General features: G+C 60.5%; 152 protein-coding genes and 1 tRNA gene (1 of these 153 cut by a window edge). 59 read left to right on the top strand and 94 right to left on the bottom strand.

Going from position 1 to position 186,928, the window contains the following annotated elements; all coding sequences use genetic code 11:
* Positions 1–399 precede the first annotated feature (399 nt).
* The 5 genes from GTP27_RS07475 to GTP27_RS07455 all read right to left on the bottom strand — a co-directional run bounded on the left by GTP27_RS07475 (position 400) and on the right by GTP27_RS07455 (position 6,306).
* Positions 400–864, bottom strand: a complete 465-nt coding sequence (locus GTP27_RS07475) for a hypothetical protein (RefSeq protein WP_161038538.1) — start codon at positions 862–864, stop codon at positions 400–402.
* A gap of 862 nt (positions 865–1,726) precedes the next feature.
* On the bottom strand, positions 1,727–2,923 hold the full coding sequence (locus GTP27_RS07470; RefSeq protein WP_161038537.1) for a plasmid recombination protein: 1,197 nt from the start codon (positions 2,921–2,923) through the stop codon (positions 1,727–1,729).
* 100 nt (positions 2,924–3,023) lie between these two features.
* Positions 3,024–3,383 carry a hypothetical protein gene (locus tag GTP27_RS07465; protein WP_229633500.1) on the bottom strand — a complete coding sequence of 120 codons (360 nt, stop codon included), beginning with the start codon at positions 3,381–3,383 and terminating at the stop codon, positions 3,024–3,026.
* Positions 3,384–3,692: 309 nt separating this feature from the next.
* Positions 3,693–4,847 carry a hypothetical protein gene (locus tag GTP27_RS07460; protein ID WP_161038536.1) on the bottom strand — a complete coding sequence of 385 codons (1,155 nt, stop codon included), beginning with the start codon at positions 4,845–4,847 and terminating at the stop codon, positions 3,693–3,695.
* Positions 4,848–4,944: 97 nt separating this feature from the next.
* Positions 4,945–6,306 carry a tyrosine-type recombinase/integrase gene (locus tag GTP27_RS07455; protein WP_161038535.1) on the bottom strand — a complete coding sequence of 454 codons (1,362 nt, stop codon included), beginning with the start codon at positions 6,304–6,306 and terminating at the stop codon, positions 4,945–4,947.
* 394 nt (positions 6,307–6,700) lie between these two features.
* Here GTP27_RS07455 and GTP27_RS07450 point away from each other — a divergent pair, with 394 nt between their 5' ends.
* From GTP27_RS07450 to GTP27_RS24020, 4 genes are all read left to right on the top strand, one after another.
* Positions 6,701–6,883, top strand: coding sequence for a type II toxin-antitoxin system HicA family toxin (locus GTP27_RS07450; protein WP_161038534.1), 183 nt, complete (start codon positions 6,701–6,703; stop codon positions 6,881–6,883).
* A gap of 10 nt (positions 6,884–6,893) precedes the next feature.
* Positions 6,894–7,205 carry a type II toxin-antitoxin system HicB family antitoxin gene (locus GTP27_RS07445; protein WP_161038533.1) on the top strand — a complete coding sequence of 104 codons (312 nt, stop codon included), beginning with the start codon at positions 6,894–6,896 and terminating at the stop codon, positions 7,203–7,205.
* A gap of 147 nt (positions 7,206–7,352) precedes the next feature.
* Positions 7,353–7,814 (top strand): hypothetical protein, encoded by a 462-nt coding sequence (locus tag GTP27_RS07440; protein WP_161038532.1) that lies wholly within the window; start codon positions 7,353–7,355, stop codon positions 7,812–7,814.
* A 109-nt stretch (positions 7,815–7,923) separates the two neighbouring features.
* Positions 7,924–8,049 carry a hypothetical protein gene (locus GTP27_RS24020; protein ID WP_286173198.1) on the top strand — a complete coding sequence of 42 codons (126 nt, stop codon included), beginning with the start codon at positions 7,924–7,926 and terminating at the stop codon, positions 8,047–8,049.
* A 48-nt stretch (positions 8,050–8,097) separates the two neighbouring features.
* Here GTP27_RS24020 and GTP27_RS07435 read toward each other — a convergent pair whose 3' ends face one another.
* From GTP27_RS07435 to dusA, 5 genes are all read right to left on the bottom strand, one after another.
* Positions 8,098–8,505 (bottom strand): putative periplasmic lipoprotein, encoded by a 408-nt coding sequence (locus tag GTP27_RS07435; RefSeq protein ID WP_161038531.1) that lies wholly within the window; start codon positions 8,503–8,505, stop codon positions 8,098–8,100.
* A 138-nt stretch (positions 8,506–8,643) separates the two neighbouring features.
* Positions 8,644–8,991, bottom strand: a complete 348-nt coding sequence (locus tag GTP27_RS07430) for an energy transducer TonB (RefSeq protein ID WP_161038530.1) — start codon at positions 8,989–8,991, stop codon at positions 8,644–8,646.
* Positions 8,992–9,056: 65 nt separating this feature from the next.
* Positions 9,057–9,395, bottom strand: a complete 339-nt coding sequence (locus GTP27_RS07425; protein WP_161038568.1) for an energy transducer TonB — start codon at positions 9,393–9,395, stop codon at positions 9,057–9,059.
* Between the two features lie 109 nt (positions 9,396–9,504).
* Positions 9,505–11,253: a methyl-accepting chemotaxis protein gene (locus GTP27_RS07420; protein ID WP_229633498.1), complete on the bottom strand. Its 1,749-nt coding sequence runs from the start codon at positions 11,251–11,253 to the stop codon at positions 9,505–9,507.
* A gap of 336 nt (positions 11,254–11,589) precedes the next feature.
* Positions 11,590–12,615, bottom strand: coding sequence for a tRNA dihydrouridine(20/20a) synthase DusA (gene dusA, locus GTP27_RS07415; RefSeq protein WP_161038529.1), 1,026 nt, complete (start codon positions 12,613–12,615; stop codon positions 11,590–11,592).
* A 147-nt stretch (positions 12,616–12,762) separates the two neighbouring features.
* On the opposite strand from dusA, the gene GTP27_RS07410 reads away from it, so the two are divergent.
* The gene (locus tag GTP27_RS07410) at positions 12,763–14,379 is read left to right on the top strand and encodes a family 43 glycosylhydrolase (RefSeq protein ID WP_161038528.1); all 1,617 of its coding nucleotides are present in this window, start codon (positions 12,763–12,765) and stop codon (positions 14,377–14,379) included.
* On the opposite strand, the gene GTP27_RS07405 is transcribed toward GTP27_RS07410, so the two are convergent.
* The 16 genes from GTP27_RS07405 to GTP27_RS07330 form a co-directional block, all read right to left on the bottom strand.
* A complete protein-coding gene (locus tag GTP27_RS07405) occupies positions 14,345–14,581 on the bottom strand; it encodes a hypothetical protein (protein WP_161038527.1) in 237 nt (78 codons plus the stop codon). The genes GTP27_RS07410 and GTP27_RS07405 overlap by 35 nt on opposite strands.
* 120 nt (positions 14,582–14,701) lie before the next feature.
* Positions 14,702–16,537, bottom strand: coding sequence for a translational GTPase TypA (gene typA, locus GTP27_RS07400; RefSeq protein WP_161038526.1), 1,836 nt, complete (start codon positions 16,535–16,537; stop codon positions 14,702–14,704).
* A 189-nt stretch (positions 16,538–16,726) separates the two neighbouring features.
* Positions 16,727–17,647 (bottom strand): tRNA pseudouridine(55) synthase TruB, encoded by a 921-nt coding sequence (gene truB, locus GTP27_RS07395; protein ID WP_161038525.1) that lies wholly within the window; start codon positions 17,645–17,647, stop codon positions 16,727–16,729.
* 11 nt (positions 17,648–17,658) lie between these two features.
* Positions 17,659–18,081: a 30S ribosome-binding factor RbfA gene (gene rbfA / locus GTP27_RS07390; protein WP_161038524.1), complete on the bottom strand. Its 423-nt coding sequence runs from the start codon at positions 18,079–18,081 to the stop codon at positions 17,659–17,661.
* Between the two features lie 74 nt (positions 18,082–18,155).
* Complete coding sequence (gene infB / locus GTP27_RS07385; protein ID WP_161038523.1) at positions 18,156–21,005, bottom strand: translation initiation factor IF-2; 2,850 nt, start codon at positions 21,003–21,005, stop codon at positions 18,156–18,158.
* 46 nt (positions 21,006–21,051) lie between these two features.
* Complete coding sequence (gene nusA, locus GTP27_RS07380; RefSeq protein ID WP_161038522.1) at positions 21,052–22,617, bottom strand: transcription termination factor NusA; 1,566 nt, start codon at positions 22,615–22,617, stop codon at positions 21,052–21,054.
* On the bottom strand, positions 22,614–23,102 hold the full coding sequence (gene rimP, locus GTP27_RS07375) for a ribosome maturation factor RimP (protein ID WP_161038566.1): 489 nt from the start codon (positions 23,100–23,102) through the stop codon (positions 22,614–22,616). The genes nusA and rimP overlap by 4 nt, the downstream gene beginning before the upstream one ends.
* A 284-nt stretch (positions 23,103–23,386) precedes the next feature.
* Positions 23,387–25,534 (bottom strand): pseudouridine synthase, encoded by a 2,148-nt coding sequence (locus GTP27_RS07370; RefSeq protein ID WP_161038521.1) that lies wholly within the window; start codon positions 25,532–25,534, stop codon positions 23,387–23,389.
* Positions 25,521–26,297, bottom strand: coding sequence for an SMC-Scp complex subunit ScpB (gene scpB, locus GTP27_RS07365; RefSeq protein ID WP_161038520.1), 777 nt, complete (start codon positions 26,295–26,297; stop codon positions 25,521–25,523). Before scpB ends, GTP27_RS07370 begins: the two co-directional genes overlap by 14 nt.
* 257 nt (positions 26,298–26,554) lie before the next feature.
* On the bottom strand, positions 26,555–27,580 hold the full coding sequence (locus GTP27_RS07360; protein WP_161038519.1) for a glucokinase: 1,026 nt from the start codon (positions 27,578–27,580) through the stop codon (positions 26,555–26,557).
* A 242-nt stretch (positions 27,581–27,822) separates the two neighbouring features.
* Entirely contained in the window at positions 27,823–28,770 is a 948-nt protein-coding gene (locus GTP27_RS07355) for a VTT domain-containing protein (protein WP_161038518.1), read from the bottom strand.
* Between the two features lie 39 nt (positions 28,771–28,809).
* Entirely contained in the window at positions 28,810–30,543 is a 1,734-nt protein-coding gene (locus tag GTP27_RS07350; RefSeq protein WP_202416589.1) for an ABC transporter ATP-binding protein, read from the bottom strand.
* Positions 30,540–31,682: an ABC transporter permease gene (locus tag GTP27_RS07345; RefSeq protein WP_161038517.1), complete on the bottom strand. Its 1,143-nt coding sequence runs from the start codon at positions 31,680–31,682 to the stop codon at positions 30,540–30,542. Before GTP27_RS07345 ends, GTP27_RS07350 begins: the two co-directional genes overlap by 4 nt.
* Positions 31,679–32,617 (bottom strand): ABC transporter permease, encoded by a 939-nt coding sequence (locus tag GTP27_RS07340; protein ID WP_161038516.1) that lies wholly within the window; start codon positions 32,615–32,617, stop codon positions 31,679–31,681. Before GTP27_RS07340 ends, GTP27_RS07345 begins: the two co-directional genes overlap by 4 nt.
* Positions 32,618–32,655: 38 nt before the next feature.
* Positions 32,656–34,446, bottom strand: a complete 1,791-nt coding sequence (locus GTP27_RS07335) for an ABC transporter substrate-binding protein (RefSeq protein WP_161038515.1) — start codon at positions 34,444–34,446, stop codon at positions 32,656–32,658.
* Between the two features lie 166 nt (positions 34,447–34,612).
* Entirely contained in the window at positions 34,613–34,771 is a 159-nt protein-coding gene (locus GTP27_RS07330; protein WP_161038514.1) for a hypothetical protein, read from the bottom strand.
* Positions 34,772–34,983: 212 nt separating this feature from the next.
* Between GTP27_RS07330 and GTP27_RS07325 the strand changes: the two genes are divergently transcribed.
* Positions 34,984–37,812 (top strand): TonB-dependent receptor domain-containing protein, encoded by a 2,829-nt coding sequence (locus GTP27_RS07325; protein WP_229633495.1) that lies wholly within the window; start codon positions 34,984–34,986, stop codon positions 37,810–37,812.
* Positions 37,813–38,230: 418 nt separating this feature from the next.
* A complete protein-coding gene (locus tag GTP27_RS07320; RefSeq protein ID WP_161038512.1) occupies positions 38,231–41,101 on the top strand; it encodes a TonB-dependent receptor domain-containing protein in 2,871 nt (956 codons plus the stop codon).
* A 135-nt stretch (positions 41,102–41,236) separates the two neighbouring features.
* Here GTP27_RS07320 and aroG read toward each other — a convergent pair whose 3' ends face one another.
* The 4 genes from aroG to GTP27_RS07300 form a co-directional block, all read right to left on the bottom strand.
* On the bottom strand, positions 41,237–42,316 hold the full coding sequence (gene aroG / locus GTP27_RS07315; RefSeq protein ID WP_161038511.1) for a 3-deoxy-7-phosphoheptulonate synthase AroG: 1,080 nt from the start codon (positions 42,314–42,316) through the stop codon (positions 41,237–41,239).
* Between the two features lie 349 nt (positions 42,317–42,665).
* Entirely contained in the window at positions 42,666–44,126 is a 1,461-nt protein-coding gene (tldD, locus tag GTP27_RS07310; RefSeq protein WP_161038510.1) for a metalloprotease TldD, read from the bottom strand.
* Between the two features lie 43 nt (positions 44,127–44,169).
* The gene (locus tag GTP27_RS07305) at positions 44,170–44,970 is read right to left on the bottom strand and encodes a carbon-nitrogen hydrolase family protein (protein WP_161038509.1); all 801 of its coding nucleotides are present in this window, start codon (positions 44,968–44,970) and stop codon (positions 44,170–44,172) included.
* Positions 44,971–45,018: 48 nt separating this feature from the next.
* Positions 45,019–49,263 (bottom strand): YhdP family protein, encoded by a 4,245-nt coding sequence (locus GTP27_RS07300; protein ID WP_161038508.1) that lies wholly within the window; start codon positions 49,261–49,263, stop codon positions 45,019–45,021.
* Between the two features lie 209 nt (positions 49,264–49,472).
* On the opposite strand from GTP27_RS07300, the gene glnE reads away from it, so the two are divergent.
* From glnE to GTP27_RS07270, 6 genes are all read left to right on the top strand, one after another.
* Complete coding sequence (glnE, locus tag GTP27_RS07295; RefSeq protein WP_161038507.1) at positions 49,473–52,241, top strand: bifunctional [glutamate--ammonia ligase]-adenylyl-L-tyrosine phosphorylase/[glutamate--ammonia-ligase] adenylyltransferase; 2,769 nt, start codon at positions 49,473–49,475, stop codon at positions 52,239–52,241.
* Between the two features lie 139 nt (positions 52,242–52,380).
* Positions 52,381–52,842, top strand: coding sequence for a cache domain-containing protein (locus GTP27_RS07290; RefSeq protein ID WP_161038506.1), 462 nt, complete (start codon positions 52,381–52,383; stop codon positions 52,840–52,842).
* 225 nt (positions 52,843–53,067) lie between these two features.
* The gene (locus GTP27_RS07285; protein ID WP_229633493.1) at positions 53,068–56,034 is read left to right on the top strand and encodes a TonB-dependent receptor domain-containing protein; all 2,967 of its coding nucleotides are present in this window, start codon (positions 53,068–53,070) and stop codon (positions 56,032–56,034) included.
* A 253-nt stretch (positions 56,035–56,287) separates the two neighbouring features.
* Positions 56,288–58,288 carry a TonB-dependent receptor plug domain-containing protein gene (locus GTP27_RS07280; protein WP_161038505.1) on the top strand — a complete coding sequence of 667 codons (2,001 nt, stop codon included), beginning with the start codon at positions 56,288–56,290 and terminating at the stop codon, positions 58,286–58,288.
* A 21-nt stretch (positions 58,289–58,309) separates the two neighbouring features.
* Positions 58,310–58,840, top strand: a complete 531-nt coding sequence (locus GTP27_RS07275; RefSeq protein WP_161038504.1) for a molybdopterin-dependent oxidoreductase — start codon at positions 58,310–58,312, stop codon at positions 58,838–58,840.
* Positions 58,837–59,415 (top strand): nitrogen fixation protein NifQ, encoded by a 579-nt coding sequence (locus GTP27_RS07270; protein WP_161038503.1) that lies wholly within the window; start codon positions 58,837–58,839, stop codon positions 59,413–59,415. The genes GTP27_RS07275 and GTP27_RS07270 overlap by 4 nt, the downstream gene beginning before the upstream one ends.
* Positions 59,416–59,547: 132 nt before the next feature.
* Here GTP27_RS07270 and gap read toward each other — a convergent pair whose 3' ends face one another.
* Both gap and tkt read right to left on the bottom strand, forming a co-directional pair.
* A complete protein-coding gene (gene gap, locus GTP27_RS07265; RefSeq protein ID WP_161038502.1) occupies positions 59,548–60,558 on the bottom strand; it encodes a type I glyceraldehyde-3-phosphate dehydrogenase in 1,011 nt (336 codons plus the stop codon).
* Between the two features lie 47 nt (positions 60,559–60,605).
* The gene (gene tkt / locus GTP27_RS07260) at positions 60,606–62,600 is read right to left on the bottom strand and encodes a transketolase (RefSeq protein WP_161038501.1); all 1,995 of its coding nucleotides are present in this window, start codon (positions 62,598–62,600) and stop codon (positions 60,606–60,608) included.
* Positions 62,601–62,827: 227 nt separating this feature from the next.
* Between tkt and GTP27_RS07255 the strand changes: the two genes are divergently transcribed.
* From GTP27_RS07255 to GTP27_RS07245, 3 genes are all read left to right on the top strand, one after another.
* Positions 62,828–63,553 (top strand): 16S rRNA (uracil(1498)-N(3))-methyltransferase, encoded by a 726-nt coding sequence (locus GTP27_RS07255; protein WP_161038500.1) that lies wholly within the window; start codon positions 62,828–62,830, stop codon positions 63,551–63,553.
* A 216-nt stretch (positions 63,554–63,769) separates the two neighbouring features.
* Positions 63,770–65,074, top strand: a complete 1,305-nt coding sequence (locus GTP27_RS07250; RefSeq protein WP_161038499.1) for an aspartyl/asparaginyl beta-hydroxylase domain-containing protein — start codon at positions 63,770–63,772, stop codon at positions 65,072–65,074.
* 4 nt (positions 65,075–65,078) lie between these two features.
* Entirely contained in the window at positions 65,079–66,200 is a 1,122-nt protein-coding gene (locus GTP27_RS07245; RefSeq protein WP_161038498.1) for an aspartyl/asparaginyl beta-hydroxylase domain-containing protein, read from the top strand.
* A 141-nt stretch (positions 66,201–66,341) separates the two neighbouring features.
* On the opposite strand, the gene GTP27_RS07240 is transcribed toward GTP27_RS07245, so the two are convergent.
* On the bottom strand, positions 66,342–69,236 hold the full coding sequence (locus GTP27_RS07240; RefSeq protein WP_229633492.1) for a TonB-dependent receptor plug domain-containing protein: 2,895 nt from the start codon (positions 69,234–69,236) through the stop codon (positions 66,342–66,344).
* 1,249 nt (positions 69,237–70,485) lie between these two features.
* Here GTP27_RS07240 and GTP27_RS07235 point away from each other — a divergent pair.
* Positions 70,486–72,129: an NAD(P)/FAD-dependent oxidoreductase gene (locus GTP27_RS07235; RefSeq protein WP_161038497.1), complete on the top strand. Its 1,644-nt coding sequence runs from the start codon at positions 70,486–70,488 to the stop codon at positions 72,127–72,129.
* 42 nt (positions 72,130–72,171) lie between these two features.
* On the opposite strand, the gene corA is transcribed toward GTP27_RS07235, so the two are convergent.
* From corA to glnA, 5 genes are all read right to left on the bottom strand, one after another.
* A complete protein-coding gene (gene corA / locus GTP27_RS07230; protein WP_161038496.1) occupies positions 72,172–73,140 on the bottom strand; it encodes a magnesium/cobalt transporter CorA in 969 nt (322 codons plus the stop codon).
* A 134-nt stretch (positions 73,141–73,274) separates the two neighbouring features.
* Entirely contained in the window at positions 73,275–74,780 is a 1,506-nt protein-coding gene (gene ntrC / locus GTP27_RS07225; protein ID WP_161038495.1) for a nitrogen regulation protein NR(I), read from the bottom strand.
* A gap of 67 nt (positions 74,781–74,847) precedes the next feature.
* Complete coding sequence (gene glnL, locus GTP27_RS07220) at positions 74,848–75,963, bottom strand: nitrogen regulation protein NR(II) (protein ID WP_161038494.1); 1,116 nt, start codon at positions 75,961–75,963, stop codon at positions 74,848–74,850.
* Positions 75,960–76,463, bottom strand: coding sequence for a DUF4124 domain-containing protein (locus GTP27_RS07215; protein WP_161038493.1), 504 nt, complete (start codon positions 76,461–76,463; stop codon positions 75,960–75,962). The genes glnL and GTP27_RS07215 overlap by 4 nt, the downstream gene beginning before the upstream one ends.
* 123 nt (positions 76,464–76,586) lie before the next feature.
* On the bottom strand, positions 76,587–78,002 hold the full coding sequence (gene glnA, locus GTP27_RS07210) for a type I glutamate--ammonia ligase (RefSeq protein ID WP_161038492.1): 1,416 nt from the start codon (positions 78,000–78,002) through the stop codon (positions 76,587–76,589).
* Positions 78,003–78,313: 311 nt separating this feature from the next.
* Here glnA and GTP27_RS07205 point away from each other — a divergent pair, with 311 nt between their 5' ends.
* Complete coding sequence (locus tag GTP27_RS07205; protein WP_161038491.1) at positions 78,314–78,772, top strand: rhodanese-like domain-containing protein; 459 nt, start codon at positions 78,314–78,316, stop codon at positions 78,770–78,772.
* A gap of 10 nt (positions 78,773–78,782) precedes the next feature.
* Here GTP27_RS07205 and GTP27_RS07200 read toward each other — a convergent pair whose 3' ends face one another.
* The 7 genes from GTP27_RS07200 to GTP27_RS07170 all read right to left on the bottom strand — a co-directional run bounded on the left by GTP27_RS07200 (position 78,783) and on the right by GTP27_RS07170 (position 88,496).
* Positions 78,783–80,186 (bottom strand): TAXI family TRAP transporter solute-binding subunit, encoded by a 1,404-nt coding sequence (locus GTP27_RS07200; protein WP_161038490.1) that lies wholly within the window; start codon positions 80,184–80,186, stop codon positions 78,783–78,785.
* Positions 80,187–80,213: 27 nt separating this feature from the next.
* Positions 80,214–83,315, bottom strand: coding sequence for a transglycosylase domain-containing protein (locus GTP27_RS07195; protein ID WP_161038562.1), 3,102 nt, complete (start codon positions 83,313–83,315; stop codon positions 80,214–80,216).
* Between the two features lie 547 nt (positions 83,316–83,862).
* Positions 83,863–84,648 (bottom strand): competence/damage-inducible protein A, encoded by a 786-nt coding sequence (locus tag GTP27_RS07190; RefSeq protein ID WP_161038489.1) that lies wholly within the window; start codon positions 84,646–84,648, stop codon positions 83,863–83,865.
* Between the two features lie 26 nt (positions 84,649–84,674).
* Positions 84,675–85,490, bottom strand: a complete 816-nt coding sequence (locus tag GTP27_RS07185; RefSeq protein ID WP_161038488.1) for an EI24 domain-containing protein — start codon at positions 85,488–85,490, stop codon at positions 84,675–84,677.
* Positions 85,490–86,485, bottom strand: coding sequence for a sterol desaturase family protein (locus GTP27_RS07180; protein ID WP_161038487.1), 996 nt, complete (start codon positions 86,483–86,485; stop codon positions 85,490–85,492). The genes GTP27_RS07185 and GTP27_RS07180 overlap by 1 nt, the downstream gene beginning before the upstream one ends.
* Positions 86,482–87,273: a polysaccharide deacetylase family protein gene (locus GTP27_RS07175; protein WP_371865895.1), complete on the bottom strand. Its 792-nt coding sequence runs from the start codon at positions 87,271–87,273 to the stop codon at positions 86,482–86,484. Before GTP27_RS07175 ends, GTP27_RS07180 begins: the two co-directional genes overlap by 4 nt.
* Before the next feature lie 251 nt (positions 87,274–87,524).
* Entirely contained in the window at positions 87,525–88,496 is a 972-nt protein-coding gene (locus GTP27_RS07170) for a YVTN family beta-propeller repeat protein (protein ID WP_161038485.1), read from the bottom strand.
* 140 nt (positions 88,497–88,636) lie between these two features.
* On the opposite strand from GTP27_RS07170, the gene GTP27_RS07165 reads away from it, so the two are divergent.
* On the top strand, positions 88,637–88,993 hold the full coding sequence (locus tag GTP27_RS07165; RefSeq protein WP_161038484.1) for an FKBP-type peptidyl-prolyl cis-trans isomerase: 357 nt from the start codon (positions 88,637–88,639) through the stop codon (positions 88,991–88,993).
* Between the two features lie 65 nt (positions 88,994–89,058).
* Here GTP27_RS07165 and GTP27_RS07160 read toward each other — a convergent pair whose 3' ends face one another.
* On the bottom strand, positions 89,059–89,859 hold the full coding sequence (locus tag GTP27_RS07160) for an RT0821/Lpp0805 family surface protein (protein ID WP_161038483.1): 801 nt from the start codon (positions 89,857–89,859) through the stop codon (positions 89,059–89,061).
* Positions 89,860–90,030: 171 nt separating this feature from the next.
* On the opposite strand from GTP27_RS07160, the gene GTP27_RS07155 reads away from it, so the two are divergent.
* Together GTP27_RS07155 and GTP27_RS07150 are read left to right on the top strand one after the other, a co-directional pair.
* Complete coding sequence (locus GTP27_RS07155) at positions 90,031–90,318, top strand: HU family DNA-binding protein (protein ID WP_155434464.1); 288 nt, start codon at positions 90,031–90,033, stop codon at positions 90,316–90,318.
* Positions 90,319–90,471: 153 nt separating this feature from the next.
* A complete protein-coding gene (locus GTP27_RS07150; RefSeq protein ID WP_161038482.1) occupies positions 90,472–90,723 on the top strand; it encodes an acyl-CoA-binding protein in 252 nt (83 codons plus the stop codon).
* A 77-nt stretch (positions 90,724–90,800) separates the two neighbouring features.
* Here GTP27_RS07150 and GTP27_RS07145 read toward each other — a convergent pair whose 3' ends face one another.
* Positions 90,801–91,079 (bottom strand): polyhydroxyalkanoic acid system family protein, encoded by a 279-nt coding sequence (locus tag GTP27_RS07145; protein ID WP_161038481.1) that lies wholly within the window; start codon positions 91,077–91,079, stop codon positions 90,801–90,803.
* A 253-nt stretch (positions 91,080–91,332) separates the two neighbouring features.
* Between GTP27_RS07145 and fdxA the strand changes: the two genes are divergently transcribed.
* The 6 genes from fdxA (at position 91,333) to GTP27_RS07115 (ending at position 97,085) form a co-directional block, all read left to right on the top strand.
* Entirely contained in the window at positions 91,333–91,656 is a 324-nt protein-coding gene (fdxA, locus tag GTP27_RS07140; RefSeq protein ID WP_161038480.1) for a ferredoxin FdxA, read from the top strand.
* Between the two features lie 110 nt (positions 91,657–91,766).
* Entirely contained in the window at positions 91,767–92,831 is a 1,065-nt protein-coding gene (locus tag GTP27_RS07135) for an NAD(P)/FAD-dependent oxidoreductase (protein ID WP_161038479.1), read from the top strand.
* Between the two features lie 213 nt (positions 92,832–93,044).
* Entirely contained in the window at positions 93,045–94,280 is a 1,236-nt protein-coding gene (locus GTP27_RS07130) for a polyhydroxyalkanoate depolymerase (protein WP_161038478.1), read from the top strand.
* 156 nt (positions 94,281–94,436) lie between these two features.
* Positions 94,437–95,108 carry an electron transport complex subunit RsxB gene (gene rsxB, locus GTP27_RS07125; RefSeq protein WP_161038561.1) on the top strand — a complete coding sequence of 224 codons (672 nt, stop codon included), beginning with the start codon at positions 94,437–94,439 and terminating at the stop codon, positions 95,106–95,108.
* A 48-nt stretch (positions 95,109–95,156) separates the two neighbouring features.
* Positions 95,157–95,804, top strand: a complete 648-nt coding sequence (nth, locus tag GTP27_RS07120) for an endonuclease III (protein WP_161038477.1) — start codon at positions 95,157–95,159, stop codon at positions 95,802–95,804.
* Between the two features lie 150 nt (positions 95,805–95,954).
* Positions 95,955–97,085 carry a DUF3466 family protein gene (locus tag GTP27_RS07115; protein WP_229633487.1) on the top strand — a complete coding sequence of 377 codons (1,131 nt, stop codon included), beginning with the start codon at positions 95,955–95,957 and terminating at the stop codon, positions 97,083–97,085.
* A gap of 48 nt (positions 97,086–97,133) precedes the next feature.
* Here GTP27_RS07115 and proB read toward each other — a convergent pair whose 3' ends face one another.
* From proB to rplU, 4 genes are all read right to left on the bottom strand, one after another.
* On the bottom strand, positions 97,134–98,252 hold the full coding sequence (gene proB, locus GTP27_RS07110) for a glutamate 5-kinase (protein WP_161038476.1): 1,119 nt from the start codon (positions 98,250–98,252) through the stop codon (positions 97,134–97,136).
* A gap of 209 nt (positions 98,253–98,461) precedes the next feature.
* A complete protein-coding gene (gene obgE / locus GTP27_RS07105) occupies positions 98,462–99,571 on the bottom strand; it encodes a GTPase ObgE (protein WP_161038475.1) in 1,110 nt (369 codons plus the stop codon).
* A gap of 111 nt (positions 99,572–99,682) precedes the next feature.
* Positions 99,683–99,940, bottom strand: coding sequence for a 50S ribosomal protein L27 (gene rpmA / locus GTP27_RS07100; RefSeq protein WP_155434452.1), 258 nt, complete (start codon positions 99,938–99,940; stop codon positions 99,683–99,685).
* 39 nt (positions 99,941–99,979) lie between these two features.
* Positions 99,980–100,291, bottom strand: a complete 312-nt coding sequence (rplU, locus tag GTP27_RS07095) for a 50S ribosomal protein L21 (RefSeq protein ID WP_008445658.1) — start codon at positions 100,289–100,291, stop codon at positions 99,980–99,982.
* A 284-nt stretch (positions 100,292–100,575) separates the two neighbouring features.
* On the opposite strand from rplU, the gene ispB reads away from it, so the two are divergent.
* The gene (gene ispB / locus GTP27_RS07090; protein WP_161038474.1) at positions 100,576–101,565 is read left to right on the top strand and encodes an octaprenyl diphosphate synthase; all 990 of its coding nucleotides are present in this window, start codon (positions 100,576–100,578) and stop codon (positions 101,563–101,565) included.
* A 51-nt stretch (positions 101,566–101,616) separates the two neighbouring features.
* Here ispB and arsC read toward each other — a convergent pair whose 3' ends face one another.
* Positions 101,617–101,964 carry an arsenate reductase (glutaredoxin) gene (arsC, locus tag GTP27_RS07085; protein WP_161038473.1) on the bottom strand — a complete coding sequence of 116 codons (348 nt, stop codon included), beginning with the start codon at positions 101,962–101,964 and terminating at the stop codon, positions 101,617–101,619.
* 41 nt (positions 101,965–102,005) lie between these two features.
* Complete coding sequence (locus GTP27_RS07080) at positions 102,006–104,324, bottom strand: TonB-dependent receptor (RefSeq protein WP_161038472.1); 2,319 nt, start codon at positions 104,322–104,324, stop codon at positions 102,006–102,008.
* Between the two features lie 216 nt (positions 104,325–104,540).
* On the opposite strand from GTP27_RS07080, the gene GTP27_RS07075 reads away from it, so the two are divergent.
* The 4 genes from GTP27_RS07075 (at position 104,541) to GTP27_RS07060 (ending at position 106,474) form a co-directional block, all read left to right on the top strand.
* A tRNA-Pro gene (locus tag GTP27_RS07075) sits at positions 104,541–104,617 on the top strand.
* A 380-nt stretch (positions 104,618–104,997) separates the two neighbouring features.
* Positions 104,998–105,492 carry an Hcp family type VI secretion system effector gene (locus GTP27_RS07070; RefSeq protein ID WP_161038471.1) on the top strand — a complete coding sequence of 165 codons (495 nt, stop codon included), beginning with the start codon at positions 104,998–105,000 and terminating at the stop codon, positions 105,490–105,492.
* 9 nt (positions 105,493–105,501) lie between these two features.
* Positions 105,502–105,900 (top strand): hypothetical protein, encoded by a 399-nt coding sequence (locus tag GTP27_RS07065; protein ID WP_161038470.1) that lies wholly within the window; start codon positions 105,502–105,504, stop codon positions 105,898–105,900.
* Positions 105,881–106,474: a hypothetical protein gene (locus tag GTP27_RS07060; protein WP_161038469.1), complete on the top strand. Its 594-nt coding sequence runs from the start codon at positions 105,881–105,883 to the stop codon at positions 106,472–106,474. Before GTP27_RS07065 ends, GTP27_RS07060 begins: the two co-directional genes overlap by 20 nt.
* A gap of 431 nt (positions 106,475–106,905) precedes the next feature.
* Here the strand turns inward: GTP27_RS07060 and GTP27_RS07055 are convergent, their stop codons facing one another.
* From GTP27_RS07055 to GTP27_RS07045, 3 genes are all read right to left on the bottom strand, one after another.
* A complete protein-coding gene (locus GTP27_RS07055; RefSeq protein WP_161038468.1) occupies positions 106,906–107,094 on the bottom strand; it encodes a hypothetical protein in 189 nt (62 codons plus the stop codon).
* Between the two features lie 80 nt (positions 107,095–107,174).
* Positions 107,175–107,531, bottom strand: a complete 357-nt coding sequence (locus GTP27_RS07050; RefSeq protein WP_161038467.1) for a winged helix-turn-helix domain-containing protein — start codon at positions 107,529–107,531, stop codon at positions 107,175–107,177.
* An 81-nt stretch (positions 107,532–107,612) separates the two neighbouring features.
* Entirely contained in the window at positions 107,613–108,098 is a 486-nt protein-coding gene (locus tag GTP27_RS07045; RefSeq protein ID WP_229633484.1) for a hypothetical protein, read from the bottom strand.
* Between the two features lie 239 nt (positions 108,099–108,337).
* On the opposite strand from GTP27_RS07045, the gene GTP27_RS07040 reads away from it, so the two are divergent.
* From GTP27_RS07040 to GTP27_RS07025, 4 genes are all read left to right on the top strand, one after another.
* Positions 108,338–108,916 carry a TetR/AcrR family transcriptional regulator gene (locus GTP27_RS07040; protein WP_161038465.1) on the top strand — a complete coding sequence of 193 codons (579 nt, stop codon included), beginning with the start codon at positions 108,338–108,340 and terminating at the stop codon, positions 108,914–108,916.
* A gap of 86 nt (positions 108,917–109,002) precedes the next feature.
* The gene (locus tag GTP27_RS07035; RefSeq protein ID WP_161038464.1) at positions 109,003–109,485 is read left to right on the top strand and encodes a hypothetical protein; all 483 of its coding nucleotides are present in this window, start codon (positions 109,003–109,005) and stop codon (positions 109,483–109,485) included.
* A gap of 114 nt (positions 109,486–109,599) precedes the next feature.
* On the top strand, positions 109,600–110,748 hold the full coding sequence (locus GTP27_RS07030; RefSeq protein ID WP_161038463.1) for an HD-GYP domain-containing protein: 1,149 nt from the start codon (positions 109,600–109,602) through the stop codon (positions 110,746–110,748).
* A 179-nt stretch (positions 110,749–110,927) separates the two neighbouring features.
* Entirely contained in the window at positions 110,928–112,523 is a 1,596-nt protein-coding gene (locus tag GTP27_RS07025) for a methyl-accepting chemotaxis protein (protein ID WP_161038462.1), read from the top strand.
* A gap of 22 nt (positions 112,524–112,545) precedes the next feature.
* On the opposite strand, the gene GTP27_RS07020 is transcribed toward GTP27_RS07025, so the two are convergent.
* From GTP27_RS07020 to GTP27_RS07010, 3 genes are read right to left on the bottom strand one after another with little or no spacing between them, the layout of a single operon-like run.
* Entirely contained in the window at positions 112,546–114,930 is a 2,385-nt protein-coding gene (locus tag GTP27_RS07020) for a DNA polymerase II (RefSeq protein WP_229633483.1), read from the bottom strand.
* Positions 114,931–114,981: 51 nt separating this feature from the next.
* Positions 114,982–116,202 carry an acyl-CoA dehydrogenase family protein gene (locus GTP27_RS07015; RefSeq protein WP_161038460.1) on the bottom strand — a complete coding sequence of 407 codons (1,221 nt, stop codon included), beginning with the start codon at positions 116,200–116,202 and terminating at the stop codon, positions 114,982–114,984.
* Between the two features lie 11 nt (positions 116,203–116,213).
* Positions 116,214–116,918 carry a histidine phosphatase family protein gene (locus GTP27_RS07010; RefSeq protein WP_161038459.1) on the bottom strand — a complete coding sequence of 235 codons (705 nt, stop codon included), beginning with the start codon at positions 116,916–116,918 and terminating at the stop codon, positions 116,214–116,216.
* A 119-nt stretch (positions 116,919–117,037) separates the two neighbouring features.
* On the opposite strand from GTP27_RS07010, the gene GTP27_RS07005 reads away from it, so the two are divergent.
* A complete protein-coding gene (locus GTP27_RS07005) occupies positions 117,038–117,757 on the top strand; it encodes a transporter substrate-binding domain-containing protein (protein WP_161038458.1) in 720 nt (239 codons plus the stop codon).
* On the opposite strand, the gene GTP27_RS07000 is transcribed toward GTP27_RS07005, so the two are convergent.
* Both GTP27_RS07000 and GTP27_RS06995 read right to left on the bottom strand, forming a co-directional pair.
* Positions 117,749–118,987, bottom strand: a complete 1,239-nt coding sequence (locus GTP27_RS07000; RefSeq protein ID WP_161038457.1) for an ArgE/DapE family deacylase — start codon at positions 118,985–118,987, stop codon at positions 117,749–117,751. The two genes, GTP27_RS07005 and GTP27_RS07000, sit on opposite strands and share 9 nt — an antisense overlap.
* Before the next feature lie 10 nt (positions 118,988–118,997).
* Positions 118,998–120,212: a urate hydroxylase PuuD gene (locus GTP27_RS06995; RefSeq protein WP_161038456.1), complete on the bottom strand. Its 1,215-nt coding sequence runs from the start codon at positions 120,210–120,212 to the stop codon at positions 118,998–119,000.
* A gap of 138 nt (positions 120,213–120,350) precedes the next feature.
* Between GTP27_RS06995 and GTP27_RS06990 the strand changes: the two genes are divergently transcribed.
* Together GTP27_RS06990 and GTP27_RS06985 are read left to right on the top strand one after the other, a co-directional pair.
* Positions 120,351–121,286 carry a LysR substrate-binding domain-containing protein gene (locus GTP27_RS06990; protein ID WP_161038455.1) on the top strand — a complete coding sequence of 312 codons (936 nt, stop codon included), beginning with the start codon at positions 120,351–120,353 and terminating at the stop codon, positions 121,284–121,286.
* A 67-nt stretch (positions 121,287–121,353) separates the two neighbouring features.
* Positions 121,354–123,117 (top strand): allantoate amidohydrolase, encoded by a 1,764-nt coding sequence (locus tag GTP27_RS06985; protein WP_161038454.1) that lies wholly within the window; start codon positions 121,354–121,356, stop codon positions 123,115–123,117.
* Here GTP27_RS06985 and GTP27_RS06980 read toward each other — a convergent pair.
* The 9 genes from GTP27_RS06980 to aptA all read right to left on the bottom strand — a co-directional run bounded on the left by GTP27_RS06980 (position 123,088) and on the right by aptA (position 135,362).
* Positions 123,088–124,455, bottom strand: coding sequence for a tetratricopeptide repeat protein (locus tag GTP27_RS06980; RefSeq protein ID WP_229633482.1), 1,368 nt, complete (start codon positions 124,453–124,455; stop codon positions 123,088–123,090). The genes GTP27_RS06985 and GTP27_RS06980 overlap by 30 nt on opposite strands.
* Positions 124,448–125,683: a Zn-dependent hydrolase gene (locus GTP27_RS06975; protein ID WP_161038452.1), complete on the bottom strand. Its 1,236-nt coding sequence runs from the start codon at positions 125,681–125,683 to the stop codon at positions 124,448–124,450. The genes GTP27_RS06980 and GTP27_RS06975 overlap by 8 nt, the downstream gene beginning before the upstream one ends.
* A 27-nt stretch (positions 125,684–125,710) precedes the next feature.
* Positions 125,711–127,105, bottom strand: a complete 1,395-nt coding sequence (gene hydA, locus GTP27_RS06970; RefSeq protein WP_161038451.1) for a dihydropyrimidinase — start codon at positions 127,103–127,105, stop codon at positions 125,711–125,713.
* Positions 127,106–127,121: 16 nt separating this feature from the next.
* The gene (locus GTP27_RS06965) at positions 127,122–128,603 is read right to left on the bottom strand and encodes an NCS1 family nucleobase:cation symporter-1 (RefSeq protein WP_161038450.1); all 1,482 of its coding nucleotides are present in this window, start codon (positions 128,601–128,603) and stop codon (positions 127,122–127,124) included.
* A gap of 81 nt (positions 128,604–128,684) precedes the next feature.
* Positions 128,685–129,977 (bottom strand): NAD-dependent dihydropyrimidine dehydrogenase subunit PreA, encoded by a 1,293-nt coding sequence (preA, locus tag GTP27_RS06960; protein WP_161038449.1) that lies wholly within the window; start codon positions 129,975–129,977, stop codon positions 128,685–128,687.
* The gene (locus GTP27_RS06955) at positions 129,977–131,362 is read right to left on the bottom strand and encodes an NAD(P)-dependent oxidoreductase (protein WP_161038448.1); all 1,386 of its coding nucleotides are present in this window, start codon (positions 131,360–131,362) and stop codon (positions 129,977–129,979) included. Before GTP27_RS06955 ends, preA begins: the two co-directional genes overlap by 1 nt.
* A gap of 14 nt (positions 131,363–131,376) precedes the next feature.
* Complete coding sequence (locus GTP27_RS06950; protein ID WP_161038447.1) at positions 131,377–132,879, bottom strand: CoA-acylating methylmalonate-semialdehyde dehydrogenase; 1,503 nt, start codon at positions 132,877–132,879, stop codon at positions 131,377–131,379.
* A 20-nt stretch (positions 132,880–132,899) separates the two neighbouring features.
* Positions 132,900–134,015, bottom strand: a complete 1,116-nt coding sequence (ald, locus tag GTP27_RS06945; protein ID WP_161038446.1) for an alanine dehydrogenase — start codon at positions 134,013–134,015, stop codon at positions 132,900–132,902.
* A gap of 30 nt (positions 134,016–134,045) precedes the next feature.
* Positions 134,046–135,362: an omega-aminotransferase AptA gene (aptA, locus tag GTP27_RS06940; RefSeq protein WP_161038445.1), complete on the bottom strand. Its 1,317-nt coding sequence runs from the start codon at positions 135,360–135,362 to the stop codon at positions 134,046–134,048.
* A gap of 210 nt (positions 135,363–135,572) precedes the next feature.
* On the opposite strand from aptA, the gene GTP27_RS06935 reads away from it, so the two are divergent.
* Both GTP27_RS06935 and GTP27_RS06930 read left to right on the top strand, forming a co-directional pair.
* Positions 135,573–137,033, top strand: coding sequence for an aminotransferase-like domain-containing protein (locus GTP27_RS06935; protein WP_161038444.1), 1,461 nt, complete (start codon positions 135,573–135,575; stop codon positions 137,031–137,033).
* Entirely contained in the window at positions 137,021–137,701 is a 681-nt protein-coding gene (locus GTP27_RS06930; protein ID WP_161038443.1) for a TetR/AcrR family transcriptional regulator, read from the top strand. The genes GTP27_RS06935 and GTP27_RS06930 overlap by 13 nt, the downstream gene beginning before the upstream one ends.
* On the opposite strand, the gene GTP27_RS06925 is transcribed toward GTP27_RS06930, so the two are convergent.
* Both GTP27_RS06925 and GTP27_RS06920 read right to left on the bottom strand, forming a co-directional pair.
* Positions 137,664–138,599: a choice-of-anchor A family protein gene (locus tag GTP27_RS06925; RefSeq protein ID WP_161038442.1), complete on the bottom strand. Its 936-nt coding sequence runs from the start codon at positions 138,597–138,599 to the stop codon at positions 137,664–137,666. The genes GTP27_RS06930 and GTP27_RS06925 overlap by 38 nt on opposite strands.
* A 129-nt stretch (positions 138,600–138,728) precedes the next feature.
* Positions 138,729–139,826, bottom strand: coding sequence for an FxDxF family PEP-CTERM protein (locus GTP27_RS06920; protein WP_229633480.1), 1,098 nt, complete (start codon positions 139,824–139,826; stop codon positions 138,729–138,731).
* 162 nt (positions 139,827–139,988) lie between these two features.
* Here GTP27_RS06920 and GTP27_RS06915 point away from each other — a divergent pair, with 162 nt between their 5' ends.
* The 5 genes from GTP27_RS06915 to GTP27_RS06895 all read left to right on the top strand — a co-directional run bounded on the left by GTP27_RS06915 (position 139,989) and on the right by GTP27_RS06895 (position 143,214).
* A complete protein-coding gene (locus tag GTP27_RS06915; RefSeq protein WP_161038441.1) occupies positions 139,989–140,555 on the top strand; it encodes a GNAT family N-acetyltransferase in 567 nt (188 codons plus the stop codon).
* A gap of 140 nt (positions 140,556–140,695) precedes the next feature.
* Entirely contained in the window at positions 140,696–140,959 is a 264-nt protein-coding gene (locus tag GTP27_RS06910) for a hypothetical protein (protein WP_161038440.1), read from the top strand.
* Positions 140,959–141,888 (top strand): sensor histidine kinase, encoded by a 930-nt coding sequence (locus GTP27_RS06905; protein WP_161038439.1) that lies wholly within the window; start codon positions 140,959–140,961, stop codon positions 141,886–141,888. The genes GTP27_RS06910 and GTP27_RS06905 overlap by 1 nt, the downstream gene beginning before the upstream one ends.
* Positions 141,885–142,685: a LytR/AlgR family response regulator transcription factor gene (locus tag GTP27_RS06900; protein ID WP_161038438.1), complete on the top strand. Its 801-nt coding sequence runs from the start codon at positions 141,885–141,887 to the stop codon at positions 142,683–142,685. The genes GTP27_RS06905 and GTP27_RS06900 overlap by 4 nt, the downstream gene beginning before the upstream one ends.
* 79 nt (positions 142,686–142,764) lie before the next feature.
* Entirely contained in the window at positions 142,765–143,214 is a 450-nt protein-coding gene (locus GTP27_RS06895) for a VOC family protein (protein ID WP_161038437.1), read from the top strand.
* Here the strand turns inward: GTP27_RS06895 and GTP27_RS06890 are convergent.
* From GTP27_RS06890 to xapA, 7 genes are all read right to left on the bottom strand, one after another.
* Positions 143,172–144,407, bottom strand: coding sequence for a nucleoside deaminase (locus GTP27_RS06890; protein ID WP_161038558.1), 1,236 nt, complete (start codon positions 144,405–144,407; stop codon positions 143,172–143,174). The two genes, GTP27_RS06895 and GTP27_RS06890, sit on opposite strands and share 43 nt — an antisense overlap.
* Positions 144,408–144,431: 24 nt before the next feature.
* Positions 144,432–144,836, bottom strand: coding sequence for a cytidine deaminase (locus tag GTP27_RS06885; RefSeq protein ID WP_161038436.1), 405 nt, complete (start codon positions 144,834–144,836; stop codon positions 144,432–144,434).
* Between the two features lie 14 nt (positions 144,837–144,850).
* Positions 144,851–146,173 (bottom strand): thymidine phosphorylase, encoded by a 1,323-nt coding sequence (gene deoA / locus GTP27_RS06880; RefSeq protein ID WP_161038435.1) that lies wholly within the window; start codon positions 146,171–146,173, stop codon positions 144,851–144,853.
* A 100-nt stretch (positions 146,174–146,273) separates the two neighbouring features.
* Positions 146,274–148,661: an aldehyde dehydrogenase family protein gene (locus GTP27_RS06875; RefSeq protein ID WP_371865894.1), complete on the bottom strand. Its 2,388-nt coding sequence runs from the start codon at positions 148,659–148,661 to the stop codon at positions 146,274–146,276.
* A gap of 54 nt (positions 148,662–148,715) precedes the next feature.
* Entirely contained in the window at positions 148,716–149,678 is a 963-nt protein-coding gene (gene deoC, locus GTP27_RS06870; RefSeq protein ID WP_161038434.1) for a deoxyribose-phosphate aldolase, read from the bottom strand.
* Complete coding sequence (locus GTP27_RS06865) at positions 149,675–150,868, bottom strand: phosphopentomutase (RefSeq protein ID WP_161038433.1); 1,194 nt, start codon at positions 150,866–150,868, stop codon at positions 149,675–149,677. Before GTP27_RS06865 ends, deoC begins: the two co-directional genes overlap by 4 nt.
* A 52-nt stretch (positions 150,869–150,920) precedes the next feature.
* The gene (gene xapA / locus GTP27_RS06860) at positions 150,921–151,772 is read right to left on the bottom strand and encodes a xanthosine phosphorylase (protein ID WP_161038432.1); all 852 of its coding nucleotides are present in this window, start codon (positions 151,770–151,772) and stop codon (positions 150,921–150,923) included.
* A gap of 262 nt (positions 151,773–152,034) precedes the next feature.
* Here xapA and GTP27_RS06855 point away from each other — a divergent pair, with 262 nt between their 5' ends.
* The 3 genes from GTP27_RS06855 (at position 152,035) to GTP27_RS06845 (ending at position 155,083) form a co-directional block, all read left to right on the top strand.
* Positions 152,035–153,177 carry a carbohydrate kinase gene (locus tag GTP27_RS06855; protein ID WP_161038431.1) on the top strand — a complete coding sequence of 381 codons (1,143 nt, stop codon included), beginning with the start codon at positions 152,035–152,037 and terminating at the stop codon, positions 153,175–153,177.
* A gap of 16 nt (positions 153,178–153,193) precedes the next feature.
* Complete coding sequence (locus GTP27_RS06850) at positions 153,194–154,117, top strand: pseudouridine-5'-phosphate glycosidase (protein ID WP_161038430.1); 924 nt, start codon at positions 153,194–153,196, stop codon at positions 154,115–154,117.
* Between the two features lie 63 nt (positions 154,118–154,180).
* Complete coding sequence (locus tag GTP27_RS06845) at positions 154,181–155,083, top strand: LysR family transcriptional regulator (RefSeq protein ID WP_161038429.1); 903 nt, start codon at positions 154,181–154,183, stop codon at positions 155,081–155,083.
* Positions 155,084–155,102: 19 nt separating this feature from the next.
* On the opposite strand, the gene pcp is transcribed toward GTP27_RS06845, so the two are convergent.
* The 4 genes from pcp to GTP27_RS06825 form a co-directional block, all read right to left on the bottom strand.
* Complete coding sequence (gene pcp, locus GTP27_RS06840; protein ID WP_161038428.1) at positions 155,103–155,753, bottom strand: pyroglutamyl-peptidase I; 651 nt, start codon at positions 155,751–155,753, stop codon at positions 155,103–155,105.
* An 87-nt stretch (positions 155,754–155,840) separates the two neighbouring features.
* Positions 155,841–156,797, bottom strand: coding sequence for a DUF979 domain-containing protein (locus tag GTP27_RS06835; RefSeq protein ID WP_161038427.1), 957 nt, complete (start codon positions 156,795–156,797; stop codon positions 155,841–155,843).
* Positions 156,794–157,501 carry a DUF969 domain-containing protein gene (locus GTP27_RS06830; protein ID WP_161038426.1) on the bottom strand — a complete coding sequence of 236 codons (708 nt, stop codon included), beginning with the start codon at positions 157,499–157,501 and terminating at the stop codon, positions 156,794–156,796. Before GTP27_RS06830 ends, GTP27_RS06835 begins: the two co-directional genes overlap by 4 nt.
* 111 nt (positions 157,502–157,612) lie before the next feature.
* Complete coding sequence (locus tag GTP27_RS06825; RefSeq protein WP_161038425.1) at positions 157,613–159,907, bottom strand: TonB-dependent receptor; 2,295 nt, start codon at positions 159,905–159,907, stop codon at positions 157,613–157,615.
* Positions 159,908–160,147: 240 nt separating this feature from the next.
* Between GTP27_RS06825 and GTP27_RS06820 the strand changes: the two genes are divergently transcribed.
* The 5 genes from GTP27_RS06820 to GTP27_RS06800 all read left to right on the top strand — a co-directional run bounded on the left by GTP27_RS06820 (position 160,148) and on the right by GTP27_RS06800 (position 165,164).
* Positions 160,148–160,324, top strand: a complete 177-nt coding sequence (locus GTP27_RS06820; protein ID WP_161038424.1) for a hypothetical protein — start codon at positions 160,148–160,150, stop codon at positions 160,322–160,324.
* 163 nt (positions 160,325–160,487) lie between these two features.
* Positions 160,488–161,483: a BMP family lipoprotein gene (locus GTP27_RS06815; RefSeq protein ID WP_161038423.1), complete on the top strand. Its 996-nt coding sequence runs from the start codon at positions 160,488–160,490 to the stop codon at positions 161,481–161,483.
* Positions 161,484–161,582: 99 nt separating this feature from the next.
* Entirely contained in the window at positions 161,583–163,112 is a 1,530-nt protein-coding gene (locus tag GTP27_RS06810) for an ABC transporter ATP-binding protein (protein WP_161038422.1), read from the top strand.
* Complete coding sequence (locus tag GTP27_RS06805; RefSeq protein ID WP_229633478.1) at positions 163,109–164,185, top strand: ABC transporter permease; 1,077 nt, start codon at positions 163,109–163,111, stop codon at positions 164,183–164,185. The genes GTP27_RS06810 and GTP27_RS06805 overlap by 4 nt, the downstream gene beginning before the upstream one ends.
* Positions 164,186–164,192: 7 nt before the next feature.
* Entirely contained in the window at positions 164,193–165,164 is a 972-nt protein-coding gene (locus GTP27_RS06800) for an ABC transporter permease (RefSeq protein WP_161038421.1), read from the top strand.
* Between the two features lie 55 nt (positions 165,165–165,219).
* On the opposite strand, the gene GTP27_RS06795 is transcribed toward GTP27_RS06800, so the two are convergent.
* The gene (locus GTP27_RS06795) at positions 165,220–165,630 is read right to left on the bottom strand and encodes a c-type cytochrome (RefSeq protein WP_371865893.1); all 411 of its coding nucleotides are present in this window, start codon (positions 165,628–165,630) and stop codon (positions 165,220–165,222) included.
* 154 nt (positions 165,631–165,784) lie between these two features.
* Between GTP27_RS06795 and GTP27_RS06790 the strand changes: the two genes are divergently transcribed.
* Positions 165,785–166,684 (top strand): transporter substrate-binding domain-containing protein, encoded by a 900-nt coding sequence (locus GTP27_RS06790; protein WP_229633477.1) that lies wholly within the window; start codon positions 165,785–165,787, stop codon positions 166,682–166,684.
* Between the two features lie 14 nt (positions 166,685–166,698).
* Here the strand turns inward: GTP27_RS06790 and GTP27_RS06785 are convergent, their stop codons facing one another.
* The 10 genes from GTP27_RS06785 to puuE form a co-directional block, all read right to left on the bottom strand.
* On the bottom strand, positions 166,699–167,766 hold the full coding sequence (locus tag GTP27_RS06785) for a S1/P1 nuclease (protein WP_161038420.1): 1,068 nt from the start codon (positions 167,764–167,766) through the stop codon (positions 166,699–166,701).
* On the bottom strand, positions 167,759–168,988 hold the full coding sequence (locus GTP27_RS06780) for a phospholipase D-like domain-containing protein (RefSeq protein WP_161038419.1): 1,230 nt from the start codon (positions 168,986–168,988) through the stop codon (positions 167,759–167,761). Before GTP27_RS06780 ends, GTP27_RS06785 begins: the two co-directional genes overlap by 8 nt.
* A 17-nt stretch (positions 168,989–169,005) precedes the next feature.
* Positions 169,006–170,688 carry a bifunctional metallophosphatase/5'-nucleotidase gene (locus tag GTP27_RS06775; RefSeq protein ID WP_161038418.1) on the bottom strand — a complete coding sequence of 561 codons (1,683 nt, stop codon included), beginning with the start codon at positions 170,686–170,688 and terminating at the stop codon, positions 169,006–169,008.
* Positions 170,689–170,877: 189 nt separating this feature from the next.
* Complete coding sequence (locus tag GTP27_RS06770; protein WP_161038417.1) at positions 170,878–173,259, bottom strand: TonB-dependent receptor; 2,382 nt, start codon at positions 173,257–173,259, stop codon at positions 170,878–170,880.
* 580 nt (positions 173,260–173,839) lie between these two features.
* Entirely contained in the window at positions 173,840–175,330 is a 1,491-nt protein-coding gene (locus GTP27_RS06765) for an adenosine deaminase family protein (RefSeq protein WP_161038416.1), read from the bottom strand.
* Between the two features lie 87 nt (positions 175,331–175,417).
* Complete coding sequence (gene guaD, locus GTP27_RS06760; protein ID WP_161038415.1) at positions 175,418–176,737, bottom strand: guanine deaminase; 1,320 nt, start codon at positions 176,735–176,737, stop codon at positions 175,418–175,420.
* Between the two features lie 26 nt (positions 176,738–176,763).
* The gene (gene xdhC / locus GTP27_RS06755; protein WP_161038414.1) at positions 176,764–177,777 is read right to left on the bottom strand and encodes a xanthine dehydrogenase accessory protein XdhC; all 1,014 of its coding nucleotides are present in this window, start codon (positions 177,775–177,777) and stop codon (positions 176,764–176,766) included.
* 8 nt (positions 177,778–177,785) lie between these two features.
* On the bottom strand, positions 177,786–180,119 hold the full coding sequence (gene xdhB / locus GTP27_RS06750; RefSeq protein ID WP_161038413.1) for a xanthine dehydrogenase molybdopterin binding subunit: 2,334 nt from the start codon (positions 180,117–180,119) through the stop codon (positions 177,786–177,788).
* Positions 180,116–181,600 carry a xanthine dehydrogenase small subunit gene (gene xdhA, locus GTP27_RS06745; protein WP_161038412.1) on the bottom strand — a complete coding sequence of 495 codons (1,485 nt, stop codon included), beginning with the start codon at positions 181,598–181,600 and terminating at the stop codon, positions 180,116–180,118. Before xdhA ends, xdhB begins: the two co-directional genes overlap by 4 nt.
* 7 nt (positions 181,601–181,607) lie before the next feature.
* On the bottom strand, positions 181,608–182,561 hold the full coding sequence (gene puuE / locus GTP27_RS06740) for an allantoinase PuuE (RefSeq protein WP_161038411.1): 954 nt from the start codon (positions 182,559–182,561) through the stop codon (positions 181,608–181,610).
* Between the two features lie 114 nt (positions 182,562–182,675).
* Here puuE and uraH point away from each other — a divergent pair, with 114 nt between their 5' ends.
* The 4 genes from uraH to pilB all read left to right on the top strand — a co-directional run.
* Entirely contained in the window at positions 182,676–183,029 is a 354-nt protein-coding gene (uraH, locus tag GTP27_RS06735; protein WP_161038410.1) for a hydroxyisourate hydrolase, read from the top strand.
* 30 nt (positions 183,030–183,059) lie between these two features.
* The gene (locus GTP27_RS06730; RefSeq protein ID WP_161038409.1) at positions 183,060–184,568 is read left to right on the top strand and encodes a tetratricopeptide repeat protein; all 1,509 of its coding nucleotides are present in this window, start codon (positions 183,060–183,062) and stop codon (positions 184,566–184,568) included.
* 149 nt (positions 184,569–184,717) lie between these two features.
* Positions 184,718–186,007 carry an HlyC/CorC family transporter gene (locus GTP27_RS06725; RefSeq protein WP_161038408.1) on the top strand — a complete coding sequence of 430 codons (1,290 nt, stop codon included), beginning with the start codon at positions 184,718–184,720 and terminating at the stop codon, positions 186,005–186,007.
* A gap of 173 nt (positions 186,008–186,180) precedes the next feature.
* A protein-coding gene (pilB, locus tag GTP27_RS06720; RefSeq protein WP_161038407.1) for a type IV-A pilus assembly ATPase PilB crosses the window boundary here: on the top strand, positions 186,181–186,928 show its 5' end (the start). The gene runs 989 nt beyond the window's last position; only the first 748 of its 1,737 coding nucleotides appear in the window; it begins with the start codon at positions 186,181–186,183; its stop codon lies beyond the right edge, outside the window.

Here is a 186,928-nt window from a genome sequence, read left to right as displayed (position 1 = left end):
GAAGATGCCGCAGCGAACTTGGAAGATGGCAGCAAACCAGTTTGCCATTCTGTTTGGGGAACGCTTCACCAACGCGATTAATTAACTACGAACCGCGACCCCGGCACACAAAATTCCTGACAGGTCCATGGTATGCGGCAACACCGTACACCCGATAACCCCGAATCGGTGTTCTCGATGTCGCCGCCCGCCTGCGGTGCCAAGGGTCGCGTTTCAATCGCTGCCCCACCAATGGTGTAATACATGGCTCGGCTTTTTGGTCGCTTCCAACTATGGCCTAGATGCTCACCAGCGCCAGCACAAGGGCTGATAGTAGCGGCAAACTCTCCAAATGTGCACAGCTACCGAACTAACCGCGGATTCGGCTTTTTCGTCCAATCTCCTACTAATCTAGATAGCTCAACATTTAGCCCCTTGAGGAATTTGAATCTCGCACCAGTGAGACACCGAACCATCCTCCAGTCGATGCCCGTCATATTTTGAGAACCAACACTTCTCTTCTAAATCGTAAAACGCTGCGTGTGGCTGAAACTCTGTCGTTGACCAGACAAGAACGTCACGCTCGCTGCCTGGTAAATTTCCAGATGAAACCTCAATCCAATTGCATACGCTACCACTTGTACTGTGAACGTCATATAAACGCTCTGCTATCTGGCTTACATCGTCAATGAATCGCTGCGCCCCCCGTATTGCCGATGCAGCCCTAGATTCGTTCGACTCGTCCGACAGCAATTTATCTAAAGCGATTCGCAATAAGCCGTTGACATCATAGATGGCGCATTCAATATCATCTACAGCATCCTGCACTACTTTAGATATCGCTCGATTTATCGGCTCTATTTCTCTTTGTGCTGTCTCAGCCATGACTCGCCCCTTTGACTAGCCGCAGCTTTGGAGCCTTAGCGCGGGAATCTTCTACATCTTTTTGAGCGCACTCTGCTGCAAAGAGTGTCATGCATGTTCGGCTGCTTTCGCTCATCCTGCGGAAATCTGAAATTAATTCCCGCTCCACCGGACTAAGCACTTTCTCTGGCGCTATGCTCATTTCACGCCACCTTGCACCAGTCGCAAGCCTTTTGCGCCTACTTCCGCGCCCTTTGACTGCTCCCGCGCATCTATGTCTCGCTTAGCTATAGATGCAATCCAAGGCGCTATGTGCTGCCTTGTCTCTATGGTCATGGCGTCGAAGTATTGGAGCCATTTAAGCTGGTCTTTGCTCAGGTCTGAGCGTGTGAGTGTGACTACTTCCATTTGTGCGGCCTCATCAAAAAGTTGAAGTGACCACTACCAGCGCGGATTTAGGCGGGTGAGTGGCAGCATCAGGGTTGGCGAACCGGCACACACGGCAACCGGCATACCCGAAGGTATCCCCAACACCGCCACTCATAGGGACGTGACAAAGCAACAGACGTAAAAAAGCCGCCTTGAGGGGGCGGCTATACGCCGCGTGTATTCAGGTCGCCAAACCCGGCACCTTCTTTTTTAGGTGCATCTGTAGACTACTCCCGCGATTGGTAATTCGTCAAGAAATTCGTCATCACCTCGTCAAACGGCCTTCAACGAGACAACAGTGCAGACCGCAGAGTGCGAACCAATCGCGTACCTATTCGTTGCGAAAAATGACTGCTGAATTTCCCCTTTATGCTGGAGCTGCAATAGCCACTACAAACAACCTCGTTGCGATATAGCCATCGGGTGCGAACCTATTGCGAACCTTTAACGCAAACTAATGCCGGTACAAACGCCTATTCGGGCTTTCTGCTTGCTTTCCGACGGCCAGCAGCGCAGCTTGCACAGCCTGCTCCGCTAGCCGCTTACGTGGCGTTTTAAGCGGTTCTGGCTGCATCCACTCGCCTGTATCGCTGTTCCATAGCTCCGAAGGCTGGTCGAAGCTCTCGCGGGTATGGCCACTAATGGCGACACCCTCGGCGTGCTGCTGGTCATCCTTTGGCGCTTCCTCGATGGCATCCACTAGCTCTATGCGCACCAGCTCCGTGCTGGCCTCTGGTGCGCTTTCTGCTGGCGCTGGTGGGCTGGCTTCAGTCGGATGATATGCAGGCTTGGTGGCTGGGCTTGATGGTGCGGAAAAGGCAAACCCTACAGAGCATAGGGTTTGTTCTTCATCGGCTCGCCCTTCGCTTGCAAACCCTATAGGGTTTCTACTTTTGCGCTCCGGCTTGCATGGCTTCGTCATCAATTCCACAAACCCGCCTTTCTTCGCTATCGGCTCTTGCTGGCTGATTCCCAGCGCCAGCATCAACGGCAAAGGGTCGCGTCCATGCGGCACAAGTAAGGCATCTATAACGGCATCCTGTAGCCCCGAGTTCACCAGCAGCAGTTCACGCATCACCCTGATTGCTGCGCGTCTCTCAGCCGTGCTTATGCGCTTACGTGGCGTCGCCTTACTAAGACCATACTTGCTAGCCACCACGTTGTAGAAGTCGTCCTGCATCGCCACAAGCCGCTGACGCCCGCCAATTAGGTCACTTCCCACCATACGCCCTCTAACAAGTGGAAGCAGCAGCACATGGCAATGTGGCGCTGACTCGTCGTTGTGTATCACCGAACTGAGGACCGGCACCGCGAAGTAGTCACGCGCCCAATTTGTTGCGTCAGCGAAGAACTGCCGCTGGTCTGTGGTTGTTGCTGGCGGAAGTGAGAACACAATTTCGATTGCCCTCACTGCGTCCCGCCTAAGCTTAGTGATACCTGCCTCGTCTAGTGCGTTCTGGCTAGCCGTTGCCACAAGCTCCGCACTAGCAGCGCCAGCAAGTACCACGTTATCGGCAATTCGGCTTACGTCAATGTGGCCGTCAGCTCCAAGCTCGGCGGCAATCTCGCGCAGGTTGTGCTTTGCTGCTGCCCGAACTATGCCCGCACCCGTTAATTTTTTAATCCGTAGGAAATGACTCTCTGCGGTCATTGCACACCCCCGCATAGCACCAGCGCCAGCATAACCAGCAGCATTAGTGTGTTAGCTTGAATGGACAAAAACCGCGCCATCTTAAATAGCGCGGCCCGCATTAGTTAGCCTTCCGATTACGTTTGTACAGCCAAGCATTGATTGCGCGGCGGTCATCGTCGTCAAATTCATAGATTCCGAACTTGATTGGATAGCCATCTCGGTCTATACCCGGTGTCCGGCGACATCTTGCACGCAACCCTCTACGGCGGAGCTCTGCCATCAGTTCGGGACCGTTAGACGCCCCTGCGATGCGGTCAATTTCTTCTCGCTTACGTGGGCTGGTCATCAGCGCCTGAATTACTCGCAAGTGGCGCGGGTTGTCTGTGCCTGTGAATTTAACGCAGCGTTGTGAGGTAAAATCTTGGGTGTCAGCGCCAAGGGTCAATTCTGCAAACAGTGGGGATTGGCCCTTGTCCATTAAGCGGCGCTCCCTTCTGCGACAAGGCGCTTAATGTCATCAATCTTCCAAGCAAGTCGCCCCATAATTCGGACTGGTCGAAGCGGGCCATTCTCGTGACATGCCCACTTGCGTAGGGTCTGCGGCTTTCGTCCCAAGTGGAATGCTGCCGCATTGGTATCAATTACGGTGCGACTTTCACGCGCCAAAGCGGTGTATTCATTTGCGTTTTGCATCATCAAGCCTCTTTGTTGATTTATGGAGACTTGATGATTTCGTGTATTACCCTTTTTACCGATATGTGCGTGACTAAGCGTGACTAAGTGTGACCTAGCGTGCCTTAGCGCGACTCATGCGAGCACGGAATGCACGCTCTGTAAGCACGTCCGGCACCTGTTCATCTCTATATTTCTTTCCTCGATATTGAATCCCGTCCGAGGAAAATCCAACCATAGCGCCATATTTGCCCTCAGCCATCTTAACCAATTCCGCCCAAACACTTGTCGCCTTCTCGCCATCTAATGCCCTCTTTTTAGCCTCGGCAATCTCGGCGGAAAGTGGACTATCTTCGCGTGTTCTTAGTCTATGTGAAGTCGCTTTATCGACCGTCAGCGAAGCGCAGCGTTGCGCTGGCTCGATGCCCATCTGCTCCGGCTTAAGCGCCGCAACAGCCGCCACATAATCACCTATCCAAGAATGGTATTTCAGCCCTCGACTCTGTGCCAACGAAATCCACTGTTCAAGATTGCGAAATTCCTTAGTAATCTCCTGAATCCCCTCAAAGGCTCGTAAAAGCTTTTTGTACTCGTCTGGACCCGTCTCCCAATTTTGATGTTCTTCCGGCCTCGAAACATCGTCATGCGGATTCAATTGGCACAGGAGTAAAGCGGCTTCCTTCGGACGGATTACCGGCTCATTAAACCAGAAATCTGCGTCCATCGTTCCGTCCCACCAACCTACAACCCCATCTGGACTTACCTCTCGGCGGGCGCCAGAACTAGAAACATCAAAAGGCACCCCATCAATCGTTGCTGGCGCTGGCTGGTGCTGCCCCATCGATTTCAGCGGACAAAACAAGTCCAGCGAGTCACCAATCCTGTCCGCCAGAAATCTAGAAAACTCATCCCTGTCGAATCCAAATAGCTCATAGTCAGTCGATGCGGCGCCATCCCCGTCGCTCTCCAAAAATCCACGATAGTATGCATACTCTATGCGCCTGATTGCACATTGCTGCTGTGTATCGTCCGCAGACACTATGCCCCGCGTCTTTGAGTTGACTTTGATTTCTGGCGCACCGTCCATACGCAAACCCCAGCTTAAAAGACAGTTAGCTGCTTGCTGCATGGTCATGCCCGGCGTGTGCTGAGTCCTCTTTAGCAGCTCTGATATCGAAATAAATTTCCCGTCAATTGCTTGGCTCTGCTGCGATTTGGGCGTTTGCGCCGCCGCCAATTCAGCATTCAATTCACTAATTCTCAAACTCATCACCCCTTCAAGGTGTCGCCCTCACAAATTGGGACACCAGTCAGGCCGGTGAAGGTTCCGGCTTTTCGCCCCGTCGGGCTAGGCTGGCGCTTAACCTCTAACTCGCCACTACCCGCAATGTAACGCTTCCTGCTGGCGCTGGGGTGAACTCTATGCCAGCTTCCGACAGTATCCATTGCTCAAATTTCGTATGCCACATTCTCAACAGGTCTAAGGGGCGCTCTCTGTAATGCTTCTCGGCTGTGGCACTAGGTTTATGCTCCATCACTTGCGCAACCACGCCAGCGGGCATTTCAACCCATTCTGCTAGCGAACCGAACGAACGGCGCAGCCCGTGCAGCGTAACATTAGGTAAGCCAGCAACAGCTAGCACCCGCTTATGGCCCGGTGTGGGTTCCGCCAACTGCCCATTCTCTGACGAAGGACTAGAGAATACAAAAGCGTTACGTCTGGGCAGCGCAGCCAATAAATGCGCGACATATGGACAAAGTGGAATTGTTCGCTGGCCCTCCACTTTGTCCCGTATGACCAAACTCAACCACTTGAAATCCACATCATCCCAGCATAGGCCAGCAAGCTCACGGCGGCGCGCTCCGGTCAATAGCAAGGCTTGCAGGTAGGCGGATTGCACCGTATTACTCATCCCCCGCACGGCTTTAAACCACGCTGCAAGCTGCTCTCGCTGAAGGCTATCGTTTGTCTTTGCCTTGCTGCGCGGTATCTCGTCCCTTACCTGATTTGATTGACACGCACCAACCGGCACCAGACCGGCGTACTTATCATTGGCTGCGCACCAGTTCATAAATACCGATAACAAGCGAAAAGCCAAACCTGCCTGCGTTGGTCGTTTAACCGTCTCTTTTGCCAGCCATTCAGCAATACGCGGCCCTGTAAGGTCAACCAAACGAACATCACGCAATGAAGCAAGCGGCCCCGGCTCTGTTAGCCCCTTTCCTCGTTTCTTCGGCTCACCTCCAATACGCATAACAACTTCGTGGTCGCGGATATGCCATTCACTCCACCCCACTTTCCCCCCGCGCCGTTTGGCATTGCGCCGCGCCTCGATGTAGACCGGCCATAGTTTGCCTAGCGTCAGTGCCTCGCGTTGCTCCTGTGCTTGTTTTGCAGCCGCTGCGGCCTCTTCGGCTACGCGCTCCTGTAGTTCTGCCTCGATGACTGCCGCCCTTAGTTTGCGGGGGTCTTGCCCATTATCAATTAGCACTTTTAGGCGGCGCGCCTCGGCCTGCGCTTGCGGAATCGTCCATGTATTGGGCGAGCCTATCGTTAGTCGGATAGCCTGCCCGTTCAACTTGGCTTGAAAGATGAATGTCTTAGCCCCTTTTGCGGTCGCCCGCAGTCCAAGACCCGGCGCCGCTGAATCCCAAAGGAACGATTGGCTTTTGCCTTCCTCGCAAACGAACTTTCTCAGCCTGACAGCAGTGAATGCCTCTTTATCCATCGCTTCCCCATTCCCATGTAACCGCCATGTAACCCTGAATCGAGTATAACAATCAATACTTGGGCAAGTAAATGCACTGGAGTTAACAGACTAAGTTATTGATATTTATAGAGTTTCAATATTTTATGCTCGTTGGTCAACGGCAATAAATGGCATCCGGGCTGGATTGTGATTCCTGTTGTCGTGGGTTCGAGCCCCATCAGCCACCCCACAGAATTCGCAGCAAAATCAAGAGGTTACAAGTTTCGACTTGTAGCCTTTTTTGCTTTCTAGCCTGTCACATCTCCACATTATCAATACATCCGAATGCGTACGCACAAACTATGCGCACGGTTCGGGGCGCACACTTCAAGCCATTCACCATCCGAGTAGAATGAAATGAATGGGCGTTCCCATGGACTCTAGCCTGCTTATCCGTATGCTGAAGCACGATGGTTGGCAGCTTGTAAGAATCAGAGGCAGCCATCACCATTTTAGACATCCGTCCAAGTGTGGACTCATTACTGTGCCGCACCCCAGATGCACACTACCCAAAGGCACTTTAAACCGTATTCTGAAAGATGCTGGCCTCAAGTAAGGACTTAATCATGAAAATACCGGTCGTGATCTTCAAAGACCAAGACAGCATCTACGGCGCAAGCGTGCCCGATATACCCGGGCTGCACTCCTGCGGAAACACGCTAGAAGAAGCGCTCCGGAATACGCTGGATGCACTACACAGCCATATTGAACTGCTACACGAACTCGGCGAAGAAATCGGATTACATCCCAGCCCGTTGAAGCAATTACAAGCACACCCGGACTACGCAGGCGGCACCTGGCATCATATACACATTGATCCCGCCATTTTGCATCCCAAGCGAATCGGAGCAACTTTTCATAACAGCACTATCAAATAGGGTTGCCACTCCCTGCCGTCTGCAACGCTAGACTTCCTGTCACAAAAAAATCTTCCGACCTGTTTCCGAAGAGCACTAAATGGCGCTACAATAAGATCTGCTGCGCGCTCGCGCCATGTATGCCAATCTCTGAATTCCAGCTCCGCCATGTCCGAAGAAAAAACTCTGCACGAAGTCTCTACCTACAGCAAGGATACGCCTACCAGCCGTCCCGATCTCGACGGCCGCGCCGGGGTTTTCGTGCCCACCGAGCTGTTCGATGTTGCTGCTTCGACGACTATCCGCAAAGGTTCAGGCATCGCCGGTTTCGGCAATCCCGATGGTTCGCTGACGGTGTATTTCGAAAACAACCGCTTCGACGACAGCAGCCTGCATAAATGGGAAAACAAGGTGCGCAAGGCCTATGACCGCATGGTCATGAACGCCCCCACCGTGAACAAGGCCAAGCTCGACCCGAAAATGCTCGAATACATAGGCTTTATCGATGGCCAGGGCATACAGATCAAACATCCGGAACTGCTGCAGCACTGGCTGGAACGCTCGGGCGCCGTCGATACGGCACCTGCCGGCCCTATCGTGGTCTGGCCTAAGTCGAAGAGCCGTTTCTAAACCACAAGGCATAGTCCTACAGCGCGTCGGAGTATCCTCCGACACACAAATGACAACTCCCGCGTTATGCTGAACTCACAACAAGTTCAAACATACGCGGGAGTTTGCTATGGTACGCACCTTACATATTGCTACGGGCGCGCTGTTGCTGAGTCTGGCTTGCGCCGCCACCTACGAACTTTGCTCCGGCAGCATGCTGGATCAGCAAAACACTGCCCTCTACCAGTTACGCTAGGATGATGCAGCGGGATCTAGGATTCCGCTGCATCAGGCAGCGCCTGCATCAGTGACGCCGGCCACCCCAACCACGGCCACGGTAGTGGCCACCGCAGCACCAGTGCCCGAACGAGAAGTCCAGTCCTATGCTCACAGGCGGGTAGTAATACGCCGGAGCCGGTGCGTAATACACGGGCGCCGGCGCATAGTACACGGGAGCTTGCGTCACATAGGTCGTGGTGTAGGCAGGCTCGGTGGTATAAGTCACACGGCTGCTGGCCACCGGCAGTTCTTCCGTCGTATAGACGGTGCCGGGACCAGCCGCGACGGCGCGATCGGAGGGCAGCACGGAGACCGTGTGCCACTGGTACGGGTCCTGCACCCGGGTAGCGGTCGAATAATAGGCTGGCTGCTGGGTAGCGCAGCCACTCAGGGCGGCGACTGCAAGCACGGCAAGAATCAGGCTTTTGTTCATGGCGGTTCTCCTCTAATAGCGCCACTATAAAACGAAGCAGCCCTTGCCGGCACTGGCATTACAGCTTGTTACACTGGTTGTAACAGGTGAAAAAAAGGGAACCGCAAGCGGTTCCCTTTTCTCACTGGGACAGGAAGATCAGTCCAGTTTCCAGGCGTAGTCCACCTTGGTCCAGGTCTCGGCTGGTGCGCCGTCCTTGGTGCCCGGCTTGAACTTGCAGGCGCTCAGTGCCTTGATGGCGGCCTTGTCCAGATTCTTGAAACCGCTGCTCTTGTCGACTTTGGAGTCGGCAACCGTGCCGTCGGCCTTGACCAGGAAGGACATCGAAACCGTGCCCTGCTCCTCGTTCATCAGCGACGCTTTCGGGTACTCCGCTTTGCAGGTCTTGGCATCGAACGATGCTGGTACCTCGGCAGCAAATGCTGCTGGTGCGCTCGAAACGAGCACTGCTGCTACCACACTCAACCAACGCTTATTCGTCAACATCTGATTTCCCCCCAGTATTTAGTATCCGGCACACCGGCCATGGCATCATGGCCGGCGAGGTAGTCTTACAGCTTCCAGCTATAGTCAACCTTGGTCCAGGTCTGGGCTACTGCGCCATCCTTGGTGCCAGGCTTGAACTTGCATGCGCTCAGGGCTTTCACTGCAGCCTTGTCCAGGTTTTTAAAACCGCTCGATTTTTCTACTTTCGATTCCACCACGGTGCCGTCAGCAGCCACCAGGAAGGACATCGTTACATCACCCTGCTCTTCGTTCAGCAGCGACGCTTTGGGGTATTCAGCTTTGCAGTTTTTTGCATCGAGCGATGCAGGAACTTCAGCAGCAAAGGCGGTCGTAGCAGCCGACAGAATGCAGGCGGCAAAAACACTGGTCGAAAACTTATTCATCATGCGTTCCAAGCTCATTATTATTAACAACTGATTAATCGAATCCCACAGCGGACCTACGTGCCACACAAAAGCGTGGCGGCAGACTGCGGCAAAGGTTTACTACAGATTAAAACTCTTCCCATTCATCACTGCTGGCAGCGCTAGGTGCAGGCGCGGCCTTCTTAGGCTTTGCAGCCGGAGCCGGTGCTGGCGTAGCCGCAAGTTTCTTCACTGGCGCGCGCGGCGCTACCGGCTTGGCTACCGGCTTGGCCGCAGCCGCTGGCTGGTAGGTGGCAACGCTACGGTCTTCGCCTTCGGTCAGCTTGAAGATGCTCACGACACGGGCCAGTTCATTCGCCTGATCCTGCAGACTCTGGGCAGCAGCGGCAGCTTCTTCTACCAGTGCAGCATTCTGCTGGGTCATGGCGTCCATCTCGATGATCGAGTGGTTCACCTGTTCGATACCAGCGCTCTGTTCCTGGCTGGCGTTGGCGATTTCGCTCATGATGTCGGTGACGCGGCGGACCGAGGAAACCACTTCTTCCATCGTCACACCCGCCTGACCTACCAGCTTGGTACCTGCGCCGACTTTCTCTACCGAGTCGTCGATCAGCATCTTGATTTCTTTGGCAGCGCCAGCGGAACGCTGGGCCAGATTACGCACTTCCGATGCCACCACCGCGAAGCCGCGGCCCTGTTCACCGGCACGTGCTGCTTCCACCGCCGCGTTCAGCGCCAGAATATTGGTCTGGAAGGCGATGCCATCGATTACGCCGATGATGTCCACAATCTTCTTGGCCGAAGCATCGATCGAGCTCATGGTGTCAACCACTTCCGACACCACTTTACCGCCGCGCAGTGCCACATCCGATGCCGCCGATGCCAGCTGGTTAGCTTCACGGGCATTGTCGGCATTCTGTTTCACGGTCGAGGTCAGCTCTTCCATGGCCGAAGCGGTTTTCTCCAGCGAGCTAGCCTGCATTTCGGTACGCGACGACAAGTCGATATTACCGGCAGCGATTTCACGCGATGCAGTACCTATGGTTTCCGTACCCGAACGTACCTGGCCTACGATATCCACCAGGCTGTTGCGCATTTCTTTCATTTCGGCCAGCAGGCTGTCCTGATCCTGACCGTCGGTATTGATGCTGATCGACAGGTCGCCGTTCGCAATCGCACCGGCGATCGAAGCGGTGTAGTCAGGCTCGCCGCCCAGCTGTTTCAGCAGGCCGCGGGTAATCACGTAAGCAGCAACCATCGAAATTGCTACCGCTAACAGACCCATGATGATCATGAAGTTACGGGCATTGGAGAAGCCGGCAGCAGCGTCATCCTTTACCTGTTCGTTCATCTTGTCTTCCAGCGCAGCCAGCTGTTCCAGCGCAGCCATCCATTTTTTCTGGGCTGGACGAATTTCCTTGATCAGTACTTTGGTTGCATCTTCAGCCTTGTTGGCCAGCCACATATCGGATGCCTTGGCGATGGCCGGCATGGCGATGGCTTCCTGTTCTTTCACAGTGGCCAGCAGGGCTTTTTCTTCGGCCGTCGCTTCCAGCGCGAATTGGGAGCTCAGCTTGGTCTGCGCATCAGCATATTTGGCAGCCAGTTCCTTGATGCGATTCATTTCCGGTTCCATATCACCAGCATCGGTCATCAGCGTCAGGATACGCAGCGAGGTAATACGATCGCCAACGTTGTTACGCATATCAACTACCAGGCGCGACACCACATTGTTCACCGAGATCACGTGTTCCAGACGTTGCTGGATCTGGCTCATACGCAGAATGCCGACGGCAGTCACCGCCACGAGGAATAATAGGACCAGCGCGAAACCAAGACCGAGGCGCGTTCCGACTTTCATTTTTGCTAAATTCATTTCGTCTTCTTCGTAAGTGACAAAGTTGATATGAGTGCCCGAGCTCGTCCCGTTTTGTAGACGACACGCGCTCGCCGGCCCTTGCTGCTAAGTAATATCTATGACAGTAGCAAACAATGACTGCGAATGCAAAAAATGCGATCCGAACTGGTCTGGCTTGTCGCTTTTGAACCGCACCTCACTTACCCGCGCAGCGTGGATATGTGTGAATATTTGGGAATTATAGATGCAAATTTTTCCTCAAAGCAAGCAAAACCTGCCGGGAAAATGCGCAAACGAACTTTCTGCGCGGAAATACCAACAGTCCCGTGGAAAGTTCGCTATTTGGCGGAAAAATCAGCCCGGCTGACGCAAACAGGCCGCCGCTTCACGCAGCAGCGCGGGGTCGCCCAGCGCCAGTTTTTTGGAATCGGACAGGGTCTGGCGGAAACCGCGCGCACCGGGCAGACCTTGCATCAGGCCCAGCATATGGCGCGTCAGGGAATTGAGTTTCAGGCCGTGCTGGCCATACAGATCGAGCTGCGACTGGATGTAGGGAATCATCGCCTCGATCACCTGCTCGCGGGTTTTCGGCGCCCGCGTAGCGCCGTAATAGCGCTGGTCGAAACTGGCCATGACAAACGGATTGTGATACGCCTCGCGGCCCAGCATCACCCCGTCCACATGCTGCAGATGCAGATCGATTTCGGCTTCCGTTTTGATGCCGCCATTGATCAGAATTTCCAGCTGCGGGAAGTCGCGCTTGAGCTGGTAAGCCACCTCGTAACGCAGCGGCGGAATCTCGCGATTCTCCTTAGGCGACAGGCCTTTCAGCACAGCGTTACGCGCATGCACGATGAAAGTCTCGCAGCCGGCTTCGGCTATCGTACCGACGAAGTCGCGCACAAAACCGTAGCTCTCTTCCTTGTCGATGCCGATGCGATGCTTGACTGTCACATCGATAGTGACAGCATCGCGCATGGCTTTCACGCAGTCCGCCACCAGTTGCGGCTCCAGCATCAGGCAGGCGCCGAACGCGCCCTTCTGCACGCGCTCGGAGGGGCAGCCGCAATTAAGGTTGATTTCGTCGTAACCCCATTGCTGGCCCAGTTTGGCGCTGATGGCCAGATCGGCCGGATCGCTGCCGCCCAGTTGCAGCGCCACCGGATGCTCTGCTTCGTTGAAGCGCAGATGGCGTTCCACGTCGCCATACACCAGCGCACCGGTGGTGACCATTTCCGTGTACAGCCAGGTGTGCTGGCTGATCTCGCGATGGAACACGCGGCAGTGGCGGTCGGTCCAGTCCATCATCGGCGCTACCGACAGACGGCGGCTAGCCTGCACAGGGGCGGTGGCGGAAGTCGGCGGCGTGGTGGCGGTCATGACGTAGAAGGCAAATATGCTAGGGGGTCGACATTATAGCCCGAAAGCCGCTTGTGCAAAAAAGCTGGCCGATTTGGCGGATTTCGGAATTGCAGGCCTGCGCCGGATTCACCAGAATCACTGCACCACATCTTTTACACCCTCGCCATGACCGATAACCCGCGCCGCCTTGCCCTGAAAACCCTGATGTCAGGTGCCGCTGCGCTCGGCACCGCCATGCCAGCCCAGTCCGCCATCACAGCGGTACACTGGGGCACGGGCCACGAAGGCCAGCGCAAGGCCGATCTGGGTGACGGCACTTACCGTAACCCTATTCTGGCTGGCGACCATCCCGACCCGACTATTCTCAAGGATGGCAAAGACTATTACATGACGTTCTCGTCATTCTTCTCCTATCCGGGCATCATCATCTGGCACTCCACCGATCTGGTGAACTGGGTGCCCGTAGGGCCAGCCCTGCATCAGCCACTGGGCACCATCTGGGCGCTAGACCTGTGCAAGCATCAGGGCCGCTACTTTATCTACATCCCCGCCAACCCCGATAATCAGGGCTGGCGCATCTACGTCATCCATGCCGAGCGCATCGGGGGGCCATGGAGCGCGCCTATCGATACCGGCATCCGCGATTGCATCGATCCCGGCCACATCGTCGGCGAAGATGGCAAGCGCTATCTGTTCGTCAATGGCATCCGCAAAATCCGCCTCAGCGATGACGGTCTGCGTGCCGATGGCGCGCTGGAAGCGGCCTATCAGCCTTGGCGCTATCCGGCCGACTGGGTGGTGGAGAACTTCGCGCCCGAAGGCCCCAAGCTGCTACGCCGTGGCGAGTGGTTCTATCTGATTACCGCCGTGGGCGGTACGGCAGGACCGGCCACCGGCCACATGGTGATCGCGGCGCGCGCCCGCTCCATCCACGGTCCGTGGCAGCACTGCCCGCACAATCCGCTGGTACGCAGCAGCAGCGCGGCAGAGCCATGGTGGTCGCGCGGCCACGCCACGCTGGTGGAAGGTCCGGCCGGCGACTGGTGGATGGTGTACCACGGCTACGAAAACGGCTACCGCACGCTGGGCCGCCAGACGCTGCTCGAGCCTGTCGAGTGGACGGCCGATGGCTGGTTCCGCGCCCGCGGTGGCGACCTGTCGCGCCCACTACCCAAGCCGCGCGGCACCAGCTCAGCCATGAGTACCGCCGGCTATGCGCTGTCGGACGACTTCACGCGCCAGCGCTTCGGCGTGCAATGGAGTTTCCACGATCCGGCGCCGGACGAGATGCAGCGCGTTCAGTATCGGCCGCAGGCGCTGCAGCTGCGCGCACGCGGCCAGATGCCAGCCGATAGCAGCCCGCTCACCTGCGCTGTGGGCGACCGTTGCTACCAAGCGGAGATCAGCCTCGAACTGGAAGGCGATGCGGAAGCCGGTCTGCTGCTGTTCTATAACCACAAGGCTTACGTCGGTGTCGGCTTCACGCCGGCGCTGGTCAAGACGTACGAATATGCCGAAGAACAGGGCTGGATGCGCCAGCCCTCCACGACGCGTAAAGTCCGCGTGCGCCTTAGCAATCAAGCCCATGTGGTGACCTACCACTATTCCTACGACGACGGCAAAAGCTGGCAGCTGCACGGCCTGCGCATGGAAGTCTCGGGCCTGCACCACAATGTGTTCGGCGGCTTCATCAGCCTCAAACTCGGCATCTACTGTGCCGGTAGCGGCAGTGTGCGGCTCAGCGATTTCAAGTACCGCGCACTGCCGGCGCCAGCGGCGTGAGGGACGCACCAGCAGGCTGCTCCAGCCGCTGGAATGGCAGCCACTGCGCCACACCCCAGGCCAGCTCCGGCACGATAAACAGGCACAGCGGCGGCCAGACCAGCACCGCACCCCCCATCAGGCCGGCAAACAGCAGGTGGAAAGGCGAGAACTCCGGCCACGCCGCCCTGCAACGCAAGCTGGCCGATATCGACCAGCGCATCGCCGGCCTGCAGCAGCTGCGCGGCGCACTGGAACGGCGCCTGCAGCAGGACATGCAGGAATGTCCGCTGCAATGAAAAAAGCCGCCCGGAGGCGGCTTTCCTGAATCTTACTCTGGCGATTACTGACCTTCGCGCGAAGCTTTTTTACGCTCGTGCTCTTTCAGGTAACGCTTACGCAGACGGATCGATTTCGGCGTGATTTCGACCAGTTCGTCATCGTTGATGAACTCGACAGCGTATTCCAGCGACATCTGGATAGGTGGTACCAGACGCACGGCTTCGTCGGTGCCGGAAGAACGCACGTTGGTCAGCTGCTTGCCCTTGATCGGGTTCACCACCAGATCGTTATCGCGCGAGTGGATACCGATGATCATGCCTTCGTAGACTGGGTCGTTATGCACCACGAACATACGGCCGCGGTCCTGCAGTTTCCAGATAGCGTAAGCCACCGCCGCGCCGTCATCCTGCGAAATCAGCACGCCGTTACGACGACCACCGAGCTCACCCTTGGAGTTATCCACCGGACCGTAGGCATCGAACACGTGGCTCATCAGGCCGGTACCACGGGTCAGGGTCATGAACTCACCCTGGAAGCCGATCAGGCCACGGGCCGGAATGCGGTATTCCAGACGCACACGGCCTTTGCCGTCCGATTCCATGTTCTGCAGATCGCCACGACGACGACCCAGTTCTTCCATCACGCCGCCCTGATTGGCTTCTTCCACGTCAACGCTCAGTTGTTCGAACGGCTCGTGGCGCACGCCATCGACCATCTTGAACACAACGCGCGGACGCGAAACAGCCAGCTCGAAGCCTTCGCGACGCATGTTTTCAATCAGAATGGTCAGGTGCAGCTCGCCGCGGCCCGATACTTCGAAGGTGGTGTCATCGTCGGTCGGTGCCACACGCAGCGCCACGTTGGCTTTCAGTTCTTTTTCCAGACGGTCGCGCAGCTGACGCGAAGTGACGAATTTACCTTCGCGGCCAGCCAGTGGCGAGTTGTTCACCATGAAGTTCATGGTCAGGGTAGGTTCGTCCACGGTCAGCATCGGCAGCGCTTCCGGGGTGTCCGGTGCGCAGACGGTCGAGCCGATACCGATTTCTTCGATACCGTTGATCAGCACGATGTCGCCAGCGACAGCATCTTCTACCAGCACGCGCTCCAGACCTTTGAAGTTCAGCACCTGGTTGATGCGGCCTTTGATCGGGGTCGAGTCCGGGCCATTCAGTACTACCACGTCCTGACCGGTTTTCACGCGGCCGCGGTTGATACGGCCGATACCGATCTTGCCCACGTAGGACGAGTAGTCCAGCGAGGTGATCTGCATCTGCAGCGGACCATCGGGATTGTCGTCACGTACGGGAACGTATTTCAGGATCGCGTCGAACAGCGGTTTCATGTCGCCGCCGCGTACCGATTCGTCCAGACCGGCGTAGCCGTTCAGGCCCGAAGCGTAGACGATAGGGAAGTCCAGCTGCTCGTCGGTTGCGCCCAGCTTGTCGAACAGTTCGAAGGTCTGGTTGATGGCCCAGTCAGCGCGAGCGCCCGGACGGTCGATTTTATTGACCACGACGATAGGTTTCAGGCCCAGTGCCAGCGCTTTGCGGGTCACGAAACGGGTCTGTGGCATCGGGCCTTCCTGTGCATCAATCAGCAGCAGCACGGAATCAACCATCGACAGCACGCGCTCTACTTCGCCGCCGAAGTCGGCGTGGCCCGGGGTGTCAACGATGTTAATGTGGGTGCCTTCGTACTCTACCGCGCAGTTCTTCGACAGAATCGTAATGCCACGCTCTTTTTCGAGGTCGTTCGAGTCCATGACTCGGGTATCCACTGCCTGGTTTTCACGGAAGGTGCCAGACTGACGCAGCAGTTGGTCAACAAGAGTGGTCTTGCCGTGGTCAACGTGAGCGATGATGGCGATATTGCGAATTGCGCGTTTAGTATTGGACATAGTCGTTTATATTTGCTGAAAAACTGCGAGTTCGTACAGGATGTACGGGAGGTGCCAATTTCTGGAACCGCGTAGTATAGCATGGCACGGTGTAACTCTTGGCCAAATCCTGAATATTTTCAAAGAGTTGCCGAATTGGCTGTGTTGCACGGGGCTAGACCGCCACAATGGCACGGACTAGCCCGGTATTTATAGGCTAAATGCGATCAGACGCTCCGGTGCCAGTATCTGGTATTCGCCCAGCTGGGCCGTACCGAGCAGCTTGGCATCGAGGTAGACGCGCACCCTGCCCTGCCCGGCTGGCAAGTCCAGCTTTTCCTTGCCCAGCGCGAGGCGCTGACCATTCAGGAATCGCTTGGCCAGCTCCGCCGTCAGCTGCACGGCGGGGAAGCTCGACAGCAAGGCATCGACGGGGGCCAGCAGCGACAGCGGTGCCGCATGGCCGGCCAGCGCATCCAGCGTCAGCATGCCGGCCGTGGTCAGCGCGCCCACCTGGGTGCGGCGCAGTGCCTGCAGATGCGCGCCCGTGCCCAGTGCAGCGCCGATGTCCTGTCCCAGCACGCGGATATACGTACCCTTGCTGCAGGTGACCACCAGTTTCAGCAGCGGCGCTTCATACGCCACCAGCTTCAGCTCATGGATCACCACATGGCGTGCTTCGCGTTCCAGCGTGATGCCGGCGCGGGCATATTCGTACAGCGGCTTGCCGTCGCGCTTGAGCGCCGAGTGCATGGGCGGCACCTGCGCAATGGGGCCACGGAACTGCGCCAGCACGGCCTCGATCTGGTCCAGCGTCACGTCGACGGGACGGCTATCGATCACCACACCTTCGGTATCGCCGGTATCAGTGGTCACGCCCAGATGAACGGTAGTTTCATAAGTCTTGTCGGCTTCCAGCAAATCCTGCGAGAACTTGGTGGCTTCGCCGAAGCATAGCGGCAGCAGGCCCGTAGCAAACGGATCGAGCGTGCCCGTATGGCCGGCTTTCTTGGCATTGAGGATGCGTTTGGCCTTGATCAGCGCGTCGTTGCTGGAAAAACCGACGGGTTTATCGAGCAGCAGCACGCCGTCCACCAGATCGCGGACCTTCTTGGGAGACGTAGGTTTCATTGCGGCGCGGCTTACTCGCTAGCGCCGTTATCGGCCTGGGGAGCAGCGTCGCCTTCATCGTCGAGCGAACGGGTGCTGTTGGCCTGATCGATCAGAGCCGACAGTTCCATGCCGCGCGAGGTGGACATATCGTGCACGAAGTGCAGCGCCGGCAGGGTGTGGATGTGCAGACGCTTGCCCAGCAGGTTGCGCATGAAGCCGGCGGCAGCGGTGAGGCCGTCCAGCGTCTGTTTCACCTGTTCTTTGCTGTCTTTCAGCAGGGTGAAGAAGATTTTGGCGTGCGCGTAATCGGGCGTGAGCTGCACTTCGGTCAGCGTGACCATGCCGATACGGGGGTCTTTCAGTTCGAAAGCGATGATTTCCGACAGATCGCGCTGGATCTGGTCGGCCACGCGCTGACCGCGCTGTGGGATGGTTTTGCTATGTTTTGCCATGATGATTCCATAAACGGCAAGTGGACGGGAGCGTTTGCCCCCGTCCACTTTACCAGTACTGCCCGCTGCGCGGATTACAGCGTACGAGCGATTTCCTGAACTTCGAACACTTCCAGCGAGTCACCCACCTGGATGTCGTTGTAGTTCTTCAGCGACAGGCCGCACTCCAGACCGGCGCGCACTTCTTTGGCATCGTCCTTGAAGCGTTTGAGCGAGTCGATCTCGCCGCTCCACACCACGATGTTGTTGCGCAGCAGACGGACCGAGGAAGTACGCTTGACCACACCGTCGGTCACCAGACAGCCGGCAATCGCGCCCACTTTGGAGACCATGATGACCTGGCGAACTTCCACCTGACCGGTCACGGTTTCGCGTTTTTCCGGTGCCAGCATGCCCGACATCGCCGCTTTCACTTCTTCAATCGCATCGTAGATGATGTTGTAGTAGCGAATATCCACGCCATTCGACTCGGCCAGCTTGCGTGCCTGTGCATCGGCACGGGCGTTGAAGCCGATGATGATGGCTTTCGATGCCACGGCCAGATTGACGTCCGACTCGGTAATGCCGCCGACGGCAGCGTGCACCACCTGGACGCGCACTTCCGAAGTCGACAGTTTCTGCAGCGAGCCGACCAGCGCTTCCTGCGAACCCTGCACGTCGGTCTTGATGATCATCGGCAGGTTTTTCACTTCGCCTTCGGCCATCTGGTCGAACATGTTTTCCAGTTTCGCAGCTTGCTGCTTGGCCAGTTTCACGTCGCGGAACTTACCTTGACGGAACAGACCGATTTCGCGGGCTTTACGCTCGTCAGCCATGACCATGACTTCTTCACCGGCTTGCGGCACTTCCGTCAGACCCTGGATCTCGACCGGAATCGAAGGACCGGCTTCGCCGATAGGCTTGCCGTTTTCGTCCAGCATGGCGCGCACGCGGCCATACGAGGAGCCAGCCAGTATCACGTCGCCGCGCTTCAGCGTACCCGACTGCACCAGTATGGTGGCCACCGGACCCTTACCTTTATCCAGACGGCCTTCGACCACCAGACCGCGCGCAGGTGCTTCCACCGGTGCTTTCAGTTCCAGTACTTCAGCCTGCAGCAGCACTTGCTCCAGCAGGGCATCGATACCGGCACCGGTTTTCGCCGACACTGGCACGAATGGCGAATCGCCACCGTATTCTTCCGGCACCACCTGTTCGGCCACCAGTTCCTGCGTGACGCGATCGACGTTGCCGCCCGGTTTATCGATCTTATTGATCGCTACCACCAGCGGCACACCGGCAGCCTTGGCGTGCGAAATCGCTTCCTTGGTCTGCGGCATCACGCCGTCGTCGGCTGCCACCACCAGAATCACGATGTCGGTAGCCTTGGCACCACGGGCACGCATCGCGGTAAACGCTTCGTGACCCGGGGTATCGAGGAAGGTGATGATGCCGCGCGGGGTTTCCACGTGGTAGGCACCAATGTGCTGGGTAATGCCGCCCGCTTCGCCCGACGCCACTTTGGCGCGACGGATGTAGTCCAGCAGCGAGGTTTTACCGTGGTCAACGTGACCCATCACGGTCACCACCGGTGCACGCGGCACAGACTCGAAGTGGGCGTGTTCACCCTGATCGGCCAGCAGTGCTTCCGGATCGTCGATCTCGGCAGCAAAGGCTTTGTGGCCCATTTCTTCGACCAGAATCATGGCCGTTTCCTGGTCCAGCACCTGGTTGATGGTGCACATCTGGCCCAGCTTCATGAGCTGTTTGATCACTTCCGACGCTTTTACGGACATCTTGTGCGCCAGTTCGGCCACAGTGATGGTTTCCGGAACGTAGACATCTTTGACAACGGCTTCGGTCGGTGCCTGGAAGTTGCTTTCGCGTTCTTCCGCGTGGGCGTTGCGACGGCCACCGCCTTTGCCGCCACGCCAGCCATCGCGGCCGGTATTGGCAGCACCGGCACCGGCGCCACGGCCTTTGCCACCGCCTGGCGCGCCACGCTTGCGCGCGTCGTCATTCCAGGTCGAAGCCACATTGGCCGATTTGATGGATTTCTTGTCGTTGCCGCCGGCCTTCTTGTCGGCTGGCTTGTCGCCCGGTTTGGCCGCAGCGGCCGGCGTGGTCGCTGGCTTGTGCAGCGTGCCTTCCGGCGCTTTCGGTTTGACCGGGGCTGGCGCAGGCTCGGGCGCTTTGATGGCGCGGCGTGGCGCGTTCATCATGGCTTTGATCTGGGCGACTTCGTCGGCCACCGCTTTACGGGCGCGTTCGGTTGCGTCCGCTTTTTCCGCGGCTTCCTTGGCAGCCTGTTCAGCTTTCTTGCGGGCTTCTTCAGCGGCCGCTTTTTTCTTCTCCTGCTCGGCCGCATCGTTCACGGCTGGCGCAGTAGCAGCCTGGGCTGCAGCTTTCCTGGCTTCGGCTTCGGCATCTTTCTTGGCCTTGGCTTCGGCTTCGGCGGTGGCTTTAGCCTGTGCCGCTTTTTCCGATTCCAGCTTGGCCAGACGTTCCTGCTTCTCGCGCAGTTCCGCTTCCTGACGCGCGATCAGTTCGGCCTGTTTGCGCGCTTCTTCTTCGCGCCGTGCCACTTCGGCGGCATCGATCACCGGCGCGGCAGGGGCTGCCGGCGCGGTGGTCACAGGTTCGTCGCGCTGCACGAAGGTACGCACTTTCTTGACGGCGACCTGAATCGTGCGGGCCTTGCCATTGGCATCGGCCTGCTTGATTTCGGTGGTTTCTTTGCGCGTCAGCGTGATTTTCTTCTTCTCGGTTTCACCCGAGGCGCCGTGGGTACGGCGCAAGTGTTCCAGCAGCTTATCCTTATCATCTTTCGACAATGGATCTGACGTCGAACTTTTTTCGACGCCGGCAGAACGCAGCTGCGTCAGCAGCAAATCTGCAGGCATCTTCAGTTCGGTGGCAAATTGGGCTACGTTGTTACTCGCCATTCAGTCCTCTTTTCTATGTGTCGCGGAGATGATAAAGATACTCAAATTAAGCCTTTGCAGATTCGACTAGACTCCATGCCTTGGCTTGCAGGCCTTTGGCACGATCGTCGTACTTCGAGTCAACCAACTTCATCTCATCGTCGGTCACATCTTCAAATTCATTCTTAATCAATGCACGGGCGCGGTCGGACGACAGGGCCAGAATGGCGCCGAATTCGTCGTAGGCCAGACCCGCGAATGCTGCCACCGTCTTGATACCGGCCAGACCCAGCTTGCCGGCGGTGATGCGGTCCATACCTTCCAGACCGACCAGCGCTTCGTCCATGCCTTCCAGGCCTTCTTCCGAAGCGATGGCTTCGGTGACCAGAGCGTCACGGGCGCGGGTACGCAGTTCGTTGACGGTTTCTTCGTCAAACGATTCGATTTCCAGCATTTCGGAGATCGGCACGTAAGCGATTTCTTCCAGGCTGGCAAAGCCTTCTTCTACCAGAATGTCGGCCACTTCCTGATCGACATCGAGTTTTTCCATGAACAGGGCGCGGATCGCGGCCGTTTCCTGGGCTGCCTTGTCGGCCGATTCTTCCGCCGTCATGATGTTGATCTTCCAGCCCGTCAGGTCGGAAGCCAGACGCACGTTCTGCCCCGAACGGCCGATGGCGATGGCCAGATTCTCTTCGTCCACCACTACGTCCATGGCGTGCTTCTCTTCATCGACCATGATAGACGACACATTGGCCGGAGCCAGTGCACCGATCACGAACTGGGCCGGATCTTCCGACCACAGCACGATGTCGACGCGCTCGCCACCGAGTTCGCCCGTCACAGCCTGTACGCGCGAACCGCGCATACCGACGCAGGTACCGATAGGATCGATACGCTTGTCTGCCGTGTAGACGGCGATCTTGGCGCGTACGCCAGCGTCGCGTGCAGCCGATTTAATTTCCAGCATGCCCTGTTCGATTTCCGGCACTTCCAGCTCGAACAGCTTGGAAATGAATTCCGGTGCGGTACGCGACAGGATCACTTGCGGGCCGCGCATATTGCGGTCGATACGCAGGATGTAGGCACGCACGCGGTCGCCGATACGCAGGTTTTCTTTCGGGATCATCTGGTCGCGTGGCAGACGGGCTTCGATCTTGCCCGACTCGACGATGGCGTCGCCCCGCTCCATACGCTTGATGGTGCCGGTCACCAGCGCATCGCCGCGCTCGAGGAAGTCGACCAGGATCTGTTCGCGCTCGGCGTCACGCACGCGCTGCAGTACCACCTGTTTGGTGTCCTGCGCGAAGCGGCGGCCGAATTCCACCGATTCGATCGGCTCTTCGATGTGGTCGTCCACTTCGATGTCAGGAATCTGTTCCTTGGCTTCGAAATGCAGAATTTCCTGATCCGGCAGTTGCAGACCTGCCTCGTCAGGCACGACGTGCCAGCGGCGGAAGGATTCGAACTCACCCGACTCGCGGTCGATCGAAACGCGGATGTCCACTTCACCCTCATAGCGTTTCTTCGTGGCTTGCGCCAACGCGAATTCCAGCGCGCCGAACACCACATCTTTATCGACGTTCTTCTCACGCGCCAGCGCGTCTACCAATAACAAAACTTCGCGACTCATGCTTTGCGTCCCTTAAAAACCACCTGCGGCACCAGGCGTGCCTTATCCATATCGGCGAGCGTAAACTCCAACAGCGCCGGACCTTCATTACTCTCAAATTCCAACGACAAATTCTCGCCCTGAGGTTCCTGCAGGATCCCCTGGAACGATTTCCGGTTGTTCGTACCCGGCATGGCTACGCGCAGTTTGACGATAGCTTCGCTACCGGCAAAACGCGCAAAATCAGCCAGTTTGCGCAGCGGGCGATCGAGCCCCGGCGACGAAATTTCGAGACGCTCATAATTCACGTTCTCGACCGTCAGCACGTGCGACAACTGGTGACTCACCGTCGCGCAATCCTCGACGGTAATCGGACCTTTTTCTTCAGCGTCGGCAGCGCTGAAATCGATAAAGACGCGCAAAATCCCGCGCTCGCCCCGCTCGACATCAACCAGCTCATAGCCCAGACCAGCAACGGTCTTTTCAATTAATTCCGGCAGCTGCAAGAAATTCTCCAGATTAAAGTCTATTTCCAACTTAACAAAAATAGACCATACAAAACGGTTCACCAAAAAAAAAATGGGCATCTGCCCATCTTCTTGTACTACCTAGCCAGATGAAAGCGCTGTTACAGGATGCACTGCAACGAACTTTTATTAGGCTGCTCATTATAACCTGATCTGCACTGCACCGCAATAACGGCTACCGTGCAAAATCGGGCGTGTATGCGTTACAAGCGGCATCTGGCCGTGCCGGAGCGGGTTTTACGCCCGTTCCGGCGGACCCGGGATCAGCCTTTGCGACGGCGCGGCATACCATGGTCGCTGGCGCCGCCACGCGGCTGCTGGCCACGGCGCGGCGCGCCGGCGTTAGCAAAACCGAAGGTGGTTTGCAGCGGATCGGGCTGACGCGGGCCTTTATTGCCGCCTTTGCTACCCTTACCGCCACCATTACCACCATTACCACCATTAGCACCGCCCTGCCCCTGGGCACGGCCTTGACCTTGCGCACGCGGCCCCGGTGCTTCGCCCAGCGGACGGCCACCGGCGTAGGCGCCGATACCCTGCGGACGGCCACCGGGACGGCCCGAGCTCTGGCCAGCACGGCCATTGCCGTTGCCGTTGCCACGACCACCCTGGCCACGAGCACCGGAACGGGCCGGCTTGGCGAATGGCAGCGCGTTAGCGTTACTCAGGTCGGCGCGATTGAAGTTAGGCTCGTCTTCATCGTCGTAATCATCGTCCAGATCATCGCGCTCGGCGCCACGGCCGCGCTGCGGACGCTGCTCCGGACCTTTGTTCTGGGCTGGTTTAGGGCCTTTGCCACGCGGACCAGCGGCAACTGGCGCATCGCCGCTCTTTTTCTCGACGCCATAGGCCGTCATCATGGCGCGCACGGCGTTTTCTTCCAGTTCTTCCCAGCGACCGCGTTTCAGGCTGCTTGGCAGAGTCATGGCGCCGTAGCGGGTACGGATCAGACGCGACACGGTCAGACCGATGGCTTCGAACATACGGCGCACTTCGCGGTTACGGCCTTCGCCGATGATCACGCGGTACCATTTGTTGATGCCTTCGCCGCCACCGTCAGCGATTTTGGAGAACTGGGCCAGACCATCTTCCAGCTCGACGCCGGCCAGCAGCTTCTGGCGCATGCCCTCTTCCAGCACGCCCAGCGTACGCACGGCGTACTCACGGTCGATCGCGTAGCGCGGGTGCATCAGGCGGTTGGCCAGATCACCGGAAGTAGTAAACAGCAGCAGACCTTCGGTATTAAAGTCCAGACGGCCCACGGCCAGCCATTTACCGGCCTTCATGGTGGGCAGGCGGTCGAACACGGATGGACGGCCTTCCGGATCGTCCATCGAGACGATTTCACCGGCCGGCTTGTGGTAAATCAGCACGCGCGGCGGCTTTTTGCTCACGCGGCGCTGGATCAGCTTGCCGTTCAGACGCACGGCGTCGGTCGGCAGGATGCGCTGGCCGATGTGAGCAGGCTCGCCATTGACGGACACGCGGCCCGCCACAATCAGTTCTTCCATGTCGCGGCGCGAACCCAGACCGGCTTCGGCCAGCACTTTGTGCAGTTTGGGCGCATCGTCGTCTGCCGTCAGATCACGCCGCACGGCCTTGGGCTGCTGGCGGCCTTTGACTGGCTCGTCGCTATCGAAAGCGTCCGAGGTCACATAGGAGAAGGCTGCGTCGGCATCATTGGCCTTGGCGCCAGCGCCTTGCTGGCCGCGCTGCTTGCCGTGCTTGCCCTTACGGCCATTACGGTTGTTGTTGTTACGGTCATTGCGCTCGCCGCGCTCATGGCGTGGCTTGCCGCCGTCCTTGGCGGGCGTTGCCACTGGGGCTACGGCTGCAGCAACTTCGGCCACTGCCTCGCCGCCTTCGGCCTGAACTTTTTCGGCCTGCACCTGCGCCTGCTGGGCCTGACGGGCAGCACGCTGCTCGCGCATCTGGCGCGGGCCGCGCGGCGCACGCGGGCCACGGCCAGCGGGTGCGGCTTCGGCACCACCCGCAACGCCGCTCTCTGCGGCGGCGGCAACCGATGCCGCAGGTGCAGCGGCAGCAACAAGCGCTGGCGCGTCGGCGGACGCCGCCGCAGCGGCCTTGGCCGATGGTTTGCGTGCACGCGGCGCCTTGGCCGGTGCTGCTTCAGCACCTTCTGCCGCCACGACAGCGGCTTTGGCACGGGTTTTCTTCACCGGAGCAGCCACTGCGCTTGCCGCTACGCTGCCTGCATCGGCCACTACAACCGGGCTCGCGTCGGCCTTGGCTTTGGTAGCGCGGCGCGGCTTGGCAGCAGGCGCTTCGCCCGCTGCCGCAGCGGCAGCCGCATCGGCTTCGATCTGCGCCTTGGTGCGGCGTTTAGGCTTGGCGGCGGCAACGGCCGGCGCGAGGTCTTGGACTGTCTCTGGAGAATTAGGTTTGTTCATTATTCGTTTCTGGGTTGTGCTCAGCGTCAACCGTTACATCGGGCGCAGAATGTGTCGTTACATCGAGGTCAGGCTGCCGGTGCTCGGCTGCAGCGTCCTGCTCTGCCGCTTCCGCACCTGCGCTGCCATCGGCTGCTACGGCGCTCTGCGCCGCTTTATCAAAGTTATCCTGCAGGGCCGCTTCCAGTGCTGCCAGATCCGGACCATTACCCTGCTGTTCGCTGATTTGCTGCAAAGGTGGCAGCTGGGACAGCGAATTTAATCCCAGATCATCAAGAAACTGCTTGGTGGTGCCCAGCAAAGCTGGCCGCCCCACGACATCACGGTAACCCACCGCATCCACCCAGCCACGGTCTTCCAGCATCTTGATGGTCTGCGAGTTGACGGCCACACCGCGAATTTCCTCGATGTCGCCACGCGTTACCGGCTGGCGGTAGGCAATAATGGCCAGCGTCTCCAGCGTTGCCCGCGTGTATTTAGGCGGTTTTTCCGGATTCAGTCTATCCAGATACAAACGCATTTCCGGACGGCTCTGGAAGCGCCATCCTGTCGCAAGACTGACCACCTCAATACCGCGGCCGTTCCAGTCCTGCCGTATTTCCTCCAGCATTTCCTTGATTGTGTCCGCCCCGATACCGGGACCACGTGGCCGCCCCTGGTCATCAAGTTCGACATACAGTTTTTTCAAACTGTGGATCGACAAGGGCTCCTGGGCGCATAGCAAAGCCGTTTCGAGGACTCGTTTAGCCTCAGCTGTATCCATAGCTATATTGTGGTTGCATTTTCATGCAAGAAAGAAATCAATCACATTCAGTGAGGCGGGGTAACGCAACGCTACCGGCTGGAATACTCGCTGAAGCTGTTTTTCCGACACCCGCGTCTAGCGCCGGGTGGGACAGAGGGACATGCCAGTGGATACCAATATCAGTATTTCTGACAGATTGTTGAATTGTACCTGATAAAACGCCGCTACGCGCATGTCGTAGTTGCGAAATATCGGTTGCAGGGAGTGGCAACGCCTCAGGCGTTGGCGAGTTTCTCTGCCAGAATTGCCGAAACACCAACAAATGCCGGATATTCCGCCGTGATTACCCAGGTTGGCACCTGTGCCAGATAGCTGCTGAAACGGCCTTTGGCTTCGAAACGGGCGCGGAAACCGGAGCGCTCGAAGCGCGCCCCCAGTTTCGGCACAATGCCGCCGCCTATATAGATACCGCCCTGCGCACCCAGCGTAATGGCCAGATTGGCGGCGATGGTGCCCAGCATGCAGCAGAAAGCCTCGATGGTTTCGTCGCACAGCGTGCATTCGCCAGCCAGTGCGCGGCGCGAAATCTCGGCTGCGGCCAGCGGTTCCGCCGGCATATCGGTGTGGTGCGCCAGCGCGCGGTAGATCAGTTCTATGCCTACGCCGGAGATCAGGCGTTCGGCCGAAACGTGTTCGAATTCAGTCCATGCATACTGCAGAATAGCCACTTCCAGCGGATTGGCCGGGGCAAAAGTGACGTGGCCGCCTTCGCTGAGCAGGGCAGTCCAGCCGTCCTTGCCCGGAATCAGACCGGAAACACCGAGGCCGGTACCCGCCCCCACCAGCCCCAGCGGCGCACCTTCGACCGCCACCCCGCCGCCGACCTGATGCTTCTGCTCGATCGACAGCTGCGGCAGCGAACGGGCCAGCGCGGTGAAGTCGTTCACCACCACCAACGTTTCGAAATTCACTTCGCGGCGCAGGGCCTCGATGGAAAATTCCCAGTGGTGGTTGGTCATGCGTACCATGTCGCCCGTGACCGGATTGGCAATGGCAATGGCGCCGTGGCGGATGCCGGCCACGCCGGTGGCTACAACGGCAGGCGTGGCCAGATACGCGACCAGGGCGGCGGCCAGGGTCGGGTATGCAGCGCACGCCAGCACTTCGATCGCTTCTATCTTGCCCGCAGCCGTTTCCAGCGCAAAGCGCGCATTGGTACCGCCGATGTCCGCCAGCAGACGCGGACCACGGGCAGTCGCAGTGGTCGGGGTGGGAGACGTTTGTAGGGACTGAGCTGTCATGATAGATCGAAATGAGTTGATCCCTAAGCTTAAAGTATTTTGCTAGTAAGACGCAAGAATTCTTTGTAGTTTTAGTACACATAACCACTTCACGCCACATAAGACCACGATCCGGGATATTTTTTACGTAGTATGACTACTACTTCATTTAGGCCGTTATTTCCAAGAAGAAATATCTTACGGCAAAAAAAATACCCGCGAACGAAACGCGGGTATGCATGGGCAAGCGCAGCTGCGGCAGGCTAATGCGCAGCAGCCTGGGCCTGTGTCGTGCTGTTGCCGAACTCGGCTTTCCACGCCTCCAGACCGCCATGCAGAGGACGGGCCCGGTGGAAGCCGTGGCTGACCAGATGCTTGGCGACCTGCGCCGCTGTCACATCGTTGGGGCAGCTGCAGTAGACGATGATGGGATGATCTTTATCCAGCGCGGCCAGTTCGGGGATAGGCTCGCCGCCGCTGTAGGCCAGCGCGCCCGGCACGGCAGGGTCCAGCATCTGCGCCGTTACGCTGCGCGCATCCACCAGCACGGGCTGAGGGCCCTGGGCCAGCAGGCGTTTCAGTTCCTCGATGCTGAGCCGTTCGATATCCACCGTCTGGCGGAAACGGCGGCGCTCCACATATTTATAGACGATGAACAGTAGCAGCAGCGCGCCCAGCACCATCAGCGCGGTGGAACCCATGGTGTTGAGGATGTCCAGCACCTGATCGATCTGGGTGTGGAAGGCGGCGCCCAGCGCGATGCCGCTGCCGCTCCACAGCAGCGCACCGGCCACGCTAAAGCCGAGAAAAGTGGCATTCGAGGTGCCTAGCGCGCCCGCCAGCGGCGGTGCGATGGTATTGAAGCCGGGAATGAATTTGGCTACCACCAGCGCCTTCGGGCCCCAGCGGTTGAAGTTATCTTCGGTCTGACTGACACAGTAGTCGGGCGAGAGCGAAATCTGGCACAGCAGGCGCAGAATGCGCTTGCCGAAGTAGCGCCCCGCGCGGAACCAGAAATAGTCGCTGATCAGGCAGGCCAGCAGGCTGACCGCCAGCGCCGCAGGCCAGCTGATGCCGCCGTCCACGGCGAAGGCGCCCGCCACGATCAGGATGGGGAAGGCGGGTATGGGCAGGCCGATCTGCTCGACGAGTACCACGCCGAACACGATCAGTACGCCGTATTCCTGCAAGAGAAGTATGAGATTGGCCATCCGGTTATCTTAGCCTAATTTCGCGCTGGCCGTTCCGCCTCATGCCGGCCGGTGATGGTAGCCGGGAATGGCTGCCAGCAGCGCGCGCGTATAGGCATGCTGCGGCTGGCGGTATAGCTGGTCCGCTGGCGCCGTTTCCACCACTCTGCCCTGCTGCATGACCATCACCTGATCGGACATGTACTGCACTACCGCCAGATCGTGCGAGATGAACAGATAGGACAGGCCCAGCTCCTGCTGCAGGTCCTTGAGCAGATTCAGTACCTGCGCCTGCACCGACACATCGAGTGCCGAAACGGATTCGTCGCACACCAGTATCTCCGGCTGCAGGGTCAGACAGCGGGCAATGGCGATGCGCTGCCGCTGGCCGCCGGAAAATTCGTGCGGATAGCGCTGCAGCGCGCTGGCGGGCAAACCTACCTTATCCAGCAGCTGTGCTGCCACGGCCAGACGCTGCGCGTCGTTCTGGCCGATGGCGTGGATGCGCAGCGGTTCCAGTAGTATCTGCGCAACCGTAAAGCGGGGGTTGAGCGAGGCATACGGATTCTGGAATACGATCTGGATGCGGCGCCGGTAGGCCTGGAATTCGCGCGCGGGCATGGCCAGCAGATCGCGTCCGTCGAACTGCACGCTGCCGCCCGATGCTGGCAGCAGGCGTAGCAGCATCAGGCCCAGCGTGGTCTTGCCGCTGCCCGACTCGCCCACCACGCCTAAGGTCTGGCCGCGCGCCAGCGTGAACGACACGTCATCGACCGCGCGGAATTCGCGCTGGCGCCACCAGCGTTCACGGATCTGGTAATGCTTGCTCAGATGGTTCACCACCAGCAGCGGCGGCGCATGCTGCGCAAGGGCGTCGCGGTGTGGCGGCACGACAGCCAGCGCAGGCGCAAGCGGGCGCGCCAGTTCATCACTTAACAGCTGGTCGCTGATGACAGGCAGGCGCGCCGGGCGCTCCCCCGGCACAGGGCGGCAGTGCAGCAAGGCACGGGTGTACTGGTCCTGCGGCTGCTGCAGCACGTCCAGCGCCGGTCCCGTTTCGCGCACATGGCCGTGACGCATCACCACTACCTCGTCCGCAATCTGTCCCACCAGCCCCAGATCGTGGGTGATGAACAGCACCGCCATCTCGCGGCGCTGCTGCAGGCGGGCCAGCAGTTCGATGATCTGCTGCTGTATGGTGACGTCGAGCGCCGTGGTAGGCTCGTCGGCGATCAGCAGGCGCGGTTCGCAGGCTATGGCCATGGCGATCATCACGCGCTGCTGCTGGCCGCCCGACATCTGGCCCGGATAGCTATCGATCTTGTGCGCCGCATCGGCAATGCCCACCTCCTCCAGCAATTCGAGCGTGCGCTGGCGCGCCTGCGCGCGGCGCATGCCCAGATGCAGACGCAGCACCTCGCCGATCTGCGTGCCCACCGTCAGCACCGGATTGAGCGAGGACATGGGATCCTGAAAGATCATCGCGATCTGGCGGCCGCATAACGCACGCCGCGCCGACCTGTCCAGCGCCAGCAGTTCACGGCCATCGAAGCGTATGCTGCTGCCGCTGCCGATAGCGGTGCTCTCCGGCGGCAGCAAGCCCATGACGGCCAGCGCGCTGACGGATTTGCCGCTACCCGATTCGCCCACCAGCGCCACCGTGCTGCGTGGCGCCACGCTGAAGGACACGCCATGCACTACCTCGGCCAAGTGTGTGCCGTCCGTGCGGAAGCTCACCCGCAGATCACGGATCTCCAGCAGCGGCGCGCCCTGCGCTATTGCTGGCGCACTCAAAATTTCACCCTGGGGTCGAGCGCATCACGCAGAGCATCCGTGAGCAGGGAAAACGCCGTCACCAGCACGGCCATGGCCAGCGCCGCTGCCGTCAGCTGCCACCAGCGGCCCAGTATCAGTTCGTTCTGCGCTTCATTGAGCATGCTGCCCCATGACACCACGCCGACCGGCACGCCAAAACCGAGGAAGCTCAGCACCACTTCCGCCTTGATGAAGCCCACCACCAGGATCGACAGCTGCACCAGCGCCACATGGCTCACGTTGGGGAAGATGTGCACGAACATCTTGCGCCAGTGGCTGGCGCCGATAGCATCGGCGGCCAGCACATATTCGCGCCCCTTGTGCTTGAGATATTCGGCGCGGATCAGGCGATAGGGGCCAGTCCAGCCGGTCAGCCCCAGTATCAGCACGATGGTCAGCACGCCCTTCTGCTGCAGCACGGCGGCCACGGCCAGTATCATCAGCACGGAAGGAATGGCAGTGAAAATATTGTAGAGGCCATTGAGCAGCGCATCGACCACACCGCCCCAGTAGCCGGCCAGCGCGCCCAGCAGCGTGCCCAGCGCCACTGCCAGCAAGGCGGCCACCAGCCCCACCACTACCGATGTCTCGCCGCCTTTGACGGTTTTTTTCAGCACATCGTGGCCCCATTTGTCGGCCCCGAAAGGTAGCGTGGCCAGGCGTGCGCCGGTGGCGCCGGCAGCAGGGCCTGCCACGCCGCTCGTGGCACCCGTGCCATGGGCGGCACGCAGTTGCGCCAGATCGTCCGCCAGCGGATCGGTCACGCCGTACATGGGCAGGCTGGCCGCAGCGTCCTGTCGCCCCAGCTCGCTTCGCAGGGCCCGCAGATCATCTGCCAGCGGGTCAAACGGATTGACGCGCAGGACTGCAGCGTCGCCGCGTAGCGTACTAGCGGCAGCTGGCGCGGCACTGCCGGCTGCTGCTGCGCCAGACCAGCCGGGCGGCGCAAAACTGACTGCCACTTCCTGCTCCCAGTCCGCCACTATCAGGCCGCTAGCAGACAGCAGCAGGGTCAGCAGAAACGCCAGCACCACGGCCAGTGCAGTCATGGCCCACCTGTCTGCGCGCAGGCGGCGCCATGCCAGCTGCCACAGGCCCGGAGAATGCTGCGCCGTCATGACAGCCGCACCCGCGGATCGAGCGCCTGATATAGCAGGTCCGTCAGCAGATTCACCAGCATGGTGGCCAGCGCCACATACACGGTAATGGCTTTGATAACGGGGAAGTCGCTGCGCTCGACTGCCAGTATCACCTCGCGCCCTATGCCGGGGATGCCGAAGAAGCGCTCCAGCAGAAACGCGCCGATCAGCAGCGAGGGCAGACTGGCCATGACATGGGTGAGGATGGGGATGGCGGCATTGCGCAGCACATGCAGCCACATCACGCGGGCTTCGCCCAGCCCTTTGGCGCGGGCGGTGCGCACATAGTCCTGCCCCACTTCGTCGAGCACGAAACTGCGGTACAGGCGCAGCGTGGGGGCGATAGCCACGGCCAGCCCGATCAGGATGGGCAGGCTGGCATAGCGCAGCAGATTTTCCCCCGCATGCTCGCCCCAGCCCTGCACCGGAAACAGCCCGAGACGGTAAGCCAGCTGGTACTGCAACACGATGATGTAGACCAGTATGCTGACCGACATGCCGACCGTGCAGGCCACCATCACCAGCCGGTCCGTCAGCGAGCCGCGCACAAAAGCGATGGCCAGCGCCAGCGCGATGCCGAGCGCCGTCTCCAGCAGCGTCAGAGGCAGCAGCACAGTCAGCGATGGCCCCAGCCGGGTAGCGATGATCTGCCCCACCGGTTCGCCCGTGGCCCAGCTCAGGCCGAAATCCAGCGTGGCGATCTGGCGCAGGAAGATGGCCAGCTGTACCCAGTAGGGCTGGTCCACCCCGAGCTGGCGGCGGATATTGGCGATGCTTTCGGCGTTGGCCATTTTGCCGGCCAGCAGATAGGCCGGATCGCCGCCCACCCAGTTGAATAGCACGAACAGCAACAGCACCACGCCCAGCATGGTGGGCAGCATCTGCGCCAGACGCCTGACTATATAGGCCAGCATAGTGCCACCATTATTCCGTCACCCACATTGCGCTACCCTCATAGACTGTCCTTGCGCTCGATATCGAGATATTTCCATTCCTGATGCAGGATGGGATGACGTTTATACCCGAGCACGGCCGGTTGCGCCAGCATGCTGCGATAGCGCGTGTAGGCCGGCATGGCGACGGCCTGCACTTCCAGCAAGCGCGCCATCTGGCGGTACAGGGCATCGCGCTGCGGCCCCGGCGGCAGCGCACGGCTGGCCTCGAACCAGCGATCATACTGTGCATCCTGATAGCAGCCATTGTTATTCTGGTGGATGTTCTTACCGTAGAACAGCTGCATGAAGTTATCGCCATCGGGATAGTCGGCCATCCACTGGTAGGTACGGCTCTGCAGCTGGCATAGCTGTTCCGCCTGCTGTATGTCGCTGAACACCATGCGCTGGCTTTCCATGCGTATGCCCAGCCGGGTATAGGTTTTGCGCCATAGCTCGGCCATCTGCAGGCCGGCCGCCTCGCTGCGCGAAGTGTAGCGTATCAGCAGCGGCTTGCCATCGGGCAGAGTGCGCCAGCCATCGGCGCCCTTGCGGTAGCCATAGCGGTCGAGCAGGCGATTGGCCAGCACGGGATCATATTGCAGCAGGCTGCGATAGGCCGGATCATGGCCCGCCACGCCGGGCGGCACCGGCATGGCCAGCCGTTCCGCCTCGCCATTAAGTAGCAGACGGATTTCTTCGTCGACGTCATGGGCCATGGCGATGGCGCGACGCAGCGCAATTTTCTCCTTGCTCAGCCCGCCCACCACAGGGTCCTGCATATTCCAGTAGTAATAGCTCAGCACGGGATCGACGATGCGCTGCAGCTGTATGCCCTGCGCCACCAGTTCCGCACGCAGCTGGCCGTTGCGGATGGCGCGCGGCGCCAGCGGCCCGTCCAGCCAGAACAGATCGGCCGCGCCGCTGGTAAACGAGAGCCAGCGCGACTGGTCTTCCAGCTGCACGCTGATGTCGATGCGGCGGATCTGCGGAATCTTCTTGCCCTGCATCTGGCGCACGATACGGGCGTCGGCGGCGCTGCCCTCGGCACTGGCAGCGAAATCCCAGCGTTCCTCGCGATAGCCGGGGTTGGCATCGAGCACGATGCGGCTGCCGCGCACCCAGCGCCCCAGCTGATAGGCGCCCGTCCCCACCGGATGGCTGGCCACTTCCCCTCTGGCATCGGCGTAACGCTGCACCACTTCGCGCGCCACGGCAGCCAGCGGTTCATAGGCGAGGATCATGCCCAGGCTGGGGTCGGGCCGGGTCAGATGCAGGCGCAAGGTATAGCGGTCCAGTGCCTCGAAGCCGGCCACGGGCGCAGCGTAATCCATGCGGCCACGCTGCCTGGCCGCGGCTGCCAGCGCATCAAGTCCGGCGATGCGCCCTTCCAGCAGCCAGCTATTGGGCGAGGCCAGTTGCGGATCGAACAGCCGTTTCCATGAATAAATATAGTCGGCCACCGTCAGTTCGCGCCGCTGGCCGCCGAACGCAGGGTCCGGCGTGAAATAGATACCGGGCTTGAGGCGGATCAGCACGCTCAGGCCATCGGCCGAGACTTGCGGCAGGGCCGCCGCCGTCTGCGCCACCAGCCGTACGGGCCGGGCCAGATAGTCATAGGTGTACAGGGTTTCGAAGATGGCTTCGGTGATATGCCCCGTGTACAGGTCGCGCCCCTGCACAGGGTCCAGGCTGGCTTCGGCCGCCGGCAGGATGTAGCGCAGTGTCTTCACCGGCTCGGCCAGCGCGCCGCCCGCCCAGCCGCAGGCCAGCACGGCAGCAATACAGGCGAGCTGACGAATACCCAGCATTCTTCTCCTCAGACAACACGAACAGGTGCAGGAACGATACCGCACTTTAGTGCGGACAGACAGCATCTGTTTGCAGTGGCCTTGCTGGTAGTGCATCAAACGGCGACGGCATGCTGTTTCCTAAGGGAATTTTGACTGTCGCGTAAAAGTCACACTCGGAATAACTTTACATTTGCATCACAAATTCGCCATTGCACCAAATTGGCGCATCGTTGACGCCAATCACCATATTTTCCTCACCTATTTGACTTTCACTCAATCTTTCGCGAGGCAAGTAGGGGTGGCGCACCAAATTAGAGCGATTTTTCACCATTTTTGTGCTCATTATTGCTCAAGAATCAATGATATTTTCTTGCTATCTCCGTGCAAGTAGTTGCATTGACAGCCCTACGGGCGGCTGTTCAGATGAGCTATGGACGAAACAGGCAGTCTGCTTTTTCGCCGCTAGGTGCTTAACCCACCGACATAAAAAAACACATTCACACCCGTGTAGTACGTTTTAAATTGGGAGCATAAATAATGATGGTTGAAACTGTATTGTCCCGCTCTGTACGCCTGATTTGCGCCAGTGGCCTGGCCTTCGGCATGCACGCAGCGGTCGCACAGACCAGCGCGGACGCGCCTGTCCAGCGTGTAGAAATTACCGGTTCCAGCATCAAGCGCATCAGCGCTGAAGGTGCACTGCCGGTGCAGACCCTGTCGAAACTGCAGATCGAACAGAGCGGCGCCACCACCGTGGCCGATCTGGTCGCTTCGCTGCCTTCGATGCAGGGCTTCACCACCTCGTCGATGTCGGTCAACGGCGGCGGCGGCGGTCTGCAGACGGCCTCGATCCACGCCATCGGCGAAGGCTACACTCTGGTGCTGCTGAACGGCCGCCGTCTGGCCCCGGCCACCTCGGGTTCGACCGTCAATCTGGCCAGCATTCCGCTGGCTGCCGTAGAGCGCGTCGAGATTCTGACCGACGGCGCCAACACCCTGTACGGCTCGGACGCGATTGCCGGCGTGGTCAACTTCATCCTGAAGAAAAACCAGACCGACACCATCATCGAAGGCACTTACAACACGCCACAGAAGAGCAGCTCGGGTTCGAGCAGCAACATCGCCATCTCCAAAGGCTGGGGCGATCTGGAAACTGACGGCTACAACATTCTGCTGTCCGGTTCGCACGACGAAAGCAAAGCCATGTTCGCCAGCGAGCGCAGCTTCTCCAAGAGCGGCGTGATTCCGTTCTGGGACAATGGCAAACAGTACAATCTGTACCAGCTGAGCTCGAACTCGATTCCGGGCAACGCCACGGTGAAATACAAGAATGCTGCCGGCGTGGCCACCAGCAAATCGTTCGGCCCTGACTTCCTCGCTACCGGCAAGTGCAACGGCCCTAACCTGTTCAACGTGGGCAACCGCTGCCTGTTCGACTACGCCGCCACCGTGGAAGACGTGCCTGGCCTGAAACGCAATTCCGGCTTCGGCTCGCTGAACCTGAAACTGAACAAAGACACCAACTTCTTCGCCGAAGCGCTGGCCTCGTCGTTCAGCAACACCGCACAGTACGCGCCGCCCGCCCAGCCGCTGGGTATTCCGGTCGGCAGCGCCCTGTACAAGAAATCCATCCTGCCATACCTGTCGCGTCTGGGCATCGACCCTAACTCGGTGACCAGCGTCACCATGAACCTGCGTCTGGCAGATGCCGGCGGCCGTGCCGACACCTACCAGACCGAAGCGCGCCATCTGGCCTTCGGCGTCGACGGCTCGTTCAAAGGCATCGACTACCGCGCAGCCTACACCCACTCGGAAAACACCCAGACCGATACGGCAGCTGGCGGCTACATGAGCCTGAACGCCTTCGACGCGCTGGTTAGCGCCGGCAAGTTCGACCCGTTCGCATCGCCGGGCAATTCGAAAGACGTGCTGGCACCAGCGGTACTGCACAACCAGTTCAGCGAAACCAAATCGAAGATCGATATGTTTCAGGTCAGCGGTTCGACCGAGCTGTTCAACATGCCAGCCGGCGTAGCCCAGCTGGCTGTAGGTGCCGACTACACCAAACAGAAGTACTCGGAAGCACCGGACGCCTACTCGCAAGGCCAGAACGTACAGCAGCCTAACTTCACCGACGCCATCGTCGGTGGTGGTGCCGGCGCGCTGCCGATCGACGCCCACCGTACCAACTGGGGTACCTATGCCGAGCTGCTGCTGCCACTGGCCAAGCGCATGGACCTGACCATGTCGACCCGTTACGACGATTTCAGCGCCGTGACCAACGACAAGAACTTCGACACCGCCGGCAATCTGGTGGCTTCGGGCAAACAGGGTGAATCGGCCAGCAAAGCCACCTACAAACTGGCGCTGCGCTGGAATCCGATGGATTCGCTGCTGGTCCGCGGTTCCTACGGCACCGGCTTCAAGGCTCCGACGCTGACCAACATCGTCAAGCCACTGGTAAACGGCGGTTCGTCGCAGTTCCACGCCTGCCCGATCACTTCGACCACCGATCCGCGCTTCCCGCTGTGCAACCCGGGTTCGTCGGAATACAACCTGCTGACTGGCGGTAATGCTGCCACCGGCGCCGGCGCGCTGAAACCGGAAGAGTCGAAACAGTTCACTCTGGGCTTCCGTCTGGAACCTATCCCATCGCTGTCGATCGGCTTCGATCTGTGGGATGTGAAACTGACCAACCAGATCCAGACCCTGTCGGAAGATGTGGTATTCAACAATCCTAAGGTCTACGACAGCCTGCTGCGCAGCTACTACGACCCGATCCAGAAACAGAACGTACTGGCCGCTGCGCTGACCCCGTTCAACCTGGCTAGCTCGCACTATCAGGGTATCGACTGGGATCACACCTACAAAACTTCGACTGCCTTCGGTAAGCTGAACGTGCAATGGACCGGTACCTTCATGTCCAAAGCCGAACAGGAAACCCCGGGCACCGGTCTGGAGAAAAACATCGGTCGTTTCAACTCCTACTCGGACGTGACCTTCCGCTGGGTTTCCAAGCTGACCGCTTCGTTGAAAGTGAGCGACAAGTACACCCACGCTATCACGGCTAACTACCACTCCGGCTACACCGACCAGGTGTACACCGCAGACGACAGCGTCGTGAATGTCCTCAATATCGACGGCAGCCAGGGCGCAACCGTGGCCTTCAAGCGTCAGGTATCGTCGTACACCACCATCGACTGGCAGACCAAAATGGCCTTCAGCAAGAAGTTCACGCTGACTGCCGGTGTCAAAAACCTGTTTGACATCGATCCGCCATTCACCATCCGCAACGCCGGTGGTGGTAACCAGTCCGGTTACGACGGTCGCTATGCCGATCCGCTGGGTCGTCAGATCTACCTGGTTGGTAACTATAAGTTCTAATGCCTGCCTGAGCCCGGGTTCTCCCGGGTTCTCGCCTGGCCCGCCCGCGCAAGCCGGCGGGCTTTTTTACGCCGGTAGCAGCCAGCAAGTGTGGTGTAGAAGTGACGCGAAGCTATGCCGCTTTAGCCACGCGACAGCACCGGCCCAGGCAAAAATGCAACAGCGGCGCCAAAGATTGAATTCTTTTTAGCAAAAATACAATGTTATAAAACGCCAAGTCAGGCCCGCGCCAAATTTGTGCGTTTTCTGGCCTGTAAAGTCACCCCGCTTGTCTAAGCGCAGCATCCCGCCATCAAATTGCTTCAGAAATGTTTTCATATTGACAGCGCTCTGCCGCGAATGCTCTGATGAAAAAGAGAAGAACCCGCGTTTCTTCTCAAACGACATGACTTTGATTCATCCAACTGGGAGAGTGACAATGATGGTAGAGACTGTGATGGCGCGTTCGGTGCGCCTGATCTGCGCCGCTGGTCTGGCGCTGGGTATGCAGGCGGCATGGGCGCAGACCAGTGCCGAGCCGGAGAATATTGCGCGCGTAGAAATCACCGGTTCGTCGATTAAACGTATCGCCAAAGAAGGTTCGCTGCCGGTACAGACCCTGACGCGCGCCGACATCGAACAGAGCGGCGCCAACAACGTGGCCGACCTGGTGGCCCAGCTGCCGTCCATGCAGGGCTTTATCACCTCCTCCACCTCGGTCAACGGCGGCGGCAACGGCGTACAGACCGCCTCCATCCACGCCATCGGCACCCAGTACACGCTGGTGCTGCTCAACGGCCGCCGCATGGCGCCATATGGCACGGGCAGCGCGGTGAATCTGGCCAGCATCCCGCTGTCCGCGGTCGACCGGGTGGAGATACTGACCGACGGCGCGTCCACCCTGTACGGCTCGGATGCGATTGCCGGCGTGGTCAACTTCATCCTGAAAAAGAACAGCCAGGACCTGAGCATAGAAGGCACCTTCGACGCGCCGCAAAAATCCGGTGGCCGCAGCAGCAACATCTCCATCACCAAAGGCTGGGGCGATCTGGAAAACGATGGCTACAACGTGCTGCTGGCCTATAGCCACGATCAGCAGAAGGAACTGAACGCCAAGCAGCGCGATTTCGCCAGATCGGGCGTACACCGGTTCAGCCAGAACGGCAAGCAATATGCCACCTGGCAGACCAGTATCAACTCCACGCCGGCCAATGTGGAAGTGGTCACGGCCAATGACGATGTGGTGCTCAATACCGACCTGCTCAACAAAGGTTCGTGCACCCAGCCCAATACCTTTGCCCGCAGCGGCGCCTGCCGCTTCGATTACGCCAGTACCGTACAGCTGCTGCCCGAACTCAAACGCGACAGCATATTCGCTTCCGGCAAACTGAAACTGGATAAGGACACTACCGTGTTCAGCGAACTGGTACTGTCCAAGTTCACCAACACGGCACGCTATGCACCGGCGGCCCAGCCGCTGACCGTGTTCAGCACCGACCCTGTCTCGGGCGTGAAGACGGTCAACCAGAACTATATCGGCGCCTACAATAAATCCATCGTGCCCCTGCTGGCCGGGCAGAATGTCAATCCGGCCGACGTGACGGACGCCCTGCTGTACTACCGCGGCGCCGATGCCGGCGGCCGTACCGACGAATACCGTACCGATGCGGCCCACTTCGTGCTGGGTGCCGACACCTCGTATGCCGGCTGGGATATGGGCGTGGCTTACACCCATTCGCAGAACAAGCAGACCGACCAGGCGCTGGCCGGCTATATGAGCGGCGACAAATTCGAAGAACTGGTGCGCACCGGCGCCTACAATCCGTTTGTCTCCAACGACGGTGCCGCCGCCGTGCTGGCGCCGGCCGTGCTGCATCAGCAGCTCGATGTCACCAAATCGAAAATCGACGTGATCAGCGCCCATGCATCGCGTGAAGTGTTTGCGCTGCCGGGCGGTCCGGCGGCGCTGGGGCTGGGCGCCGACTTCACCAAACAGAGCTTCACCGATACGCCGGCCAAGATCGCGCAGGGTCCCGGCCCCGGCAATCCCGGCTGGACCGACGTGGAGATCGGTGGCGGCACCGGTGCCCAGGCACTCGATGCCTCGCGTAACAACTGGGGGGCTTTCGCCGAACTGCTGATGCCGATCGCCAGCAACTTCGAAGCTACCACCGCCGTACGCTACGACAGCTACGACGCCGTCAACAAGCACAATGACAGCTACGACTCCAACGGCAAACTGGCACCGGCCGGCAAGGTCGGCGAAGACGTGGCCAAAGCCACCTACAAGCTGTCGGCGCGCTACACCCCTACCCAGCAGCTGCTGCTGCGCGGCTCCTACGGCACCGGCTTCAAGGCGCCCACCATGAACAACATCGCCGATCCGCTGAAAAATGCCGGTTCGTCGAATGCCTTCCCTTGCCCGGTCAAGTCGCCCGACCCGCGCGCCGTGTACTGCCGTCCCGGCTCGTCGGAATACGGCCTGCTCGACGTGGGCAATCCGGCTACCGGCGCGGGCGCGCTGAAAGCGGAAGAATCCAAGCAGGCCACGCTGGGCTTCCGTCTGGAGCCGAGCAGCATGCTGTCCTTCGGTCTGGACCTGTGGGACGTAAAACTGAAAAACCAGATCCGCACCTTCTCGCAGGACCAGCTGTACACCAACCCTGTGCTGGCCAACCAGTACATCGCCGTGTATGCCGACCCTATCCAGAAGAGCAACGTGCTGGTGGCGATCCGCAAACCGCTGAATCTGGCCTCCTCGCACTTCCAGGGGCTGGACTGGGATACCACCTTGCGCAGCAATACGCCGCTGGGCCGCGCCAGCATCAACTGGACCGGTACCTATATGCTGAAAGCCGAACAGGAAACTCCGGGCGTGGGCGTGGAAAAGAGCATAGGCCGCTTCAACTCGTATGACGATGTGGTATTCCGCGTCATTTCCAAAGTGGTGTTCACGCTCAAATCGTCGGACAAACTGAGCAACTCGCTGACCGTCAACTACCGCAGCGGCTATCACGACAAGCCGCTGACGGAAGATGATGCTGCCGTGCGGGTAGTGAATGCCGACGGCAGCATAGGCGGCGTGGTGGCGATGGAACGCGACGTGCGCTCCTACACCACGCTGGACTACCAGCTGAAAGCCAACTACGTGAAGAACCTGACCCTGACGGCCGGCATCAAGAACCTGCTGAATCAGGATCCGCCATTCTCCATCCGCAACTCCGGCGGCGGCAATCAGGTGGGCTACGACGGACGCTACGCCGACCCGCTGGGCCGCAGCTTCTACCTGACGGCCAACTACAAATTCTGAACGTGGAAATAGTGGAAACTGGACTCGTCTAGACTGTTTTAGCGCGAACTAGACTGTTTTAGACGGGGAGATAAAAAAAGGGCCACCATGCATAGCTTGTGCATGGCGGCCCTGATTTTTTAGCGGGTATTGGTATTACTTGGCAGCGGCTTCCGCAGCCATGGTGGCCAGACGGCGCGCGCGCACGGCGGCGGCCAGTTCCTGCAGTACCTGCACGCTGCTCTCCCAGTCGATGCAGCCGTCGGTCACGGACTGGCCATACACCAGTTCCTTGCCCGGCACCAAATCCTGACGGCCGGCGACCAGATGCGATTCCACCATCACACCGATGATGCGCTGGTCGCCAGCGGCCACCTGACGGGCGATATCGGCGCAGACGGGAATCTGGTTTTCCGGCTTCTTCGAACTGTTGGCGTGCGACGCATCGATCATCAGACGTGCCGCCAGCCCCTGGGCAGCGATAGCCTTGCAGGCTTCATCCACGCTGGCCGCATCGTAGTTCGGGGTTTTACCGCCGCGCAGGATGATGTGGCAGTCTTCGTTGCCGTTGGTCGACACGATGGCCGAATGGCCGCCCTTGGTGACGGACAGGAAGTGGTGCGGCTGCGAGGCGGCCTTGATGGCTTCCACGGCGATCTTGACGTTGCCGTCCGTGCCGTTCTTGAAGCCCACCGGACAGGACAGGCCGGAAGCCAGTTCGCGGTGCACCTGCGACTCGGTGGTACGGGCACCGATGGCGCCCCAGCTGATCAGGTCAGCGATGTACTGCGGGCTGATCACGTCCAGATATTCGGTACCGGCCGGCAGGCCCAGTTCATTGATGTCGCGCAGCAGTTCACGTGCCATGCGCAGGCCGTCGTTGATGCGGAAGCTGCTGTCCATGTACGGGTCGTTGATCATGCCCTTCCAGCCCACCGTGGTGCGCGGTTTTTCGAAGTAGACGCGCATGACGATTTCCAGATCGGCCCCCAGTTCCTGCCGCAGCGGGGCCAGACGGCGCGCATATTCCATCGCCGCTTTCGGGTCGTGGATAGAGCATGGACCGATCACCACCATCAGACGGTCATCCTGACCGTGCAGAATGCGGTGCAGCGCAACGCGGGCGCTGGCCGCCGTGTGTTCCGCCGTTTCCGTGCACGCAAACTCGCGAATCAGGTGGGACGGTGGCGTCAGTTCCTTCATTTCGCGGATACGTAAGTCGTCGGTACGTGGCATGCTGTTCTCCAAAAAAGTAAATTAAGTCAGGCTCAGATCAGATTGCAAAGTGTCGGGGTAAAAAAAAACCGCCTCGGAGGCGGTTTTTTCGGAATTTGCTGGAACTCGTTTTTGCTTCTACGTGCACCGGCCGCTACTCCACCGCCTCTGGGTTGGAATTGCTAAAGTAAAAATAGCCGGTAAAGAAAAAGCGGGTCATGTACAAGCTTCCGTTTCGGTTTCGACGCCCGGTCAGGCATCAGCTGCAACGACTATAAACCCATAGCTTGGCACTTGGCAAGGGCTTTTTTTCTACACGGCAGGGGCCCGCAACAAAATTTTCATCGGTTCCACTGCCGTAAAGCAACTTTTACACGGTACCGCCCACCGTCACGCCATCGAGGCGCAGAGTCGGCTGGCCTACTCCCACCGGCACGCTCTGGCCTTCCTTGCCGCACACGCCCACGCCCGGATCGAGACGCATATCGTTGCCTATCATGGACACCCGGTTCAGCACTTCCGGCCCGTTGCCGATCAGGGTAGCGCCCTTGACGGGATAGCTGATCTTGCCGTTTTCGATCATATAGGCTTCGCTGGCCGAGAAGACGAATTTGCCGTTGGTGATGTCCACCTGGCCGCCGCCGAAATTGACTGCATACAGGCCGTTCTTGACCGAGGCCAGAATTTCGCCCGGGTCCTTGTCGCCGCCCAGCATATAGGTATTGGTCATGCGCGGCATGGGCAGGTGGGCAAACGATTCGCGCCGCGCGTTGCCGGTGACCGGCATTTTCATCAGGCGGGCATTCATGGTGTCCTGGATATAGCCTTTCAGGATGCCGTCTTCGATCAGCGTGGTGCACTGGGTCGGATTGCCTTCGTCGTCGATGTTGAGCGAACCGCGGCGGTCCGGCAGGGTGCCGTCGTCGACCACGGTGACGCCCTTGGCGGCTACCCGTTCGCCGATGCGGCCCGAGAAAGTAGACGAACCCTTGCGGTTGAAATCGCCTTCCAGACCGTGGCCGATAGCTTCGTGCAGCAGGATGCCGGGCCAGCCCGGTCCCAGTACCACTGTCATCGGACCGGCCGGAGCGGGACGCGCATCGAGATTGACCAGCGCCGAGCTGACGGCGTCCTGCGCGTACTGCTCCAGCAGCGCGTCAGTGAAATAGCCGTAGTCGTAGCGGCCGCCGCCACCGGAGGAGCCCATTTCGCGCCGGCCGTTCTGCTCGGCGATCACGGTCAGCGAAACGCGCACCAGCGGACGGATATCGGCCGCCAGCACGCCATCGCTGCGTACCACCAGCACCACATCGTATTCGGCCGCCAGACTGGCCATCACCTGTACCACGCGCGGGTCTTTGCTGCGCGCCATCTGTTCGAGGCGTTCCAGCAGTTTGACTTTGGCGGTGGCGTCGAGCGAAGCGAGCGGATCATTGGGCAGATACAGCGCACGGCCACCGGTAGGCGTCATGGCGCTGGCCACTTTGACTTTGCCGGCACCGGCGCGGGCGATGGTGCGGGTAGCGCTGGCCGCCGACAGCAGGGCTGCTTCGGAGATATCGTCGGAATAGGCAAATGCCGTGCGGTCGCCGGAGACGGCGCGCACGCCCACGCCCTGATCGATCGAGAAGCTGCCCGTCTTGACGATGCCCTCTTCCAGACTCCAGCCTTCGTTCTTGGTGAACTGGAAGTACAGGTCGGCATAATCGACCTTGTGGGTAAACATCGAGCCCAGCGTCTTGAGCAGCTTGGCTTCATCCAGCCCGAACGGCGTCAGCAGGATATCGCGCGCAACGGCAAGGGTGGACAGATTCGGTTCAAATGGCTTCATGTTGGCTTCTATTTAAGTGGTACGGCAGGATTGTAGCGCCGTTTCACATGGTGCGGTGTTTCAGTGCCGGCAGGCTGCTGCGCACGCTGTCCATATACACCGCGTCGATCTGACCCTGCACCACGCCCTCGCCCTCGGCCAGCACGGCTTTGACTGCGCCCCAAGGATCGATCAGCATGCTGTGGCCCCAGGTACGGCGGCCGTTCGGGTGCTGGCCGCCCTGCGCCGCTGCCAGCACATAGCACTGGTTCTCGATGGCGCGCGCGCGCAGCAGGATTTCCCAGTGGGCCTGACCGGTGGTATAGGTGAATGCAGCCGGCACCACGATCAGGGCCAGCGGACCCATGGCGCGGTACAGCTCGGGGAAGCGCAGGTCGTAGCAGACCGACATGCCCACCTTGCCGAACGGCGCCTCGAACACGCCCGGCGCCGTGCCGGGCACGATGGTGCGCGATTCGTCGTAGCTCTCGCCGCCTTTGCTGAAGCCGAACAGGTGGATCTTGTCGTAGCGGCTGACCTGCTCGCCCTGCGGGTTGTACACCAGCGTGGTGTTGATGACTTTGGCGGCATCGTGCGAGGCCAGCGGCAGAGTGCCGCCTATCAGCCAGATGCCCAGCTCGCGCGCGAGGCCGGACATGAAATCCTGTAGTGGCCCCTGCCCCAGCGGTTCGGCCACGGCCACCTTGTCGCTATCGCTGTGGCCCATGATGGCCCAGTATTCGGGCAGCAGCACCAGCTGCGCGCCGCCGGCTGCCGCTTCCGTGACGAGGCGGCGCGCGGTGGCGATATTGTCCGCCACGCTGGGCGAGGAAACCATCTGGATGGCAGCTACGGTATGGGTCATGTTGTCACTCGCACTCGTTGAACAGGCTGGTGGAAAAAGCGCTCCCCTTCAGGGCGCCCCCTTGGGTGGCGGCGGCACTTCCGTTTTGGCCGTTTCGATCTTGGTCACCACCGGCGCTTTCCACGGTCCCGTCACCTGCATATGATAAGTCAGCGCCTTCATCACGGGTGCGCTGAGGAAAAGCTGGGCGAGGAAGCTGCCCAGACCGATGACGGGGTTGACGGCCAGCGCATACACCAGCGGCGCGGTGCCGAGATTGACCTCGGGGATCACCACCACATGCAGATTGGCCGTTTCGTTGGCCAGATCGGCGCTACCGTCCATCAGCACGGTGGCGGCCACGCCGTGCATTTTCAGATTATCGGTACGCACGATGCCGTGGCTGATGGCGGCATTGGCAGTAATGCCGTCGAACGCCAGCCCTTCCGAGAATACATCATGAAAATCGAGTTTGAGCAGGCGCGGCAAGGCTTGCAGACTGAGCACACCAAGCAGCTTGGCGGCGCCCGGGTCCTGCTTCAGGAACTGGCCTTTTTCCACATTCATCTTGATCTGGCCGGCCAGCGTGGGCCAGTCCAGCGAGTACGGCAGCCCCTTCCACGCGATATCGCCGGACAGATTGCCCTTGCCGCCTTTGAGCGTGCCGGCAAAGCCGAAGCGGTCCAGCAGCTTGCCGGCGTTGCTGATGGCCAGATCGAAGTTCAGGCTGGAATCATGCACGCCATCCTTGCTGACCCATTTGCCGCTGCCCTTGAATTCGCCGTCAGGATTGGACAGCAGCAGTTTGCTGACACGCCACTCGCGCTGCGCCCCCAGCTGGACATTATTGGCCTGCAGTTCCAGCCGGCCCAGAGCCTTGTTGAACAGTTCGAAGCGTTCGACCACGATATCGAGCGCCGGGATGGTGGTGCTGGCAGCCTGACTGTCGAGCAGATCCTGCACATCCTTGGAGGCCGATTCCGGAATCACTAGGGAGGACAGGCGCGCCGTGACCTTGCCCAGCCCCTGGCCGGTGGACGGCTCGCTCCACGTCAGATAGCCGTTGGCCTGAGTCGAATCGATATTCGCCTGCCACACGGTTTTCTGGCGCCCCACACCGAGCACCACATTTTCCAGTTTGCGGTCGCCGATAATCAGCTCGCTGCTGCGCGCGGCGATGGTGTCTGGCATCACGTATTGCAGCAGATCGGCGCTATCGCTAGCCGCAGCGGGGCTAGCTGTCGCGGTGCTGCTGCCGCTGTTGCCAGTGCCGCCGATGGAACTGGCGAAGTCCAGCCACGCATCCACGTTCAGTGCGCGCAGATTGATGTTGTAGGCCAGCCCGCTGTCCGGTTCCGGCGCCGGCGTGGCGATGCCTATGCCGCCGCGTACCAGCTTCCATGGCTGCTTGCCCGTCTTGGCGCGCTGGTAGCGTGCCGCCATATTCCCACCCAGACTGATGCGGATATCGTCATGCAGCGCGCCGGCACTATCAGGCGTCAGCGCGCTATTGAGTACAAAGCGCAGCGGCATGGCCTCGCTGGTGCTCTTGTGCACCGGCACAGGCAGGTCCACCGCCAGCCCGTTCAGGCTGGAATCGACCGCCACCGTCACCTGATGGTCACGCGCCGTTACCGTGCCCGTGTAGCGCGTGCTACCGGCAAAGTGGCTGGCGAGGCGCTGCATGGCGGGCGAACCATACTGTTTGCGGAAGCCGTCTGCCGTCAGGGTACCGCCCAGTTTGACCACGATGGCATTATCGCGCTGGCTGCCGCCGGTGATGCTGACCGGGCCGCCGAGGAAGTTACCGGACAGCTGGTTGAGGTTGACGCCGCGCTCGTTGAATTCGATCTTGCCCTGCGCTGCCTGCACGGGCGGCAGGTCGTTCATCAGGGTGATTTCATTGTTCTGCAGCTGCAGCGTGCCGAGCACTTTGGCGTCGATCAGATGAGACAGCGGCAATTGCAGCTTCAGCGCCAGCCTGGCATTGCCGCTGGCCTGCGTTTCGTCGGTAAAGTTCGAGATCCATTCCAGCACCGGACTGCTGGCCACATATTTGAGGAATTCCTGCATGGGACCGGCCGCATTGCCGTCGATTTCCAGCAGGGCGTTATGGGCATCCAGATTGGCTACCACGGCTTTCACGCCGCTCAGCGCCACGCCGCCCGTGCTGGCCGTATCGCCGCGGATTTCCATGCGGGCCCGATCGAACACGAAGCTGCCCTTGATATGCTCGGCCTGCGGCCATAGCGGCAGCGGTTTGCCATCCTTGCCCAGCTCCTTGCCGTCATGCAGATGCTGGCCCGGCGCGTAATTGAGTTTGCCTTCGCTGATCTTGCCGGCCACGCGGAATTCGCCGCGGTTGCGCTCCGCCCCGCTCTCGCCGTGGAAGGGGAAGTGGGCCAGATCGCCGCGCAGGCGCAGACTGACATCGCTGGCCACGCCGCCTTCCAGTGCGCCCGTCAGCCACGCGCGCAGATCGTGCGGGGTCTGGATAGGCAGGTAGTTATCGATGCGGTTGATCTGGAAGTTATTCAGCGTGCCGGTAAAATCCACCGTGCCCATGCCCTTGCCGACCAGCGGCATGCGGTGGCTGCCCTGCAGCGTGCCGCTCATGCCCTGCTGCAGAAAGTCCATGCTGTCGATCTGGAACAGCAGCATATTGTCGCGCTCGAAGCTCCAGCGCGCTTTCAGGTTCAGGTGCTCGAACGGCATCGACGGGCTGCTGAAATAATCGGGCATCTGCAGCACCAGCTGCTGCGAGTTCAGGCTGAAGCTGCCGCCCTGCTCGGTGGCGTCGATCGCGCCGCTGAGATTCTCGAAACCGGGGATGGCCGGCATGGCCGCAATGGCGGGCGAGCGCGCCGTCTTGGCCTGACCGGGCCGGGGCGGCTGCGGTTTCAGGCCCAGCCCCACCAGATCGCCCTTGATTCGGTAGGACTGCAGGGCCGGATAGGCGCCGCGCCATTCGGCGGAAAAGTTCTGCAGGCGGCCACGCGGAGCGAAATCGGCCAGCAACTGGCGCTGATGGTCGCTCAGCGGCAGACGTTCGGCCAGCCCTGCCATGGTCTGCAGGTCCAGCTGGGCGGCACTGATGATGGTCTGTTCCGCTTTCGGTCCGCTGGCGGCGACGTAGCGCTCCGACAGCGAGGTAGGCGCCATGACGAAACCGTCGCTAGTGGTCAGGGTCAGATTACTCAGCTCGACCGAGTGGCCCAGCGCGCCAAAGCCGGCGCGCGCCGTACCTTTGACTGCCAGCGGCAGCACATTCGGCAATTCTTCTTTGGCGGCGATACGCCCGCTCAGCTGGCGCAGGTCCAGCACGGGCAGCTCCTTGCCCAGCACGGCCGACACGTTGACCAGTCCCAGATCGGCCGTAAAGCCCGTCAGGCGCGACTGGTCTATGCCCAGCCATGCGCGCAGCGAGCCGCCGCCGCTATGCAGTTCGAACGGGAAGTCCAGCCATGGTTTCCACGTCAGCAGATCGGTGTTGCGGATATCGGCATACAGCTCGCCCTTCCACATCGAGACATTCGACACCCGCGCGCCAAACGCCGGATGGCTGAAATCGGCGCGCACATCGAGCGGCGCGGCCAGCGCGGCCGGCGGCGTGGCGCGCACGGCCAGCTGGTGGCGCAGCCACTGGTTGCGCAGCACCACATTGACGCTGTCGAGCGCCAGCAAGGGCGCTTTACGCTGCTGGTCCAGCCACTGCACGCGCCCTTCGCGGATGACGATTTCGCGCTGTGCCAGCAGCCAGTCGGCGCCCTTGCCGTCACTGGGCTTATTCAGATCGAGCAGCATGCCGGCTACATACAGGCGGCCTTGCGCATCGCGCAGCACGCTCAGATCGGGCCGCACCAGCTCCAGTGATTCGAAGCGCACGGTGGCCGACACCACGCTCCACCACGAGAGGGTGGCCGACACGCTGGGCAGGCTCAGGGCGGCACGGCCTGCCGCATCGTGCAGCACCACATCGCCTAGGAAGAGATTGGGACGCAGGCCGTGCCAAGAAGCGTAGACCCGGTCTATGCTGACGGCATTACCGACGGCGCGGCTAGCCAGCCGCTCGATATCGCCCTTGTAATGGTCGATATTCGGCAGCACGGCATAGCGCAGGGTCAGGAACAGGATGGCAAAGGCGAAATACAGCAGCAGCGCCAGCTTCACGGTGAAGCCCAGCACATGGTGGCTAGCCAGATTACAGAAGCGGTAGAACGCCGTCAGCCGGTGCCAGCGCGTAGCGATATAGCCCTCGCCGGACTCCGGGCCGTGCGGGCTTGCGCTCACTGTCTGGTCATCTTGTTTTTGCATCAATCCGCTAAAAAATCAGCTAATAATTCAGGCCATGCATCCAATAAATCGCTACACTCGAAGGCGGATGGTCGCGCCAGCGCGGCCATTCTACCCTATGCCCGGCCCGGCGCAGCGTTCGACAGGCCGGACGCGGGGCAGTTTTACAAGTCGTTACCACTGCTAAGCGGCAGTTCGTCCATCGCTTGGCCCACAGGATAGAACCCTACATGAGTGCACCGAAGACCGCAGCTACCGTATCCCGTTTCTACCAGCGCTGGCTGGCTGCCGCCCCCGAGCGAGCCGCCCAGTCCGACGCCGTTGCCGCCGTGGCACTGGACCAGATCGATCTGGCCGCCTATCTGCAGCGCGAAGCCGAGGCCAAAACCGGCGCGCCGCCCCTGCCGCTGGGCCGCGCCATGCGCCGCCTGCGCAACCTGCTGGTGAATGGCCTGATCCGGCGCGATCTGGCCGGGCTGGCCAATCTGAACGAGGTGGTCACGGCGATGACGCGCTTTGCCGATTTCGCCATCGCCCGCCATGTGGAGGAGCTGATGGCCGAACTGGTGGCCGCGCACGGCATGCCGACCGGGCGCGATTCCGGCCGCCCGCAGCAGCTGATGGTGCTGGGCATGGGCAAACAGGGCGGCGGCGAACTCAATGTCTCGTCCGATATCGACCTGATTTTCGTCTATCCCGAAGATGGCGACACCGTCACCAGCGTGGCGGGCCAGCGCAGCCTGTCCAACCATGAATTCTTTATCCGCCTGGGCAAGCGCCTGATTGCCGCGCTGGCCGAAATTACCGAGGACGGCTTTACCTTCCGCGTCGATATGGCCTTGCGCCCCAACGGCAATTCCGGTCCGCTGGCCTGCAGCCTGAACATGGTGGAGCAGTATCTGATCGTGCAGGGGCGCGAATGGGAGCGCTATGCCTGGGTCAAGGCGCGCGCCGTCACCGGCGCGCCAGAAGATATCGCGGCACTGGAAGCCATCGTGCGGCCTTTCGTGTTCCGCCGCTATCTGGATTTCGGCGTGATCGATGCCATCCGCAATATGCACGCCCAGATCCGCGCCGAAGTAAACCGGCAGGAAAGGCTGCATCCGGACCGCAGCAACAACGTCAAACTGGGCCGCGGCGGCATCCGCGAAATCGAGTTTCTGGCGCAGGTGTTCCAGCTCATCCGCGGCGGCCGCGATGCCGCCCTGCGCGACCGCTCCACCCGCACCACCCTGCGCATCATTGCGGAAAAAGGCCTGCTCAGCCACGCCATCGTGTATCAGCTGCTGGCCTCCTATACCTTCCTGCGCAATCTCGAACACCGCCTGCAGTATCTGGACGACGCCCAGACCCACACCCTGCCCGCCAGCGAGGCCGACCGTCTGCTGGTGGCGCAGATGATGGGGCTGGACGATAGCGCCGCCCTGCTGGCCCAGCTGGAAGCGCACCGCCAGTTCGTCGCCGGCCAGTTCGACGAAATGTTCTCCGACAAGAGCAATAGTCCCAGCAGCAGCGGCGGCAGCGCAGCGGGCGACGCCATCAACCCGCAGGTATCGGACGCCTGCGCCGATCCCGATAACCGGGAAGCCATGGTGGCACGCTTTGCCGCGCTGGGTTTCGACGATGCGGCCGGCGCTGCCCAGCGCCTGATCGGCACTTGGCAGGCGCCGCGCCTGCAGTCGCTGCCCGAAGCCAGCCGCGACCGCCTGCTGGGACTGGTGAATCTGGCCCTGCCGCTGATTATCCAGTGTTCCTGCGAAACCAGCGGCGGCAGCCAGCAGGCCACGCTGGGACGGCTGCTGGACTTCCTCGAAACCATCGCGCGCCGCTCGGCCTATCTGTCGCTGCTGACCGAATACCCCCATACGCTGGCACGGGTGATCGGCATGATGCATGCGAGCGGCTGGGCCGCCAAATTCCTCAGCCAGCACCCGATACTGCTAGACGAGCTGCTCGATGGCCGTCTGCGCAGCACCGAATTCGACGCCGCCGAAGTAGCTGCCGACCTGCAGCGCCAGCTGGCCGCCGATCCCAGCGACACCGAGCGCCAGATGGACATCCTGCGCGAAACCCATCACGCCCAGCTGTTCCACCTGCTGGCACAGGATCTGGCCGGCGACCTGACGGTGGAAAAACTGGCCGACCACCTGTCGGCGCTGGCCGATACCATCGTCGCGGCGGCCATCAGCGCCATCTGGCAGACCATCGCCACCCGTCATCGCGCAGTGCCGCAGTTTGCCGTCATCGCCTACGGCAAACTGGGCGGCAAGGAGCTCGGCTATGTGTCCGATCTCGATGTGATCTTCCTGTACGACGACAGCGATCAGGAAGCCCCGGCCCAGTATGCCAAGCTGGCGCAGCGCTTCATTACGTGGATGACCACCCATACCTCGGCCGGCATCCTGTTCGATATCGACACGGCGCTGCGGCCCGACGGCGCCAGCGGCATGCTGGTGTCCACCGTCGCCGCCTTCGAGAAATACCAGAGCAGCTCGGCCTGGGTGTGGGAACATCAGGCCCTGACGCGGGCCCGCTTCTGCGCCGGCGATACCGCCATAGGCCAGCGCTTCGAGGCGATCCGCGAAGCCGTGCTGCGCAAGGAACGCCCGGCCGATGGCCCGCTCAGGCAGGAAGTCATCGCCATGCGCAAGCGCATGATGGATGCCAAGCCCAACCACAGCGCCCTGTTCGATCTGAAGCAGGACCCGGGCGGCATGATAGACATCGAATTCATCGTCCAGTATCTGGTGCTGCAGCATGCGGCGCGCTATCCGCAGCTGACGGCCAACGCCGGCAATATCGCCCTGCTGCGCATGTTCGGCGAACTGGGACTTATTTCCGTCGAGCATGCCAGCGCCGTCGGCGATGCCTACCGCCAGTTACGCAAACTGCAACACCAGCTGCGCCTGCAAGGGCAGGATCTGGCACGGGTGGAACCGGCACTGGTGGCGCATCACGCAGCACAGGTTAGCGCACTTTGGAAAGAAATATTTATGTAGAAATGTTGCTCCAACCCAACTTCCCGATTCGCACAATAGCGAGAGTTGGTCTACACTGGTTCGCACTGCAGGCGTGAGACAGCGGCTACAACATCGCTGCCACTCGCCTCTGCATAACCATAAAACGAGGAGAAACTACATGAAAGCCTTACTGCGCGCCGCCGCGCTGGGTATTACCCTGCTCGCCGCATCCACTTACAGCTATGCCGCCGACAAAGGCAGCCCGGATGAAGCCATGGCCATGGTGAAAAAAGCCGTGTCCCTGATCAAGTCCGAAGGCAAGGAAAAAGCCTTTGCCGCGATCTCGGATCCGGCCAATACCACTTTCCATGACCGCGATATGTACATCTATGTGTACGACATGAACGGTGTGGCCGTCGCCCACGGCAACAATCCCAAGATGGTGGGCAAACGCCTGATCGATCTGAAAGATAACGAAGGCAAACCCATGATCAAGGAAATGGTCGATCTGGCCAAAACCAAGGGCAAAGGCTGGGTCGATTTCAAATGGCCTAATCCGGTGACCAAATCAGTGGAAAGCAAATCCGGCTACATCGAAAAAGTCGATGATGTGCTGGTGGGCTCGGGCATCTACAAATAAGCCTGTCTGCTCTACAAGCAACCGGAAGGGGTCTGCTACTGGCCCTTCCGGTTTTTTTTCGTCCGCACTAACCAGCGCACGCCAGAGACAGCACAACACGCTGCAAAAATATCAAGCTCGCGCGGAACTCCCATCCGCACCGTCTGGTCTATTAGCGATCACCTTGTACAGCCAGCCCTGCAGCCCGCGCTGCAGGCCGACCTCGCCAACTACAGGAGTCCGCGCATGAACCAGACCGTCTTATGTACCCACGATCTACGCCACCGTCCGCTGTATCTGCTCTGCCTCGGCAGTCTGGGCGCAGCCAGCGTCTGCGCCGGTAGCGCAGCACTGGCACAGACCCCTGACAGCCCAGCGCCTGCCAGCGACAGCATGCAGAAAGTGGTGATCACCGGTTCACGCATCGCCTCGCCGGCTGCTGCTTCGCCCTCGCCCTTGCAGATCCTCAGTTCGGCCGACATCGCCGCCTCGGGCGCCACCAATCTGCAGGATTTATTGCAGAAAAATCCCACCATGGGCACGCCGACTCTGAGCCGCGGCAACTCCAATTTCCTCACCTCGGGCGGCGGCGTTACCACCGTCAACCTGCGCAATATGGGCGACAGCCGCACGCTGGTGCTGGTTAACGGCCGCCGCTTCGTTTCCGGCGTGCCCGGCGACAGCGCCGTCGACCTCAACACCATCCCCACCGACTTCATCGAACGGGTGGAACTGCTGACCGGTGGCGCTTCGGCCACCTACGGCTCGGATGCCGTGGCCGGCGTCATCAACATCATCCTGAAAAAGAATTTCAACGGCGTGCTGCTCGATGCGCAGACGGGGCGCAGCGACCAGCATGACGACTTCAAGAAAAAACTGGCGCTGACCTTCGGCATTACCAGCAGTGACAGCGCCAGCAATCTGATGGGCCACTTCGGCTACTCGAAACAGGGCGCCGTCTACAGCCGCGACCGCGCCGCCACGGCCGTGGACCAGACTTCCGCCATTACCCAGGGCCATCCGGAACTGGCGTTTGTGGCGCGCCGCCCCAACTATTCCGGCTATGCGCCGCAAGGGCATTTTTTCGGCGATACCGAGGACTTCACTTTTGACGCCAACAACCAGATCATTCCGTGGAACCAGAACGGCAACGATGCTGCCGGCAACGGTGCCACCGGTTTCAACCGCTCGGCTTTCCGCCTGATCGCCGTGCCGGTCGAACGCTACCTGTTCGCCACCAATGGCAACTGGGCCTTCAACGACCAGCACAGCGCTTTCTTCGAAGGTACTTATGCGTCGTCCAGGGTCGCTACCAATATCGAGCCCTTCCCGCTCGGTTCCGATCAGGTGTACAAACCGTCCGGACAGGTGCCGGCCGGCGCCATGGTCAACGGCGTGCTGGTGCGCAATCCCCTGATCCCGCAATACCTGTACGAGCGCATCAGCGATACCGATGGCGACGGCATCCCCGATTATTTCTTTACCCGCCGCCTCAGTGAATTCGGTCCGCGCCATTCCGTCGTCGAGCGCGACACCTTCCGCCTCGCCACCGGTATGAAGGGCAGCTTCGGCCAGTGGAACTACGAAGCCTTTGTGGCTTACGGCAAAACCAAGGAAGCCCAGAATTCCACCGGACAGGTGAATGTGGCCAGCCTGCGCAATGCGCTCGAAGCCATACCCGGCCCCGGCGGCACGCCCGTCTGCGCCAATAGTTCGGCCGTGGCGGAAGGCTGCGTGCCCATCAGCCTGTTCGGCTTTAACAGCATCAGCCCGGCCGCCCTCAAATACGTCACCGCGCCCGGTTCGCTGGAAACAGCGATTACCCAGAAGCTGGCCGGCGCCAGCGTGACGGGTGAAGTGCCGGGCCTGCCCGCAGGAGCCATCGGCATTGCGGCGGGGCTGGAATGGCGCGACGAAGATTCCAGCGCCGTGCCCGATCCCCTCACCCAGACGGGGCAGAATGCCGGCAATGCGCTGCCGCCCACCTACGGCAATTTCACCGTGCGCGAAGCCTTTGTGGAAGCGCGCGTGCCGCTGCTCAAAGATAGGCCGTGGCTGCGCGAACTGAGCTTCCTCGGCACCTTCCGCCACGGCGACTACTCGACCGTGGGCAGCGCCAACAGCTGGAACGCCGGCCTCGAATGGCAGCTCACGCAGGATATCAAACTGCGCGGCACGCGCGCCCAGTCCACCCGCGCACCCAATATCAACGAACTGTACACGGCGCCCAGCCAGGACTTTCCCAACGGGCTGGTCGATCCCTGTGAAGGCGTCGGCATCAACGATAACAGCGCGCTGGGGCTGAACTGCCGCAATGCCCCCGGCGTGGCCGCCAACATGGCAGCCCATGGCGGCGTATTCACGCTCAATCAGGCCGACCAGCAAGGCATCAGCGGCTACAACAGCGGCAACCCCAGTCTGAAGGCGGAAAAAGGCCGCTCCACGACTGTCGGGCTGGTGGTGACGCCACGCGGCATCCCCATGCTGCGCAAGTTCACTTTCACGGCCGACTACTTCCTGATCAGGATCGCCGACGCCATCGTCGCCACCGACCGCCAGTACGCGCTCGACCAGTGCTACAACCACAACAATCCAACCTTCTGCAGCTTCATCGTGCGCCGCCCTGCGCCAGTGGGTAATCTGAGCGCCGGTTCCATCCAGTACAGCAACCTGAGCGTCACCAACAGCGGCGGGCTGGGCACGGAAGGCGTCGATGTCAGCGCCTCATGGGCCGACAAGCTGGGCCCCGGCGATCTGAGCGCACGGCTGAGCTGGACCTGGCTGCGCCAGCTGTGGCAGAAGGCTACACCGGAAGCGCCGGAAAATTCCGATGTGGGCGAAGTCACGGCCAACAATACCAATGCGCCACGCAACCGGGCCGGCCTGAATCTGGCCTATAAATGGAAGCAGCTAGGTATCAACTGGGTCACCACCTATAACGGTCCTGTCTCGCTCGACGACCAGTTCCTGAAAAGCCTGAACATTGCCCCCGGCACGGTAGGCGTAGGATCGCGCACCTACCACGACGTGCAGCTGACTTACGACCTGCGCAAGGCCGTGCAGCTGTATCTGGGCATGGACAACATCTTCAATGCCAAAGCACCGCCCATCATCACCGGCCTGCCCGGCAACCAGCCCGGCACGGAAACGGATAGCTCGACCTATGACGCCATCGGCCGGCGCTACTATCTGGGCCTGCGCGTGACCCTGTAAGCAGCACAGCCGGCTAGTTCTTGCGAACTAGCCGGCCTAGCCAGTCGGGCTGCCCGCCATCCCCACTTATGGCGCATAGAAAAGCCGGCATGACTTTTCTATAATCGGCACAGAATTCTCTACGACTGCACCCATCGTTATATACTTGAGTACATAGCGATAAGCAAAACGCGGCATAGAGTCCGGCTGCCTCGTCCTTCCAGACGAGGTTCTTTTTAACTACCGCTATAAACAAAACTATATAACGCATCCCATGCCAGTCTTCCGCTCCCAAGCAACGCCCCTCGCTGCTGCTGCCGCATTATTCGCCGCCAGTCTCGCCCAGCCTGTCCTTGCCCAGCAAGCTGCCGCTCCCGACAGTTTCGAGCTAGGCACCGTCTACGTCATCGGCAGCCGCCAGCCGGCAGACAGCCAGTCGTCCGATCAGGTCGCGTCCCGCCTCGACATCGGCAGCATACGCCAGGCCAACCGCGAGAATGTCGGCGATGCCCTGAACCTGCTATCCGGCATCACCCTCTCGACCAATGCGCGTAACGAGAAAACCATCGCCGTGCGGGGTTTCGATGCGCGTCAGGTACCGCTTTACATCGACGGCATACCCGTCTACGTCCCGTATGACGGGTATGTGGATTTCGCCCGCTTCAGCACCGCTGATCTGGCCGCCATTCAGGTCACCAAAGGCTATAGCGCGATGGCATACGGCGCCAATACCCTGGGCGGCGCCATCAATCTGGTATCGCGCCGCCCCCGTCAGGCGCTCGAAGCCGACGCCCGTATCGGCTGGGCCAGTGGCCAGCAAAAGCTGGCATCGGCCAATCTGGGCAGCCGGCAGGGAATCTGGTATGTGCAAGCGGGTCTGGCCTACGACCAGAGCGATAGTTTTCCGCTAGCATCCAGTTTCCGTCCCACGGCGACCGAAGACGGCGGCGCGCGCAACAATGCCTACCGGCGCGATAGCAAACTGTCGCTGAAGCTGGGCTTGCTCCCCGGCGCCGGCGATGAATACGCACTCAGCTATTATCAGCAGCACGGCGTCAAAGGCCAGCCGCCTTCGACTGATCCGGCAGCAGCACGCTACTGGCAATGGCCCTACTGGGATAAGGAAAGCCTGTATTTCATTTCCCGTACCGCTCTCGGCACACATGAAACCCTGAAGCTGCGCGCCTATCACGATAACTATGGCAACGAAGTCGATAGCTACACCAATGCCAGCTACAGCATATTGAAAACCGCAGGCGCGGGCAGCGTGGGCAGCGGCCGCAGCATCTATAGCGACTGGACCACAGGCGCCGTACTGGAACTGGAATCGCTGCGCTGGCAAGGCCACACGCTACGCCTGAGCGCACACGAAAAACGCGACCGCCACGAAGAGCGCGATGCCAACGCCAGCACGCTGGCGATCTACAAGGACAGCTTGCGCTCCTACACGCTGGAAGACAGTATTGCGCTGGCCGCCAGCTGGACGCTGGGGCTGGGTGCGGCCAGCAACCAGCTGCAACCGCTCACCGTGTACAGCACAGGCAACCCCTATTCTCTGCCGCAAAGCAAAACTGCGCACGACTGGCAGACCGGTTTATTCCATGACCTGGACGCCAGCAGCCGCCTGTACGCCACGCTGGCGCACAAATCGCGTCTGCCGACACTGAAAGATCGCTACTCGCAGCGGCTGGGCAGCTATATCGAAAATCCCGCACTCCAGCCGGAAGTGGCAACGCATAGCGAGATCGGCTATCGCGCCCAGTTCGGCAGCGCCGCCAGCGTGCAGGCAGCGCTGTTCAACAGCGACATCAGCAACCGGATCCAGAGCGTGGCCAATGTGGTGGGCAATAAAGCGCAGATGCAGAATATCGGCCAGGTGCGCATGTCCGGTATGGAACTGGAGGGCCAGTATGACTGGACCAGCCTGCTACGGCTCGGTGCCAGCTACACCTATCTCGACCTGAAAAACCGCAGCACTCCGGCCACCCGCATCACCGATGTGCCGCAGCAGAAACTGCTGCTGCAAGTCCGCTTGCACCCGCGCGGCGACACCGAGTTCAGCGCATTTAGCGAAACCAATAGCAGCCGCTGGGCCTCGAACAGTGTGCAACTGGCCGGCTTTACCACCCTCAACCTCAAAGCCGCCTATCACGCCAACCGGCAGATCAGTGTGGAAACGGGAGTGAACAATCTGGCCGACCGCAATTACGCGCTGGCCGACGGTTTCCCCTCCGCCGGCCGCCAGTGGTTTGCCCAGCTCAGCTATCAATATTAATCACCTCAAGGAGCAAAGCCGATGTCACCACTACGCCCTCTCACTCTGCTGCTGGCGCTCTGCCTGAGCAGCAGCCTGCAAGCCCATCCTGTAGTGGGTGATCCTGCCCGCTACGTCAGCACCACGCTGGCGGTACAGGGCGCGGTGGAACAGGCGCAGACGCTCGATCTGCCTGCGCTGCGCCAGCTGGTACAGCAGCATCCGGCCAGCGTGACGCTCAAGCGCCAGCCCGATGGCGTCAGCAGCACGCTGCGCGGCGTGCGCCTGCGCGACCTGCTGGCGCAAGCCCGCATCGTCAGCAAAGACCATAACGACGTCAAAAAGACCATCATCATCGCCACGGCCAGCGACGGCTATGCCGTCGTGTTCTCCTGGTCGGAGCTGTTCAATTCGGCGCTGAGCGAAGATGTACTGGTTTACCTCGAAAAAGACGGTGCCGCACTGGGCGACGACGAGGGGCGTATTGCACTAATATCGGCGCAGGATCTGCGCACCGGCCCGCGCCACGTCAAATGGCTGCAGCGTATCGATGTCAAGAAGGTGGTGGAATGATGGCCACGTCTGCACCTAGCCCTGCTGCCGTTCCGGCCAGCACGGCACTGCTACGCCGCTGCGTGAGCGGGGTGATGCGCCACGCCGAATCCGGCGAACTGCCGCTCTACACATGGACACTGGGACTGGCGCAGGAAGATCTGTGCCAGTTGCTGGCCTACTGCTTTCCCGAACTCGATGCGCTCGAACGCCTGCCCGAAGCGCAATATGAAACCATACTGCGAACCGCAGCCCCCCAGTTGCACCAGCTGGTGCAGCTGCTGCTGAGCCTGCGCAGTCCGGATGCCGATGCCAGTGCCACTTACTGGGCCGCCCATGTGGTCAGTGCGGCCGCTAGCGGCAGCCGCCACTTATGGCAGGATCTGGGGCTGGGCGCGCGCGATGATGTCACGGCATTGCTGCAGCACTTCTTCGCGCCATTCTGTGCACGCAATACGGCCCAGCTGAAATGGAAGCGTTTTATGTTCCAGCAACTGGCGCTGGAGCAGCCTTCGGCAGCGCCCCATAAGCCGGACTGTACGCAGTGCGAACAGCACGCAGTCTGCTTTCCACCAGCGCTGACGCTTGCCCCCTAGTCGCCCCATCCGGCCTAGCACTACGCCAGCTCGCCACAAACAACAAGGGCAGACCGCATGGTCTGCCCTTGTTGTACTACGCGGTGATACTGCACTGCCCCGCTGACATCGTCAGGAGGCAGTGACGCCCGATTACTTGGCGTTCATCAGTGCCACGGTGGTGTCCAGCATACGGTTGGAGAAGCCCCACTCGTTGTCGTACCACGACGATACTTTGACCAGACGGCCCGACACTTTGGTCAGGGTGGCGTCGAAGTTCGACGATGCCGGGTTGTGGTTGAAGTCGATCGATACCAGCGGTTCGGTCTGGTAGGTCAGCACTTCTTTCAGGTCGCCTTCGGCAGCGGCCTTCATCAGGGCGTTCACTTCTTCCACGGTGGTGTCGCGCTTGGCGATGAACGACAGGTCAACCAGCGAAACGTTGATGGTCGGAACGCGGATAGCGAAACCGTCCAGCTTGCCGTTCAGCTCAGGCAGTACCAGACCTACGGCAGCTGCAGCGCCGGTTTTGGTCGGGATCATGCTCTGGGTAGCGGAACGGGCGCGACGCAGGTCTTCGTGCATCACGTCGGACAGTACCTGATCGTTGGTGTAAGCGTGCACGGTGGTCATCAGTCCGGTTTCCACGCCGATGGCGTCGTTCAGCGGCTTGACCAGCGGGGCCAGGCAGTTGGTGGTGCACGAAGCGTTCGAGATCACGGTGTCGCTAGCTTTCAGGACGTGCTGGTTCACGCCATACACGATGGTCGCGTCGACATCCTTGCCGCCCGGGGCCGAGATGATGACTTTCTTGGCGCCGCCCTTCAGGTGAGCCGAAGCTTTTTCTTTAGTGGTGAAGAAGCCGGTGCACTCCAGCACGACGTCCACGCCCAGATCGCCCCAAGGAATTTCGGCAGGGTTACGCTGTGCGAACACGCGGATCACGTCGCCGTTCACGATCATGTTGTCGCCGTCAACGGTCACGGTGCCGGGGAACTTGCCGTGGGCCGTGTCGTAGCGGGTCAGGTGGGCATTCGACTTGGCGTCGCCCAGATCGTTAATCGCCACGATCTGGATGTCCTGTTTTTTGCCGCCTTCGTAGAAAGCGCGCAGCACATTACGGCCTATGCGGCCGTAGCCGTTAATTGCAACTTTAATCGTCATACTATGCTCCTGAGTAGAAAAATAGGTGATGCAACTGCTTACGTTGATTATGCAATGACAGATTTGGCTTTGGCCACGACGTTTTCCACCGTGAAGCCGAAGTGCTTGAACAGCACGCCTGCCGGAGCCGATTCACCGAAGGTATCGATGCCGACTACCGCGCCTTCCAGACCGACGTACTTGTACCAGAAATCGGTCACGCCGGCTTCGATCGCCACACGTGGCAGGCCTTTACCCAGCACGCCGGCCTTGTAGGCGGCGTCCTGACGGTCAAATACATCGGTCGAAGGCATCGACACCACGCGTGCGGCAATGCCTTCTGCGGCCAGTGCTGCGGCGGCAGCAACAGCCAGTTCCACTTCCGAACCGGTGGCAATCAGCACCACTTTGGCATCGGCTGCGTCGCTCAGCACATAACCACCGCGGGCGATGTCGGCCACTTGCTGGCTGCTGCGCTCCTGGTATGGCAGGTTCTGACGCGAGAAGATCAGGGTCGACGGACCATGTTTGCGCTTGACGGCTTCGCCCCATGCCACCATGGATTCCACGGTGTCGCATGGACGCCAGTTGTCCAGCTGGGGAATCAGGCGCATCGAGGAAATATGCTCGACCGACTGGTGGGTCGGGCCGTCTTCGCCCAGACCGATGGAGTCGTGGGTGAACACGAACAGCGAACGCTGCTTCATCAGCGCCGCCATACGCAGAGCGTTGCGGCTGTAGTCGGAGAAGGTCAGGAAGGTGGCGCCGAACGGGATGTAGCCGCCGTGCAGGGCCACGCCGTTCATGATGGCCGACATGCCGAATTCGCGTACGCCGTAATTGATGTGGTTGCCCGGCTGGCCCGAACGTACGGCCACGCACTCTTTCCAGTTGGTCAGGTTGGAACCGGTCAGGTCGGCCGAACCGCCGAGGAATTCCGGCAGCACGGGAGCCAGTGCCTGGATTGCGTTCTGGCTGGCTTTACGGGTCGCGATGTTTTCTTTTTTCTCGATGCAGCTGGCGATACCGGCTGCCAGTGCGCCTTCGAAGGCAGCTGGCAGCTCGCCGGCCATACGGCGGCTCAGTTCGGCAGCTTCAGCAGGGAACTGGGCAGCGTACTTGTTGAACAGTTCGGTCCAAGCCGCTTCGCGCGCCGCGCCGGCCGCTTTGGCGTCCCATGCGCCGTACACGTCGGCAGGGATTTCGAACGGTGCCGCGCTCCAGCCGATGTACTCGCGCACAGCAGCCACTTCTTTTTCGCCCAGCGCCGCGCCGTGCACTTTGTCGCCGCCCTGCAGATTCGGCGAACCTTTGCCGATCACGGTCTTGCAGCAGATCAGGGTAGGCTTGCTGGCAGTTTTGGCAGCAGCGATGGCAGCCGATACGGCAGCCACATCGTGGCCGTCCACGGCGCGGATCACGTTCCAGCCGTAGGCTTCGAAACGGGCCGGGGTGTCGTCGGTGAACCAGCCTTCCACTTTACCGTCGATGGAAATGCCGTTGTCGTCGTACAGGGCGATCAGTTTTTTCAGGCCCAGCGTGCCGGCCAGCGCACACACTTCGTGCGAAATACCTTCCATCAGACAGCCATCGCCGAGGAAAGCATAGGTGTAGTGATCGACCACGTCGTAACCCGGCTTGTTGAATTCGCTCGCCAGCAGGTACTCGGCCAGTGCCATACCGACGGCATTGGCAATACCCTGACCCAGCGGGCCGGTGGTGGTTTCCACGCCCGGGGTGATGTCGACTTCGGGGTGTCCCGGGGTTTTCGAATGCATCTGGCGGAAGGCCTTGATGTCATCCATGCTCACCGCGTAGCCGCTCAGGTGCAGCAGCGCGTAGTGCAGCATCGAGCCGTGGCCGTTGGACAGCAGGAAACGGTCGCGGTTAACCCATTTCGGGTTGGCCGGGTTGTGGCTGTAATGGCCACTCCACAGCGCTACCGCGATTTCGGCCATGCCCATAGGCATACCTGGGTGGCCGGAATTGGCCTTCTGGACGGCGTCCATTGCCAGCGCGCGAATCGCGTTAGCCATTTGAGTGGTGGGGAGCGTAGAAGTCATCGTCGATCTATCACGAAAGTATGGAAACTGGGTGCAAGGAATACGCCTAAGTTGCGCTGCGGGACTACGGCTTAAGCCCAGCATGACTGCTACTTAGTGCTTCTTGGTTACTACTTCGGTACTGCCTACTTGCTGAACCCATTATTTTACCAGACCGAGGCGGCGACGATTTAAAATTGCTCATATACACATCATCCACGCCCCACTACGTCATCACGGAACCCTGCATGCCACGCTTTTACCTGCCCCAGCCATTAGCCATCGGTCAGCTGATCCAGCTGCCCGAAACGGTCGCCCACCACATCAGCGTACTGCGGCTGGCGCCGGGCACCCTGCTCACCCTGTTCAACGGCGAGGGTGGCGAATACAGCGCTGTCCTAGATCAAGTGGAGAAACGCCGCGTCAGCGTGGAAATCAAGGCGCATACGGCGCGCGAAGCCGAGTTGCCGTTCGGCATTACGCTGGCACAGGCGCTGCCGGAAGCCAGCAAGATGGACTGGATCATCGAAAAAGCCATCGAACTGGGCGTGAACGCCATCCAGCCGCTGGCGGCGCAGCGCTGCGTGGTGCGGCTGTCGGCCGAGCGGGCCGAGAAGAAAATGGCGCACTGGCAGGCGATTATTGCCTCCGCCTCGGAACAGTGCGGGCGCAACCATCTGGCCCGGCTGGGCGAGCTGCAGGACTATAAACAGTGGATTACCCAGCAGGATATGCACCGCCGCATCATCCTGACGCCGCGCGCCGAGCAGTCGCTGGCCGACTGGGCGCGCCACCAGAGCCCGCAGGCCGTCACGCTGGTGATCGGCCCAGAAGGCGGCCTGAGCGAAGCAGAAGAAGATCAGGCCATCCGCCAAGGCGCCCTGCCGCTGGCCATGGGGCCGCGCATCCTGCGCACCGAAACGGCGGGGCTGGCTGCCGTGTCGGCGCTGAGCGCTGCCTGGGGCGGCATGTAATCCCCCCGCCCCTGCCCGTGCGGGCAGCCCGACGTAGCGGCGCCCGACGTAGCGACGCCCGACGCAGCGGCGCCCGACGTAGCGACGCCCGACGCAAAGTGACGTATCGCCCCAACACTCGGGGGCGATAAGGCATCATCCTTGCCTTGAATGCAAGTGCAGCAGCTATAATTTTTCGTCCGGCCTCAGGCCGCAGAATCACTGGCTCACTTGATCATGATCACCTCTTCCTCCGGCGCCAACGCGCCCAGCGACGCCGCAGTGCTTGAAGCGGCCGCTATTCAAGCCAGCAAAGCAGGTCAAGACGACGAAGCCGTCCGCCTCTGGAATCTCCTGCTGGAACTGCAACCGCAACACACACTGGCACTGACCACACTGGGCAAACGGGCTTTCCGTCTGGGCGACCATGCCAGCGCCCGCCGCGCCTTCGAGCGGCTGGTGCGCAGCGAACAGGACAATCCCCAGCACTGGATCAATCTGGCCATGGCCTGCCAGGGCCAGCGCGACGAAAAGGCCGAGGAACTGGCCATCCACAATGCGCTGGTGGCCGACCCGCACGACATGGTAGCCCTGCTACTGCGCGCCAATCTGCTGGAGCGTCAGGGCAAGACCCACAAATCCGCCACCGCCTACGGCGCCGTGGCGCAGGTGGCGCCGCCGCTGGAACGGCTCGATCCGACTATGCGCGGCGCAGTCGAACATGCGCATCGCTACATCGAACGCTACCGCACCGATTTCGGTAACTTCCTCGACCAGTTCATGGATGCCCAATACCAGCAATACGCCGGCGAGGATATCCAGCGCTTCCGCGATTCCATCGACCTGATGGTGGGCCGCAAACGGCGCTATGATTCGCAATCGATGATGTACCACTATCCGGGGCTGGTGCCGGTGGAATTCTTCCCGCGCGAACAGTTCCCCTGGCTCGATGCCATCGAAGCGGGCACCGACACTATCCGTGACGAATTCCTTGCAGTGCTGCAGGCCGAACAGGGCTTCCAGCCCTACCTCACCTATCCGGACGATGTGCCGCACAACCAGTTTGCCGAGCTGAATAATTCGCCGCGCTGGAGCGCCTTCCACCTGATCAAGGATGGCCGTCCGGTCGCCGGCAATATCGAGCAATGCCCGCAAACCATGGAACTGCTGCGCGGTGCGCCCCAGCCCGACCAGCCCGGCCGCACCCCCACCGTGATGTTCTCGCTGCTCAAGCCGCGCACCCGTATTCCGGCCCATGTAGGCGTATCCAATGCCCGCCTGCTGACCCACGTGCCGCTGATTATTCCGCCCGATTGCGGCTTCCGCGTCGGCAATACCACGCGCGAGTGGGTGCCGGGCAAGGCCTGGGTATTTGACGATACCATCGAACATGAAGCCTGGAACAATAGCGACAAGCTGCGCGTCATCATGATCTTCGACATCTGGCATCCCCAGCTGTCGCTGGCCGAGCGCAGCCTGATCACCGAACTCACCCATGCGATCTACGCTTTCAACAGCGATTCCGCCAGCTACGAAACCTGACACCATGACTGCATCGCATCAAGACGCCAGCGCCGCGCGCGACCACTATCTGCAGCTGACCAGCAAGGGCCAGGGCGGCCCGCAAGCCTGGTTCGGCTTAGCACAGGCCCAGCATGCGCTGGGCGAAATCAAGGCCGCACTGGCAGCACTGGAACAGGCCGTCAGCGCCGCGCCCGACAATCTGCAACTGCTGCTGTACAAAGGCGACCTGCTGGCCGCCGATGGCAATGCCCCCGCCGCTGCTGCCTTCTACCGCAGTGCGCTCGATGCGGCCCCGCCCGACCATGAGCTGCCGGCCCAGCTGCGCGCCCACGTGCAGAAAGCCCGCCATGCCTGCGCCGACTACATGCAGAAATTCGAGCATAAACTGCAGAACAATCTGGCGCAGGCCGGCTATACCGAAGGCCGCGAACACGCCCGCTTCCGCCAGTCGCTAGACCTGCTGCTCGGTCGCAAGCAGCTGTATCTGCAGCAACCGCGCCTGTACTACTTCCCCGGCCTGCCGCAAGTGCAGTACTTCGAACGGGAAGCCTTCCCGTGGCTAGCGCAGGTGGAAGCGGCGACGCCAGCCATCCGCGCCGAACTGGAACAGATCCTCAAGGACGAAGACGCCTTCGAGCCCTATCTGAAACCGGATCTGACCCTGCCTGCGCGCGAACGTGGCGGCCTGCACAACAACCGCGACTGGGGCGCTTTCTACCTGTACCGCAACGGCCAGATCGTGGCCGAAAACGCGGCACGCTGTCCTGCCACCATGGCCGCCATGGCCAAGGTGCCGATGCCGCAGATCGAAGGCCGCGCCCCCACCGTGCTGTTTTCGCTGATGCGCCCGGGCGCCCACATCACGCCGCACACGGGCATACTGAATACCCGTTTGATCTGCCACCTGCCGCTGATCGTACCACCGGGCTGTAGCCTGCGCGTGGGCAATGAAACCCGCCAGTGGGAAGAAGGCAAAGCCTGGGTATTCGACGACAGCATCGAACACGAAGCGTGGAACCGCAGCGACCAGACCCGCGTAATCCTGCTGTTCGAAACCTGGCGTCCGGAACTGAGCGAGAGCGAACGCACGCTGGTCAGTACCATGCTGGGCAGCATAGAAGACGGCAACGACTGGGAAACCTGAGCCTCGGCACAGGCGCTCCAACTGAAACGCCCGCTGGCAGCTAGCCAGCGGGCGTTTTTTTTGGGGCTGTCCACGGCCTTGGGCAGGGACGAAAAAAACGGCGGGTCTTGCGACCCGCCGTTCTGGCAACTACTCAAGCAATTAGAACTTGGCAGTCATGTTCAGGAACAGCTTACGGCCCATCGCGTCATACATGGATGGGAAGGTATTGCCGTTACCCGAGCCGGTACCGTACTTCGAAGTGATCGGAGGATCGCGGTCGAACAGGTTGTTGATACCGCCCGACAGGGTGATCTTCTTGGTCAGGTTGTACGAAGCAGCCAGGTCGATGTAGTTAGCCGAAGCGAAGTGCTTCTCTACATCCAGCGCGGTGCCAGCCAGCTTAGGATTCGAGCTGGTGGTTTCGATGTCCACGCCCTGGAAGTAACGCCAGGTCAGAGCCAGATCCAGAGCCCATGGAGTGTTCCAGTTCACACGGGCTTTATGACGCCATTTCGGACGTGGCTGGCCGCACTTGCCGGCGCCGTTGTACAGGCCTACGCAGTCGTAGGAACCGTCACCTGGCAGTTCCTCCACTTCGAAGGTTTTCAGCAGGGTGCCGGTCAGCGAGAAGCCCAGGCTACCGTAAGCGCCGATCTTCTGGCCATAGCTGGCTGCCAGGTCGATACCCGAGGTTTTGAGCGAGCCGATGTTGGTGTTGGTGCCAACGATCGACGCTTGTGGCAGCAGCCACAGGGTGCCCAGACGGTCACGGGTAATCTTCGAGCAGTACACTGGGTTGCCAGTGGTCAAGCACTTGTCCAGAGTGGTGGTTGGGCTGACGTTCGAAATCGTGTCGTTGACTTTGATGTCGAAGTAATCGACGGTCACGGTCAGGTTACGGATCGGGGTCAGAACCAGACCGATGGTGTTCGACTTCGAGGTCTCTGGGTTCAGTTTAGGGTTACCACCGGCCAGGTAGTTGTACTGACCTGCTGGCGAATCCTGAATGTTGCCGTACTGGGCAGCGGTTACGCCGGTGTTGGCGCACTGTGCCAGGGTGGCGGTAGGCTTGGCGCCTGCACATGGATCAGCGTCGTTGTCGTACAGGTTGTTACCTGCTGGCGAGAACAGTTCGTTGATGTTAGGAGCGCGCACAGCTTTCTGGTGCGATGCACGTACTTTCACCATCGAGACTGGCTGCCAGTCCATACCCAGACCGTAGGTATTGGCTTTCACGCCGGTGTCGATGTCGGAGTGACGATACGACAGGTTGGCGCCCAGCGATTCGGCGAACGGTTTGTTTTCTACCAGTGGCAGACGGACTTCACCGAAGATGTCTTTGACGACATAACGGCCATTAACTGGCTTGACTGGACCACCGGAGCCGTCCAGGTCGAAGTTCTGCGAAGGACCGTCAGGATTCAGGGTCAGCGCTTCTACGCGACGCTCCAGGCCGAAGGACACGCCCACGCCGTTGCTGTTGCCAGGAATCTTGATGCCGTAGTCGCCCAGGTCAGCAGCGATGTTGGCGCCCTGGATTTGCTGTTCGGTCTGACCGAAGGACTGGCCAGGAATCTGGATGTAAGCCAGCTGTTCCGGGGTGATCTTGCCCAGTTGCCATGGGTTGTAAGGTACGCAAGCCAGGTCGGTGCCGTTCACGAACGATGCGCACTGTGCTACGCCGTTGACGTTAACCACGTCCAGCGCCTTGGCGCCACGCTCTTTCGAGAAGTAGTTATTCGAGCTACCCGAGTAACGGACTTTCGAGGTTTGTGCGAACAGATCATACGACCAGCCGCCGATGTCGCCTTTAACGCCCATCAGCATACGGTAGGAGGTGTTGGTGAACAGCGCATCACGGCCACCGCCTTCGACGTTACGACGCTGGATAACCACGTCGGTAGTGTCGGTTGGCGAGTTCAGGCTCATGGCGGTCTTCATTGCTGGGGTCAGCAGTGGGTTGTCGCCACGGATGGTGTAGACGTTACCGAAAATACCGCCTGGAGCGATCTGTGCATCGGTGCGGTCATCGTGGAAGGCGAAGTCTGCATAGACTTTCATCTTCTCGTTCACGTCGTAGCGGGCCGAAGCAGCTACGCCATAACGTTCGTCAGGACGTTGCAGGTGATTGATCGGACCGAAGTTGTACTGGTCCAGCGCGTTGTTGAACAGGCGCGGGGTACCGTTAGCATCGGTGGTGTAGACCTTGCCGGTTTTGGTGTTGGTGAAACGGCCGGTCGCATTGGTGCCCGAACCGCCGCAAGCGAAGCCAGCAGCCGAAGCGGACAGCGAGCAAGCGGTGAAGTCACGCTCGGATTGCAGCAGTGCGTCGTCCTGTTTGTAGCTGAAGAACAGGGTGGCGTTACCTTTGCCATCAGCGAAGTTACCACCGATCAGCAGCGAAGCGTCTTTCGAACGACCATCCAGACCTTTGTTGCCTGGAACGGCGAACTGGGCTGGGTTGGTGGCAGCGCGCTTGGCGACGATATCAGCAACACCCGCGGTGTCCTGCTGCTTGTGGTTGTAGCCCGAACCGTTCAGTTCGATCTGAACGCCTTCGAAGCGGTCGTTCATGATGAAGTTGACCACACCGGCCACAGCGTCGGCACCGTACACAGCGCCTGCGCCGCCGGTCAGTACTTCGATACGCTTGATCAGCGGAGCTGGGATTTGGTTCAAGTCAGCAGCCGACGAGTTCGGCGAACCAGCAGGCATACGGTGGCCGTTCACCAGTACCAGAGTACGGTTGGCACCCAGACCACGCAGGTCGACAGTCGCGGTACCGGTCGAGCCGTTGACCACGTTACCGGTTTGCGCTGCGAAGGCCTGTGGCAGGTTGTTCAGCAGGCTTTCGACGTTACGCACGCCGTCGGTTTTGATGTCTTTCGCGCCCAGCACAACGATCGGGCTGGTGCCGTCGGTGTTCAGAGTCGGGATGCGCGAACCGGTCACTTCCACCTTTTGCAGCGGCTGGGCTGCTTCTTCTTGCGCCTGAGCCACTTGCAGGCCCAGTGCCATGCCGCCGACGAACATCACGCGGATCGAGCGAGACAATACTGTTTCCTTGATCATATTATTCAATTCCCTTGGTGTGTTTAGTAGACGTTTTAATGCATCTTTTGGATAGCAGCTAAAACGACCCATTTCTTGATTTAAACTCCGCCGTTTCTGAACAACCTGGATAAAACCATTCAAAATCCGACTTACTGCGCTTGCTCTTTCAGTGGTAAAAATCCGGCCTACTTCTCAGTTCCTGAAACCTAGTCGAATTTTTCCGCTATTCATAAAAACATAGCAACTCAAGCATTGTCAATGCACGCGAGCCCGGCCATCCGGCATGGCGGACGGGCGGCATGCCGCCGCTTGCAAGCTGCATTGCAATGCAACATAAGGCGCACAAATGTTTGAACGCACGGCAAAAAAAACGTCGCATCATTTCCGCCCGCTGTCTCGTCCTCACAACAGAAACGCATGTCCCCCTCGGGCTGCTTTGCGCAACCTTTCTTTTTAATCAATTTAGATTTTCTTTTTGGCAATTTATTGCTGCCAAAACACAACAAATCCGTCCATCTTGTGCTCTCCTGTCAGCAAGCAGAGGCACAGGGGGAATGACAGTGAAATATGCGTTCGTCAAGCAGAAACCAGCGAAAATCAAGCGAAAACCATGAAACCTCAAAACAAAGATTGCACAAAACGCCGTACGTGGTTGCAAAACAGATAAGCCGTACAGGTCTAAAAAATTCCATACGGAAATATAAAAGCGCGTTCGCAACGTAGCAGAAGGAGGAAAAAGGATTTTGAGCAAAGTCGCCTTTTAACAACATCGCAGGAACTTGCCGAATGTAAAAAAATGTTTTCTTTACAAGTAAACTTGCGTCCTGCCAGCCTCTTCCAGAGCGTCCGGAAAGTGCAGGATGGGCTGCTAGTGGCGCAGAAAAAACCTTGCACAACCAGCCTACGGCGCTGCGCGAAATGACCGCCTTAAACTAAACCGCGGCAACCTTATTAATACATTTTTTATTCCACCGATTAATCAGAAAATTAATAACCTGGTTAAATAGCCGATTTAAACAGGACTGTTTTATCTGGTCGGCCAATTCCCCTAGCGGATTTACTGCAGGGTGAATACGGCAGATATATCGGGCAGCATGCCGGGCCGCAGCCAGCCTGCACTCTGCCGCACCCGCTGCTGCGTTAGCGTGCCTATCAAGGTAAAATACCGGCTTTTACGGGAGGTAGCGCCCCTCGCGGCCAGACTCCCGCCGACCATGGCGCCTAAACAGCGCCCCTACAGGAAATCTCCATGCTGCGCATTAACGAACTCAAACTGCCCCTCAACCACGCGGAAGCCGAACTGCCTGCGGCCATCCTCAAGCGTCTGGACATTCCGGCCGAAGACCTGCTCGGCTTTAGCGTGTACAAGCGCAGCTACGACGCCCGCAAGAAGACCGCCATCGTGCTGATCTACTCGCTCGATGTGGAAGTGCGCAATGAACAACAGGTGCTGCAACGCCTGCACCATGACCAGCATCTGATGCCCTCACCCGATACGCGCTACCAGTTCGTCGCCACGCCCGAGCAGCTGGCGGCCGCCCATGCAGGCCAGCCGCGCCCCGTGGTGATCGGCACGGGCCCGTGCGGCCTGTTCGCCGCCCTGCTGCTGGCGCAGATGGGTCTGCGCCCGATTATTCTGGAGCGCGGCAAGCAGGTACGTGAACGCACCGTCGACACCTTCGGTTTCTGGCGCAAGCGCAAGCTCAATCCGGAATCGAATGTGCAGTTCGGCGAAGGCGGCGCCGGTACCTTCTCGGACGGCAAACTGTATAGCCAGATCAAGGATCCCAAACACTACGGCCGCAAAGTGCTGACCGAGTTCGTGCAGGCGGGTGCGCCGGAAGAGATCATCTACGTCAGCAAGCCGCACATCGGCACCTTCCGTCTGGTGAAGATGGTGGAACAGATGCGCGCCAATATCGAAGCCATGGGCGGCGAATACCATTTCGAGAGCAAAGTGGTCGACCTCGACATCGAACAGCAGGCCGACGGCGGCCAGATCCGCGGCGTGGTGCTGGAAAACGGCGTACGCATCGCCACCAACCATCTGGTGCTGGCCGTAGGCCACAGCGCGCGCGACACTTTCGAGATGCTGTATGAGCGCGGCGTCTATGTCGAAGCCAAACCGTTCTCCATCGGTTTCCGTGTCGAGCACCCGCAATCGCTGATCGACCAGTGCCGCTTCGGCCCTAACGCCGGCCATCCGATACTGGGCGCGGCCGACTACAAGCTGGTGCACCACGCCAGCAATGGCCGCGCCGTGTACAGCTTCTGCATGTGCCCGGGCGGCACGGTGGTGGCAGCTTCGTCGGAAGAAGGCCGCGTGGTCACCAACGGCATGAGCCAGTACTCGCGTAACGAACGCAATGCCAATAGCGCCATCGTGGTCAGCATTTCGCCCGAAGTCGATTATCCGGGCCACCCGCTGGCCGGTATCGCCTTCCAGCGCGAACTGGAAGCCAGGGCCTTCCAGCTGGGCGGCGCCAACTACAACGCGCCGGGCCAGCTGATGGGCGACTTCGTTGCAGGCCGTCCGTCTACCGCCTTCGGCGCCGTGATCCCGTCGTTCAAACCGGGCGTGCACCTGACCGATCTGGCCGAGATTCTGCCGGAGTTCGCCGTCACGGCGCTGCGCGAAGCCTTCCCCGCTTTCGACAAGCAGGTCAAGGGCTACTTCAAGCAGGACGCGGTGCTGACGGGACTGGAAACCCGCACCTCCTCGCCAGTGCGCATCAAGCGCCGCGACGACACGCTGCAAAGCCTGAATACGCGCGGCCTGTTCCCGGCCGGTGAAGGCGCAGGCTATGCAGGCGGGATTCTGTCGGCCGGTGTGGACGGCATCAAGGTAGCGGAAGCAGTGGCGCAATCGATACTGGCCGGCGCCGCAAAATAAGCGCCACGCAGGGCGCAGCGGCCGGCTACACCGGCCACTGCACTACAGCCAGCCGGCGCGCTTGAAGCGGCGGTACAGATACAGGCACACGCCCACCATCACCGCCAGCGCCATCGGGTAGCCATAGCGCCATTCCAGTTCCGGCATGACCTTGAAGTTCATGCCCCACACGCCGGCAAACGCGGTGCAGATGGCGAAGATGGCAGCCCATGCGGCCAGCCGTTTGTTCACTTCGCTTTCCTCGATGGCCACCATGGACAGGTTGACCTGTATCGCCGTGGCGATGGTGTCGCGGATGTTATCGAGTGCGGCACTGATGCGGTGCAGATGGTCGTGCACGTCGCGGAAGTATTCGCCCGTATCGCGGCAGAGGGCCGGCACGCGCCCGCCATGCAGCCGCCCTACGGCTTCCATCAGCGGCGCCACCACATGGCGCACTTCCGTCACCTTGCGCTTCAAGGCATACAGATGCTGGATGTTGTCGCGCTGTTTGCCCTTGGAGAAGATCAGCTCCTCCACCTGTTCCAGTTCCGATTCCAGCATGTCGAGCACCGGGAAATAGCGGTCTACTACCGCATCCATCAGCGCATACAGCACGAAGGCCGGGCCCTGGCGCAGCATATGCGGCTCGCGCTCGGCGCGCGCACGCACGCCAAGGAAGTTCTGCAGACTGCGGCCATCGCGCGAGGACAGCACGTAATTCTCGCCGACGAAAATATCGACTTCGCCCACCACCACTTCGCCGTCGCGGCAATCGACGGTCTTGACCACCACGAACAGCGAATCGCCATATTCCTCGATCTTGGGACGCTGGTGGCCGCGCATCGCATCTTCTACCGCCAGTTCGTGCAGGCCGAACTCCTCCTGCATCTGCTGCAGTTCTTCCGGCTGCGCGTCGCGCAGCGCCACCCAGACAAAGGTGTCCGGCTGGCGCACATACTCGCTGATGTCATCCACCGGAATGTCGGCCAGCTTCTGGCCATCCTGATACGCCACACAATTGATCAACATACGCTACCTATCCACACCCTGAAATGCAGCTTGCCAGCTGCGACAAAAAAAAGCTCCTGACTTTGCAGCCAAGAGCTTACCTGAAAGCGGCCGCCTCGGGCGGCGCCCCTTGCATGGTGTGGGAACGTGCGCGCCTAGTCGTCCTTGGCGCCGTCGATGCCGAGTTCGGCGATCTTGCGGGTAATGGTGTTGCGGCCTATGCCCAGCCGCACAGCTGCATCGTTCTTGCGTCCGTGCGTATGTTTGAGCGCCGTGCGGATCAGCGACGATTCGAACTGCCGTCCCAGCACGGCCATCACTTCCTGCTGGCCGGCACTGAGCATGCTGGCAGCCTGCGCTTCCAGCAGGGCCAGCCACGCATCGGGGCCGCTGGCCTGCGCCGCTTCGCTGCCCGGCATGGTATGCACGGTGCCGTGCGATGCCGGCAGGGTGTATGGCTCGCTGGCCGCAGCGCTGGCCGCTACGGCAGCTGCTGCACCGCCCTGCTGCTCCTGGGTCAGTTCCAGCGGCAGATCCTTGATCTCTACCGTCTGTCCCGGTGCCATCACGGTAATCCAGTTGCACAGGTTTTCCAGCTGGCGTACGTTGCCGGGCAAGTCCAGCCCGCACAGGAACTGCAGCGTAGCGTCGCTCATGCGCTTGGCTTCCACGCCCAGTTGTTTGGCGCTCTGCACCAGGAAGTGGCGCACCAGAATGGGGATATCCTCACGCCGCTCCCTCAAACTGGGCAGACGCAGACGGATCACGTTCAGGCGGTGATACAAATCCTCGCGGAACAGGCCTTCGCGCACGCGCTGCTCCAGATTCTGGTGCGTCGCGGTGATCACGCGCACATTGGCTTTCAGCGGCTGGTGGCCGCCGACGCGATAGAAATGGCCATCCGACAGCACGCGCAGCAAACGGGTCTGCAGGTCGAACGGCATATCGCCGATCTCGTCGAGGAACAGGGTCCCGCCTTCGGCCTGCTCGAAACGGCCGCGGCGCGAAGTCTGCGCGCCGGTAAAAGCGCCGCGCTCGTGGCCGAACAGTTCCGATTCCAGCAGGTCTTTCGGGATCGCTGCCGTATTCAGGGCGATGAAGGGCTGGGCTGCACGCGGGCTGTGCTTGTGCAGGGCGCGCGCCACCAGTTCCTTGCCGGAGCCGGATTCGCCGGTAATGAGCACCGTTACATTCGATTGCGACAGCCGGCCGATGGCGCGGAAAACTTCCTGCATGGCCGGTGCCTGTCCCAGTATTTCAGGGGTTTCGGCGGGACCGGATTCGACGCTGGTTTCGCGCAGGCTTTCGTCCAGCGCGCGGCGGATAAGCTCTACCGCCTTATCGATATCGAACGGCTTGGCCAGATATTCGAAAGCCCCGCCCTGAAACGCCGCCACGGCGGAATCCAGATCGGAGAAGGCCGTAATGATAATGACCGGCAGGCCGGGGAAGCGGGCTTTGACCCGCTGCAGCAGATCCAGCCCCGAGTCGCCCGGCATGCGGATATCGGACACCAGCACCTGCGGTGTTTCAAATTCCAGCGCGGCGATCGCATCGCGGGCATTGGCAAAACTCTTGGTCGCCAGATTTTCCCGTGCGAGTGCTTTTTCCAGTACCCAGCGGATCGATTCGTCGTCGTCTACTATCCAGATTGGCTTCATGTGTATTGTGTGTTCCCGCATTGGATCTTCTATCAAGGACGCCGTCTTCGCACGCGCCAGCGCTCGCTTATGGCAAGGGCAGCAGTATGCGGAAGTCGGTACATCCAGGCCGGCTATCGCACTCGATCACGCCCATGTGCTGCTGCACGAAGGTCTGTGCCAGAGTGAGCCCCAGTCCGCTGCCACCTTCTCTGCCCGACACCAGCGGGTAGAAAATGCGGTCGCGGATCTGCGGCGCGATGCCCGGTCCGTTATCTATGATATGCAAGTCTAATGCCAGCCCGTAGCGCACTTTGGCCAGCGTGACCTGACGCGCTACCCGCGTCTTGAAAATGATCTCCGCATCACCGGCTTCGATGCGTGCAGCCAGTGCCTGCGCCGCGTTGTGAGCGATGTTGAGCACAGTCTGGATCAGCTGTTCCTTATCGCCGCGGAATTCGGGTATCGAAGCATCGTAATCGCGCCGTATGGTCAGGCCGGAGGGGAACTCGGCCAGCATCAGGCTGCGCACCCGCTCCAGCACCTCGTGGATATTCACGTCGCCGACGATGTGCGGCCGGCGGTGCGGCGCCAGCAGGCGGTCCACCAGCGTCTGCAGCCGGTCCGCTTCCTTGATGATCACCTGGGTGTATTCGCGCAGCTCGCCCGCATTCAGCGCCGGCAGCTCCATCTCCAGCAACTGCGCGGCGCCGCGTATGCCGCCCAGCGGATTCTTGATCTCGTGCGCCAGATTGCGGATCAGTTCCTTATTCACCTGGCTCTGGTCGAGGATGCGTTCTTCGCGGTCCAGCTTCAGATGCTGCAGATGTTCGCGCAGCTCGATCAGCAGATGGCCGGCCGGATCATCGAGCGCAGTAACGATGCTGTGCACATGCAGCGCATCGCGTCCGGCCCGCTCCAGCATCAGGTCCTGACGCATGTCGGCGTAGCGGTGTTCGCGCGCCTGCGCACAGATGTTATCGAGTTCGGCCGGATGGAGGAACTGCGCGCTCAGGGTCTGGCGCGACAGCGCCTTGAGCGAACTTTCCAGCAGATTTTCGGCGGCCGCATTGGCATACACGATACGGCCATCGGCATCGAGCAGAAGCACGGCCGATGCCAGCAGCTCCAGCCCCGCCAGCGCTGCCGGACGCTGACTGCCGGCGCCCGCTAAAGAATTCAGACTACTCGCTAAACTGCTCATCGGATATTCGCGATCTCACGTTTTAAAGCGTCGATATTTTTTTCCGTGCGGCTGATGCTGTCTCGCATGCCAGCCACCCGTTCCAGATACTTGGCGTAATTGCGTTCATCGCCCTGGCGTTCCGGTTCGCCGTTGTTGTAGGCCTTGCGCTGCTCGGCCAGCTTCTGCTGCTCGGCGCGCAATTCCTCTTCCAGTATGCCGCGCCGGTCGTTATCGCGGGCGCGCTGCTGGGCGGCATCCACCCGCGGGAATTCGCCCGGCACCAGCGCAGCCGGCGCGCCCAGCCGTCCGGCCGGTGCAGCAGGCACGCTATGCTTAGGCGGCGCTGCCACCACCACGCCGGGCAAATCCATCGCCTTGCACTGCTTACCCCGATTAACGTCGGTATATTCCACACTGCCCGTGGGCGACGTGCACTTGTAGATCTGCCCATATGCCAGCCCGCTACCCGCTACGGCGAGCAGTCCGGCCAGCGTGCGGCAGAACGCATGTTTCATCATCTGTTTTCCGAGTCTCACCATGGAGCCCGACTATACAACATCCAAATAAAAACGCGGGGAAAGCGCTGCTCGCCCCGCGTTTTGTTCTGCATGACAGGCACCGGCTCTGCCGGTGCGCCGCGATTACAGCGAGTAGTACATATCGAATTCAGCTGGGTGCGTGGTCATACGCATACGCTGAACGTCCTGCATTTTCAGTTCGATGTAGGCATCGATCATGGAATCGCTGAACACGCCGCCACGGGTCAGGAACTCGCGGTCTTTGTTCAGGTTGTCCAGTGCTTCTTCCAGCGACGAGCACACGGTTGGGATCAGTGCGTCTTCTTCTGGTGGCAGGTGGTACAGATCTTTCGATGCCGCTTCGCCCGGATGGATCTTGTTGGCGATACCGTCCAGACCAGCCATCAGCAGTGCGGCGAAGCACAGGTAGACGTTGGCCAGCGGGTCTGGGAAGCGGGTTTCGATACGGCGGCCTTTAGGATTAGCCACGTGTGGAATACGGATCGAAGCCGAACGGTTTTTAGCCGAATAAGCCAGTTTCACTGGCGCTTCGAAGCCTGGCACCAGACGTTTGTACGAGTTGGTACCTGGGTTGGTGATCGCGTTCAGTGCTTTGGCGTGCTTGATGATACCGCCGATGTAGTACAGCGCGGTGTCCGACAGACCGGCATAGCCGTCGCCAGCGAACAGGTTGACGCCGTCTTTCCAGATCGACTGGTGCACGTGCATGCCCGAACCGTTGTCGCCAACGATAGGTTTCGGCATGAAGGTCGCGGTTTTGCCGTAGCTGTGGGCCACGTTCCAGACCACGTATTTCAGGTTCTGGGTCCAGTCAGCACGCTCGACCAGGGTCGAGAACTTGGTGCCGATTTCGTTCTGGCCAGCGCCAGCCACTTCGTGGTGGTGTACTTCGACCGGGATGCCCAGCGATTCGAGGATCAGGCACATTTCCGAACGCATGTCCTGGAAGCTGTCGACTGGTGGCACTGGGAAGTAGCCGCCTTTGACTGCTGGACGGTGGCCGCTGTTGCCGCCTTCGATTTCCTTGTCGGTGCTCCACGATGCTTCGTCCGATTCCACTTTGACGAAGCAGCCGGACATGTCGATCTTCCAGCGTACGCTGTCGAAGATGAAGAATTCTGGCTCTGGGCCGAAGTAGGCGGTGTCGCCCATGCCCGACGATTTCAGATAGGCTTCAGCGCGTTTGGCGATGGAGCGTGGGTCACGGTCATAGCCCTTGCCGTCAGCAGGTTCGATCACATCGCACTGCATGAACAGGGTGGTTTCTTCCATGAACGGGTCGATGCGTGCGGTCGCTGGGTCTGGCATCAAAATCATGTCCGATGCTTCAATACCTTTCCAGCCGGCGATCGAGGAGCCGTCAAAAGCGTGGCCCGATTCAAATTTGTCGATGTCGAAAGCCGACACTGGCACGGTCACGTGCTGTTCTTTACCACGGGTATCAGCGAAACGGAAATCAACGAATTTGACTTCGTTTTCCTGGACCATTTTCAGTACTTCTGCGGCTGTCATTGCCATGCGTATCTCCTAAAGGAATGTGGGGCTCGTGCGTCATTGGTAAGCAGTATTCGTGCCAGCCATAAGCAAGTTTGCTCATGTCATAAGTCGCAGTGATCGTGCAGGTAAATTCTCTTAAAACTCACCAGTACGGAACTACGCCCTAATTTGTGGCAAATCAATACCGCACCAAATAAGTGCAAATTCGATTTTACGCACTCATTCTGTGCATTTTCCGAAAAACCACCGAAAATGCACAGTCTTGGTGCAGCCTTGCGTGCAGCGGGTGCAGGCAGCCTATAATAAACGCAAACCCACTACTGGAACACGTCATGAGCAAAATTGAAGAGATCCTCGCCCTGGCCCGTAGCCGTAGCAAGGACTGGCCGTATGCGGGCGCCGTCACGCCGCAGGAAGCATTTGATCTAGTCAGTGCCGAGCCGGCAGTCAAGCTGGTCGATGTGCGCACGCATGCCGAGCGCGACTGGGTGGGCAAGGTCGCCATTCCCGACGCGCAGTACAGCAATGTGCAGTGGATGCTGTATCCGGGCGGACTGGCCAATCCCGATTTCATCGAGCAGCTCAACACGGTGGCGCGCAAGGATCAGGTGCTGCTGTTCCTGTGCCGTTCCGGCGTGCGCTCGCGCGCAGCCGCCAAATCGGCCACCGAGCATGGCTACCAGCACTGCTACGATATTCTGGAAGGCTTCGAAGGCGACAAGGATGAAGTAGGCCACCGCCGCAACATCAACGGCTGGTGCAAGGATGGCCTGCCGTGGATAGGCGCTTAAGCCGCGGCAGTTAAGCCGTCGCAGTAGTTAAGCCGCCCGCTGCTGCGCCGTCTGCGACGACAGCCGGCGTGCTATCGATGCAGGCTTCATCCTGCAGAAACTCGATACGCTTGCGCACGAACTGTATATGGCTGCGCAAGCCGTACAAGCCATCGGCAAACGACAGCGGGATCGATACCTGATTGACCAGCTCTTCGATCTCGTTCAGGCGCAGCAGCTGCGCCGCATACACCTGCTGCCGGTCTTCCGGCGTGGCCGCTTCCACCGCCTGCTCCACTGCCCGCAGCTGACCGTACCAGCGGTACACGCGCGAACGGATGCGCCACACATACAGCGGCGGCACCACTTTCGACAGCGGCAGCAGCAAGGCGCCCAGCGCCACCACCACCACCCACATGCGGTCGAGGAAATTGGCCAGCCAGAAGGTCATATAGCGTTGCAGCAGCGGCGGACCGCTCTTGTAGAACTTGGCCGCTTCCGGATGCACGGGAATTTCCGAATACTTGGCCGACGGGAACTGGCCCTGCTGGGCAAACCAGCCCGAGCCGCCATGGATGTTGGCAGCCGCCTGCACGAACAGATCGACCAGCGCCGGATGCAGATTCTCGCGCGCCACCAGCGTCGCCGTCGGAGCAATCAGGTCGAAATTACTGGCGGGCAGATCGCGCCCCAGATCGACGATCCCGCGCGGCAGCATCACATGGGTCAGGAAGGGCAGCTTGCGGCCATAAGCTTCGGCCTGATGGAAATTGAACAGCCGGATGCCGGGCGTCTGCAGCAGCATCTGGATCAGCGGCGCTTCCGGCGCCGAAGTAAACACCAGCCCGTCGATGCGGCCAGCCAGCAGTTCCACCGTGGCCGGGGTATTCGCCAGCGAATAGCTGCGCACCTGATGCTTCTCGATGCCGTTCAGTTCCAGCACCTGACGCAACAGCCGCGGCGCACCGGCGCCTTCCGGCCCGAAGTTAATCCGCATGCCTTTCAGCTGGCTCAAGCGGGTCACCGGCGGGTGATCCTTGCGCTCGCGCAGGAACAGCCACAGCGGCTCGACAAACAGACTGCCCAGCGAACTCAAGCCCTCCTGCTCGGCCACTTCCTCATTGGTGGTGCCGCTCTGCATGAAGGCGATATCGGCCTTGCCTTCTTTCAGCAAGCGCAGGTTTTCGCCGGAACCGGCCGAAGGCACCAGCGTCACTTTCACCCCATGCGCCGCCAGTGCCGTTGCGTACTTCTTGCCGAACTCGGAATAAGCGCTATTGTCCTGGCCCGTCGCCAGCCGCACCGTGCGCGGCGGCGCCGGATCCACCAGCCAGTAGGCCAGCAGACACACGCCGGCGATCAGGAAAATAGTTGGTGCCGCTGCTACCAGCAGGTCACGCAGCGAGAAACGGGAAAAGCGCAGGATTTTTTTCATCAGTGATCATACAGTTAAACGCAACAGCTAACCGCCACAGGCGCGCAGCGCCGCCTTCTGGCCCGCGACCGGCTGCTGCAGCTGCTGCTGTTGCTGCTGCGCTGCCGGATCGATCAGCGGCATCAGCGTCGGCGCCAGCACCACCAGCAGCTGCACCGGCAGCGCACTGGTGAAATCGTAATTCTTCGATTCAGGCCCATGGACGTAGGCCGTCATACTACCGAAGAAACGCTCGCCGATGTTGAACACGAAAGTCGCCGAGCGGTTGACATAGCGCGATTCGATCAGGCGGCCACCGGCGCCATACACATCGAAGCGCTGGTCGCCCGTGCCTGTCTTGCCGCCTACCGGCAGATTGGTGCCATCGGCCAGCACAAAGGCTTTGCGCGCGCGCTTGGCCGTACCGTCCGACACCACGCCGCGTATGGCCTCTGCCACCACTGCCGCCACTTCCGGCGACAGCACCCGTTCGTCCTCGGTAGGCTTGCCTTTGGTGACCACGGTTTCGTAAGGCGTGCCTTTGGCGAAGTGCAGCGAACGGATACGCTGGGTCGCCTTGCGCACGCCGCCGTTGACGATAATCCCCATCATCTCGGCCAGTGCGGCGGGACGGTCGGCGGAAGCGCCCAGCGTGGTAGCGTAGGACGGCACCAGCGATTCGAACGGGTAGCCCATTTTCTTCCACTGCTTGTGGATTTCCATAAAGCCTTCCATCTCGATCAGACCGGCGATACGCTTGTCCTGCGCATGCTTGTGATGGGTCTTGAACAGCCACTGGTAGACTTCCTGCCGCTGCTGTTCGCTGGCCGCTGTCATCTGCGCCAGCGTAGCGCCCGAATGCTCGTGCATATACGCAGCCATCCACAGTTCCAGCGGATGCACGCTGGCCAGATAGCCGCGGTCCGCCAGCGACCACTTATCGATAGAGTACTGATCGTACAGCTTTTCCACGCGGTCATCCGGCACCTCGTTCTGCGAAGGCAGGTTGGCACGCAGGAAGGCGGCAAACTGCTCCAGCGTCGCCTGCGGATACACGGTGCGGAATATCACCGCCAGCCGTACCGGCGTGCTGCGGATATTCGCCAGCAGGATCTTGTCCAGTTCTTCGGCCGGCTTGCCCTTGTACTTCATGTAGAAGCGGCCAAGGAATTCCTTGCCTTCCTTGTCGGCGAAGCGGGCCAGATAGCCGGCGCGGCGCGGGTCATCCGCGTTGGCCAGCAGCGAGGCCGAGGAGCCCGGCGTCTGGAACATATAGTACTTGGCCACGTCGCGCATCAGCCGCACAAACACCAGATTGGTGGAATGGCGCAGCGCTTCCGTCACCGTCATGATCTTGTTGTTGTCTTCCTTGGAGAAGTTGCCGAAGTGATGCATGCCGCCGCCGGTAAAGAAGCCTTCGCCCGGATTGCCCGAATACTGGCGCTCCATGGCCGCGTTCAGCATAGGCGTCAGCGCTCTTGCTGCAGGGTCCTGCGGCAGCGCCTTGAAGTAGTCGAGCGCCCACAGCGATAGCCGGTCCTGCGGATCGATTTCCACCTTGGCCAGTGCAGCGCTATCCATGCCGGCATATTTGCGGTGCATCTGGTCGACGATGTCCAGATAAGTCACCAGCGTGCGCAGTTTGGCCGTCGAACCCAGATCGAGCTTGGCGCCTTCATTGATATCGAGCGGCTGGTCGAAGTTATCGGTCTGCAGCCGCAGCAGATTGTATTGCGGTCCTTTCTCCAGCAGGGTAAAGCTGTACACCACGCTGGCCGGATCGCCGTTGCCCAGCATGCCTTTGCCGGTCAGCCCTGCAGCCTTGGCCTTCTCCGGATCGCGCAGATCGCGCAGCACCTGCGTCACGGCCGTCTGGGCCTGCGCATCGAGGGTGCTGACCACGCTCAGGTCGAGCCGGTCGAGGTTGTACATGCGGTTGTCGCCGAGCAGATTGGCCAGATGGTTGCGGATCGCGTTGGAGGCCTTGCGCGATACAAACGTCATCGCCGGCGCCGACTGCAGGCCATTGCCGGTCGCCGGATGCAGACGCTGGGCCAGCGCACGGTCGCGCAGCGCAGGCGTAATCGCGCCTTCCTGCACCAGCAGGCGCAAGTGGGCATTGGTCAGGGTTTCCAGATCGCTGGCGCCATCGACCAGATAGTAGCTGGGGCGGCGCTGCGCAATCATCAGGCTCAGTGCCTCCTTGTAGATCAGCGCCGTGACATCATCGGGCTGGGACAGGTTGCCGCTCAGACGGCGGTTCAGCTCCGCAAAGTCGCGCCCGTACCAGACCCACATGCCGTCACCGATGCCGTTCACTTCGCCATAACCGGGCTTGGCCGACAGCGGCACCGTGTTCAGATATTCGGTCACGATGCTGCGCCGTGCCTGGGTGGTGTCGGGCCCGTCCTGATAGGCGCGCAGACTGGCCGACACCATCTGCTGCAGCTTGTCCTTCATCGAACTGGTACGCCCTTCCGGCGAATGGCGGTATTTTTCGATCTGGGTGGCCAGCGTACTGCCGCCCGCCGCGCGGTGGCCACCGGCTACCGTGCTCACGCCTTTTTCGATTACGGCCTTGCCCAGCCGGTCCCACTCCACGGCCGGATTGCGGTTCGGGTAATGGTTGTCCAGCAGTTCGCGGTTTTCGATATACAGCAGGCTGCTCACCAGCGCTGCCGGTGCCTGCTCGAACTTGTTGTAGATGCGTTCCGGATAGCTGGCCGAAAACAGGTTCTGCTCGCGGCAGTCGGCAATGGTCAGGCCGGTGCGGGTCTTTTCCTTATAGGTCGCGAACACGCCCAGGTCGGCCAGACGCGCCATCTCGGGCGAGATGCGGGCCTGCGCGCTGACGTGATAGTCGCGCGTGCCGAGCTTGCCCAGATAGTCGGGCAGGCCGGCATAGCCGAGCCGTTCATCGTAAGGGCTATCGTGCGGGAAGCGGATAGACTGGCTGGGGCCAGCTTCGACCTTGTACTGCAGCTTGCCCGCCACATCGCTGAACACCCGCGACTGTAACGCCGAACTGCGGGTTTCATAAGCGCCCAGCGCGCACACGGCAGCGACGGCGGCGCCCAGCGCCAGCAGCCATTTGCCGCGCGCGCTGCACCGTACGGGCGGCGCTTCTGGCTCTTCCTGTGCTGGCTGCATAGACTCCACCGCGCCAGCGGGCTCCTCGTCATACTGCGCTTCGGCAAGCGACTCTTCATCCGCGCCATACCGCACGCTATCGGGCGCCGAGGCAACCAGTGAAACGGGGGATGCGTGTGCCGTGACGCCAGCTGCAGGGGCAGCGGCAGCTGCTGGCGCTGCCGCATTGGCATCGGCTGCACTGGCGCTGCCCGTTGCGGCAGCGACTACAGGCAGCGCAGGCACCACCTGCAGATAGCGCGCACGCCGTTTGGCGATAACAGCAGCGCTGGCGCGAGTCTTGCGCGCTGCCCGGACAACTAAACGAGGCCGGCGGATACGACGATTGCTTAACATATGATTCAGACCGGTCAGCTAACACAGTAAAACACACAGAATTGCGCAGCGGCGAAGCACTATGGCGCACTTCCATTGCACCACATCAGGGCGACGCACACCGGCGCTACTTTGCAATATTTTGATATAAGCACGAGATTTTCGCAAAAAAACAACGGCGCTCTTTCTGCCGAAAGAACGCCGTCGAGAGCGACTTCTTATCTCTGCAACACTAGATGTTGCTGAACTCTACATGGAGTTTCCCCAGTTCCGCGCACAGTTGACGGAACGCGGCTGCAGTCTGCACCGGTTCGCCTTTCACGCCCAGCTCGATATGGCGCCGTGTATTGGCGTCACCCACGCTGGGCAGACTGAAAATCTTCACACCGGGATAATCCGCTTCCAGCATCTGCATCAACGGCGTCAGCGCCGACTCGGCCGCCTCGTACACCAGCACCGACTGCTCGATGCGCGGCGCGCGGTTGTACAGGTGCGAATAGTGCTGGTCCAGCACCCATTCGATCATGGGCCATGCCATCACGGGAAAGCCCGGCACGAAATAGTGCTGGCGCAGCGAGAATCCGGCAATATTGTTGTACGGGTTGGGAATCAGTTCGGCCCCTGCGGCAAATTCCGCCATCTTCAGGCGATGCAGGTTTTCCGCCGACTCCAGATCGGCCGCCTGCCCTGCCTCGTAACCCATCTGCAGTATGCGCTGCTGGATCAGACGCTTGCCGTCTTCATGCAGCACCAGCGGCAGGCCCAGCGCATCGGCGGCGGCCTGGCGCGTATGGTCGTCCGGCGTGGCGCCTATGCCGCCGCAGCAGAACACGATATCGCTGCTGGCGAAAGTACGCTTGAGCGTGGCCGTGATGCGGGCCGGATCATCAAGCAGTATCTCGGCCCAGCCAAGTTGCAGTCCGCGTGCCGCCAGTATCTGCAGCACCTTGGGGAAATGCTGGTCGTGCCGGCGGCCCGACAGAATTTCATCGCCGATGATGATAAGACCGATCGCCATAACACCCTACTCCTTAAAGCTGTTCTTCATTCTGCCAAAGCGGCAGGTGCGGCGGCACGCAATTGCGCCAGCGCTGCCAGACAATAATACGCAAACCACAGGCCGGTGAAGATAAAAATCAGCACATACAGCCAGATCGAGGCGGCAGCCAGAAACGGGAACAGCACCACCGCCGTCACACCGCCCAGCCACAGCGCTCCGGGCAAGGCGCCAGCTGCGCCGGAAATCACGCCGATCAGCAGCAGGCGGCCACGGTGCTGCTGCAATATCTCGCGCCGTTCGTCCGCCGTGGCGTAATCGGCCAGCGCGTCGTACACCATCACGCGCATGGTCAGCCAGCCCCACAACAGCGCCTGCGTGGCCACCGCCAGCGGCGGGAAAGCATACAGCGGCAGCGTCACCAGCCACAGGCCGATAAAAATCAGCATGCCGCCCAGCGCCGTGCCCACGCTGCCCAGCAGCGAGCCGCCCTTGCGCTGTTCCAGCTGCGGAAAACTGCGCCGCCCCACATGGCGGCCTATCAGCGGCATGGCTACCACGCCGATGAACACCAGCGCCGTCAGTATCATCAGCGGCAGCAGGGCCAGCATGGCGATCAGCGGCACCACCACGGTCTTCAGGGTGGCCAGTCCCAGCGCCGTCAGCAGGCTGCTGCTGCGGGAAAAGCCGTCATACTCGGTGAACAGCGCATGCAGATAATCGATCAGCGGCTGCAGACCCAGATACAGCAGCACCGCCCATACCGCCAGCGCCAGCAGAAACGGCAGCACGCTCATGGCCAGCAGGCGCGGATGCCACTGCGAGCCAAAGGCCTGCCCCCAGCTACGCAGCACGGCGCCCATCAGACCACATCCTTGCCGGCGTATTCCACCATGCGCTTCAGGCCCAGCCACTGCTGCGCCCAGAAACTGCTGCCATAGTCGCGGCCCGGCTGCTGTACTCCCTGCGCATCGGTGTGCGGCAGCTGGTCGCGGATGCCGGTGGCGGCAAACTCGCCGGTGAACCGGGCGGTGCCGAACAGGATGTCCCACAGCGGCAGCAGCACGGCAAAGTTGCAGCCGCCCAGCGTGCCTGCACCATCGCTCTCGTGGCCATGGCCGATGGCGTGGTGGTGGCGGTGATAGCGCGGCGACACCAGCAGGCGTTCGCCCAGCCAGCCGAAATGGATGCGCACATTGGCATGCTGCAGGCTTTGCAAAATCCGCGAAACTGATACCAGCACCACGTACTGGGCCGGCTCCACGCCGATAAACAGGGCGATCAGCGCCATATAGATATCGCGTAGCAGATCGTCCAGCAGGTGATTGCGGTTATCGCTCCACAGGTTCATGTTCTGCTGGCTATGGTGCAGGCCGTGCAAACCCCACCACCAGTTGAAGTGGTGCGAGGCGCGGTGGTACCAGTAATCGAAGAAGTCCAGCACCACCAGATACACGAGGAAGCTGGCCAGCGGGCTAATACCGGGCAACAGGTTCTCCAGATTCAGCGGACGGAAGCTTTCGAAACGCAGCTGTGCCGCCAGCGCATCCATCAGCGGATCAAGGGTAAAGAAAATCAGCAGGGAAAACAGGCCGATACGGTGCAGCACCGTGTAGAGAAAATCGTTCCAGCGCGCGCGCGGGTCGCTGATCCGGTGCACCGGCAGCAGCGCTTCGAGCGGACGCAGCACAAGAAACAGCAGCAGCAATTCCAGCGCGCCTATCAGCAGCCACTCGGTGCCTTCGAACGATTCTTCGACAAATTCGCCAAAACCCAGCTGGAACACCAGCGGTTGTACGACGGTTTCAAACAACCAGCCCTGGGCCAGGCCCAGCCAGTCGGAAAATAACTGCATCATGGATGTTTAAACGATGAGGAATAGTCAGGATGGTCGCGCAGCGTGGCAAAGCAATAGCCCTTTTGCGACAGTCCCTTGATCAGCGGTTCGAGATTGGCCGGCGCCCACGCATCCTTGCGCGACCAGATGCCCATGTGGATCAGCACCACGTCACCGGCACGCAGCTCGCGCAGCGACTTGGCCAGCAGGCTGGCGTTGGAGGCCTTCTCGCTGGGCAGCTCGTCGCCGCTGAAACCGGCCGGCGACCAGCCCACATGGGTGTAGCCGCAGCTGCGTGCTGCCGCCAGCGCACGGGGCGAAGTGCGGCCAGCCGGTGCGCGCCAGACGGGATCCAGATGGCTGCCCGTCAGCTCGGTAAAGCGCTGGTCCACCCGGCGTATCTGTTCGCAGTACTGCTCGGGAGTCAGGGAACGCACCTTGCCCGCACTGGCGCCAAAGCCGGGTTTGGTATCGAGCTTGCCGTCCGCACCGTCGCGCACCAGCACATCGTGGTCGAAAGTATGCGAGCCGATCACGTGGCCTTCCGCCAGCCGCGCCTTCCAGTACGGCGCCCACGCCGGATCGAGCGAGTAGTCGCCATTGACGGTTTTTTCGTTGGCGAGGAAGAAGCTGGCCTTGATATGGTACTTCTGCAGCGTCTCTGCAATCAGCGCGGCCTGCGCCTGACTGCCCGTATCGAAGGTCAGATAGATATTGCCCTTGCACTGGGGCGCCGGCGGGACGGCCTTGCCGGCAGCACTGGCGGCCGGCATGGACGCCGCGGCCGCCGCTGGCACCACGGCCAGCATGGCGTTGGCGGCGCCCGGTGCTGTACCCGCTGGCGCTGCAGCTGGCCCATTAGGGGCTGGTGATTGAGCGGCAGCGACAGGGGCAGCATGGGCTGCCGGAGTCATCGATGTTGCGGCTGGCCGGTAGCCGTAAGCGGCTGCGATACCGGCCGCGCGGGCTTCGGCAGCGCGTCTGGCCACGCCCGATTCAGCCTGTGACAGTGCCGGCGCCAGCGCCAGCATGCACAGTGTCAGGGTGGCGGCGCGCGGCATCAGATGCGGGGAGCGGAGTTAAAGAAGAACACCCCGTGCGGCGAGCGTCCCACGGGGATCAGTTTGATGACTTTACGGCTGGGGATATCGATTACGGCCACTTTTTTAATCCAGCGCAGCGTTGCCCACATGGTTTTACCATCTGACGTCACCTCCATACAGTCCGGACCACCGGGCACATTAATCTGGCCCACATTTTCCAGCGTCTTCTGGTCAATGATATTAATCGAATTCGACACGCGATTGGAAACGAAAATGTGACGGCCATCGCCGGCAGCGCGGAAATTGTGGGTACCCTGCCCCGTTTTGATGCGTTTCACCACTTTCTGGGCGCGCCAGTCGATCACTTCCACATAATCGCTGCTCATGATGCCGACCAGCAGATACTTATCGTCCGGCGTCATGGATATGCCTGCCGGCAGTTTACCTACCGGCATAGTCCACTTGATGCTCTGGGTTTTCAGATCGATGGCGCTGATCTCGTCGCTGCCCTGCTGGGTAATGAACACCATGTCGCTGGCCGCATTAAAAGCCATGTGGCTAGGCAGCTTGGGCAGGGGCAGGCGCTTGCTCAGCGTCAGGCTGGTGCCGTCATAGCGGTACAGGTCGACGCGGTCCAGCCGCAGCGAGTTCGATACCAGCCATTTCTGGTCCGGCGAAAAACCGATCTGGTAGGGATCGAGGATGTCCTTGATGGTGCGCTGGATGTGGCCGCTTTTAGGATCGAGGAAAATCAGTTCGTTCCCCACCGAGCTGGCCACGATCAGCGATTTATTGTCGGGCGTGGACATCAGGTGGTGCGGCTCCTTGCCCACAGGGAAAGTGGCCAGGTCTTTATAGCTGTCCTGATCGAGCAGCTGCACGGTAGCGTCGCGCGAATTGAGTACGACAACGACATTGGCCTGCACGCTGCTCACGGCAGTCAGGGCGCAGACACAGGAAAGGGCGATACGGCGGAAACTGCGGAACATGGAGGAATCGCGTGTAGTAGCAAAACACCTATTTTACGTGCAAACGGGAAAGCGGCAAGGAAGTAGCCGCAATTAATCGCGCGCGCGGACGCCCTGCTACAATGCGGGCCTGTCTTTAACCGTACACCTGAAGGAATAACATGAGCACCATTACTACCGGCTCCGGCCTGCAATACATCGAACTGACTGTGGGCGAAGGCGCCGAAGCCAAGGCCGGCCAGAACGTCACCGTGCACTACACCGGCTGGCTGCAGAACGACGACGGCAGCAAAGGCCCGAAATTCGATTCCAGCAAAGACCGTAACGACCCGTTCGAATTCGCGCTGGGCGCCGGCATGGTCATCCGCGGCTGGGATGAAGGCGTGCAGGGTATGAAAGTGGGCGGCAGCCGCCAGCTGATCATCCCTTCCGATCTGGGCTACGGCTCGCGCGGCGCCGGCGGCGTGATTCCGCCTAACGCCACCCTGATCTTCGACGTCGAACTGCTGGCCGTTTAATGCTCCGGCGGGGGCAGGTCGGGCATCGTTGCATAGCCGGCCTGCCCCCACCTGTTGCCCCGTTGCTAGTGCTGCCAGCGCCGCTGCAGCGCCAGCTCCTCGGCCTGCGCATCGAGCGCCGCGCCAGCCTTGCGCTGGCGTATGGCTTCCTGTAGCAGCGCTGGCATATCGCCCGCCGCATTGCGATGGCTGCCCAGCGCCGGCATATTCCTGCGGTTCTGCACCAGCAGCGGTATCTGCCACACACCTTCCTCGCGACACGCCAGCCCCGTCAGATCCTGCTGCATACCGAGCAGACTGAAGCTGCGGCAGTAATTGCCATCCCCTGTCATAAAACTCTGCCCCATACGGATTTCGCCATCGGGCGTGGTGCGCCCGCCCGGCTGCTGGTTCAGCGCCAGCAGCAGGCTGCCTTGCGCCAGCAGGCTGCCGTCGTGGGTGGCCATGGCGGGAATGCCGGAAGGACTGAGGGCTTGCGGCGCCGGACTGCCTGCCACGGGGCTGCCTGCCAGCGGCCACCAGTGCGACCAGCCGGCACGGCTGCCGAACAAACCCAGCAGGATCAAACCCAGCACCAGGGCGCTGCCTAGCGCCAGCGCGCTCCACTCCAGCCAGCCCCAGCGACGCTGGCCAGCCTTGCGCGCTGCCGCCGCACGTTCTGCCCGCACGCCGGCCAGTTGCACCACTTTGGCGCCCGCCTTGGCGCTTGCTGCGCCTATGGCCTTGCGGCGCAGCTGTGCCACCCGTAGCGCCAGCGCGCTGTCGTGCTGCATGGCGATTTCCAGCGCACGCACGGTGGCTGCATCAAGTACGCCATCGGCATACGCTTGCAGAATCTGATCAGAAAAACGCGTCGTTCTATCCATGGTGCAGCCATCATAAACCTTTTTCGGCACGCGCTGCGGCCTGTAACGGCGGGTGTTTTTTTGCGTCGCAGCGTGGCGCGGCAACTACTGTAAGGCTTACTTCGAAGAGAAACCATTACATTTGACAATATTTATGCTAATCTGCGCGCTCCAATAACCAAGGAGGTAGTAATGAAAAAAGGCGAATTGATTGCAGAATTTGCGAAACGCACTGACGTGTCCGCTGCTGCCGCCAACAACGCGGTCAACACCCTGATCGCGATCATCACCGAGCGTCTGAAAAAAGGCGACACGGTAGGCATCACCGGCTTCGGCACCTTCTCCGTCGCAAAACGCGCTGCCCGCAAAGGCCGCAACCCAGCCACCGGCGAAGCGATCAAGATCGCCGCGTCGAAAACGCCTAAGTTCTCGGCTGGCGCGACTCTGAAGTCGGCGGTTAATCCGACCAAGAAAAAATAAGTCATCCGTAACATAGTGCCCGCAAGGGCACCGGCAGCGGCGGCCCCTGTGCATGACAGCGGCCGCCGCTCTGTTTTTGAGGAGTCCCTCTAGCGGAAATCAAGGCAGCTGAGGTTATGATGGCGACATCAACCAGCCCCGCGAGGAGACACCATGAGTTTAGATGCACAATTTGCCCAGGCCCAGCTCGATTCCAAGAACCTGCCTGAACGTCCGGACAATATGACCCTGCTGAAAATCTACGCCCTGTTCAAGCAGGCGGCTAGCGGCGATGCGACGGGCGAGCGTCCCGGCTTTACCGACATGGTAGGCCGCGCCAAGTACGATGCCTGGGCTGCTCTGAGCGGCACTTCGTCGGACGAGGCCAAGCAGCAATACATCGATCTGATCGAAGATCTGAAGTAAATCAAGTCCGAAATCCGGCAGATCACGGCGCCAGCGCTGGCCGGCTGGCCAAGCTGCGCCGTATCCACATGCCTTGCCTAGCCGGCAAAAACGCGCGCCATCTTGTCTTTCAGTTTGCTCTCCACCACACCGGCAAACGCACCATAGAACAATCCCAGCGTTACCTGCACCTGCGCCTGATCCGGCGCCAGCGTCAGCTTGCCGTTCACCCCCGTGCGGTCGAAATGCAGCACATCGCCGTCCCAGCGGCAGCTCAGTTCGAACTGTTCGGCCAGTTTATCGACCACTTGCTGTGCCGCTGCACGGGCCTGCTCTGGCGCGAGCTGGTGCTTCTGTACGATGTTAATGTCGGCCATGGCCTACTCCTCATGCTGGAAAAAGCTGCCATCATGCCAGTTGCGCCGCCCCGCCACCAGTGCCTGCCGGCAGTCTGAAATGCCGCTGCAAGGGCTGCTGTAGCGCCCCCGAAACGAATTTGCTTATTTGTATTGTATATAAGCGCAATTTGTGAGAAATAGCGAATTACCTTAAAATACAGTGCTTTGCCGAGGTTGGCCGGGCGATGCCACGCCGCCGACGCCGCTGCACCACTACATTGATAGGACTGTTATGACTCACGTTGTTACCGAATCTTGCATCGCTTGCCGCTACACTGATTGCGTCGATGTTTGCCCGGTAGATTGCTTCCGCCAGGGCCCGAATTTCCTCGCCATCGATCCGGACGAGTGCATCGATTGCGCCGTCTGCGTAGCCGAATGCCCAGTCAATGCAATCTATGCAGAAGAAGATGTGCCGGCCGACCAGCAGAAATTCATCAAGCTGAACGTCGAACTGGCACGCGGCTGGCCGTCGATCACCAAGACCATCCCGGCACTGGACGACGCAGAACAGTTCAAAGACGTTAAAGAAAAACTGCCTCTGCTGGTCCGCTAAGACTTTCGTCTGGCTAGGCCACACCAGGCAGCGCCTCACGCGACAGCTGAATCCGGCGGCCGCGCAGCTCGGTGTTGCCCAACCATTATTGAAATAACAGGAAACCACGTATGAATAGCACTGTCACTACCCCTGACGTCATCGAAGCCGATGCCGTCATCATCGGCGCCGGCCCCGTCGGCCTGTTCCAGGTCTTCGAACTGGGCCTGCTGGAAATCAAAGCCCACGTGATCGATTCGCTGGGCGCAGTGGGTGGTCAGTGCGTGGAACTGTATCCGGACAAACCGATTTACGACATTCCCGCCGTGCCATCGTGCACCGGCCAGGAACTGACCGACAACCTGCTGAAACAGATCGAACCGTTCGATCCTACCTTCCACCTCGGCCAGGAAGTGACCAAGGTCGAACGCCGTGCCGATGGCCGCTTCGACGTGGAAACCAGCATCGGTACCCGCTTCATCACCAAAACCATCTTCATCGCAGCCGGCGTGGGCTCGTTCCAGGCCCGTACCATCAAGGTGGACGGCATCGAAGCCTTCGAAGGCACCCAGCTGCACTACAAGGTCAAAGATCCTGCCATCTTCGAAGGCAAGAATCTGGTGATCTGCGGCGGTGGCGACTCGGCACTGGACTGGGCCCTGAACTTCGTCGGCAAAGCCGAATCCGTGGTACTGCTGCACCGTCGCGAAGAATTCCGCGCTGCGCCAGCTTCCGTGGCCAAGATGAAAGCCCTGTGCGACGAATACGAAATGCAGCTGATCATCGGCCAGGCAACCGGCTTCGAATCCAAAGACGGCCAGCTGAGCGAGCTGAAAGTGACAGGCGCAGACGGCGTAACCCGCCGCGTACCGCTGGATATGCTGCTGGTGTTCTTCGGCCTGTCGCCGAAACTGGGCCCGATCGCCGAATGGGGTCTGGACATCGAGCGCCGCCAGCTGAAAGTGATGAACACCGAGAAGTTCGAAACCAACGTACCGGGCATCTTCGCTGTGGGCGACATCAACACCTATCCGGGCAAGAAGAAGCTGATTCTGTCGGGCTTCCACGAAGCGGCGCTGGCTGCCTTCGGCGCTGCACCATACATCTTCCCGGACAAGAAGATCCACATGCAATACACCACCACCTCGCCGAAACTGCACAAAGTGCTGGGCGTGGAAACGCCGGTATTCGACTAAGCCTAGCGCCAGTCCTACAGAAAAGCAGCGGCAACGCTGCTTTTTTTTCACCCTTATCAGTCTCATACTGCAGCCACAAAACCATTGTGGATAATACGTAGCCTTGCTCAGCAGCATCTTGGAATGCAATCGATTACGGCAAACTGTCCTATAATTGGTTTATGATGTACGGAATTGGTGCACCGCACCAAACGCTAGCCCCAGGGATACCCTATGCTCTACCATCTTCACGAAATGCAACGCTCGTTCCTGACGCCTCTGATGCAGTGGGCCGACGCGTCGTCCAAAATGTTCACCAATCCCGTGTCGCCACTGGCGCACACGCCGTTCTCGCAGCGCATTGCTGCCGGCTACGAACTGATGTACCGGCTCGGCAAGGACTACGAAAAGCCGGCTTTTGACATTAACTACGTTGATCTGCAAGATGGCACGGTAGGCATCGTCGAAGAAGTTACCGTTAACAAGCCGTTCTGCCGCCTGCTGCACTTCAAGAAAGCACTGAGCGACAAGCAGATCAAGGCGCTCAAGCAGCCCACCGTGCTGCTGGTGGCACCGTTGTCGGGACACCACTCCACGCTGCTGCGCGATACCGTGCGCGGCCTGCTGGTCGACCACGACGTCTACATCACCGACTGGACCGATGCGCGCATGGTGCCGATGTCGGCCGGCGCCTTCCATCTGGACGACTACATCTACTATGTGCAGGAATTCATCCGCCTGCTGGGCCCTGATCTGCACGTGATTTCCGTCTGCCAGCCTACCGTGCCGGTGCTGGCTGCGATCTCGCTGATGGCCACCGAGCAGGATCCGAAACTGCCAAAAACCATGACCATGATGGGCGGCCCTATCGATCCGCGCCGTTCGCCGACGGCAGTCAACAATCTGGCCGTCGAGAAGAAATTCTCCTGGTTCGAAAACACCGTGATCTACTCGGTGCCGCCCAACTATCCGGGCTTCGGCCGCAAGGTCTATCCGGGCTTCCTGCAGCACGCCGGCTTCATTGCCATGAATCCGGGCCGCCACGCCCAGAGCCACCGCGAGTTCTACATGCATCTGATAGAAGGCGATCAGGAGACGGCAGAAGGCCACCGCAAGTTCTATGACGAATACAACGCCGTGCTGGACATGCCGGCCGAATACTACCTTGACACCATCAAGACGGTGTTCCAGGACCACGCCCTGCCTAAAGGTACGTGGAAAGTCGGCGGTAAGCCGGTGCGTCCGCAGGACATCACCACCGTTGCCCTGTTCACGGTAGAGGGCGAGCTTGATGATATTTCCGGTGCCGGCCAGACTCAGGCCGCACACGACCTGTGCTGCAATATTCCGGCCGATATGCAGCAGGACTTCGTGGCACCGCAGGCGGGCCACTACGGCATCTTCTCGGGCCGCCGCTGGCGTGAGCAGGTATGCCCGAAAATCACCGAGTTCATCAAGAAACACGGCTGATCACCAGTCTGCCTGACAGGCGGCAAACGGCTTAAAGCCGCGACACGGGGCCGGATCGCGCTGCACAGGCAGCCGATCCGGCCCCGTTGCTCTATCTGCGGCCGATTTGTTGGATAATGACGTTTTTCCGATTTAAGACCTCACGCCGCTGTGTCCATCACCCCTACTCTCGCCGATCGCATCGAAGACCTGCTGCCGCAAACCCAGTGCACCAAATGCGGCTATCAGGGCTGCCGCCCGTATGCGCAAGCCATCGCCGACGGCAGCGCTGCGATCAACCAGTGTCCGCCCGGAGGCGCAGAAGGCATACAGCGGCTGTCCGCCCTGACCGGTTATCCGGTGATTCCGCTCAACCCTGTCAACGGCATGGAACGCCCGCGCGCCGTGGCCTACATCGATCCGGCCCTGTGCATAGGCTGCACGCTGTGCATACAGGCCTGCCCGGTCGATGCCATCGTCGGCGCGGCCAAACTGATGCACACCGTGGTGACTGATCTGTGCACCGGCTGCGACCTGTGCGTAAACCCCTGCCCGGTCGACTGCATCGTCATGTATCCCGTCACCGAGCAGACCGGCTGGCAGGCATGGACGCCGGAACTGGCGACTGCCGCGCGCGCGCGCCATGACTTCCGCGCCCTGCGTCTGCAGCGCGACAAGGACGAAAACGATGCCCGCCTCGCCGCCAAGGCGGTGGCCAAGATGAAGGCGGTGGAAGCGCTCGATCCGGCCACCGATGCCGACGCCGCCGAGAAGGAGCGCAAGCGCGCCATCATCGCCGCTGCCATGGAGCGCGCGCGCCTGCGCAAAGAAGCCGAAGGCAAAGCCTAGTTTAAACCAGCGCGCTTCACACCCGATCTATCCCTACCACGAGCCCGCATGAACAAGCAGACCCGCCAGACCATGTTCGAGCGCTTCCGCGCCGCCAACCCTAAACCCGTGACGGAACTCGAATACAGCACGCCGTTCGAACTGCTGATCGCCGTGCTGCTGTCGGCGCAGGCCACCGATGTGGGCGTCAACAAGGCCACGCGCAAGCTGTATCCGGTAGCGAATACGCCGGCTGCCATTCTCGCGCTGGGCGAAGAAGAACTAAAGAGCTACATCCAGACCATAGGCCTATACAAGACCAAGGCCAAAAACGTTATCGCCACCTGCCGCATGCTGCTGGAACTGCATGGCGGCGAAGTGCCGCGCGAACGCGAAGCGCTGGAAGCCCTACCCGGCGTGGGCCGCAAGACCGCCAACGTGGTGCTCAATACGGCCTTCGGCGAGCCCACCATGGCGGTCGACACCCACATCTTTCGCGTCGCCAACCGCACTGGTCTGGCGCCGGGCAAAAATGTCGACATCGTCGAACAGAAGCTGCTCAAATTCGTGCCGCGCGAGTTTCTGCTCGACGCCCACCACTGGCTGATCCTGCATGGCCGCTACACCTGCAAGGCGCGCAAGCCCGAGTGCTGGAACTGCATGCAGATCGACCTGTGCGACTACCGCAGCAAAACCCCGCCACCTGACAGCGTCTGAGCCTATTGCGTCCTTCTGCGCAATAAAATCCTGCCATATAGATCGCCAGATCAATCAGAAAAATTTTCGCTGCCTTTCCTTTTGGGATGTTATATATTCAACTTTCCGCAGTTGGCGTAGTTGAATATCTAACTCTTACTAAGGAGATGCATGATGTTGCGAACCGCCAGTTCAGTCATCCTTGCTGCTGTCTTGATAGGCCATGCCGGCATCTCTGCGGCAGAGAAAATCCACCCGCTCGGCATCGCCGTGAAGAATGAGGAAGCCAGCATTGCAGTGGACATCAACGCCCGCGGACAGGTGGCAGGCATCATCCAGAATGTCGAGCAGGGCACCCAGCGTGCCATCCTGTACGACCGTCAGCTGATCGAACTGGGTACGCTGGGCGGCGAGGAAAGCTACACCAAGGGCATCAATGCCAGCGGCACTATCGTCGGCACGGCGCAGAACCAGCGCCGCCAGTGGCGTGCCTTCATCTACAGCAAAGCAGGCGGCATGCGCGACCTCGGCACGCTGGGCGGCAACAGCAGCTACGGCGCGGCCATCAACACGGCCGGTCAGGTGGTCGGCTTTGCCGACACCAGCGACAACTACTTCCATGCCTTCGTTTCCAACGGCGAGGGAGAACTGACCGATCTCGGCACGCTGGGCGGCAACATCAGCTACGCCAGCAGTATCAATAACCACGGCGAAATCGCCGGCACGGCCGCACTCAGCGACGGCTACCGGCGCGCTTTCCTGTATCGCCCCGGCAGCGGCATGATCAATCTGGGTACCCTGCCGGGCGGGCGCGCCAGTTCGGCCAGCGCCATTAACGACGAGGGCATCGTGGTCGGCGCGGCCAGCACTGCCAGCGGGCGCTGGCACGCCTTCATGTACGACGGCACGGAGATGGTCGACCTGGGCAACATGATAGGTTACGGCGACAGTTACGCCACAGGCGTCAACGGCGCCGGCCATGTGGTCGGCACTATCCTGATCGGCGACGAGCGGCGTTCGTTTGTCTACCGCGACGGCAAAATGACAGTCCACCCGGGCGGCCATGGTCTGTATCTGGTCAACGCCATCAACAATCAGGAACTGGTGATAGGCGCCCAGTATCAGGGCCGCAAATTCGAAGCATCGACCATGCGCTCGAATGCCATCGCCACCGTGGTGCGCTCGCCGCAGGAGTTCATGACGATGATCTGCATCGTGCTGCTGGCCGCCGGCGCGGCAGTGATCTACCACCGCCGCTATCGGGGCATCCAGCTGGGCGGACGCAATATGCTGGCGCTCTGACTATGCCACAGTGACCGACTGGCGCTGCAGCGACGCTACCCGGCCGCCTTAAATCAGCACCAGATTGTCGCGGTGGATCAGTTCCTGCCCTTCGACGAAGCCCAGCAGGGCTTCGATCTCGCTGGAAGGCTTGCGCATGATGCGGCGGGTTTCCGTGCTGCTGTAGTTGGAAATGCCGCGCGCCAGTGCCTCGCCCTGCTCGCTGACGCAGGTGATCACGGCGCCGCGGCCGAATTCGCCTTTCACCTCGATCACGCCGATAGGCAGCAGCGACTTGCCTTCCTTGCTCAGCTTCTGCACGGCGCCCGCATCGAGCACCACCTGCCCTGCCGTATGCAGGTGATCGGCCATCCACTGCTTACGCGCGGTCAGGTGGCCGGTCTGGGCCACCAGCTGGGTGCCGATCACCTCACCTTGCGCCAGTCGCGCCAGCACATCGGAATCGCGGCCCCAGGCGATGATGGTATGGGCGCCGGACTTGGCAGCGCGCTTGGCCGCCAGTATCTTGGTCAGCATACCGCCCCGGCCTATGCTGGTGCCGGCACCGCCGGCCATGGCTTCCAGCGCCGGATCACCGGCACTGCCCTGCTGGATCAGTACCGCGCTCGGGTCCTTGCGCGGATCGGCGCTGTACAGGCCATGCTGGTCGGTCAGAATGATCAGCGCATCGGCTTCGATCAGGTTGGCCACCAGCGCGCCCAGCGTATCGTTATCGCCGAACTTGATCTCGTCCGTCACCACCGTGTCGTTCTCGTTGATGATGGGGACCACGCCCAGCCGCAGCAGGGTGGTCAGGGTGGAGCGGGCATTCAGATAGCGCTCGCGGTCGGCCAGATCGGCGTGGGTCAGCAGCACTTGCGCCGTGCCCAGCTGGTGGGCGCGGAAGCTGGTTTCGTATATCTGCGCAAGGCCCATCTGGCCGACAGCGGCGCAAGCCTGCAATTCATGGATATCGGTCGGTCGCTGTTCGAAGCCCAGGCGCAGCATGCCTTCCGCAATCGCGCCTGAACTCACCAGCACTACCTGCTTGCCCAGTGCGCGCAGACCGGCGATCTGGGCGGCCCAGCGGGCGATAGCGCCATGGTCGAGGCCACGGCCATCGTTGGTAACCAGCGATGAACCGACTTTGATGATAATGCGTTGGGCGTTCTGTATGACGGATTTCATGATGCGGCAACTCTCAAAACAGGCAGACTAAAAACTCCGGCGGGACCGGAACATGCAGTGCAGTGATGGTGTGGGGCGGATCGCCCGGCTTTGCCGCTAGCAGTCACCCGTGCTGCGATGGCAGCGCGGGCGCAGAGTGGAAAGGCATAATCAGCTGATAACTGATTATGCCGGTGATGCAGAGGGTACGTCGAGACTTAGTCGCTCACTTAGTCGATAATTTTGAAGCGCGGATCATCGGGATCGATCGACGAGATGCCACGCGCCTCTTCCGTCATATGCACTTCTTCGGCGCGCTGCTCGCCATGCTTCTTCTCTTCCAGATGCAGATAGATGGCGTTGACCAGCTCCTGGGTACCTTCGTGGCCCAGTGCGGAAATCTCGAACACGGGACCTTTCCAGCCGAACTTCTTGATGAAGTCCTTGACCTTCTTGGCGCGCTCTTCCTGCGGCACCATGTCCAGTTTGTTCAGTACCAGCCAGCGCGGCTTGTCCACCAGCGAGGCATCGTATTTTTTCAGTTCGTTGACCAGTGCCTTGGCTTCCTTCACCGGATCGACATTGGCTTCGAACGGTGCCAGATCGACGATGTGCAGCAGCAGGCCGGTACGCTGCAGGTGGCGCAGGAACTGGTGACCCAGACCGGCACCTTCGGCGGCGCCTTCGATCAGGCCGGGAATGTCGGCGATCACGAAGCTCTTCTCGTGCGATACACGCACCACACCGAGGTTAGGGTGCAGCGTGGTGAAGGGATAATCGGCAATCTTCGGACGGGCGTTGGACACCGCGGTGATGAAGGTCGACTTGCCGGCATTCGGCATACCGAGCAGGCCCACGTCGGCCAGTATCTTCAGTTCCAGACGCAGTTCGCGGCGTTCGCCTTCCTTGCCTTCGGTTTTCTGGCGCGGTGCGCGGTTGGTCGAGGTCTTGAAGTGGATATTGCCCCAGCCGCCCTCGCCGCCCTTGGCCAGCATTTCCTGCTGGCCGTGCGTGGTCAGGTCGGCCATGATTTCGCCGCTGGCTTCGTCAATGATCAGGGTGCCCACCGGCATGCGCAGGAACACATCGTCCGCGCCTTTGCCGTAGCAGTCGGCGCCACGGCCCGATTCGCCGTCTTTGGCGCGGTGCACTTTGGAGAAGCGGAAATCGACCAGCGTATTGATGTTACGGTCTGCCACAGCCCAGATCGAGCCGCCTTTGCCGCCGTCGCCGCCGTCAGGGCCGCCAAACGGGCGGAATTTCTCACGACAGAACGAGGCGCAACCATTGCCACCGTCACCACCGATCACTTCAATTTTTGCTTCGTCGATAAACTTCATAATGTGCCGCCATAAAACTAAAAAGGCTCCACCTTTGGCAGAGCCTTTCGATTGAAGGCTTGCGCCTTACAAATCAGCCCGCGCGCACGGCGCAGCGGGCCGGTAGCGTGATTACGCTGCTACTACGGTAACGTACTGCTTCGAGCCTACGCCCTTGGTCACGAACTTGACCTTGCCGTCCACCAGAGCGAACAGGGTGTGGTCTTTGCCGGTACCTACGCCTTCGCCAGCGCGCACTGGAGTGCCACGTTGACGAATGATGATGCCGCCGGCGTTGATCGATTGACCGCCGTACACTTTAACGCCCAGACGTTTTGATTCTGAGTCACGACCATTTCGCGTAGTGCCGCCGCCTTTTTTGTGTGCCATTTAAGACTCCTTGGATACTAATTCTCGGGCAAGCGGCGATTAGCCGTTGATCGATACGATTTGGATTTCGGTGTAATTTTGGCGATGGCCTTGATGCTTCTGGTAGTGCTTACGACGACGCATCTTGAAAATCTTCACTTTATCGTGACGACCGTGTGCCACAACAGTAACCAGTACCTTCGCACCTTCAACCAGAGGAGCACCGAACTTGATGCTCTCGCCTTCGCCAACGGCGAGGACTTGGTCGATAGTGAGTTCGGAACCAATGTCTGCAGGTATCTGTTCTACTTTGAGTTTTTCGCCAGCGACAACTTTATACTGTTTGCCACCGGTTTTTATGACCGCGTACATGATTTGAAACCTCATCAAATGTTAAGAAAATTCCGTCCGGCCTCTGCAAAAACAACAGCATAGAAACCGGGGAACCGCTGATTATACATGGGATGGGATTTCGCGTCAAAAACTATTCACAAAAGTTGCGGCGCGTGGTATGTCTGACATGCTTGTTGGCCTGAGCGGCCCGATTGCGCTGTTTTTTTGACAAACTATCCCGACTGTCATGTTGGGCTATACCCCTCTGTGCAGGGGCATGTCGTATAATCACGACCACCCATAGTCTACTGCACAGGTTCGTCTTGTCTGCCGCTACCCAAACCGCCCCACAAAATACCATCGCACTCACGATTGCAGCCGATATGGATGCCGTCAACACGGTGATCCGCCAGAAACTGCATTCCGAGGTCAGCCTCGTCAACCAGATTGCAGAATACATCATCAGCGCTGGTGGCAAGCGTATCCGTCCCGTGCTGGTGCTGCTGGTCGCCAATGCTTACGGCTACCAGGGCACGGCGCACCACGAACTGGCGGCCGTGGTCGAATTCATCCACACCGCGACCCTGCTGCATGATGACGTGGTGGACGAATCCTCGCTGCGCCGTGGCCGCGCCACGGCCAACGCTCTGTTCGGCAATGCCGCTTCCGTGCTGGTAGGCGACTTCCTGTACTCGCGTTCGTTCCAGATGATGGTCAGCCTGAACAATATGCGGGTGATGCAGATCCTGTCCGACGCCACCAACGTGATCGCCGAAGGCGAAGTGCTGCAACTGCTGAACATGCACGATCCGGACGTGAATCAGGAACGCTATCTGCAGGTGATCCGCTCGAAAACGGCCAAGCTGTTCGAAGCTGCCGCCGAGCTGGGCGCCCTGATCTCCGGCTGCAACGATGCGCAGATTGCGGCGGCAGGCGAATACGGCCGCTCGCTGGGCACTGCCTTCCAGCTGATTGACGACGTGCTCGACTACGCTGGCGACGCCAGCGAAATCGGCAAGAACGTGGGCGACGACCTGCGCGAAGGCAAACCTACCCTGCCGCTGATCTATCTGATGGAAAACGGCACGCCGGAGCAGCGCGCACTGGTACGCAGCTGCATCGAGCAAGGCGACGAGCAGCATTTCGACACCATCCTCGCCGCCATCACCAGCAGCGGCGCCCTCGATTACACCCGCCAGCAGGCCGTGGCGGCAGCCGAACGTGCTGCCGACGCCATCGCCGACCTGCCAGACAGCATCTATAAAGCATCGCTGCTGCAACTGGCGCACTTCTCGGTGCACCGCAACCACTAATCCAGCCGGGGCCAGACCGGGCAATTGCCAAGCCTGCCCCTCCGCAGCTTATTACAGAATTTCCTGCACCAGCTCGCTCGGGCGGCATAAGCGCACGCCCTTGGCACTGACCACGAACGGACGTTCGATCAGGATAGGATGGGCCATCATGGCATCCAGCAGAGCTTCATCGCTCAGGCTGGTATCGGCCAGCCCCAGCTGCTCATACAGTTCGCCCTTGTTGCGCATCGCTGCACGCACACTGATGCCGGCCTGGGCAATCATTTCCTGCAGAGCGGCACGGCTAGGCGGCTGCTTGACGTAATCAATAATTTCCGGCTCGACGCCGCTGGCGCGGATCGCTTCCAGCGTCTTGCGGGAGGTGCCGCAAGCCTGATTGTGGTAGATCGTGATATTCATGACGCTGCCTTTATGCACACGCAAAAAGGCAGCATTATCGCTTAAAACTTGGTCGCCAGACTAAAGCCTATGCTGCGTGGCGCCAGCCGGTAGCCCTGCACGATGGAAGCCACCTGCGGATGCTGGATCAGGGTATCGGTATCGAAAGCGTTCTTCACGAATACCGTGTAGGCAAAGCTGCCAACCGTCACGCCCGCACTCAGATCGGTGCTGTGATAAGCGGGGCGGCTGTAGTCGGTCTGCGAGGGATCGAGCGAACCATGGCTGGAACCCACCCACTGCATGCCGGCCATTACAAACGACGGATACTCGGCCACCGAGAAGTTATAGCTGGCCGTCAGTGCAGCGTTGTACTTCGGTACGCCCTGTATCCGCGCGCCCGTCACCGCGCCCACAACGCCATTTTCCAGTCCGCGGTTGTTGGACAGTTCGGCCTGCACATAGCCGCCCGAGGCCGACAGCGTCAGGCCACTTAGCGGCTTGGCCTTGATATCGAACTCGAAGCCCTTGGTAGTAGCATCGCCCGCATTGGCGTTATAGGTATAGGCGCAGGTTGGCAGATACACGCCCTGCTGGATATTGCTCCACTTTACGTAGAACACGTCGGCATTGACGCTGACACGGTTGCCGAAGAAGCGCGACTTGCTGCCCACTTCATAGCTCCACAGGCTGTCCGGCGCATACGAAGGCGGGCCCTTGTCGATACCGTTGGCAGCCAGATCCGGACCGCAGGTGGTAGGCGGCACATAGATATTGGCGCCGCCTAGGCGGAAGCCCTTGGCCACGCTGGTGTACACGGTATTAGTAGGGTTAATTTCCCAGGTCAGTGCATACTTGGGCGTGAAAGCGCTGGAGGAAGTATCGGCGCTGCTGTTATTGCCGGCACCGGCCAGATAATTGCCGTTGCGCTGGCTGAGCGTGGTATTGGCCTTCAGATAGCGCGCGCCCACCGTGGCATGCAGCTGCGGTGCAAAGTAGTAATTCACTTCACCGAATACGGAGGACTGCTTTTCGCGGAAATGAAAAGCGCCGGCGAACGAGTTATCGTTGGGGAACTGGCCGGCATGCGCGCCCGGCAGCAGGTCCGGATCGGCAATATCAAAACCGAAGGACTTGAAGGTATCCGTCACACCGAAGATAGGATCGTTCTCGATCACATTGGTATGCTGGTTGGAGAAATAGGTGCCCGCCAGCCAGGTCCATGGCGACACTTTCTCGTCATACGGATGGGAGGCCAGACGGAACTCCTGCGCCACCTGTCGCACCTGATTGTTCAGATACACTGCCGAAGGCAGACCGGCCACGGCGTCGATCAGGGCCGGTGGCGCCTTGCCGCCATCCTCGGTCGACGTCAGGAAGGTCGACAGCGAATAGCTGTTGTAGGCCGAACCGTTCTGGGTACGGTCGAATTTGCGCTCGAAATAGCTGGTGGTCGAAGTCAGATCGACGGGGCCCATATCCCAGTTGACGGTAACGCTAGGCGTCAGCAGGCGGTCTATCGATGGTTCGCGCACCTGCTTGCGCGCCTGATAAAGCGGCAGATCCAGATTAAAGGCAGCAATATCCTTGGCATCGATGCGCTGGTAGTACAGCGATGGCGTAATCGTCAGCGTGCGCAGCGGCTTCCATTTCAGCGCAGCGCGAAACTCCTGATCATTGATCTGGTTGATGTTATTGGCCAGCACTTTGCCGTCGCCATCCACCTGATTGATGAAGCCGCCCGTATGCTGGGCCTGCACACCGAGGCGCAGTGCCAGTTCGTTGGCAATCAGCGGCAGATTGGCTACCGCATTGAGCGCATAGTTGGCGCTGCCGCCCTTGGTATTCGACACTTCGCTGTAGGTCGTAAATTCGCGTTCCTTCAGATCCGGCTCGACCGGCACGAACTTGATGGTTCCGCCCATAGAACTGGCGCCGTACAGAGTGGCCTGCGGCCCGCGCAGCACTTCCACCCGCTCGATATCGAAGAAGCGCGGCTCGACATTGCCCATGGTGTAGACATTACCCACCGTCACAGGCGTGTCGCCCAGATAGATCCCCACCGTCGCCGCGCCTGCTGTGGAACTGATGCCGCGTATCTCCACGTTGGACGTGCCGGGCCCGGCGCCGCCATTGCCGCTGGCCGCTGTGAACGAGATATTCGGCACCACACGGGTCAGATCGGTAATATCGCGCACATGTTCGGCCTGCAACTGGCTGCCCGTCACGGCACTGATACTCATCGCGACTTTGGCCGGATCTTCCTTGCGCTTTTGCGCCGTAACGTTAACCACTTCGATTTCGTCCGACTGCTGCGCCAGAACGGGGACGCTATATGCGGTGAGAACGGCAAGAGCCATCAGGCTGCGACGTAAAGGCATGAGTAATTTCTCCCTGGCGCCCCAAGATGGGGCAGATGACAAGATTATGATTTATATTAATTCGATTACTCATCCTTAAAGCAAAAACTCTGCCAAGATTTGTAAAATCTCTACAGATTGTGGCCTTTTTTTCGCTTTTTAATCACCGGATGTACGGCGCGCGGATTGCTGGGGAGAGGGAGTTGGTGCAGAATTCTGACGTAGAGACTAGGTCGGCGGGGTGTAGCTTAGCCCGGTAGAGCGCTACGTTCGGGACGTAGAGGCCGGAGGTTCGAATCCTCTCACCCCGACCATAGAATTCATTTAAAAACAGCGGGTTATGCAACCCGCTGTTTTCGTTTACGGTCGATCAGTGGCAAGGGGCATTTGACGAACTGAACATTGAACAAACTGCGCTTATTTCAAGGGACATTTGGTCGAGACTCGATTGCTCGTCAAAATCATCCCCTTTCGCTGACTGTACCCGCCGCCCCCATCTCATCACAGCAACGATAAACAGTGGGCAGCGGGCTGCACTTATCGCGTTTCCTCCTGATGCATCACAAATTGGCGGCCAAGTTGCCGTGCCACACTCGAATCCATCGGCCGACTTCGTCAGGCCCGATGACACCGCGCTGACCAGGCAGCCCACCGAGCAGTCCTCGCTAAACAACCAGATAAGGAGCCCAGCACCGTGGCAATCGACGTCTATCTGCAAATCGAAGGCATCAAAGGCGAGTCCCAGGACGACAAACACAAAGAGTGGATTGAAGTAACCGGTGTCCATTGGGGCGTCCATCAGCCACGCAGCGGCACGGCCTCGACCGCTGGCGGCCATACGGCAGAGCGGGTCTCGATGTCCGACATCTCGTTCTCCAAATTGGCGGACCTATCTTCTCCTGTTCTTGCACAGACATGTGCGGCCGGCAAGACAATATCCAAGGCGAAGTTCGAGTTTTTCCGCGCCGATGGCAGTGGAACACGCGTCAAATACTTTGAAATCGAACTTGCAAACGTCTTGATCGGAATGGTGAAGCCGCATCTCGGGGGTGATGAATCGTATCTGTGCGAGACGGTGAACCCGAAATACTCCAAGGTGAACTGGACCTACACCCAGCAGAAAATCAGCGGCGGCATGGCAGGCTCCACAGTAGGCGGCTGGGATTTGGCAGCCAACAAGATCGCGTAGCGGTGCACCATGCCTGTCGATATCGAAAAGTTCGTGAAGCATTTGCGTAACCATGCGCTCCGGGACCATCACGGCAGAGGAAAATGTGGCGAGTACGTCAGAAAAGCACTGCAGGCTGGCGGCGCGCATTTTAACGAGTTCAGCCCGCCGCGTTACGGAAAACTTTATGGCTTGACCTTGGAGCGGCTCGGATTCCACGAAATATCAGTGGACGATCCGGACACTTTTAGTTTCATTCGTGGCGACGTGATGGTGATGGAGCCGCACAATGGTGGCGTGCAGGCAGGTCACGTTGCCGGGTACGATGGGAAAGATTGGATATCGGATTTTGTCCAGACAGATTTTTGGGCAGGACCCGCTTACCGCAGTCAAAAACCAAGGCCCAAATATGCTGTCTACCGCTATTAGAAAAATTGCCGCTGCAGTCCTGTTTGGAATAAGCGCAACAGCTCTCGCTGCCACGGGTGGTGATAAACCGCCCCGCTTTCTGACAGTTCCGGTATTGGGGCTGCGCTTGCCAATTGATCGGATCAACCTTGATCCGTTTCCTGAGGACTTGCGGGTAAGGTGCAGCCAGCTTGAAGATGAATTCGTCACAAGCCGCGTATGGATATTTGGGCTCGCGCAGGGAGGAGCGAAAACGTATTACGTACTGACTGGCTATTTCAGGCGATTGAACAAAGAGCCGGAGCAGAAACTATACGAATTCTGGAATAATGGGGCTGTCTATACCGTGACGAGCAGCAAGTGCGGCGGCGATGACGCATCGGAAACATTCGAAACGCATGACCCTAACGCCGACAAAGATGGAAATGTGCCCGATCCAATCCTGCGAGAGTTGGCCCGCGATCTTGCCACCAGAACAGTTCGGGCGGCTGGAGGTCCTGACCGGCTACGCGCTGAAATCAAGAAACAGCACATCGACTTCAATAAACTCGCACCAGAGCTTCAGGAAGCGTTCGCCCAATATTTCGCGAGGTGAGCTGGAAAGTGCAAAAAGGATCTGATCTGTCGACTGAGATAATAGGCCCCCTATCCCCCTCCCGCTACTACAGGTCAGGCAACAACACCACAGTCTAGCGGAGACCGCCGCCCTGGATGGAGTTCTAGAGATAGCCATCGAAGTATCCGCTGGCGGTGCTTGCTGATGCACAAAATGGCAGATCAGTGGCAGTGGCAGCGATTCAAATATCAGTGGCAAATCAGTGGCAGATTTCGTTTTTTGCCATTGATTTTCCTTCCCATAGCGAAAAACTCTATATTGGTAAGTATTTGATTTATAATGATTTATCCACAACCCAGGGTACGGTAAAAGTAGTAGGAAGCGCGTTCGGGACGTAGAGGCCGGAGGTTCGAACCCTCTCACCCCGACGATTCAGGCTAGCTTTCAGAGCAAAGGAAACGCGTCAGAAATTACTTCGCAGGCTTAAGCGGAGCAGCGGCAGCAACCGCCGCCGGCGCAGGCAGATCATCACGGAAATCATTGGCAAACGGCGCAGCAGGCCGGGGAACATGGGTCGCCAGCGCCGCCATGTACTTGGCATAGGCAAGCTCGATAGCCACGTCCTGAGTAGCAGGACCGACTTTCGTTTCTGTGTCCACGTAGTTCCCTTCGTCGCGAATATTGCTCTATATTTTAGAGCAATTTAGATAGTTGGCAAGATGGGGGTGAAAAAATATCGTTAGCCCTGTTTCGCCGCCTGTACCATGCAGTTCGACAGCTTGTCGAAGTACAGCAACGCGGCCTGAGTCAGTTCTACCTGCTTACGGCGCGCATCTTCGGTATCACTCAGGATCAACCAGCCCTTCTCCCGCATCGATGTCAGACGGCTATGCACAGTTGCCGGGGCACCCAGTTCCTTTTTGCCCATCATGTCGCGCACAGACAGGCGCTCCTCTTCCCGGCTAGCCTTGGCGACTATGGCAAGAACGCGCTCTTCCAAAGGATCAAGCGGCGGCAACGACGGCAAGCCGCGCAAGGCGTCAGCCAGTTGCAGAAAGCGCAGATAAATGTCGGCGGGTCGTTTAGGTATCGTCATGGCGCGGTGTGAAACTACTTGAAAGTTGCCGTCTAGAGGGCGAGCATCACTGTTACAAATTTTAGCACAATAACTGATGTATCACAGCGTGCGCTGCGGCTGCGGCAACAAAGCCAGCACCCCTTTTGCCGTGTACAGCACGATGAGCGTCCCCGCCAGATCACCGATGAACATCACCAGAAAACCGGGCAACAGATTGCTATCGCCCCGCAAGGCAAACCAGACATGATGCAGCAACGGGCTTGCAAGTGCACAAGCAAACGCGCAGGCCAGCAGCCGCCTCGGCGTCAGATTCATCAGGGATGCCTGCAAGCCGTATTTCCTTTGCGCCATCACGTACACCAGATAGGGGCCGATAGCGCCAGCGATCGTTCCCGTAGTCGCACGGATGGCATCCCCGGGAAAGTAATACCAATAACAGGCAAACCAGCCAGCAATCAGCAAGCCTACTGCGCCTGCGCGGCCAAACAGCAGCGTACATAGCAAACGGGTACCAGCCGGTATATAGATCCAGCCTATCCCTTGTAGAAATTCGGCGCGCCGAAAAAATAGTTCGTTGGCCACCATCACCATGCCGTGCAAACAGATAGTGCCCAGCACCATATACAGATTCAGGCGAAAAGGCGAAACAGGCTGATTCATATTCAAGACGAAAATGCTGCCTGCCACCGAGGCTGACCGCGAACTATGCCGGACAGTAACATGGCCAGTATGTACAGTTCAACTAGCCCAGCCACTTCTTCAAGCGGGCCGCATTTGCCATCGCCAGCTTGACAGCCTACTTACTAGTAGGTAGCATTTATCGCATGAAAGCCTCTTCCACTGCCAGCGACATCCTGCACACCGCCCGCAACCTGATTTTGCAGGGCGGCTACAACAGCTTCAGCTATGCCGATATCGCGCAGGTAGTGGGCGTGCGCAATGCCAGCATCCACCACCACTTTCCCAGCAAAGCGTTGCTGGTGCAGGCGGTGGTAGCTGCCCACCGGGCGGATGTGCAGTCCGGTCTGGCCACGCTGCAGCAGCAGATCAGCGATCCTGCCGAGCAGTTCCGAGCCTATCTGGCTTACTGGAGTGACTGCATCGCCAGCGCCAGCACGCCGTTTTGCGTGTGCGCCCTGCTGGCCAACGAACTGCCGGTGCTACCGCCGGAAGTGGCGGCAGAAGTCCGGGCCCACTTCCGCGCGCTGGCAGGCTGGCTAGGCAGCGTATTCGAACAGGCACAGGCTGCCGGTACTTTTCAGTTGCAAACGGATGCTGGCGCCGAGGCGGAAATGGCCATGGCCACCATACACGGCGCCATGCTGTCGGCCCGCGCCTATGGCGACCCGCAGGTGTTTCAACTGATAGGCGATCAATTACTGGGGCGCTTACGCGGCAACTGAGACCGTATTTCCCTGCTGGCGCGAGCCGGCATTTTTTTCACCACCCAACCTACCTACTAGTAGGTAAATTTCCTGAAAGGCAATCCATGTTCGGTATTTCCCCTCTCGGCTGGCTGCATACCCTGGGCAGCTTGCCTGCCATTCCACTGGCTGTGTATATGTTTGTTCGCTATGGCAGGATACAGCCACGCACGCTGGCAGGGCGGGCTTACCTGATCTCCATGCTGCTGGGCGCCGCCAGCGTCTTCCTCGTCACCCGCCACCCCGAGGGACGCGCTCTGGCCGGCGTCACGCTCCTGCTGCTGGGGCTGGGCTATGGCGCAGCCAGTCTGCGTTTTGCCGGACGCGCCGCCGCATACCTTGAAACCATTGCCCTCACCCTGACCAGCTTCCTGCTGATGCTGCCCACGGTTACCGAAACCCTGCGCCGCGTGCCGGACGGACATCCGCTAGCCGCCGATCTGCACGCTCCGCTGCTGCTTGCGGCACAGGGTGGCTGTCTGCTACTGCTGGTAATCGGCCTGACGTTTCAGATCCGCCATCTGCGTAGAAATTCGGCCGGAGGCTGAGCGCTATCTGTAACGGTTTATGCTGCATCGGATCAACGGATTTTTCTTGACATTACCGCAAGGCTACTTAACCATAAGTCCATCGCCGCGCCCGCCATGCCAAGGAAAATCCCCATGTCCACACAGACCAAGCCGCTTGCTGCAGATTCACTGCAACAGCACTTCCTTGCGGGGCATATTTCGTCCAGTGGCCGCCTGCAGGCGCTGCATACGCGCATGCTGCAGGCCCTGCCGGATATCGACCGTATCGCCTGCGCTTTGTACGACGCCAGCGACGATACGCTGACCACTTTCATCAACAGCACGCGCAGCGGCCTGCCCCTCCCCGCCTATCAGTTTGCACTGGCGGATAGCCCCTCACTGAGTGCGCTAGCGCACGACGCCAGTGTACGCATGCTGGACGACTTGTCGCACACACTGCAGCCTAGCAGCGTGCATAGCCGGTGGTTGCTGGATCAAGGTTATCAATCCTCGTTCACGGTGCCCATGTATGACCAGCGCGGCTTGCTGGGCTTTATTTTCTTTGACTCGTTGCAACTGCACGCCTTTCCGGAAAAGACGCAACGCGATCTGCTGTTGTATAGCAATCTGATTTCCATGACCATCGCCAACGAAGTGGAAACCATCCGTTCGCTGCGAGCGTCCACGCATCTGGCCTGCGAATTCGCCCACTTGCGCGACTTCGAAACGGGTGCCCACCTGCAGCGCATGTCGCACTACGCCAAGCTGATTGCTACTGCCGTCGCGCCGCACTACCAGCTCAGCGATGAATTTATCGAACACGTCTTCTGGTTTGCACCACTGCACGACATTGGCAAGATCGGCATACCGGACAGCATCCTGCTGAAACAGGGCAGCCTCGATGCAGCCGAACACCAGATCATGGAAACCCATGTGAGCAAGGGGCTGGAAATCATCGGCAAACTGATCGACGATTTCGGTCTGGGCGATTTCCCCGATACCGCAGAATTGCGTAACATCGTCGGTTGCCACCACGAGATGCTCGATGGATCCGGCTATCCGCTCGGCCTGAGCGGCGACGCCATCCCCCTCTCCGCCCGCATCGTCAGCGTGGCCGACATTTACGACGCGCTCACCACCGTGCGCCCCTACAAGCAGCCATGGAGCCACGCTCAGGCCATGGCCGAACTGCAGCGCATGGCTGATCAGGGCAAGCTCGACGCCCATTGCGTGCATGCGCTGGGCACACTGTCAGACGAAATTCTGGCCATACAGCGCCAGTTCCAGGACAGCGAGATGTAATTTGCAGCACACAAACAAATATAACAAACAATTTAATTAAGTCAATTTTTCATATTTAATTAATGAATTTGATTTATTTGTTGTAAAATGTGTTCCCAGCGGGAGCCTGCCTCCCATGCGCAGCCCGAAAGCATGCAGCACCCTTCCGGGCTGCTCCATTTTGCCAGCGGGATGAAAACATGCGCACCAATCTACCTGTCACCCAGAACGAACACCTGATCGATGATGGCCGCACCATCGTCTCGACCACTGATTTACGGGGCAACATCACCTTCGCCAACCCCTATTTTGTCGAAGTCAGCGGCTACACGGAAGCCGAACTGCTCGGCGCTCCGCAGAACATCCTGCGCCACCCCGACATGCCGGCCGAAGCATTTGCCGATATGTGGCGCTGCATACAGTCCGGCATGCCATGGACGGGCATGGTCAAGAACCGCTGCAAAAATGGCGACTACTACTGGGTGCTGGCCAACGTCACGCCCGTCATCGAACGCGGCAAGCCCACCGGCTATATGTCGGTGCGTACCAAGCCCAGCCGCGAACAGGTCCGTGCGGCCGATCAGCTGTATAAGGAATTCCAGAACGGCAATCCGCGCCGCATGGCCATCGTCAATGGCCGGGCCGTAGAAACCCATCTGCGCGCCCGCCTTACGGAAGCCAGCAAACTGGGCATACACATGACCACCCGTGTGAATGCGCTGATCCTTGCAGCGCTGATGCTGATGTTCGCTGCCGTGTTCTTTGCCAACGATGCCAGCCCATGGATGACAGCCGCAGCCCTGCTGGGCGCCGCCATTTCGCTGAATTTCTGGCGCGCACTCTACGTGAGCGTGATACGGCCACTGCAGTTTGCCACCGTCTCGGCACGCAAAATGGCCGGCGGTGATCTGGCCAGCAAAATCGACATCCGTCGCAACGATGAGATGGGCCAGCTGATGGCGGCGATCCGCCAGACCAACGTCAACCTGCACAGCATCATCGGCGACGTGCGTCTGAGTTTCGAGAAAATTTCGGCATCCACCAGCGAGATCGCCAGCGGCAATCTTGACCTGTCCGACCGCACGGAATCGCAAGCCTCCAGCCTGCAGCAGACTGCCGCCAGCATGGAGCAGCTCAACTCCACACTGCAGCAGAGTGCCGGCAGCATCAGCAGCGCCAATGAACTGGCGGCGCGGGCTTCGGCAGTGGCAGAAAAAGGCGGCAATATCGTCGCTCAGGTAGTCTCCACCATGAACGAAATCAGCAGCTCGTCTAGCAAGGTGCTGGACATTATCGGCATCATCGACGGCATCGCTTTCCAGACCAATATTCTGGCACTGAACGCCGCGGTCGAAGCTGCCCGTGCCGGGGAACAGGGCCGCGGCTTTGCCGTGGTGGCCAGCGAAGTGCGCGCGCTGGCCCAGCGCTCCGCCACCGCCGCCAAGGAAATCAAGGTGCTGATCGACCAGTCGATCGAAAAAGTCAGTGCCGGCACCCATCTCACCAATTCGGCCGGCTCCACCATGAGCGATGTGATCTATTCGGTGCAGAAGGTGACCCAGGTGATGGATGAAATCACGACATCGACGCGCGAACAGGTACAGGGTATCAAGGAAGTCAATCAGGCCGTGGTGAATATCGACGACATCACCCAGCGCAATGCGGCGCTGGTGGAAGAAGCGGCAGCGGCAACCGGCACGCTGGCCGAACAAAGCCGCAGCGTGGCGCAGGCCATGGCCGTGTTCAAGCTCGATCAGAGCGCTGCCAACAACAGGCCGCTGCTGCGTAAAGCCTGAATGGCGCCAGCGCAGGCACTGCTCAGAACAGGCTGGCCTGCGGGGTAGTCAGGCGGGCAAAGTTGTCATGTAACGGCAGCAGGATAGAGTCCGCAATCGGCTGCAGCTGTTTGCTCAGGTAGTGCTCGTAATCGATACGACTGCGCAGCACTTCCAGCGGCTCCGGCCCGCTAGTCGTCATCACGTAACTAATCCAGCCGCCGTGCTGGTAGCGCAAGGGCCGCTTCAGACTCTGGTTGTGCTGGTCTGCCAGCCGCGCCGCCCTGACTTGCGGCGGCACATTCACCTTGTATTCATCGAGCCGGTGGCGCAGCCGCTTGCGGTACACCAGCAATTGATCATACTCGCCGGCCAGCGTGCTGCGCACATAATCACGCACATACTGCTCGTAGGGCTGGCCTTTGAAGATGCGCAGGAACAGCCCCTGCTGGAACTGCTGCGCCAGCCGCGTCCAGTCGCTGCGCGCCACTTCCAGTCCACGGTAGATCACTTCGTCTTCACCGCGGCTATTCAATGTCAGCCCTGCATAGCGCTTCTTGCTGCCCATATCCGTGCCACGGATCGTGGGCATGAAGAACTTGCGGTAGTGCGTATCGAACTCGATTTCGAGATGGCTCTCCAGCCCCAGTTCGCGCTGCAGCATGTCGCGCCACCACAGATTGATCTGGTGCGCCAGCGATTCGCCTATCGCCAGCGCGGCATCATTGGCGTATTCCTTTTTCAGCCAGATGAAGATCGAATCCGTGTCACCGTAAATCACTTCATAGCCTTGCGCCTCCACCAGCTCGCGGGTCTGCTTCATCATCTGGTGGCCGCGCAGGGTTACCGAGGAAATCAGGCGCGGATTGAAGAAGCGGCACTCGGTTGCGCCGAGCACGCCGCAGAAGGAATTCATCAGCAGCTTGAGCGCCTGCGACAGCGGTTCGTTTTTTGCGCGCTTGGCAGCATCGCGCTGCTTCCAGATCTGGGTGGTGATCTCGGGCAGACAGTGACGCTGGCGCGAAAACACCGTGCCGTTCACACCTGCCACCACAGTAGCCGGATCGCTCGCATGTTCGCCTTCGATCAGGCCGACAGGGTCGACTAGAAAAGTGCGGATGATGGACGGGTACAGGCTCTTGTAATCGAGTACCACCACCGAATCGTACAGGCCCGGTTTGGAATCCATCACAAATCCGCCCGGCGAAGCACCGCCTGCCACATCGCCCACATTCGGCGCTACGTAGCCCTCGCGATGCATGCGCGGCAGGTAGTGATGGGAAAATGCGGCGATCGAACCGCCCAGATGGTCGGCCTGCAGGCCCGTCACCGTGGCCCGCTCTATCATGAAGGCCAGCAGATTGGCCTTGGCGAAGATGCGCGTGACCAGCTCGCAGTCTTTCAGGTTGTAATAGGCCAGCGCCGGCTTATCGTGCTGGAAGCGGCGCTCGATCTCGGCCATCTTGTCGTACACATCGCCGATGTCCTTGCCTTCGCCCAGCAGCGCCTGCGCAATGCTTTCCAGACTGAACGACGGGAAGCTCCACGAAGCCGCCTTCAGCGCATCGATCCCGTCCAGCACCACCCGCCCCGCCACAGAAGCAAACATATAGCCGGGTTTGGCCGGATGCTCGCGCCATTCGATGGTCTTGCGCTCGCGTCCCAGTGTCAGCGGCACTTTGTGTTTGTCGGCGTTCTTCTGCAGCACGCGCAGGTCGAACTGCAGCACGTTCCAGCCTATCAGCACGTCGGGATCGTGCAGGGCAAACCATGCGTTGAGCTTTTCCAGCAGCTGGCGCGGCGTGGCGCAGTATTCGAGGGCAAAGTCCTGTGCCGGCTCTGGCGCATCAGCGGCGGCTACAGGCGCCTCGCCCAGCATGTAGACCTGACGCTGGCCACAGCCTTCCAGCGCGACCGAATACAGGTCTTCGAAAGCGCTAGTTTCGATATCGAGCGACACCAGCTTGAGCGCCGGGCGGTAGTCGGGTGCGGGTTTGAGCTTACAGTTATGCACCACGTTGCCCTGCCACTGCCCGCCTTCGATCTGCACCCCTGCCGTAATAAAGCGCTCCATCAGGTAGCGCTCGGGCGGGCGGATATCGGCTTCGTACAAGGCAATGCCATGTTCGCCCAGCGTGCGCTCGAACGCCGTCAGTTGCTTGTAGCGGCTGGCGTACAGGCCTATCACCGGCTGGTTGCGGAAAGATTTAAGCGCGAGTTCGCGCAGCTCCATACCCTGCTGCTGGGTCAGCAGCGCTTCGATCGCCGCGCGCTGCTCTGCTTCGGCGAAGGCCACCGAAGTCTGGGCGGTCAGACGGACTTTCTGCGGGCCGGCGTCGGTCGCCAGCCAGAATTCGATCTCCGTCCCCTGCGCCGTATCGCGCCAGTGGCGGGTCAAAATGAAACCTTGTGCAGATGCTTGCGTCATGCCGGCATTATACTGTATGCACATACAGCCGGCACAGGCGTTTCAAGCGGACTAGCGGGTCCTGTAGCGTGCCAGTTCCAGTTTGCCGATGTGGTTGCGATGGACTTCGTCCGGCCCGTCCGCCAGTCGCAGTGCGCGCGCAGCCGCGTAGGCCGAGGCGAGGAAAGGATCGGCCATGCCGGCCCCGCCAAACATTTGTATCGCCCAGTCGATCACTTTGCAGGCCATGGCCGGTGCAGCTACCTTGATCATGGCAATCTCCTTGGCTGCGACCTTGTTGCCCACCGTGTCCATCATATAGGCCGCATTCAGCACCAGCAAACGCGCCTGATCGATCAGGATGCGCGCTTCGGCTATGCGCTCCAGCGACACGCCCTGCTCGGCCAGTGCCTTGCCGAAGACCACGCGGTGCAGGTTGCGGCGACACATCATTTCCAGCGCCCGTTCGGCCAGACCGATCAGCCGCATGCAGTGGTGTATGCGGCCGGGACCCAGCCGCCCCTGCGCAATCTCGAAGCCGCGCCCTTCGCCCAGCAGCAGATTGGTCACCGGCACCCGCACCTGCTCGAAGTCGATTTCGGCATGACCATGGGGCGCATCGTCGAAGCCGAACACGGGCAGATTGCGCCGTACCGTGACGCCCGGCGTATCACGCGGTATCAGTATCATCGACTGCTGGCGGTGCCGGTCGGGATTACCGGCGTCCGTCTTGCCCATGAAGATAAACACCTTGCAGCGCGGGTCGCTGCCGCCGGACGACCACCATTTGCGCCCATTGATCACGTACTCGTCGCCGTCGCGCACAATGCTGCTGGTGATGTTGGTGGCATCGGACGACGCCACATCCGGTTCAGTCATGCCGAAACAGGAACGGATACGCCCGTCCAGCAAAGGCTCCAGCCAGTCACGCTGCTGCTGCGCGCTGCCGTAGCGGACCAGCACTTCCATATTGCCCGTATCCGGCGCCGAGCAATTGAACACTTCTGGCGCCCAGATCACCCGTCCCATGATTTCGCACAGCGGCGCATATTCGAGGTTACTCAGGCCAGCGCCATGCTCTGCATCGGGCAGGAACAGATTCCACAGACCGGCGGCGCGGGCAGTCTGCTTCAACTCCTCTACCACGCGAGTAGGTAGCCATGCATTGCCGGCGGCGCGGTTAGCCGCTACCTCCGCCTCGTAGCGTGCCTCGTTCGGATAGATATGGGCTTGCATAAATTCCGTCAGGCGCGACTGCAAAGCCTGTACTTTCGGGCTGTAGGCGAAATCCATGCGGCTATCCTCTAGCGGTAGGTGACAGTGCCCGGTGGCCCTAGCCATTCGAGGTGGGCATAGTTATTCAGATAGCTGACGCCGAATTCTCCCGGCCGCTGCAGCAGCTTGGTCACCGATCCGTTCACCAGCGTCCACATCATCTCCATCACCTGATAATCCTGCAGGCCTAGCAGATGCTGCATCAGCGTCGCGATCACGCCGCCCGAAGTAAACACGATGGTGCTCTGCTTGCTATGCTCGCCATCGAGCCGCTCCAGCGCAGCGATAGTGCGGCGGCGGAAGGCTGGCCAGGTCTCGCTGTAATCGTCATCATGCCAGCCGCTCATCCAGCGCTGCACGGCCGCGCGGAAGATATGCTCGAGCGCGCGCTGGGGCTGCTCGTGACGCGCCATCATCTGCTTGAACACAGCCAGATCGCCAAACTCCGGGCAATGGCGCAACATCACCTGATGGTGGTCGAATTCGGCAAAGCCCGGATCATGCTGCCATTCCCCTTCCGGCAGCAATGTCTTGGGCAATTCGGCCAGACAGGCTTCGGCCGTCTGCTGGTGGCGCTCCATGCCGCCCACGATCACGCGGTGAAACGTCTGTTTGCGGCTGGCGTACCACTGCCCCAGCAGGCGTGACTGCTCGTAACCCAGCGTCGACAACTGGTCGTAATTAGCGCTGCCGAACGAGGCCTGCCCGTGGCGCACCAGATGAATTTGTCCCATTTCGCTTCCGGCATCTGTTCTAAACAGCCATCAGCTTACCGCCCAGCCTATAATTCATCAAATGAATAGTTTTACTTTTGGCGTAAATCTATCGAGCCGATTCCAACGACGAGGTGCCCATGCTGCGTTTCTCCGCCGTGCCGCTTGCGACTATCCTGCTGGGAGCGTCGGCACTGGCTCACGCGCAGACAGAACTGGTGTTCGGCACCACGCACGATGCTAACTCCGCCTCCTTCCACTACGCACGCGATTACCTGCGCCAGCTGTGTGCCGAAAATAAACTGCACTGTGTTCTGCGCAGCTATCCCGGGCGCCGCTCCGAGGCCTTACTTGCGATCGGCAAGCTCGATGGCGAAATCGGCCGGGTAAAAGGCTACGGCATGAAGCACCCTGACTACGTGCGGGTAGAAGAACCCTTTAATGTCGTCCAGACCCGCATCTTCACGCGTACCCGGTTCAGCATCAGTAGCTGGCAATCTCTTACCTACTTTGCCCGTACGGTCAGTTACAAACGCGGGATATTCCTGTACCAGCAGCGGCTTGAGGCGCTGCTGCCTGCGCTGCAACTGCACGATGTACAGAGCGAGGACGCCTGCCTGCAGGTGGTGCTGGCGCGGCGCAGCGAGGCCTGCGTATTTGATGTGGGCGGACTGACTGGCGACGCGCACCAACTGCTCGAGCAGGGCTACACCAGCGATTCGATAGAAGACCTGCCGCTGTATCTCTACCTGCACGGCAAGCACGCCGCACTAGCCCAGCCGCTGCTTGAGACGGCCAGACGCATGCAGGCGCGCGGAATACCGGCGCAACTGCGCCGGACCTACTACGACTTAAGGTGAAGGCGCCAGCAGGTCGAGCAGGGTGAAGGCCACCACCTTGGTTGCCTTGCGCAGGTCTTCCAGCAGCAGCTTTTCATCGGCCTTCTTGGCATTCGATTCCGGCACCGTGCGCGGACCGGCGCCATACAGCACGGCAGGAATTCCGTGTTCGCCATACAGCCGCGCATCGGCGTATAGCGGCGTGCCCTGAGCCGGAATTTTCTCGCCCAGGACTTCCAGCGCATTCTGCTGCAGGCTGCTGACCAGCGTGGCCGTGCCGGGCAGTTCGCGCAGCGCGTGCGACAGCAGCAGACGCTTGATCTCGATATGGATGCCGGGCAGCCCCTGCACGGCCTGTTCGATCAGTGCACGCACCTGTGCTTCCACCTGCACCGGATCTTCTTCCGGTATCATGCGGCGGTCCATCTTCAGCACTACTTTACCGGGCACCACATTGGTGTTGGTGCCGCCATCGATACGGCCCACCAGCATGGTCGGGCTGTCGATGCCGGGCACTCTGGATTTGATTTTTTTCAGTTCCGGCAGCTGGTCGTAGATCGCATTCAGGATGCGCGTGGCTGCCTGCAAAGCGTCATGTCCCGTTTCCGGCATGGCGCCATGGCCGGACTTGCCGTGCACGGTGATCTCCAGCTGAAGGCAGGCATTGTGCGCCGTGACGATGTTATAGCTGAAGCCCGCCGCGATCACGTAATCCGGCTTGGTCAGCTTCTGCTCCAGCAGCCAGCCCGGCCCGAGCAGGCCGCCGAATTCTTCATCGTAGGTGAAGTGCAGTTCCAGCTTGCCCTTGAGCGGCATACCGAGTGCTTCCAGCGCGCGGGTGGCAAAGATATAGGTGGCGAAATCGCACTTCGACACGGCGGCCGCACGGCCATAGATATAGCCGTTTTCCACCACGCCGCCATACGGCGGATAAGTCCAGTTATCGCCGGGCGGCACCACATCGCCGTGCGCGTTGAGCGCCAGCGTCGGGCCCTCCGCGCTGTAGGGGCGGCGCACGATCAGGTTGGTGATGCTCTGCATGCCGTAGTCGTGCACCTGCTGGGCAGGCACGGCGTGCTGCTCGGCGTTCCAGCCGTAGGCAGCGACCAGCTGCGCCACCATTTCCGCATGGGGTGCGTTGTTACCGGGCGGCGTGTCGGTCGGCACGCGCAGCAGCTGCTGCAGCACGCCCACTTCTTCATCGAAATGCGCATCGATCCATTGCGCCAGTTGCTGTTTAGGGTTGCTCATGGTGGGACTCTCACTTGGCACCGGACTCGAACCACAGCGCAATCTGCGCCCGTTCAGCCTCGGTCATATTGGTCAGGTTAGCCAGCGGCATGGCTTTAAGCTGCACCGCCTGCTTGTAGATTTTTTCCGCGTTCTGGCGTATCTGCTCCGGCTGGTCCAGCGCCACTCCGGCCGGCGCCGTGGCGAAGCCCGGCTGGGTAGGATGGGCCGAATGGCAGGCCACGCAGCGCTGCGCCACAATAGCCGCCACCTTGTTCATCTGCGCAGCCGGATCGGCCACCGCCACAGCTTTCGGACGGGCCGGCGCAATCGCCACCGCCACTGCCAGCAGCAGGGCTACCCCCAGCAGCGGATAGCGCCACTCCACCCGCCCTTTGTGACGCAGGTTGAAGAAGTGACGGATGCTCACGCCGGCGGCCATGATAAAGGCCAGCACCAGCCAGGCCTGCTCGTGACGATACGTCATGGCGTAGTGGTTGCTGATCATGATGAACAGCACGGGCAGCGTGAAGTAGTTATTGTGCACGCTGCGCTGCTTGGCCTTCTGGCCATGCACAGGGTCAGGCAGGCGGCCAGCCGACATGGCCTCCACCATCTTGCGCTGGCCCGGGATAATCAGCATCAGTACATTGCCCACCATGATGGTGCCGATCAGCGCACCCACGTGGATGTAGGCGGCGCGGCCGCTCAGTACATGGGTCAAACCATAGGCCGCCGCCACGATCAGCACAAAAATCACGATGCCGAACCACAGATCATGCTTGCCCAGCGGCGAGCGGCACAGCAGGTCGTACACCGTCCAGCCCACCACCAGCGTGCCCACGCCTATGCCTATGGCTTGCAGGCTGCTCAGGTCCGCCACCGATTTATCGACCAGCATGGCCTGCGCATTGCAGTAATAGGCGATGGTCAGCAGCGCTATGCCGGACAGCCAGGTGGTGTAAGCCTCCCATTTGAACCAGTGCAGTTCCTTGGGCAGTTCGGCCGGCGCCACCAGATATTTTTGCGGGTTGTAGAAGCCGCCCCCGTGCACCGCCCACAATTCGCCCGACACGCCTTTCCTGGCCAGTTCGGAACCCGCTGCCGGCGGGCGGATCGAGTTATCTAACCACACGAAATAGAACGACGCGCCTATCCATGCAATGCCGGTGATGACGTGCAGCCAGCGCACGATCAGATTCAGCCACTCGAGGCCATACGGGATCAGATAGTCGATAAGTTCCATGGGTGCTTTTCAGTTAAACGTACTGTGGCTAATTTACAGAAGATAAACGGATTTACTGACGGCCACATGAACATTAGAGTATATTAAACATATCCAATCCGGTATAACAATCTCGCTTACGCCCTCAGAATTACGCCCATGGCCGCACTGCCGCAACATCTGGATCTGCACCTGATCCGCATACTCTACCTGCTGCTGGTGGAGAAAAACGTTTCGCGCGTTGCGCTCAAACTCAATCAGCCGCAGCCCTCCATCTCGGCTTCGCTGCGCAAACTGCGCGAACTGACAGGCGATCCCTTGCTGGTGCGCGGCGCGCGCGGCATGGTCCCCACCCAGCACGGCGAGAGCCTGCTGGCGCCGGCCAAGCGCATACTCGACGAGACGGAAAACCTGTTCCTGAAAAAGCAGCCCTTCCAGCCGCAGAACGAAGCGCGCACCTTCCACATCGCCGCGCCTGACTATCTCGATAGCCAGTTCCTGCCCAATCTGGTGGCCCTGCTGCGGCGTGGTTCGCCCAACAGCCGGGTAAAAATCCACAGCCTCGGTCCCGGCGTGGACTACGTGCGCCTGCTGTCCGATGGCGACATGGATCTGGTGATCGCCAACTGGGACGAACCGCCGGCTCACCTGCACATGTCCAAGCTGTTCGAAGACCCCATCATCTGCGTGATGCGGGCCGACTGTCCGTATGCGCTGCGCACCGCCAGCGACGCCATGACGCTCAACGACTATCTGGCCCTGCCCCACGTGGCACCCACCCAGATGCTGCCCGGCTATCAGGGCGTGATCGACACCTACCTTGAGACGCAAGGCCTGCAGCGCAATGTGGCAGTGGAATCGGCCTACTTCGGCCTGATCCCCTACATGCTGACCCAGACCGATCTGGTGCTGACGACGGGGCGCCAGTTCGTGCGCTTCTACGAGCGCAGCATGCCGCTAAAAAGCTTTGCGGTGCCGGTCAAATTCCCCGCCATGCGCTTCTACCAGCTGTGGCACGAGCGCGTGCATCAGGCGCCCGAACACAAATGGCTGCGCGAGCAGGTGGCGGCAGCAGCCAAGTCGCTGGTGAAGTAAGCACAGGCTTATAAACTCTAGGCAGGTACGCATATACCGGCGCAGCAAGGAAAGGCTACACTAGGCTATGACCACACTCTCCGAACTCAATAGCTGCGACAGCGCCACCTTTGTCGACCGCCTGCACGGCATTTACGAACACTCGCCATGGATACCGGAGCGGGCTGCCGCTGCGCGCCCGTTTGCCAGCGTCATCGCACTGAAGCAGGCCATGCAGGCCGTCGTCAGCAGCGCTACGCTGGACGAACAGCTAGGACTGATCCGTGCCCACCCCGAACTGGCAGGCAAAGCCGCCATCAGCGGCCAGCTCACGGCAGAATCCACCCACGAACAGGCCAAATCGGGCCTGCACCTGTGCAGTGCCGAAGAATTCGCCACCCTGCACCAGCTCAATGCCGATTACAACGCCCGCTTCGGCTTCCCCTTCATCCTGGCCGTCAAAGGTCCGGATGGACAGGGGCTGACGCGGCGCGCCATCATCGCCACCTTCAGCCGCCGTCTGAAAAACCAGCGCGCCGACGAGATAGCCGAATGCCTGCGCCAGATTAAACGCATCGCCGAACTGCGCATCAACGATCTGCTGGGCATATCGCTGGCGTTCGGCCCGCAGATCATGCAGTGGAGCGAACAGATAGGCGCTATCAGCGACGCTGACAACAGCGAAGGCAAGGATTTCGACCTGACCTGTGCCTACCTGACTCCGGCCCATCAGCAGACCGCTGCCCAGCTGCTGGCATGGATGCAGCAGGCCGGCATGGAGGCGCACATCGACGCCGTCGGCAATGTGGTCGGCGTGTACCGCGCTGCCGATGCCGCAGCGCCCACCCTGATGACGGGCTCGCACTACGACACCGTGCGCAACGGCGGAAAATACGACGGCCGGCTCGGCATTCTGCTGCCCATCGCCGTGGTCCGGCACCTGCACCAGCGCGGCGAGCGCCTGCCCTACCACCTCGAAGTGGTCGGCTTTGCCGAAGAAGAGGGCGTGCGCTTCCGCAGCACTTTCTTGGGCAGCAATGCCATCACGGGCCACTTCGATACCGCCCTGCTGGACCAGACCGATGCCGATGGCATCAGCATGCGCGCAGCGATCAGCGGCGCCGGCCACGACGTCAACGCCATTGCCGCCATCGCACGCGATCCGGCCCGGCTGCTGGCGTTTGTGGAAGTGCATATCGAACAGGGCCCTGTGCTACTGGAACGCGACCTGCCGCTGGGCGTGGTCACCGCCATCGCCGGCAGCTCGCGCTATCTGGTGGAACTGACCGGGCTAGCCAGCCACGCTGGCACCACGCCTATGAATATGCGCAAGGATGCAGCAGCAGCGGCGGCCGAAATCGTGCTGCTGGTGGAACAGCGCTGCACGCAGGCGCTGGCACTGGTAGGCACCGTGGGCCAGTTGCAGGTACCGGGCGGCTCCGTCAACGTAGTGCCCGGCGCCTGCCGTCTGTCGCTCGACATCCGCGCGGCAGACGATGCCGTGCGGCTGGCTGCCGTCAACGACATCCAGCAGGGCATAGCGCGCATCTGCGAGCAGCGCCAGATCGAATTTACGCTGGAGCCGATAGTCGATGTGGCGGCTGTGCCGTGCGCACCGCGCCTGATGCAGCAACTGGGTGCGGCGGTTGAACGTGCGGGTTTGCCGCGCTTCGATCTGCTATCTGGTGCAGGGCATGACGCCATGGCCATGGCAGCCATCACCGACGTGGCCATGCTGTTCACGCGTTGCGGCAACGGCGGCATCAGCCACAATCCGCTGGAAACCATGACGGCCGACGATGCCGATCTCGCAGCCTGCGTACTACTGGACTTCCTGCGCCAGTACCATTAACGCATCCCTTAGCTGCTCCACTACTGGCCGCCACGTCTGCCCTCCGGCAGGCTGGCGGAACAGCCGCATGGAGGGATACCACGGGCTATCGCTACGCTGCGTCAGCCAGCGCCAGTCGCAACAATAATCAGGCAGCAGCAGCCAGCAAGGCACGCCCAGCGCACCGGCCAGGTGGGCTGCTGCCGTATCGACGCTGATCAGCAGATCGCACTGGCTCAGTATCGCTGCCGTATCGGCAAAGTCACGCAGCTGGTCGCCCAGCACGGTCAGCTGCATCTGCTGCGCCAGCTCTCCCAGCCCGGCGCGGCTGACGCCATGCTGCAAACTGATCAAGGCCACATTCGCTACCTGCGCCAGCGGCGCCAGCGTATGCAGCGATGGCAGCGAGCGCTCGCCATCATTTTCAAACTCGGGATTACCCTGCCATACCAGCCCTACCCGCAGGCGCGCCGCAGGAAGGCGGCTTTGCCAGTACTCCACCAGTGCCGCCTCGCTGGCCAGATATGGTATGGCGGCAGGAACGTTGTCCAGCGTGGTATCGAACCACACGGGTAAATGCATGGGATGACTCCAGTAGTCCCATGGCCCGCCGTCGCAAGGCTCGTTCATGGCAAACACCTGATCGACTCCATTCAGGCTGGCAAACAGCCGCTTTAGCGCAGGCTGGCACAGCAGCGCCACCGTGCGTGCGCCACGCTGCTTGAGCAATGCGGCATAGCGGCTGAACTGGATCATATCGCCCTGCCCTGCTTCCAGCGCCAGTATGATGCTCTTCCCATGCAGGGATACGCCCTGCCATTGCGGGCAGCCGAAAGCTGCACCCAGCGCTTCGAATTCCCAGCGCGCAGCCAGTAGCGGCCAGCCTTCCCGCAAGTGGCCCTGCCTTAGCAGCAGATACGCCAGATTGAAACGGGCACGCGCGTAATGTGGATCGGCCTCGATGGCCAGCTGGTAGGCTTGCTGCGCCTCCGCTTCGCGCTGGCCGCAGGCCAGTATCACGCCCAGCAGCGTGAGCAGGGCCGCATCGTCCGGCGCCTCCACCAGCGCAGCGCGGGCTAGTTGTTCCGCTTCGGGTAAGCGCTTCATCTGCCACAGCAGGGTGGCGAAGTTCTGTCTTAGCTGGACATGCTCAGGGGCCAGCGCCAGCGCCTGACGGTAGTGAAACTCCGCCTCGGCATGACAACCTTGCTGCCCTTTCAGATAGGCGAGATTGGCACGTGCCGCTGCATGCAGCGGCTGCGCCTCCAGCACATCCAGAAAACACTGCTCCGCTGCAGCCAGTTCGCCGCAGTGCAGGTAATGCTTACCTTCGGCGTAGCGCTGCTGCAGTTCAGGCAATCCGGGCCCGCTCCAGCATGGCGTGCAGCAGCACGTTGCAGCCCGCTTCCAGATGCTCGGCCTTGGCGTCCTCGATCTCGTTATGGCTGATGCCATCCTTGCACGGCACGAAGATCATGCCCGATGGCGCCAGCCGCGCCGTGTAGATCGCATCGTGGCCCGCGCCCGACACCACATCCATGGTCGAGTAGCCCAGCCTGGCCGTGGCCTTGCGCACCGCATCCACACAATCGGCATGGAAGGGGCAAGGCGGATAGTAGGACACGCGCTCGATGGAAATTTCCAGCCCGCTGTCTTTGCGGGTCTGCTCGATATATGCCAGCATTTCTTCATGCATGGTGTTGAGCAGTTCATCGTTCACGTTGCGCAGGTCGATACTGAACTTTACCTCGCCCGGTATCACATTGCGGCTATTGGGGAACACCTGCACCATGCCTACCGTGCCGCGGCCATATGGGGGATAGCGGTCGGCTATTGCCACCACCTGCTGCATGATGCGGGTGGCTACCTGCAGCGCATCCTTGCGCAAGCCCATAGGTGTTGGCCCTGCGTGTGCCTCCATGCCTTTGACCACGCAGTCGTACCACGACAGGCCCATCACCGCCGGCACCACGCCGATCACCTTGTCGGCATCTTCCAGCACTGGTCCCTGCTCGATATGCGTCTCGAAATAGGCGCCGATAGGATGGTCGCCAGGCACCTGATCGCCCTTGTAGCCTATGCGTTCCAGTTCCTCGCCTACGCTCTTTCCCTCCGTATCGCGTGCTGCGTAGGCTGTCTCCAGCGTGAACGCGCCGCAGAAGACACCGGAGCCCATCATCACCGGCACGAAGCGCGAGCCTTCCTCATTGGTCCAGAATGCCACCTCGATGGGCGCTTCCGTGCGGATGTTCAGATCATTCAGCGTCCGCACCACTTCCAGCCCCGCCAGCACGCCGTAGTTGCCATCGAATTTGCCGCCGGTAGGCTGGGTGTCGATATGGCTGCCTGTCATCACCGGCGGCAGCGCATTGTTCAGTCCTTCGCGGCGCATGAACACATTGCCGATCTGGTCCACCGTGATCGACATGCCCGCTTCGCGGCCCCAGCGTACTACGAGGTCGCGCCCCTGCTTGTCCAGATCCGTCAATGCCAGACGTTTCACGCCACCTTTAGCCGTAGCCCCTATCTGCGCCAGTTCCATCAGCGAATCCCACAGACGCTGGCCATTAATCCGCATATCACTCATCGCTCTACTCCCCATCTTACCCATTCATCAGCGTGCCGAAGCGGCTTTAAAAGCAGGACGGTCGATGTGACGACCTGCCCCTTCGACGGCCATCAGCGTACCGTTCTGGAACACCACCTTGCCTGCGGCGATGGTGGTCGTATTGATACCACGCACAGTGCGCCCTTCGAACACATTGAATCCGCCCTTGGCATACTGGGTTTTAGCCGATATGGTGCGCCTGCCTTCCGGATCCCACACCACGATGTCGGCATCGGCACCGGCTGCGATCACCCCCTTGCGCGGATACATATTGAAAATCTGCGCCGCATTGGTCGAAGTAACCTTCACAAATTCGGATGGCGTCAGCAAACCGGCATTCACACCTGCGTCCCACACCACCGACATGCGGTCTTCCACCCCGCCGCAGCCGTTCGGTATCTTGGTGAAGTCGTCCTTGCCGGCCGCTTTCTGCGCTGCGCAGAAAGTGCAGTGGTCGGTCGCCGTGGTGTGCAGATTGCCGCCCTGTAGCCCCTGCCACAGCGCCGTCTGATGCTGCTTGCTGCGGAACGGTGGACTCATCACGTGGCCTGCCGCGAATTCCGGATCAGCGCTCTGGTACACGCTATCGTCGATTACCAGATGGCCTGCCAGTGCCTCACCATACACGCGCTGGCCGTGCGCACGGGCACGCGTGATGGCTTCCAGCGATTCGGCGCACGACACGTGCACGATGTACACCGGCGTATTGAGCACATTGGCGATGGCTATGGCGCGATTGGCCGCTTCTGCTTCCACCGCCGGAGGCCGCGACAGCGGGTGCGAGCTAGGGCCTGTCAGCCCCTGCTTCAGCAGATCCTGCTGCAACTGGTACACCAGTTCACCATTCTCCGCGTGCACGGTAGGAATCGCGCCCAGTTCGAGCGAACGGCGGAAGCTCTTCACCAGCGTTTCGTCGTCGGCCATGATGGCGTTTTTGTAGGCCATGAAATGCTTGAAACTGTTCACGCCATGCTGGTTCACCAGCGTGCCCATATCGCGGTGCACGCTGTCGTCCCACCACGTAATGGCCACGTGGAAGGTGTAGTCGCCCGCTGCCTTCTGCGCCCAGCCGCGCCACTGGTGATAAGCCTCGATGAGATTCTGCTGCGGTGCCGGTATCACGAAATCCATGATGGTGGTGGTGCCACCAGCCAGGCCGGCCGCCGTGCCGGTATAGAAATCATCCTGCGTCACCGTCCCCATAAACGGCAGATTCATGTGGGTGTGGGTGTCTATCCCGCCCGGCATCACATACTGGCCGCCCGCGTCGATGACAGTGGCACCGGCAGGCGCCGCCAGATTTTCAGCCACGGCGATAATCTTGTCGCCATCGCACAGTACATCGGCGCGGAACACCCGGTCGGCATTCACCACCGTACCACCGCGTATCAGAATAGTCATCGAGGTCTCCGTTATTTTACGGGCGGGCCGCCTGTGCTGCAGGCAGTGCCTTACCCTTCATCATGACGCCATACACCACGGCAGAAATGGCGATACCGACAAACCATGCATAGGTGTAGAGCGTTTTAAAAATCGGTGCAACGTCAGGGAAAGCTGCCGGGAAGGCCGCATTCATAAAGCCCGGAATATTCGGCAGCACGCCGATCACGAAAGCCACCAGCGCCGTAACGTTCCAGCCGCTGCCATAGGAATACTGGCCGTCTTCGCGGTACAGTTGCGGCACATCGAGTTCCGTCTTGCGCACCAGGTAGTAGTCGATAATCAGTATGCCGGCGATAGGCCCCAGCAGCGCCGAATAGCCGATCAGCCAGGTAAAGATATAGCCCTGGGTCGATTCCAGTATCTTCCACGGCATCATCAGGATGGCGATGCCGGCGGTGATGTAGCCGCCCGTCTTGTACGAAATCTGCTTAGGCGCCAGCGAGGAAAAGTCGTAGGCCGGGCCCACCAGATTGGCCGCCAGATTCACCGACACGGTATCGATCAGCAGTATCAGCAGCGCCACCAGCACAGCCACACCCGTCATGCGGCTGGACAGATCGACCGGGTCCCAGATGGCCTTGCCGTACAGGACCACCGTGGCCGACGTCACAATCACGGCCATCATGGCCAGCAGGCCCATAGGCACGGGCAGGCCGACCGACTGGCCGATCACCTGATCGCGCTGCGACTTGGCGAAGCGGGTAAAGTCGGGAATGTTCAATGCCAGCGTGGCCCAGAAGCCCACCATGGCCGTCAGCGATGGCCAGAACACGGACCAGAACTGGCCTGCCTTCTTGCCGCCTGCGACAAACTGGGACGGCGCCGACAGCAGGTCGCCGAAGCCACCGGCTTTGCTATACACCCAGCCCAGCAGCACGAAGCAGATCAGTATCTTCAGCGGTGCCGTATAGGTTTCCAGCTTGCGGATCGCATCCATGCCATGCACGATGTACCAGAACTGTATGCCCCAGAAAGCGAGGAAGCACAGCAGTTGCCCGCCGTTGATGCCCAGACCTGCCAGCGGCGCGCCGCCGAACTCGCCGCCCAGCATTACGCCGAGCAGCGTATAGATCATCTGGCCGCCGAACCAGGTCTGGATGCCGTACCAGCCGCAGGCCACGATGGCGCGCATCAGCGCCGGCAGCTTGGCGCCACCCGTGCCAAACGATGCGCGCGCCAGCACTGCATACGGTATGCCGTACTTGGTGCCGGCATGACCGATCAGCAGCATCGGCAGCAGCACGATGGCATTGGCCAGAAATACCGTCAGCACAGCCTGATAGCCGGACATGCCACTCTCGATCAGGCTAGCCGAAAGTGTATAGGCCGGAATGCACATCACCATCCCTACCCACAGCGCAGAGAAGTGATACCAGCGCCAGGTACGTTGCGCTGCTGACGTAGGCGCCAGATCCTCATTCCACAATTGCGTACTACCAGTTTGTATTTCGCTCACGGGGCAATCTCCAGAAAATTGAACTATACGCCAACGTTGCAAGTTCCGTACCTAACTTACTGCTTGCCGCGACTGCTGCCCCTATGCCGTTTCGGCCGTCTTTACAGCCTCCGCGCGCGGATTGCGCGGGTCCTGCGTCCAGTTCATATATGGCTTGCCGGTATTCTGCGGCACCATGGTGATGCAGCCTTGCACCGGACAAGTGATCTCGCACAGGTTACAGCCCACGCACTCTTCCTTATTGACTTCGTAAGTACGCACGCCGGCCGCATCGATCAGCTGATTGATCGACTGGTGCGAGGTATCTTCGCAGGCCACATAGCAGCGGCCACACTTGATACAGTCATCCTGATTGATCTGGGCGATCACCTGATAATTCATGTTCAGGTATTTCCAGTCGGTGGTGTTGGGCACTGCCTTGCCCACGAAATCATTGATGCTGCTGTAGCCCTTCTCGTCCATCCAGCGCGACAAGCCATCCTTCATCTGCTCGACGATGCGGAAGCCATGCAGCATGGCCGCCGTACACACCTGCACGCAGCCTGCGCCCAGCGCCATGAACTCGGCCGCGTCGCGCCAGTTGCTGATGCCGCCTATGCCGGAGATCGGCACGCCACGCGTTGCCGGATCACGCGCGATTTCCGCCACCATGTTCAGCGCAATCGGCTTGACGGCAGAACCGCAGTAGCCGCCGTGCGTGCTGGCACCGCCAACGATAGGGAAAGCCACCATCTGGTCGAGATCGAGATGGGTGATGGAGTTGATGGTATTGATCAGCGAAACCGCATCGGCGCCACCCGCCTTGGCAGCGCGGGCCGGCGCGCGGATGTCGGTGATATTGGGCGTGAGCTTGACGATGACGGGCAGCTTGCTGTGCGTCTTGCACCAGCGCGTCACCATCTCCACGTATTCAGGCACCTGCCCCACCGCTGCCCCCATGCCCCGTTCCGGCATGCCGTGCGGGCAGCCGAAGTTCAGTTCGATGCCGTCCGCGCCGGTGGCTTCTACTTTGGGCAGTATCTCGGCCCACAGTTTTTCCTCGCACGGCAGCATCAGCGAAACGATGATGACGCGATCCGGCCAGTCCTTTTTCACCTGCGTGATTTCCTGCAGATTGACTTCCAGCGGGCGGTCGGTAATCAGCTCGATGTTGTTAAAGCCTATGACCTCGCGGTTCTTGCCGTAGTGCGCCGAGTAGCGCGACGAGACGTTGACGGCAGCCGGATCTTCACCCAGCGTCTTCCACACCACGCCGCCCCAGCCAGCTTCGAAGGCGCGCACCACGTTGTAGGCTTTATCGGTTGGCGGCGCCGAAGCCAGCCAGAACGGATTGATCGATTTGATGCCGCAGAATTCTATGCTCAGGTCAGCCATTATTGGGCCTCCGCTTTCAGTGCAGTTTTTAGTAGTTGCATGTCTTGATGGATGGCGATGGCCGCCAGTTTGCCGTGCTGCACCGCCTGCACGGTCAGATCCTGTCCGGGCGCCACACAGTCGCCGCCAGCGTAGATACGTGGCAGCACTGTGCGGAACTGATCGTCGACGTGGATTTTGTCACCGTCGCGTTTCAGCGTTTTCGCCAGTGGATCACTGATGCTCGTTTCGTCCATGCTCTGTCCGATGGCCTTGAAGATCGCGTCCGCCGCAATCTCGAAAGTCTCGCCAGTACCAGCCAGACGGCCATTGTTCATGGCAGTTCTTTCGAAGCGCATACCGCGTACGCGGCCTGCATCGTCCAGCAGCACCTGCTGCGGCTGGGCCCACGTGCGCATGCGCACCTGATTTTCCTTGGCGATGTGCTGCTCGTGCTCCGTCGCGCTCATTGCTTCGAAACCGCGGCGGTACACCAGCGTGACTTCTTCCGCCCCCAGGCGCTGAATCTGCACGGCCATATCGATGGCCGTGTTACCGGCGCCGATCACGATGGCGCGCGCCGGCACCGGCAAACTGGCCAGATCATCGGTCTGGCGCAGCGCGGCGATGTATTCCACAGCGGCCAGCAAACCCGGTGCATCTTCGCCCGTCAGGCCCAGCCGCTTGCTGGTGCCCAGACCAAGACCGAGAAATACGGCGTCATACTGCGCATGCAGATCTTTCAGTTGCAGATTGCCGCCCAGCGTATGGCCGTGACGGATTTCGATACCGCCGATGTCGAGCAGGAATTCGACTTCCTTCTGCGCGAAGTTATCGGTCAGCTTGTACTTGGCAATGCCGTACTCATTGAGGCCACCGGACTTCTCCTTGGCCTCGAACACCACCACGTCGTTGCCCAGCATGGCCAGACGGTGTGCGCACGACAGACCGGCGGGACCAGCACCTACCACGGCGATTTTCTTGCCGGTGCTGGCGGCACGCTTGAACGGATGTTCGGCAAACGACATGTGATCAATAGCGTAGCGCTGCAGCAGACCAATCTTGACAGGCTGGCCTTCGGCATCGTGATTGCGCACGCAGCTATCCTCGCACAGGATTTCTGTCGGGCAGACGCGTGCGCAGCTACCGCCTAAAATGTTCTGCTGCAGGATGCCAGCCGCTGCGCCGTTCACATTGCCGTCGTGGATATTGCGGATAAAGGCCGCCACATCAATCTCTGAAGGACAGATGCGGGTGCAAGGCGCATCGTAGCAATACAGACAGCGTGCGCTTTCAATCGCCGCCTGTCGCTCATTGAGTGCCGGCGCCAGATCGGTGAAGTGTTTAGCCAATGATTCATTGGCTTCCTTGGGATGCGGTATGTATTTGAGAGAGGCTATCATCATGGTTTCCGTAAGATTTATTTCATCTGTGGGAATGCAAATTCTGCGCCAGCGCTAGCCGTATTCGGCCAGCGCTGCATCACAGCTTTATGCCGCGTATAGAAGCGCACACCTTCGGGTCCGTAAGCGTGGTGATCACCAAACAGGCTACGCTTCCAGCCACCAAAACTATTGAATGCCATCGGCACTGGCAGCGGCACATTCACGCCCACCATGCCCACCTGAATCTGTCGCACAAACTCGCGTGCCACACCGCCATCACGCGTGTAGATCGCCACCCCGTTGCCGTACTCGTTACGGTTGATCAGCGCTACCGCCGTACCCACATCGGGCGCGCGCAGCATGCATAGCACGGGGCCGAAAATCTCTTCCTTGTAGATGGTCATATCGGGCGTCACATGATCGAACAGCGTGCCGCCCACGAAGAAGCCCTGCTCGCGTCCCGGCACCACATAATTGCGGCCGTCCACCACCAGTTTGGCGCCCTGTTCCACGCCTTCGCTGATCAGGCGCTCGATGCGCTGCTTGGCGGCGCTCGAAACCACCGGCCCCATTTCGGCATCCGCTGCCATACCGTCGCGCACTTTCAGTGCAGCAGTGCGCTTTGCCAGTGCATCGACAATCTTGTCGCCGGCATCGCCCACCGCCACCACCACCGAGATGGCCATGCAGCGTTCGCCCGCCGATCCATAGGCTGCGCCCATCAGTGCATCGACGGTCATTTCCATGTCCGCATCGGGCATCACCACCATGTGATTCTTGGCGCCGCCCAGTGCCTGCACGCGCTTGCCGCTGGCACTGCCGCGGGCATAGATGTATTCGGCAATCGGGGTGGAACCGACAAAGCTCACCGCCTGCACCACCGGATGATCGAGCAGCGCATCGACCGTGACTTTATCGCCCTGCACCACGTTGAAGACACCATCAGGCAGACCGGCTTCCTTGAGCAGTCTGGCATGCAGCAGCGATGGCGAAGGATCGCGCTCGGAAGGCTTGAGTACAAAAGTGTTACCGCAGGCGATAGCGACGGGGAACATCCACATCGGCACCATCACGGGGAAATTGAACGGTGTGATACCCGCCACCACACCGAGTGCCTGTCGCATCGACCACGCATCGATGCCGCGCGAAATCTGGTCGGTGAATTCGCCCTTCAGCATCTGCGGTATGCCGACGGCAAATTCCACCATCTCGATACCGCGCGCCACTTCGCCCTGTGCGTCGGCAAAAGTCTTGCCGTGTTCGCGCGTCAGCATGGTGGCAAATTCGTCGGTATGCTGCTGGCACAGTTGCAGGTATTTGAACAGTACGCGCGCGCGCGTCAGCGGCGGCGTGGCCGACCACGCAGGGAAGGCGGCTTCCGCTGCGCGCACGGCGGCATCTACTTCATCCGTCGTACCCAGAGCCACTCTGGCTACCGGTTGCCCCAGCGCGGGGTTGAACACGTCCGCATAGCGGCCGCTGTGCGTATCGACTGCCACGCCGTTGATGTAATGGGTAATCGTCTCCAGAGTGCTCATAGTGTTCTTTCTCTATGCGTTCAGCCCAGCAGGCTGTCGGCGTCAACGTAGGGATAGCCCAGACCATGTGCCACCGCTTCGTAGGTGACATGGCCCAGACAGACATTCAAACCATTCTTCAGATGGGGGTTGGCTTTCAGCGCTTTCTGCCAGCCCTTATCCGCCAGTGCCACCGCGTGCGATATGGTGGCGTTATTCAGTGCAAAAGTGGAAGTGCGTGCCACGGCGCCCGGCATATTCGCCACGCAGTAGTGCACCACACCATCCACCACAAAGGTTGGCTGCTCGTGGGTGGTGGCATGCGAGGTTTCGAAACAGCCGCCCTGATCGATCGCCACGTCCACCACCACCGCACCGGGCTTCATGCGGGCGATCATTTGCTTAGTCACCAGCTTGGGCGCCGCCGCACCGGGCACCAGCACACCGCCTATCACCAGATCCGCATCGAGCACAGCCTGTTCGATGGTGTGGGCATTCGAGTACAGCGTGCTGATACGGTTGCCGTACACCAGATCGAGTTGGCGCAGGCGATCCACATTCTTATCAAGGATGGTCACGCGCGCGCCTATGCCCACTGCCATCTGCAAGGCATTGGTGCCAACCACGCCAGCACCGATGATGGCCACGTGGCCGGGCGCCACACCGGGCACACCGCCCAGCAACAGGCCCATGCCGCCTTTGGACTTCTCCAGATGGGCAGCGCCAGCCTGTATCGACATGCGCCCGGCCACCTCGCTCATCGGTGCCAGCAGGGGCAGGCCGCCGTTAGCGCCCGTGATGGTTTCGTAGGCGATGCAGACCGCGCCAGATGCCACCAGAGCCCTGGTCTGCCCGGGGTCCGGCGCGAGGTGCAGATAGGTGTACAGAATCTGACCTTTGCGCAGCATGGCGCATTCTTCCGGCTGCGGCTCCTTCACTTTGACGATCATCTCGGCGCGGGCAAAAATTTCGCCCGCCGTCTCGACGATGCTGGCGCCGGCGCCTTCATACATGCTGTCGGCGAGGCCGATGGCCGCGCCAGCATTTTTCTGCACCAGAACCTGATGACCACGCAATACGAGTTCCTTCACGCTGGCCGGGGTAAGGCCAACGCGGGACTCCTGGTTTTTGATCTCTTTTGGGACACCTACCAGCATGCTGTTCTCCTTGTGTGACTGGCTATGCTGCTATGCCAGATTTTTTAGGACAGTCGTGAGCTTTCCAAACAGTTCATCGATATGTTTTTTCTCCAGAATCAGAGGTGGCGACAGAGCGATGATGTCGCCGGTAGTACGTATCAGGATGCCGTCGGCAAAGGCCTGCTTGAAGGCGGCAAAGGCGCGCGCGCCGGGCTTGCCGGGGATGGGCGCCAGCTCGATGCCCGCGATCAGGCCTATGGTGCGGATGTCGATCACGTGCGGCAGGCCTTTGAGCGAGTGCACCGCGTCGGCCCAGTACTCGGCCAGACCGGCAGCGTTTTCCAGTATCTTCTGTTCCTTGAACACTTCCAGCGTCGCCAGCGAAGCGGCGCAGGCCACCGGATGGCCGGAGTAGGTGTAGCCATGGAATAGTTCGATGCCGGCCGGCGCTTCCATGAAGGCTTCGTAGATATGCTTTTTGGTGAACACGGCGCCCATAGGAATCACGCCATTGGTCAGGCCTTTGGCAGTGGTCATCATGTCCGGTTCCACCTCGAAGTAGTCGGATGCAAACGGCGTGGTGAGGCGGCCAAAACCGGTAATCACTTCATCGAAGATCAGCAGGATGCCGTGCTTGGTGCATAGCTCGCGCAGCCGTTTCAGATAACCCTTGGGCGGAATCAGCACGCCGGTGGAACCGGCCACCGGTTCGACGATCACGGCAGCGATGGTGGATGCATCATGCAGTGCGACGATACGCTCCAGTTCATCGGCCAGCTCGGTGCCGTATTCCGGTTCGCCACGCGTGTAGGCATTCTTTTCCAGATTGTGCGTATGCGGCAGGTGGTCCACACCGGGCAGCATCACGCCATACGGCTTGCGGTTGCCGGCGATGCCGCCGACCGAAATGCCGCCGAAGCCCACGCCGTGATAACCGCGCTCGCGGCCGATCAGGCGGGTGCGGCTGGCTTCACCGCGCGCCTTGTGATAGGCCAGCGCGATCTTCAGCGCGGTATCGACCGACTCGGAACCGGAGTTGGTGTAGAACACCTGGCCAAAGCGGTGGCCGGTGTATTCCATCAGCTGCTCGGCCAGATCGAAGGCGGCCGGATGGCCCATCTGGAAGGTCGGTGCAAAGTCCAGCTGCCCCACCATCTCGCGCACTGCTGCAACAATCCTGGGCTGGGCGTGGCCGCAAGGTACGCACCACAGACCGGCCGTACCATCGAGGATGCTGTTGCCATCCACATCCTTGTAGTACATGCCTTGCGCCGACACCAGCAGCCGCGGATGGGCCTTGAAGTCGCGGTTGTTGGTAAATGGCATCCAGAAGGACGTCATCGATGCTGGTCTGGATTCGTTCATGCTCATCTCCTGTTGTACGGCGTGCGTTCAAATGGGGGCTTTTTGACAAACCGTAAAAAAATTTACCAGTTGGCAAAATGATGATGCAATAATAGACAGCGCAACAATGATGGCACAGATACACAAATATCAAAACTGTCCAACCGTACAGGTGGCAAAAACATTACAGTTACGTTTTTAGGTCAGCGTGCGTCGCACGGGGAGTCAGGCATGGAAGCTGGGAATGGGCTGCAGGAAATCGCATCGGGCGCCGCAGGCTGGCCCGTTGTGCCCATAGAGCGCCAGCGCAAAGGTGGACTGGTAGACCAGATCGTGGCGGCGATCAGCGCGATGGTGGCTGGGCGCGAACTGCGCGTGGGCACCAAAATGCCTTCCGTACGCCAATTTGCCAAGTGTAATGGCATCAGTACCTTTACAGTTGTGGAATCCTATGACCGCCTCGTGACACTGGGGCTGTTGTCGTCACGCCGCGGTTCCGGCTATTTCGTGGCCAGACAGGACCTTCCGGCCACATTGCTGCCCTCCACCATCCACGCCATCCCCAATGCCATCGACGCGCTGACGCCGGACCTGTATTCGGGCGTATCGGAAGCGCTGCCGGTGGGCGCGGGCTGGCTGCCGCCGGACTGGTATGGCGAAGACACCATCCTCGACGCCGTGCGTCAGGCCATGCGCATTCCCGCCAACCGCCTGCGCGGCTATGGCCACCCGCTGGGTTTTCCCTCGCTGCGCCAGCATCTGGCCACCACGCTGGGCGATGAACTATTCCCCATCGAAGCCGACCAGATCCTGCTCACCCATGGCGCCACCCACGCTTTTGACCTGATCCTGCGCACGCTGACCAAGCCGGGCGACACCGTGCTGGTGGAGGACCCCGGCTACAGCAACCTGCTCTCGCTGATCCGCCACCATGGCTGCGTTGCCGTCGGCATTCCGCGCGGCGAACAGGGGCTGGATATGGAAGCGCTGGCGAAACAGGCCGCCCAGACCCAGCCCAAGCTCATGTTCGTCAACACTGTGCTGCAAAATCCGCTCGGCACTTCGCTCAGCGTGGCACAGGCGCACCGGCTGCTAGGTCTGGCCGAGCAGTTCGACTTCTGGCTGGTGGAAGATGACATCTACCGCGAACTGGCACCACGCGGCGAAGCTTCGCTGGCCGCCATGGACGGCTTGCGCCGCGTGATACGGGTGGGTAGTTTTTCCAAAACGCTGTCGCCGGTGCTGCGGGTGGGTTCGATCTGCGCATCCGCCTCGCTGATACCGGAACTGCTGCGGGTAAAAATGCTGGCCGGCCTGACTACCTCCGAAATCAACGAACGCGCCGTGTTCCACGCCATCACGGCGCGGCCCTACAGGCGCATGGTGGATAAGCTGGTCAGCCAGCTCGATGCAGGACGCGAGCGCACCATCGACAGTCTGGCCACTGTGGGCATGGCGCCGATTGCGCGTCCGCGTGGCGGCATGTTCGTCAGCGCTGGCTGGCCTGACGCACCAGGCGCCGAATGGAACGGCAAGCTGATTGCCGATCTGGCCCTGAAATCCGGCATCCTGCTCTCGCCGTGCGACTTCTTCCTGCTGCGCGCACCGGAAACCATCTGGTTCCGCTTCAACGTCGCGTATGCCGATCATCCTCAACTGCTGACCTTCCTGAGACAACTATGTCGACCATAAAGAGCCCCACGGAAGCAGCGCCGAAAATCAAACGGCGCGTCCTCAATCGCGACAAGCTGGAAGCGGACATCACCGCAATGGCGGTGCGCGTGTTTGCCGAATGCGGTTACGAAGGTACTTCGATCGCCACCGTGGCAGAGAAAGCCGGGCTATCGAAACAGAACCTGATGTACTACTTCCCCACCAAGCAGGCGCTGTACCAGCGTGTGCTCGATGAAGTGCTGGACGAATGGCTGGAGCGGATGGAGCATCTGGCGGCGGAAGATCAGGAACCGGCCGAAGTGCTGCGCACTTACATCCAGGCCAAGCTGAAGTTCTCGCGCGAGCAGCCGTGGGCTTCGCGCGTGTATGCGATGGAAGTGATCAGCGGCGCCCAGCTCTACGGCGCGCAGATCCAGCGCCGCGTGATTCCGCTGCTGCGCAAGGACATCGAAGTGTTCGAAAAGTGGATAGCTGCAGGCAAAGTGGCGCCGATTAACGCCACCCATCTGCTGTTCGCCATCTGGGCCATGACCCAGTCCTATGCCGATTTCTCGGCACAGATGGCACTGGTACTGAACCACAAGCAGCTGACCAAAAAGGATTTCGACGATGGCGAGCAGGCCATCGTCAACATGGTGCTGGCGGCGATCAGCGTGCCGCAGCACGCTGGCGCCGACGCGCCATAAAGCCCACTACGCCCAGACCGGCCAGCAGCATGGCATAGGTTTCCGGTTCCGGTACCGGTGCCATATAGCCCTGTACCGTGGTCGGTTTGAAGAAGTGGTTGGCATTGATCTGCACCGAGGACAGCCAGTTATCCACCACCACATTACCGTTGATGACACCACTGCCACCATTCACGGTAGCCAGCGGCGCCAGAATATTCGCCGTCAGGCCCGTGTGGATGCCCAGATCCTTGGCCTGATAGAAGTTGAACAGCACGTTGTACTTCTCGAAGCCCGAATAGCCGCCGTTAAAACCGCCAGTCGTGCCGCTAATATTGAAGATCAGGGTGGAACCGGCTGTCAGATTGCTGAAATTGAAGTAGCTTACGCTCGATAAGGTCTGGGCGTCGAGGTTGATGACTTCCACCGCGCTTTTGCTGCCGCTGATATTCAGGCCGCCCCACTGCACCGTGGCACTGCCCGTGGTGGACAATTTGGTCAGCGAGGTCGAGGTGTTTTTCAGTTGCGTACCCAGCGCCGCCAGATTGGCCGGCGCATTCGTCGCGCCTTTCCTGATGGTGCCGTACACATCCACCGACTGGGTCACACTGGCCGTGCCACCCACATAGGTGTAACCGTTCTTGATGGAACCACTGGTGAAACTCAGATTGCGGCCGGCGATCAGCGAATAGCTGCCGTAAGCATCGAAATTCTTGACGTTGACCGAGTAGTTGCTAAGCTGAACATCGCGGCCAGCCAGTATGGAACCTTCCACATCTGCACTAGGTGCCTTGAAATCCGTCAGCGCAAACACATTGGCGCCATGCAGACTCAGATCGACTACCCCGGCTTGCGTGCTACCTGCAGCCGCCATAGTCATGCATGCAACAGCAACGGCGGATTTGAATACTGGCTTCATCTGAATTTCCCTCAAAGAAACTTAACTTACTTCAAGGATAGCACAACTAATTTCCATGTGGAATTATTTTTCCACATGGAAATTAAAATATGCTTGTTTTCAGATTTTTGCTATTTTTATCTTATTGCTTTATTGCTTGCGACGGCGCGCCACGGCGCCCATCAGACCCAGACCGGCCAGCAGCATGGCATAGGTTTCCGGTTCCGGTACCGGGGCGGCAGGGAGATTGCCCGTAAAGCTTTGCAGGTGAATTTCGCCATACTGGTTGAGCGACTTGGCAAATACGCCGCCTTCCACATTGGCGCCATTGATATTGCTGAAGCTGCCGTTGGCCACCAGCACCTGACCGCCAAAGGTCGCACCAACGGTCACGCTGCTGGCACCGGCGAAGTTCCAGATCAGCTTGCTACCGAGCGCCTGCGCCGAGCCGCCGAGGAAGTTGGCCGACACGCTAAGGTTGGCATCATTGGTATTGAAAATCACGGTCGACGCGCCGTGCAGATTGAAATTGAATTCCGCAGTAGTGGACGAGAAGATGCGGCTATCGAGCGTGGTCAGATCGAATACCAGCACGCCATTGACGGCCGTGCCGCTGAAGGTCACAGTGTGGTCGCTATTGCTGAAGTCGACCGACGCACCACTGGTGCCGTGCAGCGCCGATAACTGGCTCGACAGGCCCGTCATCACGTTGCCGAAGTTGGTCGAGGTGGCAGCTGCCAGCGTGCTGTTCATGTTGCTGGTCGGGGCGTTCAGCACCTTGTCATTCAGATTCATATTGGTATAGCTGGACGCATGAATCAGGTTGCCGAAGTTGATGCCATCCGCTGCCCCGACCACCCAGGCATTGCCGCTCAGGCTGGACGAGCTGGCATTGCCGCCGATATAGCTCTCGCCCGAGTTGACGGTGATGCCCTGTACATCGCCCCCCACCACCATGCCCAGACCATTGACGTGGACATTGCCGCTGAGCTTGCCGCCCACGGTCAAGCCCGCATAGGCCGAGGCCGGCGTATCGTTGATGTGCTGGACATAATCGCCACCGACCACATTACCGCCCACATAACTACGGCCATCAACGTGCGAAGTGGAACTGACGTCGCCAGTTACTACCACATTAAACTGCTGCAGCATCTGCTGCGCGCTCAAAGAAGCAGGTACAGGAGCAGCATAGGCGCTGCTGGAAATCAGGGCGGCAACGGCCAGGGCGAAACGGGTAGGCTTGAGCATAAGTTCTCCAAATAAAGAGGCCGTACGCCCTTGCGTCAGCCGAGCTTACTATTTTATAACAACTATTGTAATTTGCGCACTTATTGTTACAAATTAACAATGACTAGTCAGCAACGACCAAACTGGGCTAAGCTGGCACCTCATCGCCACCCTGTACACACCATGCCAGCCTTCCAGCCCGTCCAGCTACGCACGCCCCGCCTGACCCTGCGCTTTCTCACCAGTGAAGATGGCGACGCCATGTTCCGGCTGTTTTCCGATGCCGAAGCGGTGCGCTACTGGAGCTGTGCGCCCTGGCAGGAGCGCACGCAGGCCAGCGACTACCTCGCCCAGACGCTACAGGGCTATGCCAGCGGCAGCAGCCTGCGCTGGGCCCTCGTCGATCAGATTGGCGCCGTGCTAGGCGTGGTCACGCTGTATCACTTCGACCAGCAGAACGCCCGCTGCGACATCGGCTACATGCTGGCCCGCCATTACTGGGGCCAGCGTTATATGCAGGAAGCGCTCGCTAGCGTGCTGGACTATGCCTTCGGCCCGCTCGCCCTGCACCGTGTCGAAGCCGATATCCATCCCGCCAATGCCGCCTCGGTGCGGCTGCTGCAGGGCCTGCATTTCCGCCTCGAAGGCCAGCTGCGCGAACGCTGGTTCGTCAACGGCGAAGTGTCGGACAGCCTGATGCTGGGCCTGCTGGCGCGGGAGTGGCTGGCCGCGCGCACTAAAGCGCCATGAGGCCGGCGGCGCCGGTTTACCATTCGTCGGCCCTTTTCCCGCACTTAACCCTCAGAAACTACCGTTGATCGTATCGCACTCCCCTGCGAAAAATAGCTTTGCTAAAGTAACTCCATCGCCAACCTATCGGGAGTCGCACCATGAAAAAAATCACCGCACAATCCGTCTACAACTTCCTCGAAGAAGTGCTGCAAGCTGTACTGCGCGTGGCACGCTTGGGCGCCCGCCTGCTGCGCCGCATGACGCCGCAGGCGATACTGGCGGCAGCTTTGCTGCTGGCCCTGCTCGTCGCCATCCTGCCACTGGCGCTGGTGCTGTTTGTCGTCTTTATGATCTTCAAGGTGATGGTCGGTGCCAGCTTCGTGCACGGCCGCCGTGACCCGCATTTCAAGGACATCAACTAATGACCAGGTCGCGTCTGGCACAGAGCAGCTACGCCAACGCCAAAAGTCTGCTCGACCTGATCCGTGAAGTGGGCGATACCGCCGTCACGATCTGGTGGCGCTTCTTCGACTGGCTGGCTCAGGTCGAGTGGCGCAAGCTGATCATCGTCTGGGTGCTGTTGCTGCTACTGGGCCTGACGCCGTTCGGCCTGTCGAAACAGGCCATGGCCTTCATCATGCTGTCACTAGGCCTGAAGGTGCTGGCCGGCGGCAAGCGTAAAGCCGAACTGGAAGCGCTGAACGCCCACCATCAGGCCGACGAAGAAAGCATGGAGCGGCGCGTGGTGGAAGCGCGCATGGCAGCCCTGCAGGCGCAGGTCGAACCGCACTTCCTGTTCAACACGCTGGCACTGATAGGCCAGCTGATCGAAACCGATCCGCCGCAGGCCGCCCGCATCCACCAGAACCTGATCGACTACCTGCGCGCCACCCTGCCGCAGATGCGTGCCGCCGGTGCCGGCACACTGGGGCGCCAGATCGAGATGTCGCGCGCCTATCTGGCCATCATGCAGGCCCGCATGGGCGCCCGGCTAGCCGTATCGATCGATGTGCCGCAGGAAATGCAAAGCGCCACCTTTCCCGTCATGACCTTGCAGATCCTGATCGAGAACGCCATCAAGCACGGACTGGAGCCGAAGATCGCGGGCGGCCGCATCGACATCCGCGCCAGCGTCGATCAGGGCGTGCTGCAGGTCGATGTACTGGATGACGGCGTCGGCTTCAATCTGCACGCAGCCGACGGCATCGGCCTGGCCAATGTGCGCGAACGGCTGCGCATCCTGTATGGCAACCGCGCCCAGCTGGTGCTGGAAGCGCCGCTCACGGGAGGCACCCGCGCCAGTGTACGCCTGCCGTATGCACCCGACATTTTTGCCGGAGCCGGTAAATGAATTCCCCCGTGAATTCCCCCGTGAACCCGCCGGCCAGCAGCGACCGCGTCACCGCCCTGATCGCCGACGACGAGGCGCCCATGCGCGCGCAGCTGCGCGCCCGCCTGCAGGAAAGCTGGCCCGCGCTGGAAATCGTGGCGGAAGCGGGCAACGGCATCGAGGCGGTAGAACTGGCTGGCGCACATGAACCCGATATCGTCTTTCTCGATATCCGCATGCCCGGCATGTCCGGCATCGAAGCAGCGCGCCTGCTGTTCAACCGCTGCCATCTGGTGTTCGTCACGGCTTACGACCAGTACGCCATCGAAGCGTTCGAACAGGGTGCGCTCGATTATCTGCTCAAACCTGTGGGCGGCGAACGTCTGCGCACCACCTGCAGCCGCCTGCAGGCACGCGTGGGCCAGCAGCCGCAGGACATCACGCGCCAGCTGGGCGCGTTGCTGGCGCAGCACAGCGCCCCGCCTAAACGCGAATACCTGCGCTGGATACAGGCGCAGGTGGGACAGAACCTGCGCATGATCAGCACGCGCGAAATCCTGTTCTTCCAGGCCGACGAAAAATACACGCGGGTATGCACCGCGCAAGGCGAAGTGCTGATTCGCAAAACCCTGAAAGAACTGGCGGACGAACTCGACCCCGACGAATTCTGGCGCATCCACCGTTCCACGCTGGTGCGGGTGGATGCTATCGACTCGGTAGGGCGCGATCTGCGTGGCCGCCAGATGGTGCGGGTGAAGGGTGTGGAAGCAGCGCTGGAAGTTAGCCGAGGCAACACACATTTGTTCCAGCAAATGTAATCAGGTCTTGTGCCGCATCGGGCTATACTGCATGCGCTACGCTGAACATATCCGTTCTAACCACCTATGGGAGAGAAACATGGACAGCATACCCAAGACCACGCTATGCAATGTCGTACCCTGCATGCGCTACCGCGATGCGCCCGCCGCCATCGACTGGCTGTGCACCACCTTCGGCTTTAGCGCCACGCTGGTGGTGCCGAATGAAGATGGCAGCATCGCCCACGCCCAGCTAGGCTTCGGCAGCAGCATGGTGATGCTCGCATCGGTCGTCGATACCGATTATGGCCGCCTGATCAAACAGCCGCAGGACATCGGCCAGTTCGTCACCCAGAGTACGTATCTGGTGGTGAATGATGCGGACCTCGTGTACGAGCGCGTGCGCGCCATGGCTGGCGAAATCGTGCTCGACATTCAGGACGAGGACTACGGCGGCCGGGGCTTCACTTGCCGTGACCCCGAAGGTCACGTGTGGAGCATAGGCACTTACGATCCGGCGCACGCCCTCAGCTCGCTAACCAGCGACTGATCGGCCACGGCCACGGGACGTATGCGGATAACGTCGCGGTACAGCGGCGGCATGGCTGCGCACATCTCTGCCAGTGCCGTGTCCGTCAATCGGGGCAGCACATACTGGAACTGCGCCGGATTATAGAACGGCAGCGGCCCTTCCATGGTCGAACCATAGGCGCCCAGATTCATGAAGCTCAGGGCGCTGGCGTCGGGCCCCAACGCAAACACGAAAGTACCCTCTTTCGGGTGGCCCAGATACTGCTGCACTTCCTGCTGGCGTTCCGGCGTCGCACCGGCCATCAGCTTGTAGCGCAACTGGGCGTAGGCACGCGTAATTTCCATGAACGCGCTGCGGATGCCGGACTGGCCCAGACGGCCCCCCATGCATAGCAGCAGGTTGCCGAAACCATCGAGCAGTGCCACCGCATCACCTACCCCGCCATGCTCGCGGTCGCGCTGCATGGCCTGTGCAAGAAAGGGCGCCAGCCCTGCATCAGGCTGCTGCGGCATGCTGCGATAAGCCAGCGCATCGGGATACAGCTGCTTCAGACCCTGCACGATGGCATGGTCGGTGGGCAAGGTGGTGGGATCGCGCAGCTGCTCGCGCGGCAGATCGTTCTGGAACAAGGCCAGCACGGCTTCCGAAGTGGCCTCGAATACCAGCGAGCACAGCGCCTGCGTAGGTTCCGCAATCGTCTTGCCGATGAAGAAGGACTTGGGCGCCGCACCGGAGGCGCTGCGACGGTAGGACGAAGCACCGAGCACGGCCGGATAGCTGAAGCTGGCCGCCGCCTGCGCCTGCAGCGTGGCTGGCAATGCGCTAAAGCTGGCGGCATCATCATAGTTGATGCCGGCATTGCGGTCCGGGGCGGCCACCAGCACGTTGAAGCCGGCCGCCAGTATCGCCCCCGTACACATGCAGCAGGGGTCGAGCGACGTCACGATGGTCACTTCGTGCGGTGCAGGCAGTGCCGTGCCGCGTGCTTTTTCGGCAAAATACCAGTCTATCAGCTGGCGTTCGGCGTGGGCGGTGGGATCGAACACCAGTCCCTGCTTGATGACATTGCTGTGCACGGATTGCAGCACATTGCCGTGCTGGTCCAGCATCAGGCCGCCCACCCCGAAAGTGCCCTGGGTTTTGGCGCTGATCGCTTCTGCCGCAGCAATCGCCACGGCAGCTTGCACATCGATGGTTTTCTTGTAGGCCACTGGTTTCTTCAAGGTCTGACTGGGTTACTTCTTCAGGTCGGCGCCGCCGAAGGCATGCGGCAACTGCGCCGCCGCCGTCGTTTCGAAGATATCGCCTTTCAGGTTGGTCAGCAACACGGGCAGCTCATTGCCACCCAGTTCCAGCGTTACCTGACGGCAGGCGCCGCAAGGTGCTATCGGGCCATCCGTTTCGCCGATCACGGCCAGTGCAGCAAAATCGCCGGGCTGGTAGCCGGCGGCGATGGCGCTGAAGAAGGCCGTGCGTTCGGCGCAGTTGCACAGACCGTAGGAGGCGTTCTCCACATTACAGCCATGGAAAACCTTGCCGTCCCGCGCCAGCAGCGCAGCACCCACCTTGAAATTCGAATAGGGCGTATAGGCCTTGAGCCGCGCAGCGGCGGCTTCGGCAATCAATTCCTGTTGATTCATCAGGCGTCTTTCGCTTAAGGACGGATGGTACGGTAGATTACCGGATTAGCAACCGGTGCTACCACGCTGATCTGATAGGCGGCCTGCACTTCACGCACAGCCTGCTCGGCCGCTTCCTGCGTGCGGGCATGCACCATAGCCAGCGGCTGGCCTGCTTCCACCTTATCGCCCAGACCGACCAGATCGGTCAGGCCGACGGCGAAGTCGATAGGATCGGCAGCACGGCGGCGGCCGCCACCGAGGCTGACCACGGCCAGCCCCAGGCCGCGGCAATCGGTGCTGCTGGCATAGCCCGCGCTGAGCGCCGGAACCGGGACCACGATAGGTGCGCGCTCCAGATGGCGATCCGGGTTTTCCATCAGATCGGCCGGGCCGCCCAGCGCCACCACCATGCGGGCAAAGCGTTCTGCTGCGCTGCCGTTATCGAGGCAGGCTTGCAGCTTGGCGCGCGCTTGCGTTGCGTTGTCGGCCAGTTTGCCCAGCACCAGCATTTCGGCGCACAGCGCCATGGTCACTTCATGCAGACGGGCCGGACGCGAACGGCCACTCAGGTAGTCGAGCGCGCCGCGCACTTCGATGGCGTTACCGGCATACGGCGCCAGCGATTCGTTCATGTCGGTCAGGATGGCCGACGTCATCATGCCCGCGCCATTGCCTACTTTAACGATGCTGTCGGCCAGTTCCACCGATTTATCGTAAGTCGGCATGAAGGCGCCGCTGCCTACTTTCACGTCCATGGCCAGCGCATCGAGGCCAGCCGAGAGTTTTTTCGACAGGATGGAGCCGGTAATCATGGCCACCGATTCCACCGTGGCCGTGACATCGCGCACGCCGTAGAAGATTTTGTCCGATGGCGCCAGCGACGAGGTCTGGCCGATGATGGCCACGCCCACTTCTTTCACCACTTTGCGGAACAGTGCGTTGTCCGGCACCGTGGTGTAGCCGGGGATGGAATCGAATTTATCCAGCGTGCCGCCGGTGTGACCCAGACCCCGGCCCGAAATCATCGGCACGTAGCCGCCGCAGGCTGCCACCATAGGGCCCAGCAGCAGCGACACCACATCGCCCACGCCGCCGGTGGAGTGCTTGTCGACTACCGGACCATTCAGGTCGAGCGAGCGCCAGTCCAGCACTTCGCCCGAATCGCGCATGGCCAGCGTGAAGGCGACGCGCTCGTCCATCGTCATATCGTTGAAAAACACCGCCATCGCCAAAGCGGCGATCTGGCCTTCGGTGACGCGGTTGGAGGTAATCCCGCCCACAAAGAACCGGATTTCTTCGGCACTCAGCACACCGCCGTCACGCTTCTTGCGGATGATCTCTTGAGGTAAAAACATGGAACACTCCACTTGTATGAGGTATTGAAAGCACAAAAGCGGGTCCGCAGACCCGCCCTACTTTGCCGCTATTGACACGGCGCTGGCTGCTCCCTGCGGCTTAAACGCCGTAAGGAATCCAGATATTTTTTACTTGCGTGGCATGGGCCAGCACGGCACGGCCACCGGCTTGCGCCGTGCTATACCAGTCGCGGCCCCTGGCGCCGCCTACCCAGGTGCGCTTGAGCGAAGCAGCCGACAGGCGCTCCACTTCGGCGCAGCCGGCAGCGGAACCATCGTGGCGCCATACGGCATCGATATCGCTGTGCGTGGCCAGCGTACGGGCCAGCTCATCGGCGCTACCCGTGATGATGTTGACCACACCACCCGGCAGATCCGAAGTATCGAACACCTGATACAGATCGGTGGCCGACAGCGGGTGCGCTTCCGACGGCACCACCACCACGCGGTTACCCATCGCGATGGCCGGCGCGACCAGCGAGATGAAGCCCAGCAGCGGTGCTTCGTTCGGGCAGACGATGCCGATCACGCCAAGTGGTTCGTTCAGCGCCACGGTAATGCCATGCATAGGCGGCTGGTGTGCCAGACCATCGTATTTGTCGGCCCATGCAGCGTAGTAGAACAGGCGTTCGATGGAAGCCTGCACTTCTTTTTCTGCATTGCGGTCGCCCGTCATGGCAGCGATGCGGGCAGCAAATTCGTCGGCGCGGGCTGCCAGATTTTCGGCGATGTAATACAGCACCTGCGCGCGGTTGTGCGCCGTGGCTTTGCTCCAGCCGCCAGCTTTGTGGGCTGCTTCCACCGCATTGCGAATGTCCTTGCGGTTGCCTTCGCCCACTTCGGCGATGAAGCTGCCGTCCACGCCGTGGATGGCGCGGCTGTAGGCACCGTCAGGGCGGGCCTGCTTGCCGCCGATGTACAGCTTGGCCGTACGGTCGATGGCGAAACCGCCGCCGGTAGCCAGCGTGGCCTTGGCTTTGGCCTTGCCCTGCTCCGGCTGTACCGGTGCGGCAGGACGGGCGTCTTCGGCCAGCGCCGTCATGTATTCATACATGCCTTCGCGGCCGCCTTCGCGGCCATAGCCGGATTCGCGGTAGCCGCCGAAGCCGCAAGCGGCATCGAACTGGTTGGCCGTGTTAATCCATACCACGCCAGCCTTGATCTGCGGCGCCATGTCCAGCGCCAGCGAAATGTTCTCGGTCCATACGCAGGCAGCCAGACCGTACACGGTGTTGTTGGCCAGTTGTACGGCTTCGGGCGGGGTGCGGAAGCTCATCGCCACCAGCACAGGGCCGAAGATTTCGGCCTGCGCTACGGCAGCGGACGTGGAAGCGCCGGTAATCAGCGTAGGCGGATACCATGCGCCACTGGCAGGGATGTCGCACGCTGGCTGGTACACGGTGCAGCCTTCGGCGCGGGCGGTATCCACCAGACCGGCGATGCGCTGCTGCTGGATAGGATCGACCAGTGCGCCGATGTCCATCGACTTGTCCAGCGGCGAACCGAGGGTCAGCTTGTCCATGCGGGCGCGCAGCTTGGCAAGGAATTTATCCTGCACGGATTCCTGCACCAGCAGACGCGAACCGGCGCAGCACACCTGGCCCTGATTGAACCAGATCGAATCGACCAGACCTTCGACGGCAGCATCGAGATCGGCGTCGTCGAACACGATGAACGGCGACTTGCCGCCCAGTTCCAGCGACAGCTTCTTGCCGCTACCGGCGCTAGCCTGACGGATCAGACGGCCCACTTCGGTCGAGCCGGTAAAGGCCAGCTTGTCGATGCCCGGATGGGTAGCGATGGCTTCGCCCACGCGGCCGTCGCCCGTGACGATGTTGACCACACCGGCCGGTACGCCAGCCTGTACGCAGATTTCGGCGAACAGCATGGCAGTCAGCGAAGTGAATTCGGCCGGTTTGAAAACGATGGTGTTACCAGCGGCCATGGCAGGGGCGATTTTCCACGCCAGCATCAGCAGCGGGAAGTTCCACGGCACGATCTGGCCCACCACGCCCACGGCGCGGTAGTCGGCGAATTCTTCTGCCTGCAGCTGGGCCCAGCCAGCGTGATGGTAGAAGTGACGCGCTACCAGCGGCAGATCGACATCGCGGGTTTCGCGTATGGTTTTGCCGTTGTCCAGCGTTTCCAGCACGGCGAACAGACGCGCGTGCTTCTGCATCAGGCGGGCCAGCGCGTACATGATCCTGGCGCGGCCATGACCGCCCAGTGCCTGCCAGCCCGGCTGCGCAGCGCGTGCTGCGGCCACGGCGCGGTCCACGTCGCTGGCGGTGGCTTGGGTCAGGTCGGCCAGCTTGCTGGCGTCGGCCGGATTGATGGAGGCGAACAGTTCACCTGCTTCACTCCACTGGTTATTGATGAACAGGCCGAAGCTACGGCCATGCTGGTCCAGCCATGCTTGCGCTTCTTTCGTGCTTTCGGGTGCAGGGCCGTATTCCATGGTGTTGAGGATCTCTTTAATTGATGGCATGACGTGTCCGATATTCTGTAGGCTAAGGTGCGCGCTGAATCGATAAGCTGAGGCTTAAGGCAGCGCGTGACGATGGGCGGCCGAGTAATTGCCGGTCACATAGTGCTCAAGCTGGCGTTCGATGTCGGTCAGCAGGCTGGAAGCACCAATACGGAACAGATGCGGCTGCAGCCATTCGTTGCCCAGTTCTTCTTTCATCAGCGTCAGGTATTGCAGCGCGGCCTTGGCCGTGCTCACGCCACCGGCGGGCTTGTAGCCGATCTTGAAGCCGGTCTGCTCGTGGTATTCGCGGATCGCGCGCACCATGGTCAGCGACACGGGAATGGTAGCGTTGACAGGTTCCTTGCCGGTCGAAGTCTTGATGAAATCGGCACCGGCCATCATGCACACCCACGAAGCTTTCGCCACGTTTTCCAGCGTGACCAGTTCACCCGTCGCCAGAATGGCTTTCACGTGGGCTTCGCCGCAGGCTTTGCGGTAGGCCAGCATTTCGTCGTACAGCGCCTGCCAGTTCCCCGTCAGCACGTGCTGGCGGGTGATGACGATATCGATTTCGGTGGCGCCTGCGGCCACCGACAGTTCGATTTCGCGCACCTTGGTTTCCATGCTGGTCAGGCCAGCCGGGAAGCCGGTCGACACGGCAGCAATCGGCAGACGGCCCTGCAGCACCTGCACGGCCGGTTTGATCATCTCGTGGTAGACGCAGACGGCGCCGGTGGCCAGCGGAGTGTCCTGCAGGCCCATGGCTTCCACCAGATCGCTGCGCAGCGGACGCATGGCTTTCATGCACAGGCGCTCCACACGGCCCGGCGTATCGTCGCCGGACAGGGTAGTCAGGTCGATCAGGCCGATGGCCTTGATCAGCCATGCTGCCTGATATTCCTTCTTCACCGTGCGGCGATTGGCCAGACTGGCGGCGCGACGATCCGCCGCACTCTTGTTGATATGGATGTGATTGATCCAGCCCAGATCGAGGGGGACCGCTTCGTTGCGCTTGAAGTCGGAGATGATGGTCATAACAGATTGCTTCCGTTGGAAAGTGGTTTGACGCCGAGGTGGTGAGCCAGAGTCTGGCCGATGTCGGAGAAGGATTCGGAAATCGGCAGTGCCTGCGGCTTCACCTGCGGGCCGAAGAAAATCATCGGAATGTGCTCACGCGTGTGGTCGGAGCCGGGCCAGGTCGGGTCGCAGCCATGGTCGGCGGTCAGCACTACCAGATCGCCCTCTTTCAGACCGGCGATGAATTCCGGCAGACGCGCATCCATGTCACGCAGCGCCTGGGCATAGCCGTTCACATCGCGGCGGTGACCGTATGCCTGATCGAAATCGACAAAATTCACGAACGTCAGCGACTTGTCGCCCGCTTCCTGCTGCACTTTCAGCAGTGCGTCGAACAGCGCCATATTGTCCTTGCCCTTCACCACGCGCGACACGCCCTGCGCCGCGAAGATATCGCTGATCTTGCCCAGCGCGATGACTTCGCCGCCGTCATTCTTGACGTGATCGAGCAGCGTCGGCGCCGGCGGCGCTACCGCGTAGTCGTGACGGTTGGTGGTGCGGGTGTAGTTGCCGTTCGCACCGAGGAATGGGCGGGCAATCACGCGGCCGATGTTGTAAGGCTCTACCAGCTTGAAGGCGATTTCGCACAGCTCGTACAGGCGCTCCAGCCCGAATGATTCCTCGTGCGCGGCAATCTGCAGCACCGAATCGGCCGAGGTGTAGATGATAGGTTTGCCGGAAGCGACGTGTTCGTCGCCATGCTTGTTGATGATTTCCGTGCCCGAGGCGTGGCAGTCGCCGAGGAAGCCCGGCACCTTGCCCAGTTCCTGCAGCTTGGCGGTCAGCTCGGCCGGGAAGGATGGCACGGTTTTGGGGAAATAGCCCCAGTCGAATTCCACCGGCACACCGGCGATTTCCCAGTGACCGGACTGGGTGTCCTTGCCGGTCGAGCGTTCGCGTGCGGCGCCATAGGCTGCCGTGAAACCCTCGCGCTGGGTAAAGCCTGCCGCCCACTCGCCGCTGGCCAGTTGTGCCGCAGCCGACAGGCCGAGTTTTTCCAGCGTGGGCAGAGCCAGCGGCTGGCCGCCAGCAGCGATGCGCTCGGCGATGTGGCCGAAAGTGTTGGCGCCCGCGTCGTTGTATTGCGCTGCGTCCGGCGTGGCGCCCAGACCGAAGGAATCCAGCAGCAGAATAAATGCGCGTTTCATGTTTTCCAGCTCCTCAAATGCAAAGGGGCGGACTAGCCGCCCCTCGGGGTTGTTACGCCTGCTGCGTTTTGGCGACGTTGGCCAGGAAGGCCAGAATCACGTCGATCAGCGAGGTCGCTGCCACGGCAGCATATTTCAGCGTCTGTTCATGCGACAGCGGGAACGGCGACAGGCCTTCGGCCAGATTGGTGATGGCCGACACGCCCACCACTTTCAGGCCGCAATGACGGGCCGACACCACTTCCGGCACCACCGACATACCGACCACGTCGGCACCCAGCGTCTTGAAGGCGCGGATTTCGGCCGGGGTTTCGAAGTTAGGACCGGCGTAGGCGATGTACACGCCATCGTGCAGCGGCACGTTCTTCTCCTGGGCCGAAGCGTGCAGCAGTGCGCGCAGGTCGGCATCGTAGGCATTGGCCATGCTGAAGAAGCGCGGGCCGAAGCGCTCGTCGTTCGGGCCCATCATCGGGGTGCCCGGCAGGAAGTTGATATGGTCGGTCAGCGCTACCAGCGAACCGGCATCCACTTCCGTGCGCAGCGAACCGGCCGCATTGGTCACGAACAGCATTTCGCAGCCCAGCAGCTTGATAGTGCGCACGGCGCTGGTCATCACGCCCAGGCCGTAGCCTTCGTAAACGTGGCCGCGGCCTTTCATGCACACCACATCGACGCCGGCCAGCGTGCCGATCACCAGTTCACCGGCGTGGCCGTGTACGGTGCTGATCGGGAAGCCCGGCAGTTCGTCGTAGCTGATGGTGACAGGATTGCTCATCTGTTCGGCCAAGACACCCAGACCGGAGCCCAGAATCAGGGCAACGCGTGGTTTGAAACCGGCAGGAAGACCGGCACTAATGCGGGCACGAATAATGTCAGCAGCCTGGAATGGGGAATTGTTCGACATGAAGATCCTCTAGTTTTAGGAAAGCCCGCGCGCGGGGCACAGCATGGGACTAAAGCCGACACTATGCATCATCGTGCATATGTATGGCAAATACCATTTTTCTTGCACATTTATATGAATTCAATATAAATCGAGAGTATTATGAACAACAGTAAAGCACGCCACCATGCCGGATTGACGCCAACCAGACAAATGTTTAAACTTGCAAACAATTGTTTTATGATGTTTTATCGCCCCCACGCCAGTCCAGCCCCAGACCGCCATGTCCGACGCCTCTAAAAAAGACCAGTTATATCAGCTGATCCGCGCCAATCCCTTCATTTCGCAGCAGGATCTGGCGGTGGAACTGCGCCTGTCCCGTTCCGCTGTTGCTGGCCACATCGCCAGCCTGATCCGCGAACGCCGCCTGCTGGGGCGCGCCTACGTGCTGCCCGATAAGCGCCCTGTACTATGTATAGGCGCTGCCAATCTGGACCGCAAGCTGCGCAGCATCGCCCAGCTTCAGCATGGCACGTCGAATCCGGCCACGGCGGAAGAAGTGCATGGCGGCGTGGCCCGCAATATCGCGGAAAATCTGGCCCGCCTCAACCTGCCCGCCGCCCTGCTCACCGCCTTCGGCGACGACGCCGCCGGCCGCACCCTGCAGGATCAGGCCGAGCAGGCCGGCATCGACACACGCGGCAGCCTGAAACTGGCCGACACCGCCAGCGGCACCTACACTGCCATCCTCGACGAGCGCGGCGAGCTGGTACTGGCGCTGGCCGACATGGCCCTGTACGACCGCATCACGCCGGAATTCCTCGCCAGCCGCCAGCCGCTGCGCGCCTCCGCCGCCATGACGGTGATAGACCTGAACCTGCCGCAGGCCAGCGTGGCCCTGCTGCTGGAAAGCGCACGCGCCGACAACGTCCCGCTGATCATCATCGCCGTCTCGCAACCGAAGATGACCCACCTGCCGGCCGACCTGCGCGGCCTGCGCCTGCTGATACTCAATCGCGGCGAACTGGAAACCCGCGTGGGCCGCGCCCTGCCGACGGAAGCCGATGTGCGTGCCGCCTGCCACAGCGTGCAGGCCGAAGGCGCACAGGACCTGATCGTGACCTGTGGCAGCCATGGCGTCTACCACACGCGCGGGACAGAGCTGGTCTGGCTGCCGGCCCATCAGGTAGAAGTGGTCGACGTTACCGGCGCTGGCGACGCATTTTCCGCCGCCGTGTGCTGGTCGCTGTATCAGGGCAGCCAGGATCTGACGCTGGCCTGTCGCCGCGGCCTGAAAGTGGCGGCCATGACGCTGGAGACGCAGGACACGGTATCGCCCATGCTGGCTGCCGATGTGCTCTACGAGATCCACGATTTCGATCTATCGGCGGACTACCATCCGCCGCTCTTCCCCCAACAGACTTAAACGGTAAGGAATCCCCATGCAGCAGTTTCTGCTCTATTCGCCGGAAGTGGCCGCCGCCCGCGCCGCCGGCAAAGCCATCGTGGCACTGGAATCGACCATTATTTCGCACGGCATGCCGTATCCGCAGAATGTGCAGATGGCGCGCGAAGTGGAACAGATCATCCGCGACGCCGGCGCCGTACCGGCCACCATCGCCATCATCGACGGCAAGATCTGCATCGGCCTGTCCGAACCGCAGCTGGAATTGCTGGGCACTTCGCCCGACGCCATGAAAGTCAGCCGGCGCGACCTGCCCTTCGTGCTGGCGCAGCGCAAGCTGGGCGCCACCACCGTGGCTGCCACCATGATCTGCGCCGAACTGGCCGGCATCAGCGTGTTCGTTACGGGCGGCATAGGCGGCGTGCACCGCGGCGCCGAAACCAGCTTCGACATTTCTGCCGACCTGCAGGAACTGGCCCGCACTTCGGTGGCCGTGGTGTGCGCCGGCGTCAAATCCATTCTCGACATCGGCCTCACGCTGGAATATCTGGAAACCTACGGCGTGCCGGTGGTGAGCGTAGGCCAGCGCGGCTTCCCCGCCTTCTTCACGCGCGAGAGCGGCTTCAATGCCGACTTCCAGCTCGACACGCCCGCCCAGCAGGCTGCCTTCATCCACACCAAGTGGCAGCTGGGTCTGAAAGGCGGCGTGGTGGTCAGCAATCCCGTGCCGGCCAGCGAGGCGATGCCGAAAGCCGAGATCGACGCCATCACGGAGCAGGCTTTGCAGGAAGCCGGTGCGCAGGGCATTACGGGCAAACAGGTCACGCCTTTCCTGCTTAGCCGCATCAAGCAGCTGACCGATGGCCGCAGCCTCGCCACCAATATTGCGCTGGTCAAGAACAATGCCCGCTGTGGCGCGGCACTGGCACTGGCACTGGCCATGCACGCGCAGCAGAACTAAGCAGAGCGCCAGGGTACAGAGAGAACAGCATTCCGGCAGCAACCATTACAGGCAGTCAGCGTCATGTCCATCGATCTCAAGCAACTCAAGTATTTCCTCGCTGTGGCGGAAGAAAAGAGCTTTAGCCGTGCCGCCGAACGTCTGCACATTTCGCAGCCGCCGCTAAGCCAGCAGATCATGAAGCTGGAGAGTGAATTAGGCGTGAAGCTGTTTGCCCGCACCACCCGTACCTTCGAACTGACGGTGGCCGGCAAGGCGCTGATGCAGGAAGCCACCGACCTGCTGGCCAAGATGCGCATGACGGTGGACACTATCCGCCAGATCGACCGCGGCGAGGTAGGCCGTCTGCGGGTGGGCATCGTCGGTTCCGCCATGTGGGGGCCGATTCCCAGCCTGCTGGAAGAATTCCAGACCAAGTACCCGCGCGTGACGTGGACCATCCACGAATTGGGCCCCACCCTGCAGTACGAAGCGCTGCGCGCCAAACAGGTGGACGTGGGCTTCTGGCGCGAACCGCGCCTCGATGAAGAAGACCTGAAGCGCGACAATCTGCGTCAGGAACTGTGCTTCCGCGAAGACGTGTGCGTGGCGATTAACGAACACCATCCGCTGGCCAAGGAAGAAGCCATAGAACTGAGCGACATCGCCGAAGAGCCCATGCTGACGCTGGCGCTCGACAAGTCCTCATTCCCGCGCTATCTGATCCAGTGCTGCGTCAAGGCGGGCTTCCAGCCGACGATTTTTCAGGAAGCGTCCGAGCCGCAGACCCTGCTGGCCATGGTAGGCGCCGGGCTGGGCGTGGCGCTGATGCCGGAAACCACCAGCCGCATCGGCTGGCCCGGCGTGGTGTTCGTGCCGATCCGCAGCAATCCGCCTTCGGCCAATCTGTACATCACCTACACCACGCTGGACGATGCGCCGGTGGTGCGGGCTTTCCTCAACATCCTCAATCCGCCCGCGGCCTGAACACCCGGCCAAGCAAGGATCAGTGGGTAACGCCGCCGGCTTCGCGCATGTCGACGTCGTAGGCCAGCGTGGTGCGCACGGCAATGCGCAGGCCTTCTATCATGTCGTCCAGCTTCATGCTGGCCGCGCCCGGATGGGCAGCTGCCTGCTGCGGCAGATAAGGGATGTGGATGAAACCGGCGCGCATGGTAGTGCCCCATTCGTGCGCCTGATGCATCAGGCTATAGAACACGTGATTGCACACATAGGTGCCGGCCGTGTGCGATACGGAAGATGGCAGGCCCGCTTCACGGATCGCATGCACGATGGCCTTGATCGGCAACGTAGAAAAATAGGCTGCGGGACCATCCTTGACGATGGGCTGGTCGACAATCTGGCGTTTCTTGTTATCGGCGATAGGCGCATCGTCGATGTTGATGGCAATACGCTCCACCGACATGTCGACGCGGCCACCGGCCTGCCCTACCCCGATCACGATACTGGGCTGCAGCTCTTCGATTGCATGGTGCAGCAAGCGCGCCGAACTGCCGAACACGCACGGCAGCTGACGCGCATGCACGACAAAGTCGCCCTCGCGCCAGCCCTGCAAGGCCCGTACAGCTTCCCACGAGGGATTGATCTTCTCCTGATTGAATGGCTCGAAGCCCGTCAATAGTATTATTTTTTCCATCTTGTTCAACTCCGCGATAAGCGGGGCGGTACTGATTCCTGCAGCACAGGCCCGATGCTGCGCTACTCTACTCCAATCCGGCCTCGTTCAGAGATTCATCAGAAAATAAAGAAGTGCAATATTTGCAAGCAGCAGAGGCAGCGCCGTGCCGATCTGGGCGCGGATCACGGCATTCTTGTCGGGCAGCTCCAGCAAGGCCGCCGGCACGATATTGAAATTGGCCGCCATCGGCGTCATCAGGGTGCCGCAGTAGGCGCTGAACATGCCGATGGCCGCCATCACGGCCGGATTGGCGTGATACACCCCCACCAGAACCGGAATGCCGACGCCGCCGGCGATCACGGGAAACGCCGCAAAGCCATTGCCCATGATGATGGTGAACAGCGCCATGCCGATGCAGTACACCGCCACCGCCACCAGCCGGATATCGAGATTGATATACGACGTCACCACGTGCGCCACCGCCTTGCCCATGCCCGCCTCGGTGAACAGCAGGCCCAGTACGGCCAGCATGTGCGGCAGCACCAGTGCCCAGCCCAGATGATCCATCAGACGGCGCGATTCGCGCAGCGCCTGCATGGGCGTGGCGCGGGTCAGCCAGCAGGCAGTGACCACCGCCAGCACCGAGCCGCAACCCAGACTGACCAGCGTGAGGTTTTTCGGATCCAGCAGCAGTGCTGCGCCGACCTGCACATCCTTCAGCAGGGTGGAACCTATCATGGTGGTGACGGGAATCAGCAGTGCCGGTATCAGCAGGCGGTGCCCCAGCCGCTGCGCACTGTCCTGGCGCTGTTCCGCCGTGCGTTCGCTGTGCCGCCCCAGCGCCACGCCGCCAAAACCGGCCAGCAGCGCCATCAGCACCATTATCAGCCCCGTCACGGCAGGCGGTATCTGCTCGCCGGCCAGATAGATCGCCGCATACAGCGCCCAGAACAGCGCGCTGCTGTAGCGTTTGGGGTTGTGCCGGTCGAGCAGCGCCATCACGGCGGCCGCGAGCAGCAGCAGGCCGACGAGAACAATAAACCAGTCCAGTCTGACGATCATGGCTGGCCCTCTGCGCGCTGCATGGCCCGGGCAATTTCCGCATCGAGCCGGTGCAGCCGCCACGAGTGAATCAGGAAGGCTGTCACTGCCGTGGGTATGCCCCACATGGCCACATGCAGCGGATCGACTTCCAGTCCTTCCCCGCGCAGTATGGTCTGCATCAGCACGATGGCACCGAAGGCCACGAACACGTCCTCGCCGAAGAACAGGCCGACGTTGTCGGTGGCAGCCGCCATGGCGCGGATACGGTGGCGCAGTTCATCCGTCAGCGCCGGATAGCGCACTTCGGCGGCGCCCTGCGCCATCGGCGCCACCAGCGGCCGCACCATATTCGGATGGCCGCCAAGGCTGGTCAGGCCGAAGGCTGCACTCAGTTCGCGGATCGCCAGATACACGATCAGCAGCCGCCCCGTGGTGGCGGAACGGATGCGCGCGATCGAGGCCTGCGCATGTTCCTTCAGACCGTAGCGCTCCAGCAGACCGATGGCGGCCAGCGGCAGCAGCAGGATCAGCGGCAGATTGCGGGTTTTGACAAAAGCTTTACCCAGCGTCTCTAGCAGCTGATGCACCGGCATGGACGCGGCCAGCCCCGTCACCGCACAGGCGGCAATCACCACCAGCACCGGATGGGCACGCAGAGCAAAGCCCAGAATAATGACGGCCACGCCTAACAGTGGCCACAGATTGACGACAGTTTGTTGCAAGAGCGGCTCCCCGGATGGAAAAAATCCCCGCCACCTTGCGGTGGGCGGGGATCGCTAGCATAAGCCAGTTTGCGGCCGGTTTAAAGCCGCAGTGCAATATAAGCCAGTCGCTTAGAAGTTGACCTTGAAGGTCGCGCCTATGGTGCGTGGCTCGTTCAGCATGCCGGTCAGGTTGTCGAAGTCGATCGCGCCGATGATCACACGTTTATCGGTGATGTTACGGGCGAAGGCTGCCACTTCGTATTTGCTCCATTTGTAGCCCACGCGTGCGCCACCTTCCGCCAGAGGCTTGGCCTTGTATTCAGGCGCTTCGTACAGGAAGAAGTTGTAGCTGCTGCGGTAGGTCCAGTCGGTGTAGGCATAGAATTCGCCATTGCCGATTTCGGTGCTGTACTTCAGGGTGAAGTTCAGCTGGGTCTTCGGCGCGCGTGGCAGCGGGTTGCCGTCGATCTTGGAAGTACCGGCGAACGGACCGGCCGCATTGGTCGGGGTGCAGCCATAAGGATTCGGCGCCGTGTTACCCAGATTACCGCAGTACTGGACGAACAGGTTCTTATCCTTGATTTCGGTATCGTTGTAGCTGCCGCCCAGCGTGGCGCTGAAACCGCTACCGAGGTTAGCCTGGAAGTCCACTTCCACACCCTGGCCGGTGACTTTGTCAGCGTTGATCAGCTGGTTCATATTGATACCGCCGCTACCTGCCGTCAGCTGCTTGTCTTTCACCGTGTACTGGAATACCGACGCGCTCAGACGGGCACGTTTTTCAAACAGATCCTGCTTGATACCGGCTTCGAACGACAGGGCTTTCTCGGCACCGGCGAACGATGGCTTGTCACCCAGACCATTCAGACGGCCCTGCATGGAAGGAGCACGATAACCGGTAGCGACACGGCCGAACAGATTGGTAGTCTTATCCAGCTCGTAGGTACCGCTCAGATCCCAGCTCAGATTGTGCGAAGTATTGTTGATATTGAACGGGCCAGCAATCTTCGGTGGCTCTACGCGCATCGCCGAGAACTCTTTTTTGTCGCTGGTGTAGCGCACACCGCCACGCAGCTTGAACTGGTCGCTCACGGTGTAGTTCAGCGAGCCGAAAGCAGCCCACGATTTGGCATCCTGGAACTGCTGGGCGTACTGAGGATTCTGCGGATTACCCGGCGCAAAAGTGTTGAAGCTGATCGAATCGATCTGGATGTTCTCGTTGAAGAAGAACAGACCACCGATCCATTGCAGCGGGCCCTTGTAGTTGGACTCGGCGCGCAGCTCTTGCGAGAACTGCTTGTGGTTAGGCAGCAGGTCGGCCGTTTCAACCGCAAACGGGATATAGCCAGGACCGTATGGCGGCGCGTAGGAAGCACCGTAGCCGCCATCGACGTCGGCGCGGCTGTTGAACTTCAGCGTTTCATAGCCGGTGATCGAATGCAGGGTGATGTCGTCCAGATTGTATTTCAGACGGATGTTGCCGCCTTTGGTGCTCAGACGCTGGTAGTTAACCCCGTCGCTAGGATAGGAAGCATAGTCGAAACCGTCGACCAGATCATTGGTACCCTTCTTGATGATATTGGCGCGGAACAGCGTGGCGCTGCCATGGTAGTCGCGCTCATGGTAGTTCAGCAGCGCGCTGAAGTCCTTGTTCGGCTGGATCAGGGCTTGCAGACGGAAGGCGTTGTCGCCATAGCCTTCGAAATCTTTGGTGCCGGTGTTCGGATTCGGGTTGGTGTTATGTACCCGGTTGTCACGGTGCTGGGTGGTGCCCGAGAAGCGCAGCGCCACGGTATCGCTGACCGGAATATTAAACGCGCCTTCAGCCGTTTTGGCCGAGTAGTTACCGATGCCCAGCGTCAGATAGCCTTCCTGACGGAACACAGGCTTGGCCGAATCGAACTTGATAACGCCGGCTGGCGAGTTACGGCCGAACAGCGTGCCCTGCGGGCCGCGCAGCACTTCCACCTGATCCACGTCGAATACAGGGAAGCCTTTCAGCATGGCGTTTTCCTGCACGATGTCGTCCATCACCAGACCGACCGGCTGCGAAGCGTTCAGGTCGAAGTCGGTGTTACCCAGACCGCGGATGTAGAAACGCGGGAAGGTACGGCCATAGTCCGATTCCACGTTGACCGACGGCGAACGGCCGGCCAGGAAGCGGATGTCGGCAGCGCCCGAAGTAAGCACGTCGAGTTTGTCGCCTTTCAGGGTGGCGATCGACATCGGCACGTCTTTGATGTTTTCAGCGCGGCGCTGGGCCGTCACGATCACGGTTTCCAGCTGGCCCTTGCTGGCCGAATCGGCGCTGCTGGCCTGGTCGGCTGCGTCCGTGCCTTCGGCCGCGTAGGCCAGCGGGAAAGCACTCGCCACGGCCAGCGCGATCAGCGTACGGGCGGCGAAAACACTATTTTTTTTGTTCATCGGTGGGACTCCTTCAAGTGTGTGTACTGGCATTTATATGCAAGTTGCCAGTCACTCTAGCACGGAAAAAAATGTCATAAATCTACTTTTCCGCTCTTCAGATTCATATCAAAAAAATATAAATAACCAAGAAAAAATGAATTTGTCGTACATATCCGCCCTCATGCATAGTTATGGATGGCCATAAAATCAGGCAGTTAGCAGGTCCCGGAGAGCGTTTCCATAGTGCTGGAATGCAGCATGGGGCTGATGGCAAACTTAGCCAAATGGCATGAAATTTGTCCGGACGGACAAAAAAGCAACAACTTAAAAATTTTTAATTCGGCGCGCATTGTTGCTGCAATGCGACAAAGAGCAGCATCCGCTGGTAATTGCAAGCAAGAAAGAGTTGGATTTTTATTCAATCAGCGGCGCTGAAACATTGTCGAAAACTCAATGTGGCGCGCTGAAGTTAGCGGCAAGAACCGCACCGTTACAGGGCAAACGGCGAAAAAACGGCCATTTGCAGCGATAAACCGGCACCAAATTACATGTTTCGTCAAATAAAAATATACAATATCGATCTTCCAGGAGCCCATTTATGAAACTTTCACAACTCGGTTTGACCGTGGCCGCACTGTTCGTGGCAGCCAGCGCGTCTGCAGCAGATCCTAAGCTGGGCATCGTGTATGACGCCGGCGGCAAGTTCGATAAATCGTTCAATCAGTCCGCATTCGAAGGCGCTACCCGCTTCTCGAAGGAAACCAATATCAAATTCATCGAGGTACAAGCCTCCAGCGATACCCAGGCCGAACAGGTGCTGCGCGGTCTGGCCCGCAAAAACCTCGACCTGATCGCCTCCATCGGCTTTGCCCAGCAGGCAGCCGTGCAGAAGGTCGCCAAGGAATTCCCTAAAGTCCGCTTCGTGCTGATCGACGGCGTGGCGCAAGGCGCCAACGTGGAATCCATCACCTTCAAGGAAGAAGAAGGTTCGTATCTGGTGGGCGTGGCTGCTGCCATGGCATCCAAATCGAAAAAAATCGGCTTCGTCGGCGGTGTCGATATTCCCCTGATCCGCACTTTCGCCTGCGGCTATGCGCAGGGCGCCAAAGCCGTCAACGCCAAGGTCGACGTGACCTCGAATATGGTGGGCACCAGCGCCCAGGCCTGGAACGATCCGGGCAAAGGCGGCGAACTGGCGCGTTCGCAGTTTGACCGCGGTGTGGACGTGGTGTTTGCCGTGGCCGGCGGCTCCGGTCTGGGCACCCTGCAGACGGCCAAGGAAAAAGGCAAGCTGGCGATCGGCGTGGACTCCAACCAGAACGGCCTGTATCCGGGCACCATGCTCACTTCCATGGTCAAGCACGTGGACGTGGCTGTGTACGACGCCTTCATGCAGATGAAGAACGGTACGTGGAAAGCCGGCGTGAACGCCAAGGGCCTGAAAGAAGGCGGCGTGGACTGGGCGCTGGACGAAAACAACCGCAAGCTGATTACGCCGGAAATCGAAAAGCGCGTGCTGGGTGCACGCAAGGACATCATCGACGGCAAGGTCAAAGTAATCGATATCCGTTCGGGCGCGTCCTGCCCGGTTTAACCCTGATCTGACATGAAGCGCGCCGCCGGAGAAACTCTCCGGCGGCGCGTTTTACCGTTTAGCGTTTTAGCTTTTTACATAACCCCCGAAAACCATCCTATGCAGCCAGCAGTAGAATTTCGCGGCATCTCCAAGCACTTCGGAGCGGTCAAAGCGAACACGGACGTCAGCTTCACCATCGCCAAGGGTTCCATCCATGGCCTGGTAGGCGAGAACGGCGCCGGCAAATCGACTCTGATGAGCATCCTGTACGGCTACTACCGTGCCGACAGTGGCGACATCCTGCTCGACGGTCAGGTACGCCGCATTCACAACAGTCAGGAGGCCATCAGCCTCGGCATCGGCATGGTGCACCAGCACTTCATGCTGGTCGAGAACATGACGGTGCTCGACAACGTCATGCTGGGCACCGAAGGCGGCTTCCAGCTGAATCAGCACCGTGCCCGCGTAGAGCAGGAATTGCGCGAGATCTGCCAGCGCTACCGGCTCGACGTCGACCCGCTGGCCACCATCCACGACCTGTCCGTGGGTGCGCAGCAGCGCGTGGAAATACTCAAGCAGATCTACCGCAGCGCCAACATCCTGATTCTGGACGAGCCGACGGCCGTACTGACGGCGCAGGAAACCGCATCGCTGTTCGAGATTCTGCGCCTGTTCAAGGAACAGGGTAAGACCATCATCCTGATCACCCACAAGCTGCAGGAAATCCTCGACATCACCGACACCGTCACCGTGATGCGTGCTGGCCGCGTGATCGGCGCCGTGCCGACTGCCGGCACTACCAAAGAAGATCTGGCCAACATGATGGTGGGCCGTCCGATCGAGAACAACCTGCCGCGCAAACCGTACCAGCCCGGTGCACCGGTGCTGCAGGTGCAGAACCTGCAACTGCTCGACGAGCAGGGCGTGAAGCTGCTGGCCGATATCGGCTTTACTCTGCGCGCCGGCGAAATCGTCGCCATCGCCGGGGTGTCCGGCAATGGCCAGAGCGAACTGATGGAAATCCTGTCCGGCATGCGTCTGCCCTCCTCGGGCCAGCTGGACTTGCTCGGTCAGGCCCTGCCCTTCGCGGGCCGCAGCAATGCCGATGGCCTGCCGCGCATCTTCCGCGATCTGGGCATCGCCCACGTGCCGGAAGACCGCCTGCGCGATGGCGTGATCAAGGCCTTCTCGGTCATGCACAACACCATCTTCGGCTATCAGGACAAACTGAAGAACCGCTGGGGCCTGCTCGACTTCAAGGCTATTGCCAGCCGCTGCGCCGAGCTGATGAAAAACTTCGACGTGCGTCCGAATAACCACGATCTGCGTATCGGCCTGCTCTCGGGCGGCAACCAGCAGAAGGTGGTGATTGCGCGCGAAGTGCTGGCCCAGCCCAAGCTGATGCTGGTGGGCCAGCCTACCCGTGGCGTCGATATCGGCACCATCGAAAGCATCCACACCCAGCTGCTCAAGCTGCGCGATGAAGGCGTGGCGATCCTGCTGGTGTCGGTGGAACTGGAAGAAGTGCGTGCGCTGGCAGACCGGATACTGGTCATGTGCGGCGGCCGCATTACGGGCGAACTGAAAATAGAAGAATTCGATACCACCCGCATCGGTCTGCTGATGGGGGGCGAGCACAAATCATGAATAAAGACTTGCCACGCTGGGCCACTGCCTTCGTTATGCCCTTACTGAACCTGCTGTCGGCACTGCTGGTGACGGCACTGGTAATCCACATGCTGGGCGAAAGCCCGACCGAATCGCTGCAGATTCTGATCAACAGCGCCGTGATCAATCCGGAAGGCCTGAGCTACACGCTGTTCTACGCCTCCACCTTTATCTTCACCGGTCTGGCCGTGTCGATCGCCATGCAGGCCGGCCTGTTCAACATCGGTGCCGAAGGCCAGATGTATATCGGCGGCCTCGGTCTGGCCTGGGCCATGCTGGCTTTCGACAGCACGCTGCCGGGCTGGATGCTGATACCACTGGGCGTGCTGGGCGCCGCGCTGTTCGGCGCGCTGTGGTCCTTCCTGCCCGGCTATCTGCAGGCCAAGCGGGGCAGCCACGTGGTGGTCACCACCATCATGTTCAACTTCATCGCTTCCCAGCTGATGAACTTCCTGATCGTGAAATACATGATACCGGCCGGCGAGCAGAATCCTGCCAGCCGCGCCTTTGCCGCCGCGGCCGAAATGCCGCGCCTGAACCAGTGGTTCCCTGTGCTGGGCGAAACCCCGCTCAACATCAGCTTCTTCCTCGCCCTGTTCGCGCTGCTGATATATGGCGTGGTAGTGAGCCGTTCGGCCTGGGGCTTCAAGCTGCGCGCCACCGGCCTCAATCCGCACGCAGCCCACTATGCCGGCATCCGCATCAGCAAGATGATCATCATCGTGATGCTGATTTCGGGTGCGCTGGCCGGCCTCGGTTCGGTCAACTCCATCATGGGCTCGACCCACTACCTGTCGCTCAACTTCGTTGGTGGCGCCGGCTTTATCGGCATCGCCATTGCCCTGATGGGCCGCCAGCATCCGGTCGGCATTCTCCTCTCGGCTGTGCTGTTCGGCGCACTCACCCAGGGCGGTTTCGATCTGTCGCTGGAAAAGCAGAACATCCCGCCCGAGATGGTGATACTGGTGCAGGGCCTGATCATTCTGTTCTGCGGTGCCATGGAAAACCTGTACGGTCCGGCCATCGCCAAAATGCTGAAACTGAAGAAGTGAGAACGATATGACTTTTGAAGATCTCCATATCGGCAGTATCCTCGTCTCCACCGTGCGTAATGCGCCGGTGCTGATTTTCGCCGGCATGGCCGGCCTGTTTGCCGAACGTTCGGGCGTAATCGACATCGGCCTCGAAGGCAAGATACTGGCCAGCGCCTTTGTCAGCGCCGCCGTCGCCTTCCTGACCCAGAACCCGTGGTACGGCGTCGCTGCCGGCATGCTGGTATCGCTGCTGCTGGCCACCCTGCAGGGCTATGTGGCAATTACCCAGAAAGGCAACCAGCTGGTGGCCGGCATCGCCATCAACATCGCCATGAGCGGGCTGACCTTCGTGGTGGCGCAGTACCTGTTCCAGCAAGGCGGCCGCACGCCCGATCTGGGCCAGGCCCGTCTGTTCGACGTGGTACTGCCCGGCACGGCCGCAGTAGAAAACATTCCCTTCATCGGCTGGCTGTACGCCCACCTGATCGGCGGTCATTCCGTGCTGGTGTATCTGGCGTTTGCGCTGGTACCGCTGGTGCACTGGGTGGTGTACCACAGCCGCTTCGGCCTGCGCCTGCGCGCCTGCGGCGAGAATCCGCATGCCGCCGATGCGGCCGGCATCAACGTCGAACGCCAGCGCTACATGGCCATGCTGATCGCCGGCATCCTGTGCTCGTTCTCGGGCGCCTACCTGTCGGTGGTGCAGAGCGGCTTCTTCCTGCGCGACATGTCGGCCGGCGCCGGCTATCTGGCGCTGACCGCCATGGTGTTCGGTAACTGGCGCCCGCTGCACACCTTCCTCGGCTGCCTGATGTTCGGCTTTTTCGGCGCCGTGCAGATCCAGATCGAAGGCGTGGAATTGCCCGTCATCGGCCGCATACCCGGCTCGCTGATCCAGATGATTCCTTACGTCGTCACCGTCATCGTGCTGGCCGGCCTGATGGCCAAATCGGTCGCGCCTAAAGCTCTGGGCACGCCGTTCGTCAAATCGCGCTAGGCGCATCCCGCGGGCAGGCCAGCATGGCCTGTCTGCTGCCTCACCATCCCCCTGCTTACTGCGCGCTGGCCTTCAGATAGGCCAGCAGATCGGCGATCTTCTGCTCGTCGCTGATGCCCCAGAAGCGCATGCGCGTGCCCGGCACCACCCGATCCGGATCACGCATGAAAGCAGCCAGCCGTTCTTCGCTCCAGACAATGCCGGACTTCTGCATGGCCTCCGAATAATGATAATCGCCGGTGCTGGCCGCTTTGCGGCCTATTACACCCGTCAGTTGCGGGCCGAAACCACCGCGCGCACGCGGCCCGACCTGATGGCAGGATGCGCACAGCTTGAACGCGGCCTGCCCGGCCTGCGGATTGCCTGCCAGCGGCGCAGCGCCACCGGCATGCGGCCAGAGCGCCATCAGTCCTAGCAAACTCCATAGGCGCACAGGGTTGTAGCGGCTTTCCGTCTGTTTCAGCATGTTTTCCCGTATGGTGAATGCACTGCCGGTATTGTGCCAGATGCCCGTGGCCGGCTCGCTGCAACGCGAGCCGAAAAACTCCGGAGCACACTTTAAAGTAGGCTACACTCTGACGCTTGCAAAGTTAAAGTTATCGAATCCGACTGTTCCGACTATGGCAAACAAGCTGCATCACCGATGGATAGGCTGCATTGCGCTGCTCGTGTTCTGGCTATCCGGCATGGCGTCGGCCAGTACCCGCATGGTCTATCCGCTCAGTAGCGACGGCGTCGACAGCCGTTATGATTACGATTGGGCGGTACTGCGCACGGCCATGGAAAAGACCATACCAGCGTATGGCCCCTACCAGCAGCTGCAGTCCGGGGTTGCCATGTCACCCCAGCGCGTGCTGCTGGAAATGAGCGCGCCGCAGGGTCGCATCAATGTGTTTGTGCGGGCGACTTCGCCCGAACTGGAACAGCGCTTTCTGCCCATCCGCCTGCCGGTGGACCGCGGCCTGCTGGGCTACCGCCTGCTGCTGATCCGTGCTGCTGATCAGGCCCGCTTTGCCAGCGTACGCACGCTGGACGATTTGCGCCAATTGCGCGCAGGACTAGGCAAAGGCTGGGCTGATGTCAGCATTTTCAAAACTGCCGGTGTCGAGGTGGTAGAAGGCAGTAGCTACGCCGGCCTGTTCGGCATGCTGGCAGCGGGCCGCTTCGACTTCTATTCGCGCTCGGCTGATGAAGCGCTGCGCGAATTCGACGAACGCCATACCAGCCATCCGGGGCTGGCCATAGAATCGACGCTGCTGCTGCACTACCCGCTGCCGCGCTACTTCTTCGTGCGGCGCGATGCCGAAGGCGAGCAGCTGGCGCGCCGCATTACCGACGGCATGGAGATCATGCTCAAGGACGGCAGCCTGAACGCCCTATTCCAGCAGCACAAAGGCCGGCTGATAAAGAAAACGGCGCTGTTCAAGCGCCGTCTGATTAAATTACCCAATCGCGATCTGTCGCCGCAAACGCCGCTGGCCCGTAGCGAATGGTGGATCAATCCGCTCACCGGCCGGTAGCCTGCGCCGGCCTGTCAGGGCCAGATCGCTTTGAGTACAGCAGCGAGCTGGTAGCCGCCCTGTATCAGCTGGGTCTTGGCCAGTGAGGAACTGGGCACGGGGTAATTATCCGGCACCGTCAGCGCCCACACGGCATAGCTCTCGCCGCTCTTGCTGGTCTGGCGCGTCAGCGTACCCGCTGCGACACCTTCGTGCGCCTGTTTGGATACCGCCAGCGCCTGATCGGCCCACGCATACGGCCACTGCACCGGATCGCCGCTCTGGCTGGCCACTTGCGGCTGCGCTGCAATCACTTTCTGGGCAAACTGCTGCGGCGTACGTACGCCGGCACGGCGGAACACATAATTGACCACCGTGGTATCCCAGTAGGAATGGAACGGACGGGTGGTCTGCGGCGCTCGCGCTGGCTGGGTGCTGGCAGCAGGCTTGTCGTCGGCGGGACCAGCCTCGATCAGCTGGGCGCTCTGCGCACTCAGTTTGAGGTCGTCGAGCAGCAGGTTGTTACCGCCGCGCGCATCGAACAGATTGACGCTGTCCACTTGCGTCTGCGTCTGCGGCACGACGAAATTGCCGCGCTGGTCGACATAGGCGGCACCGACATGCAGCGGCTGGGTAATGTCGCCGGCCAGATGGGTCAGTATCAGGAGGGCCTGACGGGGCGTGAAGCGGTGCGGATTGCTGGCTGCATCGTCTTTACCCTGCAAGACCTGTATGCACTGCTTGAGCGTCTGCACGATATCGATATCGGTCGTGCCCACATCGTGGTCATGGTAGTGCGTGAACTGGAACGGCAGATCGGTATAGTGGTATTCGCTGTGCTTGGGGTTGGCCGCCACATAGCTCTGCATCTCTTCGCTTTGCGGACCGCAGTAGCTGCCCTTGACGCAGTCGGCCCAGATGGCGATCTTCTCCAGCGATTCGCCCGGCAGCAGCAGCGCTTTGACGTGCTGCTCCGCGCTACTGCCCTGCAGCAGCTGGTCGGCAATTGCGCCCACGGCGCGGTGGCCATCGTTACCCCATGCATGGGCATTAAAGCTGGCAAACACGCCGCACAATGCGGCACTTACAACGAGTTTATTCATTCGGACTACCTTTGGCCGGTTTCGGATATATACGGTTGATGTCGAGCGGCTGGGTATAGCCCGAGCTCCAGATCTGCTCCTGCAGTGCGGCCAGACGCTGCGCCATTTTATCGTTGCGCATCACCACTTCCAGATTGCGCGACAAATCGAAATAGCCGCCACTCCAGTTGCTGGTGCCTACCCAGGCGATCTGATTATCGATCACCATGGTCTTGCTGTGGATGACGCGGGCAAACGGGATGAAGCCGCTGCTGGCCGCCGGCAGCGTGGCAACGCGGATTTCCACGTTAGGCAGGATGGCCAGACTTTTCAGGTACACCTGCGGCAGCGCTTCCAGATTCCAGTTCGACACCAGCAGCTTGATCTTCACACCACGGTTGGCTGCCGCCCGCACGGCGTTGTCGATCACGGCGTAATACGGGCGCGTGCCTTTCGGGCCATAACTGAGCGGCGCGTAGTCGAGCAGCTGCACGCGCACTTCGCTTTTGGCCTGCGCCAGCAGCGCCGGCAAGGCCGCTTCGCTATCGTCCACGCCGGCCGGATTGTAAGCCTGCGGGCTGGCCAGCAGCATGGCATCGCGCTGCAGATTGAGCGGCTGGCGCGTTACATTCAATGCCGGCACCACCACGCCCTGCGCCGTCAGCGCCTGCGCGCGCCAGTCCTGATTGAAGATAGCCTGCACCTGCGCCACCAGTCTGGGTTCGGTAATCCGCACGCCCGTCTCGTGGATATGCTCGAACGAGCGCCAGTCGAAGTTCTGGCTGCCCACATACGCCGCCGCACCATCGACCACCAGATACTTGGCGTGGATGATGCCGTTGCCGGTCAGCTTGTTAAAATCGATCACGCGCAGTTCCAGATTCGGAATGGCTTTCAGCTGCTCTATGGTGCTCTGCTCGGACAGCCCCACGCCTTTCTGGTCCAGCAGGAAGCGGATTTTCACGCCGCGCTGGCCGGCAGCAGCCAGCCGTTCCACCACTTTGCTGAAGACGCTGCCGGGCTTGTTGACGGCGTAGAACTGGCCGATCAGGATTTCCTGTTTAGCGTTATCAAACAGCTCGCTCCAGACGGTGGCCGGATCGCGCAGATCGCTATTGGCGAGCGTCGTCTCGACCGGCGCGGTCTGCACCAGTTCGAAACCGGGGATGGAAAATTCGGCGCGGGCCGGGGTGCCCAGTGCCAGCAATGCCGGCAGCACGACGGCAGGTAATACACGACGCATATGCTCACTCCTCAAAATTATTGCAGGCGCTTGATGCGGCCTTGCGGCTCGCTGCGGCCAGCGGGCTTGCCGGCCTGTTCGCGCTTGACCAGATAGTCGGTCAGCGCATCGATATCGCGGATGCCCGTCTCAGCACGGTTGCGCCCCAGCGGGAAGATGGAAAAGCCTTCGCCGCCTTCGGCCAGAAAGTTCGTCACGATGACACGGTAGGTGGTGTCGTTTTCGATCGGCACGCCATGCAGCATCACGCTATCCGGCACCACTTTGCTGCCGATGGCGGCACGCGGGTCCCAGCTATAGCTGAAGCCTTCCGACACCTGCATCAGCCCGCGCGTGATATCGCGTCCGCCCAGCCACTGCTGTTCCAGCAGTTCGCGGATCTGCAAGCCGCGCAGATTCATCGCCACCACGGTATTCCCGAACGGCAGCACATACAGCGCCTGTCCGGCCGTAACGCGGTTGCCGCTGGTGGTTTCCAGATCCTGCCGCATGGCGCCATTGTTCATGAAAGCGATCTGTCCGCCGTACGGGCGGCCCGCCGCCAGTATGGCATCGGCTACCAGATCACCGAGCGCCGATTCGCCATCGTCGTGCTTTTCGCGCAGCACGCTAGGCACCGCCAGTCTGGCCACTGGACGGGCCAGCGCTGCAGCGCTGCGCTCGCGCACCTGCGCCAGATAGGCATCGATTTTCGGATCGCCAGGCCAGCGCCCGGCCGTCATGACCTCCTGACTGGCGCGCACGTCGCGCACGGTCTGGCTGGCCACATCGACTTTCAGGGTAATGCGCGACAGCACATGGCCGCCCATATCGGACTGGGTAACCAGCCGCTCATCCACCTTGCACAGATAGCCGCGGTGCGAGTGGCCCGTTACCACCAGCTTGATGGCGGGATCGAGTTTTTTCACCACATCGACCACGGGCCCCGTCAGGTGGCTGCAATCCTGCTGGTCGAATTTATCGGTGGTGCGGCCGCCCTGATGGATCAGCACCACGAACACGCCTACGCCCTGCTTGCGCAGTTCCGGCAGCTGGCGGTTGATGGCTTCCGCTTCGTCGATGAATTCCAGCCCGGCGATACCCGAAGCCAGCAGCTTTTCCGGCGCATCGCGCAGCACCGTGCCGATGAACGCTACCTTCACGCCGCGCGCCTGCTCGATCTTATAGGCCGGCAGCAGCGGCTTGCGGGTGACCATGTCGATCACATTAGCGGCCAGATACTGGAATCTGGCGCCTTCATAGGTCGGGTTGTACTGGCAGGCTTTTTCCGGCCGTGGCGAAGCACAGCCGCCTTTTTGCTGGCGCAGCAGCTCGATGCGGCCGGCATCGAATTCGTGATTGCCCACCGAGCTGACTTTGAGTCCCAGCAGATTCATGGCACCGATAGTCGGTTCGTCGGCCCACATCGAGGAGATCGCCGGACTGCCGCCTATCAGATCGCCTGCCCCCACCAGCAGCAGTTCCGGATCTTCCTTGCGCCATGCCTGCAGGGCCGCGCCTATGGTATCGATGCCGCCGGCAGTGACCGTGCGCGGGCCCAGCCCGTAGTAGCTGTCGAGCACATATTTACTGGCTTCGATATTGCCGTGGAAATCGTTAATGCTGACCAGCTGGACGTCCACCACCGCCGGCGGCACGGGCTGACGCCAGGCGCAGCCGGCCAGCAGGGCAACCAGCATCAGGCTCAGGGATTTTTTCATTACGGATCATGCCTATGGGATCATGCCTATATTTAAGCGCTCATTGTACCGTCCGGCGCGCTGCTTGCGCGGCGGGGACATGCTACGTTACAAAGCGGCGCTCAAATGAAAAACACCCTATAAGTACGGGACTTATAGGGTGTGATATGTGGTGCGGAGACGGGCCGCAGCCCGTCTCTGGATCAACGCTTAGAAGTCCACCGACAGGGTAGCCGATGCGAAGCGTGGCGCGCCCAGGTAGTAGCGGGCAGCCGACGAAACACTGACGCCCTGGTATGGCAGCGCATTGACGACGGTGGTCGACGATGGGTTGCGATACTGTTTGTCGGTCAGGTTGCTGATGTTGAAGCTCAGCTTAGGACGCTTGAACACGCTGAAGTTCGGCAGGGTGTAGCCGCCGTCCAGACCATAGGTGGTGTAGCCAGGAGCGACTTCGTCGTTCATCAGCGAAGCGTACTGCTTGCTGGTGGCACGGGCTTTCAGACGAATCCAGAAAGCGCCGTCCTGATATTCCACCGACAGGCCGGCTTTACGGGCTGGCGAGTTCGGCGCATCTTTGCCGGCGGTAGGCAGCAGCACTTGCTTGGTACCGGCGAAGCCGTACAGATTGTCTTTCAGTTCCGCTTTCAGGAAGCCCAGCGAGCCGTAGAATGCCCAGCCGTTGATCGGAGTGTTACCCACTTCGATTTCCAGACCGTGGTGTTTTTCACGACCGATGTTCAGGTAGGTGTTCTTCGCGGTTTCAGGGTCGAACGAGCTGGCTTGCTTGTTCTTGAAGTCGGTGTAGAACGCGGTCACCGTAGCGATGAACTTCGAATCCTGGTGACGGTAGCCCAGATCGCTGCTCCACGAGGTTTCAGGCTGGGTGTCCTTGAAGGTGGTTGGCAGCAGAGTGGTGGCGTCCACGATCACGTTCGAGCCGATGTTACCGAAGATGAAGTTCGGTGGTGCTTTCATGTTCTTGGCAACCGAAGCGAACACCTGGTCATCGTTGGTGATGCGATAGCGGGCACCGAACTGTGGCAGGGTTTCGTGGTAGGTCTTATCGAACTGGAATGGCTTGACGGTGTTCAGTTCATCGCCGAAGTTGGTGAAGTCACGCTTGATGTACGGAGCGCGCACGCCGACGTTCAGTTTCAGTTTGTCGTCCATCAGGCTGATGGTGTCTTGTGCGAATGCCTGATAGGCGGTCGAGATCGAAATCCAGTCGCGGCTTTCGGCGGCGTGGCCGTCAGGACGGGTGATCTGGCCATCCTGCAGCCAGATGTCAGCGCGGTTGCCATCATTGCTCAGAGCCAGCATAGGACCGGTCTGCTCGTGACGGGCACGTTCCCACCATACACCAGCCTTGATTTCGTGGTTTTCCAGATTGTAGATGAAGGCCAGGTTGGCGCCCGGACGCACGGTGCGGGTGACGCTGGCATTCGCTACCAGTACGGTGTCCAGAGTGTCGCCGTCGCCGTTCAGGTCCACGGTCTGGTCGCGTTTGCCGGTGGCCGGGTTGTAGAAGCCTTTTTCCGACACGGCGCGCTGCTGGGTACCGCCGTTACCGAAGCCGTACCACATGTACGGGGTGAAGGCCACGTCCAGATTTTCGCTCAGACGGAATTTGCTCACAGCCGAAGCGATGATGTTTTTGAACGGGTTGATCGACAGGCCATAGTAGGCTGGCGACTGGGTGGTTTCAACCTGTGCAGTGCCTTTGACCGGGGTCAGGTGACCTTTGAACGACGTGGCGTAGTCAGCGTAGTAACCGTTGGTGTTCAGTTCGGTCAGAGTCGGGTTGTAGATGTTGTTGTTGACAGCCTTGTTGAACAGGATGGTCGCATGGATGTAATTGAAGCGGTCCCAGTCGTAGTTAGCACCCATGTCGACGTGGTTACGCTTGGCGCTGCCCGGGCCTTTCCATTTGTCGGCTTCTGCGTGCGAAGCCGAGATGAAGGCGGTGAACTTATCGTCCAGCAGGGCGCCGGTATCATAGCGCACGAAGGTTTTCTGCATGTTCAGCTGACCGAACGACTGCATCACGCGCACGCGCTGTTTTTTCTCTGGAGCGCAGGTGGTAATGCCGAAGTTACCGCCGGTGGCGCCAACCTGTGGCGAGTCCACGTCGGTCGAACCCTGGGTCACGAACTGCGAGCAGGTGTTTTCCTGGTCAACGTATTCCTGTGGGTACACCGCGAAGTTACCCGAGTCGTTGACTGGCACGCCGTTGATGGTGGCGCCGATCTGGTCGGAGTTGAAGCCGCGCAGGGTCATGCCGCCGCCGAACAGGCCGGTTGCGTCGTAGTTGTAGCTGTTCACTGCTGGCAGCATTTCCAGAGCTTCATAGGCATTGCCGGTTGGGCGCTGCTTTTCCAGCTCTTCAGCGGTAATCGTGCTGCGTGCCTTAGGTGCATCCTCGGTCACCATCAGACCCATGCCGAGCTTCTTGCCGGTAATGATCACTTCAGCAGGTTTTGCTGGGGCTGCGTCGGTCTGTGCGTAGGCTGCCGATGCGCTCAGGCACATTACCTGGCAGGCCAGAGCTACGATGCGCAGCTTAGGATTGTGTTTAACAGAGGATTGCATTGAGGGAACTCCCAGTTATGTGAAAAAAATTATTGTGTTCTACGATGCTATTGAGCCCTACAGCTTGTGGCCGCGACTCCCGCATGGCACAAAGTGCCCATGACATCACAAAATTGTAACCAGTAAATATTTCATCAACATGACAATATTACAGTTGATAAACTGTCACGCCGTAAGCTTGCTTCTACCATCCTCGAAACAGACAAAACCGCGCCCGAATGAGGCAACTCTGGCAACTATGCACGAGCCAAAAATGTGTGACAAATACGATTTACTTTAGGGATTTATATGAAAGCGATATAAATATAGGCAAAAACTGCCCGCCAATTCATCGCTGAGCGGCATAGCCTCATTAAGAGGCAAATTATAGTTGACCAGCCCATCCTTGAAAGGAATTCACTTACAAATTGCACCAATCTGGTGCAAAGTACCGAATTCTGTCGCACCACCACCACATACCTGACGGCAACTGCCGGGACCATGCGGTTCCGCCCGAGGCTGGTCGAACGGAAAATAAGTGCGCGATTTTAGAGTACGCGTCGCGGCAACGCAACATTTCTTGCCGCGACGGTGAAGGGACTCAGCGCGGCTTGACCTGCGCTGCTGCCGCGATGGCGGCCTCGAACTGGCTGAAGCGGTTACGCATATCCTTGAGCAATTGCTGCTTTTCCCCATCTTTCAGGAAGCTGTAGCGGATGCTGTCGAGCGACAATTTCTTGATTTCCGCATAGTCGGGCTTGTAACGCGCTGCATATAACACATACTCGCCCGACAGGTTATTGCGGGAAACACCAGCATCGTCCGTCGCCAGCACATAGGGCACGCCATATTTGCGGTACAGCGTGACGGGATGGGCCTCGCCCTGCACACCGAGGATGAACTGGTTGCTGCTCAGGTTGACTTCGACAGGGATGTCCCTGTCATGCATGGTTTTCATCAGCGCCAGCGCCGCCGTTTCGTGCGCAATGTCCATGCCGTGGCCGATGCGGCTGGCCCCCGCCGTATCGATGGCATCGCGGATATGGAAGCTCAGCTCTTCCGGCTGCACCATGCCCAGCGCCAGTTCACCCGCGTGCAGGGCCAGTTTCACGTCGGGATAGCGCGCTTTCAGGAACTGGAACATACGCATGTGCAGTTTGTAGTCGCGCATGGAGACATAGGTGCTCTCCTGTCCGACGATATTCACGCCGACGATTTTCGGATGCGAACGGGCCAGCTTGAAGCTAGACACGATCTGCGAAAACACCTGCGACGGCGACAGGAAACGCAGCGCAAACGGCTGGTAGCGCATGGTGAAATTGGCGTCATCGATGCCGGCGCTGCTGGCGTCGACATTGGCCTTGTAGCCATTAATCCATTGCTGGAAGGGCTGGTTATCTTCCAGCCGCGCCGCGAGCGCTGCCAGATCCGCTTGCGTTACCTTGCCTGCCTGCGCCAGCTGGTCGAACGCGGCGTCCTGCGCAATCGGCGCGATCTCGAATATGGTTTCGATGTAGCGCAGGTTCTCCTGCATGGCGCGCTGCTTCAGCCGCTGCAGGCCATCGGCCGTATTGGTCGATGACACCGGGCCGAAATAGGCAAAGGTGTCGAAGAACTGGCGGTCGGGCGGCGACTGGATGGCGCTATGGTTATAAAAGTCCTTGTCGGACCAGCGCTGCAGCAGCTGCGCCAGCACCGTATTATTCTGCATAACGTCCACACCGGACAGGCAGTTACGCTCGGCCAGCGGTTTGGCCCGTTCAGCTGCCACTTCCGCCGCCACGGTATTGATCATGTAGCTCTGCTTGCTGACGCAGTAGCCCTGCTGGTCCACCCACTCCAGATACTGTTCGGCGTAGATCGCCCCCGAGTAGTGATGGTGCAGGTCGCCGCCTTTGGGCAGCATGGTCATGAACATCGTCAGCTCGGCCAGTTTGGGCTCGCCGCCGGACAGCAGCGCGGCAAAGTGGCGCCGGGTCACTTCCTCGTTGCTCGGTGCCGCGGCCTGCGCCTGCGGCACGGCGCACAGCAAGGCTAGTGCCGTATTGACGGCCAGTACCGCGGCCTTCAGACTGACGATATTTTTTTGCATGAGTTTTCCCGTAATGTGTGGATGACTGGCGAGTCTGTCTGAAGAGCGCTGCCGCTATGCCGCCCTGCCCTGCACCAACCGGCAATGCTAGGCGGCTGCACGCCGATACACCGGCTGACCCGCCGCATAGGTGGCCGCTACGGCACGATCATCGCCCAGCAATGCCAGCGCAAACAGCAGCTCTTCCAGACTGGCGCCAGCATCCTGCCATGCGCGGTTGCGGCGCTCCAGCAAGGGTGTGGCAGCCGGATCGAGCACGATGAAATCGGCTTCCGCACCCGCGGCGAAATTGCCGATCACGCCTTCCAGCTGCATGCTGCGCGCTGCGCCCAGCGTGGCCAGATAAAACATGCGCAAGGCGGGCAGATAATGCCCCTTCAGTCGCGCTACTTTATAGGCTTCATTCATCGTTTGCAACATCGAGAACGAGCTGCCACCGCCCACATCGGTCGCCAGCGATAGCGCCATGCCGGCCGCATCGGCGGCGGCGAAGTCGAACAGGCCGCTACCGAGGAACAGGTTGGAAGTGGGGCAGATGGCGGCTGCAGCGCCGCTGGCCGCCATGCGGGCACGGTCGGTTTCATCGAGCCAGATGCAATGGCCGTACATGGCGCGGGGCCGCAGCAGACCTACGCTGTCATACACATCGATATAGCTGCGCGCCTGCGGGAACAGTTCGTGTACCCATGCGCATTCGGCCTGGTTTTCCGAAACGTGGGTCTGGATAAACGTATCGGGATAGGCGCCTGCCAGCTCGCCGGCCAGATGCAGCTGGGCGTCCGTCGAAGTGGGCGCGAAACGCGGCGTGATGGCGTACAGCGCACGGCCACGCTTGTGCCAGCGCTGGATCAGCGCTTCCGTGTCGCGCGCGCCGCCTTCGGCCGTATCGCGCAGGAACTCGGGGCAGTGGCGGTCCATCAGTACCTTGCCGGCCACCATGCGCAGGCCGCGCCGCTCGCTGGCCGCGAAAAAGGCATCGACCGATTGCGGGTGCACAGTGCAGTAGACCATGGCGGTGGTGGTGCCACAGCGCAGCAGCTCATCAAGGAAGAACTCGGCCACCTGCCCGGCATGCGCCGGGTCTTCGAACTGGCGCTCGGTGGGGAAGGTATAGGTCTCCAGCCATGGCAGCAGGCCATCGGCGGGCGAGGCGATCATGTCCGTCTGCGGATAATGCACGTGGGTGTCGATAAAGCCGGGCATCAGCAGCTTGCCCCGATAGTCGTGCACGGGCGTGGCAGGCGGCAGCGTGGCGTGCAGGCTGGCGTAGTCACCGGCGGCCTGCACTTTGCCATCCGCAACGATCAGCAGACCGTCGGCATGATAGACATGCGCGTCGGCGCTGAAGGCCGGATCGGCGAGAAAGTGCAGCAAGCTGCCTCGATAGGCTTGCAGATTTGGCGGCATAACAGAGTCCTGAGTAGTAATGAATTCTAGCGCGAGCCGGCCAGTGACGCGTATTGCGTCTCCCAGACCATCAGCAATTGTGCGCAGACGGAAGTAGCAATCACGGCGGGCAGCTTGCTGCGGATGCCGGGCAAGCCTATCGGGCAGACCATGGCGGCAATGCGTTCGGCAGGCAGGCCGCGCGCCGCCATGCGCCGCTCGAACTGCACCCGCTTGGTTTGCGAGCCGATCAGGCCGAACCAGCCCACCTCGGCGCGCGCCACAATCGCTTCGCTCAGGCGCTGGTCCAGCGCGTGGCTGTGGGTCAGCACCAGATAGCTGGCACCGGCGGGGGCGCTGGCCACCAGCGCTTCCGGCGTATCGGTCGCTTCGATGCGCACATTGGCCGGCACCCGGGAGGGGAACATGTCTTCACGCTCGTCTATCCAGCTGACAGTGCACGGCAGTTCGCCCAGCAGGCGCACGATGGCGGCGCCGACATGGCCGGCGCCAAACAGCAGCAGGTGGGCGCGCGGCGCCAGCACGGCATCGGCCAGCCAGCGGCGGCCCGCATCGTCGCGCAGCACCTGCGTGCTGCGCGCGTAATCAAAGGCAGGCAACAGCGTCCTGATACAGGCTTGCGCCCCGGCAGGTGCCAGCACGGTGCCCTCGCCATCGAGCAGCAAGGTGCTGGCCGCGCCGTCCAGCGCGCTCACACGCCAGCAGTCGCTGCGCTGATGCCGCCTGAGCTGCGCCAGCACCTGTGCCAGCGCGGCGTCCACCAGTTCGTAGGCCAGATACACCACACCGCCGCAGCACTGGCCCAGCGTGGGACCCAGCGCATAGCGCAGCAGTTGCGGCACTGGTGCAGCCTCGCGCAGCATGCCGCGCGCCACTTCCAGCGCGCACAGTTCCAGATGGCCACCGCCTATGGTGTCGGCCTGCGCGTCCGCCGTGACCAGCATGTGTGCACCGGCCTCGCGCGGGACCGAGCCCTCGGCGATGGCGACCGTGACCAGAACTGCCGGTCCGGCAGGTGCTGCATTAAGCCATGGGTTCATTGCAGTCCTCAGGCAGCCATCTGCACCGCAGTAATGGCACGCAGGATTTCCTCACTGGTTGCGGGTGCGTTCAGCGGTGGCTGCACGCGATGGCCGCCCACACTGGAAATCGCATCGCGAATGGCGAAGAACACCGAGAACGGCAGCAGCAGCGGCGGCTCGCCCACGGCTTTGGAGCGGTGTATGCTGTCCTCGACGTTGCGGTTCTCGAACAGCTCGACGCGGAAGTCCTGCGGACAGTCGGAAATGCCCGGTATCTTGTAGGTCGACGGGGCATGCGTCATCAGCTTGCCCGCCGCGTTCCACCACAGCTGTTCCGTGGTCAGCCAGCCCATGCCCTGTATGAAAGCGCCCTCCACCTGCCCTTTATCGATGGCCGGATTGAGCGATTTACCGGCGTCGTACAGTGCATCGGCACGCAGCAGCTTCCATTCGCCGGTCAGGGTATCGACCACCACTTCCGACACGGCGGCGCCGTAGGCATAGTAGGAGAACGGGTGGCCGTTCATGGTTTTGGCATCCCAGTGCAGGCCCGGCGTGGCATAGAAACCGTCCGACCATAGCTGCACACGGGCCAGATAGGCTTTCTGCACCAGTTCTGCAAATGCAAGACGGTGGCCGTTCACATGCACGGCATTATCGAAGAACTGCACCGGCAGGCCATCGTCATTGCCATACAGCTTGATAGCAAAGGCCGCCAGCCGCTGGCGGATCTGGTGCGCAGCGTCCTGCGCGGCTTTGCCGTTCAGGTCTGCCCCAGTCGATGCTGCCGTAGCCGAGGTGTTGGCCACCTTGCTGGTATCGGTAGCGCTAATGCGCACATGGTCGAGATCGAGTCCCAGTTCATGCGCGACCACCTGCATCACCTTGGTGTTGATGCCCTGCCCCATCTCCGTGCCGCCGTGATTGACCAGCACCGAGCCATCGACATATACGTGCACCAGTGCACCGGCCTGATTAAGGTGGGTAACGTTGAAGGCGATACCGAATTTCAGCGGCGTCAGTGCCAGCCCTTTTTTCAGCACAGGGCTGCTGCGGTTATAGGCCTCTATCTCCTTACGGCGGGCGCGGTATTCGCTGCTCTGCTCCAGTTGTACCGTCAGCGCGTCGATCACGTTATCGACGATCTCCTGTCCGTAAGGGGTGACGTTGCGCTCCGTCTTGCCGTAAAAATTCAGACGGCGGATATCGAGTGCGTCGCGGCCCAGCTGACGGGCGATCTCGTCGATCACGTATTCGATGGCGATGGCGCCTTGCGGGCCACCGAATCCACGGAAAGCCGTATTCGACTGGGTATTGGTCTTGCCGCAGGCTGCGCGGATATCCACATCCGACAGGTAGTAGGCATTATCGAAGTGGCACACAGCGCGGGTGGCAACGGGGCCGGACAGATCAGCCGAGAAACCGGCGCGCAGCGTCATATCGACGCGCGCTGCCAGTATGCGGCCCTCGGCGTCATAGCCCACTTCGTACTCGTAGTAGAAGCAGTGGCGCTTGCCGGTGACCAGCATGTCGTCGTCGCGGTCGGCGCGCAGCTTGACGGGACGGCGCAGCTTAGCCGCAGCGATGGCAGCCGATGCTGCCCACAGCGCCGACTGCGACTCCTTGCCGCCAAAGCCGCCCCCCATGCGGCGGCATTCCACCTGCACTTTATGGGCGTGGATGCCCAGCGCATGGGCCACCACATGCTGCATTTCGCTAGGGTGCTGGGTCGAGCACTGCACCAGCATGCCCTGATCTTCTTTCGGCGTGGCGTAGGCGATCTGCCCTTCCAAATAAAACTGTTCCTGGCCGCCCACGAACAGCTGGCCACGCACCACGTGGGGCGCAGCTTCAAATGCCGCCTTGAAGTCGCCGCGCTGCAGCTGCATGGGCGGCAGCACATACTGCTGCGCAGCCTTGGCTTGCTGCGGCGTGAAGATCGCCGGCAGTTCCTCGTAACTGATGCGGGCGCAGCGGGCAGCCCGGCGCGCGTTGTCATGACTATCGGCCACCACGATAAAGATAGGCTGGCCTACATACATGACCTCGCCCGCGCACAGGATAGGGTCATCATGGATAATGGGGCCGCAGTCATTGGTGCCGGCAATGTCGCTCGCCGTGTACACCGCCACCACGCCCGGCGCCGCCAGTACTGGCGCCAGATCCATGGCGGTAATGCACGCGTGTGCCTTGGACGACAGGCCCAGCGCCGCATGCAGAGTGCCGTGCAGTTCGGGAATATCGTCCGTGTAAGTGGCCTGCCCCAGCACATGCAGGGCAGCCGATTCATGCTTGCTGCCGATACCGACAGCTTTCCAGTCCTGTGCTGCCAGCAGCACCGGTGCGACGTTCTGATTCATGGCTTCTCCTTGCAGCCGCCGCAGGCAAACGGGTTGACATCCTGCACTGCCAGCGGCGCGTCGGCACGCGTCTCGAACCAGTAGCGGCGCAGCAGATTCTGCGCTGTCTGCATCCGGTAGCTACTCGACGCACGCATATCGGACAAGGGCTTGAAATCCTGCGCCAGCATATCCATCGCTACCTGCAGATTGGCCTCGTTCCAGCGCAGACCCAGCAGTGCTGCTTCGGCACGCGCAGCGCGGCGCGGCGTGGCCGCCATGCCGCCGTAGGCAATGCGCGCATCCCTGATCACATCGCCATCGAAGCGGAAAGCAAACGCTGCGCACACAGCGGAAATATCCTGATCGTAGCGTTTGGCCAGCTTATAGGTGCGGAACTGCACATCGGCCCTAGGCAGTGGCACCCGCACGGCTGCGACGAATTCGTCGCTCTGCATATCCTTCTTCTGGTAATCGAGATAGAAGGCTTCCAGCGCCAGCACGCGTTCGCCCTGCGGGCCGCGCAGCACCACTTCGCTGCCCAGCGCTATCATCCACGGCATGGAATCGCCGATAGGCGAACCATTGGCCACATTGCCACCCAGCGTGCCCGCGTTACGGATGGGCAGCGAAGCAAAGCGCTGCCACAGTTCACCCAGCTGGGACGGATAGTGGCGGCACAGCGCAGCATAGGCTGCGTTGAGTTTCACCCCTGCGCCGATGTGCAGCATGCCATCGGCTTCATAGACATCTTGCAGCGCCGCGACATGGCCAAGATAGATGATATCGCCCAGTTCGCGCATCTGCTTGGTCACCCACAGGCCGATATCGGTGCAGCCAGCCAGCAGCGTCGCCGCAGGATATTGCGCGCGCAGCGCCACCAGTTCGGCCAGCGTGCGCGGCGCGTGGAAAGTCTGGCCCTGCGCGCTGTAATGCGTGCCGCCATCGCGCTGCAAAGCCTGCAGCTGCGCCGTCAGTGCAGCGCGGTCGAATGCCACCTTGGGCAGTTCCGTCATGCGCTGGGCCGCATCGATGATGGGACGGTAGCCGGTGCAGCGGCACAGGTTGCCGGACAGGCAGTCATCGATTTCGTGGCGGCTGGCCGGCTGGCCATCCTTGTCCAGATACATGCCCCACAGCGACATCACAAAGCCGGGCGTGCAGAAGCCGCATTGCGAGCCGTGACATTCCACCAGCGCCTGCTGCACCGGATGCAGCGTGCCATCAGCTTGCTGCATATCCTCGACCGTGAACAGGGCCTTGCCATCGAGCGTAGGCGCAAACTGTATGCAGGAGTTCACCGCCTTCATCTCCAGTTCGCCCGCCGCATTCAGGCTGCCCAGCACCACCGTGCAGGCGCCGCAATCGCCTTCGGCACAGCCTTCCTTGGTGCCGCTGCAGTGCAGGTCTTCGCGCAGATGCTGGAGCACTGTGCGGGTGGGCTTGAGGCCGGAAATTTCGCGGACTTCGCCACGGTAGAAATAGCGGATAGTGTCGGACATCAGGGCCTCACACGGTAAAAGGATGCGTGGTATGCCAGTGTTCGGCAATATCGATACGGCGCGTGATCCATACTTTATCGTGCTGCTGCACATAGTCGAGGAAACGCGCCAGCGCGGCAGCGCGCGCAGGCCGGCCTACCAGACGGCAGTGCAGGCCGATGGACAGCATCTTGGGCTGGTTCAGGCCAGCCGGATCGCCTTCCCTGTACAGCACGTCGAAGGCATCTTTCAGATAATCGAAGAACTGCGTGCCGGAATTGAAGCCCTGCGCAGCAGCAAAGCGCATATCGTTGGTATCCAGCGTGTACGGCACGATCAGCTGCGGCGCCACCGCCGCCAGCCCGTTGGCGTCGGTATAAGCTACCTGCTGCCAGAACGGCAGATCGTCGCCATAATTGTCGGCATCGTAGCGGAAGCCGCCATGCTCGACCACCAGCTTGCGGGTCTGGGGCGAATCGCGCCCCGTGTACCAGCCCAGCGGCGCGCTGCCCGTCAGCTCGCGGATGATTGCCACTGCCTCTTGCATGTGGGCGCGTTCGGTGGCTTCGTCCATGTTCTGGTAGCTGATCCAGCGCAGGCCGTGGCAGGCGATCTCGTGCCCCAGCTGGCGGAACGCCGCCACGGCCTCGGGATGGCGCTTGAGCGCCATGGCCACGCCGAAGATGGTCAGCGGCAACTTGCGCTCTTCGAACATGCGCAGCAAACGCCACAGACCGGCGCGCGAGCCGTATTCGTAAATCGACTCCATGCTCATGTGGCGGTTGCTGAACGAGGCCGCGCCGATGATCTCGGACAGGAAAGTCTCGGAACCGGCATCGCCGTGCAGCACATTGTTCTCGCCGCCCTCTTCATAATTGAGCACGAACTGCAGCGCCACGCGGGCGCCATTCGGCCATAGGGCATGGGGTGGTTGGGGGCCGTAGCCGATCAGGTCACGCGGATAGTGGTCGTAAGTATTCATGTCGCAGGGGCGGCCAGTCTATGTGTAATATATCTGCAATCATATATGGCTAGCGGCCGTCCAGTATATGATTTACATAATAGACACTCATCACCTACCAATATAGGACACGCCATGGGCAAACTCAGTACCCACGTTCTCGATATCAGCATCGGCAAGCCGGGCGCCGGCGTGCAGGTCACCCTGTACGCCGTCACGCCGCAGGGCCGCGAGCTGCGCGCGCAGGCCGTCACCAATGCCGACGGCCGCTGCGACGCGCCACTGCTGGAAGGCGAGCGCATGGTAGCCGGCAAATACGAGCTGGTGTTCGCTGCCGGCGCCTATTTCGCTGCGCGCGGGGTCGAGCTGCCCGAGCCCCGTTTCATCGACGAAGTCACGCTGGCCTTCGGCATCGCCAGTCCCGAGCAGAACTACCACGTGCCGCTGGTGGTGTCGCCATGGGCTTATTCAACCTATCGCGGTAGCTGAAAACGGCATCAGGCGCTAACATAAGCGCCCATGACCTCTACCGACTCGGCGCTGACCGCCTCCCTGCTCCAGCAAGCGCTGGCCTACCACCAGCAAGGACAGTTGCGCGAAGCGCAGGCCTACTACCGGCAGGTACTGGCCCTACAGCCGCAGCAGTTCGACGCCCTGCACCTGCTGGGCGTGATCGCCCGCCAGCAGGGCGACGCGGCACAGGCCATCGAACTGATTACCCAAGCGCTGGCGCTCGACCCGCAGCAAGCCAAAGCCCACTGCAATCTGGGCGTGGCGCTGATGGATCAGGGCCGCCCTGCCGAAGCGCTGGCCAGCTACGAACGGGCACTGGCACTGCAAGCCGATTACGCCATGGCATGGAGCAATCGCGGCAACGCCCTGCGCCGCCTCGGCCAGACTGAAGCGGCGCTGGCGAGCTACCAGCAAGCCTTGCAGCACCAGCCGCGCTATGTGGAAGCACACAGCAACCGCGCTATCGCGCTACAGGATCTGGGCCGCTACATGGAAGCGCTGGCTTCTGCCGAAGCCGCCCTCAATCTGAACGACCGCCATGCCGACGCCTGGCTGGCGCGCGGCCATGCCCTGCACTGCCTGCGCTGGCTGGCGGAAGCGGTGGAAAGCTTCGACCGTGCTCTCTATCTGCGCCCCGGCTGGGCCGAAGCCTACGCCGCACAGGGCGCGGCACTGCACCGTCTGGGTGAACTGGCAGCGGCGCTGGACAGTTACGACCGTGCCCTGAGCATCAACCCGGGCCAGCCGCAATGGCACACGGCACGCGGCAACACCCTGCGCGCCATGCAGCGCCACGACGAGGCGGCACAGGCCTACCGCAGCGCGCTGGATTGCGGCGAACAGGCTGAAACCGTGGCGTTTGCGCTGGCCTCGGTGGGCGCCGGCGCCGCACCGGCCAGCCTGCCGGCCGACTACGTGCGCAACCTGTTCGACCAGTATGCCAACCATTTCGACGAACACCTGCTGAAAGTGCTCGACTACCAGACCCCGGCCCATCTGGCACGCCTGCTGGCCCAGCACTTGCCACCGGATGCGGCACTGAACATCCTCGATCTGGGCTGCGGCACCGGCCTGTGCGCACCGGCGCTGCGTCCGCTGGCACGCAGCCTGCACGGCGTGGACCTGTCACCACAGATGCTGGAAAAAGCCGCCCAGCGCCAGCTATATGACGGGCTGCACTGCGCCGACCTGCTGGCCTATATGGCTGGGCAGTCCGCCGCATGGGACCTGGCCATTGCGGCCGACGTCTTCGTCTATATCGGCGATCTGGCGCCTGTGTTTGCCGCCATATCGCAGGCATTGCGCACGGCGGGCTATTTCTGCTTCTCGGTGGAAGCGGCCAGCAGCGGCGACTATCGCCTGCAGGCCTCCAACCGCTACGCCCACAGTCTGGACTACCTGACGCGGCTGGCCAGCGCCAGCGGCCTGCAGCTACTGGCCAGCGAACAGCTCACCGCGCGCGAGGAAAACGGCGCGCCCATCGCTGCACTGGCCCTGCTGCTGCAAAAAGCCTGATGCAGAGCGCCATACCATGGCCAAAGTTGCATCGATAGTCGGCTTGCCTTAGAATGAAAAGTTCTGTGGCTGTGTTGTTAAGCCATGCCGCCTGTGCTGCCGCTACTCCGGCTGGCCAGTTTCCTTTGCAGTTTTCTTGACGGTGACCCTTGGATACCGTGCCGTTCTGGGCAGAATGCCTTGCCCTCGCACTCCTGATACTTTGTTCGGCCTTCTTCGCCATGGCCGAAACCGCGCTGATGGCGGCCAACCGCTATCGCCTGCGCCATCTGGCCAAACGGGGCAGCCGCCGCGCCATCACTACCCTGTGGCTGCTCGAGCGCACCGATAAGCTGCTGTCGCTGGTGCTGATCGCCAATACCCTGATCAATGCCATGGCCACCGCGCTGGTGACCGCCATCGCCATCGAATCGTTCGGCCATGACGACAACGTCATCACCATTTCCACCGGCGTGGTGGCTTTCCTGCTCATCGTATTCGCCGAAATCAGCCCGAAAGTCATCGGCGCTACCTATCCGGAACGCATCGCCCTGCCCACCAGCATGCTGCTTAAGCCCCTGATGGGACTGGCCAAGCCGGTGATCTGGTTCGTCAATCTGTTCGTCAATCTGGTGCTCAAGCTGTTCCGCATCAAAGCTGGCGCGCACGCCCACGAAGCCCGTCTGTCGCCCGAAGAGCTGCGCTCCATCGTGCTCGAAGGCGGCCACTTCATGCCGCAGAAGCACAAAAGCATATTGCTCAATCTATTCGACCTGGAAACCATATCGGTCGAAGACGTGATGACGCCGCGCGCCCAGATCGAAGCGCTGAATCTGGAACTGAGCGTGGAAGAAATCAAGCGCGAGCTGACCACCTGCTATCACAACAAGCTGCCCGTGTACGAAGGCGAAATCAACCGCATCGTCGGCATCCTGCATGTGCGCAAGGCCGTAGCCCTGCTCAATCAGGACGACGAACTGACCGTGGACGACTTCCGCAAACTGCTCAGCGCCCCTTATTTCATCCCGCAGGATACCGGCGTATTCACCCAGCTCCAGTATTTCCAGGAAAACCGCGAACGCCTCGGCATCATCGTCGACGAATACGGCGAGGTGCAGGGTCTGGTCACGCTGGACGACATCATCGAAGAGATGATAGGCGAGTTCACCACTTCCATGCCCGGTGCCGCCCGCGCCGATAGTTTCGGCTGGTCGGAACAGGGCGAATGCCTGCTGGAAGGCGCCACGGCGCTGCGCGACATTAACAAGCGGCTGGGCCTGAACTTCCCGCTCGATGGACCGAAAACCCTGAACGGCCTGCTGCTGGAAGTGTTGCAGGAAATCCCGGACGCCCCCATCAGCCTGAAACTCGATCCTTGCATCGTTGAAGTGGTGCAGGCGCACGATCAGGCGATTAAAGTGGTCAAGCTGATACGTCTGCCACAAAAACAGGCACACTAAAGCCTTCGAACTTGCGCCAAACACAACGTTGGCGAGTAAAATCAGTCCCTAGCAGCGACAAACGACGAGAAGCGGCTTTACAAAAATAATTCCCTAGAGCATCATTTCAGGAATTCGCCGCAACTCCCCGCCACCCGTTTGGGCTAACTTTCCGACCGATTCGACCGACATTTATGGCAGCCGTTCTTCCCAGTTCCGCGTCCGGCGCCTCCATGCCCGGACTGGCGCGTGCCCTGATGCAGGCCGGGCGGCTCTCGGCCGTGCAGGCCGAACTGCTGCAGAAAAAAGCCATCACGGAAAAGCAGGCGTTTATCGATGTGCTGCTCGATAGCCACGCCATCGATGCCACCAGCCTGGCCCAGTTCTGCTCGGAGACTTTTGCCTATCCGCTCATGGATGTGCAGGCGCTGAATCTCGACGCCCTGCCCGCCAAGATCATCGATAGCCGGCTGATGCAGGCGCAGCGCGTGATTGCGCTGGCCAAGCGCGGCAACCGCATGTCGGTGGCGATTTCCGACCCCACCAATACGCAGGCGCTGGACCAGATTAAGTTCCAGACCGAGACCACGGTCGAACCCGTCATCGTCGCCCACGACGCCCTGCTGCAACTGCTGGCGCGGCTGAACAAGGATAACGAACAGGCCCTGAGCGAACTGGCCGGCGACGAGGCCGATATCGAGTTTGCCGAGGAAGAGGACACGATACAGGCCAATGCGGCCACCGACCCCAGCGCCAACGATGTGGAAGATGCGCCCGTGGTGCGCTTCCTCAACAAGATGCTGATGGATGCCGTGCACATGGGCGCGTCCGACTTGCACTTCGAACCGTTCGAGAAATTCTACCGCGTGCGTTTCCGCGTCGATGGCGTGCTGATCGAGCACGCCCAGCCGCCCACCTCCATCAAGGAAAAGCTGGTCTCGC

Origin of the sequence: Duganella qianjiadongensis, from assembly GCF_009857915.1 — a bacterium.
Classification (GTDB): domain Bacteria; phylum Pseudomonadota; class Gammaproteobacteria; order Burkholderiales; family Burkholderiaceae_D; genus Rugamonas; species Rugamonas qianjiadongensis.
Note: the sequence above shows the minus strand (reverse complement) of the source record. Positions and strands in the feature narration are given on the sequence as shown.

What these genes read in the sequence shown, in the direction of transcription:
- GTP27_RS07475 (WP_161038538.1), bottom strand. Translation starts at nt 864, where the DNA reads ATGGCTGAGACAGCACAAAGAGAAATAGAGCCGATAAATCGAGCGATA.
- GTP27_RS07470 (WP_161038537.1), bottom strand. Translation starts at nt 2,923, where the DNA reads ATGACCGCAGAGAGTCATTTCCTACGGATTAAAAAATTAACGGGTGCG.
- GTP27_RS07465 (WP_229633500.1), bottom strand. Translation starts at nt 3,383, where the DNA reads ATGGACAAGGGCCAATCCCCACTGTTTGCAGAATTGACCCTTGGCGCT.
- GTP27_RS07460 (WP_161038536.1), bottom strand. Translation starts at nt 4,847, where the DNA reads ATGAGTTTGAGAATTAGTGAATTGAATGCTGAATTGGCGGCGGCGCAA.
- GTP27_RS07455 (WP_161038535.1), bottom strand. Translation starts at nt 6,306, where the DNA reads ATGGATAAAGAGGCATTCACTGCTGTCAGGCTGAGAAAGTTCGTTTGC.
- GTP27_RS07450 (WP_161038534.1), top strand. Translation starts at nt 6,701, where the DNA reads ATGGACTCTAGCCTGCTTATCCGTATGCTGAAGCACGATGGTTGGCAG.
- GTP27_RS07445 (WP_161038533.1), top strand. Translation starts at nt 6,894, where the DNA reads ATGAAAATACCGGTCGTGATCTTCAAAGACCAAGACAGCATCTACGGC.
- GTP27_RS07440 (WP_161038532.1), top strand. Translation starts at nt 7,353, where the DNA reads ATGTCCGAAGAAAAAACTCTGCACGAAGTCTCTACCTACAGCAAGGAT.
- GTP27_RS24020 (WP_286173198.1), top strand. Translation starts at nt 7,924, where the DNA reads ATGGTACGCACCTTACATATTGCTACGGGCGCGCTGTTGCTGAGTCTG.
- GTP27_RS07435 (WP_161038531.1), bottom strand. Translation starts at nt 8,505, where the DNA reads ATGAACAAAAGCCTGATTCTTGCCGTGCTTGCAGTCGCCGCCCTGAGT.
- GTP27_RS07430 (WP_161038530.1), bottom strand. Translation starts at nt 8,991, where the DNA reads ATGTTGACGAATAAGCGTTGGTTGAGTGTGGTAGCAGCAGTGCTCGTT.
- GTP27_RS07425 (WP_161038568.1), bottom strand. Translation starts at nt 9,395, where the DNA reads ATGAATAAGTTTTCGACCAGTGTTTTTGCCGCCTGCATTCTGTCGGCT.
- GTP27_RS07420 (WP_229633498.1), bottom strand. Translation starts at nt 11,253, where the DNA reads ATGAATTTAGCAAAAATGAAAGTCGGAACGCGCCTCGGTCTTGGTTTC.
- dusA (WP_161038529.1), bottom strand. Translation starts at nt 12,615, where the DNA reads ATGACCGCCACCACGCCGCCGACTTCCGCCACCGCCCCTGTGCAGGCT.
- GTP27_RS07410 (WP_161038528.1), top strand. Translation starts at nt 12,763, where the DNA reads ATGACCGATAACCCGCGCCGCCTTGCCCTGAAAACCCTGATGTCAGGT.
- GTP27_RS07405 (WP_161038527.1), bottom strand. Translation starts at nt 14,581, where the DNA reads ATGCGCTGGTCGATATCGGCCAGCTTGCGTTGCAGGGCGGCGTGGCCG.
- typA (WP_161038526.1), bottom strand. Translation starts at nt 16,537, where the DNA reads ATGTCCAATACTAAACGCGCAATTCGCAATATCGCCATCATCGCTCAC.
- truB (WP_161038525.1), bottom strand. Translation starts at nt 17,647, where the DNA reads ATGAAACCTACGTCTCCCAAGAAGGTCCGCGATCTGGTGGACGGCGTG.
- rbfA (WP_161038524.1), bottom strand. Translation starts at nt 18,081, where the DNA reads ATGGCAAAACATAGCAAAACCATCCCACAGCGCGGTCAGCGCGTGGCC.
- infB (WP_161038523.1), bottom strand. Translation starts at nt 21,005, where the DNA reads ATGGCGAGTAACAACGTAGCCCAATTTGCCACCGAACTGAAGATGCCT.
- nusA (WP_161038522.1), bottom strand. Translation starts at nt 22,617, where the DNA reads ATGAGTCGCGAAGTTTTGTTATTGGTAGACGCGCTGGCGCGTGAGAAG.
- GTP27_RS07370 (WP_161038521.1), bottom strand. Translation starts at nt 25,534, where the DNA reads ATGAACAAACCTAATTCTCCAGAGACAGTCCAAGACCTCGCGCCGGCC.
- scpB (WP_161038520.1), bottom strand. Translation starts at nt 26,297, where the DNA reads ATGGATACAGCTGAGGCTAAACGAGTCCTCGAAACGGCTTTGCTATGC.
- GTP27_RS07360 (WP_161038519.1), bottom strand. Translation starts at nt 27,580, where the DNA reads ATGACAGCTCAGTCCCTACAAACGTCTCCCACCCCGACCACTGCGACT.
- GTP27_RS07355 (WP_161038518.1), bottom strand. Translation starts at nt 28,770, where the DNA reads ATGGCCAATCTCATACTTCTCTTGCAGGAATACGGCGTACTGATCGTG.
- GTP27_RS07345 (WP_161038517.1), bottom strand. Translation starts at nt 31,682, where the DNA reads ATGACGGCGCAGCATTCTCCGGGCCTGTGGCAGCTGGCATGGCGCCGC.
- GTP27_RS07340 (WP_161038516.1), bottom strand. Translation starts at nt 32,617, where the DNA reads ATGCTGGCCTATATAGTCAGGCGTCTGGCGCAGATGCTGCCCACCATG.
- GTP27_RS07335 (WP_161038515.1), bottom strand. Translation starts at nt 34,446, where the DNA reads ATGCTGGGTATTCGTCAGCTCGCCTGTATTGCTGCCGTGCTGGCCTGC.
- GTP27_RS07330 (WP_161038514.1), bottom strand. Translation starts at nt 34,771, where the DNA reads ATGAGCACAAAAATGGTGAAAAATCGCTCTAATTTGGTGCGCCACCCC.
- GTP27_RS07320 (WP_161038512.1), top strand. Translation starts at nt 38,231, where the DNA reads ATGATGGTAGAGACTGTGATGGCGCGTTCGGTGCGCCTGATCTGCGCC.
- aroG (WP_161038511.1), bottom strand. Translation starts at nt 42,316, where the DNA reads ATGCCACGTACCGACGACTTACGTATCCGCGAAATGAAGGAACTGACG.
- tldD (WP_161038510.1), bottom strand. Translation starts at nt 44,126, where the DNA reads ATGAAGCCATTTGAACCGAATCTGTCCACCCTTGCCGTTGCGCGCGAT.
- GTP27_RS07305 (WP_161038509.1), bottom strand. Translation starts at nt 44,970, where the DNA reads ATGACCCATACCGTAGCTGCCATCCAGATGGTTTCCTCGCCCAGCGTG.
- GTP27_RS07300 (WP_161038508.1), bottom strand. Translation starts at nt 49,263, where the DNA reads ATGCAAAAACAAGATGACCAGACAGTGAGCGCAAGCCCGCACGGCCCG.
- glnE (WP_161038507.1), top strand. Translation starts at nt 49,473, where the DNA reads ATGAGTGCACCGAAGACCGCAGCTACCGTATCCCGTTTCTACCAGCGC.
- GTP27_RS07290 (WP_161038506.1), top strand. Translation starts at nt 52,381, where the DNA reads ATGAAAGCCTTACTGCGCGCCGCCGCGCTGGGTATTACCCTGCTCGCC.
- GTP27_RS07285 (WP_229633493.1), top strand. Translation starts at nt 53,068, where the DNA reads ATGAACCAGACCGTCTTATGTACCCACGATCTACGCCACCGTCCGCTG.
- GTP27_RS07280 (WP_161038505.1), top strand. Translation starts at nt 56,288, where the DNA reads ATGCCAGTCTTCCGCTCCCAAGCAACGCCCCTCGCTGCTGCTGCCGCA.
- GTP27_RS07275 (WP_161038504.1), top strand. Translation starts at nt 58,310, where the DNA reads ATGTCACCACTACGCCCTCTCACTCTGCTGCTGGCGCTCTGCCTGAGC.
- GTP27_RS07270 (WP_161038503.1), top strand. Translation starts at nt 58,837, where the DNA reads ATGATGGCCACGTCTGCACCTAGCCCTGCTGCCGTTCCGGCCAGCACG.
- gap (WP_161038502.1), bottom strand. Translation starts at nt 60,558, where the DNA reads ATGACGATTAAAGTTGCAATTAACGGCTACGGCCGCATAGGCCGTAAT.
- tkt (WP_161038501.1), bottom strand. Translation starts at nt 62,600, where the DNA reads ATGACTTCTACGCTCCCCACCACTCAAATGGCTAACGCGATTCGCGCG.
- GTP27_RS07255 (WP_161038500.1), top strand. Translation starts at nt 62,828, where the DNA reads ATGCCACGCTTTTACCTGCCCCAGCCATTAGCCATCGGTCAGCTGATC.
- GTP27_RS07250 (WP_161038499.1), top strand. Translation starts at nt 63,770, where the DNA reads ATGATCACCTCTTCCTCCGGCGCCAACGCGCCCAGCGACGCCGCAGTG.
- GTP27_RS07245 (WP_161038498.1), top strand. Translation starts at nt 65,079, where the DNA reads ATGACTGCATCGCATCAAGACGCCAGCGCCGCGCGCGACCACTATCTG.
- GTP27_RS07235 (WP_161038497.1), top strand. Translation starts at nt 70,486, where the DNA reads ATGCTGCGCATTAACGAACTCAAACTGCCCCTCAACCACGCGGAAGCC.
- corA (WP_161038496.1), bottom strand. Translation starts at nt 73,140, where the DNA reads ATGTTGATCAATTGTGTGGCGTATCAGGATGGCCAGAAGCTGGCCGAC.
- ntrC (WP_161038495.1), bottom strand. Translation starts at nt 74,780, where the DNA reads ATGAAGCCAATCTGGATAGTAGACGACGACGAATCGATCCGCTGGGTA.
- glnL (WP_161038494.1), bottom strand. Translation starts at nt 75,963, where the DNA reads ATGAGCAGTTTAGCGAGTAGTCTGAATTCTTTAGCGGGCGCCGGCAGT.
- GTP27_RS07215 (WP_161038493.1), bottom strand. Translation starts at nt 76,463, where the DNA reads ATGATGAAACATGCGTTCTGCCGCACGCTGGCCGGACTGCTCGCCGTA.
- glnA (WP_161038492.1), bottom strand. Translation starts at nt 78,002, where the DNA reads ATGGCAATGACAGCCGCAGAAGTACTGAAAATGGTCCAGGAAAACGAA.
- GTP27_RS07205 (WP_161038491.1), top strand. Translation starts at nt 78,314, where the DNA reads ATGAGCAAAATTGAAGAGATCCTCGCCCTGGCCCGTAGCCGTAGCAAG.
- GTP27_RS07200 (WP_161038490.1), bottom strand. Translation starts at nt 80,186, where the DNA reads ATGAAAAAAATCCTGCGCTTTTCCCGTTTCTCGCTGCGTGACCTGCTG.
- GTP27_RS07195 (WP_161038562.1), bottom strand. Translation starts at nt 83,315, where the DNA reads ATGCAGCCAGCACAGGAAGAGCCAGAAGCGCCGCCCGTACGGTGCAGC.
- GTP27_RS07190 (WP_161038489.1), bottom strand. Translation starts at nt 84,648, where the DNA reads ATGGCGATCGGTCTTATCATCATCGGCGATGAAATTCTGTCGGGCCGC.
- GTP27_RS07185 (WP_161038488.1), bottom strand. Translation starts at nt 85,490, where the DNA reads ATGGGCGCCGTGCTGCGTAGCTGGGGGCAGGCCTTTGGCTCGCAGTGG.
- GTP27_RS07180 (WP_161038487.1), bottom strand. Translation starts at nt 86,485, where the DNA reads ATGATGCAGTTATTTTCCGACTGGCTGGGCCTGGCCCAGGGCTGGTTG.
- GTP27_RS07175 (WP_371865895.1), bottom strand. Translation starts at nt 87,273, where the DNA reads ATGCTGGCCGTGGTGCCAGCGGCGGCCGCGGCGTCCATGCCGGCCGCC.
- GTP27_RS07170 (WP_161038485.1), bottom strand. Translation starts at nt 88,496, where the DNA reads ATGTTCCGCAGTTTCCGCCGTATCGCCCTTTCCTGTGTCTGCGCCCTG.
- GTP27_RS07165 (WP_161038484.1), top strand. Translation starts at nt 88,637, where the DNA reads ATGAGCACCATTACTACCGGCTCCGGCCTGCAATACATCGAACTGACT.
- GTP27_RS07160 (WP_161038483.1), bottom strand. Translation starts at nt 89,859, where the DNA reads ATGGATAGAACGACGCGTTTTTCTGATCAGATTCTGCAAGCGTATGCC.
- GTP27_RS07155 (WP_155434464.1), top strand. Translation starts at nt 90,031, where the DNA reads ATGAAAAAAGGCGAATTGATTGCAGAATTTGCGAAACGCACTGACGTG.
- GTP27_RS07150 (WP_161038482.1), top strand. Translation starts at nt 90,472, where the DNA reads ATGAGTTTAGATGCACAATTTGCCCAGGCCCAGCTCGATTCCAAGAAC.
- GTP27_RS07145 (WP_161038481.1), bottom strand. Translation starts at nt 91,079, where the DNA reads ATGGCCGACATTAACATCGTACAGAAGCACCAGCTCGCGCCAGAGCAG.
- fdxA (WP_161038480.1), top strand. Translation starts at nt 91,333, where the DNA reads ATGACTCACGTTGTTACCGAATCTTGCATCGCTTGCCGCTACACTGAT.
- GTP27_RS07135 (WP_161038479.1), top strand. Translation starts at nt 91,767, where the DNA reads ATGAATAGCACTGTCACTACCCCTGACGTCATCGAAGCCGATGCCGTC.
- GTP27_RS07130 (WP_161038478.1), top strand. Translation starts at nt 93,045, where the DNA reads ATGCTCTACCATCTTCACGAAATGCAACGCTCGTTCCTGACGCCTCTG.
- nth (WP_161038477.1), top strand. Translation starts at nt 95,157, where the DNA reads ATGAACAAGCAGACCCGCCAGACCATGTTCGAGCGCTTCCGCGCCGCC.
- GTP27_RS07115 (WP_229633487.1), top strand. Translation starts at nt 95,955, where the DNA reads ATGATGTTGCGAACCGCCAGTTCAGTCATCCTTGCTGCTGTCTTGATA.
- proB (WP_161038476.1), bottom strand. Translation starts at nt 98,252, where the DNA reads ATGAAATCCGTCATACAGAACGCCCAACGCATTATCATCAAAGTCGGT.
- obgE (WP_161038475.1), bottom strand. Translation starts at nt 99,571, where the DNA reads ATGAAGTTTATCGACGAAGCAAAAATTGAAGTGATCGGTGGTGACGGT.
- rpmA (WP_155434452.1), bottom strand. Translation starts at nt 99,940, where the DNA reads ATGGCACACAAAAAAGGCGGCGGCACTACGCGAAATGGTCGTGACTCA.
- rplU (WP_008445658.1), bottom strand. Translation starts at nt 100,291, where the DNA reads ATGTACGCGGTCATAAAAACCGGTGGCAAACAGTATAAAGTTGTCGCT.
- arsC (WP_161038473.1), bottom strand. Translation starts at nt 101,964, where the DNA reads ATGAATATCACGATCTACCACAATCAGGCTTGCGGCACCTCCCGCAAG.
- GTP27_RS07080 (WP_161038472.1), bottom strand. Translation starts at nt 104,324, where the DNA reads ATGCCTTTACGTCGCAGCCTGATGGCTCTTGCCGTTCTCACCGCATAT.
- GTP27_RS07065 (WP_161038470.1), top strand. Translation starts at nt 105,502, where the DNA reads ATGCCTGTCGATATCGAAAAGTTCGTGAAGCATTTGCGTAACCATGCG.
- GTP27_RS07060 (WP_161038469.1), top strand. Translation starts at nt 105,881, where the DNA reads ATGCTGTCTACCGCTATTAGAAAAATTGCCGCTGCAGTCCTGTTTGGA.
- GTP27_RS07050 (WP_161038467.1), bottom strand. Translation starts at nt 107,531, where the DNA reads ATGACGATACCTAAACGACCCGCCGACATTTATCTGCGCTTTCTGCAA.
- GTP27_RS07045 (WP_229633484.1), bottom strand. Translation starts at nt 108,098, where the DNA reads ATGGTGGCCAACGAACTATTTTTTCGGCGCGCCGAATTTCTACAAGGG.
- GTP27_RS07040 (WP_161038465.1), top strand. Translation starts at nt 108,338, where the DNA reads ATGAAAGCCTCTTCCACTGCCAGCGACATCCTGCACACCGCCCGCAAC.
- GTP27_RS07035 (WP_161038464.1), top strand. Translation starts at nt 109,003, where the DNA reads ATGTTCGGTATTTCCCCTCTCGGCTGGCTGCATACCCTGGGCAGCTTG.
- GTP27_RS07030 (WP_161038463.1), top strand. Translation starts at nt 109,600, where the DNA reads ATGTCCACACAGACCAAGCCGCTTGCTGCAGATTCACTGCAACAGCAC.
- GTP27_RS07025 (WP_161038462.1), top strand. Translation starts at nt 110,928, where the DNA reads ATGCGCACCAATCTACCTGTCACCCAGAACGAACACCTGATCGATGAT.
- GTP27_RS07020 (WP_229633483.1), bottom strand. Translation starts at nt 114,930, where the DNA reads ATGACGCAAGCATCTGCACAAGGTTTCATTTTGACCCGCCACTGGCGC.
- GTP27_RS07015 (WP_161038460.1), bottom strand. Translation starts at nt 116,202, where the DNA reads ATGGATTTCGCCTACAGCCCGAAAGTACAGGCTTTGCAGTCGCGCCTG.
- GTP27_RS07010 (WP_161038459.1), bottom strand. Translation starts at nt 116,918, where the DNA reads ATGGGACAAATTCATCTGGTGCGCCACGGGCAGGCCTCGTTCGGCAGC.
- GTP27_RS07005 (WP_161038458.1), top strand. Translation starts at nt 117,038, where the DNA reads ATGCTGCGTTTCTCCGCCGTGCCGCTTGCGACTATCCTGCTGGGAGCG.
- GTP27_RS07000 (WP_161038457.1), bottom strand. Translation starts at nt 118,987, where the DNA reads ATGAGCAACCCTAAACAGCAACTGGCGCAATGGATCGATGCGCATTTC.
- GTP27_RS06995 (WP_161038456.1), bottom strand. Translation starts at nt 120,212, where the DNA reads ATGGAACTTATCGACTATCTGATCCCGTATGGCCTCGAGTGGCTGAAT.
- GTP27_RS06990 (WP_161038455.1), top strand. Translation starts at nt 120,351, where the DNA reads ATGGCCGCACTGCCGCAACATCTGGATCTGCACCTGATCCGCATACTC.
- GTP27_RS06985 (WP_161038454.1), top strand. Translation starts at nt 121,354, where the DNA reads ATGACCACACTCTCCGAACTCAATAGCTGCGACAGCGCCACCTTTGTC.
- GTP27_RS06975 (WP_161038452.1), bottom strand. Translation starts at nt 125,683, where the DNA reads ATGAGTGATATGCGGATTAATGGCCAGCGTCTGTGGGATTCGCTGATG.
- hydA (WP_161038451.1), bottom strand. Translation starts at nt 127,105, where the DNA reads ATGACTATTCTGATACGCGGTGGTACGGTGGTGAATGCCGACCGGGTG.
- preA (WP_161038449.1), bottom strand. Translation starts at nt 129,977, where the DNA reads ATGGCTGACCTGAGCATAGAATTCTGCGGCATCAAATCGATCAATCCG.
- GTP27_RS06955 (WP_161038448.1), bottom strand. Translation starts at nt 131,362, where the DNA reads ATGATGATAGCCTCTCTCAAATACATACCGCATCCCAAGGAAGCCAAT.
- GTP27_RS06950 (WP_161038447.1), bottom strand. Translation starts at nt 132,879, where the DNA reads ATGAGCACTCTGGAGACGATTACCCATTACATCAACGGCGTGGCAGTC.
- ald (WP_161038446.1), bottom strand. Translation starts at nt 134,015, where the DNA reads ATGCTGGTAGGTGTCCCAAAAGAGATCAAAAACCAGGAGTCCCGCGTT.
- aptA (WP_161038445.1), bottom strand. Translation starts at nt 135,362, where the DNA reads ATGAACGAATCCAGACCAGCATCGATGACGTCCTTCTGGATGCCATTT.
- GTP27_RS06935 (WP_161038444.1), top strand. Translation starts at nt 135,573, where the DNA reads ATGGAAGCTGGGAATGGGCTGCAGGAAATCGCATCGGGCGCCGCAGGC.
- GTP27_RS06930 (WP_161038443.1), top strand. Translation starts at nt 137,021, where the DNA reads ATGTCGACCATAAAGAGCCCCACGGAAGCAGCGCCGAAAATCAAACGG.
- GTP27_RS06925 (WP_161038442.1), bottom strand. Translation starts at nt 138,599, where the DNA reads ATGAAGCCAGTATTCAAATCCGCCGTTGCTGTTGCATGCATGACTATG.
- GTP27_RS06920 (WP_229633480.1), bottom strand. Translation starts at nt 139,826, where the DNA reads ATGCTCAAGCCTACCCGTTTCGCCCTGGCCGTTGCCGCCCTGATTTCC.
- GTP27_RS06915 (WP_161038441.1), top strand. Translation starts at nt 139,989, where the DNA reads ATGCCAGCCTTCCAGCCCGTCCAGCTACGCACGCCCCGCCTGACCCTG.
- GTP27_RS06910 (WP_161038440.1), top strand. Translation starts at nt 140,696, where the DNA reads ATGAAAAAAATCACCGCACAATCCGTCTACAACTTCCTCGAAGAAGTG.
- GTP27_RS06905 (WP_161038439.1), top strand. Translation starts at nt 140,959, where the DNA reads ATGACCAGGTCGCGTCTGGCACAGAGCAGCTACGCCAACGCCAAAAGT.
- GTP27_RS06900 (WP_161038438.1), top strand. Translation starts at nt 141,885, where the DNA reads ATGAATTCCCCCGTGAATTCCCCCGTGAACCCGCCGGCCAGCAGCGAC.
- GTP27_RS06895 (WP_161038437.1), top strand. Translation starts at nt 142,765, where the DNA reads ATGGACAGCATACCCAAGACCACGCTATGCAATGTCGTACCCTGCATG.
- GTP27_RS06885 (WP_161038436.1), bottom strand. Translation starts at nt 144,836, where the DNA reads ATGAATCAACAGGAATTGATTGCCGAAGCCGCCGCTGCGCGGCTCAAG.
- deoA (WP_161038435.1), bottom strand. Translation starts at nt 146,173, where the DNA reads ATGTTTTTACCTCAAGAGATCATCCGCAAGAAGCGTGACGGCGGTGTG.
- GTP27_RS06875 (WP_371865894.1), bottom strand. Translation starts at nt 148,661, where the DNA reads ATGCCATCAATTAAAGAGATCCTCAACACCATGGAATACGGCCCTGCA.
- deoC (WP_161038434.1), bottom strand. Translation starts at nt 149,678, where the DNA reads ATGACCATCATCTCCGACTTCAAGCGCAACGAAGCGGTCCCCCTCGAT.
- GTP27_RS06865 (WP_161038433.1), bottom strand. Translation starts at nt 150,868, where the DNA reads ATGAAACGCGCATTTATTCTGCTGCTGGATTCCTTCGGTCTGGGCGCC.
- xapA (WP_161038432.1), bottom strand. Translation starts at nt 151,772, where the DNA reads ATGTCGAACAATTCCCCATTCCAGGCTGCTGACATTATTCGTGCCCGC.
- GTP27_RS06855 (WP_161038431.1), top strand. Translation starts at nt 152,035, where the DNA reads ATGTCCGACGCCTCTAAAAAAGACCAGTTATATCAGCTGATCCGCGCC.
- GTP27_RS06850 (WP_161038430.1), top strand. Translation starts at nt 153,194, where the DNA reads ATGCAGCAGTTTCTGCTCTATTCGCCGGAAGTGGCCGCCGCCCGCGCC.
- GTP27_RS06845 (WP_161038429.1), top strand. Translation starts at nt 154,181, where the DNA reads ATGTCCATCGATCTCAAGCAACTCAAGTATTTCCTCGCTGTGGCGGAA.
- pcp (WP_161038428.1), bottom strand. Translation starts at nt 155,753, where the DNA reads ATGGAAAAAATAATACTATTGACGGGCTTCGAGCCATTCAATCAGGAG.
- GTP27_RS06835 (WP_161038427.1), bottom strand. Translation starts at nt 156,797, where the DNA reads ATGATCGTCAGACTGGACTGGTTTATTGTTCTCGTCGGCCTGCTGCTG.
- GTP27_RS06825 (WP_161038425.1), bottom strand. Translation starts at nt 159,907, where the DNA reads ATGAACAAAAAAAATAGTGTTTTCGCCGCCCGTACGCTGATCGCGCTG.
- GTP27_RS06820 (WP_161038424.1), top strand. Translation starts at nt 160,148, where the DNA reads ATGGGGCTGATGGCAAACTTAGCCAAATGGCATGAAATTTGTCCGGAC.
- GTP27_RS06815 (WP_161038423.1), top strand. Translation starts at nt 160,488, where the DNA reads ATGAAACTTTCACAACTCGGTTTGACCGTGGCCGCACTGTTCGTGGCA.
- GTP27_RS06810 (WP_161038422.1), top strand. Translation starts at nt 161,583, where the DNA reads ATGCAGCCAGCAGTAGAATTTCGCGGCATCTCCAAGCACTTCGGAGCG.
- GTP27_RS06805 (WP_229633478.1), top strand. Translation starts at nt 163,109, where the DNA reads ATGAATAAAGACTTGCCACGCTGGGCCACTGCCTTCGTTATGCCCTTA.
- GTP27_RS06800 (WP_161038421.1), top strand. Translation starts at nt 164,193, where the DNA reads ATGACTTTTGAAGATCTCCATATCGGCAGTATCCTCGTCTCCACCGTG.
- GTP27_RS06795 (WP_371865893.1), bottom strand. Translation starts at nt 165,630, where the DNA reads ATGCTGAAACAGACGGAAAGCCGCTACAACCCTGTGCGCCTATGGAGT.
- GTP27_RS06790 (WP_229633477.1), top strand. Translation starts at nt 165,785, where the DNA reads ATGGCAAACAAGCTGCATCACCGATGGATAGGCTGCATTGCGCTGCTC.
- GTP27_RS06785 (WP_161038420.1), bottom strand. Translation starts at nt 167,766, where the DNA reads ATGAATAAACTCGTTGTAAGTGCCGCATTGTGCGGCGTGTTTGCCAGC.
- GTP27_RS06780 (WP_161038419.1), bottom strand. Translation starts at nt 168,988, where the DNA reads ATGCGTCGTGTATTACCTGCCGTCGTGCTGCCGGCATTGCTGGCACTG.
- GTP27_RS06775 (WP_161038418.1), bottom strand. Translation starts at nt 170,688, where the DNA reads ATGAAAAAATCCCTGAGCCTGATGCTGGTTGCCCTGCTGGCCGGCTGC.
- GTP27_RS06770 (WP_161038417.1), bottom strand. Translation starts at nt 173,259, where the DNA reads ATGCAATCCTCTGTTAAACACAATCCTAAGCTGCGCATCGTAGCTCTG.
- GTP27_RS06765 (WP_161038416.1), bottom strand. Translation starts at nt 175,330, where the DNA reads ATGCAAAAAAATATCGTCAGTCTGAAGGCCGCGGTACTGGCCGTCAAT.
- guaD (WP_161038415.1), bottom strand. Translation starts at nt 176,737, where the DNA reads ATGCCGCCAAATCTGCAAGCCTATCGAGGCAGCTTGCTGCACTTTCTC.
- xdhC (WP_161038414.1), bottom strand. Translation starts at nt 177,777, where the DNA reads ATGAACCCATGGCTTAATGCAGCACCTGCCGGACCGGCAGTTCTGGTC.
- xdhB (WP_161038413.1), bottom strand. Translation starts at nt 180,119, where the DNA reads ATGAATCAGAACGTCGCACCGGTGCTGCTGGCAGCACAGGACTGGAAA.
- xdhA (WP_161038412.1), bottom strand. Translation starts at nt 181,600, where the DNA reads ATGTCCGACACTATCCGCTATTTCTACCGTGGCGAAGTCCGCGAAATT.
- puuE (WP_161038411.1), bottom strand. Translation starts at nt 182,561, where the DNA reads ATGAATACTTACGACCACTATCCGCGTGACCTGATCGGCTACGGCCCC.
- uraH (WP_161038410.1), top strand. Translation starts at nt 182,676, where the DNA reads ATGGGCAAACTCAGTACCCACGTTCTCGATATCAGCATCGGCAAGCCG.
- GTP27_RS06730 (WP_161038409.1), top strand. Translation starts at nt 183,060, where the DNA reads ATGACCTCTACCGACTCGGCGCTGACCGCCTCCCTGCTCCAGCAAGCG.